This is a genomic window from Halosimplex marinum (assembly GCF_051414075.1).
Taxonomy (GTDB): domain Archaea; phylum Halobacteriota; class Halobacteria; order Halobacteriales; family Haloarculaceae; genus Halosimplex; species Halosimplex marinum.
In genome coordinates, this window is the sequence record NZ_JBLKNY010000003.1 from 986,733 (window position 1) to 1,207,989 (window position 221,257).

General features: G+C 69.6%; 218 protein-coding genes, 3 tRNA genes and 4 pseudogenes (2 of these 225 only partly in view). 98 read left to right on the top strand and 127 right to left on the bottom strand.

What is annotated here, in order from left to right; genetic code table 11:
- From thyA to ACMGFI_RS05970, 4 genes are all read right to left on the bottom strand, one after another.
- Positions 1–287, bottom strand: partial view of a thymidylate synthase gene (thyA, locus tag ACMGFI_RS05955; RefSeq protein WP_436908122.1) — the start only. The gene continues 712 nt to the left of window position 1, outside the view; only the first 287 of its 999 coding nucleotides appear in the window; its start codon is at positions 285–287; its stop codon lies beyond the left edge, outside the window.
- A gap of 38 nt (positions 288–325) precedes the next feature.
- The gene (locus tag ACMGFI_RS05960; protein WP_436908124.1) at positions 326–853 is read right to left on the bottom strand and encodes a DUF8154 family protein; all 528 of its coding nucleotides are present in this window, start codon (positions 851–853) and stop codon (positions 326–328) included.
- Complete coding sequence (locus ACMGFI_RS05965; RefSeq protein WP_436908126.1) at positions 840–1,532, bottom strand: nucleotidyltransferase domain-containing protein; 693 nt, start codon at positions 1,530–1,532, stop codon at positions 840–842. Before ACMGFI_RS05965 ends, ACMGFI_RS05960 begins: the two co-directional genes overlap by 14 nt.
- A gap of 64 nt (positions 1,533–1,596) precedes the next feature.
- Entirely contained in the window at positions 1,597–2,643 is a 1,047-nt protein-coding gene (locus ACMGFI_RS05970; protein WP_436908128.1) for a methyltransferase domain-containing protein, read from the bottom strand.
- A gap of 260 nt (positions 2,644–2,903) precedes the next feature.
- Here ACMGFI_RS05970 and ACMGFI_RS05975 point away from each other — a divergent pair, with 260 nt between their 5' ends.
- From ACMGFI_RS05975 to ACMGFI_RS05990, 4 genes are all read left to right on the top strand, one after another.
- On the top strand, positions 2,904–3,464 hold the full coding sequence (locus ACMGFI_RS05975) for a TATA-box-binding protein (RefSeq protein ID WP_123535123.1): 561 nt from the start codon (positions 2,904–2,906) through the stop codon (positions 3,462–3,464).
- Positions 3,465–3,556: 92 nt separating this feature from the next.
- Positions 3,557–4,003, top strand: coding sequence for a DUF7473 family protein (locus ACMGFI_RS05980; protein WP_436908131.1), 447 nt, complete (start codon positions 3,557–3,559; stop codon positions 4,001–4,003).
- Positions 4,004–4,164: 161 nt separating this feature from the next.
- Entirely contained in the window at positions 4,165–5,394 is a 1,230-nt protein-coding gene (locus ACMGFI_RS05985; RefSeq protein ID WP_436908132.1) for a hypothetical protein, read from the top strand.
- 119 nt (positions 5,395–5,513) lie between these two features.
- Complete coding sequence (locus tag ACMGFI_RS05990) at positions 5,514–6,932, top strand: acyl-CoA thioesterase/bile acid-CoA:amino acid N-acyltransferase family protein (protein WP_436908134.1); 1,419 nt, start codon at positions 5,514–5,516, stop codon at positions 6,930–6,932.
- A 1-nt stretch (position 6,933) separates the two neighbouring features.
- Here the strand turns inward: ACMGFI_RS05990 and hisG are convergent, their stop codons facing one another.
- On the bottom strand, positions 6,934–7,782 hold the full coding sequence (gene hisG, locus ACMGFI_RS05995) for an ATP phosphoribosyltransferase (RefSeq protein WP_436908135.1): 849 nt from the start codon (positions 7,780–7,782) through the stop codon (positions 6,934–6,936).
- 107 nt (positions 7,783–7,889) lie between these two features.
- Between hisG and ACMGFI_RS06000 the strand changes: the two genes are divergently transcribed.
- The 4 genes from ACMGFI_RS06000 to ACMGFI_RS06015 all read left to right on the top strand — a co-directional run bounded on the left by ACMGFI_RS06000 (position 7,890) and on the right by ACMGFI_RS06015 (position 11,043).
- Positions 7,890–8,174: a hypothetical protein gene (locus tag ACMGFI_RS06000; RefSeq protein WP_436908137.1), complete on the top strand. Its 285-nt coding sequence runs from the start codon at positions 7,890–7,892 to the stop codon at positions 8,172–8,174.
- A 52-nt stretch (positions 8,175–8,226) separates the two neighbouring features.
- A complete protein-coding gene (locus tag ACMGFI_RS06005; RefSeq protein ID WP_436908138.1) occupies positions 8,227–9,396 on the top strand; it encodes a M48 family metalloprotease in 1,170 nt (389 codons plus the stop codon).
- An 87-nt stretch (positions 9,397–9,483) separates the two neighbouring features.
- Positions 9,484–10,788: an amidohydrolase gene (locus tag ACMGFI_RS06010; RefSeq protein ID WP_436908140.1), complete on the top strand. Its 1,305-nt coding sequence runs from the start codon at positions 9,484–9,486 to the stop codon at positions 10,786–10,788.
- A gap of 66 nt (positions 10,789–10,854) precedes the next feature.
- Positions 10,855–11,043: a hypothetical protein gene (locus ACMGFI_RS06015; protein WP_436908141.1), complete on the top strand. Its 189-nt coding sequence runs from the start codon at positions 10,855–10,857 to the stop codon at positions 11,041–11,043.
- A gap of 16 nt (positions 11,044–11,059) precedes the next feature.
- On the opposite strand, the gene ACMGFI_RS06020 is transcribed toward ACMGFI_RS06015, so the two are convergent.
- The 6 genes from ACMGFI_RS06020 to ACMGFI_RS06045 all read right to left on the bottom strand — a co-directional run bounded on the left by ACMGFI_RS06020 (position 11,060) and on the right by ACMGFI_RS06045 (position 16,205).
- Complete coding sequence (locus ACMGFI_RS06020; protein WP_436908143.1) at positions 11,060–11,224, bottom strand: hypothetical protein; 165 nt, start codon at positions 11,222–11,224, stop codon at positions 11,060–11,062.
- A gap of 69 nt (positions 11,225–11,293) precedes the next feature.
- Positions 11,294–11,743, bottom strand: a complete 450-nt coding sequence (locus ACMGFI_RS06025; RefSeq protein WP_436908144.1) for an RDD family protein — start codon at positions 11,741–11,743, stop codon at positions 11,294–11,296.
- Between the two features lie 62 nt (positions 11,744–11,805).
- Positions 11,806–12,867 carry a zinc-dependent alcohol dehydrogenase family protein gene (locus tag ACMGFI_RS06030; protein WP_436908145.1) on the bottom strand — a complete coding sequence of 354 codons (1,062 nt, stop codon included), beginning with the start codon at positions 12,865–12,867 and terminating at the stop codon, positions 11,806–11,808.
- Between the two features lie 643 nt (positions 12,868–13,510).
- Positions 13,511–14,059, bottom strand: a complete 549-nt coding sequence (locus ACMGFI_RS06035; protein WP_436908146.1) for a KH domain-containing protein — start codon at positions 14,057–14,059, stop codon at positions 13,511–13,513.
- Positions 14,060–14,211: 152 nt separating this feature from the next.
- Positions 14,212–15,450: an ABC transporter permease gene (locus ACMGFI_RS06040; protein ID WP_436908147.1), complete on the bottom strand. Its 1,239-nt coding sequence runs from the start codon at positions 15,448–15,450 to the stop codon at positions 14,212–14,214.
- Positions 15,450–16,205 carry an ABC transporter ATP-binding protein gene (locus ACMGFI_RS06045; RefSeq protein WP_436908845.1) on the bottom strand — a complete coding sequence of 252 codons (756 nt, stop codon included), beginning with the start codon at positions 16,203–16,205 and terminating at the stop codon, positions 15,450–15,452. Before ACMGFI_RS06045 ends, ACMGFI_RS06040 begins: the two co-directional genes overlap by 1 nt.
- 175 nt (positions 16,206–16,380) lie before the next feature.
- On the opposite strand from ACMGFI_RS06045, the gene ACMGFI_RS06050 reads away from it, so the two are divergent.
- Complete coding sequence (locus tag ACMGFI_RS06050; RefSeq protein WP_436908149.1) at positions 16,381–17,580, top strand: DUF4367 domain-containing protein; 1,200 nt, start codon at positions 16,381–16,383, stop codon at positions 17,578–17,580.
- A 10-nt stretch (positions 17,581–17,590) separates the two neighbouring features.
- Here the strand turns inward: ACMGFI_RS06050 and ACMGFI_RS06055 are convergent, their stop codons facing one another.
- Positions 17,591–18,811: a tryptophan--tRNA ligase gene (locus tag ACMGFI_RS06055; protein WP_436908150.1), complete on the bottom strand. Its 1,221-nt coding sequence runs from the start codon at positions 18,809–18,811 to the stop codon at positions 17,591–17,593.
- A gap of 337 nt (positions 18,812–19,148) precedes the next feature.
- Here ACMGFI_RS06055 and ACMGFI_RS06060 point away from each other — a divergent pair, with 337 nt between their 5' ends.
- Both ACMGFI_RS06060 and ACMGFI_RS06065 read left to right on the top strand, forming a co-directional pair.
- Positions 19,149–19,598 carry a hypothetical protein gene (locus tag ACMGFI_RS06060; protein WP_436908151.1) on the top strand — a complete coding sequence of 150 codons (450 nt, stop codon included), beginning with the start codon at positions 19,149–19,151 and terminating at the stop codon, positions 19,596–19,598.
- A 63-nt stretch (positions 19,599–19,661) separates the two neighbouring features.
- Entirely contained in the window at positions 19,662–20,111 is a 450-nt protein-coding gene (locus ACMGFI_RS06065; RefSeq protein WP_436908152.1) for an SHOCT domain-containing protein, read from the top strand.
- Here the strand turns inward: ACMGFI_RS06065 and ACMGFI_RS06070 are convergent, their stop codons facing one another.
- Together ACMGFI_RS06070 and ACMGFI_RS06075 are read right to left on the bottom strand one after the other, a co-directional pair.
- Positions 20,112–20,663, bottom strand: coding sequence for a gamma carbonic anhydrase family protein (locus ACMGFI_RS06070; RefSeq protein WP_436908154.1), 552 nt, complete (start codon positions 20,661–20,663; stop codon positions 20,112–20,114).
- A gap of 106 nt (positions 20,664–20,769) precedes the next feature.
- Positions 20,770–21,996 (bottom strand): glucuronyl esterase domain-containing protein, encoded by a 1,227-nt coding sequence (locus tag ACMGFI_RS06075; RefSeq protein ID WP_436908156.1) that lies wholly within the window; start codon positions 21,994–21,996, stop codon positions 20,770–20,772.
- 191 nt (positions 21,997–22,187) lie between these two features.
- On the opposite strand from ACMGFI_RS06075, the gene ACMGFI_RS06080 reads away from it, so the two are divergent.
- From ACMGFI_RS06080 to ACMGFI_RS06115, 8 genes are all read left to right on the top strand, one after another.
- Positions 22,188–22,916, top strand: coding sequence for a sugar phosphate isomerase/epimerase family protein (locus ACMGFI_RS06080; RefSeq protein ID WP_436908157.1), 729 nt, complete (start codon positions 22,188–22,190; stop codon positions 22,914–22,916).
- A gap of 162 nt (positions 22,917–23,078) precedes the next feature.
- Complete coding sequence (locus tag ACMGFI_RS06085; protein WP_436908159.1) at positions 23,079–24,095, top strand: hypothetical protein; 1,017 nt, start codon at positions 23,079–23,081, stop codon at positions 24,093–24,095.
- A 372-nt stretch (positions 24,096–24,467) separates the two neighbouring features.
- On the top strand, positions 24,468–25,292 hold the full coding sequence (locus ACMGFI_RS06090) for an MBL fold metallo-hydrolase (RefSeq protein ID WP_436908161.1): 825 nt from the start codon (positions 24,468–24,470) through the stop codon (positions 25,290–25,292).
- A gap of 83 nt (positions 25,293–25,375) precedes the next feature.
- Positions 25,376–25,723, top strand: coding sequence for a DUF7968 family protein (locus ACMGFI_RS06095; protein ID WP_436908162.1), 348 nt, complete (start codon positions 25,376–25,378; stop codon positions 25,721–25,723).
- 98 nt (positions 25,724–25,821) lie between these two features.
- The gene (locus ACMGFI_RS06100) at positions 25,822–27,873 is read left to right on the top strand and encodes a DEAD/DEAH box helicase (protein ID WP_436908163.1); all 2,052 of its coding nucleotides are present in this window, start codon (positions 25,822–25,824) and stop codon (positions 27,871–27,873) included.
- Between the two features lie 97 nt (positions 27,874–27,970).
- The gene (locus ACMGFI_RS06105; protein WP_436908165.1) at positions 27,971–28,840 is read left to right on the top strand and encodes a CehA/McbA family metallohydrolase; all 870 of its coding nucleotides are present in this window, start codon (positions 27,971–27,973) and stop codon (positions 28,838–28,840) included.
- 71 nt (positions 28,841–28,911) lie between these two features.
- On the top strand, positions 28,912–30,786 hold the full coding sequence (locus ACMGFI_RS06110) for an SLC13 family permease (RefSeq protein ID WP_436908167.1): 1,875 nt from the start codon (positions 28,912–28,914) through the stop codon (positions 30,784–30,786).
- Positions 30,787–30,862: 76 nt separating this feature from the next.
- Positions 30,863–30,935 (top strand) — tRNA-Pro (locus ACMGFI_RS06115).
- Positions 30,936–30,974: 39 nt separating this feature from the next.
- Here ACMGFI_RS06115 and ACMGFI_RS06120 read toward each other — a convergent pair.
- The 3 genes and pseudogenes from ACMGFI_RS06120 to ACMGFI_RS06130 form a co-directional block, all read right to left on the bottom strand.
- Positions 30,975–31,610 (bottom strand): annotated as a pseudogene (locus tag ACMGFI_RS06120) (IS6 family transposase).
- Between the two features lie 355 nt (positions 31,611–31,965).
- Entirely contained in the window at positions 31,966–32,307 is a 342-nt protein-coding gene (locus ACMGFI_RS06125; protein WP_436908169.1) for a DUF5615 family PIN-like protein, read from the bottom strand.
- A gap of 6 nt (positions 32,308–32,313) precedes the next feature.
- Positions 32,314–32,622: a DUF433 domain-containing protein gene (locus ACMGFI_RS06130; protein ID WP_436908171.1), complete on the bottom strand. Its 309-nt coding sequence runs from the start codon at positions 32,620–32,622 to the stop codon at positions 32,314–32,316.
- Between the two features lie 132 nt (positions 32,623–32,754).
- Here ACMGFI_RS06130 and ACMGFI_RS06135 point away from each other — a divergent pair, with 132 nt between their 5' ends.
- A complete protein-coding gene (locus tag ACMGFI_RS06135; protein ID WP_436908173.1) occupies positions 32,755–32,886 on the top strand; it encodes a hypothetical protein in 132 nt (43 codons plus the stop codon).
- Positions 32,887–33,070: 184 nt separating this feature from the next.
- Positions 33,071–33,274 (top strand): group I intron-associated PD-(D/E)XK endonuclease, encoded by a 204-nt coding sequence (locus ACMGFI_RS06140; RefSeq protein WP_436908847.1) that lies wholly within the window; start codon positions 33,071–33,073, stop codon positions 33,272–33,274.
- A 46-nt stretch (positions 33,275–33,320) separates the two neighbouring features.
- Here ACMGFI_RS06140 and ACMGFI_RS06145 read toward each other — a convergent pair whose 3' ends face one another.
- Positions 33,321–33,446 (bottom strand): Sjogren's syndrome/scleroderma autoantigen 1 family protein, encoded by a 126-nt coding sequence (locus ACMGFI_RS06145; RefSeq protein WP_436908175.1) that lies wholly within the window; start codon positions 33,444–33,446, stop codon positions 33,321–33,323.
- Between the two features lie 294 nt (positions 33,447–33,740).
- Here ACMGFI_RS06145 and ACMGFI_RS06150 point away from each other — a divergent pair, with 294 nt between their 5' ends.
- The 4 genes from ACMGFI_RS06150 to ACMGFI_RS06165 all read left to right on the top strand — a co-directional run bounded on the left by ACMGFI_RS06150 (position 33,741) and on the right by ACMGFI_RS06165 (position 38,585).
- Complete coding sequence (locus ACMGFI_RS06150; protein WP_436908176.1) at positions 33,741–34,286, top strand: hypothetical protein; 546 nt, start codon at positions 33,741–33,743, stop codon at positions 34,284–34,286.
- A gap of 173 nt (positions 34,287–34,459) precedes the next feature.
- Positions 34,460–37,612 carry an LAGLIDADG family homing endonuclease gene (locus ACMGFI_RS06155; protein WP_436908178.1) on the top strand — a complete coding sequence of 1,051 codons (3,153 nt, stop codon included), beginning with the start codon at positions 34,460–34,462 and terminating at the stop codon, positions 37,610–37,612.
- Positions 37,612–37,914, top strand: coding sequence for a DUF7854 family protein (locus ACMGFI_RS06160; protein ID WP_436908181.1), 303 nt, complete (start codon positions 37,612–37,614; stop codon positions 37,912–37,914). Before ACMGFI_RS06155 ends, ACMGFI_RS06160 begins: the two co-directional genes overlap by 1 nt.
- Before the next feature lie 89 nt (positions 37,915–38,003).
- Complete coding sequence (locus ACMGFI_RS06165; RefSeq protein WP_436908183.1) at positions 38,004–38,585, top strand: DUF7504 family protein; 582 nt, start codon at positions 38,004–38,006, stop codon at positions 38,583–38,585.
- A gap of 150 nt (positions 38,586–38,735) precedes the next feature.
- On the opposite strand, the gene ACMGFI_RS06170 is transcribed toward ACMGFI_RS06165, so the two are convergent.
- The 3 genes from ACMGFI_RS06170 to ACMGFI_RS06180 form a co-directional block, all read right to left on the bottom strand.
- Positions 38,736–39,848, bottom strand: coding sequence for a tyrosine-type recombinase/integrase (locus ACMGFI_RS06170; protein WP_436908184.1), 1,113 nt, complete (start codon positions 39,846–39,848; stop codon positions 38,736–38,738).
- On the bottom strand, positions 39,848–40,330 hold the full coding sequence (locus ACMGFI_RS06175) for a hypothetical protein (RefSeq protein ID WP_436908185.1): 483 nt from the start codon (positions 40,328–40,330) through the stop codon (positions 39,848–39,850). The genes ACMGFI_RS06170 and ACMGFI_RS06175 overlap by 1 nt, the downstream gene beginning before the upstream one ends.
- Before the next feature lie 390 nt (positions 40,331–40,720).
- Positions 40,721–41,389, bottom strand: a complete 669-nt coding sequence (locus ACMGFI_RS06180) for a M48 family metalloprotease (protein ID WP_436908187.1) — start codon at positions 41,387–41,389, stop codon at positions 40,721–40,723.
- A gap of 198 nt (positions 41,390–41,587) precedes the next feature.
- Between ACMGFI_RS06180 and ACMGFI_RS06185 the strand changes: the two genes are divergently transcribed.
- On the top strand, positions 41,588–42,181 hold the full coding sequence (locus tag ACMGFI_RS06185; protein WP_436908188.1) for a hypothetical protein: 594 nt from the start codon (positions 41,588–41,590) through the stop codon (positions 42,179–42,181).
- A 138-nt stretch (positions 42,182–42,319) separates the two neighbouring features.
- Here ACMGFI_RS06185 and ACMGFI_RS06190 read toward each other — a convergent pair.
- A pseudogene (locus tag ACMGFI_RS06190) lies at positions 42,320–42,766 on the bottom strand (ATP-binding cassette domain-containing protein); the annotation flags it as partial.
- Positions 42,767–42,960: 194 nt separating this feature from the next.
- Here ACMGFI_RS06190 and ACMGFI_RS06195 point away from each other — a divergent pair.
- Entirely contained in the window at positions 42,961–44,199 is a 1,239-nt protein-coding gene (locus tag ACMGFI_RS06195) for a hypothetical protein (RefSeq protein WP_436908189.1), read from the top strand.
- On the opposite strand, the pseudogene ACMGFI_RS06200 reads toward ACMGFI_RS06195, so the two are convergent.
- The 7 genes and pseudogenes from ACMGFI_RS06200 to ACMGFI_RS06230 all read right to left on the bottom strand — a co-directional run.
- Positions 44,127–44,324, bottom strand: a pseudogene (locus tag ACMGFI_RS06200) (TFIIB-type zinc ribbon-containing protein); the annotation flags it as partial. The gene ACMGFI_RS06195 and the pseudogene ACMGFI_RS06200 overlap by 73 nt on opposite strands.
- A 57-nt stretch (positions 44,325–44,381) precedes the next feature.
- Complete coding sequence (locus tag ACMGFI_RS06205) at positions 44,382–45,632, bottom strand: RNA-guided endonuclease InsQ/TnpB family protein (RefSeq protein ID WP_436908191.1); 1,251 nt, start codon at positions 45,630–45,632, stop codon at positions 44,382–44,384.
- Between the two features lie 305 nt (positions 45,633–45,937).
- The gene (locus ACMGFI_RS06210) at positions 45,938–46,690 is read right to left on the bottom strand and encodes a DUF429 domain-containing protein (protein ID WP_436908192.1); all 753 of its coding nucleotides are present in this window, start codon (positions 46,688–46,690) and stop codon (positions 45,938–45,940) included.
- A gap of 163 nt (positions 46,691–46,853) precedes the next feature.
- Positions 46,854–47,372: a hypothetical protein gene (locus ACMGFI_RS06215; protein WP_436908194.1), complete on the bottom strand. Its 519-nt coding sequence runs from the start codon at positions 47,370–47,372 to the stop codon at positions 46,854–46,856.
- A 1,399-nt stretch (positions 47,373–48,771) separates the two neighbouring features.
- Complete coding sequence (locus ACMGFI_RS06220; RefSeq protein ID WP_436908195.1) at positions 48,772–49,173, bottom strand: hypothetical protein; 402 nt, start codon at positions 49,171–49,173, stop codon at positions 48,772–48,774.
- A 134-nt stretch (positions 49,174–49,307) separates the two neighbouring features.
- Positions 49,308–50,342 (bottom strand): Gfo/Idh/MocA family protein, encoded by a 1,035-nt coding sequence (locus ACMGFI_RS06225; RefSeq protein ID WP_436908197.1) that lies wholly within the window; start codon positions 50,340–50,342, stop codon positions 49,308–49,310.
- Between the two features lie 63 nt (positions 50,343–50,405).
- Positions 50,406–50,627 carry a hypothetical protein gene (locus ACMGFI_RS06230; protein ID WP_436908198.1) on the bottom strand — a complete coding sequence of 74 codons (222 nt, stop codon included), beginning with the start codon at positions 50,625–50,627 and terminating at the stop codon, positions 50,406–50,408.
- A 105-nt stretch (positions 50,628–50,732) separates the two neighbouring features.
- On the opposite strand from ACMGFI_RS06230, the gene ACMGFI_RS06235 reads away from it, so the two are divergent.
- Positions 50,733–51,239, top strand: coding sequence for a DUF7858 family protein (locus tag ACMGFI_RS06235; RefSeq protein ID WP_436908200.1), 507 nt, complete (start codon positions 50,733–50,735; stop codon positions 51,237–51,239).
- A gap of 15 nt (positions 51,240–51,254) precedes the next feature.
- Here the strand turns inward: ACMGFI_RS06235 and ACMGFI_RS06240 are convergent, their stop codons facing one another.
- The 4 genes from ACMGFI_RS06240 to ACMGFI_RS06255 all read right to left on the bottom strand — a co-directional run bounded on the left by ACMGFI_RS06240 (position 51,255) and on the right by ACMGFI_RS06255 (position 56,715).
- Positions 51,255–53,168 (bottom strand): ABC transporter ATP-binding protein, encoded by a 1,914-nt coding sequence (locus ACMGFI_RS06240; RefSeq protein WP_436908203.1) that lies wholly within the window; start codon positions 53,166–53,168, stop codon positions 51,255–51,257.
- Positions 53,165–55,090: an ABC transporter ATP-binding protein gene (locus ACMGFI_RS06245; protein ID WP_436908205.1), complete on the bottom strand. Its 1,926-nt coding sequence runs from the start codon at positions 55,088–55,090 to the stop codon at positions 53,165–53,167. The genes ACMGFI_RS06240 and ACMGFI_RS06245 overlap by 4 nt, the downstream gene beginning before the upstream one ends.
- Before the next feature lie 157 nt (positions 55,091–55,247).
- On the bottom strand, positions 55,248–55,976 hold the full coding sequence (locus ACMGFI_RS06250) for a TetR/AcrR family transcriptional regulator (protein WP_436908207.1): 729 nt from the start codon (positions 55,974–55,976) through the stop codon (positions 55,248–55,250).
- A gap of 82 nt (positions 55,977–56,058) precedes the next feature.
- Positions 56,059–56,715 carry a TetR/AcrR family transcriptional regulator gene (locus ACMGFI_RS06255; RefSeq protein ID WP_436908208.1) on the bottom strand — a complete coding sequence of 219 codons (657 nt, stop codon included), beginning with the start codon at positions 56,713–56,715 and terminating at the stop codon, positions 56,059–56,061.
- Between the two features lie 271 nt (positions 56,716–56,986).
- Between ACMGFI_RS06255 and hjc the strand changes: the two genes are divergently transcribed.
- The gene (gene hjc / locus ACMGFI_RS06260) at positions 56,987–57,508 is read left to right on the top strand and encodes a Holliday junction resolvase Hjc (RefSeq protein WP_436908211.1); all 522 of its coding nucleotides are present in this window, start codon (positions 56,987–56,989) and stop codon (positions 57,506–57,508) included.
- A gap of 557 nt (positions 57,509–58,065) precedes the next feature.
- Here hjc and ACMGFI_RS06265 read toward each other — a convergent pair.
- On the bottom strand, positions 58,066–58,728 hold the full coding sequence (locus tag ACMGFI_RS06265; RefSeq protein WP_436908212.1) for an SWIM zinc finger family protein: 663 nt from the start codon (positions 58,726–58,728) through the stop codon (positions 58,066–58,068).
- Between the two features lie 209 nt (positions 58,729–58,937).
- On the opposite strand from ACMGFI_RS06265, the gene ACMGFI_RS06270 reads away from it, so the two are divergent.
- Positions 58,938–59,465, top strand: coding sequence for a DUF7472 family protein (locus ACMGFI_RS06270; protein WP_436908213.1), 528 nt, complete (start codon positions 58,938–58,940; stop codon positions 59,463–59,465).
- A gap of 79 nt (positions 59,466–59,544) precedes the next feature.
- On the opposite strand, the gene priL is transcribed toward ACMGFI_RS06270, so the two are convergent.
- Entirely contained in the window at positions 59,545–60,681 is a 1,137-nt protein-coding gene (priL, locus tag ACMGFI_RS06275) for a DNA primase regulatory subunit PriL (protein WP_436908848.1), read from the bottom strand.
- A gap of 157 nt (positions 60,682–60,838) precedes the next feature.
- A complete protein-coding gene (locus ACMGFI_RS06280; protein WP_436908215.1) occupies positions 60,839–61,450 on the bottom strand; it encodes a cell division protein CdpA domain-containing protein in 612 nt (203 codons plus the stop codon).
- Positions 61,451–61,642: 192 nt separating this feature from the next.
- On the opposite strand from ACMGFI_RS06280, the gene ilvD reads away from it, so the two are divergent.
- Positions 61,643–63,394, top strand: coding sequence for a dihydroxy-acid dehydratase (ilvD, locus tag ACMGFI_RS06285; protein WP_436908217.1), 1,752 nt, complete (start codon positions 61,643–61,645; stop codon positions 63,392–63,394).
- 228 nt (positions 63,395–63,622) lie between these two features.
- Positions 63,623–63,934 (top strand): HalOD1 output domain-containing protein, encoded by a 312-nt coding sequence (locus ACMGFI_RS06290; RefSeq protein ID WP_436908218.1) that lies wholly within the window; start codon positions 63,623–63,625, stop codon positions 63,932–63,934.
- A 3-nt stretch (positions 63,935–63,937) separates the two neighbouring features.
- Here the strand turns inward: ACMGFI_RS06290 and ACMGFI_RS06295 are convergent, their stop codons facing one another.
- The gene (locus tag ACMGFI_RS06295) at positions 63,938–64,120 is read right to left on the bottom strand and encodes a hypothetical protein (RefSeq protein WP_436908219.1); all 183 of its coding nucleotides are present in this window, start codon (positions 64,118–64,120) and stop codon (positions 63,938–63,940) included.
- Between the two features lie 91 nt (positions 64,121–64,211).
- Positions 64,212–65,063, bottom strand: a complete 852-nt coding sequence (gene prs, locus ACMGFI_RS06300; protein ID WP_436908220.1) for a ribose-phosphate diphosphokinase — start codon at positions 65,061–65,063, stop codon at positions 64,212–64,214.
- Positions 65,064–65,261: 198 nt separating this feature from the next.
- Between prs and ACMGFI_RS06305 the strand changes: the two genes are divergently transcribed.
- Complete coding sequence (locus ACMGFI_RS06305) at positions 65,262–66,662, top strand: endonuclease/exonuclease/phosphatase family protein (protein ID WP_436908222.1); 1,401 nt, start codon at positions 65,262–65,264, stop codon at positions 66,660–66,662.
- A gap of 36 nt (positions 66,663–66,698) precedes the next feature.
- On the opposite strand, the gene ACMGFI_RS06310 is transcribed toward ACMGFI_RS06305, so the two are convergent.
- The 3 genes from ACMGFI_RS06310 to ACMGFI_RS06320 form a co-directional block, all read right to left on the bottom strand.
- Positions 66,699–67,505 carry an HVO_0234 family beta-propeller protein gene (locus tag ACMGFI_RS06310; protein WP_436908223.1) on the bottom strand — a complete coding sequence of 269 codons (807 nt, stop codon included), beginning with the start codon at positions 67,503–67,505 and terminating at the stop codon, positions 66,699–66,701.
- A 712-nt stretch (positions 67,506–68,217) separates the two neighbouring features.
- Positions 68,218–68,931 (bottom strand): queuosine precursor transporter, encoded by a 714-nt coding sequence (locus ACMGFI_RS06315; RefSeq protein WP_436908224.1) that lies wholly within the window; start codon positions 68,929–68,931, stop codon positions 68,218–68,220.
- Positions 68,928–69,104: a ribbon-helix-helix domain-containing protein gene (locus ACMGFI_RS06320; protein WP_436908226.1), complete on the bottom strand. Its 177-nt coding sequence runs from the start codon at positions 69,102–69,104 to the stop codon at positions 68,928–68,930. Before ACMGFI_RS06320 ends, ACMGFI_RS06315 begins: the two co-directional genes overlap by 4 nt.
- A 191-nt stretch (positions 69,105–69,295) precedes the next feature.
- Here ACMGFI_RS06320 and ACMGFI_RS06325 point away from each other — a divergent pair, with 191 nt between their 5' ends.
- Complete coding sequence (locus ACMGFI_RS06325) at positions 69,296–71,149, top strand: sensor histidine kinase (protein ID WP_436908227.1); 1,854 nt, start codon at positions 69,296–69,298, stop codon at positions 71,147–71,149.
- 39 nt (positions 71,150–71,188) lie between these two features.
- Here ACMGFI_RS06325 and ACMGFI_RS06330 read toward each other — a convergent pair whose 3' ends face one another.
- The 6 genes from ACMGFI_RS06330 to ACMGFI_RS06355 form a co-directional block, all read right to left on the bottom strand.
- Complete coding sequence (locus tag ACMGFI_RS06330) at positions 71,189–71,581, bottom strand: hypothetical protein (RefSeq protein WP_436908229.1); 393 nt, start codon at positions 71,579–71,581, stop codon at positions 71,189–71,191.
- An 87-nt stretch (positions 71,582–71,668) separates the two neighbouring features.
- On the bottom strand, positions 71,669–72,178 hold the full coding sequence (locus ACMGFI_RS06335; RefSeq protein WP_436908231.1) for a DUF8173 domain-containing protein: 510 nt from the start codon (positions 72,176–72,178) through the stop codon (positions 71,669–71,671).
- Between the two features lie 99 nt (positions 72,179–72,277).
- Entirely contained in the window at positions 72,278–72,928 is a 651-nt protein-coding gene (gene hisH / locus ACMGFI_RS06340) for an imidazole glycerol phosphate synthase subunit HisH (RefSeq protein ID WP_436908233.1), read from the bottom strand.
- A gap of 239 nt (positions 72,929–73,167) precedes the next feature.
- Entirely contained in the window at positions 73,168–73,647 is a 480-nt protein-coding gene (locus tag ACMGFI_RS06345; RefSeq protein WP_436908234.1) for a GyrI-like domain-containing protein, read from the bottom strand.
- 389 nt (positions 73,648–74,036) lie between these two features.
- Positions 74,037–76,280 (bottom strand): ATP-dependent DNA helicase, encoded by a 2,244-nt coding sequence (locus tag ACMGFI_RS06350; protein WP_436908236.1) that lies wholly within the window; start codon positions 76,278–76,280, stop codon positions 74,037–74,039.
- Positions 76,281–76,371: 91 nt separating this feature from the next.
- Positions 76,372–77,331, bottom strand: a complete 960-nt coding sequence (locus ACMGFI_RS06355) for a cation diffusion facilitator family transporter (protein WP_436908238.1) — start codon at positions 77,329–77,331, stop codon at positions 76,372–76,374.
- 82 nt (positions 77,332–77,413) lie between these two features.
- Between ACMGFI_RS06355 and ACMGFI_RS06360 the strand changes: the two genes are divergently transcribed.
- Positions 77,414–77,956 (top strand): metallophosphoesterase, encoded by a 543-nt coding sequence (locus ACMGFI_RS06360; protein WP_436908239.1) that lies wholly within the window; start codon positions 77,414–77,416, stop codon positions 77,954–77,956.
- Between the two features lie 164 nt (positions 77,957–78,120).
- Here the strand turns inward: ACMGFI_RS06360 and ACMGFI_RS06365 are convergent, their stop codons facing one another.
- Positions 78,121–78,750 carry an ArsR/SmtB family transcription factor gene (locus tag ACMGFI_RS06365; protein WP_436908240.1) on the bottom strand — a complete coding sequence of 210 codons (630 nt, stop codon included), beginning with the start codon at positions 78,748–78,750 and terminating at the stop codon, positions 78,121–78,123.
- A 200-nt stretch (positions 78,751–78,950) separates the two neighbouring features.
- On the opposite strand from ACMGFI_RS06365, the gene ACMGFI_RS06370 reads away from it, so the two are divergent.
- Entirely contained in the window at positions 78,951–79,103 is a 153-nt protein-coding gene (locus ACMGFI_RS06370; RefSeq protein ID WP_436908242.1) for a DUF7859 family protein, read from the top strand.
- A gap of 104 nt (positions 79,104–79,207) precedes the next feature.
- Here the strand turns inward: ACMGFI_RS06370 and ACMGFI_RS06375 are convergent, their stop codons facing one another.
- Positions 79,208–80,218 (bottom strand): threonine aldolase family protein, encoded by a 1,011-nt coding sequence (locus ACMGFI_RS06375; RefSeq protein ID WP_436908244.1) that lies wholly within the window; start codon positions 80,216–80,218, stop codon positions 79,208–79,210.
- Positions 80,219–80,293: 75 nt separating this feature from the next.
- Entirely contained in the window at positions 80,294–81,544 is a 1,251-nt protein-coding gene (locus ACMGFI_RS06380; RefSeq protein WP_436908246.1) for a hypothetical protein, read from the bottom strand.
- 181 nt (positions 81,545–81,725) lie between these two features.
- On the opposite strand from ACMGFI_RS06380, the gene ACMGFI_RS06385 reads away from it, so the two are divergent.
- Positions 81,726–82,850 carry a nucleotidyl transferase family protein gene (locus ACMGFI_RS06385; RefSeq protein WP_436908247.1) on the top strand — a complete coding sequence of 375 codons (1,125 nt, stop codon included), beginning with the start codon at positions 81,726–81,728 and terminating at the stop codon, positions 82,848–82,850.
- A 4-nt stretch (positions 82,851–82,854) separates the two neighbouring features.
- Here the strand turns inward: ACMGFI_RS06385 and ACMGFI_RS06390 are convergent, their stop codons facing one another.
- Positions 82,855–83,820 carry a hypothetical protein gene (locus ACMGFI_RS06390; RefSeq protein WP_436908248.1) on the bottom strand — a complete coding sequence of 322 codons (966 nt, stop codon included), beginning with the start codon at positions 83,818–83,820 and terminating at the stop codon, positions 82,855–82,857.
- Positions 83,821–83,910: 90 nt separating this feature from the next.
- Here ACMGFI_RS06390 and ACMGFI_RS06395 point away from each other — a divergent pair, with 90 nt between their 5' ends.
- Positions 83,911–85,005, top strand: a complete 1,095-nt coding sequence (locus ACMGFI_RS06395; RefSeq protein WP_436908251.1) for an aminopeptidase — start codon at positions 83,911–83,913, stop codon at positions 85,003–85,005.
- 53 nt (positions 85,006–85,058) lie between these two features.
- On the opposite strand, the gene ACMGFI_RS06400 is transcribed toward ACMGFI_RS06395, so the two are convergent.
- The 3 genes from ACMGFI_RS06400 to ACMGFI_RS06410 all read right to left on the bottom strand — a co-directional run bounded on the left by ACMGFI_RS06400 (position 85,059) and on the right by ACMGFI_RS06410 (position 86,504).
- Complete coding sequence (locus ACMGFI_RS06400) at positions 85,059–85,478, bottom strand: HVO_A0114 family putative DNA-binding protein (protein ID WP_436908253.1); 420 nt, start codon at positions 85,476–85,478, stop codon at positions 85,059–85,061.
- A gap of 83 nt (positions 85,479–85,561) precedes the next feature.
- A complete protein-coding gene (locus ACMGFI_RS06405; protein WP_436908255.1) occupies positions 85,562–86,221 on the bottom strand; it encodes a helix-turn-helix domain-containing protein in 660 nt (219 codons plus the stop codon).
- A 76-nt stretch (positions 86,222–86,297) separates the two neighbouring features.
- Positions 86,298–86,504 carry a hypothetical protein gene (locus tag ACMGFI_RS06410; RefSeq protein WP_436908257.1) on the bottom strand — a complete coding sequence of 69 codons (207 nt, stop codon included), beginning with the start codon at positions 86,502–86,504 and terminating at the stop codon, positions 86,298–86,300.
- 102 nt (positions 86,505–86,606) lie between these two features.
- Between ACMGFI_RS06410 and ACMGFI_RS06415 the strand changes: the two genes are divergently transcribed.
- From ACMGFI_RS06415 to serA, 3 genes are all read left to right on the top strand, one after another.
- Positions 86,607–87,284 carry an MBL fold metallo-hydrolase gene (locus ACMGFI_RS06415; RefSeq protein WP_436908259.1) on the top strand — a complete coding sequence of 226 codons (678 nt, stop codon included), beginning with the start codon at positions 86,607–86,609 and terminating at the stop codon, positions 87,282–87,284.
- 201 nt (positions 87,285–87,485) lie between these two features.
- The gene (locus tag ACMGFI_RS06420; protein WP_167837472.1) at positions 87,486–87,653 is read left to right on the top strand and encodes a DUF7556 family protein; all 168 of its coding nucleotides are present in this window, start codon (positions 87,486–87,488) and stop codon (positions 87,651–87,653) included.
- 223 nt (positions 87,654–87,876) lie between these two features.
- A complete protein-coding gene (gene serA, locus ACMGFI_RS06425) occupies positions 87,877–89,466 on the top strand; it encodes a phosphoglycerate dehydrogenase (protein ID WP_436908262.1) in 1,590 nt (529 codons plus the stop codon).
- A gap of 72 nt (positions 89,467–89,538) precedes the next feature.
- On the opposite strand, the gene ACMGFI_RS06430 is transcribed toward serA, so the two are convergent.
- Positions 89,539–90,015: a hypothetical protein gene (locus ACMGFI_RS06430; RefSeq protein WP_436908263.1), complete on the bottom strand. Its 477-nt coding sequence runs from the start codon at positions 90,013–90,015 to the stop codon at positions 89,539–89,541.
- A gap of 571 nt (positions 90,016–90,586) precedes the next feature.
- Here ACMGFI_RS06430 and ACMGFI_RS06435 point away from each other — a divergent pair.
- Positions 90,587–91,864 carry an adenosylhomocysteinase gene (locus ACMGFI_RS06435; RefSeq protein ID WP_436908265.1) on the top strand — a complete coding sequence of 426 codons (1,278 nt, stop codon included), beginning with the start codon at positions 90,587–90,589 and terminating at the stop codon, positions 91,862–91,864.
- A gap of 43 nt (positions 91,865–91,907) precedes the next feature.
- Here the strand turns inward: ACMGFI_RS06435 and ACMGFI_RS06440 are convergent, their stop codons facing one another.
- The 3 genes from ACMGFI_RS06440 to ACMGFI_RS06450 form a co-directional block, all read right to left on the bottom strand.
- Entirely contained in the window at positions 91,908–92,675 is a 768-nt protein-coding gene (locus ACMGFI_RS06440; protein ID WP_436908266.1) for a response regulator, read from the bottom strand.
- Between the two features lie 121 nt (positions 92,676–92,796).
- On the bottom strand, positions 92,797–92,952 hold the full coding sequence (locus ACMGFI_RS06445; RefSeq protein WP_436908268.1) for a hypothetical protein: 156 nt from the start codon (positions 92,950–92,952) through the stop codon (positions 92,797–92,799).
- A gap of 1 nt (position 92,953) precedes the next feature.
- Positions 92,954–93,193 carry a HalOD1 output domain-containing protein gene (locus tag ACMGFI_RS06450; RefSeq protein ID WP_436908270.1) on the bottom strand — a complete coding sequence of 80 codons (240 nt, stop codon included), beginning with the start codon at positions 93,191–93,193 and terminating at the stop codon, positions 92,954–92,956.
- Positions 93,194–93,538: 345 nt separating this feature from the next.
- Here ACMGFI_RS06450 and ACMGFI_RS06455 point away from each other — a divergent pair, with 345 nt between their 5' ends.
- From ACMGFI_RS06455 to ACMGFI_RS06465, 3 genes are all read left to right on the top strand, one after another.
- Positions 93,539–98,332, top strand: a complete 4,794-nt coding sequence (locus tag ACMGFI_RS06455) for a PAS domain S-box protein (RefSeq protein ID WP_436908273.1) — start codon at positions 93,539–93,541, stop codon at positions 98,330–98,332.
- Between the two features lie 88 nt (positions 98,333–98,420).
- Positions 98,421–99,209: a class I SAM-dependent methyltransferase gene (locus ACMGFI_RS06460; protein ID WP_436908275.1), complete on the top strand. Its 789-nt coding sequence runs from the start codon at positions 98,421–98,423 to the stop codon at positions 99,207–99,209.
- A gap of 193 nt (positions 99,210–99,402) precedes the next feature.
- A complete protein-coding gene (locus ACMGFI_RS06465; RefSeq protein WP_436908277.1) occupies positions 99,403–99,756 on the top strand; it encodes a VOC family protein in 354 nt (117 codons plus the stop codon).
- Between the two features lie 99 nt (positions 99,757–99,855).
- Here ACMGFI_RS06465 and glmM read toward each other — a convergent pair whose 3' ends face one another.
- Entirely contained in the window at positions 99,856–101,232 is a 1,377-nt protein-coding gene (gene glmM / locus ACMGFI_RS06470; protein WP_436908278.1) for a phosphoglucosamine mutase, read from the bottom strand.
- Between the two features lie 202 nt (positions 101,233–101,434).
- Here glmM and pyrE point away from each other — a divergent pair, with 202 nt between their 5' ends.
- The 5 genes from pyrE to ACMGFI_RS06495 all read left to right on the top strand — a co-directional run bounded on the left by pyrE (position 101,435) and on the right by ACMGFI_RS06495 (position 107,243).
- A complete protein-coding gene (gene pyrE / locus ACMGFI_RS06475; RefSeq protein ID WP_436908280.1) occupies positions 101,435–101,992 on the top strand; it encodes an orotate phosphoribosyltransferase in 558 nt (185 codons plus the stop codon).
- Between the two features lie 331 nt (positions 101,993–102,323).
- The gene (gene thrS, locus ACMGFI_RS06480) at positions 102,324–104,315 is read left to right on the top strand and encodes a threonine--tRNA ligase (protein ID WP_436908281.1); all 1,992 of its coding nucleotides are present in this window, start codon (positions 102,324–102,326) and stop codon (positions 104,313–104,315) included.
- A 61-nt stretch (positions 104,316–104,376) separates the two neighbouring features.
- Positions 104,377–104,637 carry a hypothetical protein gene (locus ACMGFI_RS06485; RefSeq protein WP_135364774.1) on the top strand — a complete coding sequence of 87 codons (261 nt, stop codon included), beginning with the start codon at positions 104,377–104,379 and terminating at the stop codon, positions 104,635–104,637.
- Between the two features lie 80 nt (positions 104,638–104,717).
- Positions 104,718–105,998 carry a S8 family serine peptidase gene (locus ACMGFI_RS06490; protein WP_436908283.1) on the top strand — a complete coding sequence of 427 codons (1,281 nt, stop codon included), beginning with the start codon at positions 104,718–104,720 and terminating at the stop codon, positions 105,996–105,998.
- Between the two features lie 636 nt (positions 105,999–106,634).
- Entirely contained in the window at positions 106,635–107,243 is a 609-nt protein-coding gene (locus ACMGFI_RS06495; RefSeq protein ID WP_436908849.1) for an ArsR/SmtB family transcription factor, read from the top strand.
- A 305-nt stretch (positions 107,244–107,548) separates the two neighbouring features.
- Here the strand turns inward: ACMGFI_RS06495 and ACMGFI_RS06500 are convergent, their stop codons facing one another.
- A complete protein-coding gene (locus tag ACMGFI_RS06500; protein ID WP_436908285.1) occupies positions 107,549–109,066 on the bottom strand; it encodes a BGTF surface domain-containing protein in 1,518 nt (505 codons plus the stop codon).
- 321 nt (positions 109,067–109,387) lie between these two features.
- Between ACMGFI_RS06500 and ACMGFI_RS06505 the strand changes: the two genes are divergently transcribed.
- Positions 109,388–109,636: a glutathione S-transferase N-terminal domain-containing protein gene (locus tag ACMGFI_RS06505; RefSeq protein ID WP_436908286.1), complete on the top strand. Its 249-nt coding sequence runs from the start codon at positions 109,388–109,390 to the stop codon at positions 109,634–109,636.
- A 31-nt stretch (positions 109,637–109,667) separates the two neighbouring features.
- Here ACMGFI_RS06505 and ACMGFI_RS06510 read toward each other — a convergent pair whose 3' ends face one another.
- The 4 genes from ACMGFI_RS06510 to nirK all read right to left on the bottom strand — a co-directional run bounded on the left by ACMGFI_RS06510 (position 109,668) and on the right by nirK (position 112,944).
- On the bottom strand, positions 109,668–111,086 hold the full coding sequence (locus tag ACMGFI_RS06510) for a UDP-N-acetyl glucosamine 2-epimerase (protein ID WP_436908288.1): 1,419 nt from the start codon (positions 111,084–111,086) through the stop codon (positions 109,668–109,670).
- A 215-nt stretch (positions 111,087–111,301) separates the two neighbouring features.
- On the bottom strand, positions 111,302–111,508 hold the full coding sequence (locus tag ACMGFI_RS06515) for a cold-shock protein (RefSeq protein ID WP_008418277.1): 207 nt from the start codon (positions 111,506–111,508) through the stop codon (positions 111,302–111,304).
- Between the two features lie 125 nt (positions 111,509–111,633).
- Positions 111,634–111,762, bottom strand: a complete 129-nt coding sequence (locus ACMGFI_RS06520) for a hypothetical protein (protein WP_436908291.1) — start codon at positions 111,760–111,762, stop codon at positions 111,634–111,636.
- A gap of 96 nt (positions 111,763–111,858) precedes the next feature.
- Positions 111,859–112,944, bottom strand: a complete 1,086-nt coding sequence (nirK, locus tag ACMGFI_RS06525) for a copper-containing nitrite reductase (RefSeq protein ID WP_436908292.1) — start codon at positions 112,942–112,944, stop codon at positions 111,859–111,861.
- Between the two features lie 162 nt (positions 112,945–113,106).
- Between nirK and ACMGFI_RS06530 the strand changes: the two genes are divergently transcribed.
- The gene (locus ACMGFI_RS06530; protein WP_436908295.1) at positions 113,107–114,216 is read left to right on the top strand and encodes a halocyanin domain-containing protein; all 1,110 of its coding nucleotides are present in this window, start codon (positions 113,107–113,109) and stop codon (positions 114,214–114,216) included.
- A 79-nt stretch (positions 114,217–114,295) separates the two neighbouring features.
- On the opposite strand, the gene ACMGFI_RS06535 is transcribed toward ACMGFI_RS06530, so the two are convergent.
- Positions 114,296–115,264, bottom strand: coding sequence for a transcriptional regulator (locus ACMGFI_RS06535; protein ID WP_436908296.1), 969 nt, complete (start codon positions 115,262–115,264; stop codon positions 114,296–114,298).
- 143 nt (positions 115,265–115,407) lie between these two features.
- On the opposite strand from ACMGFI_RS06535, the gene ACMGFI_RS06540 reads away from it, so the two are divergent.
- Positions 115,408–116,679, top strand: a complete 1,272-nt coding sequence (locus tag ACMGFI_RS06540) for a TiaS agmantine-binding domain-containing protein (RefSeq protein WP_436908299.1) — start codon at positions 115,408–115,410, stop codon at positions 116,677–116,679.
- Positions 116,680–117,142: 463 nt separating this feature from the next.
- On the opposite strand, the gene ACMGFI_RS06545 is transcribed toward ACMGFI_RS06540, so the two are convergent.
- Entirely contained in the window at positions 117,143–118,174 is a 1,032-nt protein-coding gene (locus ACMGFI_RS06545) for a Gfo/Idh/MocA family protein (RefSeq protein WP_436908300.1), read from the bottom strand.
- Between the two features lie 142 nt (positions 118,175–118,316).
- On the opposite strand from ACMGFI_RS06545, the gene ACMGFI_RS06550 reads away from it, so the two are divergent.
- The 3 genes from ACMGFI_RS06550 to ACMGFI_RS06560 all read left to right on the top strand — a co-directional run bounded on the left by ACMGFI_RS06550 (position 118,317) and on the right by ACMGFI_RS06560 (position 121,351).
- The gene (locus ACMGFI_RS06550) at positions 118,317–119,135 is read left to right on the top strand and encodes a hypothetical protein (RefSeq protein ID WP_436908301.1); all 819 of its coding nucleotides are present in this window, start codon (positions 118,317–118,319) and stop codon (positions 119,133–119,135) included.
- 90 nt (positions 119,136–119,225) lie between these two features.
- Positions 119,226–120,566, top strand: a complete 1,341-nt coding sequence (hemL, locus tag ACMGFI_RS06555; RefSeq protein ID WP_436908303.1) for a glutamate-1-semialdehyde 2,1-aminomutase — start codon at positions 119,226–119,228, stop codon at positions 120,564–120,566.
- Between the two features lie 137 nt (positions 120,567–120,703).
- Positions 120,704–121,351 (top strand): DUF7344 domain-containing protein, encoded by a 648-nt coding sequence (locus tag ACMGFI_RS06560; RefSeq protein WP_436908304.1) that lies wholly within the window; start codon positions 120,704–120,706, stop codon positions 121,349–121,351.
- 75 nt (positions 121,352–121,426) lie between these two features.
- Here ACMGFI_RS06560 and thrC read toward each other — a convergent pair whose 3' ends face one another.
- Positions 121,427–122,707 carry a threonine synthase gene (gene thrC, locus ACMGFI_RS06565; protein WP_436908306.1) on the bottom strand — a complete coding sequence of 427 codons (1,281 nt, stop codon included), beginning with the start codon at positions 122,705–122,707 and terminating at the stop codon, positions 121,427–121,429.
- A gap of 125 nt (positions 122,708–122,832) precedes the next feature.
- On the bottom strand, positions 122,833–123,822 hold the full coding sequence (locus tag ACMGFI_RS06570) for a CapA family protein (protein WP_436908308.1): 990 nt from the start codon (positions 123,820–123,822) through the stop codon (positions 122,833–122,835).
- A 91-nt stretch (positions 123,823–123,913) separates the two neighbouring features.
- Here ACMGFI_RS06570 and ACMGFI_RS06575 point away from each other — a divergent pair.
- Positions 123,914–123,988, top strand: a tRNA-Arg gene (locus ACMGFI_RS06575).
- A gap of 143 nt (positions 123,989–124,131) precedes the next feature.
- Here ACMGFI_RS06575 and ACMGFI_RS06580 read toward each other — a convergent pair.
- The 9 genes from ACMGFI_RS06580 to ACMGFI_RS06620 all read right to left on the bottom strand — a co-directional run bounded on the left by ACMGFI_RS06580 (position 124,132) and on the right by ACMGFI_RS06620 (position 132,780).
- Positions 124,132–124,428: a type II toxin-antitoxin system RelE family toxin gene (locus ACMGFI_RS06580; RefSeq protein ID WP_436908310.1), complete on the bottom strand. Its 297-nt coding sequence runs from the start codon at positions 124,426–124,428 to the stop codon at positions 124,132–124,134.
- Complete coding sequence (locus ACMGFI_RS06585; protein WP_436908312.1) at positions 124,418–124,615, bottom strand: hypothetical protein; 198 nt, start codon at positions 124,613–124,615, stop codon at positions 124,418–124,420. Before ACMGFI_RS06585 ends, ACMGFI_RS06580 begins: the two co-directional genes overlap by 11 nt.
- Positions 124,616–124,926: 311 nt before the next feature.
- On the bottom strand, positions 124,927–126,396 hold the full coding sequence (locus tag ACMGFI_RS06590) for an outer membrane protein assembly factor BamB family protein (protein WP_436908314.1): 1,470 nt from the start codon (positions 126,394–126,396) through the stop codon (positions 124,927–124,929).
- Between the two features lie 197 nt (positions 126,397–126,593).
- Entirely contained in the window at positions 126,594–126,785 is a 192-nt protein-coding gene (locus tag ACMGFI_RS06595) for a DUF8005 family protein (protein ID WP_436908315.1), read from the bottom strand.
- Positions 126,785–127,954, bottom strand: coding sequence for an ABC transporter ATP-binding protein (locus ACMGFI_RS06600; RefSeq protein ID WP_436908316.1), 1,170 nt, complete (start codon positions 127,952–127,954; stop codon positions 126,785–126,787). Before ACMGFI_RS06600 ends, ACMGFI_RS06595 begins: the two co-directional genes overlap by 1 nt.
- 2 nt (positions 127,955–127,956) lie before the next feature.
- Positions 127,957–128,904, bottom strand: coding sequence for a carbohydrate ABC transporter permease (locus ACMGFI_RS06605; protein ID WP_436908317.1), 948 nt, complete (start codon positions 128,902–128,904; stop codon positions 127,957–127,959).
- A gap of 142 nt (positions 128,905–129,046) precedes the next feature.
- Positions 129,047–130,018 carry a carbohydrate ABC transporter permease gene (locus ACMGFI_RS06610; RefSeq protein ID WP_436908319.1) on the bottom strand — a complete coding sequence of 324 codons (972 nt, stop codon included), beginning with the start codon at positions 130,016–130,018 and terminating at the stop codon, positions 129,047–129,049.
- A 1-nt stretch (position 130,019) separates the two neighbouring features.
- Entirely contained in the window at positions 130,020–131,465 is a 1,446-nt protein-coding gene (locus ACMGFI_RS06615; protein WP_436908321.1) for an extracellular solute-binding protein, read from the bottom strand.
- A gap of 250 nt (positions 131,466–131,715) precedes the next feature.
- A complete protein-coding gene (locus ACMGFI_RS06620) occupies positions 131,716–132,780 on the bottom strand; it encodes a TrmB family transcriptional regulator sugar-binding domain-containing protein (protein WP_436908322.1) in 1,065 nt (354 codons plus the stop codon).
- 109 nt (positions 132,781–132,889) lie between these two features.
- On the opposite strand from ACMGFI_RS06620, the gene ACMGFI_RS06625 reads away from it, so the two are divergent.
- Positions 132,890–133,810: a DUF8054 domain-containing protein gene (locus ACMGFI_RS06625; RefSeq protein WP_436908323.1), complete on the top strand. Its 921-nt coding sequence runs from the start codon at positions 132,890–132,892 to the stop codon at positions 133,808–133,810.
- Between the two features lie 93 nt (positions 133,811–133,903).
- Here ACMGFI_RS06625 and ACMGFI_RS06630 read toward each other — a convergent pair whose 3' ends face one another.
- The 3 genes from ACMGFI_RS06630 to ACMGFI_RS06640 form a co-directional block, all read right to left on the bottom strand.
- Positions 133,904–135,331, bottom strand: a complete 1,428-nt coding sequence (locus ACMGFI_RS06630; RefSeq protein ID WP_436908324.1) for a sulfatase/phosphatase domain-containing protein — start codon at positions 135,329–135,331, stop codon at positions 133,904–133,906.
- A gap of 209 nt (positions 135,332–135,540) precedes the next feature.
- A complete protein-coding gene (locus ACMGFI_RS06635) occupies positions 135,541–135,837 on the bottom strand; it encodes a hypothetical protein (RefSeq protein ID WP_436908325.1) in 297 nt (98 codons plus the stop codon).
- A gap of 125 nt (positions 135,838–135,962) precedes the next feature.
- Complete coding sequence (locus ACMGFI_RS06640) at positions 135,963–136,736, bottom strand: creatininase family protein (RefSeq protein WP_436908326.1); 774 nt, start codon at positions 136,734–136,736, stop codon at positions 135,963–135,965.
- Positions 136,737–136,845: 109 nt separating this feature from the next.
- On the opposite strand from ACMGFI_RS06640, the gene ACMGFI_RS06645 reads away from it, so the two are divergent.
- Positions 136,846–137,634 (top strand): class I SAM-dependent methyltransferase, encoded by a 789-nt coding sequence (locus ACMGFI_RS06645; RefSeq protein WP_436908328.1) that lies wholly within the window; start codon positions 136,846–136,848, stop codon positions 137,632–137,634.
- A gap of 85 nt (positions 137,635–137,719) precedes the next feature.
- Here the strand turns inward: ACMGFI_RS06645 and ACMGFI_RS06650 are convergent, their stop codons facing one another.
- A complete protein-coding gene (locus tag ACMGFI_RS06650) occupies positions 137,720–138,133 on the bottom strand; it encodes an SRPBCC family protein (protein ID WP_436908331.1) in 414 nt (137 codons plus the stop codon).
- A 177-nt stretch (positions 138,134–138,310) separates the two neighbouring features.
- Between ACMGFI_RS06650 and ACMGFI_RS06655 the strand changes: the two genes are divergently transcribed.
- From ACMGFI_RS06655 to ACMGFI_RS06665, 3 genes are all read left to right on the top strand, one after another.
- Positions 138,311–138,547 (top strand): DUF2249 domain-containing protein, encoded by a 237-nt coding sequence (locus tag ACMGFI_RS06655; protein ID WP_436908332.1) that lies wholly within the window; start codon positions 138,311–138,313, stop codon positions 138,545–138,547.
- Positions 138,548–138,648: 101 nt separating this feature from the next.
- A complete protein-coding gene (locus ACMGFI_RS06660) occupies positions 138,649–139,302 on the top strand; it encodes a DUF7998 family protein (RefSeq protein WP_436908334.1) in 654 nt (217 codons plus the stop codon).
- A gap of 82 nt (positions 139,303–139,384) precedes the next feature.
- On the top strand, positions 139,385–140,575 hold the full coding sequence (locus tag ACMGFI_RS06665) for an MFS transporter (RefSeq protein WP_436908335.1): 1,191 nt from the start codon (positions 139,385–139,387) through the stop codon (positions 140,573–140,575).
- A gap of 1 nt (position 140,576) precedes the next feature.
- Here ACMGFI_RS06665 and ACMGFI_RS06670 read toward each other — a convergent pair whose 3' ends face one another.
- The 6 genes from ACMGFI_RS06670 to ACMGFI_RS06695 all read right to left on the bottom strand — a co-directional run bounded on the left by ACMGFI_RS06670 (position 140,577) and on the right by ACMGFI_RS06695 (position 143,815).
- Entirely contained in the window at positions 140,577–141,956 is a 1,380-nt protein-coding gene (locus tag ACMGFI_RS06670) for an outer membrane protein assembly factor BamB family protein (RefSeq protein WP_436908337.1), read from the bottom strand.
- Positions 141,957–142,156: 200 nt separating this feature from the next.
- Positions 142,157–142,237: transfer RNA gene (locus ACMGFI_RS06675), tRNA-Ser, on the bottom strand.
- A 27-nt stretch (positions 142,238–142,264) separates the two neighbouring features.
- A complete protein-coding gene (locus ACMGFI_RS06680) occupies positions 142,265–142,519 on the bottom strand; it encodes a DUF7981 family protein (protein ID WP_436908338.1) in 255 nt (84 codons plus the stop codon).
- Positions 142,519–142,896, bottom strand: a complete 378-nt coding sequence (locus ACMGFI_RS06685; RefSeq protein WP_436908339.1) for a Rid family detoxifying hydrolase — start codon at positions 142,894–142,896, stop codon at positions 142,519–142,521. Before ACMGFI_RS06685 ends, ACMGFI_RS06680 begins: the two co-directional genes overlap by 1 nt.
- Positions 142,897–142,956: 60 nt before the next feature.
- On the bottom strand, positions 142,957–143,298 hold the full coding sequence (locus ACMGFI_RS06690) for a glutaredoxin family protein (protein ID WP_436908340.1): 342 nt from the start codon (positions 143,296–143,298) through the stop codon (positions 142,957–142,959).
- 100 nt (positions 143,299–143,398) lie between these two features.
- Complete coding sequence (locus ACMGFI_RS06695; protein ID WP_436908341.1) at positions 143,399–143,815, bottom strand: VOC family protein; 417 nt, start codon at positions 143,813–143,815, stop codon at positions 143,399–143,401.
- A 152-nt stretch (positions 143,816–143,967) separates the two neighbouring features.
- On the opposite strand from ACMGFI_RS06695, the gene ACMGFI_RS06700 reads away from it, so the two are divergent.
- Positions 143,968–144,219: a hypothetical protein gene (locus tag ACMGFI_RS06700; protein WP_436908342.1), complete on the top strand. Its 252-nt coding sequence runs from the start codon at positions 143,968–143,970 to the stop codon at positions 144,217–144,219.
- Between the two features lie 37 nt (positions 144,220–144,256).
- Here ACMGFI_RS06700 and ACMGFI_RS06705 read toward each other — a convergent pair whose 3' ends face one another.
- From ACMGFI_RS06705 to ACMGFI_RS06720, 4 genes are all read right to left on the bottom strand, one after another.
- Positions 144,257–144,508, bottom strand: coding sequence for an antitoxin VapB family protein (locus ACMGFI_RS06705; protein WP_436908343.1), 252 nt, complete (start codon positions 144,506–144,508; stop codon positions 144,257–144,259).
- A 42-nt stretch (positions 144,509–144,550) separates the two neighbouring features.
- On the bottom strand, positions 144,551–145,636 hold the full coding sequence (locus tag ACMGFI_RS06710) for a threonine synthase (protein ID WP_436908344.1): 1,086 nt from the start codon (positions 145,634–145,636) through the stop codon (positions 144,551–144,553).
- Positions 145,637–146,117: 481 nt separating this feature from the next.
- Complete coding sequence (gene citZ, locus ACMGFI_RS06715; protein WP_436908345.1) at positions 146,118–147,254, bottom strand: citrate synthase; 1,137 nt, start codon at positions 147,252–147,254, stop codon at positions 146,118–146,120.
- 260 nt (positions 147,255–147,514) lie between these two features.
- Entirely contained in the window at positions 147,515–147,817 is a 303-nt protein-coding gene (locus ACMGFI_RS06720; protein ID WP_436908346.1) for a DUF7536 family protein, read from the bottom strand.
- Positions 147,818–147,972: 155 nt separating this feature from the next.
- On the opposite strand from ACMGFI_RS06720, the gene ACMGFI_RS06725 reads away from it, so the two are divergent.
- Positions 147,973–148,929, top strand: coding sequence for a succinylglutamate desuccinylase/aspartoacylase family protein (locus tag ACMGFI_RS06725; RefSeq protein ID WP_436908347.1), 957 nt, complete (start codon positions 147,973–147,975; stop codon positions 148,927–148,929).
- Positions 148,930–149,144: 215 nt separating this feature from the next.
- On the opposite strand, the gene ACMGFI_RS06730 is transcribed toward ACMGFI_RS06725, so the two are convergent.
- Positions 149,145–149,630, bottom strand: coding sequence for a dihydrofolate reductase (locus tag ACMGFI_RS06730; protein WP_436908349.1), 486 nt, complete (start codon positions 149,628–149,630; stop codon positions 149,145–149,147).
- Between the two features lie 24 nt (positions 149,631–149,654).
- Positions 149,655–151,073, bottom strand: coding sequence for an MATE family efflux transporter (locus tag ACMGFI_RS06735; protein ID WP_436908351.1), 1,419 nt, complete (start codon positions 151,071–151,073; stop codon positions 149,655–149,657).
- Between the two features lie 127 nt (positions 151,074–151,200).
- Here ACMGFI_RS06735 and ACMGFI_RS06740 point away from each other — a divergent pair, with 127 nt between their 5' ends.
- The 3 genes from ACMGFI_RS06740 (at position 151,201) to ACMGFI_RS06750 (ending at position 153,447) form a co-directional block, all read left to right on the top strand.
- On the top strand, positions 151,201–151,623 hold the full coding sequence (locus tag ACMGFI_RS06740) for a gamma-glutamylcyclotransferase family protein (RefSeq protein ID WP_436908352.1): 423 nt from the start codon (positions 151,201–151,203) through the stop codon (positions 151,621–151,623).
- A gap of 142 nt (positions 151,624–151,765) precedes the next feature.
- Positions 151,766–152,977, top strand: a complete 1,212-nt coding sequence (ilvA, locus tag ACMGFI_RS06745; protein ID WP_436908353.1) for a threonine ammonia-lyase — start codon at positions 151,766–151,768, stop codon at positions 152,975–152,977.
- Between the two features lie 227 nt (positions 152,978–153,204).
- Entirely contained in the window at positions 153,205–153,447 is a 243-nt protein-coding gene (locus tag ACMGFI_RS06750) for a BolA family protein (protein WP_436908354.1), read from the top strand.
- Positions 153,448–153,846: 399 nt separating this feature from the next.
- Here ACMGFI_RS06750 and ACMGFI_RS06755 read toward each other — a convergent pair whose 3' ends face one another.
- Positions 153,847–155,019, bottom strand: a complete 1,173-nt coding sequence (locus ACMGFI_RS06755; RefSeq protein ID WP_436908356.1) for a DUF7118 family protein — start codon at positions 155,017–155,019, stop codon at positions 153,847–153,849.
- Position 155,020: 1 nt separating this feature from the next.
- On the bottom strand, positions 155,021–155,386 hold the full coding sequence (gene hisI, locus ACMGFI_RS06760) for a phosphoribosyl-AMP cyclohydrolase (protein ID WP_436908357.1): 366 nt from the start codon (positions 155,384–155,386) through the stop codon (positions 155,021–155,023).
- A gap of 577 nt (positions 155,387–155,963) precedes the next feature.
- Between hisI and ACMGFI_RS06765 the strand changes: the two genes are divergently transcribed.
- Positions 155,964–156,716: a competence/damage-inducible protein A gene (locus ACMGFI_RS06765; RefSeq protein ID WP_436908359.1), complete on the top strand. Its 753-nt coding sequence runs from the start codon at positions 155,964–155,966 to the stop codon at positions 156,714–156,716.
- Between the two features lie 66 nt (positions 156,717–156,782).
- On the opposite strand, the gene ACMGFI_RS06770 is transcribed toward ACMGFI_RS06765, so the two are convergent.
- The 5 genes from ACMGFI_RS06770 to ACMGFI_RS06790 all read right to left on the bottom strand — a co-directional run bounded on the left by ACMGFI_RS06770 (position 156,783) and on the right by ACMGFI_RS06790 (position 160,450).
- Entirely contained in the window at positions 156,783–157,388 is a 606-nt protein-coding gene (locus ACMGFI_RS06770) for a GNAT family N-acetyltransferase (protein ID WP_436908360.1), read from the bottom strand.
- Positions 157,388–157,945 carry a GNAT family N-acetyltransferase gene (locus ACMGFI_RS06775; RefSeq protein WP_436908361.1) on the bottom strand — a complete coding sequence of 186 codons (558 nt, stop codon included), beginning with the start codon at positions 157,943–157,945 and terminating at the stop codon, positions 157,388–157,390. Before ACMGFI_RS06775 ends, ACMGFI_RS06770 begins: the two co-directional genes overlap by 1 nt.
- 65 nt (positions 157,946–158,010) lie before the next feature.
- Positions 158,011–158,658: a DedA family protein gene (locus ACMGFI_RS06780; protein WP_436908362.1), complete on the bottom strand. Its 648-nt coding sequence runs from the start codon at positions 158,656–158,658 to the stop codon at positions 158,011–158,013.
- Between the two features lie 96 nt (positions 158,659–158,754).
- On the bottom strand, positions 158,755–159,729 hold the full coding sequence (locus ACMGFI_RS06785; protein WP_436908364.1) for an NAD-dependent epimerase/dehydratase family protein: 975 nt from the start codon (positions 159,727–159,729) through the stop codon (positions 158,755–158,757).
- On the bottom strand, positions 159,722–160,450 hold the full coding sequence (locus tag ACMGFI_RS06790) for a nucleotidyltransferase family protein (protein ID WP_436908365.1): 729 nt from the start codon (positions 160,448–160,450) through the stop codon (positions 159,722–159,724). Before ACMGFI_RS06790 ends, ACMGFI_RS06785 begins: the two co-directional genes overlap by 8 nt.
- A gap of 378 nt (positions 160,451–160,828) precedes the next feature.
- On the opposite strand from ACMGFI_RS06790, the gene ACMGFI_RS06795 reads away from it, so the two are divergent.
- The 12 genes from ACMGFI_RS06795 to ACMGFI_RS06850 all read left to right on the top strand — a co-directional run bounded on the left by ACMGFI_RS06795 (position 160,829) and on the right by ACMGFI_RS06850 (position 173,418).
- Positions 160,829–162,607, top strand: coding sequence for a 2-oxoacid:acceptor oxidoreductase subunit alpha (locus ACMGFI_RS06795; RefSeq protein ID WP_436908366.1), 1,779 nt, complete (start codon positions 160,829–160,831; stop codon positions 162,605–162,607).
- A complete protein-coding gene (locus tag ACMGFI_RS06800) occupies positions 162,604–163,467 on the top strand; it encodes a 2-oxoacid:ferredoxin oxidoreductase subunit beta (RefSeq protein WP_436908367.1) in 864 nt (287 codons plus the stop codon). The genes ACMGFI_RS06795 and ACMGFI_RS06800 overlap by 4 nt, the downstream gene beginning before the upstream one ends.
- A 139-nt stretch (positions 163,468–163,606) precedes the next feature.
- Complete coding sequence (gene hemB, locus ACMGFI_RS06805; protein ID WP_436908368.1) at positions 163,607–164,587, top strand: porphobilinogen synthase; 981 nt, start codon at positions 163,607–163,609, stop codon at positions 164,585–164,587.
- 402 nt (positions 164,588–164,989) lie between these two features.
- The gene (locus ACMGFI_RS06810) at positions 164,990–166,405 is read left to right on the top strand and encodes an ammonium transporter (RefSeq protein ID WP_436908370.1); all 1,416 of its coding nucleotides are present in this window, start codon (positions 164,990–164,992) and stop codon (positions 166,403–166,405) included.
- Positions 166,398–166,748 carry a nitrogen regulatory protein GlnK1 gene (gene glnK1 / locus ACMGFI_RS06815; protein ID WP_436908371.1) on the top strand — a complete coding sequence of 117 codons (351 nt, stop codon included), beginning with the start codon at positions 166,398–166,400 and terminating at the stop codon, positions 166,746–166,748. Before ACMGFI_RS06810 ends, glnK1 begins: the two co-directional genes overlap by 8 nt.
- Before the next feature lie 6 nt (positions 166,749–166,754).
- Positions 166,755–167,219 carry a winged helix-turn-helix transcriptional regulator gene (locus ACMGFI_RS06820; protein ID WP_436908373.1) on the top strand — a complete coding sequence of 155 codons (465 nt, stop codon included), beginning with the start codon at positions 166,755–166,757 and terminating at the stop codon, positions 167,217–167,219.
- Between the two features lie 424 nt (positions 167,220–167,643).
- Positions 167,644–169,020, top strand: a complete 1,377-nt coding sequence (locus ACMGFI_RS06825) for an ammonium transporter (RefSeq protein ID WP_436908375.1) — start codon at positions 167,644–167,646, stop codon at positions 169,018–169,020.
- Between the two features lie 3 nt (positions 169,021–169,023).
- The gene (locus tag ACMGFI_RS06830) at positions 169,024–169,488 is read left to right on the top strand and encodes a P-II family nitrogen regulator (protein WP_436908376.1); all 465 of its coding nucleotides are present in this window, start codon (positions 169,024–169,026) and stop codon (positions 169,486–169,488) included.
- 19 nt (positions 169,489–169,507) lie between these two features.
- A complete protein-coding gene (locus tag ACMGFI_RS06835) occupies positions 169,508–169,966 on the top strand; it encodes a winged helix-turn-helix transcriptional regulator (protein WP_436908378.1) in 459 nt (152 codons plus the stop codon).
- A gap of 158 nt (positions 169,967–170,124) precedes the next feature.
- Positions 170,125–170,973 (top strand): CBS domain-containing protein, encoded by an 849-nt coding sequence (locus tag ACMGFI_RS06840; RefSeq protein WP_436908380.1) that lies wholly within the window; start codon positions 170,125–170,127, stop codon positions 170,971–170,973.
- A complete protein-coding gene (gene glyS, locus ACMGFI_RS06845; RefSeq protein WP_436908381.1) occupies positions 170,970–172,802 on the top strand; it encodes a glycine--tRNA ligase in 1,833 nt (610 codons plus the stop codon). Before ACMGFI_RS06840 ends, glyS begins: the two co-directional genes overlap by 4 nt.
- Before the next feature lie 34 nt (positions 172,803–172,836).
- The gene (locus ACMGFI_RS06850) at positions 172,837–173,418 is read left to right on the top strand and encodes a dolichol kinase (RefSeq protein ID WP_436908383.1); all 582 of its coding nucleotides are present in this window, start codon (positions 172,837–172,839) and stop codon (positions 173,416–173,418) included.
- 24 nt (positions 173,419–173,442) lie between these two features.
- On the opposite strand, the gene ACMGFI_RS06855 is transcribed toward ACMGFI_RS06850, so the two are convergent.
- A complete protein-coding gene (locus tag ACMGFI_RS06855; RefSeq protein ID WP_436908384.1) occupies positions 173,443–174,204 on the bottom strand; it encodes a baeRF10 domain-containing protein in 762 nt (253 codons plus the stop codon).
- Positions 174,205–174,485: 281 nt separating this feature from the next.
- Between ACMGFI_RS06855 and ACMGFI_RS06860 the strand changes: the two genes are divergently transcribed.
- The 3 genes from ACMGFI_RS06860 to ACMGFI_RS06870 all read left to right on the top strand — a co-directional run bounded on the left by ACMGFI_RS06860 (position 174,486) and on the right by ACMGFI_RS06870 (position 178,184).
- Positions 174,486–174,815, top strand: coding sequence for a DUF8593 domain-containing protein (locus ACMGFI_RS06860; RefSeq protein ID WP_436908386.1), 330 nt, complete (start codon positions 174,486–174,488; stop codon positions 174,813–174,815).
- Between the two features lie 87 nt (positions 174,816–174,902).
- A complete protein-coding gene (locus tag ACMGFI_RS06865; RefSeq protein ID WP_436908387.1) occupies positions 174,903–177,518 on the top strand; it encodes a DEAD/DEAH box helicase in 2,616 nt (871 codons plus the stop codon).
- A gap of 132 nt (positions 177,519–177,650) precedes the next feature.
- Positions 177,651–178,184 carry a redoxin domain-containing protein gene (locus ACMGFI_RS06870; RefSeq protein WP_436908388.1) on the top strand — a complete coding sequence of 178 codons (534 nt, stop codon included), beginning with the start codon at positions 177,651–177,653 and terminating at the stop codon, positions 178,182–178,184.
- A gap of 95 nt (positions 178,185–178,279) precedes the next feature.
- Here the strand turns inward: ACMGFI_RS06870 and ACMGFI_RS06875 are convergent, their stop codons facing one another.
- Positions 178,280–179,104: an Sjogren's syndrome/scleroderma autoantigen 1 family protein gene (locus tag ACMGFI_RS06875; RefSeq protein WP_436908389.1), complete on the bottom strand. Its 825-nt coding sequence runs from the start codon at positions 179,102–179,104 to the stop codon at positions 178,280–178,282.
- Positions 179,105–179,277: 173 nt separating this feature from the next.
- Between ACMGFI_RS06875 and mdh the strand changes: the two genes are divergently transcribed.
- Positions 179,278–180,201, top strand: a complete 924-nt coding sequence (mdh, locus tag ACMGFI_RS06880; protein ID WP_436908390.1) for a malate dehydrogenase — start codon at positions 179,278–179,280, stop codon at positions 180,199–180,201.
- A 60-nt stretch (positions 180,202–180,261) separates the two neighbouring features.
- Here mdh and ACMGFI_RS06885 read toward each other — a convergent pair whose 3' ends face one another.
- The 4 genes from ACMGFI_RS06885 to ACMGFI_RS06900 all read right to left on the bottom strand — a co-directional run bounded on the left by ACMGFI_RS06885 (position 180,262) and on the right by ACMGFI_RS06900 (position 182,461).
- Positions 180,262–180,390 carry a hypothetical protein gene (locus tag ACMGFI_RS06885; protein WP_436908391.1) on the bottom strand — a complete coding sequence of 43 codons (129 nt, stop codon included), beginning with the start codon at positions 180,388–180,390 and terminating at the stop codon, positions 180,262–180,264.
- A 124-nt stretch (positions 180,391–180,514) separates the two neighbouring features.
- Positions 180,515–181,417: an OapC/ArvC family zinc-ribbon domain-containing protein gene (locus tag ACMGFI_RS06890; protein ID WP_436908392.1), complete on the bottom strand. Its 903-nt coding sequence runs from the start codon at positions 181,415–181,417 to the stop codon at positions 180,515–180,517.
- 7 nt (positions 181,418–181,424) lie between these two features.
- Complete coding sequence (locus ACMGFI_RS06895) at positions 181,425–181,814, bottom strand: DUF2073 domain-containing protein (RefSeq protein WP_123535269.1); 390 nt, start codon at positions 181,812–181,814, stop codon at positions 181,425–181,427.
- A 5-nt stretch (positions 181,815–181,819) separates the two neighbouring features.
- Positions 181,820–182,461 carry an Era-like GTP-binding protein gene (locus tag ACMGFI_RS06900; RefSeq protein ID WP_006882467.1) on the bottom strand — a complete coding sequence of 214 codons (642 nt, stop codon included), beginning with the start codon at positions 182,459–182,461 and terminating at the stop codon, positions 181,820–181,822.
- A 1,021-nt stretch (positions 182,462–183,482) separates the two neighbouring features.
- Between ACMGFI_RS06900 and ACMGFI_RS06905 the strand changes: the two genes are divergently transcribed.
- The gene (locus tag ACMGFI_RS06905; RefSeq protein ID WP_436908395.1) at positions 183,483–185,195 is read left to right on the top strand and encodes a Cdc6/Cdc18 family protein; all 1,713 of its coding nucleotides are present in this window, start codon (positions 183,483–183,485) and stop codon (positions 185,193–185,195) included.
- Between the two features lie 33 nt (positions 185,196–185,228).
- Here the strand turns inward: ACMGFI_RS06905 and ACMGFI_RS06910 are convergent, their stop codons facing one another.
- Positions 185,229–186,329: a S26 family signal peptidase gene (locus ACMGFI_RS06910; RefSeq protein ID WP_436908397.1), complete on the bottom strand. Its 1,101-nt coding sequence runs from the start codon at positions 186,327–186,329 to the stop codon at positions 185,229–185,231.
- 96 nt (positions 186,330–186,425) lie between these two features.
- Between ACMGFI_RS06910 and ACMGFI_RS06915 the strand changes: the two genes are divergently transcribed.
- Positions 186,426–188,249: a DNA-directed DNA polymerase II small subunit gene (locus ACMGFI_RS06915; protein ID WP_436908398.1), complete on the top strand. Its 1,824-nt coding sequence runs from the start codon at positions 186,426–186,428 to the stop codon at positions 188,247–188,249.
- A gap of 105 nt (positions 188,250–188,354) precedes the next feature.
- On the opposite strand, the gene ACMGFI_RS06920 is transcribed toward ACMGFI_RS06915, so the two are convergent.
- Both ACMGFI_RS06920 and ACMGFI_RS06925 read right to left on the bottom strand, forming a co-directional pair.
- Positions 188,355–188,651, bottom strand: coding sequence for a hypothetical protein (locus ACMGFI_RS06920; protein ID WP_436908400.1), 297 nt, complete (start codon positions 188,649–188,651; stop codon positions 188,355–188,357).
- A gap of 112 nt (positions 188,652–188,763) precedes the next feature.
- A complete protein-coding gene (locus ACMGFI_RS06925) occupies positions 188,764–189,060 on the bottom strand; it encodes a hypothetical protein (RefSeq protein WP_436908403.1) in 297 nt (98 codons plus the stop codon).
- 210 nt (positions 189,061–189,270) lie between these two features.
- Between ACMGFI_RS06925 and ACMGFI_RS06930 the strand changes: the two genes are divergently transcribed.
- On the top strand, positions 189,271–190,563 hold the full coding sequence (locus ACMGFI_RS06930) for an O-acetylhomoserine aminocarboxypropyltransferase/cysteine synthase family protein (protein WP_436908405.1): 1,293 nt from the start codon (positions 189,271–189,273) through the stop codon (positions 190,561–190,563).
- A gap of 31 nt (positions 190,564–190,594) precedes the next feature.
- Here the strand turns inward: ACMGFI_RS06930 and serB are convergent, their stop codons facing one another.
- The 4 genes from serB to ACMGFI_RS06950 form a co-directional block, all read right to left on the bottom strand.
- A complete protein-coding gene (gene serB / locus ACMGFI_RS06935) occupies positions 190,595–191,233 on the bottom strand; it encodes a phosphoserine phosphatase SerB (protein ID WP_436908406.1) in 639 nt (212 codons plus the stop codon).
- A 118-nt stretch (positions 191,234–191,351) separates the two neighbouring features.
- Positions 191,352–191,945: a uracil-DNA glycosylase gene (locus ACMGFI_RS06940; protein WP_436908408.1), complete on the bottom strand. Its 594-nt coding sequence runs from the start codon at positions 191,943–191,945 to the stop codon at positions 191,352–191,354.
- A 54-nt stretch (positions 191,946–191,999) separates the two neighbouring features.
- Positions 192,000–192,599: an endonuclease dU gene (locus ACMGFI_RS06945; protein WP_436908410.1), complete on the bottom strand. Its 600-nt coding sequence runs from the start codon at positions 192,597–192,599 to the stop codon at positions 192,000–192,002.
- The gene (locus ACMGFI_RS06950) at positions 192,596–192,775 is read right to left on the bottom strand and encodes a DUF5786 family protein (RefSeq protein WP_436908411.1); all 180 of its coding nucleotides are present in this window, start codon (positions 192,773–192,775) and stop codon (positions 192,596–192,598) included. The genes ACMGFI_RS06945 and ACMGFI_RS06950 overlap by 4 nt, the downstream gene beginning before the upstream one ends.
- Before the next feature lie 480 nt (positions 192,776–193,255).
- Between ACMGFI_RS06950 and ACMGFI_RS06955 the strand changes: the two are divergent.
- Positions 193,256–194,464, top strand: a pseudogene (locus tag ACMGFI_RS06955) (mandelate racemase/muconate lactonizing enzyme family protein); the annotation flags it as partial.
- Between the two features lie 104 nt (positions 194,465–194,568).
- On the top strand, positions 194,569–194,982 hold the full coding sequence (locus ACMGFI_RS06960; protein WP_436908414.1) for a hypothetical protein: 414 nt from the start codon (positions 194,569–194,571) through the stop codon (positions 194,980–194,982).
- Here ACMGFI_RS06960 and ACMGFI_RS06965 read toward each other — a convergent pair whose 3' ends face one another.
- From ACMGFI_RS06965 to ACMGFI_RS06980, 4 genes are all read right to left on the bottom strand, one after another.
- On the bottom strand, positions 194,983–195,375 hold the full coding sequence (locus ACMGFI_RS06965; RefSeq protein WP_436908416.1) for a type II toxin-antitoxin system VapC family toxin: 393 nt from the start codon (positions 195,373–195,375) through the stop codon (positions 194,983–194,985). It abuts the gene before it with no gap.
- Positions 195,376–195,612 carry an antitoxin VapB family protein gene (locus ACMGFI_RS06970; RefSeq protein WP_436908418.1) on the bottom strand — a complete coding sequence of 79 codons (237 nt, stop codon included), beginning with the start codon at positions 195,610–195,612 and terminating at the stop codon, positions 195,376–195,378.
- A 50-nt stretch (positions 195,613–195,662) separates the two neighbouring features.
- Positions 195,663–196,619: a mannonate dehydratase gene (locus ACMGFI_RS06975; RefSeq protein ID WP_436908420.1), complete on the bottom strand. Its 957-nt coding sequence runs from the start codon at positions 196,617–196,619 to the stop codon at positions 195,663–195,665.
- Positions 196,620–196,720: 101 nt separating this feature from the next.
- Positions 196,721–197,302 (bottom strand): hypothetical protein, encoded by a 582-nt coding sequence (locus tag ACMGFI_RS06980; RefSeq protein WP_436908421.1) that lies wholly within the window; start codon positions 197,300–197,302, stop codon positions 196,721–196,723.
- Positions 197,303–197,446: 144 nt separating this feature from the next.
- On the opposite strand from ACMGFI_RS06980, the gene ACMGFI_RS06985 reads away from it, so the two are divergent.
- The 3 genes from ACMGFI_RS06985 to ACMGFI_RS06995 are packed head-to-tail and all read left to right on the top strand — an operon-like array spanning position 197,447 to position 201,193.
- On the top strand, positions 197,447–198,736 hold the full coding sequence (locus ACMGFI_RS06985) for a four-carbon acid sugar kinase family protein (RefSeq protein WP_436908422.1): 1,290 nt from the start codon (positions 197,447–197,449) through the stop codon (positions 198,734–198,736).
- A 1-nt stretch (position 198,737) separates the two neighbouring features.
- Positions 198,738–199,880, top strand: coding sequence for a 4-hydroxythreonine-4-phosphate dehydrogenase PdxA (gene pdxA / locus ACMGFI_RS06990; RefSeq protein WP_436908423.1), 1,143 nt, complete (start codon positions 198,738–198,740; stop codon positions 199,878–199,880).
- Positions 199,880–201,193, top strand: coding sequence for a nickel pincer cofactor-dependent isomerase, group 22 (locus ACMGFI_RS06995; protein ID WP_436908425.1), 1,314 nt, complete (start codon positions 199,880–199,882; stop codon positions 201,191–201,193). The genes pdxA and ACMGFI_RS06995 overlap by 1 nt, the downstream gene beginning before the upstream one ends.
- A gap of 31 nt (positions 201,194–201,224) precedes the next feature.
- Here ACMGFI_RS06995 and ACMGFI_RS07000 read toward each other — a convergent pair whose 3' ends face one another.
- The 3 genes from ACMGFI_RS07000 to ACMGFI_RS07010 form a co-directional block, all read right to left on the bottom strand.
- Positions 201,225–202,277 (bottom strand): YihY/virulence factor BrkB family protein, encoded by a 1,053-nt coding sequence (locus tag ACMGFI_RS07000; RefSeq protein WP_436908426.1) that lies wholly within the window; start codon positions 202,275–202,277, stop codon positions 201,225–201,227.
- Between the two features lie 85 nt (positions 202,278–202,362).
- Positions 202,363–208,176 carry an LAGLIDADG family homing endonuclease gene (locus ACMGFI_RS07005; RefSeq protein WP_436908428.1) on the bottom strand — a complete coding sequence of 1,938 codons (5,814 nt, stop codon included), beginning with the start codon at positions 208,174–208,176 and terminating at the stop codon, positions 202,363–202,365.
- Between the two features lie 21 nt (positions 208,177–208,197).
- Positions 208,198–208,620, bottom strand: coding sequence for a PPC domain-containing DNA-binding protein (locus tag ACMGFI_RS07010; protein WP_436908429.1), 423 nt, complete (start codon positions 208,618–208,620; stop codon positions 208,198–208,200).
- A gap of 146 nt (positions 208,621–208,766) precedes the next feature.
- Here ACMGFI_RS07010 and ACMGFI_RS07015 point away from each other — a divergent pair, with 146 nt between their 5' ends.
- Positions 208,767–209,549, top strand: coding sequence for an SDR family NAD(P)-dependent oxidoreductase (locus ACMGFI_RS07015; RefSeq protein ID WP_436908431.1), 783 nt, complete (start codon positions 208,767–208,769; stop codon positions 209,547–209,549).
- 39 nt (positions 209,550–209,588) lie between these two features.
- Here the strand turns inward: ACMGFI_RS07015 and ACMGFI_RS07020 are convergent, their stop codons facing one another.
- The 4 genes from ACMGFI_RS07020 to ACMGFI_RS07035 form a co-directional block, all read right to left on the bottom strand.
- Entirely contained in the window at positions 209,589–210,836 is a 1,248-nt protein-coding gene (locus ACMGFI_RS07020) for an XdhC family protein (RefSeq protein ID WP_436908432.1), read from the bottom strand.
- Positions 210,833–211,756: an FAD binding domain-containing protein gene (locus ACMGFI_RS07025; protein ID WP_436908434.1), complete on the bottom strand. Its 924-nt coding sequence runs from the start codon at positions 211,754–211,756 to the stop codon at positions 210,833–210,835. Before ACMGFI_RS07025 ends, ACMGFI_RS07020 begins: the two co-directional genes overlap by 4 nt.
- 1 nt (position 211,757) lies before the next feature.
- Complete coding sequence (locus ACMGFI_RS07030; protein ID WP_436908435.1) at positions 211,758–212,339, bottom strand: (2Fe-2S)-binding protein; 582 nt, start codon at positions 212,337–212,339, stop codon at positions 211,758–211,760.
- 120 nt (positions 212,340–212,459) lie between these two features.
- Positions 212,460–213,839: a hypothetical protein gene (locus ACMGFI_RS07035; RefSeq protein WP_436908436.1), complete on the bottom strand. Its 1,380-nt coding sequence runs from the start codon at positions 213,837–213,839 to the stop codon at positions 212,460–212,462.
- Between the two features lie 123 nt (positions 213,840–213,962).
- Here ACMGFI_RS07035 and ACMGFI_RS07040 point away from each other — a divergent pair, with 123 nt between their 5' ends.
- Both ACMGFI_RS07040 and thsB read left to right on the top strand, forming a co-directional pair.
- Positions 213,963–214,355: a DUF7383 domain-containing protein gene (locus tag ACMGFI_RS07040; RefSeq protein WP_436908438.1), complete on the top strand. Its 393-nt coding sequence runs from the start codon at positions 213,963–213,965 to the stop codon at positions 214,353–214,355.
- Between the two features lie 226 nt (positions 214,356–214,581).
- Positions 214,582–216,246, top strand: a complete 1,665-nt coding sequence (gene thsB / locus ACMGFI_RS07045) for a thermosome subunit beta (protein WP_436908440.1) — start codon at positions 214,582–214,584, stop codon at positions 216,244–216,246.
- Between the two features lie 279 nt (positions 216,247–216,525).
- Here thsB and ACMGFI_RS07050 read toward each other — a convergent pair whose 3' ends face one another.
- Positions 216,526–217,074, bottom strand: a complete 549-nt coding sequence (locus tag ACMGFI_RS07050; protein WP_436908442.1) for a universal stress protein — start codon at positions 217,072–217,074, stop codon at positions 216,526–216,528.
- 386 nt (positions 217,075–217,460) lie between these two features.
- On the opposite strand from ACMGFI_RS07050, the gene ACMGFI_RS07055 reads away from it, so the two are divergent.
- A complete protein-coding gene (locus tag ACMGFI_RS07055; RefSeq protein WP_436908444.1) occupies positions 217,461–218,450 on the top strand; it encodes an ornithine cyclodeaminase family protein in 990 nt (329 codons plus the stop codon).
- Between the two features lie 19 nt (positions 218,451–218,469).
- Here the strand turns inward: ACMGFI_RS07055 and ACMGFI_RS07060 are convergent, their stop codons facing one another.
- Both ACMGFI_RS07060 and ACMGFI_RS07065 read right to left on the bottom strand, forming a co-directional pair.
- Complete coding sequence (locus tag ACMGFI_RS07060) at positions 218,470–219,063, bottom strand: nucleotidyltransferase family protein (RefSeq protein WP_436908445.1); 594 nt, start codon at positions 219,061–219,063, stop codon at positions 218,470–218,472.
- A 158-nt stretch (positions 219,064–219,221) separates the two neighbouring features.
- Complete coding sequence (locus ACMGFI_RS07065; RefSeq protein ID WP_436908446.1) at positions 219,222–219,920, bottom strand: SIMPL domain-containing protein; 699 nt, start codon at positions 219,918–219,920, stop codon at positions 219,222–219,224.
- A gap of 183 nt (positions 219,921–220,103) precedes the next feature.
- Here ACMGFI_RS07065 and surE point away from each other — a divergent pair, with 183 nt between their 5' ends.
- Positions 220,104–220,892 (top strand): 5'/3'-nucleotidase SurE, encoded by a 789-nt coding sequence (gene surE / locus ACMGFI_RS07070; RefSeq protein ID WP_436908448.1) that lies wholly within the window; start codon positions 220,104–220,106, stop codon positions 220,890–220,892.
- A 123-nt stretch (positions 220,893–221,015) separates the two neighbouring features.
- A protein-coding gene (locus tag ACMGFI_RS07075; RefSeq protein ID WP_436908449.1) for a hypothetical protein crosses the window boundary here: on the top strand, positions 221,016–221,257 show its 5' end (the start). Its footprint extends 790 nt past the window's final position; the window shows 242 of its 1,032 coding nt (coding positions 1–242); its start codon is at positions 221,016–221,018; the stop codon falls past the right edge of the window.

A 221,257-nucleotide genomic window follows, 5' to 3' on the forward strand; every position in this document is an offset into this window, starting at 1 on the left:
TAGGCGGTGTCGAGGTGGCCCTCCTCGTCGGCCCAGGCGTCCCAGATCTTCGTCTCCTCGCGGAGATTGCGAATGTGCTCCTCGCCGGAGAAGTACCACAGGAGCTCGTGGATCAGGGAGTTCCAACGGTAGCCTGACAGGTCCTTCGTGGTGAGCAGGGGGAACCCCTCCTGGAGGTCGACCTCGTAGTGCGCGCCGAACGTCGAGAGGGTGTCCACGCCCGTCCGGTTGGGCTTGTACGCCCCCTCGGCGATGGCCTCCCGGACGAGATCGAGGTACTGCTGCATCGTTGGGCGTACCTCCGTCCGGGAGCGCTAAAAGGTGACTACTCCGGTTCGGCCGACTCCCCAGTGTCGCAGTTGCACCGCGAGTGGGCGTCGGCGAACGCGACGACGTATCGGTGGATCTCCTCTGCGAGGTCGTGCATCGCCTCGGCGAACTCGCGTCCGGGTCTGTCGAGGTCGTAGTAGAACCGCGACCGATGTTCCGCGCGGAACGCGTCGACCCGGCCGGCGACGCCCTCGTCGGAGAACAGGTTCCGGGCCGCGATGTCGTCGAACACCTCCTCGTGTTTCCGATAGTCCGACGACTCCGCCGCGGTCATCTCGACGAGGTAGAACTGAAACGACCGCTCGATGGCGTTGAACGACAACTCGACGATACTGACGTAGTTGTTGGTCCCCCGTCGTAGCTGCCGACACGTCCCGAGCATCGCACAGGCCTTGCCCAGCTGGATGTCCGCATCGTCGCCGGGCCGCTGCCACGACAGCGAGTCCTGCACGGGACCGGTCTCGTCGTTTTCGAGCAACTGCTCGACGCGTTCGAGCGCAGCGACGACATCAGTCAGCCCCACTGTCGAACACCTCCCGCTTCACCGCGTCCAGTGCCGATGCCTCCCGGAGGGTCACCCCCTCGGTGAGCACGTCGCCGATCCGGTCGTGGGCCGGCGCCGACTCGCGGGTCTCGACGACGATGTGCGGTTCGTACCGCTCGCCGCCGATCCGCTCGTCGGCGACCGTCTGTTCGATCTCGTGTGCCGCTCGCTGTGCGTCCATCCGGTCGCCTTCGACTACGACGAACAGGTCGATGTCGCTCGTCCGATCGGCGTCGCCTCGGGCGACACTCCCGAAGAGCACGACGCCGATGGGTTCGTCGATCCTCGATTCGAGCTGCGAGAGGGTCTCCCTGATCGGAGCGTGATACTCCGACTGGGGGACCGCTGTCACGGGGTCGTCGGGTGTGACGAGCATCCCGGGTTCGACCCGGACGGCGTTCGCTCGGCCGGAGCGGTCGACATCGATCACCCCGAGCGCCTCGAGCGCATCGACCGCCGCGTTCACGCCGCTCAGTGCCTGCCCCGTCACTCGATGCAACTCGCGGTTCGTGAACGCCCGGTCGGGGTTGTCGACGAGCACGTGGAGGACATCGGCGGTCGCTCCGTGCCGAAACGCGTCCGGGTCCCCGACTGGAACGGGGAGCCGAACGTACGCCCCGTCCGGTCGCCCCTCCGAATGAACTCCTTCAGCGTTCATGAATGCTCAGAGGGTTCAGACAATATTAAAAGTACGCCCCGGTGGCCGATGCTACCTGGCCGGTTCACGCAGTCAGGACCAGCACGTGCCGGACGAGCGAGTTGTGGACGCGCCGCTCGAAGTGCTCCGCGACGGTCCACCCGGCGTCGACCGCCGCCCGCTCCCACGAGCGGTCGGCGACGACCACCGCGCGGGGCGCGACCCGCCGCGCCCCGGCGAGCGCACTCCCGACCAGATCGGCCAGCGAGTCGCCCTCGATCTTCGACTGGCGGCCGTAGGGCACGTCGAAGACGGCGGCGTCGGCGAAGCCGTCGGCGAACGGCAGTCGCGTCACGTCGCCGCGACAGACCGCGAAGTCGCCGCCCCGGCCGAGCGCGTCGCGCAGGTTCGCGCGCGTCCCGCGGGCCATCTTCGCCTGGGCGTCGGAGCCGACGACGCGCGCGCCGACCAGCCCCGCCTCCAGCAACAGGCCGCCGGTCCCGCACATCGGGTCGACGACGGTCGCTCCCTCGCGGGCGCCGGCGACGTTGACCAGCGCGCGGGCGAGCATCGGGTCCATGCTCCCCGGCTGGAAGAACGGTCGGTCGGTCGGGCGGCGGTCGCCGAAGCCGCGCTCGCTCTCGACGGCGAGCCAGCCGAGGGCGCAGACGCCCGCTCCGTCGCCTCCTCCGGCGGCAGTAGCGTCGCTCCCGTCGGGGTCTGCCGCCGTGCTGTCGGCGCCGGGCGCGCCCGCGAACAGCGCGCGCAGTTCGTGGTCCGGGTCGTCGAGGTCGACTGACAGGCCGCGGTCGACGAGCACCTGTCCCAGCTCGCGCTCGGCGCGCTGGGTGTCGACGCCGGTCGTCGCGCGCACGTCGACGGCGCGGACGGCGACGGTCCCCTCGCGGTCGACGGTCGCGGCGTCCAGTAGCGCGCGGGCGCTCGCCACGTCGGGGTCGCAGCGGCCGACCGCCTCGCTCGCGCGGTGGACGAACGCGAGGTCGCGGACGCGGTCGGTCACCGCGCGCGCGGTCGCCAGCCCCGCGCCGACCACCTCCACCCCCGCGGCGGCGCTCGCAGCCTCGCAGGCCGCGAACGCGTCGTCCCGGCCGCCCAGTTCGAGGACGTACACGCCCGACTGTCGCCCGCCGCCGGCCAAGAACCCACCGGTGCCCGCCGGCGACCGTCCCGCACCCGAGCAGTCTCCCCGTCGAACTCGCGACCCCCTCCGAACCAACGACCCTCATAAAACCGCCCCTCACACCCATTAAAAGGCGTTTTTAGGCCTCTCGCGGACGGAGAACCTAAGCGAGGTGACCCGTTCGCGTTCGTGACGTATCAACACTCCGTATGAAAGTTTATAAGCCTTAAATACAACGTTTAAGTCGAGACATGGTTGACCCCAAGGAGACAATCAATATCGAAAACGTCGTCGCCTCGACTGGAATCGGGCAGGAGCTCGACCTGCAGAGCGTGGCGATGGACCTGGAGGGGGCGGACTACGACCCCGAGCAGTTCCCCGGCCTCGTCTACCGCACCCAGGAGCCCAAGTCGGCGGCGCTGATCTTCCGCTCGGGCAAGATCGTCTGCACCGGCGCCAAGAGCACCGACGACGTCCACGAGAGCCTCCGCATCGTCTTCGACAAACTGCGCGACCTGAACATTCAGGTCGACGAGGACCCCGAGATCGTCGTCCAGAACATCGTCACCTCCGCGGACCTGGGCCGCAATCTCAACCTCAACGCCATCGCCATCGGCCTCGGGCTGGAGAACATCGAGTACGAGCCCGAGCAGTTCCCCGGCCTCGTCTACCGGCTGGACGACCCCGACGTGGTCGCACTCCTCTTCGGCTCCGGCAAGCTCGTCATCACCGGCGGCAAACAGCCCGAGGACGCCGAGGAAGCGGTCGACAAGATCGTCTCCCGGCTGGAAGACCTCGGTCTGCTCGAATAGACGACCACTCGCACCCGGCGAAACGATCGACCCGCACCGAAGCGCCGGCCTGCGATAGCAGGCTACAAACGGCGCCCCTCCCTATCGCCGCCATGGACTTCGTAGCGCAGCCCTCGGCCGACACGGTCGCCGCGCTGGGCCCCGCCGCGCTCGAACCGCTCCAGGCCGACCCGACGGGCGGCGGGATCTTCGCGCTGGTCGTCACCTTCCTGCTCGCATCGCTATTCTACGCCGTGACGCTCCATCTCGCGGCCACCTTCTTCATCGGTGACGTGCCCAGCCAGCGGGCCGCCTACGTCGGTCCCGTCCCCGCGCTCGTCTCCATCCTGCTCGGTCGGTACGGTGTCGAGGGGATCGGTCCCGTCCCCGCCGGGCTCACCTTCCTCGTCGCACTGGTGCTGACGCTCGTCGCCGACGCCATCGCGATCAGTGTCTCCTACCGCATCTCCTGGCGACCGACGGCGATTCTCACCGCGCTCCACCTGGCGTTTTCGGTCGCCATCATCATCCCGCTGAACAACATCTTCGGATTCGTCTGAGCGGCGCGGCCCGCCGCTTAATCCGGGATTATCTGTCGCCAGTCTTCCGATCCAGGTCGGCGTCACCGCCCGGTTTGGGCCGTCCATGTGCGCTTCGGTAATGAGTGTCAAACGTCAGTTAGAACCGAATAACGAAATGACGGAATCCCGATCGGAGGGGTATGTCATCCGACGACAGTGATTCGAACGGCGGCACACGACGACGGTTCCTCGGCGGCACGCTGGGCGGAGCGATCGCGGCGACGCTCGGCGGATCGGCGGCGGCGGAGACAGGGTCGGCACAGGAGGACCTGGAATTCGACTGCTGGAGAGTCCACAACCTGCAATACGGGACTACCGTGACGTTCGAGGACGGCAGCTACATCAGTGCGGCCGACACGTCCGACGGAACGCTCGGGTCGCCCGGCCGGGTCGTCACTCGCGTCAACGACGAGCGTGGCGTCACCGAGGTGGACCAGGACTGCGACCCCGGCGAACTGGCCACGACGTTCACCGACAGCTCCGTGACCGTCACCGCGAGCGAGGAACACGCGCTCGGTACCGCGGAAGGCGCGGAAGTCAGGCTCCACTACGCGGACGGGACCGTGCAAGAAGTCCTCGGGACCAACGAAACCACCGGGATCAACCCGGATCACCACAGGACTGCGTTGTCGACGACCTACCGGGGCGAGGGCGAGCACGCGGACAAGACCATCGAGGCCATCGAGTTCGACCTGATGTCGTACAGCACGACCACCTACCTGCGAAACCGGGAGGTCGGCGAGCACCTCCTCGGCAAGCGGACGCCCCAGGAACGCGTCGTCGAGGTCGTCGGCGCCAGCGAGGGCGCGGTCGAGTACGAGTTCACCGTCGACGGACCGGTCGAGAAGCTGTCGCTGACCGACCGGATCCGCGCCGGCGACAACGACGACGTCACCGACAACGGCGACGGCACGTGGACCGTCAGCGGCTTCACCGGTTACCCCGGGGAAGGCGACGCATACGTGGTCAACGGGGAGATCACGTCGTTCACCCAGACCGGCGGCGACGGCGAGTACGTCGTCCGAGAACACGAGCGCCGCGTCGTCAGGAGTTCGCTCGGCGACACCGACTTCGTCCGGATCGTCGGGACCGAGGCGGGCGACGTGGAATACGAGTTCACCGTCGACGGCACCGTCTGGAAGGTGACCAACATCGGCACGCCGCTGAAGGCCGACGACAACGACGACATCACGGACAACGGTGACGGGACGTGGACCGTTTCGGGGTTCACCGGCAACGAGGGAGAGGGAGACACCTACGTCGTCGCGGGCGACGTGACCGATTTCACCCGCACCGGGGGCAACGCCGACTTCCGGATAACGGTCGACGGCCGCGAAGTCGACCAGACGGCGTTTGTCGACGACTACTGACCGGGTCGTCGCCCACCCCGCCGCGGCGCTCCGAACGGGGGCGTTCGGCCCGCTCGATCCGTGTGGCCGCAGGCACAGGAGGCGAAACAGTTTTGTTAATTTCCGCAGACACATAAATGATGGTAGGAGAACACGACCGGCGCCGCTTTCTCGCGGCGGTGGGCGCGGCGTCGGCCGGCCTGATCCCGGGGTGTGGCGGCGGAGACACGGCGACGGAGACGGGTCGACCAGGTCCCGACCCGACGGACGGGACGCCGACTGCGGAGGGGACGGAGGGACGATCGACCGCTACGTCGGCGACCGACCTCGTCGTCGAGGCGCCGGACACTCATCCGCAGGACGAGCCGGCCGAGATACGGCTCACGGGCGCCGATCCCGGCGCGGAGGTGTCGCTGGCGGCGTCGACGGCGAGCTTCGGCGGGCGGACCTGGACCAGCGAGGCGACCTTCGAGGCCGACGAGGACGGGGTGGTTGACCTCGCTGAGGCGGCGCCGGTCTCGGGAACGTACGACGGAGCCGACCCGATGGGATGGCTCTGGTCGATGCGACCCAACTCGGGCAGCCAGCCGTTCTACTACAGCGGTGACGCCCGACAGGCGGTGACCCTCCGGGCGACCGACTCGGCCGGGACCGTCGAGACGGAGCTGGACCTGCAGTTGCACGACCCGGACATCGCCGTCGAGACCATCGAGACCGACGAGCTGGTCGGCATCCTCTACGAACCGGCGGGCGAGGGGCCGCATCCGGGCGTGTTGGCGCTCCACGGGTCGGGCGGGAACCCGATCAGCCGCCGCCCGGCGTTGCTGGCGACGCGAGGCTACGCGACGCTGTCGGTCAAGTACTTCGGCGAGGGGGAGCCGATCCCGGATCGCCACGACAGCGTCCCGCTGGAGTACTTCGAGCGCGCGCAGTCCTGGCTGCGCGCTCGCGAGGGCGTCCGCGACGCGCCGGTCGGCGTCCTCGGGGCGTCGCGCGGCGGCGAGCTGGCGCTGTTGCTCGGGGCCCGCTTCGACTGGGTCGGCGCCGTCGTCTCCTACGTCGGGAGCGGGGTCGGCTGGGAGGGCGGGAGCGAGGACCCGCCGAACCCCGCGTGGACGCACGGCGGCGACCCGGTTCCGTACCTCACGCTGGAAGGCGAGGCCGAGTACACGGACGAGGGGTACTACCACATCCGGCCGGCGTTCGAACGGGGGCTGGAGGCGGCGAGCGAGTCGGAGATCGAGAAAGCGACGTTCGCCGTCGAGGAGACCGACGCGCCGGTGCTCGCGATATCGGGGGGCGACGACCAGCTCTGGCCAGCGAGGCTGTCGGAGCGTGCGGCCGACCGACTCCGCGCGGCCGACTTCGACCACGCGTTCGAACACCGGAGCTACGAGAATGCCGGTCACCTCGTCACCGCGCCGTACATCCCGACGGCGGGCCGACGGGTGGTGAACTCACAGTTGACCGGCGGGTCGCCACCGGCCTACGCCCGCGCGAACGCCGACTCCTGGCCGGCGGTGCTGGAGTACCTCGACCGGGGACTCCGCGACGAGTAGCTCACTCCACCAGCCGCTCGATCTCGGTGACGAGCACGTCGCTGGCGCCGACCTCCTTGAGCGCGTTGATGGTCTCGAAGACCTCCCGCTCGTTCACGACGGCGTGGACGGCCACGTCCTCCTTGCCGGCGATGTCCATCACGGTCGGGCCGCCCATCCCCGGCAGCACGTCTTCCACGTCCGCCAGCCGGTCCTCGGGGACGTTCATCATCAGGTAGCGCTTGTCCTCGGCGGAGAGCACGGATTCGAGCGCCATCCGGACCTGCTGGACCTTCTCGTCGTCGGCCACGTCCTCGCGGGCGAACAGGCGGACCGACGACTCCAGCACGTCGGCGATCTCGGCGAGGCGGTTCATCCGCAGGGTGGTGCCCGTGGAGGTGATGTCGACGATGGCGTCGGCGATGTCGACGTGCGGCGTGAGTTCCGTCGCGCCCGACACCTCCGCGATGTCCACCTCGACGTCGCGCTCGGCGAAGAAGTCGCGCGTGATCGACGGGAACTCGGTGGCGACGGTGCCGCCGTCCAGGTCCGCGACGGCCTCGATGTCGCCGTCCTCGGGCGCCGCGAGAACGAGCCGACAGGAGCCGAACTCGAGGTCGAGCAGGTCGACGAGTTCGTCGGTGTCGGACTCCTCGGCCTGGTCGAGGCCCGTGATGCCCACGTCGGCGGCGCCGTCGGCGACGTACTCGGGGATGTCGGCGGCGCGGGCGTAGAGGACGGTCACGTCGGGGTCGACGGTTTGAGCGTAGAGCTTCCGGTCGGCCCCGTCGACGACGTGGAGGCCGGCCCGGTCCAGCAGATCGATCGCCGGGTCGTGCAGGCGACCCTTGTTGGGGACGGCGATGCGCATACACCTACTGAACGGGCCGCGGGCAACTGTCTTTCCCTCTCTCGGCGGCAGGTTCCGGCGACCCGACGCCCGTAGGTTTATATCCGAACGGGCGACCACCGGGGTCCATGACGGCAGTCAGCGTGACCGACGGACTCGCGTACGGGCTTCGAACGGTGGCGGTGTTCGGAATTCTCCTGACGGTGGCGGCCGTGTTGACCGTCGTCGGGACGAACATGGCGACGACGGCCCGGACGTACGGCCTCTACGGAGGGGGGATGGACTGGGGGCAGTTCGTCCTCGGCGCGGTCCTGTCGCTGACGGGCGGCCTGACGCTGTACGCCGGGTCGATGGGGCTGCTGTACAAGGTCGTTGCCGACGGCGTCCGCCGGGGGAACAGCCGCGCGGTCTGACCGGACGTGACGATGCGCAAACGTTTTCGTCCGGCCGGCCGGATCGACCGGCGTGCTCGCCCGATACCCCGCCCTCCAGTCGGGCATCGAAACCGGTTCCGTCTACGGTTCGCTCGGCGCGCTCGCCGCGGGAGCGGCCGCCGGCGCGCTCGTCCTCTACCTGTACGGACTGCGAGTGCGCGGCGCGGACGACCGCGTGACTGCGCTCGGGCGACTCCGGCGGGCCGTCCGCGTCGTTCTGGTGGCCGTCTACGCGGCGACGGTCCTCGCGCTGCTGGACGCCGGCTGGTTCGGCGTCGTCGACGCCGCCGCCGCGCCGCTGGTCGGGACCGCCACGTCGGTCGCGAGCGCGGTCACGCTGTTTCTCGGCGTCGTGACGCCGCTCCCGGCCGCGATCGGCGCGTACTTCGGGTCGTTCCCCGCGGCCCAGTCGCTCCGGGGGACGGACGTGTCGCCGGCCTCGGCCGCGCTCCGCCTCACCCGGTTCGGCCTCGGGACGGCGCTGTACTTCACCGCGCTCGCGGTCGTGCTGGACGTGCTGGACACCGCCCCGACGGCCGCGCTACCGTTCGTCGCCGTCCTCGCGCTGGTGCTCGTCGCGGTCTGGGCCACCTCCCCGTGGCTGGTCAGGCTGACCCGCTCGACGCGGCCGCCGACCGACGCCGAGCGCGACCGGCTCGCCCGCCTGTGCCGGGAGGCGAAGCTGGACCCCCACGCCGTCCGCGTCCTCGAAGCGACCGACGCGAAGCAGGCGTTCGCGCTGGCGCGCGGCCCGCCCCGCCGCCAGCAGCTGTTCGTCACCGACTACCTGCTCGACGAGGTCGACGACGAGGTGCTCCGGGCGTACCTGGCGCTGCAAGCCGGGCGCGAGCGGGCGAAACACCTCGAAGCCCGCCTGGTACTCGCCGTCGGGACGGCCCTGTTCACGCTGGGGCCGCTCCTCGGCGTCCTCTCGGTGCCGGGCGTCGCCGACGGGACGGTCGCGCTGGTGGCGCTTTCGACCGGCCTCCTCGGGCTGTGGGCCGGGCAGTGGCTGGTCTACCGGGCCGACGCCGCGGCCGCCGAGCGGACGAGCCGCGAGGCCGTCGAGGCCGCCATCGAACGGTACGCCGACCTCAACGACGTTCGGATGAAGTGGGGACGGCTCACCTCGCTCCGCCGGATGGAACCGCCGCTGACCCGCCGGATCGACCGGCTCCGGGACCGCGCGGCCCGGGAGTGAGTGCCAGGGCCACCTGCTCGGGCGCGAGCCCGCTCGACGCGCCGCGGAAGGGACAGATTCACGCACCCGCCGCGAAAACCCCGGGCCATGAGCGACCTCCTCGTCGCGGGCGGACAGGTACTGCGACCCGACTTCACGGTGGAGCGAGCCGACGTGCTCGTCGACCGCGAGAGCGGCGACATCGCCGACGTGGCCGACCCCGGCACCGTCGACGCCCCCGAGACCCTCGACGCGAGCGGCGGGCTGGTGATCCCCGGCCTGGTGAACGCCCACACCCACGTCGCGATGACGCTGTTGCGGGGCTACGCCGACGACAAGGAACTCGACGCGTGGCTCCGGGAGGACATCTGGCCGGTCGAGGCCGAACTCACGGCCGAGGACATCGAGGTCGGCGCCGAACTCGGCCTCGTCGAGATGATCAAGTCCGGGACGACCGCGCTGTCGGACATGTACTTCCACGTCGGCCGGACCGTCGACGCGGTCGAGCGCGCCGGTGTGCGGGCCGTCCTCGGCCACACCGCGGTCACCGTCGGGAAGGACGACGAGGACGCCCGGGCGGACCTCCAGCGGAGCCTCGACGTGGCGAAAGAGTTCGATGGCGCGGCCAACGGCCGGATCAAGACGACGTTCCAACCGCACTCGCTGACGACCGTCGGCGAGGAGTACCTCCGGGAGTTCGTCCCGGAGGCCCGCGAGGCCGACCTGCCGGTCCACTTCCACGCCAACGAGACGGAGAACGAGGTCGACCCCATCGTCGACGAACACGGCGTCCGCCCCCTGGAGTACGCCGACGACCTCGGCCTGCTGGGCGAGGACACCTACGTCGCCCACGGCGTCCACGTCGACGAGCGGGAGATCGAGTTGCTCGCCGACACGGGCACGGGCGTCGCCCACTGCCCGGCGTCGAACATGAAGCTCGCCAGCGGGATGGCGCCGGTCCAGCGCCTGCGCGAGGCGGGGGTCACGGTCGGCATCGGGACCGACGGCGCCGCCTCGAACAACGACCTGGACGCCTTCGACGAGGCGCGCGACGCGGCGATGGTCGGCAAACTCGCGGCGGAAGATGCCAGCGCAGTCCCCGCGGAGGCGGTCGTCGAGATGGTCACGCGAGGGAGCGCGGACCTGCTCGACTTCGACAGCGGGCGGGTCGAGGCGGGCGCGAACGCCGACCTCGCCGTCGTCGACCGAGAGGCCGCACACCTGACGCCCGCACACGACCTCGTGAGCCACCTCGCCTACGCCGTCCGCGGGAGCGACGTGCGCCACACGGTCTGTGACGGCGAGGTGCTGATGCGCGACCGCGAGGTGCTGACGCTCGACGAGGCCGCAGTGCGCGAGCGGGCCAGCGAGCAGGCCCGCGACCTGGTCGCACGGGCCGAAACCGGCGCGTAGAGCGGCCGGTCGGCCGACGGCGGGTCGGGAGGAGTTTCTTGTTCGCCCGGCTTCGTGTCTTCGAACATGGTGGCGTTGAGGGGGTTGTTCGTCGTCGGCGTCGGTCTCTACGTCGCGTACGTCGCACCGACGATCGCGGCCCGGGCCGGCACGGCCCTGGAGGGACGCGGTAGTTCCCGCGCCGACATCGCGGCGGTGCGCCTCGCGGGCGGAGCGGTGGCAGTCTACGGCGTCTACGCCCTGCTGACCGGCTGAGAGTACTGACGGACGGTCAGAACGGATAGTTGAAGTAGAGGTATCCGACGCCGGCCAGGACGACCGCCGCGACCGACGCTTCGAGGACGGCGTCGGTCAACGCGCCGACGACGAGCGCCGGGACGAGGACGGCGGCCAGCCACAGCGCGTACGAGTCCGTCGGGACCTCGCGGTGGTTCATGCACCTGTCTCGCCTGTCGGACCGGAAAACGCTTCGCATCCGACGGTTCACCCGGTGCGACACGGTTCGTCACCTGACGACGGCGGTGTCGGCGACGCGGTCGCCGATCCGTCGGGACTCGTCGGAGGCGAACACGGCGACGATCCCGACGACGTAGAACGCCGGCAGCCAGTCGACGAGTCGGAGGACGTTCCGCACCGCGGCGGCGCGCAGGGAAGGCGGCGAGCCATCGCCGCCGGTCACCCGGATCTTGACGAGGTACTTGCCGAGCGTCCGTCCGTAGCGCCACTCCAGGACTGTGTGATACCCCAGTGCCAGCGCGAACCAGAGGACGAGCGCGACGAGCCCGGGGGTTCCACTGAGTGACGCGTCGACGCCTTCGCTCGTGGTCGTGATGTCGCCCGTGACCGCCGCGATCGGGTAGATAGCGACGAACAGGAGAAGGAACCAGACGACGGCGTCGACGGCCATCGCCACGCCGCGGATGCCGGGACCACACCGTTCAGGGCTGTCGGTCATACCCCCCTCTGCGGCCGTCGTGTCAAAGAACGTTACCGTCTCCCGGCGCGGCCGGCCGCCCGTCAGAACTCGTCGATGACGGGGATCCCGACCGTCTCGAAGTCGGTCATGTCGTCGAGGACGCCCGACACCTCGTCGAGGGAGATGCGCTCGGTGATGATCGCGGCGGGATCTAACTTCCCGGTCGCGACCATCCGGAAGATCTCGTCGTAGCGCTCGGGCGGCATCCCCAGGGCGCCCAGGAAGTCGATCTCGGCGGTGACCATCTCGTCGGTCGGCAGCGGGAGGTTCCCGCCCGCTTCCTTCGTCGTCAGCCCGACCTGGACGTGCTGGCCGGTCTTGCCGAGGCTCTTGACCGCGTTGCGGCAGGTCGTCTCGATGCCGAGCGCGTCCATCGACACGTCGGCGCCGCCGTCGGTGATCGCCTGCACCTCGGCGGCGGGGTCCTCGACCTCGCTCGCGTTGACCGTCTCGACAGCACCCTGCTCCTCCGCGAAGTCGAGCTTCTCGTCCATCAGGTCGACGCCGACGACGTTGGCGCCGATGGCGTCGGCGATCTGGACGGCGGAGAGGCCGACGCCGCCGCAGCCGTGGACGACGAACCAGTCGCCGGCGCCCACGTCGGCGCGGTGGGCCAGGCCGTGGAAGGCGGTCATGAACCGACAGCCCAGCCCGGCCATGTCGACCGAGGAGACGCCCTCGGGCAGCGTGACGAGGTTGTGGTCGGCGTGGGGGACGGGCACCTGTTCGGCGAACGCGCCCGGCGCCTCGGGCTGGAGGCCCAGCGCCTGGCGATTTTCACAGATGTTCGAGTGGCCGGTCCGACAGAGGTGACAGGAGCCGTCGCCCAGGTTGAAGGGAACGGCGACGTGGTCGCCCTCCGAGACGCCGTCGACTTCCTCGCCGACGGCGACGACGTGGCCGGCGGGCTCGTGGCCGAGGATGTGGCCCGGTACCGGGTCGAGGCCGCGCCACTCCCAGTCGCCCTGCCAGGCGTGCCAGTCGCTGCGGCAGACCCCGCAGGCCTCCACCGCGACGACCGCCCCGTGGGGCTCGGGCTCGGGGTCGTCGACCTCCCGTACGTCCAGCGGTTCGCCGTAGTCCGTGAACACTGCTGCGCGCATACCCGGGGTATCGGTAGCGCCCGTGAAATACCCTCGTACCTGGAGTCGAATTGCGTGTGATCTCCGGCGTCGGATTCCGGTGTGACGGCGACAACTGCTGTCATCGATCGCTGAACCGCGATCAGCCCGCGAACCTCCACGACAGCCCACAGCACCGCGGACTTGATCGTAGTGCGAGACAGCGTGAAAGCCCCCGGCCGCTCCGGTCGAGGGTAGCGAGGGACCGAAGGTCCCTTGGACAGTCGGGCGGCTCCGCCGCCCGACGAGCTCGCTACGCGCTTCGCTCACTACGTTCGCTCCAGTGTCTGAGGGCTACGGCCTCAGATTAGCGAGACCTCCGGTCTCGCGTCACTTGCGTCGCCCGTCTTCCCGGAGCGGTCGGCCCCTTTCATTCCAGCCCGTATCGGCTCATTGGCCAGTCTAAGCGGATGGGAATGAAAGGGGCGACGCGCTCGACGACGGCGGACGACGCAAGCACCGCAGGGCGAAGCCCGAGGAGCGCAGCGAGGCCTCCGAGTCGAGCGCGTCGGGGCTTTCACGCTGTTTGCGGAGGCCGTAGTCGCGGAAGCGGTCGTCACAGAAGCGGGCGTCGCAGTAGAACGAGAGGGGAGCCCCACAGAACGGCCGAGTAACCCGAAACCGACTAGCCGGTGAACTGGTGGTAGTCGAGGCCCTTGTGTTTCATCTCGTTGTGCTTCTCTTCGAGGAAGGAGTAGACGGTGCCGTGGGGGGCGCCGTCGATGATCATCTCGGCGGCTTCGCGGACGGTGTCGACCTGTTCGGGGCCGCCGATGATGCCCATCGTGGAGCCGTAGATGACGACCGAGGCGCCGGACAGTTCCTCCATGAGTTCGCGGGTGCGGCCGTCCTCGCCGATGAGCCGGCCCTTGTGGCGCTGGAGGTCGTTGCGGTTGCGCGCGGCGGCGTCGATGTCGATGATGTCGAACATCATCATCTCGTCGTCGAGCAGGCGCATGGCCTCCTCGGGGGCGAACCCGCGGCCGATGGCCTTGACGATGTCCGGCCCCTTCAGCGCGGTGAGCGGGTCGCCGGTCTGCTCGATCTTGACCTGCCCCGTCTCGCTGTCGACGTCGAGCCGCACCTCCGCCCGGTCCTCGATCTCCCGCAGCGTCGCACCCCCCTCGCCGATGAGGACGCCGATCCGGTCCTGCGGAATCTTCACGTGTTGCATACCTGACCGTAGGTGACTCCGCCGTTTTAAGCCTTTGTTGGTCGCGCCACCGTGTGACGGGCACACAGGCCGGTCCGACCGTCGATGTCGGTTCCACTCCACCCCGCCCCGCCCCACCCCCGACCGGAAGTCGGACGGGACCCCGGGTCCGTTCACTCGTACCGGAGCGCGTCGATCGGGTCGACGCGGGCGGCCCGCCAGGCGGGATAGAGCCCGGCGACGACGCCGGTGAGGACGCCGACGGCGACGGCGGCGGCGAACCACCCCGGCGCGAGTTCGAGGGGGATCTCGGCGTAGCGGGTGGCGGCCCAGCCGGCGGCGACCCCGAGCGGGACGCCGAGGAGGGCGCCGAGCGCCCCCAGAAGCACCGCCTCGGCGAGGAACAGCGCCATCACGTCGCGGCTGCGCGCGCCGACGGCCTTCATGATCCCGATCTCGCGGGTCCGCTCGGTGACGCTGACGAGCATGATGTTGGCGATGCCGACGGCGCCGACGACCAGGGCGATGACGGCGATGCCGGTCACGAAGCGGGTGAGCCGGGTGACGATGCGCTCGATGCTGTCGACGAGGTCGGCGTTGGTCCGCGCGGCCACCTCGTAGCCGTCGGGGACCAACTGCGCGGCGTCCGAGCGGTCGCCGTCGAAGTACTCGCGGACGCGCTGTTGGGTGGCAGTGGTGTCGGCTGGGTCGGTGACGACGGTCACTTGCGAGTAGACCCGCTGGCCGGCGACGGCGTTGGGGCTCTCGACGACCGACTGGTAGTAGGGGTCGGCGGGGACGAACACCCGCGGCTGGTCGGTGAACGAACTGAACGGGAGCTGGCCGCCGGTACCGTTGACGACGCCCACGACGGTGACGTTGAATCGGTCACCCGACGAGCGCGTGACCGTCAGCTCGTCGCCCGTCGAGAGATTCCCGGGGAACAGTTGCGCGGCCGGCCGGTTGACGACCGCCTCGGCGGCGCCGTTGCGGAAGGGCCGGCCCGACTCGAACGTCGCGGTGTCGAACGCGGTCGCGTTCGTTGCCGTGACCTGCCGCTGGGCGATCGTCTCGTTGTCGTGGCCGACGGCGCTGACGGGGACGATCCCCCGCGGGACGACCCGCTGGACCCCTTCGATGGCCCGCAACTGCGAGAGGTCGTACTCGGTGAAGACGGGCTGGCCGGCGCCGCCGAACCCGCCCTCGTCGGCCTCCGTGGCGACGAGGTACACCTCGTTGGCGCTCGACCCCTCGATTTCGGAGACGACATCGGCCTTCAGGCTCGCGCCGAAGGTGGCGAAGGTGACGACCGCGGCGATGCCGATGACGATCCCGACCACCGTCAGCGCCGCCCGCAGGCGATGGGACCGCAGCGAGCGGACGCTGATCCGCAGGGTCTCCGACAGATCCATCAGGCTCCCTCCCCCTCCTCTTTCCCCGCCCCTTCCCGGCCGTCGCCAGGACCAGCGTCGTCGGACTCGGCGGGGTCGGCCCCGGACACGTCCTCGATCCCCTCGATCTCGCCGTCGCGGAAGTGGACGATGCGGTCGGCGTGCTCGGCGATGCGCCGCTCGTGGGTGACCAGCAGGATGGTGTTGCCGGCCTCGTGCAACTCGGCGAACAGACCCATGATCCGCGCGCCCGTCCCGGTGTCGACGTTGCCGGTGGGCTCGTCGGCCAGCAGCAGCGCGGGGTCGGCCGCCAGCGCGCGGGCGATGGCGACGCGCTGGCGCTGGCCGCCCGAGAGCTCGGAGGGCCGGTGGTCGAGGCGGTCGCCGAGGCCCACGTCCCCGAGCAGGGCCGCGGCGCGCTCGCGGCGCTCGCCGCGGTCGACGCCCTGGAAGACGAGCGGGAGCGCGACGTTCTCGACGGCGGTCAGCCGGGGCATCAGGTTGAACGTCTGGAAGACGAACCCGACCGTCCGGCCGCGAGCGCGCGCCCGCTCGGCGTCCGACAGTGCGGCGAGGTCCTGACCGTCCAGTCGGACGACTCCCTCAGTCGGCGTGTCGAGGCCGCCGACGAGGTTGAGGAGGGTGCTCTTGCCCGACCCGCTGGGGCCCATGACGGCGGTGTACGACCCCGGCGCCAGCGAGAGCGAGACGTTCGAGAGCGCCTCGACGGCGACGCCGCCCTCGTAGGTCTTCGTCACGTCCGCCAGGTCGACCACCGGGTCGCCGTCGGCTGCCCCGTCCGCGCCGGCCGGCGAATCGGCGCCCGTCGCCTCCGTGTCGGTCGCGTCGGTCACACCCGTGCCAGGGGGCGGTGGGAAATGAACCCCTCGCCGGCCGACAGTAGTGGCTCCCGTCCGTGTCGTTAAGCCGCTCCGGTCCTAACCGGCGACAATGACAGACGACCGCGGGTCCCTGGCGACGCGGGCCGTCCCGCTGGCGGTCGGCGTGGTCCTCCTCGCCGTCGCCGGCGCGGTCGCGGCCGGCGCGCTCCCCCGCGCCCTCGACGGCGACGCCCGGCCGGACGGCGAGGCGGTCCTCGACCGAGTCGAACAGCGCTACGCGAACGCCGAGACGCTGACCGGCGAGACGACCGTCACCGTCGCGAACGCGACCGCCGAGCGCTCGGCGAACGTCTCGTTCGTCTTCGACCGGCCGAACCGGACGAAGCTGAGTACCACCCGCGACGGCGACGAGTACGCCGTCGGCACGAACGGTTCGGTCGCGTGGGTCTACGACGGCGCGAACGACACCGCCCGCGTCTGGGACCTGCCCGAGAACGCCTCCGCGTGGAACGAGTCGGCGTGGAACGAGTCGGCGACGGCCGCCGGGAACCACAGCTGGAACGGGAGTCACGCGAACGCGGGCGACCACAGCTGGAACGGTACCCACGCCTGGAACAACACCGTGTGGGACGATCCGAACCGCTCGACGAACGTCTCGGCGTGGCTCGCGGAGAACGTGACCGCCGAGGTGCGCGAGACGACGACCGTCGACGGCGCGGAGGTCTACGTCGTCGGACTCGAACCGACCAACGAGTCCTACCGAGGGGAAGCGACGCTGTGGGTCGACACCGGCGACTACCGCGTCCACGAACTGCGCGCCAGTTACGGCGACAATTCGACGACCGTCGCCTTCGACGGCGTGCGGTTCAACGCGAGCGTCCACGGGAGCACGTTCCGGCCGCCCGACGCCGCGTCGGTGAACAGGGTCGGCGCGGAGCGCTACGACGGCTTCGACGCCGCACAGGACGCGACCGACGTGGCCCTCCAGCGCCTCGACGGCGGGGACTACGAGTTCGACGAAGCGGTCGTCGTGACGCGAGCGGGCCGGACGGTCGTCGCCCAGCGCTACGCCGGCGCGGCGAACGTGACCGTCGTCGCGACGGCCGACGACCTGCCGACGCTGAACGCCAGCGCGGGCGGGACCGCGACCGAGGGCGAGTCCGTCACCGTCGCCGGCGCGAACGCGACCTACGTCGAGCGCGACGACGGGGCGGCCGTGGTCTGGGACGACGGCGGCGTGACGCGGACGGTGGTCGGCGACCTGCCGCGGGCGGAACTAGTCGACCTGGCCGAGCGGGTCGCGGACTGACGCGGCCCGGCTACGCGAACACCGACGGCCGCAGCCGCGCCCGCTCCTCTTTGGTCAGCCGGTACGGCGCCAGTTCCGTCTCAAGGTCGCCGAGCGCGTCGCGACGCGCCCGGTGTTCGGCGAGGAAGTCGCCGATCCGGTCGGCGGCGATCTCCTTCAGTTCGCCCGTGAGCAACTCGCCTGAGCGGTAGTCGGCCGCCAGCCGCTCCACGCGTTCGTCGTCGGGTTCGAAGAACGTGTGGAGGTACTGGTAGGCCACGTCGACGCTCGGGTCGCCGCCGTGTTCGCGGTGTTCGTCGATATCGACGCGGCCGCCCGAGTGGGCGTGTTCCATGATCTTCGATCGGACCGTCTCGCGGTCGTCGGTCAACTCGATAGCGGGTGCATCGGCGGACGAGGACATCTTCCCGGGGCCGTCGAGCGCGGGGAGGAACTTCCCGAGCAGGGCGCCCGGCTTGTCCACGTCGAAGCGCTCCTTGGCGGCCACGTCTCTGCAGACCCGGACGTGGGGGTCCTGGTCGATGGCGACGGGGACCAGCGTCGGGTGCCGGCCGTGGACCAGTTGCGGGAGCAACAGGTGGGTGGCCTGGACGGCGGGGTAGAAGGAGAGGCCGACGTTCTCGGGGTCGCCGTAGGTCGCGTCGACGGTCGACTGGGTGATGTCGGCGGCCACGCGGGCGGCCTGCGGGTAGACGACGTCGGCGTCGAGGCGGTCGACGACGATACGGGTACGCTCGGGGTCGAAGCCGACGGCGAGCAGATCGCGGAGGTTCGAGCGGGTGGCTTCCTCGATCTCCTCGAACGACAGGTCCTTCGCGTAGAACTTCTCGTCGTCCGAGAGGGGGATGTAGACGTGCGCCCCCGTCTCGTCCTGCAGGCGCTTGGCGAGGTAGAAGACGAGGACGTGACCCAGATGCATCGGGCCGGAGGGGCCGACGCCGGTGACGACGGAGTGTGTCTCGCCGGCCTCGGCGGCGGCGAGGTAGCGGTCGATATCGCGGCCCGCGTAGAAGACCCGCCGGCGGAGCATCGGGTGGTCGGGGAACCGTTCGACCTGCTCGTCGGTCAGCCGGTCGGCGCCGAACTGCTCCAGCAGGCGGTCGTAGTCGACCGTCCCCGCCACGTCGTAGGGCGTGACGGTGAACTCGTCGGTCTCTGCGGACTGGTCGACTGGCTGTGCGTCGGTGGCGTGGTCGGCGGGCTGTGCGTCGGTGGCGCTGTCGTCGTGCATGAGTGTCGTGGGTGTGCGGCGGCTGGCGGGCGAGCGTGCGGGAGAACGAGTGAGCACCGCGACCGCCCCGGTCGGGTTAGGCCCGACCGACCGCGTCCGCGGTACTGTCCGCTCTCGGAGCGGGCGAGCGCCAGCGCCACGCGAGAGCGGACCGCGTCATCACCAGCCGGTAGCCCGCTGGCGGGCAAATAGGTTTCGGAGCCGTCTGGCAGGAGCGGCGAGGGGGAGGTGGCAAGCGGGGCTGGCGGGAAGCGGGATCGGACCCGTCACTGCGTTCACAGGGGTCTGACGCCCGGATGACGGGTGTTTTTGTAGGGAGACGGGCGTCATTGTAGTGATGGCTACGTCGGCGAACGGGCACCTCGAACGGGACGTACTGGTACGGGCGGGGCCGCTGATCTGCGCGACGACGCTCGCGCTGACGGCGGCCTTCATGGGCATCGTCGGGATCGCGTCCGGCGACGCGTCGGGGCTGGTCGGGCGACTGCCCCTCTACGTGCTCGCCGGGTCGGTCGCGTTCGTCGCCGCGCTGTTGGCGGCCGAACACTCCGAGTACTACGGGCGACCGGCGCTGGTCACCGCGGCGGGCGTCGGCGCCGTCGGCTTCGTGATGATCGGGCTGGGCACCGAGGGCGTCGTCTACGGGGCGACCCACCCCGACGCCGTGGTCGCCTCGCACCTCTCGGTGTACCTGCTGTCGGCGGCGATGATCGCCTCCGGCGTCGGCTACTGGACCGTCCGCAACTGGCGCGACGTGACGACCGCGGTGAACACGAGCGGCCTCTAATCTCCGGCGGATCGACGCCCGCACGACCGAACTGTTTTTTCCGATTGACTGTCAACGAGGCGTATGGTCCACCATCCCGTCGCGGGCGTGGGCATCCTCGTCGCGATCCTCACCCTCCCGGTCGGGCTGCTCACCGCGCTGTTCGTCGGCGCGGTTCCCGCGGCCGCAGTCTTCGTCGTCGGCTGGTTCCTGCTGACGCCGGTGCTCGTCACGTTCGCCGAGGAGGTCGGCGCGCTGCTCCCCGGCTACGGGGACGACGAGCCCGACGAGGCGTCCGACGACCCGCTGGCGGAACTCAAGGCCCGCTACGCCCGCGGCGAGATAGACGACGACGAATTCGAACGACGCGTCGAGCGACTGGTCGGCGTCGAGGAACTGGACGCGGATGGGGCGGCCGGCGACCTCGAGGCGGCCGGTCCCGACGTGGACGACCTCGATGCACCCGGTCCCGACGTGGACGACCTCGACGCGGACCCGGTCGACGACCGGGAGCGGTCCGTCGAGCGGGAGTGACTACGCCGCGTCCCCGTCGCCGTCCCTGTCCGCCTCGGGACCGCCGAACAGGTCCTCGTGGCGGTCTGCGAGATTGGCGTAGTCGCCGGAGTTGAACGCCTCGAAGACGGCCTCGGGGTCGATGCTGGTCTCCGAGAGCGGCGTGACGGTGGCGGGCATCCCGCGGACGAACGACTCGGGCGGCACCTCGTAGCCCGGCGGGACGACGGTGCCCATCGCGACGATGCTGCCCGCGCCGATGACGGCGTCGCTGACCGTGGAGTTGAACCCGACCAGGGCGCCGTCCTCGACGGTCGTGTCGTTCAACACGGCGCTGTGGCCGACCATCGCCTTCTCGCCGACCTCCGAGGCGTGGACGGTGGCGTTGTCGCCGACCGCCGACTCGCGGCCGACCCGCACCGGCCCCACGTCCCCCCGCAGGACCGCCCCCGGCCAGACGTTCGCGTTCGCCTCGACCGTCACGTCCCCCACCAGCGTCGCCTCCCGGCTGACGTGGGCGTACCCGTGGACCTCCGGCCGCTGCCCCTCAAACGCGTACTCGCGACTGTCCATGTTGTGTGCGAGGTGTTCGCACACCTAAACGCTTGGCCCGGCGCGTGGGCGTCGCTCGTTCGTGTCCCGTACGCCCCCCGTTTCGCGTGGAGTCGCCGCGTGGCTCCTACCGCGCGCCGTCGAAGTGCACGTCGGCGAAGTCGAGGACGGCGTCGAGATACCCCTCGTTCAGGGTGTGAGCGGTCTCGCGGCGGTAGTGACAGATCGAGCCGACGGTCTCCGGGTCGATCTCGTCGTCGCCGTACAGGGGGAGGTCGTCGGCGATCCCCTCGGCGCCGAGCAGTTCCCAGACGGGTTCGGCGGCACGGACCGCGTCGAGCGCGCGGCCGGGGTTGGTCCAGTAGTCGCGGGCGCCGGCGGTGTCGATCAGGGGCCGGGGCGCGACCAGCGCGGCGAGGCAGTGCTGGTCGACCGGCAGCCGCTCGACCTGCCCGTCGAAGGCGGCGAAGGTGTCGGCGAACCACCCCGGGAACGCCCCGGTGATGTCGTCGATCCCCTCCTGGTCGTTGTCGCGGTTGAGCGCCATCCCGCCGGTGCCGGACTGGTGGGGCGCGACGAGGCCGATCCGCTCGTCGGTCGCGCCCGCCAGCAGCGCGGCCTTGCCGCAGCGGGAGTGACCGAAGACGATGATCTCCTCGGCGCGGACCGAATCCATGGGGCGGAGCGCGTCGACGCAGCGCTGGAGCCCCCAGGCCCACGCTGCGAGGACGCCCCACTCGGTGCCCGGCGGGCCCGGCAGTTCGTCGTCGTAGTAGGGGCGGATGCCCTCTCCGGGGTCGCCGCTGTCGGGGTCCACGTCGGCGGACTGGTAGGTGGCGAAGCCGTAGCCCCGCGAGAGGACGTGCTCGACGCACCAGTAGTCAGCGGCGACGCCGCGCTCGGCCGCTCCCTCCTCGCGGCCGCCGTGTTCGCGGGCGGTCTCGGTGATCGTGACCGCGGGGTCGTCGACGGCGGCGTGGTTGCCCCCCCAGTTCAGCCCGAGCAGGACCGGCACCGACCGCCCCGCCTCGACGGCGTCGCTCGGCAGGAAGACGGCGAGGGTGATCGAGGGCGCGTCGGGCGGCAGGTCAGCGAACGATATCTCCGTCTCGACGAGCGTCGCGGCGCCGTCGCAGACGCCCGCGGTTCGCTCCGTTGTCATCTCGGTCTCGGGCGCCCCGGGGGCGTAGCCGTAGACGTGCTGGCGGAGCAGTTGTCGGATCTCGGCGCGGCGGTCGCGCCAGTCGGCTGTGCTCTCGACCGGGGTCCCGTCGCGGAATTCGAGCGGGTCCGGGAGGTCCGGGCAGCGCTCCAGCCTTGAGGGGCCGCGCAGGTCCGTCGGGTCCGTGTGCATCGATACCGTCCGCGTGGGCGCGACCGACCGAAAAGCCACCGGCGGCGGCGAACCGCGCGGACTCGGCAGTGACTGGCCGGCGACAGCGCCCCGGCGGCGGCCGCTCGTTCGACGGGCGGGACGGTCCCGGGTACCGGCGCGGCCGACCGCGAGCCCAACGGCTTTCGGCGCGCGGGCCCTCGTCCGGACCGATGACACGCTCGGCCGTCCAGCTGTACACGCTCCGGAACGTCGACCGCCCGTTCACCGAGGTGCTCGAACTCGTCGCCGACGCCGGCTTCGACGGCGTCGAGTTCGCCTACCGCGTGGCCGAGGCGGACACCGACGCGGTGCTCGCGACGCTGGCGGAGACCGGCCTCGACGTCGCCGGCGCCCACGCCGGGATCGACCGGCTGGAGGACGACTTCGAGGAGACGGTGGCCTACTACGACGAACTCGGCGTCGACCACGTCGTCGTCCCGTGGCTCGGCGCCGAGCACTTCGCGTCCGCCGAGGCCGTCGAGGCCGCGGCCGCCCGCCTCGCGAAACTGGCCGACGATCTGTCCGAGCGCGGCAAGACCCTGCACTACCACAACCACGACCACGAGTACACGGATCTGGGGGACGAGACCGGGTTCGACCGGTTCCTCGCCGAGACCGAGATCCCGGTCGAACTCGACCTGGGGCTGGCACTGGCCGCGGGCGACGACCCGGTCGCGCGCCTGCGCTCGCTGGGCGAGCGCTCGCGGCTGGTCCACCTCAAGGACTACGACGCGAACGCGGGCGAGTCGGTCCCGGTCGGCGAGGGCGACCTCGACCTCAAGGGGATCGCCGACGCCGTCGCCGACAGCGAGAGCGAGTGGCTTGTCTACGAGTACGAGGGCGCAGACCCGCTGGCCTCGCTGGAGCGGGCCGCAGAACGGACGAACGACCTCGTCTGATACGGAGTATTGCAAGCGTTTCCCGGGTCGACCGCACGACTGCGTGCGGTCGATCCCGGAATGACTTGCAATAACCCGTATGAGTCGCCCGGTACCGGCGATACAGCGCCCGTTTGATCCACATGAAGGCACTTTTCCGCGGGGGACGGTGGCTCGGACACGATGGACCGGGACCGACGACGCTACCTGGGGTTGCTCGCCGGCGCGCTGGCGGGGACGGCCGGCTGTCTGGGGGACGGAAACGGAGACGATCCGACGCCGACGGCCGAAGGGGCGGGCGACCCGGCGGGCGACGACCCGACCGCCACGTCGACCGGGACGGCGCGGGCGACGCCGACGGCGGCCGGATCGCCGGCGGCCACCGACGGGTCGGTGGCGACTGACGGGGCGACGGCGGCCGACGGGGGGACGGCGACGGCGCCCGGGACGACCCCCGCGCCGTCGCTCGTGCTCGACCCCGTCGAGCCGTCGGGCGACGCGGCGCTGACCGTCTACCCGCGGAAGCTCGCGTCGATGCTCCGATCGGCCGCGACCGGGGACGGGCCGGTCCGCGCGACCGCCGACGCCGCCGTCTACGCGCCCGAGCCGTTACTCCCGACGGTCGACGCGGTCGAGATCGTCGACCCCGCGGGCGACGCCGACGGGACCTACGCCGTCGCCTGCGAGGGCGGCGCCGACCACGGGATGACGCTGGTGGCCGACGAGGTGCCCGCCGAGGAGGCCACAGATCCGGCGCCCGTCTCCGAGTTCCCCGCGGAGTACCGCGACCTCGTCGTCGAGGCCCTCACCGAGCCGAGCGCCGGGCCGGTCTCCCCCGAGACCGAGCGCGGCGAGTGGGTGCGCGAGCAGTTCTTCGGCGAGTACGTCAGCTACGAGGGGCAGACCTACCGCGGCCGCGAGGTCCACCCGACCGACGCCGTCTTCTTCAGCACGGAGGTCTGGTACGTCCTCGCGCTGTCGCCGGTCGAGGGGGCCGACGACCCGCTCCGGCTCCGCCTGCCCGAGATCGACTCCGCCGTCCGGCGGACCGTCGACGGCGCCCTGGAGGAGCGGTCGAAACACGACCGGGCGCCCGCCGTCGCCGGCCCGCCGCTGGCCGACGCCGTCCGGTCGTTCGCCGCCGACACCGACCGGGTCCTCACGCACACCCACGCCTACGAGGTCGCACTCCGGCCCTAGGGCGAGCGGATATCCGAGCGGCTCGGGCCCCGACGGGGCCAGTCGCTGCGGGAGTGGTCAGTACAGGCTATAAACTTACCACACCAGCATCCGCCGAGCGAACGAAGTGAGCGAGGCGGTTCGCCGTCAGAGCAAGCGCTGACGAGCCTGCGGTCGTTCGCGGTGCTCACTCCCGCAGACACCGGACGCAAGCGAGCGAAGCGAGCGCGCCGTCCGGCCTCTTTCCCCACGTTTTTGCAGCGGAGGATTCCCGCAGCGCGCCTCCGGCGCGCGAGGAACTCTCCGCTGCAAAAAGTGGGTTTACACACGAACAGGCCACGACGGTCGCCGGCGACGGCGCCTTTTAGGCGGGGCCGCCCCTCCCGTCGACCGATGGAAGTCACCCTGCTCGGGACCGGCGACACGACGGGGACGCCGACGCCCGGCTGCGACTGCGAGACCTGCGAACGGGCCGACGAACTGGGCGTCGAGCGCTCGCGGTTCTCGGTCCACGTCCGCAACGAGCGCACCGGGGAATCGCTGCTCGTCGACACCAGCCCGGACTTCCGCCACCAGTTCCTCGGCCACGACGTGGCCCTGCCCGACGCCGCCGTGATCACGCACATCCACTTCGACCACCTCGACGGCCTCGGCCACGCCTACCGGCTGTTCGACCGTCTGCCCGTCCACGCCGCCGACGAGCGCGACCCCGAGACGGGCGAGAGCGTCGCCGAGACGGTCCGCCGGCGCTACGACTACCTCGACCGGGTCGAGGTCGTCCCCGAGACCCCCTTCGAACCGTTCGATACCTGCGGGTTCGAGGTGACGCTCGTCCCGGTCGACCACCCGCCGCTGGTCTGCTACGGCCTCGCCGTCGAGGACCCCGAGACCGGCGCGAAGCTCGCCATCTCCGGCGACACGACCTACGGGATCGGCGCCGAGTCGCGGGCGGTCCTCGACGACCCGGACCTCCTGCTAGCCGACGGCATCGTGACCGCCGACCTCTGCGAACACCACCCCGCCGGCGGGAACCACTTCGACGACGACGGCGTCGCCCGCACGTTCGGCACCAAACACATGACCGTCGAGGGCGCCGTCGCGCTGGGCGAGGACCTCGACGCCGACGAGACGCGAGTGGTCCACGTCTCCCACTTCCTCGACGCCGACCGGGCGTTCGCGGAGCCGCTGGCCGTCGACGGCGAGCGGTACGAACTGTGACCACGGCGCGGAGCGGCGGTTCCGTTCGCCGGCGACGCACGCCCCCCGGAAACTCCATACCGCTCGCGCCCGAACCGGGCCATATGAGTAGCCAGGCCCCCGACGAGGCGTCCGAGCCGCTCGCCACCCGGGTGGTGCTGTCGTTCCCGGCCGATATCGGCGAGCACGGCCGCACTCGCATCCGCTCGGACTACTACAGAAAATACCTCACCAAGATCCACGACTCCGCCGCCGAGGGCGACGAGTGGGACGAGTTCACCGACGTTGGCTGTTGCGGCAGTCAGATGGACGTGCCGCTGGTGGTAGAGGAGGTCGAGGGCGGCTCGCGGATCGACACGGACACCGAGATCGAGTACACCGAGCGCGAGGCCTGCGGGATCAACCAGGGCTGGTCGGTCCAGCACGACGAACCCGAGGCGCTCGACGACTGAGCGGCGGCGCCGTCGCAGGCCAACCGCTCCGCGACCCTCGGTATCACGCCCCAGGACAGTCCGAATCGCTGAAATAGATCGACGGCGGAGAGGAGGGTGTGTCACAGCAGGTCGGCGAGGTCGGGACGCTGTTCCTCCACGAGTACGGCGACGACGTGCGCGTCGCCGTGGTCAGGGAGGGGGAGCGGCGCCTCCACGCGATACTGGAACTCAAGGAGACCGGCGCCGGGCCGCGACCCGCCCGGCTCCGCGTGAAACAGGGGACCGACGAGGAGCCCCGCCCGCCCGACCTGTTCGTCGAACTCGCCCGCTCGGCCTCCCGCATCCGCATCTCCGAGCAGACCTCCCCCGAAGTTCGCCGCCGGCTGCAGGAACTGCTCGACGCCTACCAGCTGGAGGCGAAGGCCGTCCGCACCTGCCGCTACTGCGCCAGCGAGGGCCACTACTCGCCCATCACCTCGGAGACGGCCATCGAGGCCGACGGCGAGTACATCTGCCCCGACTGCGCGAAGGCGGAGCTCGACCGCGAGCTCGCCTACAAGGGCGAGATCACCAGCGGCGCCCGGGATCGGCTCTACGACCTTCTCACCGAGGTCCAGGACCTCGACCGCGTGTCCAATCTCCTGAAAGGCGACCTCGACCCCGACCTGACGAAGTTCGACGAGATCTCCGCGACCGTCGACGAGGTCGACCCGGTCCCGGTGGACTCGCTGGATCTACACCCGGGCATCCAGGACCACCTGGAGGGGCGGTTCGACACGCTCCTGCCGGTCCAGAGCCTCGCCGTCGAGAACGGCGCGACGGAGGGACAGGATCAGCTCGTCGTCAGCGCGACCGCCACCGGGAAGACGCTCATCGGCGAGATGGCCGGCCTCGACCGCGTCCTGAACAACAAGGGGAAGATGCTCTTTCTCGTCCCGCTCGTGGCGCTGGCCAACCAGAAACACGAGTCCTTCGAGGAGCGTTACGGCGACATGGTCGACGTGTCCCTGCGCGTGGGCGCCAGCCGCATCAACGACGGCGGCGGCCGCTTCGACCCCGGCGCCGACGTGATCGTCGGCACCTACGAGGGCATCGACCACGCGCTGCGGACCGGCAAGGATCTGGGGAACATCGGGACCGTGGTCATCGACGAGGTCCACACCCTCGGCGAAGACGAGCGGGGCCACCGCCTCGACGGCCTGATCTCGCGGCTGAAACACTACTGCGGCGAGCTGTCGGACAACAAGAGTACCGACGGCACCCAGTGGATCTACCTCTCGGCGACTGTCGGCAATCCCGGCGACCTCGCGGAGCAACTGCGGGCCCAGCTCATCGAGTTCGAGGAGCGGCCCGTCCCCATCGAACGGCACGTCACCTTCGCCGACGGCCGCGAGAAGATGCGCATCGAGAACAAGCTCGTCCGCCGGGCGTTCGACACGAAGTCGTCGAAGGGCTACCGCGGACAGACTATCATCTTCACCAACTCCCGGCGGCGCTGTCACGAGATCTCCCGGAAGCTGGAGTACGACTCCGCCCCCTACCACGCCGGGCTGGACCACCGCCGGCGCAAGAAGGTCGAGCGACAGTTCGCCGACCAGGACCTCGCGGCGGTCGTGACGACCGCCGCCCTCGCCGCGGGCGTCGACTTCCCGGCCTCGCAGGTCGTCTTCGACTCGCTGGCGATGGGCATCGAGTGGCTCACCGTCCAGGAGTTCCACCAGATGCTCGGCCGCGCCGGCCGCCCGGACTACCACGACAAGGGGACCGTCTACGTCCTCGTCGAACCCGACGGCAATTACCACAACAGCCAGGAGATGAGCGAGGACGAAGTGGCGTTCAAGCTCCTGAAGGGTGAGATGGACCCCGTGATCACTCGCTACGACGAGGGCGCGGCCGTCGAGGAGACGCTCGCCAACGTCACCGTCGGCGGGAAACACGCCAAGCGGCTCAACGACAGGATGATCGGCGAGGTGCCGACGAAACACGCGATCGGCAAGCTGCTGGAGTACGAGTTCATCGACGGGCTGGAACCGACGCCGATGGGCCGCGCCGTGACCTCCCACTTCCTCTCGCCGGACGACGCGTTCCTGCTGCTCGACGGGATCCGGAAGAGCGACGATCCGTACGAGATCGTCGCAACGATGGAACTGCGCGACGACGAGCGGTAGAGCCGTTTCGAACGCCGAAACGGTCTCGCGGAACTGTAACGGGCGGTGGCACGGGGCGTACCACAAGGTTATGGTTGCGGACCGTCTGGTTACGGCAATGACTGCCGCTACCGGCGGGGACCCGACCCGCACGATCACCCTGGACGCCCACGTCCACACCGACGCCTCCTACGACTGCTCGGCGGCGCCCGACGCCGTCGTCGACGCGGCGCTGTCGGCCGGGCTGGACGCCGTCGCCGTCACCGACCACGACACCGTCGCGGGCGTCGGGCCCGCCGTGGCGGCCGCCGCGGAGACGGACCTCCTCGTCGTCCCGGGCGTCGAGGTCTCGACCGCCGAGGGCCACCTGCTCGCGCTCGGCGTCGACCGGGCGCCCGCGCCCGACCGGCCGTTTGCCGAGACGGTCGCGGCGGTCCGGTCGGCCGGCGGCGTCGCGGTCGTCCCCCACCCCTTCCAGGTCAGCCGCCACGGCGTCCGCCGGTCCGTGCTCGACAGTTGCGAGGTCGACGCGGTGGAGACGCGCAACGCCGTCGCGGTCACCGGGTACGGGAACCGACGCGCCCGCCGGTTCGCGGCCGCCGAAGAGTACCCGACGGTCGGGGGCAGCGACGCCCACCGACCCGGCCTGATCGGCCGGGCGTTCACCAGCGTCACGCTCCCCGCGGGCGTCGACTGGGCGACGATGACGGTCGCGGACGTGCTGGCGGGGATCCGTGCGGGCACCGCGTCCGCGCAGGGGTCCGTCACGACGCCCGTCGAGTTCGCGACGACCTACGCCTGGCACGCCCGCGACACCGCCGCGACGGCGGTCGACTCCGCCCGCGGCGCCGCGGCGACCGGGCGGGCGGCCGCCGGCTCCCACCCCGCGGTCGGCGCCGGCGCGGTGCTCGGCTCGGCCCTGCTGGTGGGGTCGCGAACGGGGCGGGCCGGCCGCGTCCCGCGACGGATCGCCGGCCGCGTCCGGTAGCGACCGTCGACGGTGCCGTAGCGCCCGAGCGATGGGGGGCCTTTTTCCGGCGCCCCTCCGACTGTGCGGACGTGCCATTCGGGATCACCGCCGGCGCGGCGTTCGTCTTCCTCGTCATCCTCGCCGCGCTGATCCTCTTCGCCACCGAACCCGTCCCGGTCGACATCACGGCCATCGGCGTGCTCGTCGCCCTGCTGGTCGCCGAGCCGCTGTCGGCGCTTGCAGTCGACTGGGGCCTGCTCGCCGAGCCGCTGGTCGTGCTGAGCGACCCCGCCGAGGGCGTCTCCGCGACCGACGCCGGCCTCTCCGGGTTCGCCAGCTCGGCGACGCTGACGGTGCTGGCCATGTTCGTCCTCTCGGACGGCGTCCAGCGCACCGGCGTCGTCCAGATCCTCGGCTCGAAGATCGCGGGGATCACCCGCGACAGCGAGAGCCGACAGCTCGGCGCCGTCATCGGCCTCGTCAGCCCCATCTCGGGCTTCATCAACAACACCGCCGCCGTCGCCATCCTCCTGCCGATGGTCACCGACCTCGCCCACGAGGGCAAGACCTCCCCCTCGAAACTGCTCATTCCCCTCTCCTACGCCTCGATGTTCGGCGGGACGCTGACGCTGATCGGCACCTCGACGAACATCCTCGCCTCTGAGCTGTCGGGTCGGCTCGTCGGCCGCACGTTCACGATGTTCGAGTTCACGCAGCTGGGCGTCGTCCTCTCGGTCGTCGGTGCGGCGTACCTCCTGACGGTCGGCCGGTGGCTGACCCCCGAACGCATCCCGGTCGCCCGCGACCTCACCGAGGAGTTCGAGATGGGCGAGTACCTCACCGAGGTGGTCGTCCGCGAGGACTCGCCGCTGGTCGGCGAGACCGTCCGCGACGCGCTCCGGGACACCGACTTCGACATCGACTTCGTCCAGTTGATACGGAACGACCGCGCGTTCACCGAGCCGCTCGACCCCAAGACGATCCGGGCCGGCGACGTGTTCGCCGTGCGGACCGACCGCGGGACGCTCGTCGAACTGTCCGACGCCGAGGGGCTTGACCTGCTCCCCGAGGTCGAGGTCGACGAGGACGAGCTCGAGGAGCCCAACGACCGCGACAACCTCGTCGAGGTCGTGGTCGCGCCCGGGTCGAACCTCGTCGGGGAGTCGCTCGTCTCGGCCAACTTCCGCCAGCGCTACGACGCGACGGTGCTGGCCCTGCGGCGCGGCCGGGAGCTGTTCCGCCAGCGCATGGACGACGTGCGACTCCGCGTCGGCGACACCCTCCTGATCCAGGGGCCCCCCGACAGCATCGAACGGCTCAACGTCAACCGCGATTTCATCGTCGCCCAGACGATCGACCGCCCGGACTACCGCCGCTCGAAGATCCCCGTCGCCGTCGGGATCGTCCTCGGCGTCGTCGGCGCCGCCGCCCTCAACGTCCTCCCCATCGTCGTCGCCGCGCTGACCGGCGCGCTCCTGATGGTCCTCACCGGCTGTCTCAAACCCACCGAGATCTACGACGCCGTCCAGTGGGACGTGATCTTCCTGCTCGCCGGCGTCATCCCGCTGGGCATCGCCCTCGAAAACACCGGCGGCGCCGACCTCATCGCCGACCTTGTCGTCCAGTCGGCGACGCTGCTCCCGCCGCTCGGCGTGCTCGCCCTGATGTACATCGTCACCGCCCTCCTGACCAACATCATCAGCAACAACGCCAGCGTCGTCCTCATGATCCCCGTCGCCGTCGAGGCCGCCCGCCAGCTCGGCGTGAACACCTTCTCCTTTATCCTCGCCGTCACCTTCGCCGCCTCGACCGCCTTCATGACCCCCGTCGGCTACCAGACCAACCTCTTCGTCTACGGCCCCGGCGGCTACCGCTTCACCGACTACCTCAAAGTTGGGACGCCCCTGCAACTGATCTTCGCCGCCGCCACCACGCTCGGGATCTACGCGTTCTGGGGACTGTGAGGAAGTGTCGACACCGGATCCCGAAGCGGGCACGCAACGAAACGCTTTCGTCGGCCCCCGCGCAAACGGGAGTTACGGGACCGTGGGGTAGCTTGGTATCCTTTCGGCCTTGGGTGCCGATAACCTCGGTTCGAATCCGAGCGGTCCCACTACACCCATATACCTTTTCCCGGGTGCTCTGGTAGTGTTCAGATAAGACGATTCCACGCGAAGGCGAATGATCTGAGCCAATCGTCGGCGGTTGCTGGATCGACGTGACTGAAGCCATTTGAGAACGAGTCTGTTCTTCGTTTTACCTCACGAAAGACACGTTCGACGCTGTTGCGATTTCCGTGGCGTTCGTATGTGAAATCGAGGCCGTGTCGGCGACACGCTTCTTTGAGCGGGGTAGCGTCGTCGACGAGAAACATGGCATCGTCGACATCGTGTTTCTCGCGGAGTTCGCCGAAAAACCTCTCCGCGAGAGCGTTTGTTCTCGTCGGTTCAAGCTTTGTGTGGAGCAATTCGTTAGATCCGGGATCGACAGCGGCATACAGCCAGTACTGTTGGCCGTCGATGCGGATCACAGTTTCGTCGACCGCGACCTGATCCGGACAGCGACCAGATCTCGGCTGTAGATCAGCCTTGTGAACCCAGTTGTGGATGGTTGATCGAGCCCTCTCGACACCGAATACCTCAAGAAACGAAACAGTATTCGAAAGCGATAGTCCCGCAAGATGCAGTTGAATACTGAGCTTCATCAACAGCACCGGTGTCGCTTCACGTTCAACAAACTCTCAGTCGATCTCACTCAAACATCCGCCGAGGCGGCCGTTTTCGGGCATAGATCACTCAGAAAACGGACCGCCTCACCCTTCATCCTTATCTGAACACCGCCGGTGCTCTGATAGGTAGCGGCCGCTCTCGTTCGGTCGCTGAACGCGGCGGTACCGTCACCCGGTCGCGGTCGCATCCGGAGCTGATCGCGTCGAGGAACCCCGTCGAGTTCGTCCCGGCGACCGAGTTGCGAGAGGCGACGGACGAAGAGGCCCGCGAGGCCGTCCGCGCCGTCGAGAGAGGTTACTGTTCCAACAAGCGTCCGTCGAGCGAGTCCTCGATGGGAGAGTCCACCCGGTCGGCCGGCGAGTGAATCCTTTGGATGAGCGACCCCTGGAACCACTGCGAAGACTGCGGTACCTTTTATAGCCAGTTCTCGCTCAGGTAGACAACCGATGGTAGACTATCGCGGTCGTCAAAGCGATTGATAACTGTAGTGACGATTCGGAAGACATCGAACGACGACAGTTCCTGGTCCGGGCAGTAGAACACGCCGGCGTGATTGTCGTCCGGATCAGCGAAATGGTCGTCGTAGGAGATGATGATACGACCCGTTTCGCGAGCGTATCGTCGTACTTCGCTGTCCGGCGTTCCGACGCCGAGTGAGTTCACCTCGACGACGCGCTCGACATCGTGGCCCTCGCGGGCGAGCTTCCGGGCAATGTCCGCCTCGACGTTCTCGTCAAGTAGAAACGAAAGCTGCATCCGCCGCTACTCCTCTGTGTCGGCTACGTCTTCAGGTCCGGTGACGACTCGTGGATCGTCTTCGGCAACCTGTCGACGTTCACCTCGCCGCTCGGTGATCGCGGCCATTTCGCCTGGGTGCTCGTGGTAGTATGCGAGCGCCCGGTAGACATCCGCGACATCAACGTCGAAGCGGTCCGCGACTGCCTGCGGTTCGAGATCGCGTCGTTCGACGAGTTCGTGAACGCGATAAACGCTGAGACGGGTACAGTCAATACGTGGGTCCCCGCCGAGGACATCCGGTGTCGCAACGATGCGCGCACTCTGCTGAGACATCTCGTCGTGAGATAGATGGTGATTCGATAAAAGTGTTCGTCGAGTCAGTTCGGGTAGAGTTCAACCACCGGCCGGACACGAACACCGGGCTAAAGAACAAGCGCGACGGCGAGCGTTGCCATCCCGAGCGAGGTGTCCGACGTACTTGAGGAGTACATCCGCGGAGACCGCCACGACGTTCACGACGACCACGGCCACGCCCCGCTGCTGACCAGCACCTACGGACGGCTGGGCAAGAACACGATTCGCGTCTGGTCGTATTAGGCGACCCAGCCGTGCCGACACCCTGTGTCCGCACGATCGAGAGCGTGAGCTCTGCGAGTACCTCCGTCAGCGCGAAGTCGACTTCGCGAGAGCGGTGACTATCTCGGAGTACGACCCCCTCGTGGACGCAACGGATACGATCGTACGACTCGGCGTCGAAACGGGGTGAGTCGAGGACGGCCGAATTCGGTTCCATCCCAATTCGAGCACGGACAGGAACAGCGTCGACTGGTTTTTCGTACACTGTGAGGAGACGACCCAGGCGTATCTCGTGGACCCCGACGAGTTCGACGCGTCGATCTCACTCAGAGTCGACGACCCAGACACCGAGATGCCGTCGATCAACTGGGCGGAAAAGTGCGAATTCGAGAACCGCTGGCCCCACTGAACGTCGATCCGTGCGAACCGGCAGACCCGGATCCCACCGATCGCCCTCAGACCCTGTCGTTGCGCGAGTACCCGCAGTTGACGCAGTAGTACTTTTTCGGCCCGTCCTGAACCAGCTCGGCCGAACAGTCCGGACACGTCTCTTCGCCCGTGGATTGCCCTTGACCCGACATCGTGTCAATCTCAGTGATTACCACACATAAATTGGGTGGGTGTTTTCACAGCGTGAACAAACCCCCCGCGATCGGAAGTGATCGTTCGGTCGATATAAACACCCAGTGTGGTGAGGGTCATCACTTTCGGGCCACGCCGTCCCACGTTCAATCGGCCGAGGGGAACTCGGCCACGGGGCGGACAGCGAGGGCGACCGTACCCCTGATATCTCCCTCTCTTCGGGAACCGCAAGTCGGCGCGCTCCTAACTGGTTTGGGCGTGCGCATTTTTGTGCGTGTGGCGTTCCTGCCTGTATGGATCCCACGCGCGGTGACCGATCCCTCACGGGGATGGAGGTGGCCGGGGAGTGGGTCGGGACGGTCGCCGCCGGCGTGGAGCGGTTCTCGGCCGACTCCCGCGAGCCGGCGCGAGCGGTGCTGGAGGACGCCGGGCTGGCCGACGCCGACCCCGCGGAGTGGTACTCCCTGGCGGGCTACGTCGACGCCGTGGCGGCGCTCCACGATATCGCCGGCGACCAGGCCGTCCACGCGCTCGGCCAGCGGGTCGCGCGGGCGGTCGCCTTCCCCGAGGGCACCGGGGACGTGCCGGTTGCGCTGGGCGCCCTCGACGAGGTGTGTCGCGCCGGCCACCGCGGCGGGGACCCCGGCGGGTACGCCTTCCGGCAGATCGGCGACGAGGACGGCCGCGTCGAGTGCCGGACGCCCTACCCCTGCGCGTTCGACCGAGGCATCGTCGAGGGCGCCGCCGTCGCCCACGCCGAAGGGTTCGTCCGCGTCTGCGAAGTCGGCGCCTGCCGGGCCGACGGCGCCGACCGCTGCACCTACGAGGTGAACTGGTAGCCCGGTCCCCGTCCGGGGAGACGGGGACGACCGCCGGGCGCGCACCGATCCACCCCACCCCTTCGTTTCGCGGTCGGACCGCGCGACTGCGGCGCCCTCCCCCATCGCGTCGTTCACTTCCGCCCCGGTTTGCGAACCTTCTTACCCGAGGGAGCGCTAACCTGGCCCAGTCAATGGCGCGCGCCGAGAACACCGAGCTGATAGACTCCTTCGAGGAGCTCTACCGGGACTACTACCGCAACGAGATCGGCGAGCTCGCCCAGAAGTACCCGACCGAGCAGAAGTCGCTCTATCTCGACTGGAAGGACATCCACCGCTTCGACCCGGACCTGGCCGACGACGTGCGCTCCCATCCGGAAGAACTCCGGGAGTACGCCGAGGAGGCCCTGCGACTGTACGACCTCCCCGTCGACGTGAAGCTCGGGCAGGCCCACGTCCGCGTCCACAACCTCCCCGACACCACCGACATCCGGGAGATCCGCGCCGACCACCGCGGCCAGCTCATCGCCGTCCGCGGCATCGTCCGCAAGGCCACCGACGTGAAGCCGAAGATCACCCAGGCCGCCTTCGAGTGCCAGCGCTGTGGCACCCTGACGCGCATCCCCCAGGAGTCGGGCGACTTCCAGGAGCCCCACGAGTGCCAGGGCTGCGAGCGGCAGGGGCCGTTCCGCATCAACTTCGACCAGTCGGAGTTCATCGACGCCCAGAAGATCCGCGTCCAGGAGTCCCCGGAGGGCCTGCGCGGCGGCGAGACGCCCCAGAGCATCGACGTGAACATCGAGGACGACATCACCGGCGAGGTGACCGCCGGCGACCACGTCCGCGTCTCCGGCGTCCTCAAGCTCGACCAGCAGGGCAGCGAGCAGGACCAGTCGCCCATGTTCGACGTCTACATGGACGGCTTCGCCGTCGAGATCGAGGACGAGCAGTTCGAGGACATGGACATCACCGAGGAGGACAAACAGGAGATCATCGAGCTCTCCGGCCGCGAGAACATCTACGACGAGATGGTCGGCGCCATCGCCCCCTCCATCTACGGCTACGAGCGCGAGAAGCTCTCGATGATCCTCCAGCTGTTCTCGGGCGTGACCAAGCACCTCCCCGACGAGTCCCGCATCCGCGGCGACCTCCATATGCTCCTGATCGGTGACCCGGGTACCGGGAAGTGCGTCGCAGGCGATACCCGCGTGACGCTCGCCGACGGGTCTGAGATGCCCATACGAGAACTCGTCGAGGAGAACCTCGACGATCCGAAACCCGTCGACGACGGCGTCTGGGACACCGTCGACTTCCGGGCCCCGTCGCTGCAGGACGATGGGAGTCTCGCTCCCCAGCAAGCGACCAAGGTCTGGAAACGCAAGGCGCCGGAGCAGATGTATCGCGTTCGCACATCAACCGGCCGCGAACTCGACGTGACGCCGTCGCACCCGCTGTTCGTTCAGTCCGGCGGTCGGTTCGAAGCGATGAGAGCCGAGAATCTCGAAGTCGGCCAGCAGGTCGCCGTTCGTCCATCAGTTCAGTCCGAAACTGCTACTTCTCCAGCGGCGGCAGACGGCGGCCAGATGGTCGCAGCGACCGACCAAATCGAGTCGCTTGAACCAGTCGAACCGGACGACGAGTGGGTCTATGACCTCGAAATCGAGGGGACCCACAACTACGTGTCGAACGGCGTGGTTTCGCACAACTCCCAGATGCTATCATATATCAAAAACATCGCGCCGCGTTCGGTCTACACCTCGGGGAAGGGCAGCAGTTCGGCCGGGCTCACCGCGGCGGCCGTGCGGGACGACTTCGGCGACGGACAGCAGTGGACGCTGGAGGCAGGCGCGCTGGTCCTCGCGGACCAGGGCATCGCTGCGGTCGACGAGCTGGACAAGATGCGCTGTGTCACCGGTGACACGCTCGTCCACTTCGGCGACCGCGTGGCGAGGATCGACGACTTCGCGCGTGAAGCCGCGGAAGACGGCAACATCGAGCAGCTTCCGAACGGGCGGACGATCCGCGATGTCGACGCGACGGCGTGGACGATGACCGACGACGGCTCGCTGGTCGAGCGGCCGGTCACCGCGATCCACGAGTATGACGCGCCCGAGGAACTGATTCGTGTGGAACTGGAAGCTGGGAAGTCTCTTACATCGACCGAGGATCACCCATTCTTTGTTAAGGAAACCGGAGGTCGGGTAGAGAAGTCGGCTGAAGAACTAGAGCCCGGTGACCGTGTGTTTGCGCCGGCCCCGGAGTTCTTCACCGCGGCCGACGGTGGGATGGTCGACACTGTAGGTGCGAACGACCGCGCGACAGATACCCGGCTGCTCACTGTCGAATCGGTCGGGACGGTCGCCGGAGCCACAGAGAAGGTGTACGACCTGACGGTCGAGGGGACCCACAACTTCGTCGCGAACGGGATGGTCGTCCACAACTCCGAGGACCGCTCGGCGATGCACCAGGCGCTCGAACAGCAGGAGATCAGCGTCTCGAAGGCGGGCATCAACGCGACGCTCAAGTCCCGCTGTTCGCTGCTCGGCGCGGCCAACCCCAAGTACGGCCGGTTCGACCAGTACGAGCCGATCAGCGAGCAGATCGACCTGGAGCCGGCGCTCATCTCGCGGTTCGACCTGATCTTCACGGTCACCGACCAGCCCAACGAGGAGAAAGACCGGAACCTGGCGGACCACATCCTGCGGACGAACTTCGCGGGGGAGCTGCACACCCACCGCGTGGAGTCGAACTCGTCGAACTTCAGCGACGAGGAGGTCGAGTCGGTCACCGACGAGGTGGCGCCGACCATCGAGCCCGAACTCCTGCGCAAGTACATCGCCTACGCCAAGCGCAACTGCTACCCGACGATGACCGAGGCGGCCCGCGAGGAGATCGAGGACTTCTACGTCGACCTGCGGACCCAGGGGACCGACGAGGACGCGGCGGTCCCGGTGACCGCCCGCAAACTGGAGGCGACGGTGCGGCTGGCCGAGGCCTCCGCGCGGGTCCGGCTGTCGGACAAGGTCACCCAGGCGGACGCCGAGCGCGTGATCGAGATCGTCCGCTCGTGCATGGAGGACGTGGGCGTCGACCCCGAGACGGGCGAACTCGACGCCGACATGATCGAGGCGGGCACGTCCAAGAGCCAGCGCGACCGGATCAAGAACATCAAGGGGCTCATCGAGGACCTGGAGGACGAGTACGACGAGGGCGCGCCGGTCGACGTGGTCGTCGACCGCGCCGAGGAGGTCGGGATGGACCAGTCGAAGGCCGAACACGAGATCGAACAGCTCAAGCAGAAAGGCGAGGTCTACGAACCCCGTACCGACTACCTCCGCACCACATAATGGACCGCATCTCCGCCCTGCGTAACGTCGAGGAGGCGCTGGCGGCCTTCGAGGACGGCGAGCTCGATCTCGCGGACCTGGAGCGGGAGGTCCGGGGGACGCTGCGGACGTACGCGACGGAGTTCGAGGGGGATCTGTCGGCCTACCGGGCCGAGAGCATCGACGAGGACGGGAGAGAGGGTGAGGACGCCGTCGACGGGACGGTCGTGCTGGCGGGGTCGAAACAGGGGGCCCGCGAGCGGGTCCGGGAGCTGGTCGACCGGCCGGGTCCGTTCGCCGTCGAGCGGTTCGACGGCGAGTGACGACGCTGGATCGGCGCCAGCGCCCCGCAGATGGCGGAACGGAAGGGTTTTGGGCGGGCCGCGGTTACGTCGGGTAGACCGACACTGGGATGACCGACCTGCACTCAGAACTGGCCGACGCCAGGAACGTCCTGCTCTGCGCGCCGTCGATGACCGGCGGCGAGGCCGAGGCCTGTACCGACCTGCTGATCCCCCCGAACCCCGGCGGCGCGACCGCGCTGTGGGTGACCTTCCGCGGGGACGCGACCGACTGCGTCGACCAGTGGATCGCCGCGACCGACGAACGGCCCGCGGACGCGGCGGTCGTCGTCGTGGGCGAGTCGCCCGGGAGCCGGCCCGACGGTGTGGCCGTCGAACACGTCACCTCGCCGAGCGATCTGACGGGGCTGGGGATCACCATCGGCGAGTTGCTCTCGGAGTGGGAGACCCCGCCGGTCGTCTGCTTCGACTCGCTGACGGCGATGCTCCAGTACGTCGACGTCGAGACCGCCTACGAGTTCCTCCACGCAGTCACGGGGCAGCTGTACGCCGCCGACGCGCGGGCGCACTTCCACATCGACCCGACGGCACACGACCGCACGACCGTCGACAGCATCGCCTCCCTGTTCGACGCCGTCGTCGAGTTCGGCGACGACGGCCCCGAGGTCCGCAAGCGGCACCTCCTGCAGTAACGCGATCCTGATACCACGTCTTTCTTTCTGACCGATAACTTTATGTCGGGTGGCGATAGGATCGCCGCCCGTGTTGCTGGTGGTGACCTACTCGCGTGCGGCGTGAGTACGAAGGAAAGTCCGGTACGCCGACGATGGATCGAGAGGGAGTCACTCTACCAGCGTAAAAATTTGCTTCCGGTAGATGGGTTCGATATCCTCGTAGTAGGTGTGCAGATAGTCGTCAAGCGAACAGCGGTCGTCAAACGAGCTATTCCCGACTGTATCACCCCGCATGTACTTCACTAGTTCCTGATTGAGGTCCTGGTCGATCTTCCAGAATGTTGTGAAGTAGTGCCGACCGAAGTGGCTTGTGACCGCCCTGTGGTCGTCTGTTTCGGCATATTCCGGTAGAAACGCGTCTTTCCAGAATTCGTTGATTGCTTCCCGACTTGGAGAGTTCATATACGACTCTGAAAGGAACAGCCACGGAACATCCGTCTGTGGTCGTATCAAGAGATATTGGCGCAACAAGTCCCGAACTTCGTCATCGAGTGGCAGGATTCGTGGTCGACGGGATTTGTTTCCGTCGCGCTCATCGCGTGACGGGACGTAGAGAGCGTTCTCTCGATCGTTGAGACTGCCATGCGCTCCAAGTTGGGAATAATGCGTCTTCAGCTCGGAGTCTTGTAACTGAATATCCGTAAGCTGAATGTTACAGACTTCGCCGGCTCGCAACCCCAATTTTAATTGCAAGGCGATCACGGCCCGTTTCTGGATGTGCGTGACACCACGAACCTTCTCCTGCAGTTTCTCCAGCGGGATCCGAGGGGGTTCTTTCGTCTCGGGTCCATTCAGGTCGAGTTTGGACGCCGCCAGGGAAAACGGGTTGAAGTCTTGTGGGTGTGGGAAGGCTGGGTCGTCCTGCCAGTAGCGATATACCTTATTGAGCCGCCAGATCTTTTGTTTGATCGTTCGCGGGTGGTTCTCCCGTTCTTCGGCTAAATACTGAGCAAAGCCTTTCACGTGGTCCACTGCCGGACACGCTGGATGACGGCCTTCTTGCTCCATGAACGAGTGCCAGTGTTTGAAGATTGTCCGGTAATTCCGGTGGGTAGCCTCAGAGAGATTGTTCGCCTGGACTACGTCAGAGAGGAATATCCCGAACGGATCAATGTCTATCGTCTGGAAGATCTCAGCATGACCAGCTAAGGGATCTGTATCGTTGCCGAAGGCAGCCGCGAGCTGCTCTCGTTGTTCATCGACGGAGTTGTTTTCGTCCATCATTCTGAGCTATTGGTCCGGCTGCGAGCGATTTTGAAGTCCCACAGCTCGCTGGTTTTTGGATACTCAGCTGCTGCCATGAGTATCGGGTGATAGACGTGTGGATGCTCCGTATGATACTGGAGCCACGAATAGAACCGGAGTACTTTGACCCAGTACTCTCGGTAGACCGTCGTCTTCTTTCTCGTTTCTAGAAGATCTGCACACCATTGCTCCGCGTCTTCGGGTGTTGCGAGGGCATGGTGCCGTCCGCGACTCTCCATATGCTCTTTCCAGTATCGCCCTGCTTTCCGTGCCGTCTCACAATACCATTCTGAAGCGTCGTGATTCTCACGTTGCGCCGTAACGAACTCGTCCCAAACGTGACGCCCTGAATAGGCTTGTGAGTACTGACGGAAGCGGTACTCTTCTGAGACCTCAGCAAGTTCCGTGAACACCCCCATCTGTTGTTTCGGATCACGAGGCTTCTCGGCTGTCGTCATGTTGACTCACTCCCTCCGGTCTTGTTCAGAGAGGTCTCAACCAGTATCCCGAGGTCGCCCATGTGTTGCGGACAGGTGTGGAACTCTCGACTACTGGTGTCGATATGGATCTCGTTCCGAGCGGCAATTCCATCCGCTTGGAGCGAGAATTCGAAGGCTCCTTGCTGAGTATACTGTTCTAATACGGCCAAGAAGTCCAGTTGGTCGGATGATTGCATGGTTTTCTGGAACGACCGCACAGGAGCGCCCCGCCCCTCGGGGGCGCCGATAAAATCACGTGCGGAACGCTATCCGGCCCCATTGACGCTGTAGCCACTACGAAGAATTTCAGCCATAAATTCCAGTCTCTATCAGACACTCGAAGAGGTTTGGTCTCCTGCAATAAGCTTGTTAAATGTAGTCCCGAATTCGATTCAGTGCAGTATTTAATTTGACCACGTTCTCGGGACTCGTGTAGCAGAGAGCTTTCCAGATCCGGCTAAATTTGGACGGGTTGTGATCTGTCACCTCAGCTATTTCGTCATAGCCTGCGAGGAACTCGTTTTCTCCGAGTACTCGGAGTGCATGGAGGTCAGCCCACGTTTCTTCAAGTCGGTTCACTGCGAAGAACAGCAAAGTTCCAGCGAGCCCTGTTGCAGCCATATCAACCAATCTACCGGGGGCGATGCCGATCAACAGAAGTGTTGCGGCCCACAGCAACAGTACGATACCCCCGGCGCCAAGCAGAACTACTGCCCAAAAGATCCCTCGAACGACTGAGCTACGGTCAGTGTGGCCAAGTTCGTGCTGCACCACGAGTTCCTGTGACCGGTTTGAAAGCCGGTCGAAATACGTGGTATTGAGCAAGAGAGTATCCACGGGCGTTGCTTGACCCAAGAAGCCAGAGTCCTCAGAGTACTGGTATGCTTTGATTGGGGCGCGGTCTATCGGATCGTACTCTATGATTCCGTGAACGCGGGTTCGAGCAAGCCGAGCGAAGACCCGCGTTGCTTTGTCCACCATCCACTCCTCAGTTGCTGAAATCCGTTCCAACAGCCAGTCAATGTCAGGTCTCATCATACTCTCCCCGCGATCTCTGTACCCTGCGAGCGTTGAACGTAGCAGTTTTCTTTCTCATCTACAGGTGTGATCGAAAGGCTCTGTCTATAAACCGAATTGACGGTTCATCGCCTAATACCGGGGTGGATGGGCATTTACACCGTGAGATGCCTGTGAAACGATTTCAGGCTTTTTCACCCCTCCATATCATGATGGGATATGCGAAGGCTCCCACCCGAGTTCGAAAAGAAATATGCTGACCGGGATGACGAGGTAGCGGTTAAGCAGGTTGCGCGGTTCCTTTACCACAATCACGGACAGCAATACACTCTGGATGAGATAGCTGACGAAGTCGGTGTCGCAAAGTCACGGGTATCACAGGTAACCCAAGATTTGCGAGACGACGACTGGGTCAACTCACACGAGGGTTCAATGACCTTAGTTTGGAATACCGAAGCACATAACCCAGCTACTACAGAACCGATAAAAGCGGTTTCAGGGCTATACTCCGATCTCTATCGTGTCTTCCAGAAACATCGAAAGACGACGGCAGGGATGATCGCGATTACAGGAGTCGCATTCCTTATTACTGGGTTGATGATGCTCTCAGTTTATCTGGGGGCTAAAACAGGTGTTATTGTGGACTCAAATGCTCCAGTAGGCCTCTATCTTGGAGCAGGACTAGGAGGGATTGCATCTTGGGCAGTCCTCACAATGCTATCACCGATACAAGCAGCCGGAAACAATCTACGGCATCGGCTTCAGTCCGCCGTGATCACCCGACTTGGTACTATTCGCGGAGAGTCCAACTAACAGCGCTCTCTATTCTCTCTCGAATCTATAGTTGGATAGATGGATTCGGCCACCGAGACGGGCGATCCGGTGTGGCCGGTCGTTGAGCGCGGTAGCGAACTGCTCGGGTGACCAGCGCCTCGGAGCGCCCCCGCCCGCTCAGTCGTCGTCGAGCGCGTCGGCGCGGCGCTCGATCCGGTCGACGAACGCCTCGGGCAGCGACTGCACGTCGCCGACCTGGACCTGCCAGAGCGTGGCGTAGAGCCCGTCGCGGTCGAGCAGTTCCTCGTGTGTGCCCTGCTCGACCACCTCGCCGTCGTCGAGGACGACGATGCGGTCGGCGTCCTTGACCGTCGAGAGGCGGTGGGCGACGACCAGCGTGGTGCGGTCGGCGACGAGCGACTCGATGGAGCGCTGGATGAGCGCCTCGGTCTCGTTGTCGACGTGGCTGGTCGCCTCGTCTAAGACGAGGACGGCGGGGTCGTGGAGCATCACGCGGGCGAGACAGATCCGTTGGCGCTGGCCGCCCGAGAGTTTCGCGCCACGCTCGCCGATGGTGGTGTCAACTCCGTCCGATAGCCCCTCAACGAAGGAGTCTGACTCCGCGTTCAAGCGCCTGATGCTACCCAAGACAAAAATGTACACCGCGAAGCTTTCGAAATCGTGAGAGGAGTCGTCTTGATATTAGAGCAATATTCAATGCTGTGATCGACCTTTTGCTATCTAAGGGAGGGTCAGTGATGTGTACTACATGGGAAAGCCGGTTTGTTTTATGAGGGAGGGGATACGCGATACCATCCATGGCCACTGGATCAGCCATTCAAGGAGTGGTTGAGTCCAGTGTCCGGCATTATATCTCAGAGTACCAAGCGTGGCCTAAGAACATGCTACGCTTGGAACTCGAGTGCATGGAAAAAATACGAACAGAGGGTTCTGTAAGCGGTATATATCAAGACAAGACCGGCGATCTAATAGAGGGAATGAAACGAGCAGGTGAGGTGAATGAGTTTACCACTACTATCAACGGAGAAGAGCATGCGTTCCTTGCTGAACCGGAATGTTCTACAGTGGGACAAGAAGTCATGGATCGATTTGAAAGGGTTGATGACTTTCTGGAGCAAAGCGGACATTTCGGCTCACTAATCGCTTATGTTGCCCTATGTAAAATATGGGACGAATTAGATAACACTCATGTTGACGTTTTTCCGGAGGGAGAATACAGCGTCCTCTACCATGTTGAACGGCCTCCCGACTGCTTCATCACCTATCCAAACGAATACATTCCAGTTGAAGTATACAACGGCCGAGATTACTTAGACACACCAGGAGGAGGATATGAAAGCAACAAATTTGAACAATTATATGACTATGCTAATACGCCGCCCGGCCAAGACATCGATTGTCACCCCTTCCTAATCAACAGACGATCAACGGACGATCTGAAAGGAAGAGTCCGGCAATGGAATGGGATGGCCATTGATACAGATTGTATAGTAGCCTGCGAAACCCAAAGATCAGATATTGAAGATGATCTTGAGTTCTTCAGAATTGATGAATCGGTAGAATTCGTGCCTGAGGTAGAAACGAGTGATGGAACGTACATTGATGGAGAGGATTATGCGGATGCAGGCCCTGACTCATGCCTTCTAAGACCAACATCAACGATTGGTGAGAATGCAAGAAACTTACCAGACCTCTATATGGAACGAATCAGGGGAGGGGTTCAGTTGCATTACGTTAATTCATACTACCGACGACGGCATGACCAAGATTCTCACCATGCATGTCGACTCATCCAAGAGCTCTACAACCAGCTGTTACGTCAGGGAGGGAAACCACAAAATGAGGCCATCGAAGATGCATGGAGTGGTACCAATTTTGGTGACGCAATAGACCCTTCCAGAAGGCGACATATCACTAATTCAGTCGAAGATATTATCGATGAGCTAGAGGGACAAAGAGTCATTTACAGACGTGGTTCAGATATCCATGCACGACGTGGGAAGCATCCACAACAGGGCCTCTCATTCACCTCATGAAGGATGGTATACTCCCGTATATTAGTGTAGTCGTCGACAGACGAGCGCCACTCCAGTCCGTGTTCATTGTTGTCCTCAGCGACTACGAAGCCGCAGTAAGCACAGACCGTTTCGTAATGACTTCTTCTAGTTGAATCACTGCTGTCGTATTTGCATGAAAAGGCCGGAAGGGGGTTATTGAGCTACCCGTCACGTTCGCGGGTTTCAGCGTGGACTTCCGTTCGAGCCTCTGGCAAGGCAGGAGAATAGCCTCCGTTCACGGTCAACATCCCGCTGTTCAAGCGCACGCCCAAGGGTACGCCTCCGTCGCCGCCAGTTTGGGTGCGACGGAGATACCGCAAACCGATGTTCTTCGCGGCGTTGTAGTCGGCGTGGTTCTCGTAGCCACACTCACCACAGCCGAATGTCTCGCCGTCCCGATTGTTCGGGTCCGTGAATCCACAATGCGAACATCGCCGACTCGTCTTCGCTGGGTCGACCTGTTCGACCGCAATCCCGTGTGTGGCAGCCTTGTATTCGACGTACTCGTACAGGCGGCTGAACGCCCATTTGTGCCCCCACGACGCGTTCGTCCGTTCGCGGATACCAGTCATGTCTTCGAACACGATGACCGTACAACCGATCTCACGGGCTTCTGCAATCAGCTCGTTGGCGATCCGGTGAAGGAGTGTCTTGAACCGGTCTGTCTCTGTGCGACTGACCGCTGTAATCGCTTCGTGTGCCCAGCGAGTGCCACACTGCTGGAGATCACTACGACGCTGCTCATATTCACGCTGCCAGTGGTTGTATTCGTCGCCACTCCAGAACCTGCCCGTACTGGTGACGGCGATGTTGTCCACGCCGAGGTCCACCCCGAGAACCGTTCCGTTCTCGGTGGCTGCCTGATCCGACGTGTCAGGCTCCACGTCCCGCTTGCAGTGGATGTGAAGCATCCAGTTGCCGTCTCGATAGTGTAGTTCCGCGCCTGTCGTCTCGTAGTCGTCTGCGAGCAGGTACTCCCCGTGCGGTGTCCCAGAGATGTCGTCAGGGAGTACGTAGTCGGCTCTGACGCGTCCCTCGGTGGTGGCAAGGGTCACGTACTCATCGTGGAACGTCGCGGTCCGATGGTCGTAGACGACGTGTGGGCTGGTGAACTCCGGCTTGCTCGCCGCCTTGCCCTGTTTCCAGCGGGCCACGACGCTCTTGCAGGCTTCGGCTGCTTTGTTCCGGGCGGCTTGGACGAGTCCACCGTTGAACCCACCCGTCTGCTCGCGGATGTCGTCGTAGGTTTCGTCGTCCAGCGTCGTCTTACTGGTCGTGACGTACTCGCCTTCGAAGGCGTAATCGACGACGTACTGTGCCGACCACAGGAACGTGTCGACCGTGTCTTCGAGGAGTGTAGCTGCCTCGCTATCGACAGCCAGCCTCACGCGGACGGTTCGTCGGATCTCCATCGGTCAGCTCGACCGCGCAGTTGCAGTAGTCCGCCGATCTGAGTGTTGGTCAGTCGGATTGGCGTGGCTCCCGTTGCAGGCAGGAACAACGCCTGCAGACTGGGAGAACGCGGCGGCATCGTATTGAGCGCGCGTTGCCACTCGTGCCGGGGACCTCAGTAGTTCCAATAGATGCATTGTTTCGAGAGCGCCCGAATGTGAGCGCCCCGCCCCTCAGGGCGCGGATAAAACGAACCGTGCGGTGCGAGCGTGGCTTACACCGTGTATCGCGATGCCTGCCTAACTACAGTCTGGACAGGAAACAGCTATCGTAGGGATTCATCCGATTGAAATTCACGAACCACTGGTTGGCGACCGGGAATTACAATCGATGGGTCGGTAGCCGGGTCAGCTCCGGCTGGAAACGTTGAATACATACCATTCGCTTCGCGGGCGGTGAGCGCAAGCACAGCCGCGTCGAGGACATCGTCGAGACGGCCGGACTGGATCCGCTGGTGCCACTCACTCGACTCACGTCTGGACTCGACAAACTCGACTACTGATGAGAAAGCATCGCCGCCGTGGGCCTGGAGGATCTGTTGGCGTCGAGAGATCCCCTCCGTACTCGTCTTCGAGGGCAGGCCGCCCTCACTGAATGCTCTGAAACACACCTCTGGATGGCTCTCGTAGACAGTAGTCTGTGCATCGTCTATCTCTGTGAGAAGGGCCTGTACTTCACGAATGCGTGGAATAAGACCCCAACTTTGACTGCCCAAGCCACGCGAGTTGGCCGCCGCGGCCTCGGGGTACTCATCTGTTGCCACCGCCTGTTCGTTCGGCGTCCAGAAGACCGTACTCGCCCGCAACCCGAGGAACTCCTTGGCAAGCTGATCGCATTTCCGGTCACCATCGTCGACGAGATGGACTGGAATATCCACTACGATCTCATCGGCTCGGTCCCCGTAGTCGTGCCAGACGTTGAGGAGTGATGGTTCGGTGTCGACCGTCGTCTCGTCGGCAGTCGCCGTCACGACCACCCATGTTCCGCTAGCCCAGTCGACGCCGACATGGAGCGCCATACGCTTCCGAGAGGGGGGTACGTACTTAGCCGTGCGGCGTGGCCGTGGCAGGCTGATAAACTGCCGGTCAGCTCGGCGACGGTGGGATGAGAGCGGCGATGCCCGTCGAAGTGGTAAATTCGCGAAGTGGCCGTCAAGATACCCAACGAGCAGCCCCGGTGCCTCAGGTGTCGAGGTGCTCTAGAATCTGGAGGAATCGAAATGCGAGTTCGTTGCGCTGGGCGTACGTGGAAGCGGCGACGTCCCGTAGTTCCTCGATCCGGTCGGCGTATTCACCGTTCATCACGAGTTCAAGTTCGGTGTCCGTTCGCGCCTCAAATTCGGTGGCGACTGTCTCCAATTTCTCCGCCGATGCGTTCGGGACCTTCGGACTCCAGAACTGGAAGCGGTGTGACTCAGACGATCCGAACACACGGTCGACGTAGGCTTCGGCGTTGGTGAATTTCGCCTCGACTCTATCGCGGTTTTCGGTGGCGTTTCCATAGCCAAGCCCGCGAAGGTGCGTCGCGACTTCACAGGTGATCACCTCTGGCTCATCGTCTGGCTGGAATCCGATCACGTCGACCTCCATCTGTTCACCCGACAGCGGTGAATGCTGGCCATACGCGACGACTTCACACTCTTCGACCAGTTTCAGGTAGGCACCGACCAGCATCTCGCCAGCTTTCGGCTGTGTAGCCATGGTCCCCAAATGACGTACTACTGTGAAAAGCGTAAACCCTCCCGAGCAGATCAAATTTCGTCGCCTGAATCGCTGAGTGTAGTCACTTTGAGAGTGACCATTCCTCTCTCAACTGGTGGCTAGACCGTACGATGAGGGTCCCTGGGCCCCATTGTCCGATGCTGGCGAAGATGGGGTCCTCGGCACAATATATCAGATACAGAGTACTGGTGATGGTCAGACGTTCAGTGTTGCGACCAAGATTCGGAATTGTCGCGATGCGTATGTTGGAATCGAGATATCGAGTATCGGTTAGTTTGGACTGCTCAGCAACACCCGTGTCACGCCAACGCGACTAATTATTAGAATTTTATACTTCGACTGTCTCTGGACCCGGCCGTACTCGACACGTGCCACAGTTCCATCGCCCGGTTGAGCTAACACGGCCGCCGCCAGGACTATCTGAGATACGTCCAAGGGGGTGAAATAACCAGTTTTCGTGAGAACATCCGTTTCAGATCGGGGTTTTCGGCAGGTACAATCTGGTCGAATCCCCGCTACATAATAGTGGATACCCGGTGGAGCGCGACTAGAAGGTGACTGAGCGCAGAGATCGAAGTTTCGAGTACAAGGGCCAAATACAGGGATTTGTGGGGTATCAGGGAGTCGTTGCCGTGATCCGGAATGGCTGATCCAGCGCGAGAAATATCAAATCCACTCTTAGCTCGACACCCGGAATCGAAAAATGTTAGCAATAGAGCCACTCTACTGCTAAGTATTCGACACCCCATATAGCGTATAATTTTGCCATTGTGCCGGATGCGGGCCCGCTCTTGCGTTGGATTTCACGGGTTTCAGCCCCTCCGGGTGTCCGTCAGGCGAGTCAACCCCGTTTTCGGATCATCTAGACGCGATCAGGCACAGATCCACGCTATACTAGCGGTGAAGTGGCTTTCTTGTATATCCGGGAAAACCCCATTCAAACTGCTGATTTCGCCGCGTACTGCAGTTTCGTGGGGATTGTACTGCGTTGCGACCAATACTGCCAGATTGGCCGGCGTCACCAGTAACGATCTGGGATGGGATACCCCGTAACTCAGTTCTCGGAAGTATGTCGAGTTCAAGATAGTTCGGGAAGCATATTGGTTGCCCTCCATCACTCAAGCCACAAGACAAGGAACTCAGGAGTGGTTCAAGATGTATAGAAAGTCTGATTTAATCGCTGCGAGACTGAATGCCACTCACGCACCCAAGACCACAGCTACGATAGACGTGTGGATTCCGACAATAATATCGATCAAGCCAACGCACTTGCTCAGGCCACGGAAACCTTCCCCAGACGAGGGACTTGCAAGAGGTAGCACGAACCGACCGGTAGGTGATGCTCACGGAGGGAAACAAACCGCTGGTGTGGCCCGGGCTACTGTTCGTCGAGCCACTCGCGGGCTTCCTGGCGGTCGCCGGCCATCACGTACGTAAAGGGCAGGTCCTGGGTCTGGTCGACGAACTCCTCCATCTCCATCTCGGAGATGACGCTGTCGGAGTGGACCGAGACGCTGTACTCGATGCCCGCCTCGATCTCCCTGGGGATCCACTCCTCCTGGAGCCAGCGCTTGTCCTCGTCGTCGTGGGCGCGGATCCCGCTCGTGTCGATGAGCGCCTTCGACTTGTCGTTGCGCCGGATCACCTCGAGCAGCTCGTTGCAGCCGTCGCGGAACTCCTGGCCGGCCGCGAACTCGTCCCAGGTGAACAGTATCGCGTCGATGTCCTCGTCGATCTCGATCGTGTACTTCTCCGCGTCCACTGCGGTCTGCGTCGGCATATCTCATCGACTCCGATTCTTCCCCATGAATTCTCCCCCGCGAGTATCAGACGCGATAAGACGGGATTCTCGGTTGGATGCCCGAGCGGGGGCGGTCCCCGCGCCGACTCAGCGACCGACCGTCGCGGGTGCGGTCACTCGCCCCGGACCCCGTCGACGCGGACCCGCTCGCCGGTCTCTGCCGAGCGGTAGGCCGCGAGGACGATGTCGATGGGGGCGCGCGCCTCGCGACCGGGGACCTCGGGGTCGCGGTCCTCGCGGACGGCGCCGACGAAGTCGCGGACGACGCCCTCGTGGCCGGAACCGGCGTCGTGGCGGTCGCCCTCGACGCTCCGGGCCTCGGTCTCGGCGCCCCACAGGGTCTCCTCGCCGGTGCCGAGGCGGAGTTCGACGCCGCCGTCGCCGAGCCCGAGCGACCCCTCCGTCCCGTTGATCTCGGTGCGGTCGGTGCCGCCCTTGGTCGCCATCGTGACCGCGACGGTCCCGATAGCGCCGCTCTCGAAGCGCAGGACCATGGCGCCGGTGTCCTCGCACTCCAGGTCGCGGGCGAGCGCGCCCGCCTCGGCCTGCACGGACTCGACGCCGCCCATGACCCACTGCAGCGCGTCGAGCGCGTGGATCCCCTGGTTCATGAACGCGCCGCCGTCCATCTCGCGGGTGCCCCGCCACCCCGCCGAATCGTAGTAGGCCTGCGGCCGGAACCACTCCAGTTGGGTCTCGGCCAGCACCGGCTGGCCGATCTCGCCCGCTTCGACGGCCCGCTTCGCGCGGCGGACGGCGGGGTCGAACCGCCGCTGGAAGACGCCGGCCAGCGTCACGCCGGCGGCCTCGCAGGCTTCGACCATCCGGTCGACCCGCTCGGCGGTCACGTCCAGCGGCTTCTCGCAGAGGACGGCCGCGCCCGCCCCGGCGAGGTCGGCCGTCACGTCCGCGTGGGTGCCGCTCGGCGTGCAGACGCTCGCGGCGTCGATATCCGCCTCGGCGACCATCTCCGCCGGGTCCTCGAACGTCTCGGGGACTCCGTGGTCGTCGGCGAACCCCGCGGCCGCCTCGGGTTCGAGGTCCGCGCAGGCGACGAGGTCGACGCCGTCGACCGCAGCGACGGCCTCGGCGTGGGTGTTGCCGATGCCCGCGCAGCCGACGATCCCGTACCGCAGTGTCTCGGTCATGCACTCCCTGCGCGCGGCCACCCGTAAGTATCCCCCGTCGCCGGAGAGTTGTTCTCGGAGGTTTCAGTCCGCGTCGCAGTTCGGGCAGTCGTAGTGCTGGACGCCGTCGATGTCGAGCCGCCACTCGTAGGCGGCCCCGCAGTCGTCGCAGGTGTCGTCGTCGGCCGACGACTCGCTCGCCCCATCCGTCGCCGGGTCGCTGCCGCCGTGCCCGTGGCCGTGTCCGTCCGCGCCGCGACCGTACCGCTCCGAGCAGCCGCAACTCTGTCCCGGAATGTCGTGCATACCCGGTCGACGGGACCGCCGCCGGCAAGAAAGTCCGTCAGACGCGCGGCCGACATCCTGTTCGTTCCCCAACTATTAAATCGGAGAGGGCCGAAGCCGGGCGCGATGGGGCTGGCGGACATCGCCGCGGGGATCGAGGTGGTCGACGAGCAGCGCGCGGACGGCGTGGCGACTGTCGACCGGACCGAGGAACCGCTTGCCGACCGACTCGAACCCTTCGCCGAGGAGCTCCCCTGTTCGCCCGGCGAAGCGGCCGCGCTGGTCGACGCCTACGCCGCCGGCAAGAGCGTCGGCGCCGCCGCCCGCGTCGCCGGCGTCCCGCCGACGGACGGGGCGAAGGCGCTGCACCTGTTCGGCGAGCACGTCACTCCGGTCGGCCCGATGGGCCGGGCGGTCGTCTCCGACTGGCTGGCCGGCGAGCTACCGCGGACCGAGGCCGTCGAACTCGCGGGCGTCTCCGACCAGGAGTTCGCCCTCGCCGCCTTCGTCGAGACCCACGACCCGATCGAGGGCGCGATGGAGGCCGTCGAGGGGGCGCTGGCGGTCGACGACGTGGACACGCGCGAGGCGCTGGGCGAGGCCATGGACGGCCCAGGCGACGTGGAGTTCTGACGCCCCGGCGCCCGGTCAGGTCCCGACGGCGCCCACCTGGACCTTCCAGAGGTCTGCGTATTTGCCGTCGCGGTCGAGCAGTTCCTCGTGGGTCCCCTGTTCGACGATCCGACCGCCGTCCACGACGACGATCCGGTCGGCGTCGCGCACCGTCGACAGCCGGTGGGCGACGACGAAGGTGGTGCGGTCCTCGGTCACGGCGTCGAGCGAGCGCTGGATCAGCACCTCGGTCCGGTTGTCGACGTGGCTGGTCGCCTCGTCGAAGACGAGCATCGGCGGGTCGGCCAGCAGGACGCGGGCGATGGCGATCCGCTGGCGCTGGCCGCCCGAGAGCATGACGCCGCGCTCGCCGACCTCGGCGTCGTACCCCTCGTCGAGGTCGGCGATGAACTCGTGGGCGCCGGCCTCGCGGGCGGCCGCCTCGACCTCGGCGTCGGTGGCGTCGTCGACGGGGTAGGCGATGTTCTCGCGGATCGTGCCGGTGAACAGGAACGGGTCCTGGGCGACGTAACCGATCGACGTGCGGAGGCTCTCGCGGGTGATCTCGCGGGTTTCCGTGCCGTCGACGCGGACCGCGCCCTCGTCGGGGTCGTAGTACGCCTGCAGGAGCTTGAGCAGGGTGGACTTGCCGGCGCCGGTCTCGCCGACGAGCCCGACCGTCTCGCCCGGCCGCACATCGAGGTCGATGCCGTGGAGGACCCGCTCGTCGGTGCCCGGATACGAGAAGCTCACGCCGTCGTACTCGACGCGGCCCTCCGGGTCGTCGAGTTCGGTCCGGCCCTCCTCGCGGGGCGGTTCGATGCGCTGGACGCCGAGGATGCGCTTCGCGGAGGAGGTGGCCGCCTTGTAGAGGCCGGTCACCCAGGCGAGGAATCGGACGGGCATGACGAGCTGCTGGGTGTAGTACATGAACGGGACGAGTTCGCCGGCGGTGATCGTGCCGGGGAACACCCAGAAGCGGCTGTCGATGGCCCACTCGGTGCCGACGAACAGCGTGGCGACGAACGCGGCGCCGGCGATCAGCCGCAGCGCGGGCTGGTGGCCGACGCCGACCATGTGGGCCCGCCAGTTGGCCGTCCGGTGGGCGGCCGACTGGTCGGTCACCCGCTCGGTCTCGTAGTCCTCGCCGCCGAACGCCTTGACCGTCTGGATGCCGCTGATGTTCGTTTCGAGGAGCGCGTTCAGGATCCCGGTCTCCTCGCGCACGTCGTCGTTGCGGGCCTCGTGGCGGGCGCCGAACCAGACGTTGGCGGCCAAGAGCAGCGGCGCGGCCGCCAGCGAGATGAGCGCCAGCCGCCAGTTGAGCAGGGCCATGTAGACGACCGAGCTGGCGAACATCGAGACGGCGACGACCCCGAGGTTGGGGCCGACCTCGAGGAACCGCTCCAGGGAGTTGACGTCGTTGTTGAGGACGCTCATCACCTCGCCGGTCTGCTGGGTGTCGAAAAAGCCCATGTCCAGGCGCTGGACGCGGTCGAAGGCGTCAACCCTGATGCGGTGGAGCGTCCGCTGGGCGAACAGGAACAGGGCGTACTCCGCGAAGATGCCGAAGGTCATGTCGACGACCTTCAGGCCGACCAGCAGCGCGACGGTGAACGCGAGCATCCCCGTCGGGTCCGCGGGGATCCACCCCGCGGGCACGAGCGGCAGAGCGTAGCCCTTTCCGTTGAACATCGCGTCGAAGGCTAACCCCACGATGAACATATCGAGGTTCGAGATGAACTGCGCGGCCACCGACGAGGCGGCGCCGGCGCCGATCCACCGGAGGTTCCCCCGGCCGCCGTCCCGGACCAGCGACAGGAGCGGCCACCGCTCGTCCTCGGCGGCCGCCGCGATGCGACCGCGTTCGCGGCCCGCGTCTCCCTCGTCGACGCCCGTCGCGTTCGGGGACGCTTCGGCGTCGGTCTCGCCGTCCTCGGTGTCGCTCATCGCGACACCTCCCGGTCGACCGCCGACTCGATGCGCTCGGAGGGCCGGTCCTCGGCTCGCGCCCGCTGCAGGAACGCCTCCGAGACGGCGTCGGTCTCGCCGACCTGCACGCGCCACAGGTCCGCGTAGAGGCCGTCGCGCTCGACGAGTTCCTCGTGGGTCCCCTGCTCGACGACGCGGCCGTCGTCGACGACGACGATCCGGTCGGCGTTGCGCACGGTCGACAGTCGGTGGGCGATGGCCAGCGTCGTCCGCTCGCCGGCCAGCGCGTCGATGCTCTCCTGGATCTGCCGTTCGGTCTCGTTGTCGACGTGGCTGGTCGCCTCGTCTAAGACGAGGACCTCCGGTTCGCGCAACAGGGCGCGGGCGATGGCGACCCGCTGGCGCTGGCCGCCCGAGAGGCTCTCGCCGCGCTCGCCGACCTGGGTGTCGTAGCCGTCGTCCAGATCACTGACGAACCCGTGGGCGCCCGCCAGCCTCGCGGCGTGTTCGATCTCGTCGTCGCTGGGATCGTCGACACCGTAGCCGATGTTCTGTCGGATCGTCCCGTAGAAGAGGAACGGGTCCTGGCTGACGTAGCCGAGGTGCTCCCGCAGGCTGCGCGGAGACACGTCGGTCACGTCCTGCCCGTCGACACTGACGGTCCCCTCGTCGGCCTCGTAGAAGCGGAAGAGCAGCTTCGTGATCGTCGACTTGCCGGCGCCGGTCGGGCCGACGATGCCGACCAGCGAGCCGGGTTCGGCGGTGAAGCTCACGTCCGTGAGTTGCTGCTCGTCGCTGCTCGCGTAGGAGAAGCTCACGTCGTCGTACTCGATGCGGCCCTCGCGCACGTCGAGTTCATCGCCGGTCTCGTTGGCCTCGCGGTCGGTCTCGAGGACGGCGACGATCCGCTTGCTGGAGGCCAGCGCGTTCTCGTAGCTGTCGAGCACGTCGAGCATCAGCTGGCGGATCGGGCCGTAAAAGGACTTGCTGTACAGCAGGAAGGTAAGCAGAGTCCCGGCGGTCAGCGAGTGACCCAGAAACGGCGGCGCGCCGTTGAGGTTGATGTAGGCGCCGACGGCGAACAGGCCGACGAACGAGAACGACGACACCGACCAGCTGCTGTAGTTGAAGAGGAGTCGCAGGCGGATGACCGACCAGTTGCGGTCGCGGTACTCGCGGGAGGCGTCGGCGACCGCGTCGCGCTCGCGGTCCTCGCGGGCGAAGCTCTTGACCGTCGCGATCCCGTCGATGCTGTCCTCCAGGCGGGCGTTGATCCGCCCGACGCTCTCGCGGACCTCCTCGTAGACCCGCTCGACGCGGGTGGTGTACCAGCGGCCGAGCAGCGCGAGCCCGACCGGGAGCACGAGCAACAGCGCCGCGAGGCGGACGTGCAGCATCGCCATGAACGCGAAGGCGACGGCGATCTGGGTGACGAAGCGCAGCCCCTGGACGGCGTTGTCGCCGAAGCCGTTGAGGTTGCTCACGTCGTTGTTGAGGACGCTCATCACGTCGCCGGTCTGCCGGCGGTCGAAGAAGTCCATCTCCCGGCCGACCAGGGCGTCGAAGGTGTCGGCGCGGATGTCGTGCAGCGTGCGCAGCCGGGCGGTGCCGGCGACGCGGCCGGCGAGCCAGCTCAGCGCGCCGTCCAGCGCGAACGCCGCCGCGAGCAGGCCGATGGTGAACGCGACCTGTCCCTCCGTCGTCGTCGGGATCACGCCGCCCGGAACGAGCGGGAGGGAGTACGACGCGCTCGACAGGAGGATGGCGTCGAGCGCGACCCCGACGACCAGCGCGGGCACGCGCTGGGGAATCTGCGCCAGCGCCGTCCCGAGGATGGCGACGACGTAGCGGCCGGCGTAGGGGCTGGCGTACCGGCGGACCAGATGGACCAGCGGGTTGCCGACGTGCTCGGGGGCCTCGTACTCGGAATCGTCGCTCACGGGGGGTCACCTCGGGGGGCGGCGGCGCGCTGCTGCGGGCTACGATCCGGTGCCGGCGGCCGACGCATATCGCTACCGGAGGTGTGGGAGGGTGTGACGTACCGGGCGCTGCTGGCGCGTGGGGAGCGGCCGACCGCGGTCGAGCGGAGCGGCCGACTCACGCGCCGCCCTCCACGAGGTAGTCGTCGACCAGCGCCTCCACGCCGTCGAGGACCGGCTCGATACGCTCGTCGTCGGCGAAGATGGCCCGGCGGTTCTGCCCGGAGCGGATGGCCGCGACGTAGGTGACGGCGAACGGCTCGGGGTCGACCGCCCGGAACTGCCCGGACTCGATCCCCTCGCGGACGGCGTCGGCCACGAACTCCTCCAGGAACTCCGAGTCGTACTCGACGGCCTCGCGCAGCCGCTCGTCGTAGGGCGCCTGGGCCTCGATCTCCAGCAGCATCCGCGAGAACTCGACGGTCTCCGCGAACTCCTCGTCGTCCGGCGTCCTGAGCATGTACCGGGCCAGCTCCAGCAACCGCTCGCGGGGGTCGTCGCTGTCGGCGCGCTCGCGGACCTCGTCGGCGAGATGGTCCAGCCCGTTGGTGAACATCGAGAAGACGAGGTCCTCCTTGGTCTCGTAGTAGTAGTGGACGAGCGACTGGCTCACGCCCGCCGCGTCCGCGACCGCCTGGGTCGTGAACTCGTCGAAGCCGCGGTCGACCAGCACGTCGAACGCCGCCCACCGGATCTCCGCCTCCGTGGAGGGCTCCTCGCCGCCGTCCGCGGCTGCGTCCTTCGCCGGAGTGTCCTCCGCGACCGCGTCGGCCGCCGGAGCGCCGTCCCCGTCGCTCGGCGGGTCGCCCTCGATCGGTACACTCGCGTCCGCACCGTCGTCGGTCATGTTCTTGATTGAGTACTCAATCAAATAAATGGCTGACGGTCGCGGAAGCGCCGCGTCGGGACCGGCGAGCGGTGACGCGCGGTCAGCCCGCGTCGTCGCCAGCCGCGTCAGCCGCGCCGTCGGCATCCCCGCGACCCCGTTCCGCGTTCTCGGCGACGAGCAGGTCGTCGACGAGGTACTCCTCGATCCCGGCGAACGCGTCGTCGGTCGGCGCGGCGTCGCCGAGGATCACGTCGTGGGATTGCGCGCCCTCGATGGTCGAGCGAAAGAGGGCGGCGTAGCGCTCGGGGTCGACCGCGCGGAACTGGCCGGTCTCGATCCCCTCGCGGACGATGTCGGCGACGACGCCGCGGATGAGCCGGTCGTTCTCGACGAGTTGCTCCTGTAACTCCGGCTCGAAGGGGGCCTGGGCGCGCATTCCGAGCAGGGCGGTGTGGAAGTCGCGGGCCTCCTCGCGGTCGCCGAGTCCCAGGACGACGATCTCGGCCATCCGCAGGAGCCGCTCGCGGGGGTCGTCCGGGCCGCCGTCCTCGACCTCGTCGATGAACTCGTCGAGCAGATACGAGAGGAACGCGACCATGAGATCCGCCTTCGAGTCGTAGTGGTAGTGGATGAGCGACTTGCTCTTCTCGAACTCGTCGGCGATAGCCTGGACCGTCAGGTCCGCGTACCCGTGTTTCGCGAGCGCGCGGAACGTGGCGTCCATGATCGCCGCGCGCGTCGACTCGTCGCCCGACATATCTGACTGAATGGCCAGTCGACACACAAAGCGCTGCCGATCAACCCGTGAGAATCCGGGGCTCCCGGTCGACACGTGCGCGGTCGCGACGGGGGGATGGTCGGGTACGACGAGTCGGACGGCGGCTGGAAGTCCCCCGGAGCGACGTCGACCGTCGAACCCGGCGAGTGAGCGCGGCGAGTGCTACGTCAGCCAGCAGTCCCGCGGTCGGGCGACCACTTCCGCTCCGGTCCCGACAGCCTTTAGCCGGATGTCGGCAATCTTCGGACAGATGGCGAACTCGAACGCGAAGGGGGACCGCCGCGAGCGCGAACTCGTCAACGAACTCGACGCGGCGGGATTCGCCGTCATGCGCGCGCCCGCCAGCGGGAGCGCCACCGAGCGGGAACTCCCCGACGTGCTGGCCGGCGACGGCGAGGACTTCTACGCCATCGAGGCAAAGTCCTCCTCGGGCGACCCGATCTACCTCGACGGCGAGGAGATCGAGGCGCTCCTCTTCTTCTCGCGGAACTTCGGCGCCAAACCCCGCATCGGCGTCCGCTTCGACCGCGAGGACTGGTACTTCTTCCACCCCGGCGACGACGCCGTCCACGTCACCGACGGCGGCAACTACCGCGTCAAGAAGGAGACCGCCCTCGCCCACGGCGTCGACTTCGACGAACTCGTCGGCCACTCCGAGAAGGTCACCCTAGCGGAGGTCGCCGACGACGGCCCCGACCAGGGCACGCTGGACGTGCTCGCAGCCTTCGAGCGTGGCGACCTCTCGAAGGAGGAAGCCGCCGAGATGCTCTGAGCGCGCTCCCGGCCGGACAGGCCGCGACACACGCGTTCGGCCAGCGCGACTGAGAGCGGTCAGCACGGGGAAAGCGGTCGCGGTGTGGTGGGCGCGCGCTGGAGCGCGCGTTCATGCGCGCGACCGTAGCCGCGCGAGGGATGAGGAGCGCAGGAGCCTGCGACGAGCACCGCAATCGGCTGGGGAGGTTCGTGGCCCGCTGCGGTGCTGTGCAGGGCCGTTGCAGTCCCTGGCGGACTGAAAGGGCGAGGTGCGCTCGCGTTCAGTTTAGTCGCCTGAGCGGGCACTATCCGCGCGGGCCGTGCGGAGAGCGCGGATATCCCGCTCAGCGACCGCGAGCGCGGCGAGGGCTTTCAGCGCTCACCGTTTCTCGCGGTCGGTCCTCCAGCTAGCGAGCGCGGCGAGGGCTTTCATCGCTTGCTGTCGAATGCGGTCACCGATACTGGTAGCGAGTTCGCCGAGAGATCTCGACGGTCACTGTCGAGCGCGACCGCTGGTACAGCCCCTTCCACGAAAAAACTCGAACCCGCGACTCGGGACACCTTGAACAAAAACGGTCAGGCGGTGACGCGATCGCGCAGATTCCGGTCGACGATTTCGGCGTCGTCGACGCGCTCCAGCCGCGACAGGGGGAACGAGTACCGGCGGGGCGAGTCGCGGCGGGCGAGGTCGCCGAGGTACACCGCCTCGACCACGAGGTCGTCAGTGGGGTAGCCCTCGTTGGTGGCGTAGTCGGCGACGGTCTCGCCGACGCCCTCGATGACGACCTCGTCGGCCCGGGCCGGCGTGACGCGGGCGACGACGAGGCGGTCGTCGGCCTCCCGGTCTCGCACGACATCGCCGGGTTCGAGCCGGCAGGCGGGACAGAGGTCGGGCGGGCCCTCCTCTTCGGGGACGAACGTCTCGACGCCGCAGGCGTCGCAGACCGCGGCGCGCTTGCCCGGCGCGGGCACGCGGCGGGTGGTGATCTCGATGCCGACGCGGCGGAGGTGTTTGCAGCGCTCGCCGCGGAGCTGGTGGTCGGGGCAGGTACAGGAGCCCGCCGGCAGGTCGACGACGTAGGTCGCGCCGCTCGCGCTGTCGACGGCGTAGCGGCCGCCGCCCAGCGGGCGGACGGCCATGCGCTCGGTCCAGGCGCGCGCGGCCCGCTCGTCGAGCCGGCGAACGTCCGGTGCGAGTGCGGTCTTCCGGACCTGGGTAGGGGTGCGTGTTTCGGACATAGGCGTTCGGACGCTGGTTATTCTCGCGTCTGCGTCCACTCGAAACGTAGGTCCCGAACGCACCTAAGTCCGTCGCGGGTGTGCGCGCGCGAAGCGGAAATCCAGCCATCGTGTGACTCGGCCGTCGCGGCCCCCGCCGGACCGGCGGACGGCGGCGGGCGAGCGGACGCTTCGAAGCGCTTTTGGCCGGGCCGGGGAAAGCCACGGCCATGGAAATCGACCGGAAGTTCGCCGTCGAACTCGGGATCTCGGCGGCCTCGGTCGTCTTGTTCGTCGGCGTTGCGGTCCTCGTCAGTCAGGCCTACGCGGCACCGGCGGAGATCTCCGGAAACTTCTCGGGGGAGGTAACCGGGGAGGTCACGAACGAGACAACGGGGGCGTTCACCGGTGAAATCCGCGGCAACGTCTCCGGGAATCTACTGGGCAACGTCTCCGGCGACGTGAACGGGACGGTACCCGGCGCCACGGAGACGTTCACCCGCGGAGTCAACGGGACAGTGGTCGGCGAATTCCCCGCCAACAACTCCAGGACATCCTCCGGGACCGTCTCGGGACAGTTCGCCGACGGCGGCAACTTCTCGGGGGAGGTCACCGGCGACATCACCCGCAACGCGACGACCGCGCCGGTCCTCCAGCCCGACGGCGGGCTCGTGATGGTCGGCGTCGTCGGCCTGTTCGTCCTCGTCATGGCCGTCGCCGGCCTCGTCCTCTACCGCGCGGACTTCGACGAGGAGTAGCGCCCCACTCCCCCCGGGGCGGCGCTCGCCACCCGTCGCGCTCACGTCTCGCCGCACCCACCGTTCGCCACGCTCGTCGTCAGGCCTCCGCGTCCTCGGCGTCTTCCTCGCGCTCCTCGCGCCAGTCGGTCAGGTCGTCCTCGTCCTCTTCGTCCAGCCGGTGTTCGTAGTAGTTCAGCGGGTGGGACTCGTCGATCACGTCCGTGCAGATGTCGTCCTTGCCGGTGCAGTCGCCGTAGGACTGCATCGTCGCGCAGGCGGGCGGCGAGTAGTCGGTGGGGCTGGTCGCCCCGCGGATGTGGTCGACCTGGTAGCGGGTGGCCTCCTCGCCGAAGCCGGGGTTGACCTGGAAGATGTCGACGATCTCGTCGGTCGTCATCCCGATGCTGGTGAGAAAGGAAGCGATGGCGAAGCGCGAGTGATGTTCGAGGTGTTCGCCCTTCTGGACCTGGTCGAGGAGGTGTTTCATGCAGGGCGGGAACAGTTCCGGGACGACGGTGTCGATGTCGCGGGTGAGGTCTAACTCCGAGAGCCGCTCGCGGAGTTGTTCGGCCTCGTCGGTCAGTTCGTCGGCGATGGGGTCGGGAACCGAGAGGGGCAGACCGTCCTCGACGCGGCCGCGGACGGCCTGCCGGCAGAGCGCGAGCAGTTCCTCGCCGTCGACGAGCACCTCGCCGTCGGCCAGCGCCCGGTTGACCAGCCGCCACTCGTCGCCCCGCTGATCGGCGGCCAGATCGAGGTAGGTCCCGACCTCGACGCGGAACTCGCGGGAGGCCCCGTCGCTGACGACCGCCGACCCGTCACCGAGGGCGCCGTCGACCGGCCGCACGGCACCGGACAGGTCGAACTCCGCGAGCAGCTCGGGGAGCGTGAGCCGCGGGTTGCTGGCGGCCTTGAACTCGGTGGTGTCGGCGAAGTCGGCGGTGAACCGCTCGAAGGCGGTGGCGGCCTCCGCCCGCGCGTACTTCCGGGTGAGGACGTGCTCGTCGACGAGCGAGACGAGGACGCGCGCGACCGGGTAGGAGAGCAGTTCGGTCCGGTCGGCGTCGTGAGCGTCGCCGACGGTACCGTCCTCCAGCGCCCAGGCCACGCGCTCGATCCCGCGCTCGACGACGGCGTCGTCGTCGGCGACGACGGCCGCCAGGTCGACGCCGGCCTCGCCGACCGCCTCGCGCGACTCCGCCCGCCAGGGGTACCGGGCGTGGGTGGGCTCGATTCGCATCGAGCGCCCGTTGTCCCTACCGTCGAATAAAGCCGACGGTCAGCGGTCCGGCGGCGCCGCGGGTCGGCGGTCGCGCCCGGGCGGCGTCGGTCGCCGCGCGCGTCGCTCCGGGGTCTGCGGAACGGAGAGGCGGCTGGAAACCGCCGGGCCGTCACTCCTCGTGGAGCGCGCGCAGTTCCTCGGCGACGGCCTCGCTGTTGGCCGCCTCGCCCCGGACGGCTCGCTTGTAGCGCTGGTACTCGCTCCGGGTGACGTGGATCTCCTCGGTCTCGCCCTGGCGGGTCACTTCCAGGCGGACGGTCCCCTGGGGGTTGTTGCGCAGTTTGAACGAGGCGACCGCCGAGAGGACGAACCACAGCGCGACGGAGCCGCCGACGAAGTACAGCATGGCGGTCGGGAACGCCAGCGGGTCGCTGGCCTCGACCCACCGCTGGGGGTAGACGTGCCAGTACATGACGACGCCGGCGACGCTCAGCGCGGCGCCGGCGAGCGCGCCGAGCCGTTCGCGGCGGCTGGCGGGCAGGACGGCGACGACGCCGAGGAACATCGCCGGGATCCCCAGACCGGCGAGGGCGCCCGCGACGCGGCGGGCGTCGGTCGTACTCGTCGCGTCGAAGACGGCGGCCAGCCCCGTCGTCAACACGAGGATGGCGGCGACGACGGCGAGCGCGCCGGCGGCGAACAGGCCGCCGCCCGCCGAGACGCGCCGCGGGTCGCGCCCGGTCCACTCCCCGCCGTCGTAGGCCTCCGAGAGACTGGGCATAGCCGAGCGTTGTCGCCCGTCCTACAAAACTACCCGTCAGACGCGCGCAAGACGACAGTCGTCAGGTACGGTCGCACCGTCGCGGTCGGCCCCAGGTGACCCGCCGGCAGGTCCGAACCGGTTCGGGCACGGGACGTGACGCTCCCGCACGCGGTAGAAAACGGTTTAGGTCGCTGGCGACGATTCGGGGGTATGAGCAGACAGGAGCCGAAACCCCGCGACGACGGCGCGGACGGAGACGGCGAGGGGAAACCCGACGACCTGCCGAGCACCGAAGTGACCGAGGGCGTCGAGAAGGCGCCCCACCGCGCGATGTTCCGCGCGATGGGCTACGACGACGAGGATCTGTCCTCCCCGATGGTCGGCGTCGCCAACCCGGCGGCGGACATCACGCCCTGTAACGTCCACCTCGACGACGTGGCCGACGCGGCCTACGAGGGCATCGACGACAGCGGCGGGATGCCCATCGAGTTCGGGACGATAACCATCTCCGACGCCATCTCGATGGGGACCGAGGGGATGAAGGCCTCCCTGATATCGCGGGAGGTCATCGCCGACTCCGTCGAACTGGTCAGCTTCGGCGAGCGCATGGACGGCCTCGTCACCATCGGCGGCTGCGACAAGAACATGCCCGGCATGATGATGGCGGCCATCCGCACCGACCTCCCCTCCGTGTTCCTCTACGGCGGGTCGATCATGCCCGGCGAGCACGACGGCCGCGAGATCACCATCCAGAACGTCTTCGAGGGCGTCGGCGCCGTCGCCGAGGGCGAGATGTCCGAGGGCGAACTCTACGAGATGGAACAGCAGGCCTGCCCGGGCGCGGGCTCCTGCGGCGGGATGTTCACCGCCAACACGATGGCCTCCATCTCCGAGGCGATCGGCTTCGCGCCGCTGGGCAGCGCCAGCCCCCCGGCCGAGGACGAGAGCCGCTACGAGGTGGCCCGCGAGGCCGGCGAGCTGATCACCGAGGTCGTCGAGGCGCGGCGCAGGCCCTCCGACTTCCTCACGCGGGAGTCGTTCGAGAACGCCATCGCCCTGCAGGTCGCGGTCGGCGGCTCGACCAACGCCGTCCTCCACCTGCTGGCGATGGCCGCCGAGGCCGGCGTCGACCTGGACATCGAGGACTTCAACGAGATCAGCAAGCGCACGCCGAAGATCGCCGACCTCCAGCCCGGCGGCGAGAAGGTGATGAACGACCTCCACGAGGTCGGCGGCGTCCCCGTGGTGCTGAACGCCCTCTACGAGGCGGACCTGCTGCACGGCGACGCGCTGACCGTCACGGGCGAGACGATGGCCGAGGCGCTCGAAGCGTACGACCCGCCGGCCATCGAGGACGTCGACGCCGACTACCTCTACACGGTCGACGAGCCGAAAAACGAGCAGGGCGCCATCCGCATCCTGACGGGCAACCTCGCCCCCGAGGGCGCGGTCATCAAGATCTCCGGCGAGGAGTACCGCCGCCACGAGGGGCCGGTCCGGATCTTCGACGAGGAGAGCGAGGCGATGAAGTACGTCCAGGAGGGCCGCGTCGAGAGCGGCGACGTGATCGGCATCCGCAACGAGGGCCCCCGCGGCGGCCCCGGGATGCGCGAGATGCTCGGCGTCACGAGCGCGGTCGCCGGCCAGGGCCACGCCGACGACGTGGCGCTCTTTACCGACGGCCGGTTCTCCGGCGCGACGCGTGGCTTCTCCATCGGCCACGTCGCCCCCGAGGCCTACGTCGGCGGCCCCATCGCCGCGCTGGAGGACGGCGATACGATCACCATCGACATCGACGAACTCGAACTCTCCGTGGATCTGTCCGACGAGGAGATCGAACAGCGCCTCGAAGACCACGACCCCGAACCCACGTACGACAGCGGTGTCCTCGCCAAATACCACCGCGACTTCGGCTCGGCCGCCAACGGCGCCGTCACGAATCCCGGCGCGAAGTGGGAATAGCCGACTCGTCGGTGCCGGCTCTCCCGGTGGAGTACCGGGAGTCATATCCGACCGACGACTGTGCGCTGTCAGGGCCGCTCGACGGTTCAGCGCCGGGTTGGCGGTACCGTAGCGTTAATTTCACGACTGATATCTGGACACACAAGGCATATGCGGGACGGGTCCGTATCGACGTGTAATGCCGGTCACAGATCCGTCCGGTCGGCATGGTCGATCAGGTGTCGCGAGATGACGGGCGAAAAGCGGGGGAGCGACGACGGGGCCGACGCGAGTAGCGGCGCCGAGGTCGTCACGTTCGACCACTACGACTGGGACGGCGCGGACTCGCCGAGCGTCGCGGTCGCGGAGGCGGTCGCGGCGGTCACGAACCGGAGCGTGACGACGCTCCCGCCGGTCCAGGAGGTCGTCGACGCGGACGCGCTGGACATGCTCGTCCGGTCGGGCGACCCGCGGGCGGTCAGGGTCACGATCGAGTACGCGGGCGCGGACGTGACCGTCACGGGCGACGGCCGGATCCGGGTCAGAACCGCCCCGGAGTGACGCTCACTCCCGACAGGCTTCGAGCAGTTGTCTCGCGTGGCGGACGTGGAAGTCCTTCTCCGCAGTGTCGTCGGTGTCGAGCGCGCGTTCGAGGTGGACGTCGATCCGCTCGACCGAGTCCGGGTCGAGCGTCCCCAGCGGCGGCCCGTCCGACCCACCCGACGTGCCTTGCGTGTGTCCCGTCATCGTACCGTGTTACCTGCTAACTCGCGCACCCTCAGTTTATAAGTTCCGGTATTGACACGTGCCCGCGAGGACGGGCAGGCTCGGTGGGGTGTCAGAGCCGGTCGGCGACGGCGGGGGCGGCGCTGACGGCGCTGACCGACCGCTCGATCGTGTCGGTGCCGAAGATGGCCGTCGCCCCCGCGCGTTCGAGTTTCGTCCGGGCGTCGGCGGCGAGCATCGGGTGGACGCAGGTGACGAACACCCGGGCGGCGCCCCGCTCGGCGAGGACGGCGATGGCCTCGCTCATCGTCGACCCCGTCGCGACGATGTCGTCGACCAGCACCACGTCGCGGTCGGCGACCGCGGCGTCGCTGGGTTCGACCGTCACCTCGCCGGTGTCGTAGTCCCGGTCCTTCTCGAAGTAGTCGGTGGCGCCGCGGCCGTAGGCGTCGCGGGTCGTCGCCGCAAGGTCGACGGCCCCTTCGTCGGGCGAGAGAAAGAGGGGGTCGGCCAGCTCGTCGGGCAGCGGGTCGGCCAGGCGGCCGGCGGCGTCGACGGGCTCGGCGGGGACGGTGAAGAAGTCACAGACCGCGCGCTCGTGGGGGTTGACCGTGAGCACGCGGTCGGTCCCCGTCGAGATGGCCCGGGCGACGGCGCGAGCCGAGACGGGTTCGCCCTCCGAGAAGGCCCGGTCCTGGCGCGCGTAGCCCATGTAGGGGAGGACGGTGGTCACCTCACTCGCGCCGGCCTCGCGGACGGCGTCCTGGAGCTGGAGCAGTTCGACGTGGGCGTCCCCCGAGACGGTCGACCCGACGACGACGGCCTCGTCGGCGGCGAACTCCGGTACCGTGGCCTGGAGTTCGCCGTCGGGGAAGCGGTCGTACTCGACGGCGGCCAGGTCCCGACCCGTCGCGTCGGCCAGTGCCGCCGCGAACGCCTGTGACGCGGACCCGCTGACGATCATGTGCGGGGGGTCGCGTTCGCCGGTAAACACCGTTTCGGTTGCACCGGCCGGTCGCCCGCCGTCGACGGGTCACCGCGGGCGGTCCCGGCGCGGTCCACCACCCGGCCGCTTCGCCTCGGCCGCCCCGGCCGCCCCGACCGCGGTCGTCCGGGCCGCCTCGCGACACCGTCAAGGGGGTGGGGCGGCAACCCCCGCGGGATGCCCTCCACGACGCACTCGCAGCCGTCCCGCCGCGCGGTTCTCGCGGGCCTCGCGGCCGCTCCGACGGGCCTGGCCGGTCTCGCCGCCGGCTCCGCCCGCGACGCCCCCGCGCGAGCGACGGTCGCCACCTGGAACGCCTACCTCGGCGTCGACCTGTTCGCCCTGTTCGACGCCCGCTCGCTCGAAGACGTGCGAACCATCGCCGGCGACCTGCTGGCCGACGCCCGCCACCACCCCTACGCGGCCCGCGCCGGCGCCGTCGCCGACGGGATCGTCGCTGCCGAGGCGGACGCCGTGGCGCTCCAGGAGGCCGCCCGCCTCCGGTCGATCCCGCGCGACAGCGCAGCGGACGACGCTACTGCCGCGGACGGCACCGCCACCGGGGATACCGCCGCGGACGGCGAGACCGTCGCGGACCTGCTCGATCTGGTGGTCGAGGCGCTCGCCGACCGGGGCCGGCCCTACGAGGTCGCCGCCGAGGCGGTCACGACCGACGTGCGCCTGCCCGCCGACACCGACGACGGGCGGGTCGACGTGGGGTTCACCGACCGGGTCGCGCTGCTGGTCCGCGAGGGAGTCGACGCGCGCGACGCCCGCTCGGGCCGCTACGACGAGCGGCTGACCTTCCCGCTGTTCGGCACCGACCGGAGCGTCACCCTCCGGCGGGGCTACTGCTTTGTCGACGCGACCCTCGACGGCGCGCCCGTCACGCTCGGGTCGACGCACCTGGAGTCGGCCTCCTCGCGCGTCCGAGAGCGCCAGGCCGAGGAGTTGGTCGACGCCCTGCCCGACGGCCCGGTCGTCGTCGGCGCCGACCTCAACAGCGGCCCCGGCGGACCGACAGCCGCCTACGACGCGGTGACGGCCGAACTCACCGACGCCCACACCGCGGTCCGGCCGGACGAGCCGGGGGACACCTGCTGTCAGCCGTCGCGGTTGCGCAACGACCGCTCGCGGCTCTCGAAGCGCGTCGACGCGGTGCTCTCGACCGACAGCGCCGAGCCGCGGGCGGTCGAACGGCTGGGCGCCGACCCCGAGGACCGCGTCGAAGCGACCGTCGACGGCGAGGACGTGACCGTCTGGCCGTCCGACCACGCGGGCGTCGCCGCGACCGTCGACCTCCCGGGCGCCGCGACGCCGACCCCCACCTCGACCGCCCGGTCGACGGCGACCGGGACGCCGACGGGGACCGCATCGCCGTCCGGGACGCCGGCCGAGAGCCCGACCGCGGAGAGAACGGACGCGGCCACGGGGACGGCGACCCCCACCCGGACCGCCCCGGTGACCGCGCCCGCCGAGACGACCGACGGGACGGGGACCGGGTTCGGCCCCCTCGCCGCGCTCGCGGCGCTCGTCGGCGGGACGGTCGGGCGCGGCCGCGACGGGGACGGGGACTGACGGCCCGTCGGTCACGCCGGGCCGGCCGGCGGCCGCTCAGACCACCGCGAGCGCGGCCACGTCGGGGAGGCCGAGCGAGCGCGAGCGCCAGCCGCCGGCGCCGTCGGCGGTCGTCTCCGGGTCGGCCTCGACGAGGAAGGTACCCGCCCCGGTGACGGCGTAGACGCACTCGCCGTAGTCGACGCCGGCGACCGCCTCGTCGACCGGGAGGTCCACGGCCGTCCACGCGTCGCCGCCGCGCTCGAACAGTTCGTCGGCCGTCGCGGCGTGGGCGTGGCCCCCGCCGGCGGCGACCGCGCGGAAGGCCCCCTCGCGCTCGCGGAGCCAGCCGTTGCCCAGCCGGTAGAGGCCGTCGTCGGTCGCCGCCAGCGGGACGCCCTCGGCCGTCGCCACGTCACGCGCGGCGTCGAGCCCCGCGTTCACCAGGCCGTCCCCGTCGACGCGGTGGACCCCGTCGGCCGCGGCGACGAACCCGTCCGCGATAGCCCGCACGTCGCCGACGGTCCCCAGGTCGGTCCACTCGCCGTCGCGGTGGCGAGCGACCCGTCCCGACTCGCCGGCGGCGAGGGCGTCGCCGCCGCGGTCGGTCCCGACGGCGACCGCCGGGCCGAACTCCAGCGGCTCGAAGTCGTCCGGGCCGACGAGAACGTCCTCGTCGGTGGCGACGACGACCGCGCCGTCGGTCGTCGCCACGTCGCGGGCCGACCCGCGGCGGGCGAGGCCGAACCGGCCCACCTGGTCGCCCGAGACACGCACGGTCGCCACGCCCTGCCCGGTCGCGAGGTACGCGACCGTCTCCTCGCGGCGGTCGCCGTACATCCGCTTCTCCTCGATGGCGCTCATACCGGGAGTGGGCGGCCCGCCCGTGAAAACCTGCCGCCGCATCCGTTCGACCATCTGGTTACCATCTTTTTCGACCGGGGGTTTCCTCGGTCGCTGCGCTCCCTGCGGAGAACCCCCGGACCAAAAACATGGGTGAAAAAGGCGCTGCTCGTGCGCTTCGCGCACTCGCCGCGTAGAACCGCGCGCCTGCGGCGCGCGGATGCTCAGTACAGGCGGTAGCTGTTGCGGTGAACAGTTGCGGTGAGCGGTTGCGGCGCGGTCGGCGTGCGCTGTCGAGCGTGCCCGCCTCCTGGCGGGCCGCTCGAAATAGCCGCGCGAGGGATGAGCATCGGAGCGAACGCAGTGAGCGAGAAGCGCAATCGGCTGGGGAGGTGTGCGGCTGTCTGCGGGGCGGTCGCGGTGCTGGCCTGGTGGACTGAAAGGGCGAGGCGCGCTCGCGTCCACTTTAGTCGTCTGAGCGGGCACTATCCGCGCGGGCGGTGCCGAGAGCGCGGATATCCCGCTTGGTTCGAGAGAGCGAAGCTCTCTCGTCATCCCGAAAATCTCCGATTTTCGGAGACAGCGACCGCGAGCGCGCCGAGGGCTTTCAGCGCTCACCGTCGAGTGCGGTCGCGGTCGTCACTATTTCGTTCACAACTTGATCAGCAGAAACCACTGCTCAGCTCGCACACCGAACCGATCACGGTCCCCACTCACTCGACCCGGTCCGCACTCACTCCGGGCGCGAGTAGGCGGTCGCGGAGGCGGAGTCCCGCGAGCGGACGGCGCCGACGACGGCGTAGACGAAGGGGGTGTCGGCGACGGCGACGAACAGCTTGAACAGGTACTGGCCGGCGATGAGGGTGACGGCGGTCGACAGCGGGGTCGACCCCAGGAGGTAGAAGCCGACGAGGACGAAGATGACGGTGTCGACGAGCTGGCTGGTGGCGGTCGAGCCGATGTTTCGGAGCCAGAGATACTCCCCGTCGGTGGCCTCGCGGATCCAGTGGAAGGCGAACACGTCCCAGTTCTGACTGACGACGTACGCCGAGAGGCTGGCGACGACGATGGCGGTGCCCGACCCGAGCACGTTCCGGAACGCCGCCAGGTCGATCTGTCCGGCGGCGGACTGGGGCAGGGCCGGCGCCTCGATAGTGCTCCAGACGAGCACGAGCATGACGAGGTTCATCAGGAAGCCGACGTTGACGACGACGGTCGCGGCCTTGCGGCCGTACAGCTCCGAGTAACAGTCCGACGCGAAGAACGTCAGGGCGTAGGCCAGCGCCGCGCCCGGCAGCACGAGCGCGCCGCCGACGACCGGCAGCTCGACGGGGAGCCCGAACTGCAGCAGCTTCGAGGCGGTCAGCTGGGCGGTGACGATGGCGGTGACGAACAGGCCGATCAGCCCGACCTGGACCGGCGAGGGCGCGGGGCGGCGCTCGCTCATCGCTCCTCCTCCATGCGGCCCTGGCGGGCGTCGATGTCGTCGAGCATATCGAGCGTCTTGCGCATCGACGCGCGGATGGCCTCGCTGCGGTTGACGAACTTCCCGTCCTCCCCGACGTGCTCGTCCAGGTCGTCGAGCAGTTCCTCGGGCACCTCCACGCTGATCTTCGGCATGATATTATCCAGGCGCTCCCCGAGGAATATAGGCAGTTCGATCCGGCCGACCGGACCGTCGCGACCGAGAGCGGTCGTCGCGGCCGTGAGCCGGCTACCGCGACGGGGTCGGCCGCCCCACCGGCGTCCGTCGACGGCGGACGGGCTGACCATGCGGCACGTTTATGGATTGAACCGGCATACTCGATGTCATGTCTCGATCCGGTGACGCCTCGACGCGGGTGGCGGTGGTCACCGACGAGTCGGGCGTTCGCGACGCCGCGGTCGACGCGGTGGCGTCGGCCGGGTCGCTCTCGGCGGCGGTCCCGTCGAGCGAGGGGACGGCGGGGGTCCGCGAGGCCGTCGAATCGGGGGCGGACTGCCTGATCTGCGGGACGGGCGCGGGCGACTACGACGCGGTCCGCGAGGTCGACCGGACGACGCCGGTGGTCGTCCTCGACCCCGCGAGCGGGATCGACGCCGGAACGCTCGACCGGGTGCTCGACGACCCGGCGGCGGCGTACGTGGCCGGCGGCGACCACCTCGGGCGGCTGGTCCGCTCGCGGGTCCGCGAGTTCGTCGGGCACGGCCGGCTGGGCTGGCAGCTCGCGGACCGCTCCGACGACGCCGTCGTCGCGTTCGACCTGGCCACCTACGCCGTCCGCGAGGCCAACGACACCTTCTTCGAACACTGGGCGCTCTCGCCGGCCGACCTCGACTCGGCGACGCTGGCGGACCTCCGCGAGACCGACCTCACTCACGAGCACCGCGGCCGGGGCCGGGGCGAACCCGGCGAGGAAGATCTGGAGTGGGTCGACGGCGACGCCGCCGATCCGGTCGAGACGTTCGTCGAGGGGGCGCTGACCGGCGACTTCGAGCGCCGCGAGTGGCACTGCCGCGGGCCCGACGGCCCCTTCAAGAGCGAGGTGGAGGTCGTCGCCGACCGCTCGGCGGGGACCGGCTACCTCGTCGCGTCGGTGACCGACGGCGGCGGATCCGGGGCCGACGACGGCCGGACCGACCACGACGACGGCGCAATGTTGCGCTCGGTCATGGAGCACGTCCCGATGTCGGTGTACTTCGAGGACCGCCGGGGCCGCCACGTCCGCGTCAGCGAGGACCTCGTCGAGCCGTTCATCGAGGGGACCGACGGGAAGATCATGCACACCCCCGAGGACGTGCTCGGGAAGACGTACTTCGACCTCTACACCGTCGACATGGCCGAGCGGGCGGCCGCGGACAACGAGCGCATCATGGAGACGGGCGAGCCCCTGCGCGACCAGGAGAAACACGTCCAGCCGCCCCACGGCCGCGACCTGTGGTTCTCGACGAACAAGGCGCCGTGGTACGACGACGACGGCCGCCTGCAGGGGGTCGTCGGCATCACCGTCGACATCACCGACCGCAAGCGCCGCGAGCGCGAACTCGACCGGCAGAACGAACGCTTAGAGGAGTTCGCCGGCATCCTCAGCCACGACCTGCGCAACCCGCTGAACGTCGCGGAAGGGCGACTCGACCGCTACCGGCAGACCGGCGACGAGTCGGAACTCGACGCGGTCGCGGAGATGCACGACCGCATGGGGACCATCATCGACGACGTGCTCGACTACGCCCGCGAGGGCAGCCGCGTCGAGGAGACGGAGTGGTTCGACGGCGCCACCGTCGCCGCCCGCGCCTGGGGGAGCGTCGACACCGGCGTGGCGACGCTCGAACAGGACTGGGCCTACGCCGTCGAGGCCGACCCCGACCGGCTGGCCCGCCTGTTCGAGAACTGCTTCCGCAATGGGGTCGAACATGGCGGCTCCGACGTGACCGTCCGCGTCGGCACGCTCGACGAGGAGGCCGGCTTCTACGTCGAAGACGACGGCCCCGGTATCCCCGAGGACGTTCGCGGGGAGGTGTTCGACCGCGGCGTGACGACCGACGACGACGGCACGGGGTTCGGCCTGGCCATCGTCCGCGAGATCGCCGAGGCCCACGGCTGGGAGGTGGCCGCGACCGAGAGCGACGCGGGCGGCGCCCGCTTCGAGTTCGCGGGCGTCCCCCGCGGCGACGACCTGGACTAGCGCCGGCCGCGCCGCCGTCGACCGGCGGGCCGAGGGCCGTCAGGCCGAAGCGTAGCCGGACACGTCCTGTTCGTCGAGCGTGCGCTCGGCCTCGGCGACGGAGTCGGCGGTCTCGCCGCTGTATCCCACGTCCCGCGAGCGCCGTTCGAAGGCGTTGACGACGACCTGACTCGTCTCCTCGTCGGTGACGCGGACGACGCGGTCGACGCCCATCTCCTTCAGCTCGGCCTGGGCGCGCTTGATCGGCTCGGCCGCCTCCGGCGACGGCGGCGTGAACCCCGACAGGTCGTTGATGATATCGAACCCCTCGCGCAGGCGCTCGGCCGTCTCGACGGTCTCGTCGGCCGCGGTCTCCATCTCCTCGCGGTCCATCCGGCCGGTGAAGTTCAGGTACAGGCGGTTCGTCCGCGAGTCGGCCTCTATCTCGTACATATCAGAGTCGACGGTGCGATTCTCGATAGTAGGAATACCTTACTCGTTGGGCACGGGGGCGCCCGTTCGGATCCGCGGCAGAACCGCTCAGAGACGGTCTTCGAGGACGGCGCCGAACCCGGCGGCTCCGATACAGAACGCGAGAATCCCGCCGACGCCGGTGAGGACGAGGCCGCCGTTGAGCGCGGCGGCGACGACCAGCGGTTTCAGCCAGTCGTCGCCCTCGCGGTCGACGAGGCGCTCGGCGATCGCGAGGAAGGCGACCGTCGCGCCGACGGCCCAGACGAGGTACACGAGCAGGCCGAGTCCGAGCGCGAGGGGGATGCCGATGAACGTAAAAAAGAGGACGATGATCGCGAGCACGGCGAATATCAGGACGAGGAAGCCGTAGACGAACGAGCCGACGGGGTCGTCGACGACGGCGGCCATCCGGTCTTCGAGGAACGCGGGGGCGACGGCGACGAGGATGGCGCCGACGACCAGCGTCGTCAGGAAGGAACCGACGGCGCTCCCGACCACGTCGGTGACCGGGTTCAGATCGACGTCCACGTCCACCTGGAGCAACACGTCCGCGAACTCCGCCGGCACTGCGAGCATAGTCGGGAGAGACGCCGGCGAGTCGTAAGTACCCACCGGCGCGGGCGATTCTGCCGGGTCGTCCGGCGCGGCCGGGAGGCGAACGCGACGGCCCCCGCCCTACACCCCGTCGACGCAGATGTCGACGAAGTTCCGCAGGATACGGAGTCCGGTCTCGCCGGACTTCTCGGGGTGGAACTGCGTGCCGAAGACGTTGCCCCGGTCGTTCGCGACGATCGATGCGAAGTCGGTCCCGTAGTCGGTGGTGGCGACCACGGCCTCGGAGTCGTCGGGCTCGGCGTAGTAGGAGTGGACGAAGTAGGCGTGCTCGCCGTCGACGCCCTCGACGAGCGGGTGGTCGCGGGCGGCGTCGAGTTCGTTCCAGCCCATGTGGGGCACCTTCAGGTCGCCCCGGAAGCGGACGTTGCGGCCCGGGACCAGGTCCAGCCCCTCCACGTCGCCCTGGCCCTCGCGTTCGGCCTCCTCGCTGGTCGTGAGCAGCATCTGCATCCCGAGGCAGATGCCGAACAGGGGCGTCCCGGCCTCGGCCTGCTCGACCAGGGCGTCGCGGAAGGGGCCGGCGTTGTCCATGCCCTCGGAGAAGGCGCCGACGCCCGGGAGGACGACCCCGTCGGCGCCCGAGAAGTCGGCCGGGTCGTCGCTGAGTTCGACCGCGGCGCCCGCGCGTTCGAGCCCGCGCGTGACGCTGCGGAGGTTCCCCAGCCCGTAGTCGACCACGACGACCTCGGCCGCGGTCCCTCGCGTGTTCATACCCGTCGATACGGCGACCCCGGTCAAGTCGCTTTCCGTCCGCGCAAGCTTCGGCGGGACCGCGAACGCTACCGCTCCGGTCGAATCCCCACGCTCACTCGGGCCGGTGGTCGTCGACCGCGCGAACGACTCGGCGCTCGTGTCGGCGAGGGCGGTTCATACGGATTATTGCAAGTCATTCCGGGATCGACCGCACGACTGCGTGCGGTCGACCCGGGAAACGCTTGCAATAATCCGTATCAGTACTCGTCGTCCTCGTCGCGGACGGGGACGTAGATCTCCCGGTCGGCGACGGTCGTCGGGTCCCGGTCGGAGTCGTAGCGCTCGAAGACCGGGGCGTGGACGTCGTCGCCGCGGTCGTCGTCCCGGAGTTCCTCCTCGTGGATCTCGCGGACCATCTCCTCGACGGACTCGTGGTCCGGTTCGAGGACGGCGTAGGCCGCCTGCGGGATCTCGACGGCGGTCAGCTCCGGCGAGAGGTCGCTGGTGTCCGCGACCTCGCGGCCGGCGACGTAGGTGAACTCGCCGCTGTCCGCGTCCACGTCGAACATCACCGCGTAGCGGTCGGTGCCGACCGCCGCGTCGTCCAGGTCGTCGGCGTAGTCGTCGATCGAGTCCCACAGCGCGGCCTCGTCGACGTCGGTCCCCCGGTGGGCGACGCCCGCGACCGTGAAGTCGCCGTGTCGTTCCGTCTCGGGCTCGTCTGTGTCGAGAACCATAGCATCCCATCGTTGGGGCGATGCCGGCTTACGTGCCCGGAATCGGGAGACAACCCGGCGATCAGTCGACGTCCAGACCGGGACGACCCGCAACCTGCGCTTGCGAGTTCAGCCGTCCGAACGACACCGGATGCTCGGCCTCGCCGGCGCGCGATTCCGGTAATCCGGCCCTACGGCCGCGGCGGGTCGCCGTCGTAGCCGTCCACGTCCTGGTGAGACCACCTATTTCGCCGGGAGTTCCTCGCTCCGTTCGGCACCACTCGTCGAAAAACGTGGTCCTGCTGAGCGAAGCGAAGCAGGGCTCGGGAGAGCTTGCTCTCCCGGTGGCGAAAAAGCCGCGCCTCCCTCCGCTCGGCGCGGTGAACCGCTCGCTTCGCTCGCGGACGACCTCACGGCCGCGGCGGGTCGCCGTCGTAGCCGTCCACGTCCTGGTAGAAGTTCAGCAGCCCGAACTTGAGCTTCCCGGGGTCGACGTCGACCATCTCCCGGCGCTCCTCCGGCGGGAAGGTGCCCCGGACGGAGTAGTCGGACATCTCGACCTCCGAGCGCTCCGTGTAGCGTCTGTCGAGGAGGATCCGGGCGCCGAAGTCCTCCGGCGAGCGGACGACCCGGCCCAGGGCCTGGCGGGTCTTGCGGACGGTGGGGATCTCGACGGCGTAGCGCCAGCCCGCGCCCTCGTCGTCGTCCCGGTTCCCCGACCCCGAGCCGCCGCGACCGCCGGTCTCGTCCTCGTCGCCGAAGGCGGCGTCGTAGGCCTCCTGGACGGCGTCCATGCGGTCGTCGAGGTGGGGGTAGGGGACGCCGACGACGACCACGGTCCGGGCGTCGTCGCCGTCGAAGCTCACCCCCTCGGCGAGGGTGCCCCACAGCGAGGTGAACAGGACGGCGTCGTCGTCGTCGGTGAACGACTCCCGGAGGTCCTTCGCGCTCGTGCCCGGGCGGTCGAGGTACGTCGCGCCGCCCGTGTCGACCCGCTGGTGGTAGCGCTCGGCCTCGGCGTAACTCGGGAAGAAGGCCAGCGTGTTCCCGGGAGTGAACCGCGCGGCGTCCTCCAGAACGGTGGCGACCGTCGACTGGACCTCCATGTCGTCGCGCTTGCTGGCGAACAGGGCCGGTCCGTCGACGGCGTAGGTACGGCGGCGCTCCTCCGGGAACTGCGGCCCGTAGGCCAGCGTCTCCGGGTCGTCGAGCCCGAGCACGTCCTCGGTCACGTCGAACGGCCGCAGCGTCGCGCTCATCAGCACGCTGGCGTGCAGGTCGCCGAAGAGATCCGCCGTCACCTGACTCGGGATGCAGGTGTACAGCTCCGCGCGGCCGTAGATCTCGCCGGCCTCCAGCGGGCCGCCCTCCTCCGCCCGCCTGACGCTGACGACGGGGTACTGCCCCTCGGCGGCGGACTCGTCGAGCCAGTCCTCGACGAACGTCGCCGCCTGCAGGGTCTGACACTCCTGGCGCGTGGTCGTCTCGCCGTTCTTGTACGCCTCCTCGTAGGACTGGTCGAGTTCCCGCGCGAGTTCGAGCGTCCGGTCGAGCTCCTCGCGGAACCCCGGCCCGGAGTAGTTTTGCAGGAAGGCAAGCGTCAGGTCGTCGCGGGCGTCGTCGTTGTCGATCGACAGATCGTACCAGTTGTCCTCGACCTGTTCGCGCTCACCGAAGGAAAAGGCCTCCTGGTAGGCGTCGACCAGCGCCGTCCTGAAGGTGTCGAGGACGTTCAGTCCGGCCTCGGCGCGGGGGTCGTCGTTCCCCTCCAGTTCGTCGACGGCCTGGTCGAGGGTCGTCTCGGTGAGCGTGCGGCGGGCGTGGTCGCGGGCGGCGTCCTCGACGTTGTGGGCCTCGTCGAAGACGGCGATCACGTCCTCCGGATCGCGGCCCAGCCACCGGAAGAACTGCTCGCGGATCATCGGATCCAGGAGGTGGTGGTAGTTGCAGACCACGAGATCCACGCCGTCCATGCCCTCCTTGAGCAGTTCGTAGCCGCACATCCCCTCCCGTTCGGCGTAACCGTACACGTCCTCGGGAGTGCGCACGTCGTCGTAGAGCCAGCCGTAGAAGGCGTCGGTGTCGGCGGTCAGGTTCTCGTAGTAGTGCTCGCAGACGTTTCGCTCCTCCCGGATCTGTTCGATCTCCTCCTCGACGGACTCCAGCTCGTCCATCACGGCGCCGCGGGCGTCGACCGCCTCGGCGCTCCCGTCCTGGCTCTCCTCCAGCAGCGCGCGCTGCTGTTCTTCGAGCTCGGCTCTGTTCTCCTCGGCGTCGACGAGTTCCCGGGTCGTGTCGCGCAGGGCCTGACACTCCTCGTAGCCCACGTCGATGTGACACATCGAGGCCTTCCCCCGGAAGACGACCGCGCGGATCGGTTCCTGGTCGGTGATCGCGGCGGCCTCGCGGACGAACTGGCGCATCTGCTGGTGGACGTTCGTCGTGATGACCACGGTCTTCGACGTCTCGCGGGCGTACTCCAGTGCCGGCGCCAGCGCGGCGAGTGTCTTGCCCGTGCCCGTGGCGCCCTCGAACAGGACGTTCCGCGGCTCCGCGAGCGCGTCGTAGATGGTGCCCATCGCCTCCGTCTGGTGGTCGTAGGGCTCCTCGTACGGGAAAAAGCGTAGATAGTCCGGGTCTGACGCGCTCGCCACTGTGTGTCCGTGTTCGCGCGCCCGGGTAAAAGCCCTAGCCCCACCGCGGCGGAAGTGGTCCGGCGCGGTCGACCGGGGGGCGTCCCCGACCTCACACCTCGGGTTCGAGGTAGACGGTGCGGACGCTCGCGTTGACCGACTTCATCTCCTCCTCGATCTCGGTGATGGTCGCGTCGAGTTCGGTGCCGTCGAACCCGGGCGCGAACTCCACGTCCGTCGAGACGACGATGCGCTCGGGGCCGAAGTAGACGGTCCGGAAGTCGACGATGCGGTCGACCTCCTCGCGCCCCTCCACGACCGCGCGGAGCTTCTCCTCCTCGTCGGCCGGGAGGCTCTCGCCGAGGATGAGCCGCTTGTTCTCCCAGGCGAGCGCGACGGCGAACACCATCAGCATCCCCCCGATGACCAGTGCGCCGGCGGCGTCGAACAACGGCTCGTCGAACACTCGCGCGAGGGTGATCCCGAGGAGTGCGACGACCAGCCCCAGCAGCGCGATGGTGTCCTCGGTCAGCGCCGTGAGCGTCGTCACGTCGCTGGTCTTGCGGAACGCCTCCCGGATCCCGCCCCAGTCGTTCTCAGTCATCTGGCGCTGCATCTCGGCCCAGGCCTTCTTGAACGCCCAGGACTCGAAGACGATGGCCGCGAGCAGGACCGCGACGTTGACGTAGAACAGGTCGAACCCGAACGCGGGTTCGTAGCTGAACCCGAGGAACTCGATGGCCCCGCCGGCCTCGGTGCCCCCGTGCGTGAGGACGTGGTACCCGTGTTTCAGCGATTCCCAGCCCGCGATGCCGAAGAGGAACACGGAGACGAGAAAGGCGTAGAAAAACTGCGCCTTCCCGTAGCCGAATGGGTGTTGACGGTCGGCCTCGCGGCGGCCGAAGCGGAGGCCGATCAGCAGGAAGACCTGGTTGCCCGTGTCGGAGATCGAGTGGTACGTCTCCGAGAGCATCGACGGGCTCGCGGTCAACAGGAACCCGATGAACTTCAGAATCGCGATCGCACCGTTCGCGAACAACGCCGCGATCACGACGCCTCTGCTACCTGCCATTTCCTGTTGTGTCGACCGGACCGGGCAAAACGCTTGGGTTAGACTCGCGGCGTTTTTGTCCGTCGACGCCTGCCTTCCGGCCGTGATCACTGTCGTCTCGGACACCCACGGCACCGACGGACACCGACTCGAGGGGCGAACGCTGACGGCGGTCCGCGAGGCGGAACTGGTGGTCCACGCGGGCGATTTCACCACGGCGGCGGTGCTGGACGCGTTCGAGGCGGCGGCGGGCGCCGAGACGGAGGACGGCGGCGAGTTCGTCGCGGTGTCGGGGAACAACGACGACCCGGGGGTCCGCGAGCGACTGACGGCGGAGCGAACCGTCGAGCACGGCGGAGTCCGGATCGTCGTCGTCCACGGCCACGAGCACGACGACACGTCGCTGTCGCTTCTGGGACGGCAGGAGCGGGCGGACGTCGTCGTGGTCGGGCACTCCCACGAGCCGGGGCGGCGACGGGTAGGGGCGGTCACGGTCCTGAACCCGGGGAGTCACGCCGACCCGCGGTGGCACCGTCCGGGCCACGCGGAACTGGAGCCGACCGGGGAGGGACTGACCGGCCGGCTGGTGGCGCCCGACGGGGAGGTCTTCGACGAGTTCGACCTCGCCGCCACCGGGCGGGGGTGACAGCGGGCCGAAGCGGGTCGAAGCGGGGCAGGGCGGGGCGGCGTGCATCCGTCACTTCGCGGGGGACAGAAAAGTAGCCGGCGGAAACTCAAACGGACGTTTCACTGTCTGACGGGAGTCGCGGCGGGTCCGGTCGGCGGGGCGGAGCGGGCGCGGGGCGGCGGCTACGACCGGACGTACCAGACGGCGAAGGCGCCGACGAGCACGGCGGCGCCCCCGAGGAAGAAGAAGGCGCCCGGTCCCAGCCCCTCGACGACGCCCGTGGAGGCGACGGGAGCGCCGGCGGGGGTCGGGGTGTGGGCGGCGGCCGCGGCGCCCTCGCCGGTCGCGTCGGACCCGGCGCCCAGCGAGGGGAGGCCGCCGCCGGCGAGCGTGCCGACGACGAGGCTGACGACGGCGAGCAGGCCGACGGCGCCCAGCAACCGCGAGAGGGCGGTCCTGATGCTGGTCGACTCCTCCTGGTCGCCGGCGAAGATGACCAGCGGCTGGTCGGCCGGGGCGTACACGTCCATCTCGCGGCCCTTCTGGGAGTAGGCCGTGTCGACGACCTCGACGGCGCCGGCCTCCTCCAGGTTCTCCAGGTGGTACTGGGCGTTCTGCAGCGAGGTGTCGACCCGCTCGGCCAGCTCGGCCGGCGGCGCGGGGGACTCGTGGAGTTCGCCGAGGAGGCGGCGGGCGGTCTCCGAGGAGAGGGCAGAGAGGAGATCGTCGGCGTCGTCGCTCTCGACGCCGACGACCCGCGGCTCCGCGTCCTCGGCCGCGGCGGTGTCGGGTTTGGAGGGCAGCAGCGACATCTCACGTCTCGCTTTGCGCCCTTGCAGTATTAGTCTTATCACCTGACAGGCGCGTTAGGCCCCGTTCGCGGCGGTTCGACCGGCCGATCGGCGGTCGATCCCGCCCGTGACCCGGTCGCCCCGGCCGCGGCCCCGTCGTCCTGCGGGCGGGCTGTCGCCGTGCCGAAACCTCTTTGCCCGCCGCTCCGGTAGGCCGGCGTATGCAGATCGGTGACCTGGTCTCGTGGTTCTTCGAGGACCCCGTCCTCGTGTTCATCGTCGCCCTCCTCCTGACGTTCGTGTTCCTCGTCTACCTGTTCCTCCGCCGGACCGCCCAGGGGTTCAAAGAGGGGATGAACCGGGGCCGACAGTAGCGGCCGCCCCGCGCCGACCGCTCATACGGATTATTGCAAGCGTTTCCCGGGCCGACCGCACGACTGCGTGCGGTCGATCCCGGAATGACTTGCAATAATCCGTATCAGTCTACCGCCCGCTCGACGCCCGCGAGTGCCGCGTCGATGTCGGCGTCGTCCACGTCCCAGTGCGTGCAGAAGCGCACGCGGTAGTCGCCGAATGCGACGCAGCCGACCCCCTCCCGTTCGCAGGCGGCGACCACCTCGTCGGCGGGGTCGACCGTCTCCGCGACGACGATGTTCGTCTCGGGTTCCGGCGCGTCGACCCCCGGAAGGTCGTCCAGCCCCGCGGCCAGCCGGCGGGCCCGCTCGTGGTCCGCGGCGAGGCGGTCGCGGTTCTCCAGCGCCCGCAGGCCGGGCGCAGCGAGGATGCCCGCCTGGCGCATCCCGCCGCCCATGAGCTTGCGGGTCCGGCGGGCCCGCTCGACGAACCCCTCGGAGCCCGCGAGCACCGAGCCGACGGGCGCGCCCAGCCCCTTCGAGAGGCAGACCATCGCCGAGTCGACCTCGCGGGTGAACCGCTCGGCCGGCGCGTCCAGCGCCGCGGCGGCGTTGAACAGCCGAGCTCCATCGAGGTGGACCGGCACCTCGCGTTCGCGGGCGACCGCCGCCGCGGCGTCGATGGCCTCGGGGGCGATGGCGGTGCCGCCCTTGCTATTGTGCGTGTTCTCCAGGGCGAGCAGGCCGGTCCCGGCGCGGTGGCCGTCCGCCGCGACGTGCGCCTCGCGGACCCGTTCGGGGGCGACCACGCCGCGGTCGTCGCCGTCGACGGGGCGGGGCTGGACGCCGGAGTGCTGGGCGACGCCGCCGAGTTCCCACTTGTAGACGTGGCTCTCGCGTTCGACGATCGCCTCCTGGCCGCGCTCGGTGTGGGTCCGGACGGCGACCTGGTTGCCCATCGTCCCCGAGGGGACCAGCAGGGCGTCTTCGAAGCCCAGCACGTCCGCGACGCGGGCCTCCAGTTCGTTGACCGTCGGGTCCTCGCCGTACACGTCGTCGCCGACCTCGGCGTCGCGGGCGGCCTCGCGCATCGCGTCGTCCGGCTTCGTGACGGTGTCGCTACGCAGGTCGATCACGGTCCCGGATTCGCGCTCGACGGAGAAATAGGTGGCTCGTCGGGACGGGTTCGGCCGGCCGCCCCGCGGCGGCCGTCAGTGCCGGGCGACCAGTTCCTCGGGCGTCAGTTCGTGGCCGTTGTAGTCGACGTAGAAGGCCGCCTCCCCGCCGGTCCGCGCGAAGTCGGTCACGTCGCCGGTGACGGCGTAGGTGTCGCCCCACCCGGGGTCGCCGGTGAACCCGTCGACCGTCGCGGTCCCGTCCCCGTTGTCGGTCACCGCGTCGTTGTCGCCGGCCGAGCGCTTCCGCCCGGCGTTGGTGACCTTCCGGACGACCCCGTCGACGGTGAACTCGTAGGAGACCTCACCCGCCTCCGTGGCGACGACCGAGAGGAGGTCCGTCGCGGGGGCCGCGTCCTCGCGGATCCGCCACTCGGCCTCGCGGAGGACGTAGTCGCCGCCGCCGTCCGTCTGGGTGAAGTCGGTGATCTCGCCCCCGACGGCGTACACGTCGCTCTCGCCCGGGTTGCCCGTGAACCCCGAGACGGAGGTGGTCCCGTCCCCGTTGTCGGTGATGTCGTCGTTCCCGCCGGGCGAGGCGCCGCGGCCGCCGCCCAGATCCACGCCGCTGACGGGGCCGTCGACGGTGAAATCGTAGGAGATCGCCCCCTCGGTCGCGCCCATCACCTCGACGAGGCGCTCCTGGGGCGTGGCCTTCCCGAGGAGGTGTTTGTCCGCGGCGGGGTTTCGGATGTAGTGGTCGACGTAGTTGACGTCGTAGAAGATCCGGATGGCCTCGACGACCTTCCCCTCGTGTTCGCCCGTGCCGCGGTACACGTCCGGGACGAACGTCCCTCCGGGGTCGTCGAGGTGGACCTTCTCCTGGCTCGTCCCGTCCACGAAGTCGAGGTCGACCTGCGACATGAGCTTCCCCGGGGACCCGTCCATGTCGAGGAACTCGTTGGGCCGGACGGTCACCCGGGAGTCGGTGAACGTGACCGCGCGGTCGGCGGGGTCGCAGTCCGCGGCGTCGTTCTCGGCGCGGACGACGCCGTCGTCGGTCCGGAAGCTGACGGCCTCGACGACCCGGCCGGGCGACCCGAACGACTGGGTCCGGCCCCGCCCGACCTCGTTGATCTCGACGAAGCTGCCGTCCCGGTAGGTCACCCGGGCGGCGTTCGTGTCCCCCCAGTCCTGGACGTGGACCAGCGAGCAGTCGACGGTGAACGACGGGTCGGCAGCCGCGTCCGATCCGGCGGCCGCCCCGGTCGCGACGGCCGAGAGCGCCCCCAGGGCGCTCGACGCGAGAAAGGTTCGCCTCGTATTCCGCAGTGGTCGGTCCGTCATGGCACGCTCTCCCCGTAGGGTGAGTTCCCTATTTCGTTATGCCCCCCGCAACCCCCGGTAAGCGCGGGCTATCGACACCTCCCGGCGGTGGCGCTCCCGAACCCGCGTCCATGCCCGTCGGGTGTGTTATTCGGTACCTCGTCACAAATTAACATTTCAGTGCCCCGCTCGATGTCCGACCGTGACGACGCTACCCGACCACTACGAGACCGTCCGTGCGCGAACCGACTACGCACCCGTCGGCGGGGCCCTCGGTCCGGTACCGGCCGCCGAGCGGCGGCGGTTCGTCGCCGTCGACGAGGAGGGCGTCCTCGCGGGAACCGACGAGACCGTCGAGCCCGACCGGGGCGGGACGCTCATCGCGAGCGGCGTCGGGATGACCGGCCCGCCCCACCTGGGGACGGTCGGCCAGTTCCTGACGGCCGTCGCGCTCCAGGGGGCGGGGCTCGACGTGCAGTTCGTCCTCGCAGACCTGGAGCCCTATCACGCCGGGGCGCCCCTCGACCGCGTGCGACGGCTGGCCGAGCGGTACCGGGAGTTCGCCCTCGACCTGGGGTTCGACCCCGACCGCGGCCGGCTCCGCACCCAGAGCGAGGCCCGCGACGTGATGCACACCGCGCAGTTGCTGGCGCCCTACTACGACCCGGAGGCGTGGGGCCACGGAGAGGATAGCGGCGACGAACCGGGAGACGACGCCGACGACGACTCGCCGGACGGCGATCCCCCGCCGACCGAGTGGGAACGGGCGGTGCGCGAGGCCTACGAGAGCGCCGAGGGCGACCGCGGGCCGGGGACCGCCGCGGTCGCCCGCTCGGGGCCGACCTCGGAGGCGGCCGACGCCCACAGCGCCGTCCTCCACGGCGTCGACTTCCTCCACCCGCTGTACGCCGGCGAGTACGAGCGGCTGGTCCTCCAGTTCGGGGTCGACGAGCACCACCTCACCGGGATGGCGCGGCGGTTCCGCGACGCCGCGCCCGTCGACGGCGGCGTGGCGGGGCTGTACACCCGGATGCTCCCCGGCTTCGGCGGCGCGCCGAAGATGGCCAAGTCGATCCCGGGGTCGGGCGTCTCGCTCGCGATGGGCTCCGACGAGATCCGCGAGCGGATCGCGAGTGACTCGGGCGGCGACCCCGACCGTTCCCCCGTGTTTCAGGCGATGTGTCTCGCCTCGCGGTACGGCGCCGAGCGGCTGGACCGGCTGGAATCGGCCTGTGAGGCCGGCGGCGAGGCGTGGAGGGCGGCGCGAGCGGAGTACGCCGAGTTCGCCGTCGAACTGGCCGAGCGCTGGCGGGCGACCGGCGACTGAGCGGTCAGGCCCCGACGAGCGCGTAGAGGGCCGCCGAGTTGACGACGACGCTCGCGAGCGCGTACGACAGGTACGCCAGCGCGGGCGCCAGCAGCGAGCGCGTCCCGACGTACGCGTACGCCGCCACCCCGACGAGGGCGACGCGTGCGGCCGGCGTCAGGAGTTCGAGCGGGCCGTCGATCCCGCGCCCGACCGAGAGGGCGGCGAGCGCGACGGCCAGCGCGACCGGCAGGAGCGCCGCGGCGCGGGCGCGCCGGTCGTCGACCCGCCGGTCGGCGTAGACGGCGACGGCCAGTCCGAGGACGAACAGCGCCGCGACCGCCGCTCGCTCGGGCGTGACGTGCAGCCACGGCCCCGACCGGACGGCGGCCGGCGCGGAGACGAACCGGGGCGTCGCGAAGTACGCGCTCGCCAGCGCGGTCGCGGCGGCCGCCCGTTCGCGGCCGAGCACCCGCCCGAACGCGCCCTGGACGAGACCCTGGTACAGCAGCGCCATCCCGGAGACGAACACCGCGACGGAGACCAGCGTCCGGTCGGCCAGGTTCGCGGGGGCGTTCGCGAGCGCGGCCGAGAGGTGGTCGACTCCGACCCCGTAGGTGAGCGCGGCCGGCACGAGCGGGACCGCTGCGAGGACCGCGGCGCCGACCGCCGCCGCGCCGAGGAGGCTCCCGGCCTCGCGGTCGGGGACCGACAGCGGCAGCGACACGTCCCGCGCGGCGGCGAACCAGGCGGCGACGCCGCCCACGCCGCCCAGTACGAGCGACCCCTGGGCGGCCGCACGGACCAGGTGGCGGTCGATACCGGTCGACGCGGCGACGACGTCTCTGACCGGGCGAACGGCGGCGTCGGTCAGGTTCACGTACGCCGCGAGCGCGACCAGCGCCGCGACGACGACGGCCAGTTCGACGGCGACCGCCCGCCGACCGACGGCCCGGAGAGCCCGCGCGGAGGGTGTGCGACCGTGGCTCATGACAGGTACGTGGAACGCAGTAGACAATAAAACGTATCCCTGCCGCCGGACGACGAAATCGGTTTGGCGCGGGCGCTCGACGACTCCGGTATGGACGCACGCGTTCGCGAGCACGCCGAGATCGTCTGTGACCACTCCGTCGACCTCCAGGCCGGCGACGAGGTCGTCATCGACGCCCACCCCGAGGCCGAGGACCTGGTGACCGCACTGCACGAGGTGATCGCCGACCGGGGCGCTCACCCGCTGGTCATCCAGGACCGCACGGGCAAGCGCTTCCGGCGGGCGTTCCTGCGCAACCACGACGGCGACTTCGAGTTACCCGACCACCAGATGGCGCTGTACGAGGAGATGGACGTGTACATCGTCATCCGCGGCAGCGACAACGTCACCCAGACCGGCGACGTGGATCCGGAGGTCTCGACCGCCTACGAGTCGGCCGTCCAGCCGCTGCTGGCCGAGCGCCTGTCGAAGCGGTGGTGTCTCACCCAGTACCCCGCGCCCGCCAACGCCCAGCTCGCCCAGACGAGCACGGAGGGCTTCGAGAACTTCGTCTGGGACGCCATCCTCCGCGACTGGGACGAACAGCGGGCGTTCCAGGCACAGATGGTCTCGATCCTGGACGACGCCGAGGAGGTGCGGATCGTCTCGGGCGACTCGACGGACGTGACGATGAGCGTCGCCGGCAACCCCACCCTCAACGACTACGGCGAGCACAACCTCCCCGGCGGCGAGGTGTTCACCGCGCCCGTCCCCGACTCCGTCGAGGGCGAGGTCTACTTCGACAAGCCGCTCTACCACCAGGGCCGCGAGGTGACCGACGTGTACTGCAGGTTCGAGGGCGGCGAGGTCGTCGAGCACTCCGCCGGCAAGAACGAGGCGGTCCTGACGAACGTGCTGGAGACCGACGAGGGGTCGAACCGCCTCGGCGAACTGGGCATCGGGATGAACCGCGCCATCGACGAGTTCACGTACAACATGCTGTTCGACGAGAAGATGGGCGACACCGTCCACATGGCGGTCGGGCGCGCCTACGACGACACCGTCGGCGAGGGCAACGAGCAGAACGACTCCGCGGTCCACGTCGACATGATCGTCGACATGAGCGAGGAGTCGTTCATCGAGGTCGACGGCGAGGTCGTCCAGCGGAACGGCACCTTCCGGTTCGAAGAGGGGTTCGAGGGGTAGCGCGGTTCGAGCAGCGGAGCCACCAGTAGCACACGGCGACGGAACCGGACCGTTCAGGCGTCCGCGGCGTCGGGTTCCCCGCCCGATTCGAGCAGCGGGAGGTCGACTTCGAGCGCGTCGTACCGCACGGTCGGTCGTTTCGACTGGCCGTCCGTCTCGAAGCCGATCAGGCCCAGTTCTTCCAGCTCCGTCAGATTACGGTGGACCTGCCGAACGTCGCGCTCGACGAGACGGGCCGTCTCGCGGATCCCGGACGGTTCCTCGCGGGCGATCGTTCGGAGCAACTCGAGGTTCTTCGGTCGCGTCACGCGGTGGAGCTGGTCGGCGTCGTGGAACGTGACCTCGAAGTACGGGTCGGGTTGCTCGCCGTCGTCGATCGCACGGAGCGTCTCCTCGATGCGGTCGCTGTCGCTCCGCTCGAAGCGGATGTGCAGGACGCGGTCTGACGCCGGGTCAGTGCCAGTCGTGGCCATGGTCGTTCACCTCCGATCGAAACTTCTCTACGGAACGGGCGGGCCGAACTCGGAGATGCGTTCCGCCGGAACGAATCCGGCGCTCACTCCACGAGCGCGTCGAAGACGGCCCGTTCGACCTTCTGGAGGTGTTCGCCGGCGGTGGCGGGCGAGCAGCCGACGGCCTCGGCCACGTCCTCGTGGGTCGCCTCGCGGGGCGCCTCGTAGTAGCCGACGGCGACCGCCGCCTCCAGGACCTCCCGCTGGCGGCTCGTCAGCGCGTCGAGCAGGCGGCCGCTCTCGGGGTGGTACTCGCCGGTCTTCTCGACGGTGACCTCGTAGCCCTCGGGTTCGGGGAACTGCATGGCGCGGGCGAACGCCGCCTCGGTGCCGATCAGCGTCACCCGCTGGTCGCCCCGGTCCGTGAGCTCGATCGGCATATCGCGGACGAGTTCGAGCTCGCGGTCGCGTTCGAGCATGTACTCGACGAGGTCGTTCGTCTCGACGCGGGAGTAGCCCCACCCGCGGCCCGCCTCGCCCGCGGCGACGGTGAACTCCCGGACCTCGGGGGTGTCGGCCATGATCGTCCGGTAGCGGTCGACGTCGCCGGACATCTCGGTCAGTAGCGTCACCGTCCCGTCCCCCAGGTCGTCCATCCGGTGGATCGCCTCGCCGGTCACGTCCGGGTCGCGAGCGATCCGCTCGCCGACGGGGTGAAACCCCTGTCCCTCCGTCGGGCTCACCAGCAGCGTCACGTACCGCATGGGCGGCGCTACGGCCCGCTCGCCAAAGGGTCGTCGGTTATCGGGACAGTGACCGCTCCGGGTCGGGCGGTCGACATTACACGCCGGCGGTGTCCCGGCGCTGTCGGCTTCTGATGAGCAGGAACGAGAAACTCAGACACACGAGCACGAACAGCGCCACGCCAGCGACCCAGTACCCGAACAGGTCGGCGGCGGCGAGGTAGTTCGGTGGGACGAGCAGGGCGATGAGCAGGTACTGTCGGCGTTCGACACCGCGGAGCCGGGCCTGGAGGGCGTCGTCCATACCGCGACAGTGTGGCTCCGCCCCGTCAAAATTCCACCGGCCGTCGCGGTGCGGCTCGCCGCGGCCCCGACGTACTTTGTGACTCGCTCTCGAAATCGGCGTATGGAGGAACTCACCGAGGGCGTCTACGCGTTCACGGAGACGGTCGAGACAGACGAGGGCGAGCGGGCGTTCCACCCGGCGGCCGTCGAGACCGATCGGGGCCTGCTGCTGGTCGACGCGGGCCTCCCGGGCCAGGCCGAAGCGCTCGGCGCGGAGATCGAGGCGGCCGGCTTCGGGTGGGCCGACGTGTGGGCGGTGTTGATAACCCACCAGGACGGCGACCACGCGGGCGCGCTCGCGAGCGTCCGGGAGGAGACCGACGCGGTCGTGTTCGCTCACGAGGCCTGCGCCCCCTACGTCGACGGCCGCGAGGAGCCGATCAAGGGCGATGGCGAGCGCTATCCGCCGGTCCCGGTGGACGTGGAACTCGTCGACGAGGAACGGTTCCGGACGAGGGCGGGGCCGATGGAGGTGGTCTACACGCCGGGTCACGCGCCGGGCCACGTCTCGCTGTACCTGCCCGACGAGCGGCTGTTGCTGGCCGCGGACGCGCTGACGGCCGCCGACGGACAGCTGCAGGGCCCCAGCGAGCACTTCACCCTGGACATGGCCGAGGCCGGGCAGTCGGTCGCGCGGCTGGCGAGCCTGGCGGTCGACGGCGTCCTCTGTTACCACGGCGGGTTCGCCGCGGCCGACGGCGACCGCATCGCCGCGATCGGTCGGTCGATCGAGGAGTGACTCGCGGCCGAGCGCGACCCTGCTGAGACCGGCCCGGACGCTGATCCCCGCCCACTCGCGCCCCGCGAACGGAAAAACCGCGGCAGTTTTTGCGACGCCCGCCCCCGTCGTTCGTCCGTCTGACGCGCGTCTGACACCCGTTTTTCAATCCGTGAGAATCGTTCCGACAGGTATATAGGTGGTTGCTACATGTTGTCATGCATGGCGCCGGATATGGTCGCTGAAGCCGAGGTGGAAACGAACGCCGAAGTCATGGCCTCCGTCGAGGAGGGCCCCACCGAGACGCTCGTAATCGCCGACATCAGCTGCGACGACGCCTATCTCACAGCGCCGCTCGCCGACGCCGCCACCCTCCCGGAGTGGCGGTGACGGCCGCTCCGGCCTGACTCGTCCCCGTTCGCCCGGCGCCGAGTCCGTACGGCCCGGTCGCCTCGTACCGCCCGATTCTCACGATCCGTGACTGCGGTCGCTCGTTCGAACGCCCGGCCGGAGTCGCCCGCCCGTCCCCGGACTGTGTCGACAGTGTCGATAGTGTCCACGACCGCGTCCGGAGAAAACAAGCGTTATACGCCGGCGAGGGGATCGAACCCGCATGAAGGTACTCGTCACGGACCCGATCGCGGACGCGGGTCTGGACCGGTTGCGCGAGGCGGGCCACGAGGTCGAGACAGCCTACGACGTGGAGGGCGACGCACTGCTGGACGCCGTCGCGGACGCCGACGCGATGGTCGTCCGCTCGGGGACGGAGGTCACCGCCGAGGTGTTCGCCGCCGCGCCGGATCTGCAGATCGTCGGCCGCGCCGGCATCGGCGTCGACAACATCGACATCGAGGCTGCCACCGACCACGGCGTCATCGTCGCCAACGCCCCGCAGGGCAACGTCCGCGCCGCCGCCGAACACTCCGTCGCGATGGCCTTCGCCACCGCCCGCTCGATCCCCCAGGCGCACAACCGCCTCCGGGACGGCGAGTGGGCCAAGGGAGAGTTCCTCGGCACCGAACTCAACGAGAAGACGCTCGGCATCGTCGGCTTCGGCCGCGTCGGCCAGGAGGTCGGCAAGCGCCTCGACGCGCTGGGCATGGATCTGGTCACCTACGACCCCTACATCAGCCAGGAGCGCGCCGACCGCTTCGGCGCCGACCTGGTCGACTCCCTGGAGGAGTGCCTGGAGCGGGCCGACTTCATCACCGTCCACACGCCGCTGACCGACGAGACCGAGAACATGATCGGCGAAGAGGAGCTCGCCCAGCTGGAGGGCGGCTACGTCGTCAACTGCGCCCGCGGCGGCATCGTCGACGAGCCCGCGCTCGCCGAGGCCGTCGAGGACGGCCTCCTCAAGGGCGCCGCCGTCGACGTGTTCGCCGACGAACCGATCAGCCCGGACAACCCCCTGCTCGACGTCGAGGACGTGGTCGTCACGCCCCACCTCGGCGCCTCCACGGAGGCCGCCCAGGAGTCGGTCGCCACCTCCACCGCCGACCAGATCGTCGCCGCGTTCAACGGCGAGCCCGTCCTCAACGCGCTGAACGCCCCCTCGATGGACGAGAGCGCGTTCCCCGCCGTCGAGCCGTACCTCGAACTCGCCGACACCGCCGGCACCATCGCCGTCCAGCTGTTCGGCGGCCACGTCTCCGACGTGGAGGTCACCTACGCCGGCGACATCGCCGAGCACGACACCGACATCGTGACGGCGACGGCCCTCAAGGGCGTCTTCGAGGACGTCGTCGAGACGCAGGTCAACGCGGTCAACGCCGAGCGCATCGCAGAGGAGCGGGGCATCGACGTGACCGAGTCCAAGACCAGCTCCGCCGAGGACTTCCAGAGCCTCGTCACCGTCACCGTCTCCGACGGCGAGGAGTCGGTCAGCGTCTCCGGGACGCAGTTCGCCGGCGACGACGCCCGCATCGTCCGCATCGACGGCTACCGCGTCGACGCCGTCCCCCACGGCCACATGCTCGTCGCCCGCAACGAGGACGTGCCCGGCGTCATCGGCTTCATCGGCACCGTGCTGGGCGAGGCCGACGTGAACATCGCCGGGATGTTCAACGGCCGCGAGACCATCGGCGGCGAGGCGCTCACCGTCTACAACCTCGACGACCCCGTCCCCGACGACACCGTCGCGCGGCTGCTCGACGACGAGCGCGTCATCGACATCACGCAGATATCGCTGAACGGACAGTAGCCCGGTATCAGCCGCTCGGCGACAGTTTTCGTAGTCTCGAAAACGGATTTCCTCCCCACGCGACGGCCGCGACTATCGCAGCAGCGAGCGGAGCCGGGCGAGCGCGCCCGTCGAGCGGTCGCGCTCGGTTCGGTCGTTCCCCCCGGTCCGCTCGCGCTCGGTCCGGTCGGGTTCGCGGTCGGCTGCGACGTCGAACTCGTCGGCGACGAGTGGTTCGTCGCGGCGGGCGTCGCGTCCCTGGAGGACGCGTTCGTAGCGGTCGACGATGTGCTGGAGGTCCGCCTCCTTCGATTCGAGGCGGCGTTCGAGGGTCGTGACCCTGGCCTCCAACAAGGCGATCTTCGCCAGGTAGAACGTCTCGGCCGTGTGGTCTACCGTGAGGGCGGTCCGTCCGGTCGATCCGTCGTCGGTTCGGCCGGTCGGTCCGGTGTGGGCCGGATCGACGGCACCGGCGTCGGTCGTCGAGTGGCCGCACGACTCGCCCGCCGACTGGCGGTCGGTGCATGGGTGGAGTTCCCCCTGTTCTGGTGGGTCGGCGTTCGCGGCCATGCCTCCGAACCGAGGTGTCGCTCGCGGATAAAGACGAGGCAGACGGAGACCCGACACGCGTCTGACGATCCGTTCGATCCGGTCGCTGTCCTGCGGTTTCTGCTTGTATTCGTTCCGGATCGGTCGGGTCGTTCGCTAACGTATCGACCGCACTCGACAGCAGGCGCTGAACGCCCTCGGTGCGCTCGCTAGCAGAAATCGCAACCGTGATCGACAGCAGGCGATGAAAGCCCTCGGCGCGCTCGCGGTCGCTGAGCGGGATATCCGCGCTCTCCGCACCGCCCGCGCGGATAGTGCCCGCTCAGACGACTAAACTGCACGCGAGCGCACCTCGCCCTTTCAGTCCACCAGGACCGCAACCGCACCGCACAGCGCCGCAGACGGCCACGAGCCTCCCCAGCCGATTCGCTCACTCGCTCCGCTCGCTCGCTCATCCCTCGCGCGGCTACGGTCGCGCGCACGAGAGCGCGCTCCAGCGCGCGCCGGTTCGGTGGAGTGTTCGGCCGACACACTCGGATCTGCCGACCGCCGATCCGGTGGGGTTTTCCCGGGGCTACACGTTCGTTGGGCCATGACAGAGCCGATCACCGCGCGCGTCGACGACCCGGAGGCGAAACGGGAGTCGGGCCGCCGGAAGATGGAGTGGGCGCGCCAGCACATGCCGATCTGCGAGTCGCTGCGCGAGGACTTCGAGGCCGACCAGCCCTTCGCCGACGAGGTCGTCGGGATGGCGATGCACGTCGAGGCCAAGACCGCGATCCTCGCCGAACTGCTCGCCGTCGGCGGAGCCGAAGTCGCGATCACCGGCTGTAACCCCCTCTCAACCCACGACGACGTGAGCGTCGCGCTCGACGCGGTCGACGGCGTGACCTCCTACGCCGAGCGCGGCGTCGACGACGACGAGTACTACGCCGCCATCGAGGCGGTCATCGAACACGAGCCGACCATCACCGTCGACGACGGGATGGACCTCGTGGCGGCGATCCACGAGGACTACCCCGAACTCATCGACTCCATCGTCGGCGGTTGCGAGGAGACGACGACGGGGGTCCACCGCCTGCGCGCGATGGACGACGACGGCGAACTCGCCTACCCGATGTTCGCGGTCAACGACACGCCGATGAAGCGGCTGTTCGACAACGTCCACGGCACCGGCGAGTCGTCGCTGGCCTCCATCGCGATGACCACGAACCTCTCGTGGGCCGGCAAGACCGTCGTCGTCGCGGGCTACGGCCACTGCGGGAAGGGCGTCGCCAAGAAGGCCAGCGGGCAGAACGCCGACGTGGTCGTCACCGAGGTCGAGCCCCGCCGCGCGCTGGAGGCACACATGGAAGGCTACGACGTGATGCCGATGGACGAGGCCGCCGCCGAGGGCGACGTGTTCATCACGACCACCGGCAACCGCGACGTGATCGTCTCCGAGCACTTCGAGGCGATGCAGGACGGGGTCCTGCTCGCGAACGCCGGCCACTTCGACGTGGAGATCGACCTCGACGCCCTCTCGGAGCTGGCGGTCGACGAGTACGAGGCCCGCGACGGCGTGCGGGCCTACGAACTGGCGGACGGCCGCCGGCTGAACGTGCTGGCGGAGGGGCGGCTCGTCAACCTCGCGACGCCGGTGGCGCTGGGCCACCCCGTCGAGGTGATGGACCAGAGCTTCGGCGTCCAGGCCGTCTGCGTGCGCGAACTGGTCGAGTCGGGCGACGACTACGAGCCCGGCGTCCACGACGTGCCCGACCGGCTCGACCGGGAGGTCGCGGAGGTCAAACTCGACGCGGAGGGCGTCGCGTTCGACTCGCTGACGGAGACCCAGGAGGAGTACATGGGCTCCTGGCAACACGGGACCTAGAACGGTCGAAGAATTTCGGGCCGCGACCGGTCGAGCGGAGCGGCTACTCCTCGCCGGCGCCGGTGAGACAGAAGACGAGCGAGCCGTCGTCGAGACCGGCGACGCGGGTCTGTGCCGTGAAGGTGTCGCCGCCGTCGGTCTCGCAGACGGTGCCGCCGGTCCACTGCCAGTCGTCGCGGACGGTCTCCAGCGCCGTGGATTCGAGCCGCTCGACCTCCTCGTCGGGGAAACACTCCCGCCAGGGGCGGCCGACCAGGTCGTCCGGGTCGGCGCCGAACCGGCTGGCGAACACGCGGTTGACGAAGGAGAACGCGCCGTCGGGATCGACGACGGCGACGGCGTCGCCGGTGGCCTCGATGGCGGTGAGGCTCCGCTCGGCGGTCCGCATCGTGCGGTGGTGGTGGACCAGCCGCCGGATCCGCCCGGCGAGGATCGACATGGTGGTCGCGGGGCTGTTCTTCCGGAGGAACTCGGTCCACGTGGAGTCGGGGACCTCCTCGGCGATGGCGGCCCGCTCGGACCCGGTGAAGAGGACGAACGGGAGCGTCGGCGCTCGCGCGCGCACGTCCGACAGGAACTCGAGCCCGTTGGTCCCGGGCATCTCGTAGTCGCTGACGACGCAGTCGACGGCGTCGACGTGGGCGAGCGCCTCGGCGGGGGCGGTCTCGGTCCGCACCGACAGGTCGTCGTGGTCCGAGAGGTGGGCCGCGATCAGGTCGAGGTAGTCGGGGTCGTCGTCGACGCAGAGCACCTTGATGGGCTCGTCACTGCTCGCCGGTGCGTTCGCCGTCTCCGCTGCGATGTCGTCCATCACGGCTGTCACAGGTGTCGGCCCGCCGCCGCCCCGCGCGGCGCGCCGATCGTCCGTTCGGCCCGGTCGGTCGTCCGTCCGATCCGGTCGGTCGCTGTACCGCCCGCGGCCCCCGGGCCCCTCATTGCTCGATGGATTCGGTCACGTCCGACTGGATCCAGGCGTGCTCGTTCTCCGGGTCGGCGATCATCGCCAGGCGCGTGTCGCCCACGTCGTACTCCTCGTAGGTCTCGCGGATCGCGCTCTCCGCGTCCTCCGTCGAACCCGTCGAGGACATCTCAGACCCCTCCCTCGCCGTCGACGGTGACCGTCCCGTCGCCGTCGACGACGACCCTGTGGCCGTCGTACTCGAACTCCACGGTCGCCGCCGCGCCGCTCTCGTAGAGCGCGTCCAGCGCGTCCGTGTCCACGACCTCGTACAGCGGCGGTTCCATCCGGAGCGGGTCCGTCCCGGTCTCGTCGGCTATCGCCTCGATAACGTCGATGCTGATCTGCCCGCTGGGCTCTCGTACTGCCATACCGTCCATTCTACCTTCCGGTAGGACGACAGCTGGTATCGGGCTGTCCGCTACGTGCATACCGCGACCGCCGGGACGGGGGCAATATGTATAGCGTCGCTCGCGGGCGAGGGGGCGTCGAACGCCGACGGGGCGGTCGCGTATCCGGTATCGCGGGCTTACCGTCCGGGGATCGCAGGGTAGCGTCCGGCACAGCGGAACGGATGTCCGGTCGCGGGTCACCGAGAGAGGCGGTCGCCGGTATCGAGTCACCGCCGCGGGAGGTCCGCCAGCCCCGGGTCCGGTCCGAGACGTGTCGGTCAGCGGAAACCAACCGTTAATTGCGCGCCCTCGCAATGGCCGCCAATGGACGCTGGTTCGACGCGCGACGCCGACCCGGGACGGGGCGTCGCGAACAGGGGGAACCGCACGGCAACGGCGGTCAACGGGCGTGACAGGGGGCCGCCGCGCGCTCGCCGCCGCGCGCTCGGTGCGCTCGCAGCGGTCGCGCTCGCCGCGACGATCGCCTGTCTCGCCGTCGGGGGAGTGCCGTCACCGCGGTCGCTCGGCCCGCTCGCGGGGCTCCTGGGGACCGGGCTGGTCGGGCTGGCGGCGTCGGGCGACGACGGGATCGCCGACCTGGTCGCGGACATCGAGCGGGCCCGCGAGGGCGAGGACGTGACCTTCGACACCGACCGCGAGGGGGAGCTGGGCGATCTGACGGCGGCCGTCGAGGGGCTGGTCGACGACCTCCGGGAGTGCGAGCGCGAGCGACACCTCCGGGAGCGGGTCATCGAGTCGGCGCCGGTCGGGGTTTCGGTCGCCGACGCGACGGAGCCGGACAACCCGCTGGTCGCCGTCAACGAGCGCTTCGAGGAGCTGACGGGCTACGAGGAGTCCGAGTGTCTCGGGCGCAACTGCCGGTTCCTCCAGGGCGAGGACACCGACGAGGCGGCAGTCGCGAAGCTGCGGGCGGCCATCGACGCCGAGGAGGAGGCGACGGTCGAACTGCGCAACTACCGGGAGGACGGCACCGAGTTCTGGAACCGGGTCCGGCTGGCGCCCGTCGAGGACGGCGACGGCGAGGTGACCCACTACGTCGGCTTCCAGGAGGACGTGACCGACCGCGTCGAACGGGAGGCGGAGCTCGAACGGCAGTCGTCGCTGCTGGACTCGATCTTCGAGCAGGTCCCGGTCAACATCTACGTCAAGGACAGCGAGGCGCGCCACGTCCGCGCGAGCGAGGCCTACATCGAGGAGTCCTACGACTGGGACACCGACCGGTTGCTCGGGAAGACCGACCGGGAGGCGTTCGACGACCCGTTCACCGAGGAGTCCTACGCCGACGACCGCCGGGTGATCGAGACCGGCGAGCCCATCCTCGACAAGGAGGAGTACATCCCGTCCATCGACAAGTGGAACCTCACGACGAAGGTCCCCTGGCGCGGGGAGGACGGGGAGGTACGCGGGCTGTTCGGGATCTCCTACGACATCACCGAGCGCAAGCAACGCGAGCGGGAACTGGAGGCCTACCGCGAGTTCACCGACGAGATCCTCGACGCCATCGACGACGTGTTCTACGTGCTGGACGCCGACGGGAATCTGCTGCGGTGGAACGAGACGCTGACCGAGGTGAGCGGCTACGACGACGCCGAGATCGACGGGATGCACGCCACCGACTTCGTCGTCGAGGGCGACCGCGAGGCGGTCCGCAACGGGATCGCGAACATCGAGGACCTGGCGGGCGTCCCGCTGGAGGCGCGCTTCGAGACGAGCGACGGCGAGACGGTCCCCTTCGAGATCGTCGCCTCGCCGCTCGAGGACCCCGACGGCGAGCGGATCATCGCCGGGATCGCCCGCGACATCTCCGAGCGCAGGGAGCGCGAGCGACAGCTCGAGGCCATCGTCGAGAACACCGAGGACCCCATCTACATCAAGGACCGCGAGGGCCGCTACCGGTTCGTCAACGAGGCGGCCGCGACGAACTTCGGTAAGCCGACCGAGGCGATCACCGGCGAGACCGACGACGCCCTCTTCGACGAGGCGACCGCCGCCGACATCCGCGCGGACGACCGGCAGGTCCTCGAGACGGGCGAGCCGGTCTCGCGGGAGGTGGTCCGGCCGGTCGACGGCGACGAGCGGGTCCTGCTCGACTACAAGTACCCCTACCGCGACGAGGACGGCGAGGTCGTCGGGGTGATGGGGATCAGCCGCGACATCACCGAGCGCAAGGCCGCCGAGCGGCGACTGCAGGAGACGAACGAGCGGCTCGAACAGTACCGCGAGTACACCGAGGCGATCCTCGACGCCATCGACGACGTGTTCTACGTGTTCGACGACGCCGGCCGGATCCAGCGGTGGAACGACAGCCTCAACGAGGTGACCGGCTACGACGACGCCGAGATCGACGAGATGCACGGGACGGAGTTTTTCCCCGAGAGCGAGCACGAGCGGATCGCCGAGGCCATCGCCGCGGTGTTCCGGACGGGGGCGGACCGCCGCGTCGACGCGCCGGTGCTGACCGACGACGGCGAGCGGATCCCTTACGAGTTCGTGGCCACGCGCGTCGAGAACCCCGACGGCGACCCCGTCCTCGTCGGGGTCGGCCGGGACATCTCCGAGCGGAAGGCCCGCGAGCGCGAGCTGCGGGCGACCAAAGAGCGGATGCAGAAGTTCATCGAGACCTCCCCGGTGGGCGTGGTGGCGACCGACCCCGAGGGGCGGGTCACGCTGTGGAACGACGCGATGGCGGAGATCTTCGGCTGGTCGGCCGAGGAGGTGCTGGGCGAGCCCTACCCCGCGGTGCCCGACGACCGCGAGGGCGACGACGAGGTCCGCCAGCGCGTTCTCGCCGGCGAGTCGTTCTCGGGCGTCGAGCGCGAGCGCGTCCGGAAGGACGGCGAGCCCATCGACATCTCGCTGTCGACGGCGCCCGTCCGCGACGACGAGGGCGAAGTCGCCGAGATCGTCGGCTACATCGAAGACATCACCGAGCGCAAGGCCCGCGAGCGCGAGCTCGAACGGACGAGGGACCTGCTCCAGCAGGCCGGCCGCATCGCGTCCATCGGCGGCTGGGAGCTGGACCTGACGGGCGACGAGCCCGAGATGACCTGGACCGACGAGCTCTACCGGCTCCACGGCGTCTCGCCCGACACCGACATCGACGTGGAGACCGCCGTCGAGTTCTACCACCCCGACGACCGCGAGCGGATACGGGAGTACTTCCGGCGGGCCGTCGAGGTCGGCGAGAGCTACGACATGGAGGTGCGCCTCGGGACCGACGAGTCGGTCCGCTGGGTGCGCGCCATCGGCGAGCCCGTCCGCGAGGACGGCGAGGTCGTCCGCGTCCGCGGCTCGATCCAGGACATCACCGAGCAGAAGGAACGCGAGCTCGCCCTGGAGTCGCTCCACGAGGCGACGCGGGGGCTGCTCGGCGTCGAGACCGACGAGGAGACCGCCGAGCTCGTCGTCGACACCGCCCGGTCGGTGCTGGACGTGGCCGGCGTCGCCGTCTACCTGCTCGACGACAGCGCCAACCGGCTCGACGCCGTCGCCTGCTCGGAGGGGTTCGAGCGGCTCTGCGACGCCGAGCCCGTCCGCGCCGGGGCCGCCGACTCGCTCCTGTGGAACACCTACGTCACCGGGACGCCGACGGTGTTCGACGACACCGGGACCGTCGCCGAGTCGGGGGTGTTCGGCCCCGAGGTCAGCGGCGGCCTGCTCGTCCCCGTCGGCGACCACGGCGTGTTCGTCGTCGCCACCGAGGACCGGGCGGTCGGCGGGTCGACCCGCCAGCTGGCCGAGACGCTCGTCGCGACCACCGAGGCCGCGTTCGACCGGCTGGCCAGCGAGCGGACGCTCCGGGAACGGGACGCCGAGCTCGCCGAGCAGAACGCCCGCCTGCGCCGGCAGATCGGGATCACCGACCTGATCCGGCGGATCGACCAGTCGCTCATCCGGGCCGAGTCCCGCGAGGCCATCGAGGCGGCAGTCTGCGACCGCCTCGTCGAGAGCGACGACGTGGCATTCGCGTGGATCGGCGGCCTCGACGCCGCCGGCGAGCGCGTCGAACCCACCGCCTGGGCGGGCGACGGCGCCGAGTACCTCGACGCGGTCGACCTCGCGACCGGCGGCGGGGCCGCCGAGCCGGCCGTCCGGACCGCCGTCTCCGAGGCGCCGACGGTCGTCGGCAACGTCGTCGACGACCTCCAGCGCGAGGACTGGCGCAAGGCCGCGCTCGCCCGGGAGTTCCACTCCGTCGTGAGCGTTCCGCTGGCCTTCGAGGAGTACTTCTACGGGGTGTTGACGGTGTACGCGTCGGAACCGGACGACTTCGGCGACCTCGAACGCGAGGTGTTCGCCGAGCTCGGCGAGAACATCGCCCACTCGATCAACGCCGCCGAGACCCAGCGGGCGCTGCACACCGACCAGCGGGTCGAGCTGTCGCTGCGCTTCGACGCCGACGACGACGTGCTGGGCCGGCTCGCCCGGGCGGCCGGCTGCCGCGTCGCCTTCGAGGGGCTGGCAGCCCACTCCGAGTCGGAGACCGGCCTGTTCGTGACGACGAGCGGCGCGCCGGTCGCGGCCGTCACCGACGTGCTGGACGACCTGGTCTCGGTGCGGGACTACCGGCTGGTCGGCGAGCCCGAGGCGGCGGGGGACGGTGACGCCGACGGGACGGACGCCGACACGGACGGCGGGGCGGGCGAGGCGCTGTTCGAGGTGACCGTCGGCGGCGACGCCCTCGCCGCCGAGTTCGTCCGCCACGGGGCGAGCCCGCGGTCGATCGGCGCCGACCCCGAGGTGGTCGAGGCGGTCGTCGACGTGTCGCCGGGGACGGACGTGCGGGCGTTCGTCGAGATGCTCGGCGAGACCTACTCCAGCGTCGAACTGACGAGCCGGCGGACCGTCGAGCGGTCCGACGACGACCGCCGGGCCGGGTCGGCGTTCGACGCGCTGACCGACCGGCAACTGGAGGTGTTGCGCACCGCCTACTACGCCGGCTTCTTCGAGTGGCCGCGCACCTCCACCGGCGAGGACGTCGCCGAGATGCTCGGCGTGAGCCAGCCCACCGTCAACCGCCACCTCCGGGTGGGCCAGCAGCGCCTGCTCGAACGCCTCTTCGAGGACCACGCCGCCGCCGGGTCCGGGGCGGACTGACCGGTCCGCCGGGGTCCGCCGGCGGATCCCCTGTCGACCGGTCCCATACCACCGGTACCTTCAGACCCCGGCGGGTCCCACTCCGGGTATGTCCGACGGCTCGTCCGCCAACGAGTGGGACCCCGACGCCTACGACCGCGACACCGGCTTCGTCCACGAGTACGGCGGCTCCGTCGCCGAGTTGCTCGACCCGGCGCCGGGCGAGCGCGTGCTCGACCTGGGCTGTGGCACCGGCCATCTCACCGCCGATATCGCCGAACGGGTCGGGGAGTCGGGCGCGGTCGTCGGCGTCGACGCCGCGGCGGAGATGGTCGCTCGCGCCCGCGAGACCTACCCGACCCTCCGCTTCGAGGTGGCCGACGCCCGCGAGTACGCGCCGGACCGGTCGTTCGACGCCGTCTTCTCGAACGCCGCCCTGCACTGGATCCCCCGCGCCGACCAGCCCGCCGTCGCCGAGCGGGTGGCCGACCTGCTGGAACCGGACGGCCGCTTCGTGGCCGAGCTGGGCGGGACGGGCAACGTCGCGGCCGTCGTCGACGCGACGCTCGCCGAACTGCGCGACCGCGGCCGCGAGGCCGAACACCCCTGGTACTTCCCGACCGTCGGCGAACACGCCGCCGTGCTGGAGGGGGCGGGCTTCGAGGTGCGACTCGCGCGGCTGTTCGACCGTCCGACCGAGCTGGACGGAGGCCGCGAGGGACTGGCCGACTGGCTCGACGTGTTCGGCGACTCGCTGTTCGCCGGGCTGGACGACGGCGAGCGGGCGGCGGTGGTGTCGGCCGTCGAGGACCGCCTCCGGGGGGACCTGTTCGACGCCGACTCCGGAACGTGGACGGCCGACTACCGGCGGCTACGGTTCGTCGCCGTCCGCGAGTGAGCGGTGAACGGGCGCCCCCGGACGACACGAAGGGTACCGTTTCGGGTGGAACGACACCGAAACCGACCCCGAGACGCGGCGAGGCGGCCGCGGGCCCGAACCACGTTTCACTTCCGCGCCGTGGCGGGCCGTTATGCCCGAGCCGGTCGGGGAGGCAGTAATGTCGACGGAAGATCAAGATCCGGAGCCGCGGATGAGGTTGAGTACTGTCTACGTGGGCGTCGAAGACATGGACCGGGCGCTCGACTTCTACGAGGAGCTGTTCGGGGCGGCGCCCGCGCAGGCGGACGACCGCTTCTCGACGTTCGCGTTCGACGGCGTCGACTTCGGGCTCTACCGCGCCGGCGCCGACGGCGCGGCCGTCGAGTTCGGCGACAACTGCGTCCCGAACTTCGAGGTTTCGGACGCGGACGCCGAGTTCGAGCGCGTCGCCGATCTGGCGCCCGAGGTCGTCCACGGGGTCGTCGACGTGGACGGCTACCGCTGTTTCCAGGTCCGGGACACGGAGGGGAACGTCGTCGAGATATTCAGCGTCGACTCGGCGTGACGACGGGCGGCGGCGTGACGACGGGCGGCGGCGGCGTGACGGCGGGCACAGACAGCCGGCGTGTCGCGGCTCGACACGAAACAGGGGGCCAACCCGCAATCAATCGACGCGGATGCCGGAGACGGCGTCGTGGAGTCGGTCGGCCAGCTCCTCGGCGCGGTCGGCCGAGCGGGCCTCGGCGTAGACGCGGACGACGGGCTCGGTGCCGGAGGGGCGGGCGAGCACCCAGCCGTCGCCGTAGTCGAGGCGGTAGCCGTCGGTGGTGTCCAGTTCGGCGACCGACTCCTCGGCAGTGCGCTCGATGGCGTCGAGCATGGCCTCGCGCTGGCGCTCGCTGTCGTAGGCCACGTCGCGGCGGACGTTCACGTAGTCGTCGTAGCGGGCGACCACGTCGCTGGCGGGCTCGCCGCGGCGGGCGAGCAGTTCGCAGAAGCGCGCGGCGGTGTAGGCGCCGTCGCGGGCGATCCGGTAGTCGGGAAAGAGGATACCCCCGTTGCCCTCGCCGGCGACCGGGACGGACTCGCCGGTCGCAAGCAGGTCGCGGATGCGCGAGACGATGTACGTCGACCCGATGGGCGTCAGGGAGAGATCCGCGCCGGCCGCCTCGACCACGTCGACGAGTCGCTGGGAGGCGTTGACGGCGGAGACGACGGTGTCGCCCTCGCCGAGCGCGTCGGCGGCAAGCGCCGCGAAGGCGGCGCTGCCCTCGACGTGGTCGCCCCGCTCGTCGACGAAGATGGCGCGGTCGGCGTCGCCGTCGTGGGCGACGCCCAGATCTGCGTCGGTGGCCCGGACGAACCGCCGGAGGTCGCCGAGGTTCCCTTCGACGGGTTCGGGGTCGCGGCCGGGGAAGTGGCCGTCGGGCTGGGCGTGGATCGTCCGGACGCGACAGCCCAGCCGGCGGAAGAAGTCGGGGCTGGTGACCGAGCCGGCGCCGTGGCCGGGGTCGACGGCGACGGTCAGGTCGGCGTCGGCGACGGCGTCGCGGTCGACCGCCGCGAGGAGTTCGTCGACGTAGGCGCGGGCGGCGCCGTCGACGTGGCGGCTCCGCCCGGTCTCGTCCCAGTCGACGCGGCGAGGCGTCTCGTCGAGCAGGCGAGTCTCGATGGCTTCGAGCCGCTCCCGGGGAAGTTCGACGCCGCCGGCGCCGACGAGCTTGATGCCGTTGTACTCGGGGGGGTTGTGCGAGGCGGTGACCATCAGGCCCGGGACGCCCTCCCGTTCGGCGTAGGCCTGGAGGCCGGGCGTGGGGAGGACGCCGAGGCGGTCGACGGAGACGCCGACGCTGGCGAGGCCGCCGGCGACCGAGTCGACGAGCATCGGCCCGGTCCGGCGGGTGTCCCGGGCGACCGCGACGCGGTCGGCGCCCCCGGCGCACCAGACGGTGCCGGCCGCCTGCGCCACGTCCGTGGCGTCGCTCGGCGCGAGGTCGTCGTTGACCACGCCGCGCACGCCGCTTGACCCGAAGACCCTCATTGGGGTCTAGTCAGCGGTCCGCCCGCATAGTGGTTCCGGAGCGGAGCGACGCTCCGGAGGGGCGCGCCCGCCGGCTCCCTTGCCCTCGCAAGCCCCATCGGCCCGCCGACCCGCGGCTCCCCGGCCGGTGTTCCCCGGTCGCGGCGCGCGGCCCTCGCCGCGTATCGAACCGGCTAAACCGCGGGCCGACGACAGCGGGGGTATGGACACCAAGGGACTCATCGACGCGCTCCGCGCGGCCGACGCCGTCAAGTTCGGGGAGTTCGAACTCTCCCACGGCGGTACCTCCAACTACTACGTCGACAAGTACCTCTTCGAGACCGACCCCGACTCCCTCGAAGCGGTCGCCGAGGCGTTCGCCGACCACCTCGCGCGGACGACCGACGGCGAGACGAAACTCGCCGGCGTCGCGCTGGGCGCCGTCCCGCTGGTCGCGGTCACGAGCGTCGAGTCGGGCAACCCCTACGTCATCGTCCGCAAGCAACAGAAGGAGTACGGCACGGCCAACCTCGTCGAGGGCGACCTGGCCGAGGGCGAGGAGGTCGTGGTGCTGGAGGACATCGCGACGACCGGACAGAGCGCGGTCGACGCCGCCGAGGCGTTGCGGGAGGCCGGCGCCGTCGTGAACCGGGTGCTCGTCGTCGTCGACCGCGAGGAGGGCGCCGCCGAGAACCTCGCCGACCACGACCTCGAACTCGAATCCCTGGTCACCGCCTCGGACCTGCTCGACGACGCGCCCGAAGATGTAGACGTCGCCTGAGCCAGCACCGCCCGACTCCCACGCTCTCCGACGCCCGCGTCTCCAACGCCAGCACCGCTTGACACCGGGGAGCCCCGATTTCGGATCCCGCGAAATTCACCGACCGATCGACGGCGGTATCCGGCCGCTACACGCCTGTGAATCACACGCACGGAGGTGCGCAGTCGGTTCACGTCACAACGCTTTTATTCGATAGCGCGTTAGCGGAGGGCAAGATGGCAGGTGACTGCTTTACAGGCGGGCCTCGCGCCCCATAACCAGTCACCGCCACGTTCTCGCGCTCGTCGCTCGCTGCCGGACAGCGGCGCGTGGCGCGGTGGAGGTCAGTGATATGTCACAGCAGGAATCCTCGATCACGGTGGAACTGCCCGATGGAAGCACGCTCGACGTTCCGTCGGGCGCCACAGTCGAAGACGTGGCCTACGAGATCGGTCCGGGGCTCGGGAGCGACACCGTCGCCGGCAAGCTCGACGGCGAGCTCGTCGCCAAGGAGGAACCGGTCTACGACGGCGCCGCCGTCGAGATCGTCACCCCCTCGGCCGACGAGTACCTGCAGGTGATGCGCCACTCGGCCGCACACGTCCTCGCGCAGGCGGTCCTCCGCGAGTACCCCGACGCCAGCCTCGCCACCGGCCCGCCCACCGAGGAGGGCTTCTACTACGACTTCGACGGCGTCGACGTCGACGAGGACGACTTCGACGAGCTGGTCGCCGAGATGGAGTCTATCGTCGAAGACGACCTCGACATCGAGCGCGAGGAGGTCCCGCTCGACGAGGCTCGCGAGCGGGTCGCCGGCGACCCCTACAAGGAGGAGATCCTCGAGGACCTCGCGGCGGGCGACCGCGGCGCCGACGACGACATCGAGGAGGTGTCCTTCTACACCCAGGGCGACTTTTCGGACCTGTGTGCCGGGCCCCACGTCGCCTCGACCGGCGAGATCGGGGCCATCGACCTCCGGGAGATCGCCGCGACCAACTGGCGCGGCGACGAGGACAAGCCGCGGCTCACCCGCGTCTACGGCACCGCCTTCGAGTCGGAGTCGGACCTGGAGGACTACTGGGAGCGCAAGGAGGAGGCCGAGCGCCGCGACCACCGCCGCATCGGCCGGGAGATGAACCTCTTCTCCATCCCCGAACACTCCCCGGGCTGTGTCCACTTCCACCCCGACGGGATGGCGATCCGCCGCGAGCTGGAGGAGTACATCCGCGAGAAGAACGACGAACTGGGCTACGAGGAGGTCTGGACCCCCGAGCTCAACAAGGTCGACCTCTGGAAGACCTCGGGCCACTACGAGCACTTCTGCGAGGAGGACGAGATGTTCCACTGGGACCAGGCCAGCGCCCGCACCGAGGGCGACGAGGCCGACGAGTACGGCCTCAAGCCGATGAACTGCGCCAACCACGTCCACCTCTACCAGCGCGAGCGCCGCTCCTATCGCGAGCTCCCGAAGCGGTACTGCGAGTTCGGCACCTGCTACCGCAACGAGCGCTCCGGCGAACTCTCCGGAATGTTGCGCGTCCGCGGGTTCACCCAGGACGACGGCCACGCCTTCGTCACGCGCGACCAGATCCAGGGCGAGGTCACCCGCACGCTCGAAGTGATCGACGACGTGCTCGCCGACTTCGGGCTGGACGTGACCTTCAAGCTGGAGACCCAGCCCGACGACTCCTTCGGCGACGACGAACTGTGGGAGCGCGCCGAGAGCGACCTGCGGAGTTCGCTCGACGCGCTGGGCGAGGGCTACGAACTCGAGGCCGGCGAGGGGGCCTTCTACGGGCCGAAGATCGCCGCCGACGCCGAGGACGCCATCGGCCGCGAGTGGACCGTCGGCACCGTCCAGCTCGACTTCGTCCAGCCCGAGCGGTTCGACCTCGTCTACGTCGGCGAGGACAACGAGGAGCACACCCCGGTGATGATCCACCGCGCCCTCCTCGGCACGTTCGAGCGGTTCATGGGCGTGATGATCGAGCACTTCGCGGGCCGGTTCCCGCTGTGGCTCGCGCCCGAGCAGGTGCGCGTGCTCCCGCTGAACGAGGACGTGCTCGGTTACGCTCACCGCCTGCGCAACGACTTCGAGGAGGAGGGCTTCCGCGCGACCGTCGCCGACGGCGACGACACGCTCCAGCGGAAGATCCGCGCCGCCCACGACGAGAACGTCCCGTACATGCTCATCGTCGGCCCCGACGAGGAAGAAGCGGGCACCGTCTCCGTCCGCGACCGCGCCGAGCGCGAGGCCCGCGACGTCGACCCCGAGGAGTTCCGCGAGCACCTCCGCGACGAACGGGCGGAGAAGCGGCTCGAACCGGACTTCCTCGACGAGTAGTCGGGGACGCGTCCGGGCCGACCCGGACCGTTTTTGTCGCTGCCTGCCACACACCGCGAGCATGGCGACCGACGCGCTCCGACGGACGGTGCGGCGCGGCGTCGCGGTCCTCGCGATCCCCCTGTGCCTGATCGCCCTCCAGCTCCGAGAGGTGATCGACGCGCTGCCGCGGGGCGACTACGTGCCCGGCGCGGTGACCGTGATAGTCCCGTCCGGTCTTCTGGTCGGCGCAGTCGGGTATCTAGTCCTCTCGGTGCTGGCGGCGGGCGTCTCGTGGGCGGGCGACGACCCCCGGCCGGCCGACCGTCCCGACGCCGAGTGACCGCCGATAGCGACGGCGAGACGCCCGAACACCGGTATCGTTTTGCTCGTCGCGATTCGACCACCCGCTAGTCCCCCTCCATGCCCGCCCGCATCCGCGCGCTGGGGGTCGTCGCGGTCGCCCTCCTGTGTCTGCTGGCCGCGATCGGCGCCCTCGCGCTGTCGGTCCCCGGCGCCCCCGCCGACGCCGACCAGAGCGACCCGACCGACGGCGGCCTCCAGCGCCTCCACGCCGCCGGCGTCACCGGCGGGAACGTCACCGTCGGCGTCGTCGGCGTCACCGGCTTCGATACCGACCACCCGGCGATCGCCGGCCAGGTAGTCGAGAGCCGCGCGTTCGGCGACGGCGCGACGGTAGAGAACGGCGGCCGCAACCGCCACGGCACCGCCACCGCCGCCGTCGTCGCGCGCACCGCTCCCGACGCCGACCTCCGGCTCGCCACCTTCGACGACACGACCGGCTTCCGGCGGGCTGTGACGTGGCTCGTCACCGCCGACGTGGACGTGGTCGTCGCCCCGGTCTCGTTCTACGGCCGCCCCGGCGACGGCACCTCGACGGTCGCGCGACTCGGCGAGTGGGCCCGCCGGCAGGGCGTCGTCTTCGTCGCGCCGACGGGCAACCTCGCCCGGGGCCACTGGGCGGGGCGCTACGGCGACCCCGACGACGGCCGCCTGCGGTTCGGCGAGTCGACGCGCAACTACCTCGCCGGCCGCGGGAGCGAGGCGCGGATCTGGCTCGCCTGGGACCGCGCGCACGCCAACCGGACCTTCGTCGCCGAACTCTACCGGACCGACGACGGCGAGCGCACGCTGGTCGCCCGCTCGGAGCCGTTCCCCGGCGACGGCGTCCCCAACGCCCGGATCAACGCCCGACTGCAGGGCGGCACGTACTACGTCGTCGTCCGCGGCCCGCCGAACGCCACCGGCGCGCGGGTCCGCCTCTCGTCGCCGACCCACCGCTTCCAGCGGACCCGCCCCGCGGAGAGCGTCGCCGCCCCGGCCACCGGCCGCGGCGTGATCGGCGTCGGCGCCTACGACCCCGCCGCCGGCCGCGTCGAACCCTACAGTTCCAGGGGCCCCACCGCCGACGGCCGCCTCGGCGTCGACGTGGTCGCGCCCGCTCGACACGAAATCGGGGGGTACGACGAGCCGCTGGTCGGCTCCTCCGCCGCGACGCCGTACGTCGGCGGCCTCGCCGCGCTCGTCCTCGACGCCGACCCCGACCGCTCGCCCCGCGCGGTCGAACTCCGCCTCGAACGGACGGCCGAGGACGTGGGCCCGACGGGCACCGACCCCGTCGCCGGCAACGGACTCGTCGTCCCCGGCCGCGCCGTCGACGTCCCCGCCAACGCCACCGGCTGAGGGAGACTCCCACGGCAGGCGTCGCGTCACGATTGAAGGAGTGTTCGAAGCGGTCGACCCGACGAGCGGTGCGGTCGGCGCGCGCTGTCGCGCGCTTTCATGCGCGCGACCGGAGCCGCGCGAGGGATGAGCGACGACAGGAGCGAATCGGCTGGGGAGGTTCGTGGCCCGTTTGCGGTGCTGTGCGGTGCGGTTGCGGTTCCTGGCGGACTGAAAGGGCGAGGCGCGCTCGCGTTCAGTTCAGTCGCCTGAGCGACCCCTACCCGAAGCGGCCTCCGGCCGCGAGGGTATGTCGCTCAGCGACCGCGAGAGCGAGACGCGACCGAAGGGAGCGCCTCGACAACGCGAACGGAGAGCGTAGCGACCCGTGAGCGAGCGCGCCGAGGGCTTTCAGCGCCTGCTGTCGAATACGGTCGATCCGGCCCAGAGCGAGCGCGCCGAGGGCTCTCAGCGGACACTATCGAGTGCGAGCCGACCGACTGCTACGAACCGAATACGAACCACGACACAGCCGACAGAGATGGGCCCCACACCCTCACACCGACCACCACCGAATCGCAAGACACCGACCGTTCAAAGCGGGATTTAACCTTCGGGTAGGGCTATATGAACAGGGACGAAAGGATCGAACAGGAGATGTCGGGGCTCATCGACCGCATCCAGGACCGGACGGCGACCAGCGACGAGCGACTGCGGGTCCTCGACGTCGAGGGCGAGGAGACCGACGACGTGCTGGACGCGCTCGCGACGGACACCCGGCGGGCGGTCTACCGGGCGCTGTTCGAGCGCCCGCGCACCGCCTCGGAGATCGCCGACGCGGTCGACACGTCGGTCCAGAACGTCCACTACCACGTCTCGAACCTCGAAGCGGCCGGGCTGGTCGAGCCCGTCGACACGCGCTACTCCGAGAAGGGCAACGAGATGACCGTCTACGGGCCGGCGAGCGACCCGCTGGTGATCGTCGGCAACGAGGAGGTCCGCCCGCGCGTCCAGCGGACGCTGACCGACGTGGTCGGCGGGATCGGCCTGCTCGGCGTCGGCGCCCTGCTCGTCCAGTGGGGCGCCGAACGGGTCGCCCGGCCCTCCATCGGCGGCGCCGGCGCCGGCCCGGCCAGCCCCAACGCGACCGTCGGCGAGCCCGGCTCGCTCGCCTGGCTCGTCTTCGACGTGGTCGAGCCCGGCGTCCTCTTCTTCTTCGTCTGTCTCGCGGTCGCCGCGCTGGCGGCCCTGGCGCTCGACCGGTAGGCCCACGCCTCGATCGGGAGGCGCCACGCCCCGACCGCCGACGTTTCTCACACCGACAGCGACGGGTACGGCCGGCACCTGCGCGCGACGAGCGTCGACAGCGGCGACCGTCGACAGCATCGACCGTCGACAGCGGCGACCGTCGACAGCGGCGACAGCGACGACGGCGGTGAGTGTGACGACGGCTGCGACAGTAGTGAGGAACCGTGAGAACTCGGAGAACAGTCGCGGTGCCCGGAAACGGTGGCGGAGAACTGAAATCGAAAACGGGTCCGAAGCGGTGGGACGTGCGAACCGGACGGGGGTCAGCCCCGGACGAAGCCGAGGAACAGGGCGACGCCGCCGAAGGCGATCAGGCCGCCCACCGCCAGCGCGCCGAGGCCGGTGAGGAGGGAGCCGGAGCCGCCGGCGGCGGCGACCGTCGCGCCGTCGGGTCCGGCGGGCGGGTCGTCGGCGGTGGCCGTCGAGGCGTCGCCGCCCGCGCTGCCCGCGCCGTCGTCGGGCATGATGACGAGCGTCCCGATGGCGTCGGGCTCGCCGTCCGCACCGGCGCCGGCCGACACGGCCACGTCGTAGTCGAAGGGGTCGAGCGGGCTGTCGAGCGTCGTCTCGCTCGTGACGTTCGCCGGCCGGACCTCGCCGGCCTCGGCGACGGCCAGCGCGGGCCGGTCGGCGTCGTCGGTGGCACCCGTCCGGACGGCCACGACCGCGCGGTCGTCGCCGTTCGTGTCGCGGATCACGGCGGTCGTCTCGTAGTTGACCTCCGCCTCGTCGCCGAGCGTGACGGTCAGCGCCTCGGCGTCACCGAACGCGACGGGGATCCGCGCCACGTCGCCCCTGGTGACCTGGGTGACACCCTGGACGCCGACGCCGTCGGCGTCTAGCGGCGTCGCGGTCGATCCCTCGCCGCCCGCGGGCGTCGCGGTCGGACAGTCGCCCTCGCAGTCGGTGACGCGGCCGTAGGCCTCGGCGAGCCCCTCGCCGTCGCCGCGGACGGTCACCTCGAAGGGCGTACCGGCCGACACGTCACCGAAGTCGAACGACGCGGCGAAGGTTCCGTCGTCGTCCACGGTGGTCTCGACCTGCATGAGGAACGGCGAGGACGACGAGCGGGAGGTCACCCGGACCGACAGCGTCGTCCCGGGGTCGAGCGTCGTCTCCCCGGTGATCGTCTGCTGTGCGGCCGCGTCGACGACGACCTTGCCGTCGCCGTTCGTGTCGACGGTCGTCCCGTCGTGCAGCGGGCGCGGCGTCGCCGTCTCGTCGCTCCCGTCGGCCCCGTCGCTGCCGTCGTCCTCCGCGGACTCGCCGTCAGCGCTCAACAGCGCCAGCGTGCCGATGGCGGCCGGGTCGGCGGGGTCGCCCAGCGAGAGGTCGTAGGCCGTCGGCGCGAGCGGGTCGTCGGTGCCCGCGAGTTCGGTCCGGTTGTCGATGGCGTCGCCGTCGGCGACGGTGAGGTACGACTCGGGGCCGCCCTCGTCGACCGCCGCCGTGTCGAAGCGGACGACGACGGTCCCGTCGCCGTCGGCGTCGGCGACCGTCGCGCGCGCCTCGAAGTTCTGGTCGTCGGCGTCGGCGTCACCGACCGCGAACCGGATGCCGTCACCCTCGGAGCCGGTCGCGTTGATGGTGATCTCGGCCGTCTCGCCCTGTCGTGCCGTGGTGATCGTCTCCTCGAACGACGGGGTCGCCGGGGCGCCGGCGGCGACGACCCCCGCCAGCGGGCTGGTGACCAGCGTCGCGACGAGGAGCGCGACCAGGGCGGAGCGGCCGCCGCGGCGAACGCGCGCGGAGAGCCCGCGAGCGGCGGCGGCGGCGGTCACGCGACCACCCCCGTCGAACGCGGGCGGACGGTGGGACCCCGCGGGCGGTTGTCGCGGGGCTGTCTGCGGGCGATGCGTCGTTCGGAGGGGCCGGTCGCGGGCGACCGGTCAGGGTGGCAGTCCTCGGTCATCGCACTCGGAGCGTCGGTCGGCGCACAAATACCGTTCCCGTAAGCTTCAACCTGGCTTTGAGCGACGGGCCGGGACGTCCCGGGCCGGCGCCCCGCGGACGACGGACGGGGTTCGGCCCGGCGGACGGCCCTGCGCGGCCGGTACACACGACCGGTGGGCTCTTGGCCGTCGAGTCCCGACTCGTCGGTGATGGCGAACCTCGAACTGTACGAACTCGAAGGCTGTCCCTACTGCGCGAAGGTCAAGACCAAGCTCGACGAACTCGACCTCGACTACGAGTCGCACATGGTCCCGCGCTCCCATTCCGAGCGGACCGAGGTCGAGGAAGTGAGCGGTCAGACGGGCGTCCCCGTCCTCGTCGACCCCGAGAACGACGTCGAGGGGATGCCCGAGAGCGACGACATCGTCGAGTACCTCGAAGCAGAGTACGGGAGCTAGGTTTCACCGGTCATTTTTCGCCGCCTCGACGCTACAGGTAGTCGACCGATCCCGCGTCGAGGCCGTCGAACCCCTGCCGTTCGTGGGACCACTCGAAGACGTCGGCGTCGCGGCGCTCGGCGAGGAAGTCGACGATGCGCTCGCCGACGTTCTCGCCGTAGAGGTCGGGGCCCGACTGGAGGCGCTCGCGCACGGCCGGGGTTTCGAGGACGTGCGTGACCATCTCGTGGACGAACTCGCCGGAGACGGGCGGGACGAGCAGGTTCGTCTCGGCGTCGAAGACCGTCTCCGGGCGGTCGGTGTTGAACCGGGCGGTCAGACAGCAGGCCTCGTCGATGTGGTTCAGTTCCTCCTGCATACTGCCCGAGTCGGTCAGCTCCGCGAGACACTGCCCGGAGCGGAGGAACTCGTAGACGTGGGCGTGTTTCTTCCAGAGGCCGGTGAACAGGAAGTTCTCGCGCTCGTCGGCCAGCCGCCGGAGGCGCTCGCGGTCGCCGTGGCGCTCCAGCGCGTGGCGCGTGGCGTTCAGCTCGACGAAGTTGACGTTGTAGCCGTCCTCGACGAGGGCGACCACGCCCTCGACGAGCGCCCGGAAGCGACCGGGCAGGAGGTTCGCGCGGCGGTGGATGTCGACGCGGATCCAGTCGTCCCGTTCCGCAAGCACGGGATACACGTCGAAGACGCTCTCGCCCTCGTGGTCGGCCTTCATCTCGATGGCGTCGACGACCGAGTTGCCGACGACCGGGATCCGCTCGTCACCGTCGACCTCGCGGGGGTAGCCCTCCGATTCGAGGTGTTCGCGGTTGAGTTCGACGGGGGCGAACTGGTAGCGGGCGGCCGCCGAACCGACGAACGTGTCGTACTGCTCGGGGAACGGCTCGGTGCGGTCGACCGACCACTCGCCGTCCCACTGGGCGTCGACGAGCGCAGCGGGGTCGAGGTCGGCGCCGGATCCGGTGTCCGATCCTGCCCCCGCCGCCCCGCGGACGGCGTCGTAGTCGGGGGCCATCCCGCGGAGACCGGCCTCGTTGTGTGCCACCCCCTGGTTAGTGGCGAACAGCCAGGCCTGCGGGAAGACGGCGGCGGCGTGGGTGTCGCCGTGGACCAGCGGAAGGACGGTCGTGTCGGGCCACTCCGCCAGGCGCTCGGCGAACTGGCGGACCGCGAGCATCGTCTGAGCGGTCTTCTCCGTCAGGTCGCCGCGGATCCCCAGGTCGGCGGCGATCGCGGGTTCCAGATCGTACTCCTCGAGGCCGTGGCCGAGCAGGTCGTCGTAGTGCTGGCCGGTGTGGACCACGAAGCAGGGCAGGCCCCGCTCGCGGGCCGCGGCGACGACCGGCGCCTGCTTGTAGAAGTCCGGCTTGGTCGCTGTGACGACCGCGAGGACGAACTCGCCGCGGTCCATCTCCGCGGCGAGCCGGTCGTCGTAGATCGTCGGGTCTGCGTCCATACCCGCTCTCTCGCCGGACGCCGCTTGTCGGTTTCGACATCCGTCCTTTCGCCGGCGTGGCTTCCCCGGGTCGCTCCCGTGCAGCCGCGACCGGAGAAGCCTCGTTTCGGTCGGCCGCTGCTCAGTTCAGGGCACAGATAACGTCAGCTCGGGCCCGTAACCGTCCGAAAAATCGGAATCGGAGTCTGCCGGTGTGAACGGCAGTCGTGCTCAGGTTACTGCCGGACGACGTTCGCCGCGCGAGGCCCCTTGGGCGAGGACTCGATGTCGAACTCGACCTCGGTCCCCTCCGTGAGGTCTTCGCCGCCGACGTCCTCCATGTGGAAGAACACGTCTTCGTCGTCGTCGAGGTCGCCGTCGTCAGTCGAAATGAAACCGTAGCCGCCAGTGTCGTTGAAGAAGTCAACCTTACCGTTTGCCATTACAAACGAACGGAGGGCTGGATGGGGGATAACCCTTCCGAGGGTCGAGGTACCACGACTCTCGTCGTTCACTCGCGGCGCGAGCCCGACAACGGTCGTCGCGCGCGACGAGAGCGAGTCGCCGCCTACAGCCCGCGCCAGAGCCGCTCGGGCGAGACGTACTTCAGCGCGGCCAGCGGCGCGAGGACGGCGACGACGACGGCGACGATGGCGAGCGCGACCGCACCTCGGGGGAGACGGGACTGCGCTGTCACTGCTGACACCCCACTGTAAGTTCGATGCCGATTCACGTAACTGTATCGCCAGGCCGTCAGAACCCCGTCAGCGGCGAGAGCCCCGACCGATCCCCCTCAGGCTTCAGGCTCGGGGTCGAAGACCTCGGGGTTCTCGTCGCCCTCGACGCCGACCACCGCCAGCGCGCCCTTGCGGGCGACCCGCGACAGCGAGTGGTCGACGAGCTTGATCGGGCCGGGGACGGGGTAGTGCATCGTGGCGATGGCGGTGCTCCCGGGCTGGACCGGCGTGGTCTGGATGTTCCGCTGGGGCCGGCCGCCGAGCCCGCCCTGTGGGTAGACCTCGTCCCAGACGCTCCCGATGGGGTGGAAGGAGCTGGCGAGGTTCGGGCCGCCGACGCAGTAGTAGACGCGGGCGGTCTCGCCCGTCTCGGCGGCCATCGCGCCGTAGTTGTCCGGCGTGACGGCGTATTTCTCGCCGTTGATCAGCACGTAGGTCGGCTCCTCGCGGGCCATCGCGCCCATGTCGAAGGTGTGGTGGCCCTCCTGGCCGGCCTCGCCGTCGGTGTAGACCTCGTGCTGGCCGAGGTAGAACTCCCGGTCCACCTCGGGGAGCCCGTCCTCGGGTTCGACGAGGATGATGCCGAACATCCCCGCGGAGATGTGGTAGTCCATGTTGGCGACGGCGCAGTGGTAGATGAAGGCGCCGGGGTAGGTCACCTTGAACCGGACCCGCTCGGTCTCGCCGGGGTTGACCGTCGTCGCCTCGGCGCCGCCGCCCGGCCCGCGCACCGCGTGCAGGTCGACGTTGTGGGGCATCCGGTTGCCCTCGGCGCTGTGGAGCGTCAGGTCGACGGTGTCGCCGACGCGGGCGCGGATCATCGGGCCCGGGATCCGCCCGTCGAAGGTCATGTACTCGAAGGTGACGCCGTCCTCGATCTCGGCGGTCACCTCCCGCGTGGTGAGTTCGGCCTCGACCGTGGCGGACTCCTCGCGGTCGACGGGGTCGGGGACGGCCGTCGGGTCGGCGGCGACCCGGTCGACCGTCGGCTCCTTCGGGGCGTCCAGCGACCGCGGCTCGCTGTCGACCTCCGTGACGGTGACCCTGTCTTCGGGGATCTCGCCGGCACAGCCGGCGACGGCCGCGGCGCCCGCCGCGGCGCCGGTCTTCAGGAACGTCCGACGGGTGGATTTGGGGGTCATGGCCGGTTCACATCCGGACGTGGGGCCAGCACGGGGATAAGGGGGCCGCGGGTTCCCGCCCCGAGAGGGGCTGGCCGAACACGTTCGCCGACACCCGCCGGAGTTCTCAGTCTCCGGGAACGCCCGAGGGGGGTTATTTGGAAAAGGCGGTAATCGACGTGTATGAGCACGGACGACGGTATCGACGAGGGGCGGCGGACGGTCATGAAGACCCTCGCTATCGGGGCGACGGCCGGCGGGCTCGCCGCGACGGGGGCGCGGCCGGCGGCCGCCCAGTCGACGGATCTCACCGACTGGTTCTCGAACGTGAGCAACGCCGACGGCGTCGTCGACGAGACCGGCAAGAGCGAGGTCACCGTCGAGGTCGGCGTCCAGGGCAACAACGGCGCCTTCGCGTTCGGGCCCGCGGCCGTCCGGGTCGACCCGGGGACGAAAGTCGTCTGGGAGTGGACCGGCGAGGGGACGCCCCACAACGTCGTCGCCGAGGACGGCAGCTACGGGAGCGAGATGATCTCGGAAGCGGGTGCCACGTTCAGCCACACCTTCGAGAGCGAGGGCGTCTCGAAGTACGCCTGCGTCCCGCACAAGACGATGGGCATGAAGGGGGCGGTCGTCGTCGGCGACGCCGACGTGACCGTCTCCAGCGGGAGTTCGACCGGGACCGCCGCCGGCGGGGGCGGCACCGGCAACGAGACGAGCGGTTCCGGCGATTCCGGCGGGGGCGGCTCCGGCGGAGGCGGCGAGTTCGCCGAACCCGACTACGACGGCTGGTTCGACGGCGTCGGCAACTACGACGGCACCGTCGACAGGACCGGTCAGGAGGAGGTCACCATCGAAGTGGGCGCCGAGGGCAACGGCGGCCCGTTCGCCTTCAGTCCCGCGGCGGTGCGGGTCGACCCCGGGACGACGGTCGTCTGGGAGTGGACGGGCAAGGGCGGCCAGCACAACGTCGCCGGCGAGTCCCACGACTTCCAGAGCGCGATGCAGGGCTCGGAAGGTGACACCTACGCGCTCGAACTCGACGGCGAGGGCGTCGTGAAGTACGCCTGCACGCCCCACGAGGCCGCCGGGATGAGAGGCGCCGTCGTCGTCGGCGACCCCGCCGGAGCGTCCGGGAGCGGCGCCGGGATCGACCTCTTCGAGACCTCGCTGTGGGGGCTGGCCGGCGCCATCGTCGCCGCGCCGTTCGTCGCCAGTCAGGTCGTCGCGAACAGGCGCAAGGACGACGAGGACGACCGCCGGCGCCGCGGCCCCCACCAACCGGCGGACTGAACGCTCAGACCCCGTTTCTGTCGGAGTTCGGGACCCGTGGCTCACGGGACGCGTGACCGGAGAATTTCGAACCGCTCGCCTACGCGGAGCTACCTTCGGGGTCGGCCCGCTCGCGGATGATGTCCCGCAGTTCGTCGGCTTCCTCGATGTTCTCCATCTCCGACTCCTCGACGATGGCGGTGCCCTCGACGGACTCGCGGGTGGCGCGCTCGACGACGTACACCGAGCGCGTCCGGGTGACCCGTCCGACGGAGGACATGATGCGGGCGCGCTTCTCGGCGGTCTTGGTGAGCTCGGAGTGGCCGGTCAGCATCTCCTCCTCGCGGCGCTCGTTCTCGCTGACGGTTTTGAACGGCGCCCGGTCGGTGGGATGCACGTCGAAGCCGACGCGGGTGAGGACGGCGACGATGGGCTCGTCCTCGGGGTCGACCTCGGGGTCGTCGGGCGTCTCCTCGTCCTCGCGGACCTCCTCGGCGCCGTCGAGCACCTCGACCGGCGAGGTGAGCGGCGCGTCGAACAGCTCCTGGAGCTGGCTGGCCACCTCGACCGAGGCGTCCATGCCGTCCTCGTACTTCGAGACGGTCCGCCGGGAGACGCCGAGTTCGCTGGCCAGCCGCCCCAGCGACCAGTCGCGGTCCTCGCGGGCGTCCGCGAGGACTTCGCTGTCGATGTTGACGTAGAGGCCGCCGGGCGCCGCGTAGATGAGCGGCGGGACCTCCTCGACGAACAGATCCATGGCGGTGTCGGGCGAGAGCACCGGGACGCCGTGGCGGAAGTAGGTGACGCCCGGTTTGAGCTCCTCGTCGCGCGTCCGGAGGCCGATGACCATCGGCGTGGCGCCCAGGTACGTGCCCAGCCGGCGCATCTCGGCGCCGGTGTGGCCGTCGAACGCGTCGATGTTGCCGAGGATCTTCACGAGGAGGACCTCCTCCCCGCGGCGGGCCGCGACGTCGAAACTCTTCGGCCGGATGGCGCAGCGCTCGCTCACCACGAAGCCCGCGTCCTCCAACATCGCGGTGACGTTGCCGACCAGTGCCGACCGTGACATGGTGTGATGTAAGTAGGTCTTCGCATATATGCGTTGTGCCCCCGTAGACCCGCCCTGCGCCCCGTTTTTTCACGCCGACCGATAGATTGATATAGAATTTTCCGGTCGAAACCCGTTTGTCCGCGACCGCGTTACGGCCCCTCGTGACCGTCATCGGGCTCGACGACACGGATTCCCGCGAGCGCGGGATGTGTACGACCTTCGTCGCCGCCACCCTCGCCGAGCGGATCCGGGAGGAGGGCGGGGCCGTCGAGCGGCGCCTGCTCGTGCGGCTCAACCCCGGCGTCGAGCACAAGACCCGCGGCAACGCCGCGCTGGCGGTGCATACGAACCTCGACGCCGACCGCGCGCTCGACCTCGCCCGCGACCACCTGGACCTGGCCGAGACGGCCGACCCGCGGACGAACCCGGGCGTCGTCGTCGCGCCGGGCGACCCCGGGGGAGTGTCCGAGGAGGTGGCCGCCTTCGCGCGGGTAGCCGTGCGGGACTACCACGATATCGACGGCGCGGTCGCGCTGGCCGACCGGGCGGGCTACGAGTGCGCCCACGCCGGCAACGGCCGCGGGCGGGTCGGCGCGCTGGCCGCCGTGGGCGCCTGGCGCGCGTTCGACGACTGGACCTACGAGTGCATCTCCTACCGCGAGCGCGAGCGCTGGGGGACGGATCGGGACGTGGACGCGGAGTCCGTCTTCGAGGCCGCCGAACGGGCCTACCCCGACGCCTGGGACACCGTGGACCACGGCGAGGGCTACCCCGTCTGCGTCCCCCGCACGCCCTGCCCGATCCTCCACGGGATCCGCGGCGACGACCCCGAGACGGTGCGGTCGGTGGCGGCGGCCGTCGACGGCGAGCCCGTGGCGGACCGGGCGCTGTTCGTCACCAACCAGGGCACGGACGCGCATCTCCGCTCGGTCGAGGGGTTCGGCGAGGTCTCGGAGGGTCGGGCCTACCGCGTGGATGGCAAGGTCGTGAGTGGGCCGGAAACGCGGGAGGGTGGCCACGTGTTCTGCCGGTTGCGCGACGAGGGGGGCGAGCGGCTGGAGGTCGCCGCCTTCGAACCGACGAAGCGATTCCGGGACCGGGTTCGGGCACTGCGCCCCGGCGACCGGCTGACCGCCTGCGGCGAGGTCTCCGGCGGGACGCTGAAGCTGGAGAAGTTCGCGGTTCGGGACCTGGTGCGGACGGCCCTGGAGAATCCGGAGTGTCCGGACTGTGGGCGGTCGATGGGCTCGGCGGGCGCCGGGCAGGGGTATCGGTGTCGTCGGTGTGGGACGAGTGCCGACGGGAAGGTCGAGGTGCCCCTCGAGCGGAACCTGGAGGAAGGCTGGTACGAGGTGCCGCCGTGTGCGCGTCGGCATATCGCGAAGCCGTTGATTCGCGGCGGGTTCGACGATGTCGTGCATCCCGAGCGGTAGGAGTTGGAGTGAGTGATACAGCAACCGACAGGGAGTGTTGAAAGCCCTCGACCCGCTCGCTAGCAGTCGTTTCGACCGTAACTGCAACTGACAGCGAGTGTTGAAAGCCCTCGGCCCGCTCGCGGTCGCTGACCGGGATATTCTCGGGCGCTTCGCGCCCTCGAATAGTGCCCGCTCAGACGACTACATGAACGCGAGCGGGCCTCGCCCTTTCAGTCCGCCAGGAACCGCACAGCACCGCCACGGCAACTTCCCCGCACAGCACCGCAGACGGCCACACACCTCCCCAGCCGATTGCGATGCTCGTCGCTCCGCTCCTGCGCTTCTCATCCCTCGCGCGGTTCCGTCGCGCGCATGAAAGCGCGCCAACGTCAGAGCTTTGCTCTGACGGCCCTCGGAATCGCACGCGATTCCGAGACGACAGCGCGCGCCGGGTATTTGGTCGAACAGCCGGAAAACGTCGCTACCCCCCGTACTCTGCGCGCGCGTCGGCGACGAGTTCGGTCACGTCGACGGTCGCGCCGGTCTCGCGGGCGCGGTAGGCCGCCTCGGTCAGCGCGGTGACCCGGAGCCCGAACTCCGGGGGGACGGGGTTGTCGCGGCGGCCCTCGACGGCGTCGAGGAAGGCGACGACCTTCTCGGTGGTCTGCTCGGCGTAGGTGCCGGCGTCGAAGGTCCGGTGGTCGGGTTCGCTGCCCGACCCGTCGAACACCCTGAGTCCGCCGTGACCGAACTGGAGGTGGCCGTCGGTCCCCCAGAGGACGAGCGACTCCTCGAAGCCGGTGCCGTCGCCGCTGACGCCGACGCTCGCGGTGATCGGGCCGTCGGGGCCGTCCAGCGTCGCCGAGAGCGTGCTGTTGATGTCGACGGCGTGGTCGCGGTCGTCCATCACGGCGGCGACCTCGCGGGCCCGCGAGTCGGTCGTCCACAGCAACGCGTCCAGCAGGTGCGACCCGGAGTCGCTGAGCTGGCCGCCGCCGGAGAGGTCGGGGTCGACGCGCCAGGTGCCCTGCGTCCCGCTGATCCAGTCCTGGGCGAGGTAGCAGGCGGCCATGTGTACGTCGCCGATCTCGCCCCCGAGGACGGTCTCGCGGACGGCCTGGTAGCCGGGGTGGAGGTGTCGCTGGTAGCCGATCTGGAGGACGGCGTCGCGCTCCCGGGCGCGGTCCACGAGGTCGACGGCGTGGCCGGTGTCGGCCACCATCGGCTTCTCCAGGAGCACGTCCAGCCCGCGCTCCAGGCAGGCGACGGTCTGCTCGTAGTGGAGCGTGTGGGGCGTGACGATCGTGACGGCGTCGATGGCCTCCGAATCGAGCATCGCCTCGTAGTCGGCGTAGACGGGGGCGTCGTAGTCGGCGGCGAACGATTCGCGGGCGTCGGCGGCCACGTCGGCGCCGGCGACGATCTCGACATCGGCGTCGGAGTGGGCGGTCACGCCGTCGAGTTGCATCCGCCCGAGGTCGCCGAGGCCGATCGCCGCGAGTCGTACGGTCATGGGGTGTGCCACCGCGTGTCGGGCCAAGAAGCTACCGAACGCGGAAGTAGCACAGAGAGCCCTCTTGATGACATCGGAGGATGTAGTAGACTGGACAACAATGACGAACTTTAATAATTCATTGCTTGATTGAAGCTAACTGATGCTAAACCTACCTGACGAGGTCAGCGCACTCGACCTCCTCGGGCAGGATGAACACCATTCGGACGCCGGTGGCGAGTTGCGAGTTCTGAAAGAAACATTCGATGACGATAGATCTGAAATAATATTCAAAAATGCCGGAAAATGCATAGAATCTCTCGAAGAGCTGTTGATAGAAACCGCTGATGGTCCGCCAGCGAAACAGATGCTAAACAGCGTCTGTTGGCAGGCCATTCGTGATCTGAAAAGTAGTCTATTTTTGGCTGCTACTGGACACTACCGGCAAGCGACGATACTTGACAGAGGAATCGTTGAGAACGCTGGGTCAGCCCTGTATTTTGCGCAACGGATCGAAGACGAGGGTGAACAGGTTTGGGAAGAGGTTTCTGCGTGGTTTGACGGAGAAAAAAAGCACAGTCCGAGTTTCGACGAGATTCAAGCCGCTCTAACCGATGTTGCACCATTTCTCGGAAGGGACATTCACGTCGGACTTAAGTCGGACCGAGAGTACCAGAACCAGCACGTGCATTCACCCGTTGGCGGAAACGTAGAGCACACTATTTTCGATGAAAAGAAGCAATTGATGCATACGTGGTCGACAACGTACCAGTTCGGAGAACTGAAACCCTGGTATATTGGTTTTATGCGAAACATCTCGTACCTACTCGTTGTAGTTACTGAATTGATTAGAGATGACCCAGTCAGTAGAGACCCAGTTGATTTCATTCTGGGGCGATATAAACAGGCAATGGACGACTTTACGGTGACCGACACTGACTCGGAGGCGACTGTCGATATCTCTCCCCGATCTACTGACTGATTGCAGAACCGCCATCGCACTCAAGACCGATTATATTCGGCGAAGATCGCTCTCGGTACGCATTTGGGCGACGAGTGAGAAGCGGGGGACATGAACCACGACCGGTCACGGGACCTCTACGATCGCGCGCTGTCGGTCATGCCGGGCGGCGTCAACTCCTCGGTGCGGGCCGCCATCGAGCCCTACCCCTTCTTCGTCGAGCGCGGCGACGGCGGCCACGTCATCGACGCCGACGGCAACCGCTACATCGACTGGGTGATGGGCCTCGGCCCCCTGCTGTACGGTCACGACCTGCCCCAGCCAGTCGAGTCGGCCGTCCAGTCGCGGGTCAGCGAGGGACCGATGTTCGGCGCGCCCACGGAGATCGAGGTCGAACACGCCGAGTTCGTCGCCCGCCACGTCCCCAGCGTCGAGATGATCCGGTTCGTCAACTCCGGGACCGAGGCGACCGTCTCGGCCTGCCGGCTGGCCCGCGCGGCGACCGGCCGCGACAAGATCGTCGTCATGCAGGGCGGCTACCACGGCGCCCAGGAGACCACCCTCGTCGAAGGGGAGTACGACGACGTGGCGCCGTCCAGCCCGGGCATCCCCCAGGAGTTCGCCGAGCACACGCTCGCGGTGCCGTTCAACGACGAGGAGGCCGCCCACCGGGTCTTCGAGGACCACGGCGAGGACATCGCGGCCGTCCTCGTCGAGCCCATCCTCGCCAACATGGGGGTCGTCCACCCGGTCGACGGCTACCACGAGACGCTGCGCGACCTCACCGAGGACAACGGCGCCCTGCTGATCTTCGACGAGGTGATCACGGGCTTCCGCGTCGGCGGCCTCCAGTGCGCCCAGGGGAAGTTCGGGATCGACCCGGACATCACGACCTTCGGCAAGCTCATCGGCGGCGGCTTCCCCGTCGGCGCCATCGGCGGCCGCTCGGAGCTCATCGAGCAGTTCACCCCCTCCGGCGAGGTGTTCCAGGCCGGCACCTTCTCGGGCCACCCCGTCACGATGGCCGCCGGCCTCGAATCGCTGCGCTACGCCGCCGAACACGACGTACACGAGCACCTCAACGACCTGGGCGAGCAGTTACGGACGGGCCTCCAGGAGATCGTCGAGGACCAGGCGCCGGAGTACACCGTCGCCGGCACCGAGGGAATCTTCAAGGTGCTGTTCACCCGCGAAGCACCCGAGACCTTCGAGAACCACTGCGAGGACGGCTGTTCCCAGCGGCCCGACTGTCCGCGCTACGAACTCTGTCCGAAGTCGGCCGCGGACGTGGCAGCCGGCCAGACCGACCGCTGGCGGCGCGTCTTCTGGCAGGAGATGAAAGAGCAGGGCGTGTTCCTCTCGCAGAACCAGTTCGAGGCGCAGTTCGTCACCTACGCCCACACCGACGACGACGTCGAGCAGACGCTCGAAGCGTACAAGCAGGCGCTGTAGGGTGAGCCGCGGCGACGATTTTTGATACTCTGAAGATACGACAGAACCGAAAGAATGCAGCGCGATGGATCATCGTAGTATCAGAAGTTGAAAAGTCTCGGGACGGTTTATGGTCGAGCCGCACGCGATCGAAGACGATGGACATCCCGACGGCGTCGCCGGTCGTGCTCGACGCCCTGGCGGACGCGACGCGGCGGGCGGCGCTGGCCGAGCTGGTCGACAGCGGTGCGACCGCGACCGTCGGGGAGCTGACCCAGGCGCTCGCGGCGCGGACCGGGCGGACGCCGAACGATCCGACCGACGGGACGGACCTGCGGACCGCCCTCCACCACGTCCACCTGCCGGCGCTGGCCGACGCCGGCGGGGTCACCTTCGACCCCGAGAGCGGTCTCGTCGCGGTCCCCTCCGGGACCCCTTTCGACCGCGAGTGGGCCGCCCGCCTGGTCGCGGACCACCCCGACGCGGCCTACGACTCGACACTCGCCGCGCTGGCGAGCGAGCGCCGGCAGATCGTCCTCCAGCGGCTACTCACCGACGGTTCGGCCGACGACCGCGCGCTGGCCGTCGCCGTGGCCGCCCACGAGCGGGGCGTCCCCCCGGCCGAGGTGCCCGCGTCCGTCGCGCAGGTCGTCGAGCTCTCGCTGACCCACACGCACCTCCCGATGCTGGCCGACGCGGGCTTCGTCGCGCGCGAGGGGGACACCGTGGCCCCGGAACCGATGCCCTGGCGCTCCGACCCGTGGGTCGCCGCGAGCCCGATGGCCCCCTGGGCGGCCCCCGAGTGAGACGGCGAGCGGGGCCGGTTCGCACTCGCCAACACGCGCACAACCCCGAATCCGCGACGGAATCGACGACGGAGGTTACTCCGCGAGGTGGTCGAGGACGGCCCCGGTGTCGTTGGGGACGGGCTCGGGGTCGCCGCCGGCCTCGTAGGCGGCCTCGGGATCCTTGAGCAGGTGACCGGTCGTCAGGCAGACCACGTCCTCGTCGGCGTCGATCTCGCCGGACTCGCGGAGCTTGCGGAGGCCGGCGACGGAGGCTGCGGAGGCCGGCTCCACCCCGACGCCCTCCTCGGCGAGGGAACGCTGGGCGTCCGTGATCTCCTCGTCGGAGACGGCGACGGCGGTCCCGCCCGTCTCGCGGATGCCCGGCAACGCCTTCGGGGCGTTGACGGGGTTGCCGATGCGGATGGCGGTCGCGCGGGTCTCGACCTCCTCCCAGCGCCGGACCTCGTCGTTGCCCTCCTCGACGGCCTCGACCATCGGCGCGGAGTTCTCGGCCTGGACGCCGGTGAGCTTGGGCACGTCGCCCTCGTCGATGGCGCCGGCCTTCCGGAGTTCGCGGAAGCACTTGTACAGCGCCGCGGTGTTGCCGGCGTTGCCCACCGGCAGGACGATCCGGTCGGGGTAACGGCCCTCGTCGGCGTGGAACCGCTCCATGATTTCGAGGCCGATGGTCTTCTGCCCCTCCAGGCGGAACGGGTTCAGGGAGTTGAGCAGGTACGCCTCGCCGCGGGCGGCCAGGTCCTGGACGATGTCGAGACACGAATCGAAGTTGCCGTCGACTTCGAGGATGCGGGCGCCGTGGAGGCTCGCCTGGGCGACCTTGCCGGCGGCGACCTTGCCGGCGGGCAGCAGGACCAGCGTCTCCATGCCGCCGCGGGCACCGTAGGCAGCCAGCGCGGCGCTGGTGTTCCCGGTCGAGGCGCAGGCCAGGCGGTCGACGCCGACCTCCTTCGCCACGCGGACGCCGACGGTCATCCCGCGGTCCTTGAAGCTCCCCGTCGGGTTCATCCCCTCGTGTTTGACCCGCAGGGTGTTCACGCCGACCTCCTCCTCGATGCGCGGGACGTAGTGGAGGGGAGTCCCGCCCTCGGGCAGCGAGACGCCCTCGTCGAAGGGCAGGGCGGCCGCGTAGCGCCAGACGCCGTAGGGGCCGCTCTCGGGCGAGCCGCCGGCGCCGAAGTCGTCCCATGTCGGGAGGTCGGCGTAGCGGACCTCCAGCAGGCCGTCGCAGTCGTCGCAGGTGTAGCGGACCGCCTCGAAGGGGGCGAAGGTCTCGCCGCACTCGATGCAGGTGAGCCAGACGCCGTCGTCGGCGACGGCGGGCTCGGGCTCGTCGAGGTCCAGATGTGCGCTCATTGGAAGGGTCTGGACGCCCGGCGACCAAAAGAGGGCCGGTTGCCCTCGCTCCTCGACGGCGGCCGCCGCGCCGCTCCGCCGTCGTCCCCGGTAGCGGCCGCCAGTACCGTTTCGCTCCGTCGTCGCTACTCCACGGCCACCCGGAGCGCCTCGCCGTCGCGCTCGACTGTCGTCCCGAACGCGGCCGAGCGCTCGACCATTCGCTCGCGGACCCACTCGGCGGCCGCGCCCTCGGCGGCGTAGACCGCACGGTCGCGGATCTCGATCGGTTCGAGTCGCAGGGAAGCGACGTCCGACGCGTCGGCGTCGGCGACGAACAGGAACCCGCGGTCGTTGTGCAGTTCGGGGTCGACGCGGTAGTCGTCGACGAAGTCGCCGCAGTCGTGGAGGACCGGGGTGCCGTCGACCACCTCGACGCCCTGGACGACGTGGGCGCTGTGGCCGTGGACGAGGTCGACCCGCTCGGCGAGCCACCGGTGGAACGCCCGGAGCGTCTCGTCGGGTTCGGTCTCCATGTTCGGCCCGCCGTGGACCGACGCGACCACGAGGTCGGGGTCGAGCGCCCGCGCCTCGGCGAGCATCGACGCGACGGCGTCGCGCGTCGCCTCGTCGTCGGCGTCGAAGTCGAGGTGGACCACGCCGGGGCTGTCCGGCCCGGCGGCGTACTCCGGCGTGTTGTCCGTCGCGGCGACCACGGCGACGTCGAGCCCGCCGACCTCGACGAGCGCCGGTTCCCGCGCCTCGGCCAGCGTCGCGCCCGCCCCCGCGTGGGCGACGCCGACCGCGTCGAGGTGGTCGAGCGTGTCCAGCAGCGCGGGCTCCTCGAAGTCGAGCAGGTGGTTGTTCGCCAGGCACGCGAAGTCGACGCCGGCGGCGGCGAGCGCGTCGGTCGCCCAGTCCGGCGTCGCCCGGAAGTGGAACGGGCGGTTCGTCCGCGTCCACTCCCGCCCGCGCGTCGAGACGGTGCACTCGAGGTTGACCAGCAGACCGTCGAGCGCCCGGAGGCGGTCGTACAGGTCCCCCCAGACCCCCGCCGCGGCGACGCCCGGCTCGCTGTAGCGCTCGTCGGCCAGCCGCCCCAGCATCACGTCCCCCGTCAGTCCGATTCGGGGCATACCCTGTGGTACGTGACCGATACACAAATCCGATCGGCCGCCGGGAGAACCCGGGCCGCTTTTTACGCGCGCCCGTCCAACCCGAGACACGGGGCGCGTAGCTCAGTCCGGATAGAGCGTCGGACTTCTAATCCGACGGCCGTGGGTTCGAATCCCACCGCGCCCGTGATAGCCTCGTAACCCAAATTTTGAGGTGCGGAGAAGCTCTGCCTCGACGTTTAGAACGAGTGATCGGTTGGGTCCAGGTCCCACATCGTCGAACAGGGTCTATCGACTGCGAAAAGCCGACGAACAGGACCGCCCGCTCGTTCAGTCGAACCCGTAACGCTTGTGAGCTTCGTCGATGTCCACGATCTCGATCACACGGACTTCCTCCTCGGCTTCGAGAACATCGTAAAACGCGGTGTGGGTCCGCCCGATATGCAGCCGATACAACTCCTCTCCCTCGATCACCAGTTTCTCTCTGTCACCGGAGCCGGAATCCGGCCTCGGATACGGGTCGTCGGCCAGTTTCCGGAGATTGTCCTTCACGATGCGGGTGCTCTTCTCGTCCAGCGCGGCGACGTACTCGCGGGCGTCCTCCGCGAGGAGGACCTCATAGCTCATCGAGCGATGTCAGTTCCTCGCTGTCTGCTTCCCGGACCTCCTTCGCTCGCTCGGCGAGTTGTCGGCGCTGGTGTTCCTGGATCAGTTCCCCCAGCAGGTCGTCGTACGTCTCGCCCGCCTCTTTCAATTCGTTCAGTTCCTTCCACCGTTCCTCCGTGACCGGAATTCGCTTGCTGGCGTTGGACATGCGTATCGCTCCCCGTGATCAATCCTTACAACGCTTACAGCCAAAAGTCTTCGGTGGGCGACTTCCATTCGGCACTATCGGGGTCGTGTATCGCAACAGAACCGGAACTCACCGCGCCCGTCCACCTTGTTGCGCCGGGCGCTTCCGTGGCGCGCAAGGCGTGCCTGCGGGAACTTCGTGGCGGCATCTTGGCACGGCTTCGCCGTGCCAACGGTCCGAGGGGGCGAAGTTCCCTCGCTATCGCCGCCAGGCCATACGGTCGCGGCCCATCGACCCGCGACCCGCCTCCGACGCAGAAACGTCCTCTCCGGTCAGTCCTGCGTTCGTTCGTCGGTCTCCGAGTCCGTCGAGAGCGCCCCGTAGAGACCGAGAAGTCCCGACCCGAGCGCCGCACCGAGTACGCCGAACCCCGGGCCGGAGCCTTCGGTGGCCCGGTCGTCTGCCGGAGCCGAGGTGTCTCGGCGCGTCGTCTCGGTCGGTCCGTTCCCCGCACCGCTCTCGGTGGCGGTCGGTGACGACGACTCCCGTGCGGTCGGCGGCGGTGTTTGCGTCGGTGACGGCGTTGGCGTCCCCGTGGGAGTCGCCGTCGGCGTGGCAGTCGGTGTGGGCGTGGGCGTCGCCGTGGGAGTCGCCGACGGGTCCTCGCGTATCGCGTACACGGTCTCGTCGTCGCTCCCGACGTAGACGGTGCCGCCGGCCACCGCCGGTGACGAGGCCCCCCCTTCGCCGGTGTCGAAGGTCCAGCGCACGCGACCGTCGGCCGCGTCCAGCGCGTACACGTTGCTGTCCTCGCTTGCGACGTAGACCGTGCCGTCGACCACCGCCGGTGACGATTCCATCCCGTCGTCGGCCTGGAAGGTCCACTGCACGCTCCCGTCGGCCGCGTCCAGCGCGTACACGCTGTCGTCCGCACCGCCGAGGTAGACGGTGTCGTCGGTCACTGCCGGTGACGAGGTCGTCTGGGCGCCCGTCTCGGCGCTCCACCGCTCGGTACCGTCGGCCGCATCCAGCGCGTAGACGCCGTAATTCGCCCTCGCGACGTAGACGGTGCCGTCGACCACTGCCGGCGCCGCGGTCCCCCACTCGCCGATATCGAAGGTCCACCGCTCGGTACCGTCGGCCGCGTCCAGCGCGTACATCGTCTCGTCCCAACTGCCGACGTAGACGGTGCCGTCGGCCACCGCCGGTGCCCAGTCGACCCAGTCTCCCGTCTCGAATGCCCACTGCTCGGTGCCGTCGGCGGCGTCCAGCGCGTACACGCTGTTGTCGTCGCTCCCGACGTAGACCGTGCCGTCGACCACCGTCGGCGACGAACTCACCGCGGACCCCGTCTCGAATGCCCACTGCTCGGTGCCGTCGGTCGCGTCCAGCGCGTAGACGTTGGAATCGTAGCTACCGACGTAGACGGTGCCGTCGGCCACCGCCGGCGACGAGGCGACCTCGAGTCCCGCATCGAAAGTCCACTGTTCGGTGCCGTCGGCCGCGTCCAGTGCGTACACCGTGCCGTACTCACTGCCGACGTAGACCGTGCCGTCGGCCACCGCCGGCGACGGGTACACCGCCCCGTCCACCTCGGCGGCCCACTCCCGGGAGACGTATCCGGTGGGTCCCGCGTTCCCGGGCGCGTGCCCCGTGTTCGCGGCGTCCGACCCGAACTGTGACCACGCCTCGGCGGACTGGCCGCGCGTGGGTCCGCTCGACCCGTACACCAGTGTCCCACCGACGACGCTCCCACCGACCGCCCGCAGAACCTGCCGCCTGCCCATTCCATCGCCCGTCATGTCGAGACGGGGTAGAGTTCGTCTCACATGACTGTTTTGATGACGGGTCGGCGGCGACGGATCCGCCGTTCGATTCGAGCGAACCGGACCCGTGATCCCGGAGCACGGCTTCGACGACCACGTCGTGCGCGCCATCCCCCGTCGAGCGAGAGCTACGCCACGGGTGCCGGCGGACGACGGCGACGACTAGGGGGCAGTCAGAGGAGGTGTGTCTCCTGCTCGGTGGGGCCGTCGTCCTCGCCGTCGTCGGCGCGCCACTCGCGGACGGCGGCGCGGACCTGCGGGAGCACGCGGCGCAGGTCGCGGACGAACGCGTAGATGCCGTAGACCCAGAAGAAAAACAGGAGCGTGACGCCGCCGACGGTGACGAGGGTGACGGCGTCGACCATCAGTCGCTCACCTCCGACTCCGAGCGGGGCTCGGCCTGGGCGGTCGCCGCGTCGACGCCGTGGGCGAGCGCCTCGCCCGTGTCGGCGTCGAAGAGGTGGAGCTTCGAGCGGTCGAAGACCACCTCGATGTCGGTGTCGCCGGCGATGTCGCTGTCGGGCTCGACGCTCATCAGCAGTTCGTCGGCCGACTCCTCGTCCCCGAGGTCGGCGCCGTCGACCAGCAGGTAGACGAAGATCTCGTCGCCCATCGGTTCGAGCACGTCCGTCCGGACCGCGACGGGGTCGGTCGGCGCGTCGAGTTCGTCCGCCTGCGCCGCGGGGTAGACGTCCTCGGGGCGGACGCCCAGCGAGACGCGCCGGCCGGACTCCAGGCCGACCGTCGACGGGTCGAACTCGACCGAGAAGGCGTCCGAGGCGAAGCCCGACGCCGTGAGTTCGCCCTCGGCGAAGTTCATGCTCGGCGAGCCGATGAAGCCCGCGACGAAGCGGTTGGCCGGCTCGTTGTAGCAGACCAGCGGCGGGGCGATCTGCTGGAGCTGGCCGTTGTTGATGACGGCGATGCGGTCGCTCATGGTCATCGCCTCGGCCTGGTCGTGGGTGACGTAGATGATGGTCGTCTCCAGCTCCTTGTGAAGCCGCTGGAGTTCGGTGCGCATGTGGACCCGCAGCTTCGCGTCGAGGTTCGCCAGCGGCTCGTCCATGAGGAACACCTCGGGGTCGCGGACGATGGCGCGGCCGATGGCGACCCGCTGGCGCTGGCCGCCGGACAGCTCCGAGGGCTCGCGGTCGAGCAGCTCCTCGATCTGGAGGATCTCGGCGGCGTCGCGGACCCGGCGGTCGATCTCGTCGCCCGGGAAGTCGCGGATCCGCAGGCCGAAGCTCATGTTGTCGTGGACGTCCATGTGGGGGAACAGCGCGATGTTCTGGAAGACCATCGCGATGTTCCGGTCTTTCGGCGGCTTGTCGGTGACCTCCTCGCCGGCGATGGTGATGGTGCCGTCGCTCGGCATCGTGAGGCCGGCGATGGTTTCGAGGGTGGTCGACTTGCCGCACCCCGACGGGCCGACGAGCGTGACGAACTCGCCGTCCGCGATGTCGAGGTTCATGTCGTCGACCGCCGTGACGTCCGCGTAGCGTTTCGTGACGTGTTCGAGGTTGACGTCTCCCATGGTTATTCCTTGAGTGCGCCCGAGGTGAGTCCGCTCACGATGCGTTCCTGGGCGACGACGACGAGGATCACGACCGGCAGCACGCCGATGATGCTCGCCGCCGCCATCAGGTTGTAGAACGCCTGGTACTGGCCCTGGTAGTTCAGGATCCCCCAGACGATGGGTGCCCAGTTCTGTGCCTGTCCGTCCGTCATCAGGAAGGAGATGAAGAACTCGTTGTAGACGCCGATGAACGTCAGCACGCCCGCGGTGGCGACGCCCGGGGCGGAGAGGGGGATGATCACTCTGAATAGCGCGCCGATGCGGGTGGACCCCTCGACGCGAGCCGCGTCCTCCAGCCCGTCGGGGATCTGACTGTAGAACGTCGTGAGGATGAAGATCGACAGGGGGAGGAACAGCGCGCTGAACGGCGTCACCATCGCCCCCGGCGTGTTGAACCAGTTCGGGCTCGATATCGTCCCGACGCCGGGCAGCGTCAGGAAGGTGACGTTGCCCGTGAAGAACTGGAAGATGGGGATGATAAAGGCCGCGGGCGGGAAGTAGGAGATCGCCAGCAGCGCGAGCAGCAACACCGGCTTCGCTCGGAACTCCAGGCGGCCGAAGGCGTAGCCGGCGAAGCTGGCGACGACGAGGATGATCGCGGTGGTCACCAGCGCGATGACGATGCTGTTGAACATGTAGACGTGGAAGGGGATGCGGTCGAACACCTCGACGAACGCGGCGACGTTGAACCCCTTGGGGAGCAGTCCCATGTCCACGATGCGGTCCAGCGGCGTCAGCGCGAGCACGAGCAGCCAGTAGAACGGGAACAGCGTCGTCACGAGGAAGAAGCCGGTGACGACGTAGAACAGCCCCTGGTAGACGTCGTCGGGCCGCTGGATGGCCCCGCGGGCCCACCGCCGGACCGGACCCTGGTCCTCTCCCCCGTCCGTCGACCCGCCGGTGCTCATCGGTTCACCTCCGTTCGGTCGCTCCGGGACTGACCCGCGGGCATGTGAGCCGCGACTGGTGTGGCCCGCCGGTGGTCGGGCGAGCGAGCCGCGACGGGCGCGGTCGCCCGGCGGTCGAACGAGCGGGCCGCGGTGAGGGGAGTCACGATTCCACCCCCAGGTCGGCGAACTTGACGATGTAGATGGTGGCGACGGCGCCGACGATGCCGGCGGTGATGAAGGCGACGGCGGAGGCGGTGCCGTAGCGGCCGCTCTGGAACGTCGAGACGACCAGGCAGGTCAGCGACGGCACCGTCGAACAGCTGGAGACCGTCTCGATGACGCCGAACACGCGCATCGCCTGGATCGTTCTGAACAGCATCGCGACCAGCAGCGCCGGGAGCACCAGCGGCAGGGTGATCAGTTTGAACCGCTGCCAGGTGGAGGCGCCCGAGACCTTCGCGACCCGGTAGAGCTCGCGGTCGATGCTCTGGAGGCCGGCGAGGATGAGCAGCGCCATGAACGCCGATGTCTTCCAGACGTCGGCGACGATGACGATCACCAGCGAGTCGAAGCTGTTGATCAGCGGCGTCGACGAGAAGATGCCCAGGTCCTGCATCACCTGCGTGCCGAAGCCGATGCCGGGCTGGAAGATCAAAAAGAAGATCATCCCCTGGATGGCGACGGGGACGGCCCAGGGGATGAGGATGGCCACGCGGACCCACCGGCGCCCGCGGAAGTCCTGGTCGAGGACGAGCGCCTGGCCGAACCCGAGGACCGTCTCCAGGGTGACCGAGACGACGGTGTAGATGAGCGTCACGGTGATGGCGCTCTTGAACGGCTCCTGCAGGCTGAAGAAGGGGTTGCCGAGGATGGCGTCCATCGAGCCCGTGACCAGCGCGACGTAGTTCTCGACGCCGACGAACTCGCCGACGAAGTCGCTGCCGTAGAGGTTGTCGGCGTGCAGCGACATCTGGAACGTCTCGAACAGCGGCCAGAACGCCATCGACCCGACGAGCAGGAAGGTCGGCGCCAGCAGCAGGTAGGCGAACCCCGCCTCGCCGAGCCGCTCGGTCCAGTTGGCCGGGGCTCGCGCGAGCGCCCGGGCCCGGCCGACCGCTTGCATGAGCACCATGTTAGACGCTCGATTCGACCTCTTCGAGCGACGATTCGAGGTCCGACAGGGCCTGCTCGGGGGCCTTCTGGGCGGCCAGCGCCGCGTTGATCTCCCCGGAGACGAGCGGCGACTGGTCGGGCCAGACGACCGTCGCCGGCCGCGGGACGGCGTTGTCCCCGGCGATGCGCAGGGTGTCGATGTGGGGCGCCCAGCTGTCGGGCGCCACGTCCGGGTCGAACAGCCGCCGGTCGGCCGTCAGGAAGTTCAGCTCCGCGAACTCGAATTCCCGGAAGCTCCGCTGCATCGTCGCCTCGACGACCTCGGCGGCCGCGCCCACGTTCTGGGAGTTGGGGTTGACCGTGAGGTGCCACCCGCCCAGCGCCGAGCAGGTCCCGCCGAGGCCGTCGTACTCGCTCTCGCTCTCGGGGACGCCGTAGGGGATGGGCATCACGCCCAGGTCCTCGCCGAAGGTCTCGATCCCCGTGGGGATCGCCGACGGCCAGTAGCGCAAGGCGACGGCGTTGCCGTCCATGAACGCGGTGTTCGAGGGGCCCTCCGTCCACTGGAGCACCGCGTCGGGCGAGATCTTGTCGTAGCCGTCCAGCGCGTACTCGTCGTCGGCCCCCTGGACGAAGGTACGGGCCATCCGGAGGGCCTCCCGGACCGGCTCCTCGGTGACGGTGACCGGCCGGTCGCCGACGGGGCCCAGCAGGGTGTCGCGGCCGCCGAAGTACGCGCCGCCCCAGGAGCTCATGAACTCGTTGAAGGTACAGCAGGAGAGGCCGACGTAGTCGTTGCCCTGCCAGGCGAAGCCGTACTCCACGTCGGACTGCTCGTGGGTCTGACCGATCACCTCGCCGAACCGCTCCCAGGAGATCGGCTCGGTCGACCAGCTCTCGCCCTCGGGGTCGAAGCCCGCCTCCTCGACGAGGTCCTTGCGGTACTGGACCGTCGGGAAGCCGACCTGCCAGGGGACGCCGTAGAGGCCGCCGTCCTCGCCGCGGGCGGTGCTGATCATCGCGTCGAAGTACTGCTCGTCGATGAGCGACAGCGCGTCCTCCGAGAGGTGGTTGGTCAGGTCGACCAGCTGGTCGCGGGCGATGAAGGGGATCGTCCAGCCGTTGTCCATCCGGAACACGTCGGGCTTGTCGCGGCCGGCGTTGATCCACTGCTGGTACTGCGAGCGCACGTCGCCGGAGATCTCCGAGGTCGCGAGGAACTCGACGGTGATGTCCTCCGACAGGCCCGCGTCGTGCAGCGCCTCGCGAGTCGCGTCGGCGCTCTGGGCGACCGGCTGGGGCATCGCCATCTGGACCGTCACCTCGCCCGCCCGGGTCGTCGTCGTCACCCCGCCGTCGCCGCCGTCACCGCCGTCGCCACCGCCACCACCGCCGTCGCTGCCACAGCCGGCCAGGGCGGTCGCGCCCGTCGCGCCGGCCACCTTGATGAATCGCCGTCGGTTCACGCCTCCACGCCGGGAACTATCATTATCGTTCCGGTCACTCGCCATGTGCTTGCAAAGCGAGTGCGGGGTAATATTCCGTTTTACAACCCCCGTAGTCGGTCGCCGGGGGTATAAGTAGGGGCCGCCGAGCTGCCGCACGAGCGTTCGGTTCAGTCGAACGCCGTTCTTCCGCTCGTGAACGGAGGGCGGGTCGTCCTCACGGTAGCGAACGGGGAGAGGCGAACGTGCGACGACGCGGGCGGCCGCGCGGTCAGTCGTCGTCCGCGTCCTCGACCCGGATCCACGCGACGCGCACGTCCTCGATGACGGCGCCGAAGCCACCGACGCTGTGGACGGCGTCGCCGTCGTCGAGAAAGAGGGTGACCTGGTCGGCCTCGTGGGGGCCGTTGTCGGCCGAGGGAGCGGGGATCACGTCGTCTATCCGGCCGTCGACCCGGGTTTCCTCGCCGGTCTCGGTGTCGAACCCCTCGACGGTGGCGCGGAGGTCGTCGGCCTCCGCCGCGCGGGGGGCGATCTCCGCCACGCAGTTGCGGATGCTGGTGAACACCTTCGGGAACCCCGACGGGCGGTCGGAGTGGACCTGCTCCCAGTGGTTCCACAGCGAGTCCTCGAAGTGGCCACAGAGCATGGCCGACAGCTCGTGGTCCTGGATCGCGATGCCGTAGCCGCTGGTCGAGCGGGGCACCCCGAAATAGGACTCGCCGGCGTCGACGATGGCGAGGAAGGGGGCGTGGGAGTGGCGGTGGCGGACCTCCGTGGCCGTCTCGGCGAAGAAGGCGTCCATGTCCGACAGCTCCGTCCGGGAGTCGCCCTCCAGGTACAGCGAGACGTTGACGACGACGCCCCGTTCCTTGGCGGCCCGCAGCGGCCGCCTGAGTTCGAGGTACGTCGACCCGCGGATGGCCAGGTTGACGCTGGCGGTCGCCTCCTCGACGGCCGCCGCGGCGTGTTCGGTCACGTCCGCGAACGCGCTGAACACCTCGATGTCGTGCTCGCCCAGCGGCGGCCGCTCCCAGAGGTCGTCGATCCCCTCCGCCGCCCGCGCGTACTGGTCGGCCTTGGTCTGCAGGTCCTCGACCACCGCCGAGGGGTCGGTCACCCGGGCCCGGAGCGTCTCCTCCTCGTAGGTCTCGACGAACCCCTTCTCGTCGAGGCTCCGGAGCACGTCGTAGATCCGGGGCTGGGGCACCGGACACGCCTCGACCAGCTCCGGCACGGACGCGTCCCGCAGGTCCAGCAGCGCCACGTACGCCTTCGCCTGGTAAGGGGAGAGTGCGTCGTCCTCGAGGACGGCCCTGATCTCCTCGGGGGTCATGCGGTCCGGCGACCTAGAACGCCTGCGGCCATTAATCTGCGGGAACCTCGCAACCAACCGGAACGTACCGCCGAAACGCTGAAGCCCGCGAGGCCGAAACCCGCCCGGCGTGCGACCGCTCACGGCGCTCCGCCGGCCCGACCACACCGGCCGGAACCGCTGTTGGCCCTGTACCGCGGTGAACCTCTGTCTCGTCGGCGCCGCGTCACTGGCCCTCTGGCCCGTCGCGCCGCCGGCGGCCCTCGCCGCCGCCGCGGTCGGGACCGCCGCCGTCTGGCTGCGCGGCTACGTCGTCCCCTACACCCCGCGGTTCGCGCCGCGGCTCGCCGCCCGCCTCCCGTGGAACCCGTTCCACGCGGGCGAGGTGCCCGACGCGACCTCGGGGGCGTCGCTCGCGGACGCGGGCCCGGCGGACGCCAGGAGCGGCGAGACCGACGACACCGGCCCGGCGGACGGGGAAGCGTCCGGGACGGACGGGGAGTCGCCCCCGGCAACGGACGGCGAGGCTCCCGCGGCGGACGGGGAGGCGGTCCTGGAGGCGCTGGTCGCCGCGGGGATCGTCCGCGCGGGCGGTGAGCGGGTCGAACTCGACGAACCGTTCGAGCGGCGGTGGGCCGCCGAGCGCGAGCGGCTGGCCGCGCTCTCGGCGGACGAACTCGCGGAGGCGACCCGGGCGGCGGCCCGCGGGGACCCCGAGGCGAGCGTCGTCACCGACCGGGGCCGGACGCACGTCGTCCTCGGAGGTGACAGCGCCGACCCCGCCGACGAAGTGTGGCTCCGGCGGCCGGTGGCGGTCGCGGAGACCGCCGCGGCGCGGGCGCTGGCCGCGGCCGCCCTCGACGCCGACCGCGTCCCGGACTGCGCCGACGCGCTGCTGGTGTTCCTGTCGACGTGTCCGGTCTGCGGCGCCGACCTCGTCGAGCGGCCGGCCGGCGACTGCTGCGGGCCGCCGGTGACCGGGGCCGACGGGAAACCCCTGGAGGCGCTCGTCTGCGAGGACTGCCGCGTCCAGTTCGCGACGTTCGACTGAGCGGCGCCCGCGACGCTCGGCTACGACACTCGTATCACTCGACCGACCGGCGCCCGCGACGCTCGGCGGATCGGTACTCGGGCCGTTCGACGGTCAGCGGTCGAGCAGGACGGCCCGCGAGCGCCCCTCGATGGCGTCGCCGGTCTCGACCATCCAGCCGTACAGCTCCCGGCGCAGTCGGGCGGCGACCTCGTCGTAGAGGGGGTTGCCCGCCAGGTTCTGTAGCTCGCCGGGGTCGGTCCGGAGGTCGTACAGCTCCTCGCGGCCGCCGGGGTCGTAGACGTACTTGTAGCGGTCGGTGCGGACCATCCGCTGTGAGTAGCGGCCGTAGGCGTCGCCGTGGTACTCGCAGAACACGGAGTCGGGCCAGTCGGCCGGGCGCGACCCCGCCAGGAGGCCGACGAGGCTCCGGCCGTCGACGCCGCTCGGCGGGTCGACGCCGCAGACGGCACAGATCGTGGGCATCAGGTCTTGGAGCCGGACGAACGCGTCGCGGGTCGACCCCGGGTCGGTCTCGCCGGGCCAGCGGACCCACAGGGGCACCCGGTAGGCGTCCTCGTACATCAGCGGGCCGCCGTCGAGCTGGCGGTGGCTCCCGACGAACGCCCCCCGGGCGGCCGTCGCGACCACCACCGGGTCGCGGTCGAGCCGGTCGACGGCGTCGAGGACCCGCGCCCGCTGGCGGTCGACGAACGTCACCAGCCCGAAGTACCGCGCGACGACCGTCCGCCAGTCGTCCTCGGCGAGCGCGGCGGCCCCCGACCGCCCGTGGGCGCGCTCCTGGACGGTCGGCTTGCCGGCGAACGTCTCCCGGAGGGTGTCCCACAGCGGCACCTCCGCGGGGTCGTACGTCGAGGCGTACGGCTCCGGGACGACGTAGGGCGGCCCGAGCGTCGGGAACGCGACCCTGAGGAGGAAGGGGGCGTCGCCGTCCGCGAGGGCTTCGAGGCGGTCGATCGCCCGCTCGGCGACGTAGTAGGCGCGGGTCGCCGCCGGCGGGAGCTCGGTGGTCGCCGCGACGAGCCGGCCGTCCGGTCCGGCCGTGATCCGGTCGGTGCGCTCGGTCTCTCCGGGGTCGACACCGAGGTCGCGGCGGTACGCTTCGAACGTCGGCGGGACGGATCCCCCGGTCGCGTCCGCTTCCCCTGCGCTACCCTCGGGCGCGTCCGTCCCGTCGCCGCTCCCGTCGCCGGAGAGCGGCAGGTCGCGGACCCCGCCGCAGTCGGCGAGCGCGTAGCCGCTGTCGGCCGCCAGCGACGGGTAGGTCGCCGCGTCGTCGAGGCCCGGGGGGTCGCTGTCCGCCGTCGCGTCGAGGACGCCGTGGTCGTGGGGGTACAGCCCCGAGCGGAGCGACGCGACGGCGGCCGGCCGGCAGTCCGTCGGCGTGTACGCCCGCTCGAAAGTCGTCCCCTCGCGGCGCAGGCGGTCGGCCGCCGGCGTCTCGACCGCCGGCCCGTCCGGGCGCGTCAGGTCCGCCCGCTCCCGGTCGGTCAGCAGGAGGACCACGTCTCGGCCCGCCATGGACCCCCCTACGCGGATCCGGCGTGTATGCCTTCCTACAACCCTGGTTGTAACTCCGCCGTTCGCTTAAGTGGACGCGCGGCGGTCCGGCGCGGCCGTCCGGACGGTCCGGTTCGCGGAGTCGGCTCATACGGATTATTGCAAGCGTTTACCGGGTCGACCGCACGCGGTCGTGCGGTCGATCCCGGAATGTCTTGCAATAATCCGTATCAGAACCCCTGGTTCGGGTCGGCGGCGAGGTCGCCGTACCCGGCGACGCGGTACTCGCGGGAGTCGGTGCAGTCGTCGGTCGCCGCCGCGAGGTCCCCGAGGGCGTAGTCGAAGCGGTGTCCGAAGTCGCCGCTGTGGTCCTCGACGCGGTCGAGCACGTCGTCGACGGTCAGGGCCTCGTCGTACTCGTCGCGGAAGGCCGCGGCGTTCCCGGCGGCCGCCGCCGCGGTCTCTCCGTCGGCGCCGAACTCGTCTTCGAAGGCCGCTGCCAGTTCCGTCTCGAAGTCGTCGCTCATACCCGACGGTTCGGGTCGTCACACCTGTCTCTTTCCACTCGGACTCATACGGTCGGTTGTAAGTCATTTCCGGGGTTCGCCGGACTGCCCGGCGAACCACCGGCAAACAGTTACAACCGACCGTATCAGACGTGGTCCCGGGGCATCAGGTCCTCGAAGGGCTGGTCGTCGAGCCACTCGGCCAGCCGGACGAGCTGGTCGCTGGCGGCCTCGAACAGCTCGGCACCCTTCTCTCTCGTCGCGTCGGTCTGGTCACCCAGGACCCCGCTCTCGGTGTTGTCGATTGCGTCGTAGAAGGTGCGGGCGCCGTGTTTCCGGAGACCCTCGAAGTTCTCCACGTCGCGGATGCCCCGATCGCGGGCGCGCTCGAACTGGTCCTCGCGGACGAGTTCGTCGTCGATGTGGAGCATCATCGCGGTCTCCTTGGGGCCGCCGTGGGGGCCGTTGTGCTCGAACAGGTCGTCGACGAGATCGGGGATGGACTCGTCCCACATCCACTCGACGGCGTAGGCGACCTCGTCGTCGCGGAGCCGTCGCCCCACTTCGCGGAGGTGGGCGACGTTGCCGCCGTGGGCGTTGACGAAGACCACGCGGTCGACGCCGTGGTAGGTGAGGTTCCTGGTGAGCGACTCGACGTAGTCGCGGAAGACGCCGGGTTCGACCCACATCGTGCCGTCGAACTGGCGGTGGTGGGAGCTGACGCCGACGTTGACCGTGGGGGTACAGAGGTAGTCCGTCCGCTCGGCGGCCGCGCGGGCGAGCGCCTCGGCGATGCGGTGGTCCGTCGATTCGGGGAGGTGCGGGCCGTGCTGTTCGGTCGATCCCAGCGGCACCAGGGCCAGCGACTCCCCGGCGAAGTACTCGCCCAGTTCCGGCCAGGTCCGGTCTCCGAGGTACATGTCCCATCTCGAGGACCGCCCCGCCGTTACTGTTTCCCTCGCCAGGGGGAGTGCGAACGAGTGGCATGGAACCCCCGGGACTCATCCGGCAGCGGGCCGACCGGGGCGTATGGACGAGGGGACCGACGAGCTTTCCGGCGCGGCCACCCCGGAGACGGGCGACGCCGTCGGGGCGATGCTCCGGGCGTACGCCGAGACCGGCGAGGGCCAGGAAGTGATCGAGCGCGACGACGGCTGGATCGGCGTCAGCGCCGGCGGCGAGTTCTACTTCGCCGACTACGACGAGTGGCCGGCCCCCGACCGCCGCGCGGCGGACCGCGTCGAGGGCCGAGTCCTCGACGTGGGCTGTGGCGCGGGCCGGGCGGCGCTGTACCTGCAGGAGCGGGGCCACGACGTGACTGCGGTCGACGTGTCCGAGGGGGCCGTCGAGGTGGCCCGCGACCGCGGCGTCGACGACGCCCGCGCGGTCGATATCGCGGACGTGGCCGCGGAGTTCGACCCCGACACCTTCGACACGGTGTTGATGCTCGGCAACAACTTCGGGCTCGTCGGCACCGCCGAGACGGCCCCGGACCGCCTCCGGGGGCTGGCCGAGGTGGCGACCGACGACGCGACGCTCGTCGCCCAGAGCCGAGACCCGGTCGCGACCGACGACGAGCACCACCGGTCCTATCACGAGCGCAACCGCGAGCGCGGTCGACTCCCGGGCGCGCTCCGGATGCGCGTCCGCCACGAGCGACTCGCGACGCCGTGGTTCGACTACCTCATGGCCGCGCCCGACACGATGGCCGACCTCGCGAGCGAGACGCCGTGGACCCTCGTCGAGACGCTGGAACCGGAGGAGGGACTGGACGCGGCGGGCGGCGACTACGTCGGGATCCTGCGAGCGGAGCGCTGAGGAGGCCCCGCCACTGTGCCGCGATACTCGGATCGGAGCCCCGCGGCCGAAACGGGGACTCGCCGTCCCGCCGTCGTTCGAGGGACTACGCCGTCAGTTCGGCTGCCAGCCAGTCGAACTGCGACTCCAGCTCGTGGCGTCGCTGGCGCTTGATCACGGTGGCGTCGAGCACCTGCCCGACGAACGCCAGGTCGAGTTCGAAGTCGGTGGTCGCCGTGACCTCCGAGCCGCCGGCGGCGGGCTCGACGCGGTACTCGGTGTCCATCGTCTCGAAGAAGCCGTCGGCCTGCTCGTAGGCCAGGTCGGCCCCGGTGTCGACCAGGCGCAGGTCGAGGGTCACCGTGGCGAGGCCGACCTGGTTCTCCAGGTGCATATCGTCGCCGTCGACGGTCACCTCGGTGAACCCCGCGGCGAGCATGAACGCCTCCAGGTCCTCCATCGCGTCGCGCACGCGCTCGGGCGGGGCGTCGATTCGCCGCGAGACCGTGACCGTCTGCATACCCGCCCGGACTCGCTCCAGCCACGTCAGTGTCACGCCGCACCCGTTCGACGCGGGCGCCGCGGGCGACGACGACCGCGGGACGCGTCCGCCCGCTGTCGGCGACTCCCGCCCGGCGACGGCGCGCCCGAACGTCTTCGGCACAACGCGCTCGCCCGCGGCCCCGCAAGTGGAGGTATGGCCGACGTATCGAGAGAGGCGACGCGGACGCTCGACGCCAGGGAGATCGACGGCGAACCGTTCGGCGCCATTTTGGCCGCGCTGGACGAGCTCCCGTCGGGAGAGACGCTCGAACTCGTCAACAGCTTCGAGCCGGAGCCGCTGTACGACGTGCTCGACGACCGCGGGTTCGCCCACGAGACCGAGCGCGTCGCCGACGACGAGTTCCGGGTCTACATCAGCCCCGCCGAGTAGCGGCGGCCGCGAGCGGTCGGACGCTCCCGCCCGTTCGCTCCGCATACGGGCCCGAACCTGTTCGGGACGGGACATAGCGGGACGGCGCCCCAACGGTCGGCATGGTCAACGTTCCGTCGCCGTTCGACGGGAGCGACGACACCTTCGACCCCTACGACGAGTTCGTCCCCGGGCACGCGCCGGCGCCCGGCGACTTCCTCGCCGGCCACGACGTGCTCGACGGCCGCGAGCACCTCGCGGTCCACCGGCTGGCGCGCGAGCTGTTCGAGGAGCGGGCGGTCTACGACATGACCTTCGGCTACAACCTCGCGCGGCTGAACAACGACCAACGGCACCCCGACGCCGGGTACCGCTACGCCGTCGAACGGGCCGAGGCCGTCGACGACGACCTGCCGACCCCCGACGGATCGGGCCGCGGAGGCGACGGCGAGCCGGTCCGCGTCCTGCGCGCGGAGTTCACGCCGACGACCGCCTTCTGCCCGCAGAGCGACACGCTCACCAGGGGCTCGCTGCGCGCGTGGAACGGCCTGGCCGACCGCCACGAGTTCGACCTCGTGCGGGTCCGCGTCGCTCCGATGCACCAGCGCGCGAGTCAGATCAACGCCGCGCTCCGAGACCTGGAGTCGACGCTCGTCGAGACCGGCGAGTTGCCCGACCCCGACGACGGGAGCGACGCCGGAACGCCCGGCGACGGGTTCGACGACGACGCCGTCCCGGGGTCGACGGGCCGCGACGGGTCCCGGGCGCCGTTCTGAGCGGGCGCGGCGTCCGACACGGACCCTTCCGTCGCGTCGGTTCCGACAGTAGGATATCCCACTGGTCCCTTCGGTACGGTAGATGACGGGCTCGCGCGACCGCGCCTGGCTCGCAGCGATGGTGTTCGCCGTCCTGCTCGCGCAGGTGCTGCTGTACCCCGGCGTCGACCGGCTGGTCGGCGCGCTCGGCGCGACGACGGACCTGGACGCGAGCATGTGGTTCCTCGCAGCGGAGTTCGCGGCGTTCGTCGCCTTCGCCGGCGTCTGGGGCGCCGCCAGCGACCGCGCCGGCCGCCGGACGCCGTTCATCGCCGCCGGCGCGCTCGGCGGGAGCGCGGGCTACCTCGCGCTCGCCGCGCTCCCGGGGTTCACCAGCCTCTCCTTCGAGGGCGTGCTGGTCGTCCGCGCCGCGCAGGGGGCGGCCACCATCGGCGCCTTCTCGCTGGCGATGACGATGCTGATGGACCTGGAGGGCGGCCACGGCCGGAACATGGCCGCCGCGGGCGCCGCCATCGGCGGCGGCACCGCGCTGGGCGCCCCGCTCGGCGGCCAGCTGTACGAGGTCGGCCCGTTCGTCCCGCTGTATCTCGCGAGCGCGTTGCTGGCGGCCGTGGCCGTCCTCGCGCTGGCGGTCGACGACCGCGCGCCCGCCGGCGACCGCGACTCGATCGCCCGCGCGCTCGCGAGCCTCCGCGGGACGCCGACGCTGGCCGTCCCCTACGCCTTCGGGTTCCTCGACCGACTCACCGCCGGCTTCTTCGCGCTCGTCGGCACCCTCTATTTCAGGTCCGCCTTCGAACTCGGCCCCGGCGCCACCGGGCTGATGCTCGCCCTGTTCTTCGCGCCGTTCGCCCTCCTGCAGTACCCGATGGGCATCCTCTCGGACAGGGTGGGCCGGACCGCCCCCATCGTCGCCGGGTCGGCGTGTTACGGCCTGGTCGTGATCGGCGTCGGCCGCGCGCCGACGGTAGCGCTCGCCGGCGCGGGGATGCTCGCCGTCGGTATCCTGGGTGCGCTGATGTCGCCGGCGACGATGGCGCTCGTGACCGACCTCGCCGCCGACACCGAGCGCGGCGTCGCCATGGCCGGGTTCAACGTCTTCGGCAGCCTGGGCTTCCTGGCCGGCGTCGTCGTCGGCGGGAGCGTCGCGAGCGCCTACGGCTACCCCGAGGCGTTCCTCGTCGCCGGAGGTCTGGAGATCGTCGTCGCTGCCGCGACGCTGCCGGTCTTCCTGCGGCTGGACGTCGGCCGGACTGCGACGTTCGCCGAGTGAGTCACTCCTCGGCGACGCAGTAGAGCGAGCCGTCCGCCGAGCCGACGAACAGCCGGCCGGCCGCGACGGCGGGCGAGGAGTCGACGTAGTCGTCGAAGGTCGCGCGCCACCGCTCGGTCCCGTCGTCGCGAGCGACGGCCAGTACACCGTCCCCGCCGCCGACGTAGACGCGGTCGCCGACGACGGCGGGCGACGAACGGAAGTCGTGGTCGGTCTCGTGGGTCCAGTCCTCGCTCCCGTCCGCGCGGTCGAGCGCCGAGAGGACGCCCACCGTGCCGGATTCCTCCGCCGTGGATGTCTCCCCGCCGGTCAGCGCGGCGCCGCGGTAGCCGTACGACGCGACGAACACCCGGTCGTCGGTCACCGCCGGCGACGACTTGACGTTCGCCCCGGGGAGCGAGACCCGCCACTCCGAATCACCCGACTCGGCGTCGAGCGCGACGAGCCAGCCGCCGTGGACGCTCACGAAGACCGTCCCGTCGTCGTACGTCGGCGGGCGGAGGACCGAGTGGGCCTCCACGCCGGCGTCGGTCGCCGACCACGACCACCGTTTCTCGCCGCTCGCCGCGTCGAGCGCGAACACCTCGCCGGTGTGGTTGCCGACGTAGACCCGCCCGTCACCGAACGCGGGGCCGGCGAACCAGTCCTCCGGGCCCTCGAACGACCACAGCTCCTCGCCGGAGTCGGCGTCGAGCGCGAGGACTTTGCCGGCCTTCGACTTGTCCGTGTCGCCGCTGACTACCATCGGCATGTTCCCCGCGGTTCCGACGTAGACGGTCCCGTCACGGACGGCGAGGGTCCTGCCGTGGAGGTTCTGCTTCGTCTCGTGGCGCCAGGCTGCCTCGCCGTCGGTCGTCAGCGCGTAGACGACGCCGTCGGCGTCGGCCGTGTAGACGCGCCCGTCGCGGACCGTCGGCGCCGTCTCGACGTAACTGCTCGTGGGGAACTCCCAGCGGGCGTCGCCCGTCTCCGCGTCGAAGGCGTGGACCGCGTCCGCCGCGCTCCCGGTGTAGACGACGCCGTCGGCGACCGTCGGCGGACAGAGGACGGTCGGCGCGTCGCCGATCGCCGACCACGCGATCCGCCCGTCGGCCGGCCCCGCGCCGTCCGGACGGTACCCGGTGTGTCCGTCGTCGCCCCCGAACGTCGGCCAGTTCGCGTCCGGCGGCGAGCCCCCGGTCGCCGCCGTCTCCGTCGCGCCGTCCGCCGGTCTGTCCGTCGCCTCGGCGTCGGTGGGCGTCGCGGTTTCCGTCGCGTCGGTCCCCCCGGCAACCCTCGGTGCCGTCGCTGTCCCCGGCTCGTCCGGCCGGCTCAGACAGCCGGCCAGCCCGAACGTACCACCGAGTGCGGCCAGCCGCCGGCAAAACGAGCGTCTGTCCATGTTCCGACAACACCCAACCGAAACAATAGGTCTTGTGGGGCGTGGAGACGAGCGCCGCCACTGTACCGCGCGAGCGGAGCGAGCGCGGTTTCCACCGAGCGCGCTCCGCGCGCTCGGCCTTTTTGCCCATCTTTTTGCCGGTCGGGTTCCCGCAGCGAGCCCCCGGCTCGCGAGGAAACCCGTCCGGCAAAAGGGTGGTACGCCAGGACTGGGATTTGAACCCAGAATCCCAAAGGGAACACGCTTTCCAGGCGTGCGCCTTACCGTTCGGCCATCCTGGCTCAGATGGAAATACCGCGGTCGGGTGGTTAAGGGCTTTCGTTCTCGGTCGGGAGCCGGTCCCGCGTCAGGTGAGTCGCCGTCGCGGCGCCGACGGCGACGACCGCGGCGACCCCGAGTTTCGGCGCGAACCCGACGCCCAGGTCGCCGAGGAGTTCGTAGCCCTGCGCGAGCACGAGGAAGGAGAGCCCGCCGACCAGTCCCCACAGCAGGCTCGACTTCGTCGCGGGGGCGACCAGCGGTTCGCGGTCGGTCGCGGGACCGTCGCTCGGCGCGTCGGTCATCACTTCGTCGCGATGGCCTCGATCTCGACGCCGACGCCCTTGGGGAGTTCCTCGACGCCGACGGCGCTGCGGGCGGGCGGTTCGTCGTCGAAGAAGGTCTCGTAGGTCTCGTTCATCTCGTCGAAGTCGTCGATGTCGTCGAGGTAGACGGTGACCTTCAGCACGTCCGCCATGCCCGCGCCCGCCTCGCCGAGGACGGCCTCGACGTTCTCCAGGGCCTGCTGGGTCTGCACGTCGATGGCAGCGTCGTCGAGGAGTTCGCCGTCGGGGGTCAGCGGGATCTGTCCCGCCGTGAAGACCAGGTCGTCGGTCTCGGTCGCCTGACTGTACGCGCCGACCGCCTCGGGTGCCGCGTCGGTGCTGACGATCCGCTTCATGCCCGAACGAGCGACCGCGAGCGGCTTAAACTCCGTGACGCTCGGGCGGAACGAACGGGCTCAGGCGGTCAGTTTCGGTTCGAGGTCGCCCCGCTCGTCGAGCTGTTTGAGGATGTCGCTGCCGCCGACGAACTCGCCGTCGACGAACGTCTGGGGGATGGTCTCGCGGCCGCTGTGCCGTTCGAGCGCGGCGCGGAACTCGTCGAGCGACTCCAGCGTGTCGACGACCTCGACGTCCTCGCGGTACTGTTTGAGCAGCGTCAGCGCGCGGTCGGAGTAGCCACACTGGGGCATGATCTCCGTGCCTTTCATGAACAGCACTACCTCGTTGTCCTCGATGGCCTCGTCGACGCGCTCGTCGACCTCCTCCTGGGAGAGGCCCTCGTTGGGGTCGAACGTCATACCCGTGGTCTGGGTCCCCTCGTGGATACCTCTTGCGACGGGCGGACCCGCTTGGCCGTCCCGACCGCGATGCAGGTGGGCCGGTCGGCGTAGCCGGTGCCTACGCGTCGAGGACCTCGACCAGGTTGCCCTCGGGGTCGCGGAGGAAGAGGATGGTCGTGCCGGTCGAGGAGGTCTGTGGCTCGCTGACCGTCACCACGTCGTCGGGCAGGTCCTCGTAGAAGGCCTCCACGTCGTCGACGCCGAACCCGAGGTGTTTGGCGCCGCGGTCGTTGACGGCGTCGGCGACGGCCTCGCCGCCCTCCGGCTCGTACTCGACGAGTTCGACGCGGGTGCCGTCGCCGTCGAGGTGGGCGAACCGGCCGGTGGCGTTCTCGACGCCGACGCCCCGCGAGAAGTTCTCGCCGGAGGACTCGAACTCCGCGAGGACCTCCAGGTCGAAGACCTCGGTGTAAAAGTCGACGGCCCGCTCCAGGTCGGCGACGGTCGTGCCGGTGTGGTGGACGCTTCCGGTCATGGGCGAGCCCGCGCGGGCCAGCGCCGAAACGGTGTCGGTCCGGGGCGGTCGGACCGGCCGTCCGCTCCGTCGTCCGGCAGTCGAACCGCGGCGGGTAAGCAGGGCCGAACTGCGGTTACACGGGGCTGATAGTCGGTAACCGACTCGTAACAATGATCGGCGACGGCGTAGTCCCGGTCGTGCGAGAGGAACACTCGGACCCACCGGACGGGCGGGTCGTGGTCGGGCCGCCCCCGCCGCCGACGGCCGCGCCCGGGGACGTGCTCCCGGCGGTCGTCCGGACGCGCAGCGACGACAGCGAGCGGTACATCTGTTACTCCGCCGCCCCGGAGTACGACGGCGTCGCCGAGACCCGGCTGTCGGTCGACACCGACGCCGTCGTCGAGCGGGAGCTGTGGCGGTAGTCAGTCGTCGCCCCGTCGCGGGCTCTCGTCGTCTCTGTCACCGGCCAGCGCGTCGAACACGCCGGACTGCCTGGCCGCGAGTCCCGCCGCGGTGCTCCCGACTCTGCCGGGCTGCCCGCTCCAGCCGCTCGCCGTCCGCGCCCCCGTACTTCCCGAAGCCCCGCCGCCAGTCGGTCCGGACCGCTTCGGTCACTCGCTTGACCAGGTCGCTGAAACCCTCCCCTTCACGCTTCTCGGCGCGAAGGCGCTCGTAGGCCACCCCGTCCAGTTCGACCGTCTTCGGCCCCATATCCTGTAGTCGTGTACCCGGACGCAAAACCGGTCGGGCAGATTACCCCTTGAGTCCCGTCCCGGTGAGCGCGACGACCACGTCGTCCTCGGGCGCGAGGACGCCGCGCTCGCGGTAGTCGGCGAGCGCCGCCGTGGCGGTCGCGCAGGTCGGTTCCACGTGGAAGCCCGCCCGGGCGAGTCGGTCGTGTTCGCGCTCGGTGGCCTCGGGGCCGACCGCGACTGCGTCGCCGTCGGTTTCCGCTATGGCCGCCAGGATCCCGTCCAGCCGGGCGGGCTCGCGGATCTGGATGCCGTCGGCGGCAGTGTTCGAGGGCGCGTTGTCGGGCGCGCCCCCGCCGAGCGCGTCGGCGACCGGTGCCGCCCCGGTCGCCTGCGCGCCCAGCAGTCGCGGCATCCCGTCGGTCCAGCCGGCTGCCCGCAGCGCCCGGAAGCCGCGGTAGGCGCCGAGAAAGAGGGTCCCGTGACCCAGCGGCGTGACGACGGCGTCCGGGACTTCCCAGTCGCGCTGGGCAGCGAGTTCGAGCGCGAACGTCGCCGTCCCGCGGAAGAACGCGGGGTTCCAGGCGTGACTGGCGTACCACCCCTCGCCGCGTTCGACCGCCTCGACGCAGGCGTCGGTCACGTCACCCCGGGTCCCCTCGACGCGGACCACGTCGGCGCCGGTCCGCTCGATGGCCCGGAGCTTGCCGGGTTTGGCCTCGGCCGGGACGTATATCTCGGCGTCGATGCCCGCGCGGGCGGCGTAGGTGGCGATAGCGAGGCCCGCGTTGCCCGAGGAATCTTCGAGCACGCGGTCGACCCCGAGCTCGGCCGCCCGCGAGACCGTCAGCGCCGCGCCGCGGTCCTTGAAACTCCCCGTCGGGAACACCGATTCGAGTTTGAAATCGGTGTCCCACGCGGGCGCGTCCACGACCGGCGTCCACCCTTCGCCCAGCGTGACCGCGCGTTCGGTATCGAGGAACGGTTCGAACGCCCAGAGACCGCGGTCGCGGTCGAGGTGTTCGGGCGGGTGGTCGGCGTCGGGGAGCGGTTGGTCGGCGTAGTCCAGCGCGCCCCCGCACTCGCAGCGCCAGGGCGCGGCCGCGTCGTCGGCGTACTCGCGGCCGCAGTCGCTGCAGGTGAGCATGGATCAGTCGTTGGGCGCGTCGTCCCTGTAGGTGGTGGTCGCGGACTGCCGAGAGTAGACGACAGTGGCGCGTGGCATGGTGTCTCTTTCCGGAATTGAGGGGGACGTGCCGCCGAACAAGGGGGAAGAAAGCCCCGACCGTCTGCACTCCCGCGGCTCGCTGTCTCCGGAAATCAAAGATTTCCGGGATGACGAGAGAGCTTCGCTCTCTCGAAGCACGCTCCTCACTCGCTTCGCTCGTTGCGGTGCTTTCGTCGCCGGGGTTCGTGCAGACGGCCGCCCCTTTCATTCCCACCCACCGCACAGCACCGCAGACGGCCACGACCCTCCCCAACCGATTCGCTCACTCGCTTCGCTCGCTCGCTCATCCCTCGCACGGTTCCGTCGCGGCACGGAGGCCGCGACAGCGCGCGCCACAGCGGACGCTCACCTCGCTGAACACCGGCGAAATCGAACACAGCGACGAAACGCGGTCGACCTTCTACCGCTCGTCGATGTCGGGGTACTCCAGATCCTCGGGGCCAGTGTAGCGGGCGCGCGGGCGGATGAGGCGGTTGTCCTCGACGTACTCGGCAGCGTGAGCGATCCAGCCCGCGGCGCGGCTCATCGCGAAGATGGGCGTGTAGATGTCGACGGGGATGCCCATCTGGTAGTACGTCGACGCCGAGTAGAAGTCGACGTTGGGCGCCAGGCCCTTCTCCTCGGCCATGAACTGCTCGATCTTCGTGGAGTACTCGTACCACTTCGGGGTGCCGGCGGCCTCCCCGAGCTCCTGGGAGCGCTCGCCGAGGATCTTCGCCCGGGGATCCTTGACGTTGTAGACGCGGTGGCCGAACCCGGAGATGCGCCGGCCCTCGTCCAGGGCTTTCTCGACCCACGCGACGGGGTCGCGGTCGCTCTCGTCGACCTCCTTGAGCATCTCCATCACGTCCTGGTTGGCGCCGCCGTGCAGCGGGCCCTTCAGCGTCCCGATGGCCGAGGTGACGGAGCTGTGCAGGTCCGAGAGCGTCGAGGCGGTGGTGATGGCGGAGAACGTCGAGGCGTTGAACCCGTGGTCGGCGTGCAGGACCAGCGCCATGTCGAACGTCTCGGCGAGCACGTCGTCGGGCTCCTCGCCGTTGAGCATGTAGAGGAAGTTGGCGGCGTGGCCCAGGTCCTCGCGGGGCTCGACGGGGTCGTCGCCGTCGCGCATCCGCGTGAACGCGGCGAGGATCGTGGGGATCTTGGCGGTGATGCGCCGGCCCTTGCGCAGCGTCGCCTCGCGGTCGGTCGCGGGCTCGCCGGCGTCGGGGTCGTACGCCGAGAGCATCGAAACCGCCGTGCGGAGGGCGGCCATGGGGTTCTCGTCGGCGGCGGCCAGCTGCCCCACCGTCTCGAGCACGTCCTCGTCGACCGACCGCTCGGCGACCATCGAGTCGGTGAACGCGTCGAGGCGGTCGGCGTCGGGCAGCTCCCCGTGCCACAGCAGGTGGATGACTTCCTCGTAGCTCGCGCGCCTGGCGAGGTCCTCGATCGCGTAGCCGCGGTAGATGAGTCGCCCCTCGTCGCCGTCGATCTGACTGAGATCGGACTCGGCGACGAGCACGCCCTCGAGGCCCTTCCGTAGCTCGTCGGTCATACCCCACTCGTTCGCCTGGATCGGCCAAAAGGGTTACCGTTCGACCGTGGACGCGTACGGAATCACCGAACGCCTTTCTGGACGAACGTCTATCCACGCGACGGCGAGCCCCCGCCCGGATCGCCGCCTTCCGCACCGTAGCCGCCGACAAACGGGCGATCCAGTCGTCGATACTCGTTTCGTCGATCGTCGTTGTCGGATCGACTGGGGCCGGAGATGTTCGATTCTCGCGAACGGTGGTGTCCGGAGCCGGACAGCGGTCACAGCCGCCGCGAGAGGCGGACGGCGCGGCCGAGCGTCAGGAGGAAGGCGACGAGCCCGGCGGTCGACATCGCGAGGACGAACCCGAGGCCGACGTAGAGGAGGGGCGAGCGGCGCGACCCCGGGAGGGCGACGAACAGGACGAACGCCGCGAGCGCGAGCGCGAGGCCGGCGGCCAGGCCCCACCTGGCGTTGCGGCGGACCCGCAGCGCGGCGACGAACGCGGCCCTGCCGCCCGCCGCGTCGTCGACGCCGTCGAGGTCGGCGGCGGACTCGCCGCCGTCCGGTCGCTCGCTGGCCATACCCGCAGTTGGGCCACGAGCGGCAAAGTGGCGTCGATCCGCGGCGCCAGGGTAGGGAGCCCCCCGAGCGACACGGCGGGGGACAGCCGGGCGCGAGTCCCTGCGACCGGGAGACACCGAACCGCTAAAGAACGGGCGGTCCCGCAGTGATGGTAATGACGACGCTCGGTACGGCCCAGGCGGCCCCCGGCGAGGCGGACACGGGGCGCCTGCCGGTCGGCGAGACGCGGGACGGGACCGAGGTGGGCCTCCCGGTCGCGGTCATCAACGGCGCCGGCGACGGCGACACGCTCTACATCCAGGCGGCCAGCGACGGCGACGAGCTCAACGGCGTCGGCGTCGTCCAGCGGGTCGTCCCGCAACTGGACCCCGCCGAGCTGTCGGGGACGGTCCTCGTCGTCGGCATCGTCAACTACCACGCCTTCCAGGTGGCCGAACACCGCAACCCCATCGACGACACCAAGACCAACCGGGCCTACCCCGGCGACGAGACGGGCACCTCCACCGAACGCATCGCCGCCGCCACCTTCGAGGCGGCCCGCCGCGCCGACCTGATCCTCGACCTCCACCAGGGGTCGACCTCCCGGATGATCGACGAGTGCCGCGTCCGCTGTGGCCCACGGCACCGCCTCCACGACGCCTGCCTCGAACTCGCCAAGGTCTTCGACTGCGGCTACGTCCTCGACCAGAAGGGTCCCGACGGCCAGCTGGCCCGCGCGGCCCCCGACGAGGGCATCCCCACCATCGACCCCGAACTCGGGGGGTGCGTGGGCTGGGACGAGGGGTCCATCCAGGCCGGCGTCGAGGGCGTGTTCAACGTCCTTTCCTACTACGGGTTCGCCGACGGCTCGGTGGACCTCTCGACGCAGACCCGCGCCAGCGGCTTCGAGCAGTACGGCGCCCCGGCCGGCGGCCTCGTCTCCATGCAGGCGGAACTCGGCCAGCGCGTCTCCCGCGGCGACACCCTCTTCGAGGTCACCGACACCTTCGGCGGCGTCAAGGAGACGGTCACCGCCGACTCCTCCGGCGTCTTCTGGCGCGCCCGCCGGCTCCCCCAGGTCGCCACCGGCGAGTACGTCTGTTCGGTCGGGACCGACGTGGACTCCTACTAGACCATCTTTTTCCCCACCGGGGTTTCCTCGGCGCGCGGAGCGCGCCTGCGGGAACCCCGGCGGCAAAAACATGGGTGAAAAAGCCGGAATCTCGTGGTTCGAGAGAGCTTCGCTCTCTCGTCATCACGAAAGACGGCAAAGCCGTCTTTCGAACGACTTCGCTCGATTCCGGTGAACCGGCGCTCCGCGCCGGATGCTTGCCCGCACCGCCTCCGCTACCCCTCGTCTTCTCCTCGTCGCTCCCACGTCTCGACGGTGAAGTTCTCGTACTCGTCGGTCTCGACGAGTCGCCACTCGGCCTCGTCCCACTCGGGGTAGTAGGTGTCGCCCTCGTACTCGCCGGGGACCCGCGTCAGGACCATCCGGTCGAGGTGGGGCTGGAAGAGGTGGTAGATGGCACCGCCGCCGAGGACGTAGGCGCGGTCGGCGCCCAGCGATTCGAGGGTCTCGACGGCCTCCGCGACGGAGGCGGCGTGGTAGGCGTTCTCGCGGTCGTACTCCCGCTCCGTCCGGCTGAGGACGACGTACGCCGACCCCGGCGGGTCCGAGAACATCTCGTAGGTGCACCGCCCGTAGACGGTCGGGTGGCCGGCGACGCGCGCGCGATACTGTCGCTTGTCCTCGGGGAGGTCCCAGGGGACCTCGTCCCCCTCCCCGATGACGCGGTTCTCGGCGACCGCCGCGACGGAGATCAGCTCCATACCCCCGGTTCGGACGGGAACGGCTTAATCGCCCGCCTCCGCGTCGGTCTCGGCGCTCCCGTCGCCGCCGCTCGCGCTCCCGCGCTCGTCCATCATCGCGGCGGCCTTCTCGGCCCAGCCGCCGCGGGCGAATCCCCACGTGACGACCGCGAGCGCCCAGAACTGCTGGAGCGCGACCGCGGCGTAGATACCGAGCACGCCCCACCCGAGAACCACGCTGGAAAGGTAGCCGAACCCGAGCAGGAAGCCGAACATCCCGGTCGTCCGGGCGACGAAGGGGGTGCGGGTGTCGCTGCCGCCCTGGAGCGCCCCCGAGATGGCGAGGTAGGCGCCGATCGCGGGGGCTGCGATGGCGTAGGCGCGGGCGAACCCGACCGCGTAGCCCGCGGTCGGCGGGTCGCTCGTGAACAGGGAGACGAACCAGTCGGCGCCGAAGAAGAGCGCGACGGCGATGGCGCCCATCGTCAGGACCGCGAGGGCGGTCGTCGCCCACCCCTGGAAGCGCGCGGCGGCCACGTCGCCCTCGCCCAGCGACTGCCCGACGACGACGCTGGCGGCCGTGTGGTAGGCCCGCCCCAGCGGCGAGGTGACCTGCTGGTACATCCGCCGGCCGATCTGGTAGGCGGCATTCACGTCCGTCCCGAACGTGAGCAACAGGGCGTTGAACGGGAACTCCGCGAGCGTCGTCGCCAGCCCCTCCCCGATCCGGGGGGCGCTGACGGCCAGTAGCTGTTTGGCGATCACGAGGTCCCGCGGCCGGGCGAACGACGCCTCGGTCCGGTCGCTCCAGATGGCGACGGAGAGGATGCCCGCGGTGAAGGTGTTGCCGACCGCAGTCGCGATCCCGACGCCGGCGATGGCGAGTCGGGGCGCGCCGAACAGGCCCAGCCCCAGCACGAGCGAGCCCGCGATGTTGAGCATCGAGGAGGTCACGTCGACGTACATCGGCGTCCGGGTGTCGCCGGTGCCCTGGAGCGCACGCGCAGCGACCAGCGCGACGTGCCTCGCGGGCGCGCTCGCGAAGACGATGGCGAGGTAGGTCCCGCCCATCGACGCCACGTCCGCCGGCGCACCGAGCAGCGCGATGGCCTGCTCGCCGAAGAGGTATCCGAAGGCGACGAACGGGATCCCCGAGAGCAGTCCGAGCAGGACGGCCTGGGTGACCGCCTGGTCGCGGTTCTCGACGGCGGCGCCGCCGGTGTCCTGGCTGGACAGGGCGATGGCGCCGCTGCCGAGGCCGAGGCCGATCCGCAGCGGGAAGCGGGCGTACAGGTCCGCGAGGCCGACCGCGGCGACCGCCGCCGGCGAGAACAGGCCGGTGACGACCACGTCAGTCGTCCGCATGAGCGTGCGGAAGACGTGCTGGACCATCATCGGCCACGACAGCGAGAGGACTCGCCGCCAGACCGCCAGCACGCGCTCGCGGGCGCTCGCCGTCGACATTGCCCGTGCTCCGGACTCGGCCCGATTCAAGCTATCGATGGCCGATAGGTCGTCGCGGTCCTGTCCCGCGACTCCTCGACCCGGACCACCGCAACGCCGATACGGCTCGCCGGCCATCCACCCGCCCATGGACGTGTTCGTCTACGGGACGCTCACCGACCCCGAGCGCGCTCGCGCAGTCCTCGACCACTTCGAGTTCCGGGGGTCGGCCGTGCTGGACGGACTCCACCGTGTCGACGCCGCGTACCCGACGCTCGTCCCCGGCGGATCCGTCGAGGGCCGGATCCTCCGGACGGACGACATCGCGGCGCTCGACCGCTACGAGGGGGTCGACAGCGGGCTGTACGTCCGCGTTTCGGTACCGCTGTCGGACGACGGAGCGGACAGGGACCGGAGCGGCGAGGACGCGACCGTCGAGACCTACGTCGGCGACCCCCAGCGGCTGGACGCGCCCGCCGAGTGGCCCGGCGAGGGCGAGTTTGTCGCTCGCGTTCGGAGCTACGTCCGGGAGGACGACGCGGTCGTCCGACCGGACGCGACCGCCGATTGAGGTCCGCCGCGACGGTCTGCCGGAGTCCCGCGGTTTCACTTTCACTCCGGGTGGCTCGCCTTCAAGTACCATCGCGTGGTAGTCGCTGGCGTCACACGCTCTTTTCCCCCACATCTAACTCCCGTCGAGCGGTAGCTGTGGTATGATCGAACTCGCGGACGTGCTCGACGCGCGCGAGCGGGTCGCGGCGACCGCCCGCCACACGCCGCTGGACTACTCGCACACGTTCTCGGCGATGACCGGCGCCGACGTGCATCTGAAACTGGAGACGTTCCAGCGGACCGGCTCGTTCAAGATCCGCGGCGCGACCAACAGGATCGCGACGCTCTCCGACGAGCAGCAGGACGCCGGCGTCGTCACCGCCTCGGCCGGCAACCACGCCCAGGGGGTCGCGCTCGCGGCAACCCGCATCGGCGTCGACTCGAAGATCGTCATGCCCGAGCACGCCCCCGTCTCGAAGGTCAAGGCCACCCGCAACTACGGCGCGGAGGTCGTCCTCCACGGCGCCGACTACGACGAGGCCGCCCAGCGGGCCCACGAGATCGAGCGCGAGGAGGGCCGCGTCTACGTCCACGCCTTCGACGACCCGATGGTGATGGCCGGCCAGGGCACCATCGGTCTGGAGGTTCTCGAAGACCTCCCCGAGGTCGAGACGCTCGTCGTCCCCATCGGCGGCGGCGGGCTCATCTCCGGCATCGCCACCGCGGTCAAGGCGAAAAACCCCGACGCTCGCGTGATCGGCGTCCAGGCCGAAGGGGCCTCCAGCGTCGCCGACTCCCTCCAGAAGGGCGAGGTCGTCGAGCGGGACAGCGTCGACACCATCGCAGACGGCATCGCCACCCGCAAGGTCGGCGAGCGCACTTTCGAGGTGATCCGCGAGCGCGTCGACGAGGTCGTCACCGTCACCGACGACGAGACCGCCGTCGCGCTCACCACGCTGCTGGAGCGGGGCAAGACCCTCGTCGAGGGCGCCGGCGCGGTGCCGCTGGCGGCCCTGCTCGAAGGGAAGTTCGACTACGCCGACGACGAGGTGATCGTCCCCTGTCTCTGCGGCGGCAACATCGACCTGAACGTCCTCACCACGGTCATCATGCGCGGGCTCGTCGAGACCGGTCGCTACCTCCGGATACGGACCACGCTCAAGGACCGCCCGGGCGAGCTCGAACGGCTCGTCGAGGTCATCAGCGACGCCCGCGCGAACATCCACGCCATCGAGCACGACCGCGCCGGCAAGGACGTTGCCATGAACGCCGCCGAGGTCGAACTCGACCTGGAGACGAAGGGGCCGGACCACGCCGACGCGCTGCTTGAGGCGTTGCGCGAGGAGGGGTACGAGGTCGACGTGCTGGTCTGAGCGCGGCGGTCCTGGTGCGAGCGCGGCAGGATGGATAGCGCCCGCGCCGCCGCTACCGGGTTCGGAGACGTGGCGGCTCGGAGTCCCGTGTCGTCACAAGGGGCTCGGAGGGGTAACCATTCGTCATCGCCGCCACGCGGAGCGAGGCCGCGCGAGCGTATGAATCTCCCGTCTCCCGAGCGGGGACAGTGACAAGCGTTTTTCCGCTCGCCCGCGTCGCTCCGGGCATGGATCTCGCCGACATCGAGGCGCTCATCGAGGAGTCGATCCCCGACGCCGAGGCGGCCGTCACCCGCGCCCGCGGCGCCGACGACGACGACCACCTCGCCGCCACCGTCGTCTCGCCCGCCTTCGCCGACGAGTCGCTCGTCGACCGCCACCAGATGGTCTACGACGCGCTGGGCGACCGCATGACCACCGACATCCACGCCCTGGAGGTCGAGACCTACACGCCCGAGGAACGCGAGTAAGGGGATCCGAGGTTTCCGGTCTGACCGCTACCGCGACTGCCAGCAGTATCGTAGCGCAGAACAGCGTGAAAGCCCCGACGCGCTCGACTCGGGCGTCTCGCTGCGGTCCTCGGCCTTCGGCCTGCGGTCCTTGCGTCGCCGGCCTTCGTCGAGCGCGTCGCCCCTTTCATTCCCGCCCGTTTCGGCTGACCGGCCAGTCTGTGCGGGCGGGAATGAAAGGGGCCGGCCGCTGCGGGAACCCGGGCGACGCAAGCACTGCAACGAGCGGAGCGAGTGAAGCGCGCAGCGAGCCCCGGAACCGCAGCGGCCGGGGGCTTTCACGCTGTTTGCTGCGGTTGCAGTCGAGACGGTCGCCGTACTAACGACGGAACACCCACCGAGAACTCCGCGTCTAACGACTCAAAGCCGCGGGTACTCGTCGAGCGCCCGTTCCAGTTGTTCCTTCGCGTCGCGGCACGCTTCCAGCTCCTCGGCCACCGCCCCGCTCGCCAGCCGCTCGCGCTCCTCGGGACCCAGTTGCGCACGAGCCTGCGCGCTGTTCCTGAGCCGTTCGTAGTCCGTCTCGCGGGGTAAGTCCCGCACATCGCGCAGCGCGACCAGCGCGTCCTCCCCGTCCTCGACGCGGTCGGCGAACCGCGCGACGACGCTGGTCAGTTCCCGCGCCCGGAACCGGAGCGTCTCGGCCTCGACGGGCGGCCAGTCGACGGTCAGCGGCTCGGCGTCCAGCCGCCGCAGGTACGTCCGCCGGGTCGAGACGTTCCGTTTGAGCGCGTCGGGGTCGTCGACGTAGTGGTCGAGCTTCGACTTCGAGTACTCCGCGTACTCAAGCAGTTGCCCGACCGGCTCCTCGCCGGCGGCGTGGCTCTCGACGTACTCCCGGAGGTCCGCGGGCGGCGACTCGAAGGGCACGAGCGGGTACGCCTCGGTCTTCGCGACGAACCCGAGGAACTCGCGGGCGCTGGCCGAGGAGCGAAAGTCGGCAAAGGCGTCGCGGACGCGGTCGTTGTAGGTCTCGATGGGACCGCGCAGCCGCTCGGTCGGGGCGTCGAGGTCGGCGTCGCCCAAGCGCTGCAGGTCCTCCAGGTCGTCGATACGGTTCGCGAAGTCGTCCAGGCGCCGCTCGACCGCGAACCGGGCGTCCTCGTAGCGTTCGCGCGCCTCGTCGCGCTCGTCGATCCGGCGCACGTCCTCGCGGACGGGCTCCAGCGCCGAGCGGACCTTCGCCCAGTCGGACTCGGTGAGCCGGCGCTGCTGGAGCAGGTCGTCGACCTCCTCGAAGACCTCGCGGTGGCGCACGTCCTCGGGCATCTCCTCGACGACGGCGGCGATCTGGCTCTGGAACTCGATGAACGTCTTGAAGTCGCCGTCGCCGGTCACCTCCTCCTCGTAGCGGTCGAACAGCGCCGTGAGGTCGTCGTAGGTGTCGGCGACGGTCTGCAGTTCGGACTCGCCGACCTCGTCGACGCGGTCGCGAGCGCGCTGGAGGGCGTCGCGGGCCTCGCGCAGGTCGGCGACGAGGTCGTCGGCGGCGGCACGGGGGTCGTCGGCCGGGGACTGGGCGGCGTCGCTCATCTCACTCGTAGACTTCGTCGGGGTCGAACACCTGTTCGCCGACGGTCTCGCCGTCGATGGTGCGGTAGAAACACGACTCGTAGCCGGTGTGGCAGGCGCCGCCCGTCTGGTCGACGAGATACAGGAGGGCGTCGCCGTCGCAGTCGACGCGGATCTCCTCGATCTCCTGGACGTGGCCGCTGGAGCCGCCCTTCTTCCAGAGCTCCTCGCGGCTGCGCGAGTAGTAGTGGGCCAGCCCCGTCTCGCGGGTGCGCTCGACGGCCTCGGGGGTGACGTACGCGAGCATGAGCACCTCGCCCGAGTCGGCGTCCTGCGCGACCGCGGGGAGGCGCTCGTTCTCGTCGAACGCCAGGTCGATGTCGCTCATACCCCACCTGGGTCCGACCGCCGAATAGGTCTTTTGTCGCCGGCGAAGCGCAAGCGAGCGAGTGGGCAGGGGTAGTTCACTACGGGCGGTAGCTGTTGCAGTGAGCGGTTGCGGTGCGGTCGGCGCGCGCTGTCGAGCGTGCCCGCCTCTGGGCGGGCCGCTCGAAACAGTCGCCCGAGGGATGAGCGACGATAGGAGCGAATCGGCTGGGGAGGCTCGTGGCTGTCTGCGGTGCGGTTGCGGTGCTGTTCCTGGTGGACTGAAAGGGCGAGGTGCGCTCGCGTCCATTTTAGTCGCCTGAGCGGGCACTATCCGCGCGGGCGGTGCGGAGAGCGCGGATATCCCGCTCAGCGACCGCGAGCGCGCCGAGGGCTTTCACCGCCTGCTGTCCCCTGCGATGCTGACTCCAGCTAGCGAGCGCGCCGAGGGCTTTCGACCCTCGCTGTCGGGTACACTCACGTTCATTCCGCTGCCTTTCACACCAGATCGACCAGGAACAACTGATACACTCGCACCACGAACCGAACATCGTCGCGGACCCGACACCGTTTACCCGCTCTGCGCCCAGGGAACGCCCATGGAAGTCGCGCTCGTCACCGTCGGGGACGAACTGCTCGCGGGGGACACGGAGAACACGAACGCGACCTGGCTCGCCCGGCAACTCACCGAACGCGGCGCCACGGTCGCGCGGATGCTCACCGTCCCCGACGACCGCGCGGTGATCGCCCGCTGGGTCGGCGACTTCTCCGAGCAGTTCGACGCCGTGGTCGTCACCGGCGGGCTGGGCGACACGCCCGACGACGTGACCGTCGAGGCCGTCGCCGACGCCTTCGGGCGCGACCTGGAAGTCCAGCCGGAGGTCCGCGACCGCGTCGTCGAGAAGGCGCGGCGCTACCGCGAGGAGAACCCCGAGTACTACGAACAGCACGACTTCGACCTGGACTTCGACGAGACGGCGGCGCTGCCCGCGGGCGCCCGCCCGATCCAGACCGAGGAGAGCTTCAACCCGGGTTGCGTCGTCGAGAACGTCTACGTCTTCCCCGGGTTCCCCGGGGAGCTGAAGGTGATGTTCGACGCCGTTGCCGGCGAGTTCGGCGGCGACGCCGTCTCCGCGTCGGTCGCCACGTCGACGCCGGAAGGCGCGCTGCGGCACGTCCTCGACGGCGTCCGCGACCGGTTCGACGTGGCCGTCGGCAGCTACCCCGCCCGCCGCGGAAACCCCGGCCGGGTGAAGGTGACCGGCACCGACCCCGACGAGGTCGAGCGGGCCATCGAGTGGGTCGACGAGCAGGTGGCCGACCCCGAATCCGACCCGGAATCCGACGAGTGAGGGAGACGAGCGGAGGGGACGAATGAGGGACGGGCGAAGGAAACGAGTGAGGGGAACGGGCGGGCGCTACGCGCCGTCCCACTCCTCGGCGAGCAGGCCGTACTCGACGCGGTCGACGCGCTCGCCGTCGACGGAAGCGCCGGCGGCGCTTCCGTCTGCTCGTTGCGTCTCTGACGCAACGGTGCCGACGAAGTAGTACCCGCGGCGGCGCCCCTCCTCGACGAAGCCGAGCCGGTCGAGCAGCGCCGCCGACCGGTCGTTGGTCGCCAGTCGCCCGGCGTTCAACCGGTCGAGCCGCCGCTCGTCGACGGCGTACTCGACCAGCAGCGCGAGGGCCTCCGTCGCGTACCCCTCGCCCTCCGCGTCGGGTGCGAGCCACGCGCCGACCTCGGCACGGCCCGACGCCGCCTCGATGTCGAACAGGGCGCAGAAGCCCAGCCGGTCGGGATCGTTCCCGTCGGCGTTCGCGCCGTCGCCGCAGATCAGGAGGGAGACCGCCCCGTCGCTCTCGACGTACTCCTCGCGGATCGACTCGCGGTTCTGTGGGTGGACGCGCGGCATGGACCGACGGACCGCGGGGTCGTTGTGGTTGCGCTGGAGGAACGCCAGATCCTCGTCCCCGGGCGGTCTGAGCGCGACGCGGTCGCCGCGCAGGAAGGCCGAACCGGGCATCAGGTACCACCCCCGGCGAGGGACTCGGGCCGCTCCCACTCGCTCTCGACGACCCCGTAGAGGTCGGCGTCGACGTACTCGCCGTCGACGTAGAAGTCGTCACGACGGCGGCCCTCGGGTTCGAATCCCAGTTTCTCCAGCACCGCACGCGAGCCGTCGTTGAACGCCAGCACGCGGGCGTTGACCTTGTGGAGTCGGCGCTCTGTGAAACAGTAGTCGACCAGCAGTTCGGCGGCGGCGGTCGCGTAGCCGTTACCCTGGTGGTCGGGGGCGATCCAGTAGCCGATCTCGACGCTCCCGCGCTGCGGTTCGAGGTCGAACAGGAACGCCTCGCCGACGCGGTCGCGGTCGGCGCGGACGAGGAAGATCTCCTTGTCCTCGGCATCGGTGAACTCCTCGACGTACCCGGCGACGTCGTCGTCGCCGAGGGCCGTCGCCGACCCGAAGCCGGCTCTGATCCCGGGACAGTTCAGGTTTCGCTTGAGGAACTCCAGGTCCTCGTCCTCAACCGGACAGAGCGCGACGCGGTCGCCGCGCAGGAAGGCGGGGGCGGGCATACCCGCGGACTCGCGCGGTCGGGGCGAAAGCGTTTGGGTGGCGTGGGACCGCGTGGCGAAGCCGCTCAGAAGAAGTCGAGCAGCCCCAGCGAGACGGCGTAGTGGTAGGCGACGGCGAGCCACGCCTCGAAGACGACGGTGCCGGCCGCCGAGAGGAGGGCGAACTCGCGGGTGTCGATCTCGGCGACGCCGGCCGGGACCGTCAACATCCCCCGGGTGAACAGGAGGGCGTTGCTGACGGGGACCGCCCACTTGCCCCAGCGGTCGAACCAGCGGTCGAAGCGGTCGAGTTTCGACTCGTCGATGCGGAACCAGGGTTTCCGCAACAGCCACTCGCGGCCGCCCCGCTTGGCGAGCTGGAACAGCGCGACCTGTCCGAGCGTCGCGCCGACGGTGGCGACGGCGAAGATGAGCGCGACCGTCCCCCACTCGTAGCCCGAGGGGCCGGTCGCGAGAAACTCGATGGCGCCCGGCACGAGCGCCTCGCTGGGCGCGAAGTACAGCAGCATCGCGCCCTCCAGCACGAAGATGGGCAGCAGCGCGGGCAGGCCGTAGGTGTCGATGATCCGCTGGGCGAACTGCTCGTCGCCGACGACGAACAGGACGGCGCCGGCGACCGCCAGCAGGAAGAAGACGCCGGCGACGACGATCAACCCGTAGTCCTCGGCGAACCCGCGCAGCCGGGACCGCCGGGCCGAGTCCAGTGATGCCATTCACCCGAGCGGTCGGAGCGTGTCGTCCAAATGTCTTCCGCTCGGGGCCGGGACCCGCGGGCGCCCGCCCCCGGACCGGCGACGGGCCGCGCGCGGTCAGTCGTCCCGGTCGGCGTACCAGGGGACGGTCCGCTCGATCCCCGCCGTGAACTCGGTGTCGGGCGTCCAGTCGAGCAGCGCCCGCGCCCGGCCCGCGTCGACGACCTGCGCCTGGATCCCGTTCGACGACCCGTCGTACGACTCGGGGACCAGATCCGTGCGTCCCATCACCGAGCAGACCGTCGCGACGACCTCGCTGACCGACCGGCCCACGCCCGTCCCGAAGTTGAACGCCTCGCCGCGCACGTCCGGACGGGTCGCCCGGGACGCGAGGTGGAGGTACGCCTCGACGGCGTCGTCGACGAACAGGTAGTCCCGGACCGGCGTGCCGTCCGAGCGGATGTCCGGCACCTCGCCCCGACCGACGCGGCTGATCACGTGCGGGACGACCCGCGAGTAGTTCCGGTCGCCCGGTCCGTAGATGTTGCTACAGCGCGCGACCGCGACCGGGAGGTCGTACTCGCTCGCGACGCCCAGCGCCAGGTCGCCGGCCGCCGCCTTCGTCCCCCCGTAGAGGCTCGCTGGCGTCAGCCGGTCGGACTCCCCGTATGGGAGCCGCTCGGCGGGACCGTACGCCTTGTCGCTGGAGGCGACGACGGTGACCGGCGGGTCGCCGAGCCGCCGCGCCGCGTCCAGCACGTTCCACGTCCCGGTCACGTTGGTCTCGACGGCCCGCCGCGGGCGGGCGGTGTTGTCCGAGACGATGGACTCGGCCGCCAGGTGGAACACGGTGTCGACCGGCTCGCCCGCGAGGACCTCGCGAACCGACTCGCTCTCGCAGATGTCGACCCGTTCGAACCTGCGGTCGTCGCCGCCGGTCCACCAGTCGCCGTCCCCGCGTTCGTCCGGGGAACGGACGTCGATCCCGACCACCGTCGCCCCCGCTTCGACGAGCGTCCGCGAGAGCGCCCCGCCGACGAACCCCGTCGCCCCGGTCACCACCGCGGTCTCACCGTCGACCTCGCTACGCATTCGCCTGTGGCTCCCAGGGGTACTCCTCGCGCGACTCGACCAGCGCCTCGAGTTGCTCGTATTTCTTGTAGGTGTCGATCCCCCTGAAGAAGCCGCCGTGTTCGTACACGGACAGCTCGCCGTCGGCGATGAGTCTCGGGAGCAGGTCCCGCTCGAACCCGTCGTCGGCGTCGAGGTACTCCGCGGCCGCCCGCTCGAAGAGCATGAATCCCGCGTTGATCGGCGTCGAGAGGGCGGGCTTCTCCTCGAACTCGACCGCGGCCTCGCCCTCCGCGTGGACGTGCCCGTACGGCGACTGGACCGTCGTGCTCGTGACCGTCGCCAGCCGCCCGCCGCGCTCGTGAGTCTCGACGAGACTCGCGATGTCGACGTTCGCCACGTTGTCGCCGTAGGTGACGAAGAACCTGTCCGCACCGGTGTGGCGGACGGCGTCCGCGACCCGCTCGGCCTTCGACGCCGACGCGCCGCTGTCGACGCACTCGATGCGCACGTCGCCGTCGAAGGGCCGCCCGTCGCGGTAGTGGCGCCGGATCTGGTCGCCCTTGTACCCGATACAGAAGACGAACGAGTCGTGTCCGTACCGCCTGAAGATGTTGACGATGTGTGTCAGGATCGGCTCGCCGTCGACCTCGACCAGCGGCTTCGGCTTGTCCTTCGTCAGCGTCCGGAGCCGACGACCCTTCCCGCCGCAGAGAACGACGACCGGAGGCGTGTCGGTCATAACTGCAACGTATCTGTTTACGCAACATAAATCTATTGACCGTTGACCATTTCAGATGTGGGAACAGCCCGACGTGTCCTCGTGGAGGTCGGTCGCGGAGCCGGTAGCATGCTACGCGGCGTCCCGCCCGCGGTCGATGCCGGGCCACCGGAACCGGACGGCTGCGGCGCCGACCCGTCGACGCCGGCCGACCGCGTCCCCGGGCAACCTCGCACGACCGCTCGCGCGCCGGGACCGAACGCCGGTCTGACCCGTCAGTTCGCCGTCGAGAGATGTCCGTCGAGACGGGCTTTCAACGGCGTTTTCGGCCGTGTTACGGCGGGAAATGCGGGTTCAGAACAGAACGTTTTTAAAATGCGAGGAGGACCTTAATATAGTATGCCCGAGGACCTGAACTGGGCCATCGGCGGTGAAGCCGGTGACGGGATCGACTCTACCGGGAAGATCTTCGCTCAGGCACTCTCGCGTGCCGGCCGTCACGTCTTCACCTCGAAGGACTTCGCGTCGCGGATCCGGGGCGGGTACACCGCCTACAAGGTCCGGACGTCCGTCGACCGCGTCGAGAGCGTCGTCGACAGGCTCGACATCCTGATCGCGCTCACCGAGCGCACCATCGACGAGAACATGGACGAACTGCACGAGGGCAGCGTCATCATCTACGACGGCGAGCGCTCCACGATGGAGGACGTGGAGGTGCCCGAGGGGATGGTCGGCCTGTCGGTCCCGCTCCAGCGGCTCGCCGAGGACGCCGGCGGCGCCATCATGGCGAACGTCGTCGCCCTGGGCGCCGCCTGCGAGGTGGCGAACTTCCCCATCGAGAACCTCGACGAGTCCCTGGAGAAGCGCTTCGGCGACAAGGGCGAGGCCATCGTCGAGAACAACAAGGAGGCCGCCCGCCTGGGCCAGCAGCACGTCGCCGAGGAGTACGACCACGACTTCGACTACGACATCGAGACCACCGACAACGACTACGTGCTGCTCAACGGCGACGAGGCCATCGGCATGGGCGCCATCGCCGCCGGCTGTCGCTTCTACTCTGGCTATCCCATCACGCCCGCGACTGACGTGATGGAGTATCTGACCGGCCGCATCGAGCAGTACGGCGGCAAGGTCGTCCAGGCCGAGGACGAACTCTCGGCCATCAACATGGCGCTGGGCGCCGCCCGCGCCGGCGCACGCGCGATGACGGCCACCTCGGGCCCCGGCATCGACCTGATGACCGAGACGTTCGGCCTGGTCGCCACGACCGAGACGCCGCTGGTCATCTGCGACGTGATGCGCTCCGGCCCCTCGACCGGGATGCCGACCAAGCAGGAGCAGGGCGACCTGAACATGACGCTGTACGGCGGCCACGGCGAGATCCCGCGGTTCGTCGTCGCGCCCACGTCGGTCTCGGAGTGTTTCTGGAAGACCGTCGAGGCGTTCAACTACGCCGAGAAGTACCAGACGCCCGTCTTCCTGGTCTCGGACCTGGCGCTGGCGGTCACCGAGCAGACGTTCCCGCCCGAGGCCTTCGACATGGACGAGGTCGAGATCGAGCGCGGGAAGGTCGTCGACGAGGACGAGGTCGACTCCTGGCTCGACGAGCGGGACCGCTTCCAGGCGCACTTCCCGACCGCCGACGGGGTCAGCCCCCGCGCGTTCCCGGGCACGACCGACGCCGCCCACATGACCACCGGCCTCGAACACGACGAGCTCGGCCGCCGGACCGAGGAGGAGGAGGTCCGCATCGAACAGGTCGACAAGCGCCAGCGGAAGGTCGAGACCGCCGAGGAGGAGGAAGAGTGGGACTACCGCGAGTTCGGCGACCCCGACGCGGACACGCTCGTCGTCTCCTGGGGGTCCAACGAGGGCGCCATGCGCGAGGCGCTGGACTTCCTCGACGACCGCGGCCACGACATCCGGTTCATCTCGGTCCCCTACATCTTCCCGCGGCCCGACCTCACCGAGGAGATCGAAGCGGCCGACGACGTGATCGTCGTCGAGTGTAATGCGACCGGGCAGTTCGCCGACGTGATCGAGCACGACGTGCTCGAGCGCGTCCAGCGGGTCAACAAGTACAACGGCGTCCGCTTCAAGGCGGACGAACTCGCGACCGAGATCGAGAACACGCTCACTGGTGCCGACGCCGGCACACAGGAGGTGGAGGCAGAATGAGCTCAGACGTTCGATTCACGGACTTCAAATCCGACAAGCAACCGACCTGGTGTCCCGGCTGCGGCGACTTCGGGACGATGAACGGCATGATGAAAGCGCTCGCCGAGACGGGCAACGACCCCGACAACACGTTCGTGGTCGCCGGCATCGGGTGTTCCGGGAAGATCGGCACCTACATGCACAGCTACGCGCTGCACGGCGTCCACGGCCGCGCCCTGCCCGTCGGCATCGGCGTCAAGCTCGCCAACCCCGACCTGGAAGTGATGGTCGCGGGCGGCGACGGCGACGGCTACTCCATCGGCGCCGGCCACTTCGTCCACGCCGTCCGGCGCAACGTCGACATGAGCTACGTCGTCATGGACAACCGCATCTACGGCCTCACCAAGGGCCAGGCCTCGCCGACCAGCCGCCAGGACTTCGAGACCTCGACGACCCCCGAGGGCCCGCAGATGCCCCCGGTCAACCCGCTCGCCCTGGCGCTGGCCTCGGGCGCCACCTTCATCGCCCAGTCCTTTTCCTCGGACTCCCAGCGCCACACCGAGATCGTCCGGGAGGCCATCGAGCACGACGGGTTCGGCTTCGTCAACGTCTACTCGCCGTGCGTGACGTTCAACGACGTCGACACCTACGACTACTTCCGCGACTCCATCGTCGACCTCGACGAGGAGGACCACGACCCGACCGACCGCTCCGACGCCAAGGAGAAGATCCTCGAGGGCGACAAGGAGTACATGGGCGTCATCTACCAGGACGACAACTCCGTCCCGTGGGAACAGCGCGAGGGGATCGAGGGGAACATGGCCGACATCCCCGACGGCGCACCCGACGACGCGATGGACCTCGTCCGCGAGTTCTACTGAACCCCGCCGCTCGCGGTTCGACCGGACGCTGACCCCGACGAGTTTTCGCAGAATCCTCGACCCGGCCGCCAACGTCGTCACCGCGGACCGCCGCTCCCGAGAGCGGAGGGCTGATAATCGAGAGCGACCACGGGCAGGTATGGACATCTCACGTCGACCCCGGCGGCTCCGGAGCGACGGCGTCCGCCCGCTCGTGCGGGAGACCGACCTCTCGGCGTCGGACCTGATCGCGCCCGTGTTCGTCGACGCGACGGCCGACGAGCGCCGCCCGATCGAGTCGATGCCCGGACACGCGCGCGTGCCCGTCGACCGAGCGGCCGAGCGCGTCCGCGAGGTGCGCGAGACGGGCGTCGAGGCCGTCATCGTCTTCGGGATCCCCGAGTCGAAGGACGCCGAGGGATCGCGGGCGTGGGCCGACGACGGCGTCGTCCAGCGCGCCGTCCGGCGGATCACCGAGGAGACCGACGCGTACGTGATCACCGACGTGTGCCTCTGCGAGTACACCGACCACGGCCACTGCGGGATAATCGAGGACGACGCCCGCGAGGACCCGCACATGACCGTCGACAACGACCGCACCCTGGACCTGCTGGCCGAGACCGCCGCCTCCCACGCCGAGGCCGGGGCGGACATGGTCGCACCGTCCAGCATGACAGACGGAATGGTCGGGGCGATCCGGGCGGAACTGGACGAGCGGGGCTTCGAGTCGCTGCCGGTCATGAGCTACGCGGCGAAGTACGAGTCGGCGTTCTACGGCCCGTTCCGCGACGCGGCCGACGGCGCGCCCGCCTTCGGCGACCGCCGCCACTACCAGATGGACCCCGCCAACCGCCGCGAGGCGGCCCGCGAGGTCGCGCTGGACGTCGAGGAGGGCGCCGACGTGCTGATGGTCAAGCCGGCGCTCCCCTACCTGGACGTGGTCGCGGACGTGCGCGAACAGTTCGACCACCCCGTCGCCGCCTACAACGTCTCCGGGGAGTACGCGATGCTCCACGCCGCCGCCGAGAAGGGGTGGCTCGACCTGGAGGCGGTCGCCCACGAGTCGCTGCTGTCGATCAAGCGAGCGGGCGCCGACCTGATCCTCACCTACTTCGCCGAGGACGTGGCCGAGCGACTGTAGGCGACCGCCGCTCGGTGCGGCGCGGTCCGAGAGCGTCGCTCGCCGCGCCGCGGGGGCGGCGTCCCGCACCCGCGGGCCACCCACGCCACCCGCCGCGCGCAAGCGGATCGGCCCGGACGCGGCCCGGATCGGGCCGATCCCGGTCGACGAACGTCAAATAATTCCTGCCGGATCGTCCACCGATCTGGACGAACGACAACCTTATATCGATAATATCCTGGTGTACTTCTGACGCGCGTCTCGTTATGCGCCTATAATTGTGATTTTTTCAAGCACACCCTTATGTAGTAGGATTCCATGAGGCTGAACCGAGATGTACACTACGAACGTAGCGGTAACGGGTGGAAAGGTAGACGAACACCAAGGGGCTTCGCGTCGTCCTGGAACGGGGGTGTCGGCCTGATGTCGGCGCTGTTGGCGCCGGCGGCGGACGCGCTCCTGCAGCTGGACCCGGGGGCGGTCGCCGACGGGGTGAACAACGTCTGGATCCTCGTGGTCTGTTTCCTGATCTTCTTCATGCAGCCGGGCTTCGCGCTGCTGGAGAGCGGCCAGGTCCGCGCGAAGAACGTCGGGAACGTCCTGATGAAGAACATGACCGACTGGGTGCTGGGCGTGCTCGTGTTCTTCGCCCTCGGCTCGGGGGTCAGCTCGCTCGTCGGGCAGCTGACCTCCGGGTCGGCGCTGGACATCGGCGCCGCCTTCGGGTACATCAACGACCCGACCGCCTACATCGGGTGGTTCTTCGGCGCGGTGTTCGCGATGACCGCCGCGACCATCGTCTCCGGCGCGGTCGCCGAGCGGATGAACTTCTCGGCGTACGTCTTCGTCGCCGCGGCGATGACGGCGGTCATCTACCCGGTCGTGACCGGGATGACCTGGGCCGGGGGCCTGCTGTCGGCCAGCGGCTTCCTCGGTGAAGCGATCGGCGTCGGCTACCTCGACTTCGCCGGCGCGACGGTCGTCCACATGGTCGGCGGCGTCGCCGGCCTCGTGGGCGCGAAGATGGTCGGCGCGCGGGCCGGCCGCTACGATTCGAGCGGGAACAGCCAGCCCATCCCCGGTCACTCGATGCTACTGGCCGTGCTCGGGACGATGTTCCTCGCGTTCGGCTGGTACGGCTTCAACGTCGGGACCCAGGCGACCGTCCTCTCGGCCAGCGACTCCGGCGTCACCTTCATGGGCGGCGCGCTGGGCCAGGTCGTCCTGAACACGACGCTGGGCATGGGCGCCGGCGGCGTCGCGGCCATGGTCGTCTCCTCGACGTGGCAGGGCAAGCCCGACCCGCTGTGGGCGGCCAACGGCCTCCTGGCGGGGCTCGTCGCGGTCACCGGCGCGGTCCCCCACGTCACGTGGTGGGGCGGCGTCATCCTCGGCGGCCTCGCGGGCGCGCTGGTCCTGCCGACCTACCGCTGGGTCGTCGACTCGCTGAAGGTCGACGACGTCTGCGGCGTCTTCGCGGTCCACGGCAGCGCGGGCGCCATCGGGACCGCCCTCATCCCGGTCTTCGGCGTGACGAGCTCGGGCGGCTACACGTTCCTCGGCGTCGACCAGCTCATCATGCAGGTCGCCGGCGTCCTCGTCATCGGGGCCTGGACGGTCGCCGCGACCGCGGTCACGTTCAAGGTCGCCGACGCCCTCTTCGGCCTCCGCGTCTCCGAGGAGGAGGAGGAGGCCGGCCTCGACGAGAGCGAACACGGCGTCTCCGTCTACCCCGAGTTCACCGCCGGCGGCAGCCGCGACAGCCCGGCCGTGAGCGCGGACGGTGGTTCGGAGGTCCGCACGGACGGCGGCGCCCAGGGAGGTGTCTCCGATGAGTGACGAGATCAAGATGGTCGTCGCGGTCGTCCGCCCGGACAAGCTCGGTGACGTGAAACAGGCGCTCGCGGAGGCGGGCGCCCCGTCGCTCACCGTCACGAACGTCTCCGGCCGCGGATCCCAGCCCGCCAAGACCGGCCAGTGGCGCGGCGAGGAGTACGTCGTCGACCTCCACCAGAAGGTCAAGGTCGAGTGCGTCGTCTCCGAGATCCCCGCCCAGGACGTGGTCGACGCCATCGCCGACGCCGCCCAGACGGGCGAGCCCGGCGACGGCAAGATCTTCGTCCTCCCCGTCGAGGACGCCGTCCAGGTCCGGACGGGCGACTCGGGCCCCGAGGCCGTCTAGCATTCGATGTCGGCAGACCTGGACGACACCGACCGGCGGATCATCGACGCCCTGCTCGACAACGGCCGCGCCAGCGCCAGCGAACTCGCCGAGCGGGCCGAGATCGCCACCGCCACCGCCACCAAGCGGCTCCAGCGCCTCGAGGAGGACGGTATCATCGACGGCTACCAGCCCGAGGTCGACTACGAGGCCTTCGGCTACGACGTCACGGCGGTCTTCCGGCTGGACGTCGACGGCGCCGGTCTGGAGACGGTCGTCGCCGACCTGCGCGACGCCGGCGACATGATCGGCGTCTACGAGGTCACCGGGAGCGACGACGTGGTCGCCGTCGGCAAGTTCGAGAACACCGAAGCCCTGAACGCCCGGATCAAGTCGGTGCTCACCCACCCGGAGGTCCGCTCCGCCCGGACGAGCATCGTCCTCGACACCGTCTGCGAGTACGACCGCCTCCCCGTCGAGGCCGGCGAGTAGCGGCCACCCCCGCGGCCGGCGAGCGCCCGCCGACCGACCTCCATCGACGCTCGCCCGCCGACCGATCGCTACCGACGCCCGATCACTTTCTCCCCAGTTCCGTTTCCGATCGTCACGTCGAGCGCGCGAGAGCGTCTACCCCCCGGACCGGCCGTTTTTGCCGGTGTTTCCGGTTGACGACCGTCCAGATTAGACGCGCGTCAACCTGCCGTTTCTGGACGGAATACAACCTTAAATGGATAATATTCTACCATAATTTTGACGAGCGTCTACGGAATCCCTGAAAGTTTCGTCATTGTAAAGCCAACCCTTATACAGTGTGATTCCGCACGGTTCTCCCGTACTCTCCGAAACATTCGGAGACCAAAAACGCGCTCGGCTGAACGATCCGGAACCAGTCGGGCACCACACCGAAACACCACACATGCTCGAACTCACCGCGCTGCAGACCGAGACCCAGACGCTGATAGACGCGATAAACACCACCTGGATACTGGTCGTAACCTTCCTCATCTTCTTCATGCACGCCGGCTTCGCCATGCTGGAGGCGGGGCAGGTACGCTCGAAGAACGTCTCGAACCAGCTGACGAAGAACCTCCTCACCTGGAGTATCGGCGTGAGCGTGTTCTTCCTGATCGGCGCCGGGGTCGACAGCCTCGTCGGCGGGGGCGGCTTCTCGCCGGCGTTCGGCTACGAGGCGCCGGCCGACTGGATCACCTGGCTCTACGGCGCCGTCTTCGCGATGACGGCGGCGACCATCGTCTCCGGGGCCGTGGCCGGCCGCGCGAAGCTGCGCGCCTACGTGGCCTACACGTTCCTGCTGGCGGCGGTCATCTACCCGGTCGTCTCCGGGATGGCCTGGTACGACGCCGGCCTGCTCGGCGCCGACGGGCTGGTCGGCTCGACGTTCGGCGTCGCCTTCGACGACTTCGCCGGCGGGACGGTCGTCCACGCGATGGGCGGGGTCGCCGGGCTCACCGCCGCCTGGGTGCTCGGTCCCCGCATCGGCCGGTTCAACGACGACGGCTCGGCCAACGTCATCCCCGGTCACTCGATGACCTTCGCCGTGCTGGGCACGCTGATGCTCGCCTTCGGCTGGTACGGCTTCAACGTCGGCACCTCCGCTATCTTCAACCCCGACAACGCGTTCATCAGCGACCAGCTGGGCCGCGTCGCGATGACGACCACGCTCGCGATGGCATCGGGCGCGATGGCCGCCGGCGGCGTCGCGTGGGCCAAGACCGGCAAGGTCGACACGCTCTACGTCGCCAACGGCCTGCTCGCGGGCCTCGTCGGCATCACCGCGATCCCCCACGCCGCGACGTGGTGGGGCGCGTTCCTCGTCGGCGGCGTCGCCGGCGCGCAGCTACCCGTCGTCTTCAGCTTCGTCGAGAAGCGGCTCAACATCGACGACGTGTGCGCCGTCTTCCCGGTCCACGGGTCGGCCGGCGTCATCGGGACGCTCATGCTCCCGGTCGTCGTCGCGCCGAGCTACCTCGGGGGAACCAGCCGCGTCGACATGTTCCTCGCGCAGCTGACCGGCGTCGTCGTCATCGTCGCCTGGACGGTCGTCACGACCGGCCTCATCTGGGGCGCGCTCCGGGCGCTCGGGCAGGCCCGCGTCAGCCGCGAACACGAGCAGGAGGGCCTCGACGTGAGCGAACACGGCGTCGAGACCTACCCCGAGTTCGGCGACGAGGGCGCGGCGGTCGCGGACGGCGGCACCGTTCGCACCGACGGCGGCGTTCTCGGTGAGAACGACGTTCCCGCCGAACGTAGCACGGACGAACGGAGTGACTGACAGATGCACGACGACACCAACACCGACGGTATCGACACGGACGACCACGCGGACACGAACACGGACTCAACGATGACCGACAACGAAATCCGAACGGACGGCGGCGAAGAGGTACCGAACGACGGAGAGATCAAGATGGTGGTCGCGGTCGTGCGGCCCGACAAGCTGGGCGACGTGAAGCAGGCGCTGGCGGAGATCGGCGCCCCGTCGCTGACGGTGACGAACGTCTCCGGCCGGGGCTCCCAGCCGGCGAAGAAGGGCCAGTGGCGCGGCGAGGAGTACGTCGTCGACCTCCACCAGAAGGTCAAAATCGAGTGCGTCGTCGCGGACATCCCCGCCGACGACGTGGTCGACGCCATCGTCGAGGGGGCCAACACCGGCGAGAAGGGCGACGGCAAGGTGTTCGTCCTCCCCGTCGAGAGCGCGACCCAGATCCGCACGGGCAAGACCGGCCGGGACGCGGTCTAACGGGTCCGAGGCGGAAGCCATGGTCGACATCGACGAGACGGACCGGCGGCTGCTCGACGCGCTGCTGACCGACGGCCGCGCGAGCGCGAACGAACTCGCCGAGCGGGCCGGGATCGCCACCGCGACGGCGACCAAGCGCGTCCAGGCGCTGGAGGACGCGGGCGTCGTCGACGGCTACCGCCCGGAGGTCGACTACGCCGCCGTCGGGTTCGAGGTGACGGCCGTGTTCAACCTCGACGTGGCCGGCGACGGGATCGAGGCGGTCGTCGCCGACCTGGCCGGCGCGCGGAACATGGTCGGCGTCTACGAGGTCACCGGGAGCCAGGACGTGGTCGCCGTCGGCAAGTTCACCGACACGGCCGCGATGAACGCCCGGATCAAGGAGCTGCTCGTCCGCGAGGAGGTCGAATCGGTCACGACGAACGTCGTGCTGGACGTCGTCGCGGAGAACGACCCGATCCCCCTCGCCGGCGACTGAGCGACCGGGAGCCGTCCGAGGCGACGCCGCGTTTCGAGACGACGCGTCGCGCTTTCGAGCCGGCCGCGGGGTCCGGGCGACCGCGTCGCCGCCGGCGACGCTCGCGCGAGCGGTGAAGTGTAAGGTCTTAGTATTTGGGGCTGGGAGTACGCTGTACTATGAACGTCGCAGACGTAATGACGCCCCGCGAGGACCTCGTCACGGTCGAGTTGCCCGGCACCCGCGACGACGTCCTCGAGTACCTCCAGGAGCGGGTGTTCTCGTCGGTCCCCGTGGTCAAGGAAGGCGACGACGGCGAGCAGTTCCGCGGCCTCGTCTCCCGCGACGCCCTGATCGACCAGCCCGACGAGGACCAGCTCGCCATGCTCGTCGAGGAGGTCCCCACGACCAGCGCCGACGCCACCCTGACGGAGCTGGCCGAGCTCATGCTCGCCGAGGGCGCCCGGCGGGTCCCCGTCGTCGACGGCCGGCTGGAGGGGATCGTCACGATCACCGACGTGGTCCGCGCCATCGCCACCGGCGACGTGGACGGCGACGTGACCGTCGAGGAGCTCGCCCAGTCGGAGGTCAACTGCGTCTACGAGGGGGCGCCCCTGCCCGTCGCCGAGCGGGAGCTGTCCCACGCCGAGGCGCCCTACGGCGTCGCCCTGGACGACGCCGGCGAGACCAGCGGGATGATCACCGAGGTCGACATCATCGACGTGGCCCGCGTCGTCGAGGGCGAGGAGGAGACCGGCGACAGCCTCGCCGCCGACGACGACGACTGGAAGTGGGAGAGCGTCAAGGCCGTCGGTTCCCGGTATATGCCCACCCGCAACGTCGAGATCCCCGCCGGCCCCGTCTCGGAGTTCATGACGGCGGATCTCGTCACCATCAGCGGCCGCCGCAGCGCCCAGGACGCCGCCCAGCTGATGATCGAACACGACATCGAGCAGATCCCGCTGGTCTCCGGCGACGACCTGACCGGCGTCGTACGGGACATGGACCTGCTGGAGGCGCTCCGATGAGCGAGGGCGAGCAGCGGAGTGGCGCGGACGGTGCGGGCGACGACCGGAGCGGCGATCTGACCGAACTCGCCAAGCGCCGCGGGTTCTTCCTCCAGAGCGCCGGCGCCTACGGCGGCGTCTCCGGCTTCTACACCTTCGGCCCCAACGGCGCCGCCCTCAAGGACAACGTCGAGGACTCCTGGCGCGACCGGTTTACGGTGCGGGAAGGCAACATGGAGATCGACGCCCCCACCGTGATGCCCGAGCCCGTCTTCGAGGCGTCGGGCCACCTCGACGGCTTCGACGACATGCTCGTCGAGTGTCCCGAGTGCGGGGAGTCCCACCGCGCCGACCACGTCGTCGAGGACAACACCGACTACGAGGAGGCCGAGGGCCTCGGCCCGGAACGCGTCGGCGAGATCATCGCCGAGTACGAACTCGTCTGTCCGACCTGCGGGACGGGGCTAGCCGGCCAGGCCATCGAGGACTTCAACCTCATGTTCGAGACGACGATCGGACCGGGCTCCTCGTCGCCGGGTTACCTGCGGCCCGAGACCGCCCAGGGCATCTTCGTCGAGTTCCCCCAGCTGAAGGAGTACGCCCGCAACCAGCTGCCCTTCGGCGTCACCCAGATCGGCCGCGCCTACCGCAACGAGATCAGCCCCCGGAAGTCCCTGCTCCGGGTCCGGGAGTTCACCCAGGCCGAACTCGAACTGTTCGTCGACCCCGAGCGCGACGAGGGCCCGGACCTGGAATCGGTCGAGGACGTTGTCGCCCCCTTCTACGGGATCGACCAGCAGGAGGCCGACGACGGCGACCCCCTCGAAATCACCGTCGGCGAGGCCCACGAGCGCGGGCTGGTCGCCGACCCGTGGATCGCCTACTACCTGGGCGTCGCCGCCGAGTGGTACGACTCCATCGGCGTCGACATGGACCGGTTCCGCTTCCGCCAGCACCTCTCCGGCGAGCGGGCCCACTACGCCGCGGACTGCTGGGACGCCGAGGGCGAGGTCGACGGCGACTGGATCGAGCTCGCCGGCTTCGCCTACCGCTCGGACTACGACCTGTCGAAACACGACGAGTACTCCGACGACGACTTCACGGTCTTCCGGCAGTACGACGAGCCGGTCACCGTCGAGCGGCCGACCGTCGACCCGGACATGAGCTACCTCGGCCCCGAGTTCGGCGGCGCCGCCGGCGACGTGGCCGACGCGCTGGCTGACCTCGCGGAGTCCGACCCCGACGCCTTCCGCGAGGCCGAGGCGGACGCGGACGGCGAGGGCACGGTCACCGTCGAGGTCGACGGCGAGCGCCACGACGTGCCCGTCAGTCAGACCGGCTTCGCCGTCGAGGAGGTCACCGAGTCGGGCGAGCACTTCCTGCCCCACGTCGTCGAGCCGTCGCTGGGTATCGACCGCGCGCTGTACACGGTGCTGGACCACTGCTACCGCGAGGACGAGGTCGACGGCGAGGAGCGGACCTTCCTCGAACTCCCCGCGGAGGTGGCGCCCACCACGGTCGGCGTCTTCCCGCTGATGGACCGCGACGGCCTGGGCGAGCGCGCCCGCGAGGTCGCCGCGGACCTGCGCGAGCGGGGCCTCTCCGTGACGTACGACGACTCGGGCGCCATCGGCCGGCGCTACCGCCGCCAGGACGAGGTCGGCACCCCCTTCTGCGTCACCGTCGACTACGCGACTATCGGCGAGGCCCGCGACGACGACGAGGGCGAGCCCGGCACCGTCACCGTCCGCGAACGGGACACCACCGCCCAGCGGCGGATCCCGATCGAGGACCTGGCCGACACGCTCGAAGCGCTGCGGGACGGCGACCTCACGTTCGCGGACCTGTAACTCCAGCCGCGGCGCCCGCCGCGGACCGACACCCATGCGCGACGAGATACTCCGGCGGCTGGTCCACGCGAGCGGGACAGCCGTGCCGCTCGCGTACCTGTTCGTCCCGGCCGTCGAGTGGGTCCACGTCCAGGGGTTGCTCGTCGCCGGCCTGGCCGTCGCCGCGGTCCTGGAGGTCGTCCGGCTGGTCGTCGGGCTGGACTGGTGGGTCTACGAGAAGCTCACCCGCGAGTACGAGCAGGACAACCTCGCGGGCTACTTCCTCGCCGTGTTCAGCATGGCGGCGGTGGCACTCGCGTTCGAGCCGACCATCGCGGTCCCCGCCATCCTGATGCTGACCGTCGCCGACCCCGTCTCCGGCCTGCTTGGCTCGGGCGAGTTGCGGGCCGCCAAGGACGTGACCGTCCTGCTGACGACCTTCGCCGTGGCGACGCTGCTGGCGGTCCCCTTCGTCCCGGCGACCGCAGCGGTCGCCGGTGGCGTCGCCGCGACCGTCGCCGACGGGATCAAGCCCGTGGTCCGCGGCTACGTCATCGACGACAACCTCACCATCCCCGTCGCCGGCGCCGCCGCGATGTTCCTCGCCGTCGAGTTCCTGCCCTCGACCCCGGTCTGAGCCGGGACCGTCGCCCCCGTCCACTCACTCCGAGTCACTCAGGAGAGCGCCGACTCGGAACGTCTCTGCGAACCGCGCGCCGCGGGCGGAGTGCTCGGGGACGACGAGCGTCTCGCCGCCCTGTGCGGCGACGGCCGCCTCGATCTCCTCGCGGCGCTCCCGGTCGACCGTCGCGGCGACCAGCGCCGTCTCGACGGTCCCGTCGTCGACCGCCCGGGCGAGGTCGGCGTCGCCGTAGACGACCCCCTCGCCCTCGCCCAGGCGCTCGAAGAACGCCGCGAGCGTCTCGCGGAGCCGTCGCGTCGCCGGGTTAAGGAAGTCGGCGGCCGCCGCGTCGAGCAGTTCCCGCAGGCCCGGTTCGGACGCGTGTTCGACGGTGAAGGTGCCGACGAGACGGTCGGTCAGGCGGTCGTCCAGATAGCCGCCGTCGACCAACGCCGTCGCGGCGTCCATCGGGCCGCCGACGGCGAGGCGGGCCACGGGGTCGTCGCCGAGGAACGCCTCGTCGGCCGCCGCGGCGACCTCGCGGAAGAACTCGCGGGTCTGCCGCTCGCGCTCGCGCTCGAAGCGGTCTGGGTCGCCCGTTCCCGCGCGGGCCGATCCCGTGATCCCGCCGTCGACCGTGGCGACGGGTTCGACCCCGCCGTCCACGACGCGGCCGAGGGCGGCATCCCCCCGTTCGACGACGAGCAGGCCGTACTCCTCGCCGCCGGCCGGTTCGCCGTCGTTCGAGTGGCCGCTGTTCGGTTCGCTGTCCGTGCTGTCGTGACGCGTGTCGTCTGTCATCTGTGGTGATGGTGGGTGTCGGTCGGCGGGCGGTACCCGTGGCCCGCGAGGGCCGACCATCACCGTCTTCAAAGAGCGAGCGTGCCGCTCGCGACCGGCGCGGACGCGGCGCGGGCGGGATCGGAGCGGCGCATACCCGAGTAGGCGAACGGATGACACAAAGCCGTTCGGGTGGCGTGGGTGGCCGTGACACGGACGAGCGACGGTCGCCGGAGGTGGCGCCCGCACGGCTTGCCACGGCAGGCCCGCAGTTCATCGGGTGTGCCCGGCAAGTGCGGGGTATGCTCGACGACCCGGACTGGCAGGACTACCTCGGGACGGTCGTCCGCGACCGCGGGAAGCCGATCGGGACCGTCGTCGACTTCGACGCCGACCGCGGGGAGTTCTACCTCGAACCCTCGCCCGAGATCGACGAGAACACCTGGGACGGCCTGGGCTGGGGCGACCACGCGGACTACGACGTGAACTGGGAGGACGTGGACTACGACCGCTGGCGGGCGGGCGACAGCGACCTCCCCGTCGACTACGACGAGTGGCCCTGTACCCTCCCGAACGCCCGGCTCGAAGACAGCGGGGACGGCGAGGAACTGCGGCTGGTCAGCGCGACGTGAATCGGGACCTGAGACGGCGAAGGCCCCCGTTTCAGTTCCGCCGCGGTACCTGAAGCCTTATCGGGTGGCGGGGCCAACCACGGACAAATGGCGACGACCGACGAGGCCGAGGGGGTGTCGGGGCCGCTCCTCACCGACGGGTTCCTCGAGGACCGGACCTACCAGCGGCGGCTGGCCGACGCCGCCCTGGAGACCCACACCCTGGTCTGTCTCCCCACCGGCCTCGGCAAGACGACGGTGAGCCTGCTGGTCACCGCCGAGCGGCTGGCCGGCGACGCCGTCAACAAGTCCCTGCTGCTCGCGCCGACCAAGCCGCTGGTCACCCAGCACGCGGAGTTCTACCGCGAGGCCCTGGAGGTGCCCGACGACGAGATCGTCGTCTACACCGGCGACACCCGCCCGGACGACCGCGCGGACCTGTGGTCGGGCGCCCGGATCGTCGTCGCGACCCCCGAGGTCGTCGAGAACGACCTCGTCGGGAACCGGGTCGACCTGACCGACGTGGTCCACTGCACCTTCGACGAGTGCCACCGCGCGACCGGCGACTACGCCTACAACTACATCGCCGAGCGCTACCACGACGAGGCCCGCGACCCGCTGGCGACCGGCATGAGCGCCTCCCCCGGCGACGACGAGGAGGCCATCCTCGAGGTCTGCGGGAACCTGGGGCTCGCCCAGGTCGAGGTGATGACCGAGGACGACGCCGACGTGGCGGCCTACACCCACGAGACCACCGTCGACTGGGAGCGGGTGGAGCTCCCGGAGACGGTGATCGAGATCCGCGACGCGATCAACGACGTCATCCAGGACCGTCTCTCGAAGCTGCGCGAGTTGGGGGTCACGAATACCAACAAGCCCGACGTGTCCGAGCGTGAGATCCAGCAGATCCAGGGCAAGCTCCGGGAGCTGATGGACAACGACCAGTCGGAGGGCTACGAGGGGATGAGCCTGCTGGCGGAGGTGCGCAAGCTCAGGACCGCCGTCACGTACGCCGAGACACAGAGCGTCGAGAGCCTCCGGCGGTACTTCGAGCGGCAGAAGCAGGCCGCCCGCTCGTCGGGGGCCTCGAAGGCCGACCAGCGGATGGTCTCCGAGCCCAAGGTTCGGGAGGCGATCCGGCGGGCCGAGGAGTACGACGACCTGCACCCGAAGTTCAGGCGGACGCGGATGCTCATCGCCCAGACGCTCGGGATCGAGGACGGCGAGCGCGTGATCGTCTTCACCGAGTCCCGGGACACCGCCGAGACGCTGACGGACTTCCTCGACGAGCACTTCCAGACCCGGAAGTTCGTCGGCCAGTCCGACACCGAGGGCAGCGACGGGATGACCCAGACCGAACAGCAGGAGACCTTAGACGAGTTCCGCGCCGGCGAGTTCGAGGTGCTCGTGTCGACCTCCGTCGCCGAGGAGGGCCTGGACGTGCCGGAGGTCGACCTGGTGCTGTTCTACGAGCCCGTGCCGACCGCCATCCGCGCGATCCAGCGGAAGGGACGGACGGGCCGACAGACAGAGGGCGCGGTGTCGGTGCTGCTCGCGGAGGACACCCGCGACGAGGCGTACTTCTGGAAGGCGCGCAACGACCAGAAGCGCATGGAGGAGGAGCTGCGCTCGCTGAAGTCGATGGCCGGCGAGATCGAGAGCGAGCTCACCCAGACCGGGATGGACGAGTTCGAGAGCGTCGGCGGAGGGGACGGTGCTGATGTCGCGGACGACGCTCCACACGAAACGGAGGGCGAAGCGGCAACCGACGACGGGGACGACGCAGCCGAATCCGACAGCGCCGCAGACGAAACGGAGGGATCTGATACCGAACGCGGGGAAGCCGCAACCACGTCGCAGGCATCCGCCGACGGCGGTGACGAGGCCGACGGTAGGGACGACGCCGACGGGAGCGACGAGTCCGGGGGCGATGACGACATCGACGGCGACGACGGTCAGGCGGGACTCGACGCGTTCGCGGGCGGAGCGGACTCGGACGAGCGGGGCGACGAGTCCGCCGACCGCGACGAACCGGACGGGGAAGTGGCGACCGCGAGCGCCGACGACGAGAGCGTCGAGGTCGTCGTCGACCAGCGGGAACTCGACGCGTCGATCGCCAAGGACCTCTCGCGCCAGGAGGGGGTCGAGACGCGACTGGAGACACTGGCAGTCGGCGACTACGTGCTCTCGGACCGGGTGGTCGTCGAGCGCAAGACGGTCGCGGACTTCCTCGACACCCTGACCGGGGGCGACGAGCGCTCGCTGTTCGAGCAGCTCACCGACGCCGCCCGGTACTACGCCCGGCCCGTCGTCGTCATCGAGGGCGAGGACCTCTACGGCGAGCGCAACGTCCACCCCAACGCCATCCACGGGGCGCTGGCCTCCATCGCGGTGGACTTCGGCGCGAGCGTCCTCCGGACGACCGACGAGGGGGAGACCAGGGACCTGCTGGCGGCTATCGCGGCCCGCGAGCAGGAGGAGGAAGACAGGACCGTCAGCGTCCACGGCGAGAAGAGCTCGAAGACGCTGGCCGAACAGCAGGAGTACGTGGTCGCCAGTGTGGCGGAGGTCGGGCCGGTCACCGCCGAGTCCCTCCTATCCGAGTTCGGCAGCGTCGAGGCCGTGATGACCGCCGACGCCGAAGAACTCACGGCGGCCGACGGCGTCGGCGAGGTCACCGCCGAACGTATCCGCGAAGTGGTGGGAAGCGACTACGACGGCTAGCTCGGGCGGTCGACCGCCGGACCCGACTGCGGTATCCCGGTCCGAACACCCCCCCGTTTCGGGTCGAGATTCCGAGCAATCCGAACAACGATTACCCCCGGGTCCGAAGCCGACGACAGCAGGGGGTCACAGATGAGCGACGGTATGCAATGGATCGTCAGGTTCGAGTTGCCGAACGGGGGGCCAGGGCCGGAGACGGTCGCGAGCGAGGACCTCGCGGCCGAGTTCGACGCCGTGGTCGTGCTCCTGTTGCGAGACCACTACTGTCAGGTATCCCGCGAGCGCGCCACGGCCTACAGCGAGGCGTTCGAGGAGTTCGCCGCCGAGGACGTGGCCGTCGTCGGGGCGCTCCCGGACGCCGCCGAGCGGGCCGGCTACTGGCGGCGGCGCTACGAGTTGACCTATCCCGTCCTCGCCGACTCCGCGGAGGGACCGGCGGCCGCCGACGCCGACACGGGGGCGGCGACCGCGATGACCGACGGGACGCCGCGGTTCGACGCCTTCTCCGATATCGAGGTGGGCGTCGACACGCTCCCGGGGATCGGCGTCCTCGACGCGCGCTCGAAGTTCCCGCGGCTCGTCCACACCGAGGGCGGCGAGACCCTCCAGGAGTGTCCGGGCCCGGAGGAGGCGCTCGACGCCGCCCGCGACGCGCTCGGAACGTAGGGGCAGAGATCCGCGGGAGGGGGGAACCCGCGGTGGAGCGGTTCTTCGGACGGTCGTTCGTGGTGGGGGAATTCTTCGCGGTGTGACGGCGCGTCTCAGTACGACCCGGACAGCGCGCCGAGCGCCTCGGCCGCCTCGCGCGCGGCCGCGAGGTGGTCGCGGGCGCGTCGCGGGTCCTCGCAGTTCTCCGCACGTTCGGCCTGCTTGCGGAGCGTCCGGACCAGCGACGCGCGCGCCGCGCCGAACTCGTCGCCCGACTCGGCGGCGACCGGAGCGTCCGCCGGTTCGGACGCCGACGGACTCGGTGACGGCCGGTCCCGCGAGCGGTTCGGTTCGGACGCCGCCGACTGTGACTGGTTCGGCTGTCGGTCCACCGACTGAGACTGGCTCGGCTGTCGCCGCGTCGCCTGTGACTGGCTCTCCTCGGGATCCGCGCTCGGGGCCGACCCCTCCGCGGTCGACTGCCCGGCGCTCGACTCGTCGGCCCCGGTCCGGACGGCGGGCCCGTCCGGCTGTTTGATCTCGATGTGGCCGGGCGTGTCGCCGTTCTCGGCCTCCGCGGGCCGATCGGCGCTCGCGTCGCCCGCGTCGGCGGCCCCCTGGCCGGCGCCTCCGGGCTCTCCCGGGCCAGCCGCACCGCCGTCGTCGGGCGTCTGGACGGGTTCGTCGACCTGTCCGTCGCCCTCGGCGGCCTCCTCGACGGCCTCGTCGTTGGTGACCACGCGCTGGCAGGTAGGGCAGAACTCGTCGCCGTCGTAGCGGAAGATCGGGTCCCCGCAGTCGTTGCAGTGGGCGTTGGTCATCGTCGCGCCCTTCAGCAGGAGGTCGCTCATCCGCTCGCTGGCCTCCCGTTTCTGCTTGTCCTGTTCGTACTTCTCGCGGAGCCGCTCCCGTTCGGCCTCCTTGTCGAAGTCGCTCATACCCGTAGGATACCGGCGACTCCCAAAAAGGCCGTCGCCACGGGTCCGCCGACAGCGACACCGCCGCCGGATTGAGTTGTCGACGGCTGTCGAACACAGAATGGACGAACGACGGGCCCAGCGGACGGGTTTCGATACTTTTACCCCCGGAACGTGGGAACAGATCACGTGATATGACGAAAGTCAGCATCGTCGGTGCGGCGGGCACCGTCGGGGCGGCGGCGGGGTACAATCTCGCGCTCCGGGACATCGTCGACGAACTCGTCTTCGTGGACATCCCGGACAAGGAAGACGAGACGGTGGGCCAGGCGGCGGACACAAACCACGGCGTGGCCTACGACTCGAACACGACCGTCCGGCAGGGCACCTACGCGGACACCGCCGGCTCGGACGTGGTCGTCATCACCGCCGGTATCCCCCGCCAGCCCGGCCAGACGCGCATCGACCTGGCGGGCGACAACGCGCCGATCATGGAGGACATCGGCTCCTCGCTGGCCGAGCACAACGACGACTTCGTGACGGTGACGACCTCGAACCCGGTCGACCTCCTTAATCGCCACCTCTACGAGACGGGCGAGCGGGCCCGCGAGAAGGTGGTCGGCTTCGGCGGCCGGCTCGACTCCGCGCGCTTTCGCTACGTCCTCTCCGAGCGGTTCGACACGCAGGTCGGCAACGTCGAGGCGACGATCCTGGGCGAACACGGCGACGCCCAGGTCCCCGTGTTCTCGAAGGTCCGCGTCGACGGCCGCGACCCCGAGTTCTCCGCCGACGAGCGCGAGGAGATCCTCGAGGACCTCCAGGAGTCGGCGATGGACGTCATCGAGCGGAAGGGCGCGACCCAGTGGGGCCCCGCGACCGGCGTCGCTCACACGGTCGAGGCCATCCTCCGGGACACCGGCGAGGTGCTGCCCTGCTCGGTCGCGCTCGACGGCGAGTTCGGCTACGACGACACCGCCTTCGGCGTCCCGGTCAAGCTCGGCTCCGACGGCGTCGAGGAGGTCGTCGAGTGGGAACTCTCGGAGTACGAGCGCGACCTGATGGACGACGCGGCCGAGAAGCTCTCCGACCAGTACGAGCGGATGACGAGCGAGGACTGACCGGCGAGCGGACCGCGACGTTCGGCGCCGGACGACCGTAGACGACCGCGGGCGAACGGTTCACCCGCCTCGACGCGGCTCCGACGGGTCGGCGCGACCCTCCCGGCGGCCCTCGTCGAGGGCTTCCTCGGACACTCGCTCGTCGAGCAGTGACGCCCACTCCTCGAGGTGCGAACGCTGGTGAGTCACGGATACCCCTCCGTTGGCGCGTGTATCGGCGGCCGAGAGTATAACGATTGTGCCTGCACTCACGATCGCCGGACGGCGGCGGCTTTCGGGTCGGAGTTCCGAAAATCGAGGGCGCAGGAGGGAGTCAGGCGTCCGCCTGGCGCCAGGTCTCGGGCACCTGGATGCTGTAGCGGCCGTCCTCCTGGAGGGCGATGATGTACTCCTCGCGGTCGTACAGCTCCATCAGGTTGAGTTCGTACTGCCCGGGCTCGACGACGCGGATGCTCTCGAACTGGTCGTTCAGCTCCTCGCGCAGTTCCGACAGATCCGGCCGGTCGGCCCGCTCGGCGTCCGGTTCCTCGGCGACGGGGCGGTCCGGTTCCTCGGCGTCGGCGGGGTCACCGGCCGCGTCACCGTCGGTCGCCACCGGAGAGTCGCCCTCGTCGATCCCCTCGGTCTCGTCAGCCTCGCCGGTCTCGTCGGCCCCGTCGTCGCGGTGTCGAGTCTCGGCGTCGGCCGGGTCGAACCCGCCGGTGTCGGGCATCTCGTCGGGCTCGACCAGCTGGCTGCGCGCGTCGGCCTGGGCGGTGTCCTCGGTCCCGGGGTCGGACTCGGCGACGATGATGTCGTCGTCCCCGCCGGCCAGCCCCTCCGCGGGGTCGGGCGCGTCCGCGGGACCGGGAGCGTCCGCGGTCGGCGCCTGCGTCTCGGTCGCCGCGGATTCCCCGGGCGGTCGGGCCTGCGTGGCGTCGCTGCCGGCCGAGCCGCCGACCAGGTCCCGAACCGTCGCGGCGGCGCTGCCGACCGTCCGGCTCACCGAGTCGCCCGGCCGGTCGGTCGGTTCCGGCGGCGAGTCGGGCGCCGGGTCCGGGTCGTCGACGGTCCCCGCGGGGCCGGCGTCGTTCCCCGTCCCCCGGGAGCTGTCGGACCCGTCGAAGCCGTCGGGCCGGAACTGGAACTTCGTGCCGCCACACTCCGGACACCCCGACAGCATCTCCTTGGAGCCGTCGGCGAACGTCCGGTCGCAGTTCGTACACTGGTGGGGCATACCTTGGCTATTTCCGCGAGACGAGCGCGCTGATGAGGGTTTCGTCCTTGTGCAGGGTCTCGATCTGGTTGGCCGGGCCGATGACGGTCAGCTTCTTGGTCTCCTCCTTGCCCATCAGCCGGCCGAGCAGGCTCGAGTCGTCGGCCTGGGACTTGGGGTAGGTCTCGATCTCGATGCCGTTGAACTCGTCGGGGCTGATCTCGGTCATCGTGACCTCGATGAGCCGCGACTCCTCGTCGGGCGTGAGGCCGGCCTCGAGGATGACGATGTTGTTGTCCCGGACGCCGTCCAGGATCATCCGGATCTTCTCCATCGTCGTCTTGCCGTCCATCCGCTCGGCGCTGATCAGGTCGATCTGCACTCCGTCTTCGTCTTCGGGGTGTTTGGCTTCGGCCATGGTTGTCACCCGAAGTACTCCGCGATCTGGTCGTACACTTCGTCCATGTTGTCACCTTCGAGGGCCGACAGCTCCGTCGTCTCGTGTTGCGGGAACGCGTTGCGGATCCGCTGGACCGACGACTCCTCCAGGTCGATCTTGTTCGCGAGGATCAGCACGGGGAGGTCCTGGCTCTCGATGATCCCGATGAGCATCGTGTTGACCTGGGTGAACGGGTCCTCCGTCGAGTCGAGCACGTAGATGACCCCGTCGACGTCCTCCCGGAGCCAGTGCATCGCCTCCGCGACGCCCTCCGTCGCCTCCCGCGAGCGGCGGACGGCGTCGTCTTTCTCCATGTCGTGTTCGAGAAACTCCGTGTAGTCGACCTTCGTCGTCACGCCCGGCGTGTCGACGATGTCGATGTTGACCGTCTTGCCGTCGCGCTCGATCTCGACGTCCTCCTTCCTGCGAGCCCGGCGCGTCTCGTGGGGAACGTGACTCTCCGGGCCGACCGCGTCGCCGGTCCAGTCCCGGGCGATGCGGTTGGCCAGCGTCGTCTTCCCCGCGTTCGGCGGGCCGTAGATGCCGATACGTTTCGGGTCCTCCTCCGAGAACAGCGTCGACGCCGCCCTCGAAATGCTGTCTTTGAGCTCTGTGAACAGTCCCATCCTATCCTCCTGCGCCGCGGCGGCGCATCTGAGCGAATAAGCCGCTCCGACTCACTTAAGCCTACGTCAGACATATATAAATATCTCGATATTACTACGGGAATTCGGCCGACTCACGCTCCCTGCTGTGGAGTTCCGGCCCCAGTCGTGACTGCCTCCCGAAACCGGACAGTTCCGGAACAGGAATCGGACCGGAGATCGGCCGCGGGATGGGGTCCGAGCCCTCGAACCGGATGCGACTCGAGGAGTCGACCCAGAAGGGATCGGAGACAGCGAACGAGACGGCTCCAGACGAGAAGCGATTCCCGTCAACCTGCGGTTCCGTCGAGAGTCCCCAACCCCCACCCCTTCGTTTCAAGTGGAACGGAGCGGGACCGTGGGGGTAGCTTCGGGAGTCGTGGAACCCGTCGTTACTCCGAGGGCAGAATGAGATGCTCGACAGACATTATAACTGGGAATAGGATTACCTGAAGTGATTCTACCATAACTAGGAAACATAGATACTCTACAACTAGACACAAGCTCCGACGAAATATTCTTTTCTCCCTGGTGCGGATTTGGTTTTACGGTCTAGATAGTAAATCTTTCTCTCTAGTAGGAGCGAAGGATTCCGCTCGAACCCCCCACCCTCCTTCTGGTCGTTCCACCCGAAACGAAGGGGTGGGGGTGGTGTGGCCGTTCCTGTTCCACTCTTATCACGAATCCACTCTTCATCGACGTTCGGGTATCCGGCTCTCCGGAAGTCGACCGCCGCATCCTGGGACTGATTCGTCAGCGACAGCGGTTCGTTCACTCGATATTCGAACTGTAGCCCTCTTCACCCGAAACTCCCACGCGGCAGTCACCGAAATATTTAATATCGTATCAACCACGGGTTCTTGTGGTTCAACTGGACTCGCTACGTTTACCGGAATCGGCGGAACGCGGCGATTTCATCGGCGTACGTCACGCTCCGCGGGTGCGCGACGTGACTTCCAGGCGAAACGGAGGGGTTCGAATTCGCGGGACTCGAACGATCACGATGAACGGGGACGACACAGACCAGGACACGACGCTCGATTCACAGCGGTTCGTGGATGGAGCAGGTGGCGACGGCGAACAGACACCCCCGTCGGCGGACGAGGGGGACGCGACCGACCGCGACGGCGAGGAGCGGCCGAACGACGACGAGCCGACGGCCGGGAACTCGACGGACCCGGAGGGCGAGGATCCCACGGACGGCGCCCGTGGCGGTCTCGGCTCCGCGGGCGTGGACTTCGACTCGGGAGGGGACGACGTCGACTCGTCGGTGCTCGACGACGTGATGCTCGACGACGTGGGTTCGGAGGACACCGAGGAGGCCTCGCAGGGACTGTTCGACGACCTGCTGGCCGGCGACCCGATCTTCGAGAACAAGGAGGTCCTTCGACCGTCCTACACGCCGCGCAAGCTCCCCCACCGCGAGGAGCAGATCAACAACATGGCGACGATCCTCGTGACCGCGTTGCGCGGGGACTCGCCGTCGAACATCCTCATCTACGGGAAGACCGGGACGGGCAAGACCGCCAGCGCGAAGTTCGTCAGCACGGAACTCGAGTCCACCTCCCAGAAGTACGAGGTCCCCTGCGAGGTCGAGTACATCAACTGTGAGGTCACCGACACGCAGTACCGCGTGCTCGCCCAGCTGGCCAACAAGTTCATCGAGAAGAACGAGGCGGTCATCGACGAGGAGCTCGAGGAACTCGAGGACCTGCGCGAGCGCGCACGGGACGATCCGGCGGCCCTGGCCGACACCGAGTACGACTCGGTCGACGCCGTCGAGGACCGCATCGAGCAGCTGGAGGACGACCGCGACTCCTTCGAGCAGGTCCCGATGACCGGGTGGCCGACCGACCGGGTGTACAGCACCTTCTTCGACGCCGTCGACTACCACGAGCGGGTGGTCGTCATCATGCTCGACGAGATCGACAAGCTCGTCGAGAAGAGCGGCGACGACACCCTCTACAACCTCTCGCGGATGAACTCCGAGCTGGAGCGCTCGCGGGTGTCGATCATGGGCATCTCCAACGACCTGAAGTTCACCGACTTCCTCGACCCCCGGGTCAAGTCCAGCCTCGGCGAGGAGGAGATCGTCTTTCCGCCCTACGACGCCAACCAGCTGCGGGACATCCTCGAACACCGCGCCGAGGTCGCCTTCGAGGGCGACGCGCTCACCGACGACGTGATCCCCCTGTGTGCGGCGTTCGCCGCCCAGGAACACGGCGACGCTCGCCGTGCGCTCGACCTCCTCAGAACGGCGGGCGAACTCGCCGAGCGCGACCAGACCGACGACGTCAACGAGGACCACGTCCGCAAGGCCCAGGAGAAGATCGAACTCGACCGCGTCGTCGAGGTGGTCCGCACCCTGCCCACCCAGTCGAAACTGGTCCTGTTCGCGATCATCATGCTGGAGAGCAACGGCGTCCACAACATCAACACCGGCGAGGTGTACAACGTCTACCAGCGCCTGTGCGAGGAGATCGACGTGGACACCCTCACCCAGCGGCGGGTCACCGACCTCATCTCCGAACTCGACATGCTCGGGATCGTCAACGCGGTCGTCGTCAGCAAGGGCCGCTACGGCCGCACCAAGGAGATCTCCCTGTCGGTCCCGATCGACGAGACCGAGGCCGTGCTCCTGTCGGACTCGCGGCTCTCGGACATCGAGGACACCCAGCCGTTCGTCCAGACCCGCTTCGATAGCGACTCGAGCTGACCGAAAAATCCTTTTCGCCGCAGATCCCGGCCGTTACGGAGCGACCGCGGTCCGATTCCCCGTTTCGGCCGCGAACGTCGCGTCGGCGGTCAGCCCCGCATCGGTCGTCGCCGCGCGGAGCCCGGGCGCGCATCGCTCGCTGCGCAGTCGGATACAGCCGAGCTTCGGGACCCGGACCTCGGCGGTTCCGACGACCCACTCGGGCTTGACCGGACCGCTCAGCGGGTTCGCCTGCGCCTGGTCGTAGCCGCCGTTGGCGTCGCCTTTCGTGATGAACCCGGCGTGGGGGGCCGGACAGGTGGGCAGTGCCTCCTCGGTCGTCTCGCCGCACTCGCTGTAACGGCCGATCGACTGCCGGTCGGCCTCGTCGTACCAGTTCTCCCCCTCCTCGACGTAGAACATGGCCCGGTGGATGATCGGCGTGGCGCTCTCGCTGCCGTCGGGCTTGTAGACGATCACGTCGCCCGGGCGCTGGAACTTCTCGTAGCCGGTCTCCTGGCCCGACCGCAGCGTCACGACGCCGGTTCCGGCGACCGCGCCGTCGCCGGGGAACCGCTCCTCCTCCATCACGAAGACGAGGTCGCCGGTCTGCATGTGCGGCGTCATGCTCGGGCTCTCGATGGCCACCATCGGCGGCCAGACGCCGCTCACCGCGAACAGCAGGGCGCCGACCAGCAACACGGCCAGCGCGCTCGACACCACGTCGACCACGAACGTCCGCGCGCCGCTCCCGGTCTCCGATTCGGCCGCTCCGGCGTCGCCGCGACGTGCCGGTGGGCCGTCCGACGAGGGAGCGTCCACCGACGGGGCGTCCGCCGCCGGCGCCCCGCCGTTGACGGCGATCCCGGCGTCGTCTCCGGTGGGTCCCTCGCCGGCGTCGTCGTCGGCCCCCTCGCCGGAGTCGCCGGTCTCGTCAGTTCCGCCCTCGTCGACTCCGGGCTCTTCTACGTCCCCCGTGGACCGAGCGTCGTCGCTCCCGGGGCCCCGGTCCTGGCCGGACCCGCCGTCGGATCCGGCGGGCGGATCCGGTTCGGCGCCCGCTTCGGCGTCGTCGGTCCGGCCGGAGCCGGTCCCGCCGTCGACGGGTCCGTCGTCGGCCTCGGAGGGCGGCTCGTCGTCGCGGGGCGGACTCATTGGGAGGCCGTTGGGTCAGTGTCGGTTTGAATGTTCTGACCCGTCCCCGTCCCCCGGGTCCGCTACGCTTTTGCGGACCGCCGCCGATGGGCGAGTGTGCCGCTCGAGACGCCGGTTCACGTCGCCAACGAACTCGCCAGGCGGGGGTACAACGCCGAACCCGAGGCGGTCACCCTCCTCGCCTCGACGCCCGACCCCGCCGGCGCGCTCGACCGTACACTCGAAACCGTCCCCGACGACGCCGTCAAGCTCACCGCCGACCACGTCAAGGAGGTCGTCGATACCCGCTCGCGGTCCGGCGGTTCGGCGGATCGAACCGGACCGGACTCGGCCGCCGAAAGCGCCGCCGATCCCTCGGACGAAGACCCCTCTGTTTCAACTGGAACTACCGCGTCCGAACCTTCGGACGGCGCCGGGGACGCTGCAGTCGAAACGGGGGGGTCTGTCACGGGCGACAGAGGTACCGGGACGGACGAGGGCGGCGGCGCGACGGACGACGGTGCCGCTTCGGGCATGGATTCGGACGCACGACCGATGGCCGATTCGAAGGCGACCGGAACCGCCGAACCGGACCCACCCGAAACGACGGGGGCGACGGCGGAACCCGGCGCGACTGCGGAGACGGCGAAACCCGACGCGACTGCGGAAACGGTGGACCCGGCGGGGACGGGCGACGCGCCGGAGCCGGGAGACGGCGGTCGGACGCCGGCCGACCCCGACGAGCAGTCGGTCGCCATCGAAGGCGACTTCCAGAGCACGGGGACCGGCGAGTACTCCGATTTCGTCGCGGTGTTCCGCGACCGCTACGAGAAGCTCTCGAAGCAACTTCGCGGGCGGGTCAACCACCGGCCGACCGACGCCATCGAGTCGATGGCGGGCGGCAGCGAGGCGGCGCTGGTCGGCATGGTCTCGGACATCCGCTCGACTGCCAGCGGCCACTGGCTGGTCGAGCTGGAGGACACCAACGGCACCTTCCCCTGCCTGGTGATGAAAGACCGCGACATCGCCGACCTGGTGAACGAACTCCTGCTCGACGAGGTCATCGCCGTCGACGGCACGCTCGCCGACGACGGCGGTATCCTCTTCGTCGACTCGCTGTACTTCCCCGAGATCCCCCGTACCTACGAGCCCTCCACCGCGGATCGGGAGGTCGAGGCGGCGCTCATCAGCGACGTGCACGTCGGCAGCCAGGAGTTCGAAGCGGACGCCTGGCACCGCTTCACCGACTGGCTGCACACGGCCGACGCGGATCGGGTGGAGTACCTGCTCATCGCCGGCGACATGGTCGAGGGCGTCGGCGTCTACCCCGACCAGGACGAGGAACTCGACATCGTCGACATCTACGAGCAGTACGAGCGGTTCAGCGAGTACCTCAAGGAGGTCCCGGGGGACGTGGAGATAATCATGATCCCGGGCAACCACGACGCGGTCCGCCTCGCCGAGCCGCAACCGGCCTTCGACGAGGAGCTCCGGGAAATCATGAGCGCCCACGACGCCCGCATCTCGGGCAACCCCTCCACCGTGACCGTCGAGGGGGTCGACGTGCTGATGTACCACGGCGTCTCCCTGGACGAGGTGATCGCCGAGTTGCCCGACGAGAAGGCCAGCTACGAGGAACCGCACAAGCCGATGTACCAGTTGCTGAAGAAACGCCACGTCGCGCCGCAGTTCGGCGGTCAGACCCGCCTGGCCCCGGAGGAGGAGGACCACCTCGTCATGGAGTCGGTCCCCGATATCTTCCACTCGGGCCACGTCCACAAGCTGGGGTACGGCAAGTACCACAACGTCCTCACCATCAACTCCGGCTGCTGGCAGGCCCAGACGGACTTCCAGAAGAGCGTCAACATCGACCCCGACGTGGCCTTCGCCCCCATCGTCTCGCTGGACACGCTCGACCTGCGGATCCACGACTTCGAGTGATCGGGGCTTCGAGCGACCGCGCATCGTCGGGGGTGACACGGGCGAGCCTCTCGGTTTCGAGTCGAACCCCTCCGTTTCGGGTCGAACCGCACGACCGACGACCGGTCACCCGAGCAGCGGCGTCTCCTCGCCGGCGACGACCAGAACCAGCCCGACGAGTGCGAGCACCGGATACGCGGGGTGAGCGGCGGCAAACTCGACGAGCGCCGCCGCGACGCCGATGTCGGCGAGGACGGGCGCGGTGTTCGAGCCCGACCGACCGGGGACCGAGAGCCCGTGGGACGTGCCGAGGCTCGCGGCGGTGACCGAAGTCGTACAGACGAGGGTCACCAGCCCGGCGATCCGCAGGGTCTGTCCGTCGAGAGCCGTTCCGGTTCCGGCCTGGCCACCGAGTCGCGCCATCGAACGTGAGCAGGCGCCACGACCGGATAAATCTACGTCAGACATCGTCCGAACGTGCGACCGTCGGCAGGTCGCAACGCGGCTATCGACGATACCTCGCGGCGCGTCCGCGCTAGCTCCCGATCAGCGGCGTCTCCTCGCCGGCGGCGACGAGGACGAGCCCGACCAGGACCGCGGCGGGGTAGGCGGGATGGGCGGCGCCGAACTCGACGAGGGCGGCGACCGCGCCCGCGTCGGCGGCGAAGGCGGTGGTTCCGCCGCCCGTCTCGCCGCCGCCGGGCCCGCTTCCCGTGGAGACGCTGACCGCGGCGACTCCGATCGACAGGACGATCATGAGCGATCCGACGACCCGCAGCACGTGCGCGCTGACCGCCGTCACCAGCCGCGATCCGATCCCGGAGGAACTCATTGCCGGATACGTACGGCTTCCAGGGACTTAACTGCGTGTTAGATACGATGGCCGGGGTCGCGGTCCGGGTCGGCGCGGTCCGGAGGGACAACCCCACCGGCGGGGAGCGAACCGGTTCGGTCGGCGCGAAATCCTGCCGGGACCGGCGACAGCGGGCGGCTCTCGCCGGGCCGAGGGGACTTATGTGGCCGGCGACCGTCAGTCGAACTCATGTCCGACGACTGGGACCCGGCGACGAAGGCACTGCACGTTGGCCAGGAGGAACCGGACGCGGCGACCGGCGCGCGCGCGCCGCCGATCTACCAGACCACGAGCTACGTCTTCGAGGACGCCGACGACGCAGCCCAGCAGTTCGCCCTGGAGAAGTCGGGGCACATCTACTCGCGGCTGATGAACCCGACGAACGCGATGCTCGAAGAGCGCATCGCGTCCCTGGAGAACGGCGCCGCCGCGGTCGCCACCTCCTCCGGGATGGCCGCCCTGAACCTCGCCACCTTCATGCTCGCGGACGTGGGCGACAATATCGTCACCGCGTCGTCGCTGTACGGCGGCACCTACACCTACTACACCCACACGGCGCCGCGGATGGGCGTCGAGGCCCGCTTCGTCGACACGCTCGACTACGAGGCCTACGAGGAGGCCATCGACGACGACACCGCCTACGTCCACTTCGAGACCATCGGCAACCCCGCGCTGGTGACGCCCGACATCGAGCGCATCGCGGACATCGCCCACGACCACGGCGTCCCGCTGTTCGTCGACAACACGTTCGCGACGCCGCATCTCTGCCAGCCGATCGACCACGGCGCCGACCTCGTCTGGAACTCCACCACGAAGTGGATCCACGGCCACGGCACGACCGTCGGCGGCGTCCTCGTCGACGGCGGCTCCTTCCCCTGGGACGAGCACGCCGAGAAGTTCCCGGAGATCGCCGAGCCCAACCCCGCCTACCACGGCGTCAACTTCCGCGAGCGGTTCGGCGACGCCGCGTTCACCTACGCCGCGGTCGCCCGCGGCCTGCGCGACCTCGGGAGCCAGCAGTCGCCGTTCGACTCCTGGACCACGATGCAGGGCCTGGAGTCGCTGCCGATGCGGATGGACCGGCACTGCGAGAACGCGATGGCCGTCGCCGAGCACCTCGCCGACCACCCCGAGGTCTCCTGGGTCACATACCCCGGCCTCGACGACCACGAGACTCACGACGAGGCCAGCGAGTACCTGGAGGGCGGCTACGGCGGCATGATCACCTTCGGCCTGGCGGAGGGCTACGACGCCGCCCGGACCACCGTCGAATCGACGGAGATCGCCTCGCTGCTCGCGAACGTCGGGGACGCGAAGACGCTGATCATCCACCCCGCCTCGACCACCCACCAGCAACTGAGCGACGAGGAGAAGGCCGCGGCCGGCGTCACCGACGACATGGTCCGGCTCTCGGTGGGCCTGGAATCGGTCGACGACATCGTCGCGGACCTCGACCAGGCCATCGACGCGGCGACGAACTGAGAGCGACGGTCGCGGTTTCGTTTCCGACCGTTCAGTCCAGCACGTCCTCGCCCTGGAGCACCTCGTGGAGTTCTTCCATCGTCTCGACGATGGTGTCGCAGGCGGGCGCGACGGCCGGTTTCGGGTCGAAGCCGACGGCCAGCCCCGCCACCTGTAGCATCGGGAGGTCGTTGGCGCCGTCGCCGACGGCGATGGTGTCGCCCCGGTCGGCCCCGACCACCGCGGTCAGCACCTCCAGCGCGTCGTCTTTCGTCCCCTCGATGAGCGGCCCCTCGACGGTGCCCGTCAGCTTCCCGTCGGCGACCGGGAGCCGGTTGGCGACGATGGCGTCGACCTCGACGCCCTCTTTCTCCAGCGCGCGGGCGACTCCGCGCTCGAACCCGCCGGTGAGGATGGCGACGTAGACGCCGGCCTCCCGCAGCGCCGCGATCACGTCGGCCGCGCCCGGGCGCAGTTCCACCTGGTCGAAGGCGGCCCCCGCCTCCTCGTCGGGGAGGTCCTCCAGCAGCGCACAGCGCTGGCGGAGGCTCTCGGCGTACTCGATCTCGTCGTTCATCGCCCGCTCGGTAATCGAAGCCATGTCGTCGGCCGTCCCGTTTCGCTCGCCCAGCAGGACGGTCATCTCCGAGTCCGAGAGCGTCCCGTCGAAGTCGAACGCGACTACGGTCATTGCGCGTCCGTTCGCCGGGGGTGCCTTTCAAACCATCTTTTCCCACCCGCTCGTCCGCGGTGAACCGTCGACTCGCGGGAAACCCGGGCCGGGCGGAACTCGGAGCGGGTCAGGCGGCTCAGAAATCCCCGAGCCGGGACTGGCCGCTGGACTCGTCGGTGAACTCGGCGGCCCGTTCGAGCGTCGACGCGAACGTCTCGCGCTGGGAGGGGTCGTACAGCGTCGCCGCGGGGTGGACGCAGACCAGCACCCGCCGACGGGCGCCGGCGATACCCGCCTCCACGACCTCGCCGGCCTCGCTCGTGACAGCCACGTCACGCTCCAGCAGGTGCTCGGCGGGGACCTTCCCGAGCGTGACGACCACCTCGGGGTCGACGCGGTCGATCTCCGTCTCAAGGTAGCCCCGGCAGTTCGAGAGCTCCTCGTCGGTCGGATCGCGGTTGTCGGGCGGGCGACAGCGGACGCAGTTTGTGATGCGCACGTCGCCCCGATCCAGCCCGGCGTCGCGGAGGCCGTCGTCCAGCACGTCGCCCGAGCGGCCGACGAACGGCTCGCCCTGCTCGTCCTCGTACTGGCCGGGCGCCTCGCCGACGAACAGCAGGTCCGCGTCCGCCGGGCCGACGCCGTTGACGATGCGACCGCGGTGGTCGACCAGCTCGGGACAGCGCTCGCAGGCCACCACCGCCAGCCCGTCCATCTCGCCGTCGCTCATACCCGGGAGTCGCCGCCCGCGACCATAATCGGGTCGGTCTCCGCGGCCGGCGACTCAGCGGTCGCCGTCCGCGTCGCCTTCCCGGTCGCCGTCCGTGACCCCGCCGACGAACCGCCGGTCGGCCGCCCGGGCGGCCAGGCGGGCGACTCGCAGCGGCTCCGGCCGGCCGCCCTCGGGCGTGAACGCGCGGACGGCGTCGGCGGCCTCGTCGGGGCCGAGGCCGGCCGCGCGGACGTAGACGGTCGCGTCGTCGAGTTCGACCGGGCGGCGCTCGGGCTGGCGGCGGTAGACGGCCAGCCGGTCGTCGAGCGCCTCGCCGTCGAACGCCGCCCGGAGCGGCGCTTCGAGCCCGTCGCTGTCCTCGAAGGCGACCGAGACGACCGGGCGGTCGACGCGCTCGCGGATCTCCGGGAGGTCGAAGAAATTGAACCACGCGGGCGCGATGCCCGCCAGCAGGACGTATCGCGCGTCCTCGCGGTCGAGTCGGTCGACCAGCGAGACGACCGTCTCGGTGGCGTCCGTGCCGCCGACCGCGCAGGTGTCGAAGGCGAACCCGTCCACGACGCGGCTCGCGCGGACGACGGCGGCCGCCAGCGTGCTATTCTCCGCGCGGTAGGATTCGGCCACCCCGATGGCGCGAACCCCGCGTTTCACGTGTTCTCTTTGATGTCCTGTAGCCTGTCGAGGAGTTCGTCGTTCGACGCGTCGAACTCGTACTCCACGTCGCCGTCGTGTGTGTTCTCCGCTGTGTTGACGCCGTCGTCGTCGTCGAGGTCGGCGTCGAGTTCCTGATTCTCCTGTTCAGATTCGTCGTAGCTCCCGAACCCCATACGAGTGATCGTTACACACTGATCGTGAAAAATCATACGCCCAGTGGGGAGTAACCGGCAATTAACTGATCGAACATCGAGTAACGCGGATCAAACGGGACGAAGCCGAACCGTTTCCGGCTGACGCGGATGTTAGTCAAGATCTGGGTCCGATAACTGAACGGCCGTGTGGATAGTTATCGCAGCACTGAGAGGGGCGGTGGCGACGAGGATCGCCCCTGTTCGCGGCTTTCGGCGGCGGAACCGCCCGTTCACCCGATCGACTCCGGCGAGCTCGACCGTATTATAGAACGTATTACAGGTGTGCGGGGCGCGGTGGGGCGTGACGCCGACGCGGGCGAGCCCGAACCGGCGGTCGAACGGGGGTCGATGCGGCGGGCGCGTCGGGCGCGTCGGCGGACGGCGGAAGGACTCTCCGGGAGCGCTACCGGGAACGCGACAGGCGGCTGATGGGACGCCCCGAGGTTGATTACGGAGGCCTCGAAACGGGGCGCTATGACCGACGTGGAAATCACGGACGTACAGACGACACAGGTCGACGCGGACTGGACGTGGACGTTCGTCCGCATCTACACGGACGCGGGCGTCACCGGCACCGGCGAGTGCTACTGGGGGCCGGGCGTGGCCGACATCGTCGAGGACTCCCTGGAGTGGCTGGAGGGCGAGGACCCCCGCGACGTCGAGCCGCTGGTCCACAGGCTCTACGAGATCCACTCCGCGACGGGGTCGCTGGCGGGCGCGACCGTCAGCGCCATCTCCGGGATCGACATCGCGCTGCACGACCTGGCGGGCAAGCTGGAGGAACAGCCGGCCTACCGACTGCTTGGCGGAGCTTACCGCGACGAGGCGCGGGTCTACGTGGACTGTCACGCCGGCGCGCACCTCGGCGGCGCCCACGAGAACGCCAAACCCGACGAGTTCGACCGCGACATCTACGCGCCCGAGAGCTACGCCGAGGCCGCCGAGCTGGTCGTCGAGGAGGGCCACGACGCCATCAAGTTCGACCTCGACGCGAGCAAGCGCTACGAGAAAGACCGGCACAACCGCCACCTCAACGCCGAGGCCATCGACTACAAGGCGAGCGTCGTCGAGGCGGTGACCGAGCGGGTCGGCCACGACGCCGACGTGGCCTTCGACTGCCACTGGAACTACGCGGGCGACAGCGCCCGCCGGCTGGCCGCCGCGGTCGAGGACTACGACGTGTGGTGGCTCGAAGACGTGGTGCCCCCCGAGAACCTGAAGGTCCAGCGGGAGGTCACGCAGGGCACCGACACCACCATCTGCGCCGGCGAGAACGTCTACCGCACCCACGGCGTCCGCGACATGGTCGAGCGGCAGGGCATCGACGTGCTCCAGCCCGACATGCCGAAGTTCGGCGGGATGCGCGAGACGGTCAAGGCCGCCAACCTCGCCGACGACTACTACATCCCGCTGGCGCTGCACAACGTCTCCTCGCCGCTCGGGACGATGGCGGGCGCCCACGTCGGCGTCTCGGTCTCGAACTTCCTCGCCCTGGAGTGGCACGGCCGCGACGACCCCGACTGGGAGACGTTCGTCGAGGAGGACGACGTGATCGTCGACGGTGCTATCCCGGTCGACGACGGGCCCGGCCTGGGTGTCACGCTCGACCTCGACGCGGTCGAGGAGCACATGAAAGAGGGTGAGACGCTGTTGGACCCGGCGCCCTGAGCCGGCCGAGCCGATTGATTCTCGGCCCGGCGCTCGACGGACCGTCGACCGGGCTCGACATATTGGCCAGGTGATTTTTCACTCCGGGGTTCGTACCCGCCCGTATGAAGCGAACGACCCTCCATCGCGTGCTCGCGTTCGCGCTCGGCGCCGGGACCGGCGCCGGACTCTGGCGGCTCGGGACCGAACCCGGCGTCGCGGCGGCCGGCGGGATCGCCCTGCTGGTGCTCGGGCTGGTCGCCTCGCGGCTCGTCCGCGACCATCCCGAGTTCACGAGCGCGAGCGGGAACTGGCGCGACAACAGGTGGAGCGCGGCCGGACAGGTGTTCGTGATCCTCGTCGCGTTCCAGGCGGTCTTCGCCGCCCCGGTCGAGTTCCCCGACGAGGTCGGCCTGCTCGTCGTCGTCCTCGGGACGTACATGGTCGGGTACGTCCTCGGCGGCCTCGACGCGCTGGAGCGTGGGCGGGGAGAGGGGACACGTCAGCCGGCCGGTAACGCGGACCCCGCCGACGACTGATCAGTACGTCTCGACTTCGACGCCCGGCAGCCGTTCGAAGTCGTCGACGTTGCGAGTGAGTACCGGCTCGTCGATGACGACCGCCGTCGCACCGATGATCACGTCGCCGTCGGCCACGGGATTCCCGTCGGTAGCCAGTTCTCCGGCGAGGCGCCCGGCCTTCCGCATCACCGCCGTGTCCGCGGGATGGATCGGCTTCGACTCCAGCACCGCCTCGATCTCCTCGCGTTCGGCTTCCGATTGGTCCGCTCGGCCGACGCCGTAGTAGAGCTCGAACAGCGTCATCGAGGAGATCCGCTGCTGAACGAGGTTCGCTTCCAGCTCACGTGCCCGCTCGACGGCAGCCTCGTCCCCGTTCAGCAGGTCGATGAGAAACGCGGTGTCGAGTAGCACTCACGACCCACCCAGATCGTCGGCGATCGTTTCGAGGTCCCGACGACGGCGCTCGCGGCGCTCCTCGACGGCGTCCCGGACGGCGTCGGCTTCCTCGTCGGAGAGGACGCCCGCGATATCCAGCAGCGAGCGCTCGCCGGCCAGCCGGAGCACCACGTCCGAGAACGTCTCGTCCTCGCGCTTGTGCGCGGCGAGGCGCTCGTAGGCGTCCTCCGAGAGCCGGATGCTCTTGGACATATGCATACGGTCGTATGCAGCGCGCAAAAAGCCCTTCGCCGCCCCGGTCGCTACTCGCCGCTCATCGACCGATACTGGTCGCGCAGCCCCTTGAGATACCCCACGGCGAACAGCCGGCCCTTGTCGTGGTAGCCGGGCGAGGCGTTGTCCTCGCCGGCCATCGTCGGGCAGTGGTCCGGCCGCAACGGTCCGTCGAAGCCGATCTCCTCGTAGGCGCGGATGGCTTCGGCCATGTCGGTCGGCCCCTCGTCGTGCCACACCTCAGTGAACGACGCCGCGGAGCCCTCCACGTCCCGGAAGTGCGCGAAGTGGATCCGCTCGTCGAACTCGCGGATGGCCGCCGGCACGTCCGCGCCCATCGCCGCGAAGTTGCCCTGGCAGAGCGTGATCCCGTTGTACTCAGAGTCGTAGAGGTCCATCGCCCGGCGGTAGGCCTCCGGGCTCGTGACGATGCGCTCGACCCCTCGAACGGGGGAGTGCGGCGGGTCGTCGGGGTGCAGCGCGAGTTTGACGCCGGCCTCCTCCGCAACGGGGACGACCTCGTCGAGGAAGTATTCGAGATTGGCCCACAGCTCCTCGGCGGTGGCGCCGCGCAACTCGGGCCCCCGATCCATCTGCTCGTGGTCGTAGCGGGTGACGAGCGAGCCGCCGCGGCCCCGCACCGACCGCGACGTTCTGAGCACCTTCAGCGGCGCCATCCAGACGTAACACCACACGTCGATGCCGACCCGGCCCATGTTCCGCAGCAGGGTCTTGACCGTCTCGATCTGTTCGTCGCGGCCGTCGCGGCCGAGGATGGCGTCGTCCAGCGGCGGCCGGTCCTCGATCACGGCGAGGTTCAGGCCGGCGTCCGCGAACCGGTTTTTCAGTTCGAGCAGCGGTTCGAACGCCCAGGGGTCGCCGTCGGCGCCGCGCGGGAGCCCCGAGACCGCTTTCGAGAGCCCCATCTGCTTCGCCAGGTCCCACCGCTCGGTGGGCTCGGTCGACATGAAGACCGTGTAGTCCATACCACCGCCTGCGACGGGCGGGGCAAAACCGTTCGGTTGGTCGCGGTTCGCTCCGGTTTCGGGCGGTGCGAGCGGCGGACCGGCCGCTCGGCGCGTTCGGGTCAGGCCGTGTCCTCGGAGACGCGGTCGACGAGGTAGACGTCGGCGTCGGGGTTCTGGTCGGCGTCCTGGACGATGTCGCCGCGGTCGCCGGCGCCGGCCAGCGCCTCCCGCGCGGTCGGGCGGTCGACCCGCCCCACGAGCTGGAGCGCCTGGAGGACGGCGGGTTTCGGCACGCCCTCGCCGGGGCCGCCCAGTTCCAGGTCCGCGAGGTACTCGGGCTCCTCGTCCTGGATGAACGCGACGTACTCGGCCACATCGGTCGATCCGCCGAGCTCTTCGTGCCAGGACTCCGGGAACAGGCTGATCCGGCCGTCGTCGATGTCGTCGCCGATCTCGTAGTAGCCGGCGCCCGCCCAGCGGTCGGCGTCGGTGGTGTGCTCGTCCACGTCGGCGAGGAACGCCTGCTTGTCGAAGGCGTAGTCGTCGCGGGTTGCCAGTTCCTCCGCGTACGCCTCGATGGTCTCCCGTTCGACGCCCGCGCCGTCGTGGTGACGCTCGATCAGTTCGACCAGGTCGCGTGTGCCCATCGACTCCCCCTCGCGGACCGCCTCCTCGACGGCCGCCTGATTCGGTTCGGTCACGTGGCCGGTTCGGCCCTCGGGCGAATAAGTCGCCGGCCGGCGATCGAATGGCGGACGATGGGCGCGGTCCCCGTCGGCCGACTCGCGGCCGACTCCGACGCCCGGACGGACGCGACTAAGTACGAGCGAGCGAAAGCGACGGCAATGCCGAACGCGCTGGTCGTCGCCGACGACCTGACGGGGGCGACGGACACCGGCCACGGCTTCGCCGCACGCGGGCGGGGCGTCCGCGTCCGGCGGTCGGTCGACGGCGACACCGCCGCCGACTCCGAGACCGACCCCGGTGGAACCGAGACGGACGTGCTCGTCGTCGACACCGACAGCCGCGACGCCGACCCCGAGGCGGCCGCGACGGCGGTGGCCCGGGCGGTCGAGACGCACCCTGCCCCCCTCGTCTACAAGAAGGTCGACTCGACGCTGCGCGGGAACGTCGTCGCCGAGGTCGACGCGGCGCTGGCGGCGACCGGGGCCGCCCTGGCCGTCGTCGCGCCGGCGTTCCCGGCGACCGGCCGCACCACCGAGGGCGGGCGCCACCTCGTCGACGGCACCCCCCTCTCAGAGGCGGGCTACGGCGTCGCCGAGTCGGACCTCCGCGAGCTGTTCGCCGGCTCGGAGTTCCCCCTCGCGCACCTCGACACCGACACCGTCGACGCCGGACCGTCGGCGGTCGCGGCCCGGCTGGCCGACCCCGCCGCGGACGAGCGACCGACCCTCGCGGTCTGTGACGCACTGAGCGACGACCACCTCGAAGCGGTCGCGGCGGGCGCGGCGTCGCCGGACCTGAATCCCCTCTACGTCGGCAGCGGCGGCCTCGCAGCGCACGTCGACGTGTCCGGCGAGTCGCCCGGCTCCCCGCCGGCCGTCTCGACCGACCCCCGGCGGTCGGGCGTGCTGGGGGTCGTCGGGAGCGTCAACGAGCGGACGCTCGCACAACTGGCGGCGGTCGACGACGAGGCGGTCGTCGCCCTCGACCCCGCGGCGGCCGTCCGCGACCCGGACTCGGCCGGTCGCGCGGCCGCCGAGTCGCTGGGGGTGTTGCTCGACTGGCACGACCGGGCGGTCGTCACAGCCGCGACGGAACCGGCGGACGTGACCGCGGCCGAGCGGGCGGCCGACGAGATCGCGGGGGACGGGGCGGACGCCGACAGCCTCGCGGCCGACCGGGTCTCCGCGGCGCTGGCCGCCGCCGCGCGGGCGACCGTCGAGGCGTCTCCGCCCGCCGGCCTCGTCCTCACCGGCGGCGACACCGCGGGCGCGGTGCTGGACGCGCTCGGCGCGGCGGCGGTCCGGCTCGCGGGCGAGTCGGTCGCCGCGGGCGTTCCGGTCGGCGCGGTCGCGGACGGCCCCGCGGCGGGGACGCGGGTGGCGACGAAGGCCGGCGGCTTCGGGACGGAAAGGGTCATCCTCAACTGTCTGGACGCGCTGGGTCGGTAGCATGGAGCGACCGACCGTCGCCGTGACGATGGGCGACCCCGCCGGCGTGGGGGCCGAGGTGGTCGTCGAGGCCTACCCGAGACTGTGCGACGCCGCAGCGCCGCTCGTCGTCGGCGACGCCGACGTACTGCGCGCGGCCGTCGATATCTGCGAGGCCGACCTGGCCGTCGAACCCGTCGACTCGCCCGAGGCGGCGGACGCCGATCCCGCGACGATCCCGGTGGTGGACCTGGGTAACGTCGATGTAGACGATCTGACCTACGGCGAGGTCCGCGAGGCCTACGGCGCGGCGAGCCTCGAGTACGTCGAACGGGCCATCGAACTGGCGACCGACGGGGCCGTCGACGCCATCGCGACCGCGCCGATCAACAAGCAGGCGACCCGCTGTGCGGGGAGCGCGCACGCCGGTCACACGGGGCTGCTCGCCGACCGCACCGACACCGACGAGTACGCGATGATGCTCGTCGAGGGACTGGACAGCGTGGCGTCGGAGGCGCCACGGGCGGACGGAGCCGCCGGCTCCGTCGACGAGACCGCCGACGGCGGGGTCGACGCGGACCTGGTCGTCACCCACGTCAGCACGCACGTCCCGCTGACCGAGGCGTGCGAGCGGGTGTGCCGCGGGCGCGTCCGGACGACGATCGACGTGACCCACGAGGGGTTGCGCGACCTGGGGATCGAAGAGCCCACCATCGCCGTCGCGGGGCTGAACCCCCACGCCAGCGACGGCGGCATCCTCGGCGTCGCCGAGGGCAGCGATATCGAGCCCGCCGTCGCGGACGCCCGCGCGGACGGCCTGGACGTTGTCGGCCCGGAGTCGCCGGACACCGTTTTCGCGCGGGCGGCGGCCGGCGACTACGACTGCGTGGTCGCGATGTACCACGACCAGGGCCACATCCCGATCAAGATGCTCGGGTTCGCCAGCGACGACGCCGTCTCCGGCGTCAACGTCACTGTCGGCCTGCCGATCGTCCGCACGAGCGTCGACCACGGCACCGCCTTCGACATCGCCGGCGAGGGCGTCGCCAGCGAGGCCAGCATGGTCGACGCCGTCGACGTGGCCGCCCGCATCGCCCGCAACCGCGCCGCCCGCGGCGACGCTCCCGCTCCCGGGGGATCCGCCACGGACGCCGGGGGCGACTGATGGACGTCGAGTTCCCCGACGCGGACGCGCTCGCCGGCGCCAACGACCAGGCCGTCGACGACCTGCCCGAGTTCGCCGTGGCCCGCCGCGAGCGCGATCTCGTCTCGGTCGACGACGTGCGGGCGGCGGCGCGCGAGGCGGTCGACGCCGTCGCGGCGTTCGACGACCTCGACGCCGGATCCTCGGTGGCGGTCACCGCCGGGAGTCGCGGGATCGAGGACATGCCGGTCGTCCTGGCGACCGCTGTCGAGCGACTCGACGAGCGGGGGTTCGAGCCGTTCGTGGTCCCGGCGATGGGGAGCCACGGCGGCGCGACCGCGGAGGGCCAGCGCGAGACGCTCGCCGCGCTCGGAGTCACCGCGGAGTCGCTGGGGTGCGAGATCCGCTCGTCGATGGCCGTCGAGGAAGTCGGCGAGGACGGGATGGGCCGGCCGGTCTACGCGGCCCGCGACGCGCTCGACGCGGACGCGGTCCTGCTCGCCAACCGCGTCAAACCGCACACGGACTTCAGGGGCGACGTGGAGAGCGGGCTGGCGAAGATGGCCGTGATCGGCCTCGGCAAACACCGCGGCGCCGAATCCCTGCACAACGCCGCGATCGCGACGGACTTTTCGGACGTGATCGCCGACCGCTACGAGGTGCTCCGGCGGGAGACGCCTGTCGTCGGCGGGATCGCGGTCGTCGAGAACGCCGCCCACCGCGCCGCGCGGGTCGAAGGGGTCGACGCGACCGACGTGCTCGACCGCGAGCCCGAACTGCTCGACCTGGCCAGCGAGCACCTGGCGACGCTCCCGGTCGACGACCTCGACCTGCTCGTCGTCGACGAGATGGGGAAAGACAAGTCCGGCACCGGGATGGACACGAACGTCCTCGGGCGCTACGACTTCCACGGCGAGCGCGAGCCCGAGACCCCCTCGATCACCCGCGTCTACGCCCGCTCGCTGACGGCCCCCTCTCACGGCAACGCCGTCGGCGTGGGGCTGGCCGACTTCGTCCACCGCGACCTCGTGGCCGATATCGACTTCGAGGACACGTACGTCAACATCGCCACCAGCGGCGAGCCCCGCCGCGCGAAGCTCCCGTTCGTGGTGCCGGACGACGCGACCGCCCTCCTGCTCGCCGCCTCGACGACGGGCGTCGCCGACCCCGCCGAGTTGCGCGTCGCGCGCGTCCCGAGCACGATGGACCCCGACTCGCTGGTCGTCTCCGGGCCGGTCGCCGCCGAGCTACGCGAGCGCCCGGACGTGGCCGTCGGTCCGCTGGCGCCGCTCGAACTGTCGAACGGGACGCTGGCGGCGGACCCCTACCGCTGACGCGTCGGCGCCGAGCCGACGGCTCGCCGACTCACTCGCCGTCGTCGAGCGACCACCGGAGTTCGAGGGCGACCGGGTCGGACACGAAGGGGAGCCGCGACTCGTCGGCGTCGACCTCGACGGTGTCCGGCGGCGGGAGCGCAACCGACTCGTCGTCGACGGTGAGGGTCACGCGCTCGGCGTTCGGGAGGTCCCGCTGGAGGTCGTAGACGGTCGCGCGTAGCGCCTCGGCGTCGACGGGGTCGCGTCCGGCGGGCGCCTCGTTCTCGGCCGGGCGGCCCCCGACGACCGGGCGGATGTCCACGTCCCGCGAGCGGTTGCCGAGGACGGCGTTGACCGCGACGCCGACGAGGACGACGAGCCCGCTGAAGTACAGCCAGGTGAGGAAGACGAGCACGCCCGCGAGCACGTCGCCGGAACTCGCCTCGCCGCGGAACCGGACGTAGAACCGGAAGACCGTCTCCAGGACCGTCAGGCCGACGGCGGCGACGGCGACGCCCGGGACCGCCTCGCGGAGGAGCATCTCGGGCTCGTCGGGGAAGACGTAGTACATCGGGAGCAGGGCGACGGCGACCGCGCCGACCTGCAGGAGGCGGCCGACCAGCCAGCCGGCGGGCCCGCCGAACTGGACGGTGCGGTTCAGGACCGCGGCGGCGACGATCACCGCTGCGACGCAGACGAAGACGACGGCGCCGTCGACGAACTGGTCGAGGAGCGTGTTCTCCGCCGAGGACTCGTAGATGTCCGAGAAGGCGGTGTCGAGCCCGCGGAAGATCCGCAGCGTCCCCCAGACGAGCACCGCGACCCCGATCAGGGAGGCCCCCGTCGAGGCCGACTGCAGCTCGCCGACGAGCGCGTCGGCCGCGCCCGGGGTCAGCGCCGCCCGCGTGAGGTCGATGATCCCCTGCTCGATGTCGGAGCGGCCGGCCGCCGAAACGACCGCGAGCACCAGCAACAGCAACGGGAGTATCGAGACGAACGCGTGGTAGGCGATGCTCCCGGCCATGAACGTCACCCGCTCGGTACGCAGCTCGTGGACGACCGCCCGCCCCACTGTCAGCGCCCGCCGGACCCGTCTGTCCATGCCGAGCCCGTCGGAGCGCGGCGGGAAAAACCCCGCTCCGCTCGATGCGGTGAACCGCGCTCACTCCGTTCGCGCGGACGTTCGGTTACATGAAGTCGGCGATGCCGGACTGCTTGTTCGTGTCGTCCTCGAAGACGCGGTTGATCGACCGTTCGAGCACTTCGAGGCGCTGTTTGGTGTAGGTGCGACAGCCGAACTCCTCGGCGACGCGGGTCGCCGTCTCGATGTACTTGTTGACCGAGCCCTCGTGGACGGTGAGGTTGACCTGGCCGCCGCACTCCCGGCAGTCGCCGGTCAGGGGCATCCGCCGGTACTTCTCGCCGCAGTCCAGACAGCGCACGTCCTGCCGTGAAAAGGCGCGCAGGTTCCCGATCAGGTCGGGCAGGAAGTGGTACTCGATGATCCGCTCGGCCACGTCCGTCTCGTCGACGGCGCGGATCTTCCGCGAGAGGTCCAGCTGGGCGTCCATCTTCTCCTCCATCGACCCCAGCGTCTTGTACGCCGAGAGGTCCGGCCCCGCGGCGATGTCGGTGGTGTCGTGGGTGTGGTCGAAGCCCGTGTACTCCTCGTCGGTCCCCAGCGTCGCCTCCGCGATGGTCATGATGTCCTCCACGTCCTCGGGGTCGGCCAGTTCGCGGGTCGCCTCGTAGAACTCCCGGGGGTACTCCCGCATGATGTCGACGTTGTGGGCCTCGTCGTCGATCTCCGCCGGGTCGATCCGCGAGGACATGACGAGGGGCGCGTCCATCGAGTTGTGCGCGTACAGCCAGTTCGCGGTGAAGACTGGGTTACCACCGACCTGCAGGTCGTAGAGGTACCCCTCGTAGTCGACGCGGTCGACGTCCGTGACCCGGAGGTAGGACAGGTCACCGTCGACAAGCGTCCGGATTTCGTCGAGTTTCGCCTCGGCTTCGGGCGGTAGGTCACGCTCGTCGAGCCCGGCAACCATCTCACCGAGTTTCTCCAGCGAGACGTTGTCGCGCCGGAGGAGGTACTTCGGGATCGTCTGTTTCACGCCCTCGATGTCCATTTCGCGGATGTCCATCAGCGCGTCCGGGATCGAGACGACGAGGCTCTTTGGCTGGTAGGTCTCTTCTCCGTTCAAAATCCTGTGGAGCGGATTATCCTCGGCGCCACCGGAGACCGTCACGGTATAGATGTCCTGTCTGTTCCCCTCGCGGTCGGTCTGCTCGGAGACGTTCGCGACGATCCCGAGCCGGTGGAGCAGGAAGACGATCCCGTCTTTCACGTCGTCGCTGGTCGTGTAGAACGCGACCGTGGTGACGTTGTCGTCGGTCCTGTCGCTCCCGTCGCCGGCGACGAATCCGCGTAGGAACTCGATAGCGACCTCACGGGGGGCACGCAGGATACACTCGGGGACGACCTTCTCGCTCGAATCGTACGAGTCTGCGTTCTCGAACCCTATCTCGTAGAGCACTTCGCGGAACACCGCGGGGAATCGGAGCTCGTAGGACCGATTCGACCACCGGCGGCCGGGTTCGATACCGAACTTCTCGGTCGCGATCTCGGCGGCGCGGTCGATGAGTTCCTCGTCGGCGTTGTGGATGCACGGGTTGACGCTCGACGTCGTCCCCTCGGCGACAAACAGCCCGAGGAACCACGCGAAGTCCTCGTCGACCTCGATAGTCCGTCTGATCCCCATAGTTGAACCGGGAAGTCCCACGCACACGTCATCAGGAACCACGAAATTGGTCGTATCGAGGATCGCTTCGAGACGATCGAGCGGGATCTTGTTCTTCGATAGCCGGTGTGATAGGCCCTGATCGAACGCCTGATTCGGAGCGGTCCCGTAGTCCGTCGATTCCCAGACGGTCCGCAACAGGTCCTCGACGCGGTCGTCGATGATGACGTAGGGGTCGTCGACACACTCGGCAACGTCGATCGTCGTCTCGGTCGTCTTGATGCCCAGTTCGCGTGGTGCGACGACGAGGTCGCCGGCTTCGAGGTCCGCACCGGCGACCTCCTCGATCCCGTCGTCGTACCGGAAGAGGCTGTGGTGTTCGGTGATATCGAGCGACCGACCGAACTGGGTCTCGATCCGCAGTAACTCCTCGCCGTCGTCCGCTCGATACCGGATCGCTTTCTCGATCGGCTTCAGCGACGCGTCGTGCCCGTCGTCAAAGGCGTAGGTCTGCCAGCCCTCGGCGTAGCAGGTCCGCTTGCGGAACTTCCCGTCGGTCTCGACCGGCGATTCGAGCTCCTGCCAGAACTCCTCGAAAGTCATGAACCGCACGTCCCCGTCGGGGTCGACGGCCACGAGCCGCGAACCCTCGGCGACGCTCCCGCCCCGCTGGTCGGGGAGGTACTGCCTGCTGAAGTTCAGCAGGCCGTCCATCAGGAGCATGACGCAGTCCTCGTCCCCGTCGCATTGCGCGGCGTGAAGCCCGTTCGCGACGAGACTGTGCGTATCCGCGACCGTGAGACAGTACGTGTGGTCGACATCGGCCGGGACGTACTCGACCCGTTCCACTACTTCAACGTTCGGCGATCCGCCGTCGACGACGGCCCCACAGGCTTCAGCGTCCCCGAGCCCGTCGGGCGACCCGTCGAATCGCGGCAGTTCGTCGCCGGCGGACAGGTCGTGTGCCTCGATCTCTTCTTTCCGACCGTTCCACCGGATCATCGAGTGGTCAGGTGTCACGGTCAGCGATCGACCGCCCTCGGTGACGACGCGAACGAGGTGGTCCGGTGCCGGGTGCTTCGAGACCGCCTCGACCGGCTTCGCCACTTCCCGGCCGTCCCCCGTCAGCGACGGGACGCGTATCTCGCCGTCCAACTCCTCGACGAGCGCGCCGAAGTCGTCCTCCTCCGGGTCGTCGAGTCGCTCCTCGACTAATCGTGCGATGGGTTCGTGGTGCCACTCGCCCGTCCCGTCCTCGTACCACACCTTCGTCTCAGGATGGAAGCAGTTCCTCCTCTTAGCGGCGTGAAAGTACGGATGTGCATATCCGACAGCGGCCGTTGTGAAACCGACAATACGACCAACTGTCGCAGCGCTGGTATGTGGCGCCATCCCGAAGACGAGTTCCCCAACGAGGTCGTCGCGTTCCTCCAGTTCGTAGAAGGGTTCGAGGCCGTAGTACGATTCCAGCAGGTCGTCGACGAAGTCGGCGGTCTTGAGCATGTGCTCGGCGGCGCCCTCCGAGAGGACGACGTCCTGGACGTTCAGCTCGACGAGCTGGTCGTCGTGCTGGAGCGGCTGGCCGTGGATGTCCTCCTGGTACCCGAGCGCCCGGAACGCCTCGGCGGTCACGTCGAGTTCGGAGGGGCGCACCGCCGTCACGGGCAGGTCGGTCATGTCGTAGCGGACGGTCCCGTCCTTGAACGCCGAGACGCCGTGTTTCGCCCGGAGGATGCCCTTCTCCATGGGTTCGGGGGTCTTCTGCTCGGAGGAGAGTCCCTTGACCGCCTTCAGCGCGTCGTAGGCGGTGGGGCGCTCGTTGAGGTTCGCCAGCGCCGACTTGAACTCCGCGTTCACGTCGACGACTTTCGTCTGTGTGGGGCGTGCGAGCGTCTCACAGCGGGAACACTCCGCGCGGCCCGACTCGTCGGGTTCGACCTCGTGGTCGCAGTCGGGGCAGACGTAGACGGCCTCGCAGACGCCCCCGCAGTCCGGACAGCGCGGTTTGAACGTTCGTTCGCCACACTCGGTACACTCCTGGCGGCCGACTTCGAGTTCGACCTTGCCCTGGGAGTCGTCGTAGCTGTCGCCGGCGACGGCGGCGTCGCCGACCTTCCGCTGGGAGCCGCCGGCCTCGCCGATCGGGAAGAGGGTGTGGACCGCCGGCGAGAGGTCGCGCTTCTCGGACTTCTCGGGGCGGCCCATCCGGTTGCCGATGCGGGTGGGCGCCCGCTCGCGCACCTCGAAGGGCGCGATCTCGTTGACCGCGAGGACGGCGTTGGCGCCGTCCTCCGTGGAGGCGGCCGAGGAGTCCAGTTGCGCGTCGCTGGCCTCGCCGCCGCCGTAGGTGCGAGCCCGTTCCGAGAGGTCGTCGGGCGTCCACTCGCGCTCCAGCGAGTCGTCGAACCCGAGCGTCCGCGCGAGCGGGCGCCAGTCCGGGATCACGAGCGTGTCCTCGGTCTGGGTGTGCTCGACGAGCAGGTGTTCGACGGCCTCGCGGACCTCGGCGGAGCGCGGGACCACGAGGTCGCCCGCCGCCGCGGCGCCGGCGTCGCGGTCGTGGCCGTCGGTCGCGGCGTCGTGCTGGGCGGGCGCGGTGTCGTCGCCCGCGCGGCCGCCGTCGTCGGAGTCGTCGGGGTCGCGGACGACGGCGCCGTCCGTCTGTGCGACACGTCCCGCCTCCACGGCGTCGGCCAGCGCGCACACCTCGTCGACGGACAGATCGTGCCAGCAGTAGGTGTACTTGGGGTGCAGCGGCGCGTCGTACTCGTCGGCCCACTCCAGCGTCTCCTCGGCGCTCGGGTCCGATAGATCGACGTCCAGCGAGTCGCGCATCGCCTGCACGTCCGCGCCGGCCGCGTCGAACTCCTGGGCCCACCACTCGACGGTGTAGGACGCGGGCGCCAGCGGGTGGTTGTTCTCGACGAACTCGCCGTAGTTGACGAGGTACTCGCCCAGGTCGATCACCTTCTCGACGCCGTTCCGAACTTCGAGGGCCTCCTCGGGGTCGTCGATCCGGCGGACTTCACCGTTGGCCAGTCGGACGGTCGGCCCCTCGATGGTGTCGACGGGGACGACCCCGGCAGCCTTGCCGGGGCGCTCGGTCTTGATCTGGGTGCCCGTCGCGAGGAAGTCGTCGACGAGGTGCATCGTCGCCGGGTGGACGCCCGCGGTCGCGTTGCCGTGGTTGCGCGCCCGCCCGTAGCGCAGGCGGAAGCCCCCGGCCTCGCTCGGGTGCGAGAAGACCGGCCGTCCCGCGATGAGGTCCCTGAGGAACTTCTTCGACGGTTCGGGACGGGGCGGGCCGGCCGGTTCGTCGGCCTGTTCGTCGCCGTCGGCGTCTCCGTCACCCTCGGCGTCAGCGTCCTCGCCCTCGTCCGCCTCGGCTTCGTCGCCGTCGTCGGCGTCCCCCTCGTCTCCTATGGTGCCGTCGATGAGGTCCTGCAGCCACGGCCAGTCGACCTCGTCGAGATTTCGAGTGTAGCGCTGGATCTTCGGCGCCTTCAGCGCGATCCCTTCGGCCATGACGAGACACATCCCGCCGCGGGCGGAGTTGGAGTCGACCCGTTCGAGGTCTCGATACCCCGACACCTCCTCGTCGCCGGTCGCCTCCCCGTCGAGCATGATCGGCATGTGCTCGGCGATGAATTTGCTCTCTTTCTCCTTCGGGGAGTACTGCAGGCCGGTCTCCTTGTCGTAGAGGTCGATCTCCTCGGCGTAGCGGCCGATCTCGTCGTCTCTCGCCTTGTACTGGTCGATGCCCAGCAGCGCGCGGGCGTAGTCGGCGACGAGCACGGAGAGTGCTTGCGCGGTCCCGCCGGCCGAGCGGATCGGCCCGGCGTAGTAGACGTTGACGAACTCCGTGCCGTCGTCGTTCTCGAGGATCTCGACGCGGTCGATCCCCTCGATGGGGGCAGCGACGACGCCCTCGGTGAGCAGGGCGACCGCCGTCCGGACCGCGCCCTCGACCTTGCCGGCCCGGGAGTCGTAGTCGCCGACCTCGCCGTCGACGAAGTCGGAGACGAGTTCGAGGGCGGCCTCCTCACGGGACATCTCGCCCTCCAGCTCGCGGACGCGCTCGGCGACGCCGTCGATGCCGAGGATGTTCTCGACGCGGTCGGCCATGTCGCGGGCGACCGGGATCTCCACCTCGTCGGCGGGGTCGCCGCCGCGCTCGCGGGCGCGCTCGGCCACGTCGAAGGCCTCGTCGAGCCCGGATTCCAGCCGTTCGAAGTAGCGTTCGTCCTCCGGTTTCATCGTCGTGTCTCCCGGCTCATCTCACAGCGGCCACAGGTCCAGCCCGGTCTCCTCGTCGAACGCCCGCTCCAGCTCGGCGTCGAACTCGCGGACGTACAGCTCCCCGGCGAAGACGGTCGCGCTGTCGAGGTGGCCCGCGAACGCGGTCCCGTCCGCGCGGGACATGACCGCGTGGGTGTGGGCGAACGGCTCGCCGTCCAGCGCGGAGACGTTGCCGACGCAGGCGGCCATCTCCAGCGGCTCGTCGAAGGTCTCGGGGTAGTACGCCTCGTCGTCCTGGTCGTAGTAGAGGATCTCGGCGTCCTGCACGGCGCCGAGGCCGAAGAAAAACGCCGAGTCGACCCCCTCGTCGGCGGCGAAGGCCTCGATCTGCCCCCGCCAGTCGCCCCCGTGTTCCAGGCGGGCGACGAACTCCCGGGCGCCCTCGACTTCCAGGTAATCCATACCCACACCAGCGTGTGGCTCGACAAAAAGCGTTTCCGACCGCCCGGCCCGAGTTCGCACCCACCGTCGGCCCCCGACCGCCCGGATAGCGGCGGGCCGTTCCCCCACCGCCGGGCTTGAAGACGCGGGGATTCGAACGCCCTGATATGGACTTAGACCTGACAGGCGAGACCGCGCTCGTGACCGGCGGCGGCCGCGGCAACGGCCGCGCCATCGCGCTCGAACTCGCCGAACACGGCGCCGACGTGATCGTCAACGACCTCGACGAGGACGTGGCCAAGGACACCGCGGCGACCATCCGCGACCGCGACGACGACAGCGACGCCGTCGGCGTCGCCGCCGACGTGACCGACGAGGCCGAGGTCGAGGCGATGGTCGAACACGGCGTCGAGGAACTCGGCAGCGTCGATATCCTGGTCAACAACGCGGGCGTCGGGAACGCGGGTCCGTTCCTCGACGAGGACTACGACGACGACTTCCGATTCAACATCGAGGTCCACCTCTTCGGGTCGATCAACTGCACCCGCGCCGTCGTCGACGGCATGATCGAGGACGGCTACGGCAAGATAATCAACATCACCTCGATCCACACCAAGAACGCCGTCGGCCAGTCTCCGCAGTACGACGTGGGCAAGTGGAGCCTCCTGGGACTCACCAAGAGCCTCGCGCTCGAACTCGGCCACGAGGGCATCCGGGTCAACGCCGTCGCCCCCGGCTGGGTCAACACCCGCATGACCGAGGGCTTCTCCGAGGCCGTCTCCGAACAGATCCAGGACCTCAACCCCCTGGGCCACTTCGCCGAACCCGAAGACATCGCCAACGGCGTGACCTTCCTCGCCTCGCCCGCTGCGGACTACGTCAACGGCCACGAACTCCGCGTCGACGGCGGCCAGGTCCCCATCCCCGACTGGCGGCTGGACAACCGATAGCGCGGTCGCCCCCTCGATCCCGGTCGCGTTCGCGGACACTCACTCCCGGCCGTGGATCGGCCCGTCGACCGCGCGGAGGTGGCCGCCCGTCCGGCCGTTGCGGACCGCCAGCACTTCCGCCACGACGCTGTGGGCGACCTGGGCGGGGCTCGAACCGCCCAGGTCCAGCCCGACTGGCGCGTAGACCCGCTCGCGGTCCCCGTTCAGGTCGACGCCGTCGCCGGCCAGCGCCGCCCGCAGGCGGTCGAACCGCTCGGCAGGCCCCATCACTCCGATATAGTCGACCGGCGTCGCCAGTAGCTCCCCGAGCGCCACGCGGTCGTCGACGAAGTTGTGGGTCATCAGCACCACGGAGTCGTCGTCCCCGAAGTCGACCGCGCCGCGCAGGTCCCGCGGCGAGGTTGCGACGACCCGGTCGGCCCGCGGGAACCGCTCGTCCGTCGCGCGCCCGCCGCGGAAGCCGACGACAGCGACCCGGAAGCCCGCCGACCGCGCCGACGCGACGACCGGCCGCACGTCGGCGTTGCTCCCGACCACCACCAGCCGCGGCGCCGGCCGCACCCGCTCGACGAACAGCCGGACCGCGCCGCCCCCCGTTTCGACTCGAACCGAATCGGTTCCGTCCACGTCGTCGGGAACGGCCGCGGCGACCTCAGGCGGGAGCGAGCCGACGGCGTCGCCCTCGCCGTCCGATCCGTCCGCACCGGCGGCTCCGTCCGGACTGTCCGATCCGTCCCCGCCCGGGATCCGTCGGTCGCCCACCGCGACCCGGTCGTCGTCGCTCTCGACGGCGACGGCGGCGGTCCGGCCGCCGTCCAGTCCGTCGGCGGGCGCCACGAGCGGCCGGTGGGCCTCGTCCAGCGGTTCGAACAGCACGTCGACGACGCCGTCGCAGCCGACACCGAGGCCCCACGCGTCGTCGTCCCGGAGGTCGAACCGCTCGACGCGGGCTTCCCCGTCGGCCAGCGCCTCGCTCGCTAACTCGACCACCGAGTCGGCGAGACAGCCGGCGGTCACCGAGCCCGCGCCGGTCGCCGTCTTCGAGTCGCGCTCCGTCCCGGGGTCGTCCGCCGGCTCGTCGCCCGCCACGCCGCCGCCGGGGGTGACGACCATCCTCGCACCCGGGCGGCGGTATGCCCGCCCGTCGACGGCGACGACCGTCGCCAGCACCGCCGGCTCGCCCGAGTCGAGACACTCGCGGGCGGCCGCGCGCACCTCGCGTTCGGGCGCCGACCAGTCCGGCGCGGTCGCCGGGTTCTCTCTCCCGTCCGATTCACTCCCGCTCATGCCGTCGGAGCGTCGCCGGCGACCCGTTCGGCGGCCCGTTCGAGCGCGCGGGCGGCGTACGTCTCCAGCAGTTCTCCCCGGAACTCGCCGGAGGCGTACGAGTCCGACCGGAGCCGGTCGGCGTCGATGTCGGCCCGCGCCTCGGCCGCCGCCGCGTCGATACTCTCCGGGTCCAGCGGTTCGCCGGCGAGCGCGTCCTCGACCGAGGGGAGCCGGAGTGCCCGGTCGACCGCCCCGGTCGCGGCGACCCGCGCACTCGAAACGGTCCCCTCGTCGCCGTCCCCGCCCGTGCCGTCGTCCCCGTCACCGCTCATCTCGACGACGGCGGCGACGCCGACCATCGCGTAGCCCGTCGCCGGGTGGGTCTTCTTCGCGTAGGCGACCCCCGCGTCGTCGGTATGTGGGAAGCGGACGCCGGTGAGCAGTTCGCCGCGCTCGACCGCTGTTTCGCCGTCGCCGCGGAAGAAGTCCGTCACCGGCACTTCCCGCTTACCGTCCGGATTTCGTAGCAGGATCGTCGCGTCGCTCGCCAGCGCGGCCGCCGGCAGGTCCGCGCCGGGGTGGGCCTCCGCGAGGTTGCCGCCGACGGTCCCGCGGTTGCGGATCTGCAGGTCGCCGACCTCGCTCGCCGTCTCGGCCACCAGCGGGACGGTCGCCCGGACCGCGGGGGAGTCGGCGACGGTCGCGTAGGTGGTCAGCGCGCCGACGACGGTCCGGTCGTCCAGCGCGTTGACCGCGTCGAGCGCGGGCACGTCGAGATCCACCACCACGTCCGGCTCCCGGCCCTCGGTCTTCATCGCCGGGACGAGGCTGTGGCCGCCCGCCAGGATCTCCACGTCGGCGTCGGCGTGCTGTTCGAGCAGGTCCAGCCCCTCGCTCACCGACTCCGCCCGCTCGTAGTCGAACTCGGCCGGGAACATCTCAGTCCTCCGCCCCCGGTTCGGGCGGAGCGGCCCGCGCGTCGGGTCCGTCGCCCGACGCGGTCGATCCGTCGGCGGATCCGTCGCTCGGCCCGTCCCCGCTCTCGGCGTCCGCTTCGCGCAGCCGCTCGGCGGCGGTCTCGACGGCGTCGACGACGTTCCCGTACCCGGTGCAGCGGCAGATGTTCCCCTTCAGCGCTTTCCGGATCTCCGCGCGGGAGGGGTCGGGATTGTCGTCGAGCAGTTGGTGGGTCGTCGCGAGCATCCCGGGCGTGCAGTAGCCACACTGCAGGCCGTGTTCGTCGTGGAACGCCCGCTGGACGGGGTCGAGCCCCTCGTCGGCGAGGCCGGCCGCGGTCGTCACGTCGCTCCCGTCGGCCTGCACGGCGAGGACCGTACAGGACTTGACGGCGTCGCCGTCCACCTCGACCGTGCAGGCGCCGCACTTGCCGCTCTCGCAGCCGACGTTCGGGGCGGTGTAGCCCAGTTCGTCCCGCAGCGCGTGGACCAGCAGCGTCCGCGACTCGACGGTCAGCGCCTCGCTCGTCCCGTTCACTGTCAGCGTGATGTCGTGTGTCGACATGAGAGGGGGTGGTCGCTTGTCCCGACAACGGCGGCGAGCGAGTAAAGTGTTGGTCCCGGTCGCCCGGAACCGCCCGGATTTCGGGACGACAGCGCGCGCCGGCGGGGACTCACGCCCGCGTCACGGTGTGGTGTCCTCGGCGGGCCCGGCCGCCTCGTCTGGTTCGTCGGTCGCGGCCCCGCTCTCACCGAGCCGGGAGACGAGCACCGCCCGGAGGGTGTGGGGGCTGTGTTCGCGGACGACCCCGAGCAGGTTCGCGGCGAACAGCGCGAAGCCGACGGTGGCGACGGCGCCCGAACCGGCGGTGACGACGGCGGGGAGATCGAGGGCGGTCCCGGCGACGAGGCCGACCGCGCCGAGGGTGACGCAGGCGAAGTCGGCGGCGGCGAGGCGGTCGTCGTAGAGGTCGTCGATCATCGGGACCTGTTCGTAGCCCAGGCGGTCGCTGTAGCGGTGGACCCAGACGATGAACGGGACGACGTGATAGAGGGTCCCGAGGACGACGAAGCCGACGACGCCGAACACGAGCAGGTGGGGCGGGCCGCCGCCGAACAGCGCCGACGGGGCCAGCGGGTCGGCGAGCCAGGCCCGGGCGGCGAGGACCGCCCACGCGGCCATCGCGGCGGCGGCGACGGCGTACCGCGAGAGCATCGGCGTCCGCTCGACGGTGGTCTCGACGAGCTTGCGCCCGAGGACGACGGCGAACCCGCCCAGCGCGACGGCGACGAGCAGGCCGCCGACGCGGGCCAGCGGCGCCGACCCGACCAGCCGCCCCGACGCGAGCGCGAGGACGCCGACCGGGTAGCCGACCTCCTCGACGCGCCGGAGGTAGATGTCGACGCCGTGTAGCTCGGTCTGGGTGAACATCGTAGCGAGCTGGTAGAGCGCGCCCAGCACCGTCGTGAGGACGGCGCCGAAGACGGCCAGCGTCGCGTGGGCGGCGGTCAGCCGGACGCGGCTGACGGGCGAGCCGGCGAGGAAGACCATCGAGTAGTCCATCGCGAGGGCGAACCCCATCGCGGGGACGACGGCGAAGAAGGCGAGCGCGAGCGCGAAGTGGCGCTCGGTCACGTCCCAGGGGCGCGCCCGGGCGAGCGTGCGGCCGACGTTGTAGACGAACACCCAGAACCCGAGCAGCGCGAGGCCGCCGAAGGCGTGGACCCAGCCGACGGCGCCGGTCGCGAACGAGGCGGCCATCCCGGCGACGCCGGCGGCGACGAGCCACAGCTGGGCCGTCGCGAGCCGCCGGGAGTGCAGCGCGACGTTCGACCACACGGGGACGAACTGCACCATCGCGCCCATGATCGTCACGCAGACCCACCCCGCGAGCAGGAGGTGGACGTGCGCCAGGCCGGCAAAGCCCGATAACAGCCCAACCGCGTCGAGGACGCCGACGGCGCCGCCGGCGACCAGTAGCCCCAGCCCCACCAGAAAGTGCCGGAGCGGGACCGTCATCGGGGGCTGGCGGTCGGTGTCGACCTCGCCCGGGATCGCGCTCATGCCCGACCGTACGGACCCCGAACTCGTCGGCTTGCGGCCGAACATATTCGTCTACGATCCGCAGTCGGACACCCGGGCATCACCGGACCGGACATATAAATCGGCTGACGCCCACTGTCCGGTATGGGAGACCGCCGCCCCAACTACGCGCTCGTCCCGTTCCAGCAACACCTCGGGCAGAACGAGGAGAGCCTCGCCGTCCCGTGGGCCGAGTTCGTCGGCGACGAGACCGACGAGCTGACCTTCGAGGTACCGACCGACGGCGCGACCGAGGCCTACCTCGAACTCCAGGCCTACGACGTCGAGGAGTACGGCCACGAGATCCGGGTCAACGACGTCGCTCTCTCCGGGTTCGACATCCCGCCCGCCGACGGCTGGCAGCAGTGGATGGACACGCTCACCGGCATCGACCTCGTCGAGGGCGAGAACACCATCAGGGTCGAGCGCGACACCGACACCACCGACGCGTTCGTCGTCGGCGTCGTCGTCGTCCACTGGAAGGAACCGGTCGACTGACCCCGCGGCGGCCCGGCGCGCGCCCGGCCGCCGCTCGTTTTTCGCCATCGACATATAAACCCCGCCGCTCCCCGCTCGTGGGCGTTGGTACGGTGTCACACACGGGAACCGGGTAGCGGACGCGATATGCCGGTTATCCGGAGATACAGCGGGGCTATCGCGGGGACGGCCGACGGCCTCGAACACCCAAATTTATATAGAAGCACATTCATACTCCGGGATGAACATGAGTCAGCAGCGAATGCAGGGTCAGCCCATGATTATTCTGGGCGAGGACTCCCAGCGGATGAAGGACAAGGACGCGCAGAGCCACAACATCTCGGCGGCGCGGGCGGTCGCCGAGTCGGTCCGCTCGACACTCGGGCCGAAGGGGATGGACAAGATGCTCGTCGACTCGCTCGGCGACGTGACCGTCACGAACGACGGCGTGACCATCCTCACCGAGATGGACATCGACAACCCGACCGCCGAGATGATCGTCGAGGTCGCCGAGGCCCAGGAGGACGAGGCCGGCGACGGTACCACTACTGCTGTCGCCATCGCGGGCGAACTGCTCAAGAACGCCGAGGACCTGCTGGAGCAGGACATCCACCCCACCTCGATCATCCGCGGGTTCAACATGGCCAGCCGGAAGGCCAAGGAGGAGATCGGCGAGGTCGCGACTTCGGTCGACCCCGACGACGAGGAGATCCTCAAGAAGGTCGCCGAGACCTCCATGACCGGAAAGGGCGCCGAGCTCAACAAGGACGTGCTCGTCGACCTTGTCGTCGAGGCCGTCCAGGCGGTCACCGTCGAGGCCGACGACGGCGGTCACGTCCCTGACCTGCAGTACCTCAAGCTCCAGACCCAGACGGGCCGCGCCGTCTCCGAGTCGGACCTTCTGACGGGCGGCATCATCGACAAGGACCCCGTCCACAGCGACATGCCCAGCACCGTCGAGGACGCGAAGGTCCTCCTGCTGGACACCCCCATCGAGGTCGAGGAGACCGAGACGGACGCCCAGCTCAACCTCGACAGCCCCGACCAGCTCCAGGACTTCATCGAGCAGGAGGAACAGCGCCTCCAGGAGATGGTCGAGACCATCAAGGACGCGGGCGCCAACGTCGTCTTCTGTCAGAAGGGCATCGACGACATGGCCCAGCACTACCTCGCCAAGGAGGGCATCCTGGCGGTCCGCCGCGTCAAGAAGTCCGACATCGAGTTCGTCTCCGAGGTGCTCGAATCCCGCATCGTCTCCGACATCGACTCCGTCACGGAAGACGACATCGCGGAGGGCAAAGTCTCCCGCGACGAGGACGACGACCTGTTCTACGTCGAGGGCAGCGGCCACGGCGCGACGCTGCTGCTGCGCGGCTCGACCGACCACGTCGTCGACGAGCTCGAGCGCGGCATCAACGACGCGCTCGACGTCGTCGCTTCCACCGTCGCCGACGGCCGCGTCCTCGCGGGCGGCGGCGCCACCGAGGTCGAACTCGCCGGCCGCGTCCGCGACTACGCCGACTCCGTCGAGGGCCGCGAGCAGCTGGCCGTCGAGGCGTTCGCCGACTCGCTGGAGCTCGTCCCGCGCGTGCTCGCCGAGAACGCCGGCCTCGACTCCATCGACACGCTCGTCGACCTCCGCGCCGCCCACGAGGACGGCGACGAGCACGCCGGCCTCGACGTCCACGAGGGCGAGGTCGTCGACACCTTCGAGGCCGGCGTCGTCGAGCCGGCCCACGCCAAGGAGCAGGCCGTCTCCTCGGCCTCCGAGGCCGCGAACCTCGTCATGAAGATCGACGACATCATCGCCGCCGGCGACCTCTCGACCGAGGGCGACGAGGACGAGGGCGGCCCCGGCGGCCCCGGCGGCGGCATGGGCGGTATGGGCGGCGGCATGGGCGGCATGATGTGAGCCCACTTTCGTACCCACTTTTTCGAGCGGAGAGTTCCTCGGCGCGCTACGCGCGCCTGCGGGAATCCTCCGCTCGAAAAACTTGGGGAAAAAGGCCGGACGCGCCGGTCGCTTCGCTCCCTCGCGTCCGGTGTCTGCGGGAGTGAGCACCGCGAACGACCGCAGGCTCGTCAGAGCAAAGCTCTGACGGCGAACCGCGCGCCTCCGGCGCGCGGATGCTTACCCGTCGACCGCTGCATCGCCAGCTGACTGCCTTTCTTTCGTTCTCGTCCCGACCAGCTACGCCGTCGGTGTCGGTTCCTCCGACTGTTCGCCGACGCGCTCGACCTTCGTGCCGCCGCAGTTGCGACACGAGGGGATCGCCATGTCGTCGTCGGTGTAGTACTCCTCGCCGCAGCTCTGACAGCGGTGGCTCGGGATGTGTTGCTGTTCGCGGTCGCCGGTGACGACCACCGGCCGCTCGGCGTCGAGCGTGACCTCCTGGCTGACGCTGCCGAACAGCACCGACCCGAGCGGCGACCGCTTGCGCCCGCCGAGGAGGATCATGTCCGCGTCCGCCTCGTCGGCCGCCTCCAGGATGCCCTCCGCCGGGTCGCCGTATCGGGTCATCGGTTCCACGTCGAGGCCGGCCTCCTCCAGTCGCTCGTAGGCGTTCTCGCCCGCCCTGAGCTGGAGCGGCGACGCCTCCTCGGCCCGGTCGGCCTCCCGGAACACGTGCAGGAGCTTCACCGCCACGTCCTCGCTCGCGTTCGGGAGCCCGATCGCCGTCTCTACCTGCGCCGTCGCCCGCGACTCCGCCATGTCGACCGGCAGCAGGACTGTGTACATGGGTGTGTCACCCGTGTTAACGTACACCAAGAGGCGGGATAACTGTTGCGCCACCATCTTTTTGCCGCCCGGGTGTCCTCGGTCGCTACGCTCCCTGCGGGGACCGCGTGGCGGCTCCGCCGCCACGTCATACGGTCGCGGGCACGGCCCGCGACCCGCCGGACGGCAAAAACATGGGTGGAAAAGCGGGACCTCACTGCGTTCGGTCCCGTGAACCGCGCGCGCCGTCGGCGCGAGCGCGCCGAGGGCTTTCAGCGCCTGCTGTCGACTGCGGTCGCTCCCGAATAACTTCCTTCCACGACAAACCCACCAGAAACCACTACTCAACGAGCGCACCGTCTCGAAACCGGTCGAACTTCTAAGTGCGCGGCGGGGGAACGTCCGGTATGCAGACGCTGCTTCTGGACCCCGACGCTGTCGAGGAAGCCGCGGAGATGTCGGCGGTCGTCTCCGCGGTCGAGGACGCCTTCGCCGCCGACGCGCGCGGCGACACCCAGATGCCCGCCAAGTCCTACATCGACCTGCCGGAGTACAACGGCGACTTCCGGTCGATGCCCGCCTACCTCGACGCGGGCGAGTGGGACGCCGCGGCGGTCAAGTGGGTCAACGTCCACCCGGACAACCCCGCCGACCACGACCTGCCGACGGTGATGGGCACCGTCGTCTACTCCGACCCCGAGACCGCCTTCCCGCTCGCGCTGCTGGACGGGACGACGATCACGCGCGAGCGCACCGGCGCCGCCGCGGCCGTGGCGACCAACCACCTCGCCGTCGAGAACGCCCGGACGATGGGCATCGTCGGCGCGGGCGTCCAGTCGTACACGCAACTGGAGGCGGTCGCCACCGTCCGGCCCATCGAGGAAGTCGTCGTCGCCGACCGCAGCGAGGAGGCCGTCGCCGAGTTCGTCGCGGCCTTCGAGGACCGGTTCGACGTGCGCGGCGGGACCATCGAGGAGGCCGCACAGTGTGACGTGCTCTCGACGGTGACGCCGGTCGAGGAGCCAATCGTCCACAGCGTCGGCGACCACACGCACCTCAACGCCATCGGCGCCGACGCCGCCGGGAAACACGAGATCGCCGACGAGGTCCTGCTGGACGCGATGCTCGTCATCGACGACTACGAGCAGTGCACCCACTCGGGGGAGATCAACGTCCCCTGGAGCGAGGGCGTCCTCTCGGACGCGGACATCCACGCGGAACTCGGCGAGATCGTCGTCGGAGAGAAACCCGGCCGGACGCCCGAGACCGGCGTGACCGTCTTCGACTCCACGGGACTCGCGATCCAGGACGTGGCGGCCAGCCACGTCGTCTACGAGTACGCCGAGGAACACGACGTGGGCGAGCCCGTCTCGCTGGTCGACACCGACGTGCTCTGAACGGTCACGGGGGACGGGATCACTCCCGGAGCGCGGCGAGGTCGGCGGGCGTGTCCACGTCCGCGCGGACGCCGGGGTCGCCCGTCTCGACGACGGCCGCGTCGTCGGCGCTCCCGAAGACGCCGCGCCCGCCACGGTCGCCCTCGACGGCCGCCAGGGCATCGAAGTGGTGCCCGTCGAAGAGGACCGGGTTACCCCGCTGGCCGTCGTACCCCGCCGCGAGCGCGGACCCGCGGCCCGCCCGATAGGCCGCGACGAGCCGGTCGACGGTCCCGGGGTCGACCCGCGGCATGTCGCCGAGCGCGAATGCGACCGCGTCGGCCCGGTCGCGCGCCCACGCGACGCCGCGGCGGACCGATGTGGCTTGCCCGGCGGCCGCGTCGGGGTTCGCGACGACCGCGAGGTCGAGGCCAGCGAGCACGTCGCGAACGCCCGACGACTCCGGGCCGACGACCGCCGCGACCGGACCGACCTCGGCGTCGACGAGTGTCCGCGCTGCGCGGCGGACCAGCGGCTCGCCGTCCAGCGTCGCGAGCAGCTTGTCGCGCTCGCCGAAGCGGTCGCTGTCGCCCGCGGCCAGCAGGACGCCCGCGACGGCCCGCTCGTCGGTCACGGCGCCGACTACGCCCCGGCCCGTGAAGTGCGTGCCGCTGGGGCCTCGGCGCAGTACTTCCCACGCCGCGTCCGTCTCACTCTCTCGGACCCGAGAGGGCGGGGCCGCCCCGGCTCTACGACACGTCTGCGATGTCGCACGGCGAATACGTCCGGTCCTCAGTCCGCGGTCGCGTCGTAGGTGATCTCGACGGTCGCGGAGACGCTGACGGGGCTGGGTTCGACCGTCGTCCCCGCGTCGGCGGTCCGTTCGACGAGGAAGCCGCTCCCGTCGCCCGTCGACACCGAGCGGACTTCCCCGAGCGTCAGGCCGGTGCTGTCGGCGACGGCCTCGGCCTGGGCGCGGGCGTCGTCGACCGCCTCGTCGATGGCGTCGGCGCGCAGGTCCTGGCGGCGCTCGTCGGAGATCGCGAACGCGACGCCGCTGATCTCGGTCGCGCCGCTGGCGACCGCAGTGTCGATCACGGCGCCGGCCTCGCTGGTGTTCGTCGTCGTCACCGCGAACGACTGGCGGGCGACGTAGGTGGTCGTCCCGTTGTCGGTACGCTGGAAGACGGAGTAACTCGTCGTGTCGACCGACTCGACCGAGAGGTTCCCGTCGGTCAGGGCGTCCCGGAGCGTCGAGACGTTCTCGGCGAGGCGCTCGGTCGCCGCCGTGGCGTTGTCGGCCTCCGCCGTCGCTGCGAGGTCGACGACGGCCCTGTCGGGCTCGGCCGTGGCGGTCCCCGTCGCGGAGACGGTGACCGTCGACGCCTGGTTGCCCGCCTGCCCGCTCCCGAGCAGCGCTGCGCTCCCGAGTCCGACGGTACTCAGCAGGACGACGCCGGTCAGCGCGAGCGCCGCCAGTTTCCGGTTCATAGCTCGCCCGAGGTGCCGCCCGCTGATTGTAATCCGTGCGCTATCCGGGGTACGGTCGGCCAACCCGGCGGTAAGCGGCCGGTTCGCGTCGGCCGCCGGCCGTCCCTCCGGCGATACGCGCCGGCCGTCGCAACCTTCGCGTCGACCGATAGCTCCGTGTCGCTCCCCTGCGAACCGCCGGCGATGGACGAGCCCCACGTCCTCCTGACGAACGACGACGGCATCGACAGCCCCGGGCTGGCGCGCCTCTACGAGCGGCTGACCGAATCGGTCGACGTGACGGTCGTCGCGCCCGCCGAGGACCACAGCGGGCTCGGCCGCAAGAACTCCTACGCGGTCGAGGTCCGCGACCACGAGTGGGGGCGCGTCGTCGAGGGGACGCCCGCCGACTGCGTCGCCTACGGCCTGCGCGGGCTGGCGGCGAAGCCGGATCTCGTGGTGTCGGGACCGAACCCGGGCCCGAACATCGCACTCCACCGGCTCGGCCGGTCGGGGACGGTCGGCGCCGCCATCGAGGCCGCCCACCTCGGGACGCCCGCGGTCGCCGTCTCCGCCTACGACCCCGTCGGCGGCGAACTCGACGACCCCACCGCGGCGTCGTTCGCCCGCACCGTCGAGTTCACGGCCGCGCTGGCCGAACGGCTCCCCGGGTCGGGCGCGTTCGACGCCGTCGACTACCTCACCGTCCACGTCCCCACCGAGCGGGCCGAGGACCCGCAGGTCCGGGTCACCCGGCCGAACGAGGCCTTCGACGTGACCGTCTCCGAGGACGGCACGACCGCCCGCATCGAGGACCGGAGCTACGACCCGCTGCGGGAGGACCGCGACGCGGAGTTCCCGCCTGACGAGACCGACACCGACCGCCGCGCACTCGCCGACGGCGACGTGAGCGTCTCGCCGCTGCGCGTGACCGACCGGGTCGTCGAGAGCGCGGCGCTGGCCGACGCGCTCAACGGCCTCGAACTCGCCTGACTGCGGCGCCCGCGCTCGACCCGCTCGGTCGGAACCGCCCCGACGCCCCGAACCGGCGCGGTCGTTCAAACGCCCGCTGTACCCTCCTGAAGGCCCTTATCCGGGACGCTCGACCGTTCGGGTATGGACCGACGCGACCTCCTCGCAGCCCTCGCGGCCGGCGCCGTCGCCGTCCCGGGCTGTCTGGGCGAATCGAACGGTGGGGGCGACGGCTCCCCGTCCGCGACGCCTACCGAGACACCGACGGGGACCGCCCCTTCCGGGACGACACCCGAGACACCGAACGGGAGTCCGGGCGGTACCGACTCCGGGACCGACTCCGGAGCGGTCGCAGACCTCGTCGACGAGGCGTTCGTCGTCCCCGA

Coding starts and splice junctions, on each gene's coding strand:
- mdh (WP_436908390.1), top strand. CDS start 179,278: ATGACGAAAGTCAGCATCGTCGGTGCGGCGGGCACCGTCGGGGCGGCG.
- ACMGFI_RS06870 (WP_436908388.1), top strand. CDS start 177,651: ATGAGCGACGGTATGCAATGGATCGTCAGGTTCGAGTTGCCGAACGGG.
- ACMGFI_RS06650 (WP_436908331.1), bottom strand. CDS start 138,133: ATGCAGACGGTCACGGTCTCGCGGCGAATCGACGCCCCGCCCGAGCGC.
- ACMGFI_RS06130 (WP_436908171.1), bottom strand. CDS start 32,622: ATGTCTCAGCAGAGTGCGCGCATCGTTGCGACACCGGATGTCCTCGGC.
- ACMGFI_RS06430 (WP_436908263.1), bottom strand. CDS start 90,015: ATGGCCGCGAACGCCGACCCACCAGAACAGGGGGAACTCCACCCATGC.
- ACMGFI_RS06295 (WP_436908219.1), bottom strand. CDS start 64,120: ATGACGGGACACACGCAAGGCACGTCGGGTGGGTCGGACGGGCCGCCG.
- ACMGFI_RS06445 (WP_436908268.1), bottom strand. CDS start 92,952: ATGTCCTCGACGGGTTCGACGGAGGACGCGGAGAGCGCGATCCGCGAG.
- ACMGFI_RS06495 (WP_436908849.1), top strand. CDS start 106,635: ATGTCGGGGCTCATCGACCGCATCCAGGACCGGACGGCGACCAGCGAC.
- ACMGFI_RS06770 (WP_436908360.1), bottom strand. CDS start 157,388: ATGCCCGGTTCGGCCTTCCTGCGCGGCGACCGCGTCGCGCTCAGACCG.
- ACMGFI_RS06975 (WP_436908420.1), bottom strand. CDS start 196,619: ATGGACTACACGGTCTTCATGTCGACCGAGCCCACCGAGCGGTGGGAC.
- ACMGFI_RS06970 (WP_436908418.1), bottom strand. CDS start 195,612: ATGTCCAAGAGCATCCGGCTCTCGGAGGACGCCTACGAGCGCCTCGCC.
- ACMGFI_RS07030 (WP_436908435.1), bottom strand. CDS start 212,339: ATGTCGACACACGACATCACGCTGACAGTGAACGGGACGAGCGAGGCG.
- ACMGFI_RS06150 (WP_436908176.1), top strand. CDS start 33,741: ATGGATCCCACGCGCGGTGACCGATCCCTCACGGGGATGGAGGTGGCC.
- ACMGFI_RS06685 (WP_436908339.1), bottom strand. CDS start 142,896: ATGAAGCGGATCGTCAGCACCGACGCGGCACCCGAGGCGGTCGGCGCG.
- ACMGFI_RS07025 (WP_436908434.1), bottom strand. CDS start 211,756: ATGTTCCCGGCCGAGTTCGACTACGAGCGGGCGGAGTCGGTGAGCGAG.
- ACMGFI_RS05965 (WP_436908126.1), bottom strand. CDS start 1,532: ATGAACGCTGAAGGAGTTCATTCGGAGGGGCGACCGGACGGGGCGTAC.
- ilvD (WP_436908217.1), top strand. CDS start 61,643: ATGAGCAGACAGGAGCCGAAACCCCGCGACGACGGCGCGGACGGAGAC.
- ACMGFI_RS06835 (WP_436908378.1), top strand. CDS start 169,508: ATGGTCGACATCGACGAGACGGACCGGCGGCTGCTCGACGCGCTGCTG.
- ACMGFI_RS07035 (WP_436908436.1), bottom strand. CDS start 213,839: ATGAGCGCGATCCCGGGCGAGGTCGACACCGACCGCCAGCCCCCGATG.
- surE (WP_436908448.1), top strand. CDS start 220,104: ATGGACGAGCCCCACGTCCTCCTGACGAACGACGACGGCATCGACAGC.
- ACMGFI_RS05980 (WP_436908131.1), top strand. CDS start 3,557: ATGGACTTCGTAGCGCAGCCCTCGGCCGACACGGTCGCCGCGCTGGGC.
- ACMGFI_RS06610 (WP_436908319.1), bottom strand. CDS start 130,018: ATGGTGCTCATGCAAGCGGTCGGCCGGGCCCGGGCGCTCGCGCGAGCC.
- hemB (WP_436908368.1), top strand. CDS start 163,607: ATGGACATCTCACGTCGACCCCGGCGGCTCCGGAGCGACGGCGTCCGC.
- ilvA (WP_436908353.1), top strand. CDS start 151,766: ATGATCGAACTCGCGGACGTGCTCGACGCGCGCGAGCGGGTCGCGGCG.
- ACMGFI_RS06035 (WP_436908146.1), bottom strand. CDS start 14,059: ATGCAACACGTGAAGATTCCGCAGGACCGGATCGGCGTCCTCATCGGC.
- ACMGFI_RS06795 (WP_436908366.1), top strand. CDS start 160,829: ATGCCCGAGGACCTGAACTGGGCCATCGGCGGTGAAGCCGGTGACGGG.
- ACMGFI_RS05975 (WP_123535123.1), top strand. CDS start 2,904: ATGGTTGACCCCAAGGAGACAATCAATATCGAAAACGTCGTCGCCTCG.
- ACMGFI_RS06420 (WP_167837472.1), top strand. CDS start 87,486: ATGGCGCCGGATATGGTCGCTGAAGCCGAGGTGGAAACGAACGCCGAA.
- ACMGFI_RS06455 (WP_436908273.1), top strand. CDS start 93,539: ATGGACGCTGGTTCGACGCGCGACGCCGACCCGGGACGGGGCGTCGCG.
- ACMGFI_RS06175 (WP_436908185.1), bottom strand. CDS start 40,330: ATGACGACAGCCGAGAAGCCTCGTGATCCGAAACAACAGATGGGGGTG.
- ACMGFI_RS06860 (WP_436908386.1), top strand. CDS start 174,486: ATGCTCGACGACCCGGACTGGCAGGACTACCTCGGGACGGTCGTCCGC.
- ACMGFI_RS06960 (WP_436908414.1), top strand. CDS start 194,569: ATGAAGCGAACGACCCTCCATCGCGTGCTCGCGTTCGCGCTCGGCGCC.
- ACMGFI_RS06145 (WP_436908175.1), bottom strand. CDS start 33,446: ATGTCGGGTCAAGGGCAATCCACGGGCGAAGAGACGTGTCCGGACTGT.
- ACMGFI_RS06790 (WP_436908365.1), bottom strand. CDS start 160,450: ATGACCGACACGCCTCCGGTCGTCGTTCTCTGCGGCGGGAAGGGTCGT.
- ACMGFI_RS07010 (WP_436908429.1), bottom strand. CDS start 208,620: ATGGATTACCTGGAAGTCGAGGGCGCCCGGGAGTTCGTCGCCCGCCTG.
- ACMGFI_RS06820 (WP_436908373.1), top strand. CDS start 166,755: ATGTCGGCAGACCTGGACGACACCGACCGGCGGATCATCGACGCCCTG.
- ACMGFI_RS06040 (WP_436908147.1), bottom strand. CDS start 15,450: ATGGATCTGTCGGAGACCCTGCGGATCAGCGTCCGCTCGCTGCGGTCC.
- ACMGFI_RS06655 (WP_436908332.1), top strand. CDS start 138,311: ATGGCCGACGTATCGAGAGAGGCGACGCGGACGCTCGACGCCAGGGAG.
- ACMGFI_RS06630 (WP_436908324.1), bottom strand. CDS start 135,331: ATGGCGGGCCGAGACGTGGTCCTCCTGCTGACCGACCGGGAGCGGGCG.
- ACMGFI_RS06415 (WP_436908259.1), top strand. CDS start 86,607: ATGGAGGAACTCACCGAGGGCGTCTACGCGTTCACGGAGACGGTCGAG.
- hisG (WP_436908135.1), bottom strand. CDS start 7,782: ATGCGCATCGCCGTCCCCAACAAGGGTCGCCTGCACGACCCGGCGATC.
- ACMGFI_RS06465 (WP_436908277.1), top strand. CDS start 99,403: ATGAGGTTGAGTACTGTCTACGTGGGCGTCGAAGACATGGACCGGGCG.
- ACMGFI_RS06220 (WP_436908195.1), bottom strand. CDS start 49,173: ATGCCGACGCAGACCGCAGTGGACGCGGAGAAGTACACGATCGAGATC.
- ACMGFI_RS06985 (WP_436908422.1), top strand. CDS start 197,447: ATGCCGAACGCGCTGGTCGTCGCCGACGACCTGACGGGGGCGACGGAC.
- ACMGFI_RS06700 (WP_436908342.1), top strand. CDS start 143,968: ATGATCGGCGACGGCGTAGTCCCGGTCGTGCGAGAGGAACACTCGGAC.
- ACMGFI_RS06510 (WP_436908288.1), bottom strand. CDS start 111,086: ATGGACGCAGACCCGACGATCTACGACGACCGGCTCGCCGCGGAGATG.
- ACMGFI_RS06710 (WP_436908344.1), bottom strand. CDS start 145,636: ATGCTCACCTGCAGCGACTGCGGCCGCGAGTACGCCGACGACGCGGCC.
- ACMGFI_RS06670 (WP_436908337.1), bottom strand. CDS start 141,956: ATGGACAGACGCTCGTTTTGCCGGCGGCTGGCCGCACTCGGTGGTACG.
- ACMGFI_RS06235 (WP_436908200.1), top strand. CDS start 50,733: ATGGGGCTGGCGGACATCGCCGCGGGGATCGAGGTGGTCGACGAGCAG.
- ACMGFI_RS06055 (WP_436908150.1), bottom strand. CDS start 18,811: ATGCACGACGACAGCGCCACCGACGCACAGCCCGCCGACCACGCCACC.
- ACMGFI_RS06165 (WP_436908183.1), top strand. CDS start 38,004: ATGACCGACCTGCACTCAGAACTGGCCGACGCCAGGAACGTCCTGCTC.
- ACMGFI_RS06925 (WP_436908403.1), bottom strand. CDS start 189,060: ATGAGTTCCTCCGGGATCGGATCGCGGCTGGTGACGGCGGTCAGCGCG.
- ACMGFI_RS06605 (WP_436908317.1), bottom strand. CDS start 128,904: ATGAGCACCGGCGGGTCGACGGACGGGGGAGAGGACCAGGGTCCGGTC.
- ACMGFI_RS06065 (WP_436908152.1), top strand. CDS start 19,662: ATGGTCCACCATCCCGTCGCGGGCGTGGGCATCCTCGTCGCGATCCTC.
- ACMGFI_RS06050 (WP_436908149.1), top strand. CDS start 16,381: ATGACAGACGACCGCGGGTCCCTGGCGACGCGGGCCGTCCCGCTGGCG.
- pyrE (WP_436908280.1), top strand. CDS start 101,435: ATGGACACCAAGGGACTCATCGACGCGCTCCGCGCGGCCGACGCCGTC.
- ACMGFI_RS06355 (WP_436908238.1), bottom strand. CDS start 77,331: ATGGCAGGTAGCAGAGGCGTCGTGATCGCGGCGTTGTTCGCGAACGGT.
- ACMGFI_RS06010 (WP_436908140.1), top strand. CDS start 9,484: ATGAGCGACCTCCTCGTCGCGGGCGGACAGGTACTGCGACCCGACTTC.
- ACMGFI_RS06405 (WP_436908255.1), bottom strand. CDS start 86,221: ATGCGGTACGTGACGCTGCTGGTGAGCCCGACGGAGGGACAGGGGTTT.
- ACMGFI_RS06580 (WP_436908310.1), bottom strand. CDS start 124,428: ATGAGCTATGAGGTCCTCCTCGCGGAGGACGCCCGCGAGTACGTCGCC.
- hemL (WP_436908303.1), top strand. CDS start 119,226: ATGAACCACGACCGGTCACGGGACCTCTACGATCGCGCGCTGTCGGTC.
- ACMGFI_RS06905 (WP_436908395.1), top strand. CDS start 183,483: ATGAACGGGGACGACACAGACCAGGACACGACGCTCGATTCACAGCGG.
- ACMGFI_RS06660 (WP_436908334.1), top strand. CDS start 138,649: ATGGTCAACGTTCCGTCGCCGTTCGACGGGAGCGACGACACCTTCGAC.
- ACMGFI_RS06995 (WP_436908425.1), top strand. CDS start 199,880: ATGGACGTCGAGTTCCCCGACGCGGACGCGCTCGCCGGCGCCAACGAC.
- ACMGFI_RS06680 (WP_436908338.1), bottom strand. CDS start 142,519: ATGACCGACGCGCCGAGCGACGGTCCCGCGACCGACCGCGAACCGCTG.
- ACMGFI_RS06000 (WP_436908137.1), top strand. CDS start 7,890: ATGACGGCAGTCAGCGTGACCGACGGACTCGCGTACGGGCTTCGAACG.
- ACMGFI_RS06230 (WP_436908198.1), bottom strand. CDS start 50,627: ATGCACGACATTCCGGGACAGAGTTGCGGCTGCTCGGAGCGGTACGGT.
- ACMGFI_RS06215 (WP_436908194.1), bottom strand. CDS start 47,372: ATGGCTACACAGCCGAAAGCTGGCGAGATGCTGGTCGGTGCCTACCTG.
- ACMGFI_RS06125 (WP_436908169.1), bottom strand. CDS start 32,307: ATGCAGCTTTCGTTTCTACTTGACGAGAACGTCGAGGCGGACATTGCC.
- ACMGFI_RS06330 (WP_436908229.1), bottom strand. CDS start 71,581: ATGTACGAGATAGAGGCCGACTCGCGGACGAACCGCCTGTACCTGAAC.
- ACMGFI_RS06095 (WP_436908162.1), top strand. CDS start 25,376: ATGAGTAGCCAGGCCCCCGACGAGGCGTCCGAGCCGCTCGCCACCCGG.
- prs (WP_436908220.1), bottom strand. CDS start 65,063: ATGATCGTCAGCGGGTCCGCGTCACAGGCGTTCGCGGCGGCACTGGCC.
- ACMGFI_RS06395 (WP_436908251.1), top strand. CDS start 83,911: ATGGACGCACGCGTTCGCGAGCACGCCGAGATCGTCTGTGACCACTCC.
- ACMGFI_RS06940 (WP_436908408.1), bottom strand. CDS start 191,945: ATGAGCGACGGCGAGATGGACGGGCTGGCGGTGGTGGCCTGCGAGCGC.
- ACMGFI_RS06690 (WP_436908340.1), bottom strand. CDS start 143,298: ATGACGTTCGACCCCAACGAGGGCCTCTCCCAGGAGGAGGTCGACGAG.
- ACMGFI_RS06740 (WP_436908352.1), top strand. CDS start 151,201: ATGGACGTGTTCGTCTACGGGACGCTCACCGACCCCGAGCGCGCTCGC.
- ACMGFI_RS06865 (WP_436908387.1), top strand. CDS start 174,903: ATGGCGACGACCGACGAGGCCGAGGGGGTGTCGGGGCCGCTCCTCACC.
- ACMGFI_RS06315 (WP_436908224.1), bottom strand. CDS start 68,931: ATGAGCGAGCGCCGCCCCGCGCCCTCGCCGGTCCAGGTCGGGCTGATC.
- ACMGFI_RS06025 (WP_436908144.1), bottom strand. CDS start 11,743: ATGACCGACAGCCCTGAACGGTGTGGTCCCGGCATCCGCGGCGTGGCG.
- ACMGFI_RS06105 (WP_436908165.1), top strand. CDS start 27,971: ATGACTGCCGCTACCGGCGGGGACCCGACCCGCACGATCACCCTGGAC.
- ACMGFI_RS06090 (WP_436908161.1), top strand. CDS start 24,468: ATGGAAGTCACCCTGCTCGGGACCGGCGACACGACGGGGACGCCGACG.
- ACMGFI_RS06185 (WP_436908188.1), top strand. CDS start 41,588: ATGCGAAGGCTCCCACCCGAGTTCGAAAAGAAATATGCTGACCGGGAT.
- ACMGFI_RS06640 (WP_436908326.1), bottom strand. CDS start 136,736: ATGTACCTCGGAGACCGGACCTGGCCGGAACTGGGCGAGTACTTCGCC.
- thrS (WP_436908281.1), top strand. CDS start 102,324: ATGTCACAGCAGGAATCCTCGATCACGGTGGAACTGCCCGATGGAAGC.
- ACMGFI_RS06560 (WP_436908304.1), top strand. CDS start 120,704: ATGGACATCCCGACGGCGTCGCCGGTCGTGCTCGACGCCCTGGCGGAC.
- ACMGFI_RS06890 (WP_436908392.1), bottom strand. CDS start 181,417: ATGCCCCACCAGTGTACGAACTGCGACCGGACGTTCGCCGACGGCTCC.
- ACMGFI_RS06170 (WP_436908184.1), bottom strand. CDS start 39,848: ATGGACGAAAACAACTCCGTCGATGAACAACGAGAGCAGCTCGCGGCT.
- ACMGFI_RS06875 (WP_436908389.1), bottom strand. CDS start 179,104: ATGAGCGACTTCGACAAGGAGGCCGAACGGGAGCGGCTCCGCGAGAAG.
- nirK (WP_436908292.1), bottom strand. CDS start 112,944: ATGACCCCCAAATCCACCCGTCGGACGTTCCTGAAGACCGGCGCCGCG.
- ACMGFI_RS06720 (WP_436908346.1), bottom strand. CDS start 147,817: ATGGCCAGCGAGCGACCGGACGGCGGCGAGTCCGCCGCCGACCTCGAC.
- ACMGFI_RS06400 (WP_436908253.1), bottom strand. CDS start 85,478: ATGGCCACGACTGGCACTGACCCGGCGTCAGACCGCGTCCTGCACATC.
- ACMGFI_RS06155 (WP_436908178.1), top strand. CDS start 34,460: ATGGCGCGCGCCGAGAACACCGAGCTGATAGACTCCTTCGAGGAGCTC.
- ACMGFI_RS06180 (WP_436908187.1), bottom strand. CDS start 41,389: ATGATGAGACCTGACATTGACTGGCTGTTGGAACGGATTTCAGCAACT.
- ACMGFI_RS06440 (WP_436908266.1), bottom strand. CDS start 92,675: ATGGACGACATCGCAGCGGAGACGGCGAACGCACCGGCGAGCAGTGAC.
- ACMGFI_RS06780 (WP_436908362.1), bottom strand. CDS start 158,658: ATGGCATCACTGGACTCGGCCCGGCGGTCCCGGCTGCGCGGGTTCGCC.
- ACMGFI_RS06335 (WP_436908231.1), bottom strand. CDS start 72,178: ATGCTCGCAGTGCCGGCGGAGTTCGCGGACGTGTTGCTCCAGGTGGAC.
- hjc (WP_436908211.1), top strand. CDS start 56,987: ATGGCGAACTCGAACGCGAAGGGGGACCGCCGCGAGCGCGAACTCGTC.
- ACMGFI_RS06645 (WP_436908328.1), top strand. CDS start 136,846: ATGGACGAGGGGACCGACGAGCTTTCCGGCGCGGCCACCCCGGAGACG.
- ACMGFI_RS06485 (WP_135364774.1), top strand. CDS start 104,377: ATGGCGACCGACGCGCTCCGACGGACGGTGCGGCGCGGCGTCGCGGTC.
- ACMGFI_RS06015 (WP_436908141.1), top strand. CDS start 10,855: ATGGTGGCGTTGAGGGGGTTGTTCGTCGTCGGCGTCGGTCTCTACGTC.
- ACMGFI_RS06450 (WP_436908270.1), bottom strand. CDS start 93,193: ATGGCAGTACGAGAGCCCAGCGGGCAGATCAGCATCGACGTTATCGAG.
- ACMGFI_RS06705 (WP_436908343.1), bottom strand. CDS start 144,508: ATGGGGCCGAAGACGGTCGAACTGGACGGGGTGGCCTACGAGCGCCTT.
- ACMGFI_RS06280 (WP_436908215.1), bottom strand. CDS start 61,450: ATGCCCAGTCTCTCGGAGGCCTACGACGGCGGGGAGTGGACCGGGCGC.
- ACMGFI_RS06825 (WP_436908375.1), top strand. CDS start 167,644: ATGCTCGAACTCACCGCGCTGCAGACCGAGACCCAGACGCTGATAGAC.
- ACMGFI_RS07000 (WP_436908426.1), bottom strand. CDS start 202,277: ATGGACAGACGGGTCCGGCGGGCGCTGACAGTGGGGCGGGCGGTCGTC.
- ACMGFI_RS06775 (WP_436908361.1), bottom strand. CDS start 157,945: ATGCCCGCCCCCGCCTTCCTGCGCGGCGACCGCGTCGCGCTCTGTCCG.
- ACMGFI_RS06950 (WP_436908411.1), bottom strand. CDS start 192,775: ATGGGGTTCGGGAGCTACGACGAATCTGAACAGGAGAATCAGGAACTC.
- ACMGFI_RS06070 (WP_436908154.1), bottom strand. CDS start 20,663: ATGGACAGTCGCGAGTACGCGTTTGAGGGGCAGCGGCCGGAGGTCCAC.
- ACMGFI_RS06380 (WP_436908246.1), bottom strand. CDS start 81,544: ATGACGGACCGACCACTGCGGAATACGAGGCGAACCTTTCTCGCGTCG.
- ACMGFI_RS06490 (WP_436908283.1), top strand. CDS start 104,718: ATGCCCGCCCGCATCCGCGCGCTGGGGGTCGTCGCGGTCGCCCTCCTG.
- ACMGFI_RS07040 (WP_436908438.1), top strand. CDS start 213,963: ATGGGAGACCGCCGCCCCAACTACGCGCTCGTCCCGTTCCAGCAACAC.
- ACMGFI_RS06085 (WP_436908159.1), top strand. CDS start 23,079: ATGGACCGGGACCGACGACGCTACCTGGGGTTGCTCGCCGGCGCGCTG.
- ACMGFI_RS06590 (WP_436908314.1), bottom strand. CDS start 126,396: ATGACGGGCGATGGAATGGGCAGGCGGCAGGTTCTGCGGGCGGTCGGT.
- citZ (WP_436908345.1), bottom strand. CDS start 147,254: ATGACCGACGAGCTACGGAAGGGCCTCGAGGGCGTGCTCGTCGCCGAG.
- ACMGFI_RS07050 (WP_436908442.1), bottom strand. CDS start 217,074: ATGTACACAGTCCTGCTGCCGGTCGACATGGCGGAGTCGCGGGCGACG.
- ACMGFI_RS06075 (WP_436908156.1), bottom strand. CDS start 21,996: ATGCACACGGACCCGACGGACCTGCGCGGCCCCTCAAGGCTGGAGCGC.
- ACMGFI_RS06725 (WP_436908347.1), top strand. CDS start 147,973: ATGACGACGCTCGGTACGGCCCAGGCGGCCCCCGGCGAGGCGGACACG.
- ACMGFI_RS06800 (WP_436908367.1), top strand. CDS start 162,604: ATGAGCTCAGACGTTCGATTCACGGACTTCAAATCCGACAAGCAACCG.
- ACMGFI_RS06290 (WP_436908218.1), top strand. CDS start 63,623: ATGACGGGCGAAAAGCGGGGGAGCGACGACGGGGCCGACGCGAGTAGC.
- ACMGFI_RS06810 (WP_436908370.1), top strand. CDS start 164,990: ATGTCGGCGCTGTTGGCGCCGGCGGCGGACGCGCTCCTGCAGCTGGAC.
- ACMGFI_RS07020 (WP_436908432.1), bottom strand. CDS start 210,836: ATGAGCGGGAGTGAATCGGACGGGAGAGAGAACCCGGCGACCGCGCCG.
- ACMGFI_RS06550 (WP_436908301.1), top strand. CDS start 118,317: ATGCTAAACCTACCTGACGAGGTCAGCGCACTCGACCTCCTCGGGCAG.
- ACMGFI_RS06910 (WP_436908397.1), bottom strand. CDS start 186,329: ATGAGTCCGCCCCGCGACGACGAGCCGCCCTCCGAGGCCGACGACGGA.
- ACMGFI_RS07065 (WP_436908446.1), bottom strand. CDS start 219,920: ATGAACCGGAAACTGGCGGCGCTCGCGCTGACCGGCGTCGTCCTGCTG.
- ACMGFI_RS06695 (WP_436908341.1), bottom strand. CDS start 143,815: ATGACCGGAAGCGTCCACCACACCGGCACGACCGTCGCCGACCTGGAG.
- thrC (WP_436908306.1), bottom strand. CDS start 122,707: ATGAGCGCACATCTGGACCTCGACGAGCCCGAGCCCGCCGTCGCCGAC.
- ACMGFI_RS06850 (WP_436908383.1), top strand. CDS start 172,837: ATGCGCGACGAGATACTCCGGCGGCTGGTCCACGCGAGCGGGACAGCC.
- hisH (WP_436908233.1), bottom strand. CDS start 72,928: ATGAACACGCGAGGGACCGCGGCCGAGGTCGTCGTGGTCGACTACGGG.
- ACMGFI_RS06365 (WP_436908240.1), bottom strand. CDS start 78,750: ATGTCGCTGCTGCCCTCCAAACCCGACACCGCCGCGGCCGAGGACGCG.
- serA (WP_436908262.1), top strand. CDS start 87,877: ATGAAGGTACTCGTCACGGACCCGATCGCGGACGCGGGTCTGGACCGG.
- pdxA (WP_436908423.1), top strand. CDS start 198,738: ATGGAGCGACCGACCGTCGCCGTGACGATGGGCGACCCCGCCGGCGTG.
- ACMGFI_RS06595 (WP_436908315.1), bottom strand. CDS start 126,785: ATGGTCGACGCCGTCACCCTCGTCACCGTCGGCGGCGTCACGCTCCTG.
- ACMGFI_RS06930 (WP_436908405.1), top strand. CDS start 189,271: ATGTCCGACGACTGGGACCCGGCGACGAAGGCACTGCACGTTGGCCAG.
- ACMGFI_RS06530 (WP_436908295.1), top strand. CDS start 113,107: ATGAGCACGGACGACGGTATCGACGAGGGGCGGCGGACGGTCATGAAG.
- serB (WP_436908406.1), bottom strand. CDS start 191,233: ATGACCGTAGTCGCGTTCGACTTCGACGGGACGCTCTCGGACTCGGAG.
- ACMGFI_RS06830 (WP_436908376.1), top strand. CDS start 169,024: ATGCACGACGACACCAACACCGACGGTATCGACACGGACGACCACGCG.
- ACMGFI_RS06785 (WP_436908364.1), bottom strand. CDS start 159,729: ATGCGTAGCGAGGTCGACGGTGAGACCGCGGTGGTGACCGGGGCGACG.
- ACMGFI_RS06325 (WP_436908227.1), top strand. CDS start 69,296: ATGTCTCGATCCGGTGACGCCTCGACGCGGGTGGCGGTGGTCACCGAC.
- ACMGFI_RS06755 (WP_436908356.1), bottom strand. CDS start 155,019: ATGAGCGACGCCGCCCAGTCCCCGGCCGACGACCCCCGTGCCGCCGCC.
- ACMGFI_RS06265 (WP_436908212.1), bottom strand. CDS start 58,728: ATGTCCGAAACACGCACCCCTACCCAGGTCCGGAAGACCGCACTCGCA.
- ACMGFI_RS06920 (WP_436908400.1), bottom strand. CDS start 188,651: ATGGCGCGACTCGGTGGCCAGGCCGGAACCGGAACGGCTCTCGACGGA.
- ACMGFI_RS06900 (WP_006882467.1), bottom strand. CDS start 182,461: ATGGGACTGTTCACAGAGCTCAAAGACAGCATTTCGAGGGCGGCGTCG.
- ACMGFI_RS06460 (WP_436908275.1), top strand. CDS start 98,421: ATGTCCGACGGCTCGTCCGCCAACGAGTGGGACCCCGACGCCTACGAC.
- ACMGFI_RS06585 (WP_436908312.1), bottom strand. CDS start 124,615: ATGTCCAACGCCAGCAAGCGAATTCCGGTCACGGAGGAACGGTGGAAG.
- ACMGFI_RS06545 (WP_436908300.1), bottom strand. CDS start 118,174: ATGACCGTACGACTCGCGGCGATCGGCCTCGGCGACCTCGGGCGGATG.
- ACMGFI_RS06030 (WP_436908145.1), bottom strand. CDS start 12,867: ATGCGCGCAGCAGTGTTCACGGACTACGGCGAACCGCTGGACGTACGG.
- ACMGFI_RS06310 (WP_436908223.1), bottom strand. CDS start 67,505: ATGAGCGCCATCGAGGAGAAGCGGATGTACGGCGACCGCCGCGAGGAG.
- ACMGFI_RS06210 (WP_436908192.1), bottom strand. CDS start 46,690: ATGGCGCTCCATGTCGGCGTCGACTGGGCTAGCGGAACATGGGTGGTC.
- ACMGFI_RS06635 (WP_436908325.1), bottom strand. CDS start 135,837: ATGAGCGACGACTTCGAGACGGAACTGGCAGCGGCCTTCGAAGACGAG.
- ACMGFI_RS06410 (WP_436908257.1), bottom strand. CDS start 86,504: ATGGACGACGCCCTCCAGGCCCGGCTCCGCGGTGTCGAACGCCGACAG.
- ACMGFI_RS06205 (WP_436908191.1), bottom strand. CDS start 45,632: ATGGAGATCCGACGAACCGTCCGCGTGAGGCTGGCTGTCGATAGCGAG.
- hisI (WP_436908357.1), bottom strand. CDS start 155,386: ATGAGCGACATCGACCTGGCGTTCGACGAGAACGAGCGCCTCCCCGCG.
- ACMGFI_RS06570 (WP_436908308.1), bottom strand. CDS start 123,822: ATGCCCCGAATCGGACTGACGGGGGACGTGATGCTGGGGCGGCTGGCC.
- ACMGFI_RS06270 (WP_436908213.1), top strand. CDS start 58,938: ATGGAAATCGACCGGAAGTTCGCCGTCGAACTCGGGATCTCGGCGGCC.
- thsB (WP_436908440.1), top strand. CDS start 214,582: ATGAGTCAGCAGCGAATGCAGGGTCAGCCCATGATTATTCTGGGCGAG.
- ACMGFI_RS06735 (WP_436908351.1), bottom strand. CDS start 151,073: ATGTCGACGGCGAGCGCCCGCGAGCGCGTGCTGGCGGTCTGGCGGCGA.
- ACMGFI_RS07015 (WP_436908431.1), top strand. CDS start 208,767: ATGGACTTAGACCTGACAGGCGAGACCGCGCTCGTGACCGGCGGCGGC.
- ACMGFI_RS06345 (WP_436908234.1), bottom strand. CDS start 73,647: ATGGTTCTCGACACAGACGAGCCCGAGACGGAACGACACGGCGACTTC.
- ACMGFI_RS07005 (WP_436908428.1), bottom strand. CDS start 208,176: ATGAAACCGGAGGACGAACGCTACTTCGAACGGCTGGAATCCGGGCTC.
- glmM (WP_436908278.1), bottom strand. CDS start 101,232: ATGAGGGTCTTCGGGTCAAGCGGCGTGCGCGGCGTGGTCAACGACGAC.
- glyS (WP_436908381.1), top strand. CDS start 170,970: ATGAGCGAGGGCGAGCAGCGGAGTGGCGCGGACGGTGCGGGCGACGAC.
- ACMGFI_RS06390 (WP_436908248.1), bottom strand. CDS start 83,820: ATGAGCCACGGTCGCACACCCTCCGCGCGGGCTCTCCGGGCCGTCGGT.
- ACMGFI_RS06840 (WP_436908380.1), top strand. CDS start 170,125: ATGAACGTCGCAGACGTAATGACGCCCCGCGAGGACCTCGTCACGGTC.
- ACMGFI_RS06515 (WP_008418277.1), bottom strand. CDS start 111,508: ATGGCAAACGGTAAGGTTGACTTCTTCAACGACACTGGCGGCTACGGT.
- ACMGFI_RS06750 (WP_436908354.1), top strand. CDS start 153,205: ATGGATCTCGCCGACATCGAGGCGCTCATCGAGGAGTCGATCCCCGAC.
- ACMGFI_RS06505 (WP_436908286.1), top strand. CDS start 109,388: ATGGCGAACCTCGAACTGTACGAACTCGAAGGCTGTCCCTACTGCGCG.
- ACMGFI_RS06160 (WP_436908181.1), top strand. CDS start 37,612: ATGGACCGCATCTCCGCCCTGCGTAACGTCGAGGAGGCGCTGGCGGCC.
- ACMGFI_RS06895 (WP_123535269.1), bottom strand. CDS start 181,814: ATGGCCGAAGCCAAACACCCCGAAGACGAAGACGGAGTGCAGATCGAC.
- ACMGFI_RS06080 (WP_436908157.1), top strand. CDS start 22,188: ATGACACGCTCGGCCGTCCAGCTGTACACGCTCCGGAACGTCGACCGC.
- ACMGFI_RS06195 (WP_436908189.1), top strand. CDS start 42,961: ATGGCCACTGGATCAGCCATTCAAGGAGTGGTTGAGTCCAGTGTCCGG.
- ACMGFI_RS06240 (WP_436908203.1), bottom strand. CDS start 53,168: ATGAGCGACACCGAGGACGGCGAGACCGACGCCGAAGCGTCCCCGAAC.
- ACMGFI_RS06060 (WP_436908151.1), top strand. CDS start 19,149: ATGGCTACGTCGGCGAACGGGCACCTCGAACGGGACGTACTGGTACGG.
- ACMGFI_RS06370 (WP_436908242.1), top strand. CDS start 78,951: ATGCAGATCGGTGACCTGGTCTCGTGGTTCTTCGAGGACCCCGTCCTC.
- ACMGFI_RS06225 (WP_436908197.1), bottom strand. CDS start 50,342: ATGACCGAGACACTGCGGTACGGGATCGTCGGCTGCGCGGGCATCGGC.
- ACMGFI_RS06535 (WP_436908296.1), bottom strand. CDS start 115,264: ATGTCACGGTCGGCACTGGTCGGCAACGTCACCGCGATGTTGGAGGAC.
- ACMGFI_RS06320 (WP_436908226.1), bottom strand. CDS start 69,104: ATGCCGAAGATCAGCGTGGAGGTGCCCGAGGAACTGCTCGACGACCTG.
- ACMGFI_RS05990 (WP_436908134.1), top strand. CDS start 5,514: ATGGTAGGAGAACACGACCGGCGCCGCTTTCTCGCGGCGGTGGGCGCG.
- ACMGFI_RS06665 (WP_436908335.1), top strand. CDS start 139,385: ATGACGGGCTCGCGCGACCGCGCCTGGCTCGCAGCGATGGTGTTCGCC.
- ACMGFI_RS06250 (WP_436908207.1), bottom strand. CDS start 55,976: ATGACCGACGACGGTGCGGACGCGAGTGTACCGATCGAGGGCGACCCG.
- ACMGFI_RS06435 (WP_436908265.1), top strand. CDS start 90,587: ATGACAGAGCCGATCACCGCGCGCGTCGACGACCCGGAGGCGAAACGG.
- glnK1 (WP_436908371.1), top strand. CDS start 166,398: ATGAGTGACGAGATCAAGATGGTCGTCGCGGTCGTCCGCCCGGACAAG.
- ACMGFI_RS06600 (WP_436908316.1), bottom strand. CDS start 127,954: ATGGGAGACGTCAACCTCGAACACGTCACGAAACGCTACGCGGACGTC.
- ACMGFI_RS06620 (WP_436908322.1), bottom strand. CDS start 132,780: ATGACCCCCGAGGAGATCAGGGCCGTCCTCGAGGACGACGCACTCTCC.
- ACMGFI_RS06255 (WP_436908208.1), bottom strand. CDS start 56,715: ATGTCGGGCGACGAGTCGACGCGCGCGGCGATCATGGACGCCACGTTC.
- ACMGFI_RS06855 (WP_436908384.1), bottom strand. CDS start 174,204: ATGACAGACGACACGCGTCACGACAGCACGGACAGCGAACCGAACAGC.
- ACMGFI_RS07055 (WP_436908444.1), top strand. CDS start 217,461: ATGCAGACGCTGCTTCTGGACCCCGACGCTGTCGAGGAAGCCGCGGAG.
- ACMGFI_RS05985 (WP_436908132.1), top strand. CDS start 4,165: ATGTCATCCGACGACAGTGATTCGAACGGCGGCACACGACGACGGTTC.
- ACMGFI_RS06020 (WP_436908143.1), bottom strand. CDS start 11,224: ATGAACCACCGCGAGGTCCCGACGGACTCGTACGCGCTGTGGCTGGCC.
- ACMGFI_RS06765 (WP_436908359.1), top strand. CDS start 155,964: ATGGAAGTCGCGCTCGTCACCGTCGGGGACGAACTGCTCGCGGGGGAC.
- ACMGFI_RS06730 (WP_436908349.1), bottom strand. CDS start 149,630: ATGGAGCTGATCTCCGTCGCGGCGGTCGCCGAGAACCGCGTCATCGGG.
- ACMGFI_RS06305 (WP_436908222.1), top strand. CDS start 65,262: ATGCCCTCCACGACGCACTCGCAGCCGTCCCGCCGCGCGGTTCTCGCG.